The sequence below is a fragment of the Caballeronia sp. LZ003 genome, assembly GCF_031451465.1.
In the GTDB taxonomy this organism is placed as follows: domain Bacteria; phylum Pseudomonadota; class Gammaproteobacteria; order Burkholderiales; family Burkholderiaceae; genus Caballeronia.
In genome coordinates this window covers 965340-1133271 of record NZ_JARUXJ010000004.1, presented here as the reverse complement: position 1 = coordinate 1133271, position 167932 = coordinate 965340, and the positions used below count along the sequence as shown (strand labels likewise).

The following is a 167932-nucleotide window of genomic DNA, read 5'->3' as shown; positions in this document are numbered from 1 at the left end:
CACGCTCGACGGCCGTGATCTGTCGCGCCAGATCGCGCCCAAGCTCATCAGCTTGACGCTCTCGGAGTCACGCGCTGAAGAATCTGACACGCTTGATCTCGTCATCGATGATTCGAAAAACACCTTTGCCATACCGAAACGTGGCGCAAACATCCGAGTGGCGATCGGGTGGGTAGGCGAATCGCTTGTGGACAAGGGAGTCTTCACGGTCGATGAGATCGAGCACAGCGGCGCGCCAGATATCATCACGATCCGCGCACGATCCGCTTCCATGACCCATGCCATGCACGAGCGGCGCGAACAAAGCTGGCATGGCCAGACACTCGGCGCGATCGTGCGCACCATTGCATCACGGCATTCGCTGAAAGCGGCGGTGAGTGAGGTGCTCGCCTCGGTCGCGATTGCCCATATCGATCAAACACATGAGAGCGATATGTCGTTTCTCACGCGGCTTGCGCGGCGCTTTGACGCGGTGATGAACGTCAAAGATCTGCATCTGCTCTTCATGCCGATCGGCACCGGCAAGACGGCGAGCGGGCGGGCGCTTGCCGAGGTAACACTCACGCGCAAAGACGGGGATAGCCATCGCTACCATGTCGCGCAGCGCGAGAGCTATTCTGCCGTGCGAGCGCATTGGCATTCCAACGGCGCCGGCAAACGGCGGTCCGTTGTGATCGGCGGAGAAAACAATCGCAATGTGAAAGTCCTGCCCGAAGACTACGCGAGCGAGCCTGAGGCACGAGCAGCAGCGAAGGCGGAATATGCGCGAGTGCAGCGCAGTCAGGCAACGATGGATTACACATTGGCACGCGGCCGCGCGGAGGTGTTTCCCGAGCTGCCAGTGACGATCAAAGGCTTCAAGCCTGAAATTGATGACACGCCTTGGCTCGTCAAAAGGGTGGTGCACACGCTGACGGGCGACGCTGGTTTCGCCACTTCGATCGAGCTCGAAGTGCGCGACGATCCGGCTTCTAAGCGGCATCGATCGCATTTTAGTAGACGCGGCCGCCAATAAACTTGTCCCCCGCGAAGATAGCGTACTCAAACCAACCAATGCGCCGCTCTCGGTGGCCGCAGACTCAACGGGATTAAAACAATCTAACGGATGCATGAAGCGTTAGAAAATTTTAAGCGTGATCATCGATTGTTGGCGATAAATTACACACGTATTTCGCTTTGAGTAGAGCCGCTCTCGGGATGGCAGTCTCGCCAGTAGGCACTTTCATTCTGCCGGACACGATAACTAAAACCCTTTTTCCAATCGGCGGTACCGAGCATCGCACACCGTTGAACCGAGTGAATTTAGGAGTCGGCATGGACGTTTACTAACCAGCCTAGCCATGAGCTTTAGCTTTAGCTTGAGCATTTGTGCGCCTGCGGTCATCGCAGTCACCCGTATCGACGTTCCGTGCACCGGCCGCGCCTACGACTGATTTCGAATTCAGGAGTGCGGGTGTGCGCCTACGTCTCTGCGTCTATCGATTCTTTTCCACTCATGAAAAATTTCTCCACAATCTCGCTTCTGTCCGCATTCCTTCTGTTCATGTCGTCGACATGTTCGGCCGCATACATGCTACATGGTTCCCTCACCGGATGGAAAGCAACGGTTTATTCTGGGGCTCCGTGTTACATACAAGTCGACGATAAAAGTCAGCCAGAGTACTCGGACAAGTGGCTCCTTTTATCGGACCGTTGGATGTGCGACAAAGCGGCTTCCTTACTCGATCACGCTGTCGCGGTCTACGTCACGTGGAACAGGGATAGGAAGGTTGATCAAGTGTCTGAGCTCGAACGTCATTAACGCCTACATCTAACGTCAACTCAAACGTTTGTGATTTAATCGGGTCCGATGCTCCCGGCCTAGCTTCGGACCCGTCTACAGCACCGCCGTAACAACAATGCGAGCGGATTCGCTACACCTCTAATTAAAGCGTTAGTCTCGCTTGAGGCTTGAATGCAGCTAGGCTGTTCTACGCAGATAAGCCGGTGGATCAGAGAACAACTTGCCTGAACGCCACGATGTCGGTAACTCGCGGACGAGGCGTCGCCATTCATATAGAGCTAACTGAAATGAACCTTCGTGCTTAGCGCGCCGAATTTTATTAACGACATCCCATCCTTTGATGTACAGAGAGAAGCTGCGTTTGCTGGAAAGGTAATGCGGCGCATGCGTTCCGACCCAAGCGAGTAGCTCTTCAGGCGGAACGTCTTCGGTCGCCAGGCCCTCGTCAATGTTCGCGACCACGCTCACATCATCGTTCGGCGTTTCGGGCACGCATTCGCATTTAGGCGCATCGCATGAATCGTCGAGCAATGTACGAAGAATTTGGATTCGATGCCATGGAATCGGCGAGCGGCCAGCGACATAGTTTTTGACGGTACGCAGGCAGCAACGAAGTAATCGCGCAATATCCTTGAAGCAGAGCCCATCTGTGAGGGCGAGGAAATCCTCGATGGAGGCGTGTCGTGCTTGTGTGGGCACTTAGATTCCCTGAGGAGATTAAGTGAGTGGCGATACGCTAACGCATGCAGCGCATTTTGTCTAATAAATCAACCTCTGACCACAGTCAACGAAACTTTACATAACACAAATTAGCAAATTTTTTTGTTGTATGGGCGATATCCTGATGTCCTGCTCAGGGGCTGCGGCAATCATTTGAATCTAGCCTCGACATTGGTTGCTGGCCACACGCTCAGATGCCGCGCCGTGGCCAAGCTAGCATCAAGTCCACGCCACATGCACCCGGTCCAGATCCCGATCCAACTGATAAGCCGCGCTGATCAAAGCCAGATGCGTCAGCGCTTGTGGAAAATTACCCAGCGCCTCGCCATTGGTCGCTACTTCCTCAGAAAATAACCCCACATGGTTTGCATATGCGAGCATCTTCTCGAACACGAGCCGGCCTTCATCCACACGGCCGGAGCGCGCCAACGCTTCCGCATACCAGAACGAACATGCGCTGAAGCCGCCTTCCAGGCCCGGTAATCCATCGAGCGTCGAGCCGCGTGTATAGCGAAAAATCAGCGGATCGACACGTAATTCGCGGCCGATTGCATTGAGCGTACCGACCCAGCGCGGATCTTTCGGACCGATGAAGCGCACGAGCGGCATCATCAACGTGGAGGCATCGAGCGTAGCGGAACCCGGCGTCTGCACGAACGATTTCAACTCCTCGTTCCAGAACTCCTCGTGAATGTCGCGATGAATCTCATCGCGCGTCTTGAACCACTTTGCAAGCGGCGCAGGCAGCGAACGCTTCTCCGCGAGCCGCAACGCGCGATCCACCGCGACCCAGCACATGAGCCGCGAATGCAGCAACGGACGCGTGCCGTTGCGAAACTCCCAGATACCGTGATCGGCTTCGCGCCAGTGCTCGACCACGTAGTCGACGGTACGCGTCACATGCTTCCAGCCTTCATACGAGATAGCCGCGCCGTACTTGTTGTAGAGATAGAGCGAATCGAGCAACGCACCGTAGACATCGAGCTGCATCTGCTCGCGCGCCTCGTTGCCGACCACGACCTTCGCCTGCGTGGCTTCGGCGAAGTTCCTGAGCTCCGCTTCTTCGAGCGCGGTTTCGCCATCGACGGCATACATCACGCGCAAGGAGCCGTCCGAACTGCAATCGCGATTGCGCTCGCCAATCCATTTCATGAAGCGTTCCGCTTCGCCCGTGTAGCCGAGTCTGAGCAGCGCATAGACCGAGAACGCGGCATCGCGAATCCATGTAAAACGATAGTCCCAGCGACGCGATCCATCTTGCGACTCCGGCAAGCCGAAGGTCGGTGCGGCAACGATAGCGCCGAACTCGTCCGAGCTGAGCATCTTCAACGTGAGGGCCGAACGCAACACGACTTCGCGATAACGTCCGCGATACGTCGATCGCGACGACCACTCCTTCCAATAATCGATGGTCTCGGCAAGGATGCTCTCGAAGTTCGATTCGAGCTTTTGCAAGTCGTCGCCTGCGCCGAGCGCGAAGCATGCGGAGTCGCCAGCCTTCAATTCGAGCGTGGCGTGAGCGTCGTTATTCTGGATGTCCAGCGGGACACTTGCCAGCAACTGGACGGACGCGGTCTTGTCGTCCGGAATGAACTCGATGCCCTTCGTCACTGCGCGCGCGCCATGGCGAATGCGCGCGTAGTCGAAGCGCGGCGCGCAACGCACATCGAGCGTCATGGTTCCATGAATGAGCCGCACGATACGCATGACGCAGTTGGGCACGGCATCGACTCTCGCCTCGCCCGATGGCACCGGCATGAGATCGAGCAATTCGCATACGCCATCGTGCGTCATGAATCGCGTGAGCAGCACGTTCGTTTCGGGCAGATACATCTGCTTGACGTTCGCCTGCTCCTCTCTTGGCGTGATCGCGAATGCGCCGCCGTGCTCGCCATCGAGAAGCTCGGCGAAGAGCGTCGGCGAATCGATGCGCGGAAAGCACATGAAGTCGATGGCGCCGCGCAACGACACGAGAGCGGCCGTCTTCATGTTGCCGATCATGCCGCGTGCATCGATGGGAATCTTTTTAGGCGGAACTTCTTGGGATGGATGGCCCATGAGAATGCCTTTGGCCTGACTTCAGCCTGTGTGTAATGCGAGTCGGTCGGTCTGCCTGATCACGCCGAACACGCAAGACACGTTCCCGTTTTTGTCGTCCTTCTGTCGTATGTCGGTCGACATCTAACGCGCCGCAGTGCGCGCGTCGGCCTCCGACGCACCGCTGGCTACCGGCGCGGACGCTTCGATGGCAAGAGCTTGCGCAGGCTCGGCATTCAGTTCGGCATGCCGCGACGACTTGCCGAAGCTCGCGATATAAACCGTCGCCGCCACGACGACGGCCACGAGCACCGCCACCACTGCCACTCCAGACGTGTTTCGCTTCATCCAGGCTCCCAATCGGATACGATGTTGCCGGCACGCGAAAACGCCCGGTCGCCAAGACTCGAAGATAGCCGATTAACGGATTTCCGTCCGTGCAAGGCACAACATAGCCACCATCCGCCAGGAATCTACTCATGCATGCTGTGTCGGCATTCAATCTGGTGCTTGTCTCGCTCATCGCCATCATCGCGCTGGAAGTGCTGGCGCGGCGCCTGAATCTGCCGCCCGCAGCCGCGCTGTTGGTGGGCGGCGCGGCCATGGCATTCATTCCCGGCACGCCGCATTTCGAGCTCGACCCGGAACTCGTGCTCGTCGTGTTTCTGCCGCCGCTCTTGATGTATGGTGCGTATTTCTTCGTATGGGACGACTTCAAGCGTAATCTCAGCGGCATCATGCTGCTCGCCATAGGCGCGGTCGCCTTTACGACCTTCGCGGTCGGCTATGCGGTGCATCTGGTCGTGCCCGCCCTGCCCTGGGCCGCGTGCTTCGCGCTCGGTGCCGTGGTATCCCCGCCAGATGCCGTCGCCGCGAAGGCCGTGCTGGAACGCGTCGCGTTGCCTCGACGGCTCATGGTGCTGCTCGAAGGCGAAAGTCTGCTCAACGACGCCGCGGGTCTCGTGCTGTTCCGCTTTGCGGTGGCCGCCGCATTGAGCGGCATGTTCAGCGCGCCGCGTGCGCTCGGCAGCTTTGCCGTGCTCGCGGTCGGCGGCGTGATCGTGGGCGTGGTGGCGGGGTTCATCGCGGTGCGGCTGTTGCGCGCGCTCGAGGACGATTACCTCGTCATCACGACATCGATGCTCACCGCGTGGGTCAGCTACATCGCGGCGGAAGAGCTGGGCGTTTCGAGCGTGATCGCGACCGTCACGTGCGGGATGGTGGTCGGCTGGCATCAGCATGACGTCTTCTCGGCGGCGCAGCGCATGCGCGGCACGGCGTTCTGGCAAGTGGTCGTGTTCGTGCTGGAATCGCTCGTGTTCGTGCTGATCGGACTGTCGCTGCGCGGTATCGTGACGCGTCTGGGCGGCGCAGGCAACGCCTTCGAATTGCTCGCGCCAGCGACGGGCGCGGTGATCGCCGTCGTGGTCTTGTCGCGTTTCGTGTGGGTCTATGCCGTGGAAGCCGTCAAGAGCGCGATATGGCACGCCACCGGGCGAAAGGACCGCAACGAGGACGGTGAGCCGAACGCTATCGTTCCGAACTGGCGCGCGGCCACGGTCATCGGCTGGGCAGGCATGCGCGGCGTGGTAACGCTGGCTGTCTCGTTGTCCTTGCCCGATTCGATGCCCGGACGCGACCTCATTCTCTTCGCGGGCTTTGCCGTCATTCTGGTCACGGTGCTGCTGCAGGGCACGACTATCGGCCCGTTGATCGCCCTCCTCGCCATTCAAGGCGGCCCCGAGCGCTCGAAGCGTCATCTGAGCGAGCCGCAAGCGTGGTCGCGCCTGGAAGCGGCGCAACTCGAAGCGATCCGCCCGCTCGTCCACGATGCGCAGGGCAACGTGATCCATCCGCGTCTCTTCGAGCAATACTCGTATCGGGCGAGCCTCTCGCAACGCTTCCAGTCGCTGGATGATTTTCCGGTCGATGCCCGCCGTGCTCATTACGATGTCGTGCTCGCGGGCCTTGCGGCCGGTCGCGCCGAGCTACTCAAGATGCATCGCGGCGGCCTGATCCACGATTCGCTGCTGCATTCGCTCGAACGCGAGTTCGATCTGCAGGAAGTCTCGGCGTTGCTCGCAAGAGGATAAACCGCCGCGAAGCCTCGTATCGTGTCGCTTAGCCCGACACGCCATCGAGCCGCGCCGCGTCTTCGCGCGGCTTCTTCTTGCCGCGCCTCGACAGCAGATTCAAGCCTTCGACGAAGCCCGCAAAACCCATCGCCGCATAGATATAACCCTTCGGTACGTGCGTGCCGAAGCCTTCGGCGATCAACGTCATCGCAATCACGAGCAGGAAGCTCAAGGCCAGCGTGACCACGGTCGGATTGCGCTCGATGAAGCGTGACAGCGGTTGTGCGGCAAACAGCATGGTGGCGACCGCGAAAATCACTGCGATAAACATGATCGGCAGATGCTCCGTCATGCCGACCGCCGTGATGATGCTGTCGACGGAGAACACGAGATCGAGCAACAGAATCTGACCGATGGCCGCCCATGCCGTCAGACTGGCTACGCCCGATACCGCGCCCGGCGCATGCGCGTCCTTGTTCACGTGATGACGCATCTCGGTGGTGGCCTTCCATACCAGGAACAGACCGCCCGCGAGCAAGATCAGATCGCGCCATGAAAACGCGTGCTCGAACACGGTGAACACCGGTTGAGTCAGTTGCGCAATCCACGCCACCGTGCCGAGCAAGACGAGCCGCATGACGAGCGCAAGCATGATGCCGAGACGCTGCGTGCGTGCGCGTTGCGCTTCGGGCAGCTTGTTGCTGAGTATCGAAATGAAGACCAGATTGTCGATGCCGAGCACCACTTCCATCACGATGAGCGTGACGAGTGCGGCCCAGACGGCGGGGTCGTAAGCGAGCGCGAGAAGGTATTCCATGAGCAGTGGGATATTGTTGTCGATAGGTGACCGAGCCCCGATGATGGCGAAAATACGTGATCGGAAAAATCAGTGATAATCGAATCCATACTTCGGTTTTCTCGAACACATGGATGGAGGCATTACTCGCATGCTCAACTATCGACATTTGCATTACTTCTGGGTCGTGGTCAAGGAAGGCGGTTTTGCACGCGCGGCGGAACGGCTCGACATGGCCGTGCAGACCATCAGCGCACAGGTGCGCGAACTCGAGAAATCGCTCGGTCATCAATTACTGAAGCCATCGGGACGCGGCGTGACGATGACCGAAGCCGGCAACGCGGCCTATGCCCGCGCCGAGGAAATTTTTCAGATTGGTCAGCATATTGCGGACGAAGTGCGCGAGGCCGCAAGCGGAAAGCTTGCGCGGCTTGCCGTGGGTTTGTCGGATGGCATATCCAAGCTGGCGGCGCATGCGCTACTCGAACCCGTACTCGGCAATCCGGCGCTGCGTCTCTTGTGTCACGAAGGCGAGACCGACGAACTGCTCGGCGAGCTTGCGCTGCATCGGCTGGATCTCGTGCTTGCAAGCCAGCCTGCACCGCACAATCACAATCTGCGTTTGACGAGCGAGCGGTTGATCGCCTCGCCCGTTGACTGGTATGGGCCGGCGTCTGTCGTGCGCAAGAGCGCGGTCGATCAATTTCCCGACAGCCTCGCCGCATTGCCCATGCTTTTGCCAACCGGACACTCGTCGTTGCGCGCGCGTCTGGACAGATGGCTGGAGACGGAGCGTATCGTGCCGCGCATTGTCGGCGAATTCGAGGATAGCGCCTTGATGGCCGTGTTCGGTGCGCGTGGGCTCGGCGTGTTTCCGCTGGCCGAATTCGGTGCGGGCGAGACGCCATTGTTACGCGGTCTTCGCTGGCTAGGCCGTTCCGAGGAAGTGAAAGAAGAGATTTACGCGATCGTGTCGCGACGTGGAAGGCATCATCCTTTGACTCAGGAAGTGCTGGCTCGGGCAGCTTCCTAGACTAATGCAACTTCGGTTTTTCCGAAGTTTGAGTTCTGCTCACCCTGCTTTTTCATACGCTCGCCGAACCTTACGCTGGTTCACATCCAACGAGGAGGCATACATGAAGGTCCTTTTCAAATCGCGTGAACCTGAAGCTATCGCCATGCACGAGCTCGCCAAGACGCGCAGTGAGTTCGTGTTTCGCCGGCTTGCATGGCTGATTTCGAAGGCCACCGTCAGTCTCTCCGATATCAACGGCCCGCGTGGCGGCGTCGACAAGCGCTGTCAGGTGGAAGTGCAGATAGACCGGAGCAATACCGTGGTGGCAACATCGATAGCGCGTGACTGGCGAGGCGCAATCGATCTTGCCTTGGCACGCGCGGCGCGCACGCTGGTGCGTAAGCGCCAGAGTGCGAAGCTCGCGCGGCGAGTGCGTGCGCGAAGTGTTGCCTACAAGCTTGCGCCGGACGAAACCGCAGATCAAGCACTCACGCCTGCTGGCGCATGATCAGCGCGTCGAGTCGGGCGGCACAGGATTTTTGTCCTGTGACGAGGGCAGTGCGTTCTCGCTGTCCTCGTGCTTTTGCTTCTCTGCTGTGTCGACGTCCGTCTGTGTGGTGTCGGGGGTCGCGGACTTACCTTGCGGTTCGTCCATGTCGTCGGCAGTTGCGCGGGGAACGGATGTCATGTCGAGCTCCTTTGAAAAAGGTCGGCACGAAAATGCAGCAAACGCCAGGCCCGCGATACCAGTAGGCGCTTGGGCGGCCGTCTTCAGCACGACCTCCGTCATTGGCCGTTCCCGTGAGATCGAATGGCTTCTTGAGGTACTTCAGTTCACGAAGGGCAGCTTTCGGTCACGCGCCTCGGACAGCATAGACACAGTGATCTTGCGCACTTCGAGCTTGCTCTGCGTGATGTGCGCGCGCAGCAGCATAGCGGCTTCGCCATGTCTGCCGCGATCGATGTAATTCAGCATGGTCGAGTGTTCTTCGTAAGTCGCGCTGGTGCGGTGTGCCTTCAGAAAGTCCAGCCGCCGCATGATCCTGATCCGCTCCGTCACTTCGTCGTGCACGCGCAGGATTTCCGCGTTGCCCGTCGCGCTTACAATGCCGCGATGAAAATTCTCGTCCATGTTGAACATGGCGACGGGATCGCTTTCGCGCGCTTCGGGCGAGACGCACCACACTTCCTTCAGTGCATCGATATGAGGATAAGGCGGCGGCGTATTACCGAGCTTGTCGAGCGAGGCGACTTCGAGAACGATACGCAAGTCATACAACTGGTCTAGCTGGTCGAAGTTGATGTCCGACACTTTCCAGCCGCGCCGGAAACCAACTTCGAGATAACCTTCGCGCAGCAGGCGGAACAGCGCGTCGCGCATGGGTGTGCGCGACACGCCGTAATGTTGCGCGATGTCGGTCTCCGAAAAGCGATCGCCCGGGAATAGCCGGAAATTGAAGATGTCCTGCTTGAGAAGCTGGTACACCTGTTCCGCTAGCGGGTTGGCGCTCTGGACAGTCCGCGTGAGCGTCGCGTCCGGTGCCTCGAATGCGAGCGCTGCGGTTCCGCGAGTTTTAAGCGAGCCGATGCCGTGTCTCCATCATGATGCAACGATTATCGCCCTTTTACGGCGCGTCGATGAGGCTGACATGCGCCGCCACGATGATCCATCCGTTGAACGCGGACGATGCGTCGCCCAGCCGCGCCCACGTTTGCATCTGGCGACCGAGCAAGGGCGTGACGTCGCTCGTGAATTCGGTGCTCACGGTCGCGAGATCGTCCCCGAAAGCCGTCACCACCGTGCCATGCAGCCGTCGCGATGGCGGCACCGGCGCGGCCGCTTCACGCCACGCGCGAATCGCTTCGCCGCCGTGCTGAACTTCGGCTATACCGTAACGCACCGTCTCGGGCGCATTCCAGAAGAGCATGTTCATGGTCTCGACATCGTTATCGACGAGCGCACGTTCGTATGCGACGAACGCGGCGCTTACTTCCGCAACCACCTCGGCGCGATTCACCGCAAGCGTCATGCTCGGTTCTCCGTTAAGTCGGCGAGCGTCGCGGTCCAGCCCACGATGCCGCCTTGCGAACGAATCATGTCGATGGTCGCGTCCTTGAACGCGGGAATGTAGCTCGCGGTCGCGTCTTCGATAAGAAGACATTCATAGCCGCGGTCATTGGCCTCGCGCATGCTGGTCTGTACGCAGACTTCGGTCGTCACGCCCGCGAACACGAGATGCGTGACCGAACGCTCTGCGAGTTCTTCGGCGAGGCGCGTCGCGTAGAAGGCGCCCTTGCCCGGCTTGTCGATGACGAGCTCGCCTTCGACGGGCGCGAGTGCATCGATGATCGCGTTGCCCGGCTCGCCGCGCACGAGGATGCGTCCCATCGGTCCTTCATCGCCGATACGTGCCTGCGGCGCTCCGCGCAAGCGCTTCGCGGGCGGGCAATCCGACAGATCGGCGGCATGCGATTCGCGCGTATGCACCACAGACCAGCCTTGTTCGCGCGCATGTTCAATAAGACGCTGCACCGTCGGCACGATGGACGACAGCAGCGACACGTCGTTGCCCAACGCTTCCCCGAAGCCACCGGGCTCGATGAAATCGCGTTGCATGTCGATGACGACGAGCGCGGTCGTGTTCGCATCGAACGTGTAAGGGGACGGCTTTGCGCCGTTCAAGGTCGGCATGTGGTCAGCCCTTGTAATGGCGTGCGGGTGCGGGAAAACCGCACGATTGACCGTCCGTTATTTTCACTTCGTCTTCCCACGGCAGATGATATTCGCCGCGCACCATGTCCTGCATGAACGTGTAGGGACAATCGCGCGCACCGCCTTTCACGGCGACATAACCGCGATGCCCGAACTGGTAGATGTTGTTTTCCACGCCCCAATGCACGCGCGCTTCGCGAACGAGGTCCGGGCGCATTTCGCAAGTGATGATCTCATCCGGCCGATGACTGCCCTCGACCATGATGGTGCCGTCGAAGTCGCAGAACATGCCTTCGCCCATGGAATCGAACGAACCATCCGTACCGCAGAGACAAACGCTTGCCGTTTGCGCGAGGTTCTGAAATGCGTTCGATTGATTCGTGATGCGCCATGCGTGGCGAATGGGCGCGGTGTAGCCCGCCGTGCGCAGAATGATTTCAGCGCCCTTATACGCGGCCTCGCGCGCCATCTCTGGAAACATGCCGTCATGGCAGATGATCAGGGAAAGCTTCGCGCCGTTCGGTCCGATGCAAACCGGCACGCCTACATTGCCCGGTTCCCACGGTTCAACCGGAACCCACGGATGCAGCTTGCGGTAATAGAGCTTGATCTCGCCTTGTTCGTCGATAACGATACCGCTGTTATAAGGATTGCCTCCGCGATTGCGCTCCATGATCGAAAAGCAGCCCCATATGCGATGTTCGATGCACGCGTCCTTGAAAGCCCGCACTTCTGGACCATCGAGATCGCACATGATGTCGTCGTCGATACGCATCGAGAGGCCGTGCAGCGCGTATTCGGGGAACACGACGAGGTCCATCGCCGGATTGTTGCGCCGCGCCTTGCCAACCATCTCGACGATACGCCGCGTCTGCGCCGCGAGATCCGCGGGCGTCGCAACGTCGGGATTCTGCAATTGCACGAGACCTATCACCATTCCTTGCGGCGATTTGTTGAGACCGCCCAGTCCGCTCGAACTCATTCGTTACGCTCCTTGTTGTTCACGCATGCGCGGTGACGGGTTCGGCCACACCGCTATCCGTGCTGTCACCGTGACCGGCCATGTGCCGCCCCAGCGTGACGCGATCCGCGGTGCTCGCGGCGCTTTCGTGCACGAGCCGCCCTTCGGCGATCACCGCGATGCGATCCGCGAGTTCCAGCAGTTCATCGAGGTCTTCGCTCACGAGCAGCACGGCGGCGCCCGTGTCGCGCGCGGCGAGAATGCGCGCATGGATATCCGCGACCGATGCGAAGTCCAGCCCGAACACAGGATTCGCGACGATCAGCACATCCACCGCTTGCCCCAGTTCACGTGCCAGCACCGCGCGTTGCACATTGCCGCCCGACAACGTGCCGATGGCGCGCGCAGGCAAGGGCGGGCGCACGTTGAAGTCGGCAATCAAGCGTTCCGCGCGTTCACGCATAGCACGGCGGTCCAGACGCCAGCCGCCTTGCTTCATCGGCGCGCGATCGAAATCGCGCAGCGCAAGATTCTCCGCGATACTCATGCCCGCCACGCATGCATTGCGCAGCGGCTCTTCGGGTAACGCAAAAACCCGCAGACGGGTCATCTCGTCGCGTGTCGCCGTGTAGGGTTCGCCATGCATGCGCATCTCGCCTGCATGCACACGGCGCTGGCCGACGAGCGCTTCGATCAGTTCCTTCTGTCCATTGCCCGACACGCCTGCAATGCCGAGTATCTCGCCCGACTTCACCGCAAGCGACACTTCACGCACGGCCATATGTCCGCGATCATCCACGACGCATAGGCCGGACAACGCGAGACGCACGGGTGCATCGACAGCGAGCGGCTTGCGCGGTGGACGCTCGACATCCGTTGCGGCATGAGGCGCGTCGCCGCCCATCATCATCGCGGCAAGGCTGTCGCGATTCGTGTCCGCCACTCGGCTCGTTCCGACGAGTTTGCCTTTGCGCAGCACGGTGACGTCATCGGCATAAGACATCACCTCACGGAACTTGTGCGTGATCATGAGGACCGTCAACGCGCCGCTCGAAGCAAGATCGCGCATCAACCCCAGCACTTCGTCGGCTTCTTGCGGCGTGAGCACCGAAGTGGGTTCGTCGAGAATCAAGAAGCGTTGCTGCAAATAGAGTTGCTTGAGTATCTCCAGCTTCTGCTTTTCACCAGCGGCAAGACTCGCGACGGGCGTATCGAGCGCAAGACGAAACGGCATGCCGCGCATGAAGGCATCGAGCGCGGCGCGTTCCTTCGGCCAGTCGATCTTCCACGACAACCGGCCCCGCGCGAGCAGTAGATTCTCTTCAACGGAAAGCCCCGCTGCCAGCGTGAAATGCTGATACACCATGCCGATGCCAAGCGCCTGCGCGTCGCGGGGCGAAGCGATCTTCACTTGACGGCTATCCGCGATGATCTCGCCTTGATCGAGCACGCCGTATCCCACGAGTCCCTTCACGAGCGTGCTCTTGCCCGCGCCGTTCTCGCCGAGCAGCGCATGTACGGTGCCGGGTCGCACTTTTAGCGTGACATCGTCGAGCGCGGTAAACGCGCCAAAACGCTTGGTCGCACCGACCACTTCGACTCCCAGAGCTTGGCGAGCGGGCGTCATGGCGTTAGCGTCCGAGCGTGGCGAGCATCGACGCCGAGTCCGATACCGTGCCGAACACGCCGCCCTGCATGAGCACCATGTTGAGCGCGGCGTCGTGATTGCTCTTGTCGGTGGCGCCGCAGCAATCGGCGAGCAGCGTGCATTCGAAGCCGCGGTCGTTGGCCTCGCGCATCGTCGTATGCACGCACACGTCGGTGGTGATGCCCGTGAGCACGAGATTCACGATGCCGCGCGTGCGCAGGATGAGTTCGAGATCGGTGGCGCAGAACGAGCCCTTGCCCGGCTTGTCGATGACGATTTCGCCCGCCACTGGCGCGAGTTCTTCGATGATTTCCCAGCCCGGTTCGCCGCGCACGAGGATCTTGCCGCAAGGACCGTCGTCGCCGATACCCACGCCACCCGTGCCTACTTGCCGGCTGCGCCAGCGCTTGTTGGCAGGCAGATCCGACAAATCCGGCCGATGCCCCTCTCGCGTATGAATGATCGTGAAGCCCTGTTCGCGCATGAGCTTGAGCACGTTCCTAATCGGCTCGATAGGCGCGCGCGTGAGCGACAGGTCGTAGCCCATCTTGTCGACATAGCCGCCGATGCCGCAGAAGTCCGTCTGCATGTCGATGATGATGAGCGCGGTGTTATCGGCGCGCAGGTTGCCGTCGTAGGGCCACGGATAGGGACGAGCCTCGATGAAGCGGGTCATGAGCGTTTCTCCGGAAGATGACATCAGCGTGTGAGGCTCAGTTCGCCGGGCGCGCCGGCAAGGGTTCGGTCGGGACGGCAGTTGATGACCATGATCGCGAGCGTGAGGACATAGGGCGCTGCGTTGTAGAGGTAATAGCCGCTCGTCACGCCTATGGCCTGCAACGCGGGACCGAGCGCGCCTGCCGCGCCGAAGATGAGCGCGGCCCACAGGCAGCGCAGCGGCTGCCAGCGCGCGAAGATCACGAGCGCGACGGCCATGAGACCCTGGCCGCTCGACAGGCCTTCGTTCCAGCTGCCGGGATAGACGAGCGACAGATACGCGCCGCCCACGCCCGCCAGCAAGCCGCCAACGGCCGTGGCAACGATACGCACACGCGTGATCGGATAGCCCATGGCGCGCGCACTTTCCGCGTTCTCGCCGACGAGCCGCAGGGCCATGCCCCAGCGCGTATGACGCAAGCCCCATTGCAACGCGAACGCGAGCACCACACCGATCACGAAGAGCGGATTGATATGCAGCGCGTTATGCAATTGCGCGGATGCGCTCCAGCCGCCGAGATCGATGGAAGGCAGCATCGGCGCTTGCGGTTCGATGAAGGGCTTGCCGAGATAGAACGCGAGGCCGGTGCCCGCAAGCATCAACGCAATGCCGAACGCGATATCCGACACGCGCGGCAACGAGCAGACGAGACCATGCAGGCAACCGAGCACGAAGCCCGTGGCCGCTGCCGCAAGCACGCCGATCCACGGCGAGCCCGACAGATAAGCCGCCGCGTAGCCCGTCATTGCGCCGGAGACGAGAATGCCTTCGAGCCCGAGATTGACGCGCCCGCCCTTCTCGGTCAGACATTCGCCGATACTCACGAAAAGATAAGGCGTGCTCACGCGAATGGCGCCCGCGAACAGCGAGAGCAACAGCACGACAGCGGGCGATTGAGCATCAGGCATGAGTCCCCTCCAGTCGAACCGTGGAACGCGCGAGCGCCGCTGCCTGCAACTTCACGCGCCACGCGGTAATCCTGCCGCCGAGCGCTTCCCACGCGAGCAGGTTGGCGAACAACAGACCTTGTAGAACGAGCGTGGTGGCATCGGGCAGGCCGAGGCGCCGTTGCAGCAAACTACCGCTTGCTTCAATCCCGCCGACGAGCACCGCGCACAGGATGATCGCGAGCGGATTCTGACGCGCGGCGAAGGCCACGAGAATGCCCGCATAGCCATAACCCGCGAGCAGCGACGCATTCGCGCTGCCCTGCACGGCCGCGACTTCGAACATGCCCGCGAGTCCCGCCGCCGCGCCGCCGAGCATGCAAGCCGTGAGCGCGAGCCTCGTCACCGGCAAGCCGACCAGACGCGCCGCGTGATGATTGCCGCCTGCCACACGCATCGCGAAGCCCTTGGTGCTCTGGCGCACGAAGACCCACGCGGCCACACATGCCAGCGCGCCCCATAGCAGGCCCCAGTGGACGTCGAGGCCCGGCAGCGAGCCGATCATCAAGGCATCGGGAACGGGAGGCGTGGAGGGCTTGTTGAGGCTTGCCGGATCGCGCAACGGGCCTTCGACGAGATGCTTGAAGAGCGCGATGGCGATATACGACATCAGAAGGCTGCTGATGGTCTCGTTGACGCCGCGCCATTGCCGCATCGCGCCGATGGCACCGATCCAGAGCGCGCCCGCGAGCATGCCGGCGACCGCCATCAGCGGCGTGGCGACGAACCACGGCAACGATGCGGGAACGATGGACGGCACGATGGCCGCGCCGAGACCGCCGAGCGCCAGCGCGCCTTCGCCACCAATCACGATCAAACCGACTTGAGCCGGCAACGCGACACACAGCGCGGTCAGCATGAGCGGCGCCGCGCGCAGCAACGTGCTCTGCCATGCAAACGACGAACCGAATGCGCCTTGCACGATGAGCCCGAGCGCATCCAGCGCAGGCTGTCCCTGCACCAGCAGAAAGAGCGAGAACAGCACCAGCGTGCCGACGAGCGCGCACAACGTGGGCAGCGCGGGCAAGACGCCGAGCAGGAGCCGTGGACCGAGCGCGCCTGAATTCGAACCGATCACAGTGGACATCCGCGGCTCCTATCGATTGCAGATAATCAGATTTGCCCCACCACACCCGCCACGAGATAGTTCATGCTCTCGAGCGCGATGTCCGTCTGCGGATGACTCGTGCCCGCCGCGATTGCCATGCCGCCCTTGTTGTCCTTCATCGGCCCCTTGAAGATGGCGTAGTCGCCCGCGACCATCTTTGTCTTGATGGCATCTGCGTTGGTCTTCGCATTGGCCGTGACCTTCGCGCCGTATGGCGACATCTTCACGAAGCCTTCCTTGAGGCCGCCGCGCAGAATGTTGGGCTGCGGCTTGCCGCTTTGCGCATCCGTGACGAGTTCCTTATAAGGCGTCGCCCAGTCCCATTCCGCGCCCGTGAGATAACCATTCGGCGCGAGCGCGGCCTGGCTCGCGTGATAACCGCAACTCATCGCACCGCGCTTCTCCGCTGTTTCGATGACGACCTTGGGACCATCGACGTGACACGTAAGCACATCGCAGCCTTGATCGATGAGACTGTTGGTCGCTTCGGCTTCCTTGACGGGCATCGACCAGTCGCCGGTGAAGATCACGTTCGTCGTGATGGCCGGATCGACCGATTGCGCGCCCAGCGTGAACGCATTGATGTTGCGCAGCACCTGCGGAATGGGCTTGGCCGCGACGAAGCCGAGCTTCTTGCTCTTGCTCATATGACCCGCGACGACGCCGTTCAGATACTGACATTCGTCGATATAACCGAAGTAGCTCGCGATATTCGAAGGGTTGCCTTGCTTCCACAATCCGCCGCAATGCGCGAAGCGCACCTTCGGATACTTCGCGGCCATCTTCAGGACGTGAGGATCGAAATAACCGAACGAGGTCGCGAAGATGAGCGTGGCGCCGTCCTGCTCGATCATCGCTTCCATGGTCTTTTGCACGGCCACGGTTTCGGGCACGTTCTCTTCCTCGACCACTTTCACGTTGGGTAGCTTCTTGATGACTGCGGCGGCTTGCGCCTGCGCCTGGTTGTAGCCATAGTCGCCGCGCGCGCCGACGTAGATCACGCCGACCGTGAGATTGCTCGCGCCAAACGCCAGATCGAACGGCAATGCACTGCCGAGCGCGAGCGCGCCCGCGCCCTTGATGAACTCACGGCGGTTGGTCATGGTCTCAATTCCTGTGTGGTTGGGTCGTTGGAGGTATGACTGTCGAGCCAGGCGCGCCAGCCGCAAAAACGCGTGATGTCGCGCGCGCCGCTTTCGGGAGTGACGGCCAGTGGCTCGCAGATGAAGCCTTTGACGATGCGGCCATCCGCCGTCTCGATGCTGCCAATGCCAAGCGGCGCCGGAATCGCTTCGACGAACGCGCCGAAGGTGCGCACGGGCATGTCCCATATTTCGATGGCAATGGCTTGCCCGGCTTGCCCCGCAGAATTCGCGCGCACGAGGCCCGGCTTCGGCGGCTGCGTGTTCGCAAGCGCGAATAGCTGATAGTTAGCCGAGGTCATCGTCGCTTCGACGAAGCGCGCGCCGGCCTTGCGCATCTGCCATTCGAGCGGCATGCCGCGTAGATGCGCGCCAACCACCGCAAGCTGCACGGTCGGCTCGTTGAACGGCAATGGCTTCGCTGCAACGGCATCTTGCTTCTGCATGCCTTCGAACTGCGCACCGAGCATGGCGAGCCGCTGATCGGCGCCAGCGGGCGCGATCAACGTGATGCCGGCGGGCAAGCCATCGGCGCGCGGGACGCCCGGCACCGCGAGCGCGCACAGATCGAGCAGGTTGACGAAGTTCGTGTAAAGCCCGAGACGGCTATTCACTTCGATAGGGTTCGTGCGCACTTCATCGATGGTCGGATGCGTCGGCGTGGTCGGCACGATCAACACGTCCACGCTTTCGAAGAGCGCTTCGGCGTGGCGCTTCAAGCGTGCGAGTTCATACTGGCCGTTGAAGGCATCGGCGGCGCTGAAGTTGTCGGCCTTGCCGATCACCTTTGCGACCACCGGGTCGATATCGTCGTGATTCGTCTCGAAGAAGTCGCCTAACGCGGCGCGCCGTTCGGCGACCCACGGACCGTCGTAAAGCAGCGCAGTGACTTGCTGCATTGGCGCAAAGGCGAACGTCGACGGCTTGAGCGCGAGCTTTTCGAGTGTCGCGGCGAAGGCATCGGCGGCGGCGGTATCGCCGAAGAATTCCAGCGTGTCGGGAATGGCGACGCGCAAGGCTTGCGGCGCAAGCGGCAAAACCGGCAAGGAAGGAATGCGGCGCGAATAGCCATCGGCTGCGTCGAACGCGGCCATCGTCGAGAGGACGTGCCAGGCGTCGGCTACGTCATGCGCGAAGATCGAGATCGTATCGAGGCTCTTGCATGCGGGCACCACGCCGCGCTTGCTGACGAGACCCAGCGTCGGCTTAAGTCCAACGAGACCGTTAAAGCCTGCTGGCACACGGCCGGAGCCCGCTGTATCGGTTCCAAGCGAGAACGCGACGATCCCCGCCGCGACCGCTACCGCCGAACCCGAGCTCGATCCGCCCGAGATGTATGCGTCGTGATCGACCTGACGTACCGCGCCGAAAGGCGAACGCGTACCGACGAGGCCCGTTGCAAACTGATCGAGATTGGTCTTGCCGATAAGCACCGCGCCCGCATCGAGCAAACGCTGCACGGCGAACGCCGTCTCTTGCGGCATATAGGCGAATGCGGGGCACGCGGCGGTCGTGGTCAAGCCTGCCACGTCGATGTTGTCTTTCACCGCGAAGGGCACGCCGAGAAGCGGCTTGCGCGCGAAGATCGCGCCGCCCTCTTCGGCGAGTTCATGCGCAAGGCTCGCAGCACGCGCACGAAGGTCGGCATGAGGCACGCGCAGCAGCCAGGCTTCGGGCCGATTGCTTGCATCGAGCCTGCGCAGCACTTCTTCGATCATGCCGATCGGATCAGTGCTGCCTTGCCTATACGATTCGATAAGCTTGTGTACGCCTGAAAGCGGGTCGTGGGACATGAGTTCAATCTTGAATACAAGTTGAACGTCACTTTGCAGCATCTGTGCCAGTCAAGGCCAACACGCTCAAAAGCCTTTATCCATGGGGCTTCGTGCGTGGTGTGGTGTCTCATGCAAGAGGACTGATCACGTCCCAACATGGTTCGCGCAGCGTTCAAGTTGGTGCGCAGCTCCCGCTTGAAGTGCGCGAAAGACTTCAGTCGAACCCGCCTTCTGGCACGCCCTTCATGGACATGAACAGCATCCGCAACTCGCTGCCGATGCCATGAAAATGGCAGAGAAACGTGTTCTGGTCAGCGTAATACCAAGGCGTATTCAGTTCACGGAAACTGACCAATTCGGTCGATTCCCGCGCTGGCAAGACACCATTCGCTTCGAGCTCGAACATGAAGTGCGCCTGATCGCCATGATTGGAAAAGGTCCAGCTTAGATCGTCCAGCCCGCGAATACGGTCGAGCGTGCCCTGCAGCACGCGCGCGTTGACGTCGGTATTGCGAAAGCCCATGACGCCGGAGTTGAAAGGCCATCCGGCGATATCCGCGCTCAGCACGCGCTCGCGTCCGTCCATGAAGTCTTCGAGCTTGACGGTGCGACTGGTCGCGAGAATATCGGCATCGATCCAGAAGACCCAGTCGTGATGCGGCAAGTACTTGCTGAGCAGAAATGGCTTGGCCCAGTTGCCACACGCTTCGCGAGCGAAGTCAGCCGGCACCTCGCGATGCATGTACAAGGTGTAGCCGTGCTGTTCGCAGTAATCGCGCAGGCTCGCTTCGCCAAAACATGCGTAATTCGCTATGTTCGGTGTGTACAGCATGACCACGGCGATACGCTGGCCTGGCTGATAGATCGACAGCGCTTCAGACGACACCCCTTCGGGCGGCGCTATTTCGAAGAACCGCTGTGCGCTAGCGTGACACGCGTTCACATGCCGAGCGAGCGTCGTTCCCCAGCGCGGCCCGTACTTGCTATAAAGGCGCGGGGTGAAGACAAGCGACAACGCCACGATCGGGGAAGCGTTCAACTCGGGAAACTGAGTCGAACACGCCGAGACGATCGGGAATCTTTCGTTGACGCTACCGGCTTCGCTCTGTACGGGCAGCGCTTCGAGCAACTGATCTTCCGTGACGAACTGGCCATAGTCGTAATACGCCCGAGCCTTCGCGGCCATGCTCCTTGCAATGACGCGATTGCCTTCGGTATTTCTCAGCACCACTATCTCGCTGTTGATGCCGAAATGGCCTGTCGTCACGAGCGCATCGCGTCCGGCCATCATCGATTCGAAATCGTCGAAGCGCAGGAAGAGCGCGTTCTCGGTAGCGAAGATCAAGAGCTCGTTATCGGCTGCGCGGACCATGAGATCGCATAGCAACTGATATTTATAAACGATCCTCAGTTCAAGCGATGCAGCCCCCGCCGCGACCGGCTCGAAGCGGTGACGAGCACCCGCGCGACGGCAATATTCCGCGTGATTGACGAGCGATTCGTGAGCGTTGCGATCGAAGAAACAACTGACCAGCGTGACCATGATTGCTAAACCAGCGTAAATGAAAATGAAGGCATGAGCATAGCCAACCGTCGGGTCGAAATTGCAAATTATTGAGCGAGCCGCGTGCTTCAAATAAAGTGTAGGACGCGTGCGAATACATGCCCTCCTTTCATGCGCCATAAATCACTAGCCGCGGCGACGCATGCACGGTTATCCTCGCAGAACGACCTCGGCTGAACGCTCAGGAGAACGCTCGCCATGCCCGATACCATCGACGTTCTTATCGCCGGCGCGGGACCTGTCGGTCTCCTCCTTGCAACCGAACTGCGCCGCGACGGCATCGACGCGCGAGTGATCGACGCGCGCGCCAACCGCGCGTTCTTCGTAAAGGCGCTGGGCGTGACCGCGCGCACGCTCGAAGTCTTCGACGATCTGGGCATCGCGCGTGAAGCCATCGATGCGGGTGTCTGGCTCACTGGCGCCGATACTTATAAAGACGGCACGCTAGCTTTCAGCGTCGAAGTGCCGCGCGAGGGCCTGCCTTATGGCGCACTCTCTCTCGCGCAATATGAAACCGAGCGCATTCTGGAAGCGGCATTCGCGCGTATGGGCGGACACGTGCACTACGGGACAACCCTCATCGATTTCGACGATACCGGCGACAGCGTCCTCGCTCGCATGCAAGACGCCGACGGCACCATGCGTGAAATCCGCTGCCGGTGGCTGGTCGGTTGCGACGGCGCACGCAGCACCGTGCGGCATCATCTGAACGTACCGTTCGAAGGCGGGCAGTATCCGCAGACGTTCATGCTCGCCGATCTCGATGTCGACTGGCACGTTCAGCGCGGACCGATGCTGCGTTTCAACCTGTCCGCAGTGGAAGGCGTTCGTGGTGCGACGACGATTGCCGCGCTGCCGGTGCGCGGTTCGGCCCGCCGTTATCGCCTCTCCATGATCCTAGGAGACGACGATGCCGCGCGCCTCGTCAATGAAACCGCGCCCGCGTTCGCCGACGTAGAACGCATCATGCTGCCGTTACTTCCACCGGGAACGAGGCTTTCGTCGATGCGGTGGTCGTCCGTGTACCGCGTGAGTCATCGCATTGCGCAAAAGTACACGAGCGGACGCGTGTTCCTTGCGGGCGATGCCGCGCACATTCATCCGCCCGTCGGTGGCCAGGGCATGAATACAGGCTTGCAGGATGCGCACAATCTCGCGTGGAAACTCGCGCTCGTGGCGCGCGGTATCGCGAACGAAACACTGTTGTCGAGCTACGAAGCCGAACGTCGGCCGGTCGGACTGGATGTGGTCGAAGCAACGAGCCGCGCCTTGAACACCGTGCTCGTGCATGGCGAAGTGCGGCCCGCGATGCGCGAAACACAGTTGCTCGTCGGATATCGCGGCAGTGCAATCGTGGCGGATGCAAACGACGAGATCAGCGCGCAGATTGCGCCCGGCTTTCCCGCGCCTGGGGATCGCGTACCGGAATGCGGCGGGCTCGCTGAAGCGTTCGTCGGGCATGCCGTGCGGCTGCGCGACCATATCGGTCGCGGGCGACATACGCTCATCGGGTATCTGGATCACGACATGAACGGCGACTCACGCGAATCGTTCGACGCAGCGTTTCAAACGTGGCGCGACATGCTGGGTGACGCAGGCAATGCGGTGCTGATTACGGCGGGAAAATCGCCTGAATGCAGCGAGACGTACGCCGTTCTCGCAGATGCGGCGGGTGAATTCGCGGCTTTTTTCGGCGCGCGCAGCGGCATGATCTGGGCCCTGCGTCCGGATGGTCATATCGGCTTCAGACGCGCTAGCGCGACGACGCTTGAATCATGGCTCACCACAATGCTCGGAAGCCCGCAGCGCGCGTGAATTCGCCGCCGCAAACGTTTTACAATGCCGAGGACAGCTTCCAAAGGCACCGCGTCGAGCCATCGACTCAATGCAAGAACATTCGGTAAAGCGTCATCTGGGCAAAAGCCGCTTATAGCCGCTATGCTGCCAATGCAAACAATGCGCATTTAACTCCACCTGATGACTACTACTTCGATCAAAAGACGATCTCGCAAGTTGGCTGCCTGGACGATTGCCGGCGCTGCCCTTGCGGGCACGGTCACAAGCGCACAAGCTCAGGAATTCTCGGTGCTCGCTGGGCCGCTCAAGAGCAGCAGCCAGAACAGCTATTCATGGGAAGCGAACTATCGGGAAGGCCTTGGACGCTATGCGGCCTGGAGTTTTTCGTGGCTCAACGAAGGCCACATTCCCGATCATCATCGCGATGGTCAGGCCGTGCAATTGTGGGGCCGCTTGCCGCTTTGGAATAACCGGCTCGAACTTTCCGCGGGCGCCGGTCCCTACCGTTACTTCGATACGAGCCAAGCGGAAGCCGGCAGCGGCTATTCGAATTCGCACGGTTGGGGCGGCATGTTCACGTTGCGCGCCGCGTACTACTTCGATAACCGGTGGATCGCGGAGATGAAGCTCAACCGCGTGCAGGCGTTCGGCGGTCCGGACACGACCGCGCTTCTGTTCGGTATCGGCTACCAGCTCGACGCGCCGGATGGTCGCGGTCCGCGCGCCTACGCGCCGTCGCGCAGCACGAACGTTACCAGCAACGAAGTTACGGTCATGCTCGGGCGCACGATCCTCAACAGTCTGGACTCGGAATCGAATCTCTCGGAGAGCGTTGAGTACAGGCGCGGACTGTGGCATTACGTCGACTTCACCGCGTCGTATCTTCACGAAGGCGGTCACGTGCAGTCGCGTCGCGATGGCATTGCGGCACAGCTTTGGGCCACGCGCGCATTCTTCAACGACAGGCTCACGCTCGGCGTGGGCGCGGGTCCTTATTTGTCGATCACGCAGAACGACGATTTGCCGCAAAACCGCACGGGCGATGGCCGTTTCGCGGGAGTGGTGTCGGCATCGGCGAGTTATCGCTTTACCGACCGATGGCTTGCGCGTCTGACATGGAATCGCATGGTCACGCGTTATGACCGCGATTCGGACATCATCGAAGCGGGTATTGGCATGCGCTTCTGACATGGCGCAAACGCAAGCCGGGCGGGTCCGGCGATTGCGGCGCACCTGCCGTCATTCGCAAGTGGACCTGTCCCCATGCCTGAAATGCGCTCCCGTGTTCTCCTGGTCTCACCACATCTCGACGACGCCGTCTTCGGTTGCGGCGCCCTGCTCGCTGCATCCAACGAGACTATCGTCTGCAATGTCTTCACAGGCAGCCCCGAAGAAGATTTGACGACGGACTGGGACCAGCATTGCGGTTTTAGTAGCGCTCACGAAGCGATGCGCTCACGCATCGACGAGGACGAGCGGGCGCTCGGATTGCTAAGCGCGCGTTCAGTCAATCTCGGCTTTCTCGATTCGCAATATGTGCCGCATGCGCCGGAGTCGGCAAAACCGACGCGCGCGGCGATTCGCGATGCACTGCTGCATGTGGTGCGCGAATATCGCCCTGATCTTCTGCTGATTCCATTCGGCCTGTTCCATTCGGACCATGCGCTCACGCACTTTGCCGCTTGCGATGCATGGCTCGAATATCCCGCGCTCGCCTGCATCGGCTATGAGGAAGGGTTATATCGGCGAATGCGCGGTCTGGTGCAGCGGCGTCTCGTCGATCTGCACGGCATCGGTATCGATGCAACGCCTTATGAAGCCGCCACGACGAATCCTGCGGATGCCGAACGCGCGCATGCAGCCAAGAAAAACGCCGTGCAGGCTTATAAGAGCCAACTGAAGGCCTTCGGCCCCGGCGGCTATGACGACGTTTTTCTTCCTGAGCGCTACTGGACGCTCGAACGTAGCGAGGATGGCCGATGAGCGCGCACGACGTCTCGTCCGTACGCCTTAGCGTTGTCGTCCTTACCTATAATCGTGCCGATGTCGTACTGCGCACGATCGCAAAACTTGCCGCCCTGCCCGATCCCGTTCGTATCGTGGTGGTCGACAATGCCTCCTCCGATAATACGGCCCGCCGTATTGCAGAAAAATTTCCCTCGGTCGATCTCGTGATTGCGTCCAAAAACATGGGCGCGGCTGGACGCAATCTCGGCGTGGCGCGTGTGCGGACCGAATACGTTGCCTTCTGCGATGACGACACCTGGTGGCAAGCCGGCTCGCTCTCACGCGCAGTACAGATGCTCGATGCGTCGCCTCGCGTGGCCGTTTTAAGCGCCCGCGTGGTCGTCGGGGATGCCGAATCGACGGACGAAACCTGCGAGCGCATGCGCGTGAGTCCGCTGGGGTCGCATGGGCTGCCGGGGCCCGCGCTGATCGGCTTCATGGCGGGTGCGAGCGTATTCCGCACAAGCGTCTACCGCGAAATGGGCGGATATGAGCCGAAGCTTTTCATTGGCGGCGAAGAGTCGCTTCTAGCACTCGATATTCTGAGCAGCGGCCATGCGCTCGTCTATGCCGATGAGCTCGTGCTGCATCACCATCCATCAGAAATACGCGACAGTGCGCTGCGCAGGCGTCTGCTTGCGCGGAATGAGGCATGGGTCGCATGGTTGCGCCTGCCGCTTGCCGAAGCGCTACGTTCAAGTCTGAATGCCTTCTTCATCATGCGACGTGAACGCACGCTCTTACGCGACTCGCTTGCAATGTTGCGCGGTTTGCCGTGGGCGTTGTCGAAACGGCGCGTGGTTGCACGCAGTGTCCTGCTGATGCGCGCAGTCGTCCGCGATGACGACCGGCGCCGCTCATCCACTGCCAGCGCGATATAGAAGCGCACCAGCACGGATTCGGCCGTGTGCGAACCCAAAACGAAATTGCTTTCGTCCGACAACGAACAAACGATTCTGCGTATTTCCATTTCAGTGGCACAACGAATGCTCTAACTCCACGACTCCGAAGGACTCGCACGATCAAGCGCGACGAGCCTACTTTGGACCATCGTGATGGGGACGGGCACAGTGAAGATCGCACTAATCAGTGAACACGCTTCTCCACTCGCAGTGGCGGGCGGCGTCGATAGCGGCGGACAAAACATCTATGTCGCGCACGTAGCGCGGCAACTTGCACGCAGCGGTCATGAAGTCGATGTGTTCACGCGTCGCGATCGTTCTTTACTTCCGCTTGTCTCGCGCTTCGAAGGAATTCGCGTAATCAATGTTCCGGCAGGGCCGCCCGTGCAATTGCCCAAGGAGCAATTACTTCCGTTCATGGACGAATTCGCGCGCTTCATGATCGGGTTCTTCGAGGAAGAGGAAACGCCCTATCACGTGGTCCATGCAAACTTCTTCATGTCGGGACTCGTCGGCATGCGAATCAAGGCTGCGCTCGGCACGCCGCTCGTCACCACGTTCCACGCGCTCGGTCGCGTGCGACGCATTCATCAAGGCGCAGGCGATGGCTTTCCCGACGAGCGCTTCGACATAGAAGATGCGCTCGTTCGCGAGTCGGATTCCGTTATCGCCGAATGTCCGCAAGATGCTGCCGATCTCATCGCGCTCTATCAGGCGGAGCGGCAGCGGATCGACCTCGTGCCATGCGGCTTCGACAGCGCGGAGTTTCATCCGATCAACAAGCATGAAGCGCGCGAGCGGCTCGGCTGGCCGCAGGACAAGTTCATTGCATTGCAACTCGGGCGCATGGTGCCGCGCAAGGGGATCGATAATGTGGTGCGCGGGATTGGCGTGTGCAATCGCGAGTTGAACGAAGACGCGCATCTCTACGTGATCGGCGGCAACTCGGATGAGGCCAACGAAATCGCGACACCGGAAATCGGCAGACTACGCGGAATAGCCCGCGAATGCGGCGTGGAAGACCGCGTCAATTTTCTCGGACGTCATGGACGCCAGCGTTTGAAGGAGTTTTATAACGCGGCGGATGTCTTCGTCACGACGCCCTGGTACGAGCCCTTCGGCATTACCCCGCTCGAGGCCATGGCCTGTGGCACGCCTGTAATCGGCGCGGATGTGGGCGGCATTCGCTACTCGGTCGCTCATCAAGAGACTGGCCTGCTCGTTCCGCCGAAAGACCCGCATGCACTGGCGGCCGCGCTTGCCATGCTCAAGCGCGATCCCGCGCTCGCCGAAAGCATGGGCGCGGCGGGGTTGGAACGTGCGCGCTCGATGTTCACATGGACCGGCGTCGCGCAAGCGCTCGAACGCGTCTATGCGCGCGTGGCGGAAGTGGAATTTTCGAACACCGTGCTCGATGAGCGCAGTGCTTACGGTGGCGCTTCCGCATGAAGCCGACACTCCTTCGCCCTGCCGTGTTTCTGGATAAGGACGGCACCTTGCTCGACGACGTGCCTTACAACGTCGACCCGCTGGAGATGCGTCTTGCACCTGGCGCCGTTAATGCGCTCGCGCTCTTCGCACGCATGGACGTACCGGTCGTCGTTATCAGCAATCAAAGCGGCGTGGCGCTTGGCAAGTTCGATGAAGCGGCGCTCGTCGATGTCGAACGCACGCTGCATGAACTTGCGGCGCGCGCAGGCGCGCGACTCGCTGGCGTGTACTTCTGCCCGCATCATCCACAAGGAACGGTGGCGAAATACCGGAAAATATGCGAATGCCGCAAGCCAGCGCCCGGCATGATCGAACGCGCGGCGCGTGACCTCGGTCTTGATCTTGCACGTAGCTGGTTCGTCGGAGACATACTCGACGATGTCGAAGCGGGTCATCGTGCAGGTTGCCGCGCCGTGCTTATCGACAATGGCAACGAGACGTTATGGCAGCGTGGCCCACTGCGCGAGCCCGACGCCATTGCGAAAGACATGCACGAAGCAGCGCGCGTGATTGAAGCGGCATGGCATGGGGAGCTTGCAGCGTGAAGCGCGAGCGAATCCCTGTCGTAGCCATCGCGCCTCACGCGCGCGCACCGGAGTCGCGTCCGCAAGGCGTCTGGGGCGAGAACGTCAAGCGCATCCTCTGCGTACGTACCGACAATCTTGGCGACGTGCTGATGACGACGCCTGCTCTGCACGCTCTCAAACATGCGTATCCCGGACGGCATCTGAGCTTGCTTGCTTCGCGTTCGGGTGCGATGGCCGCGCGCTTCGTCGAAGATATCGATGACGTGATCGAGTATGACGCGCCGTGGGTCAAGCATGACACGCCCATCGACGCGAGTCGCGATCTTGCAATGCTCGAACGCATTCGAACGCTCGGCTTCGATGCCGCCGTGATCTTCACGGTCTATAGCCAGAATCCCTTGCCTGCCGCAATGTTTTGTCATCTTGCGGATATCCCTCGAAGGTTGGCGCATTGCCGCGAGAATCCCTACGGTTTGCTCACCGACTGGGTCGCCGAAACTGAACCGCAGAACGGCACACGTCACGAGGTCGAGCGTCAGCTTGCGTTGGTCGCTCAGGTAGGCGCACGCGCCGATGACAGACGCATGCGCTTCACGGTTCGCGACGGCGATGAGGCATCGCTTGCGCAGAAGCTCGATGCGCGCGGTATCGATCTTCATGGGCCTTTTTTCATGATGCATCCAGGTGCAACGGCAGCATCGCGTCGTTATCCGCCGGACCGCTTCGCGGAGGTCGCGCAAGCGCTCAACGCGCGCACGGGCTGGCCAGTCGTCGTCACGGGCTCGGCAAGCGAAGCGGAATTGTGTCGCGAGGTAAGCGGCGGTCACGGCGGCATCAGCGACCTGTCGGGCGCGCTCGACCTCGGCGAACTGGCCGCTCTCGTGAAGCACGCACGCGTCCTTGTTTCAAACAATAGCGGTCCCGTTCATATTGCCTCTGCGCTCGGCACGCCTGTAGTCGATCTCTATGCACTCACCAATCCGCAACATACGCCATGGCAGACGCCGCATAGCGTGCTCAATCACGATGTGCCGTGCCGGTGGTGCTATCGCAGCATCTGTCCCGAAGGACATCATTTGTGCCTCCTCGGCGTGAGCGTAGATGAAGTAATCGACGCTGTCATGTTGCTTTGCGATGCCCGCGCAGACGCTGCCGCCCCTCTCTCGATCCATCCATAAGGTTCGCTTTCCATGTACACCCTCGGAATCAATGCGGTCTATCACGACAGCGCGGCTGCGCTGATCAAGGACGGTGTCGTTGTTGCGGCAGCGGAAGACGAACGCTTCACGCACGTCAAGCATGCGAAGCGTCCGGTGCCGTTTTCGACATGGCAATTGCCCTTCGACGCTATCGACTATTGCCTTAAAGAGGCTGGTATCGAACTGGCGGATGTCGATCATGTCGCCTATTCATACGACCCGCATTTGCTTTCCGCCATGCCACGGCAGCCTAAAGCGAGCATTGCGTTGCCGTTCATGCCGTCCGAGCATTCGAGCGGCAACCCATCCGAATCGCCTTGGGACCCGCTTTTTTTAAGCTATATCGTCAATGCGCGCGGTCAATTGGTGGATGGCGCGCCGCATCATCTGAAGAAGCGTTTCGCAAGCGGCGGACGCGCGCCGCGGTTCGACTGGCATTATGTCGATCATCATCTGTCGCATGAAGCGAGCGCGTTTCTCGCTGCGCCCTTCGAAGATACCGCCGTGCTTACCATGGACGGACGCGGTGAAGGCGTAACAACGAGTCTCGGGCAATTCGTCAACGGACAGTACGAGCGCGTCAAACAGGTGGAACTGCCGCATTCGCTCGGGTTGCTGTATGAGACCGTCACCGACTATCTGGGCTTTCTGCATTCCTCGGACGAGTACAAGGTCATGGCGCTGGCTTCGTTCGGCAAGCCGGCTTATGTGGACCAGTTTCGCGAGATCGTGAAATATCGGCATGACGGCACTTATACCGTCGATGCCCCGCGCCTGGAAGAACGCTTCGGTCGGCGTCGTGAGCGCGGTGGTCCGCTCGATCAGCATCATTACGATATCGCGCATTCGTTGCAAGTCGTGCTCGAAGACACGGCGCTCGAATTGGCAAAGTGGTTGCACGAGCGAACTGGTTTATCGAAGCTCGCGATGGCAGGCGGCGTGGCACTCAATTGCGTGATGAACGCGCGTCTGCGCGACCGTGGCCCGTTCGAAGAGATCTGGGTGCAACCTGCGGCCGGCGATGCCGGTACCGCGCTTGGCGCGGCGCTTTGGACGGACTATCGCGAACGAGAGAAGCAAGGCGACCGCAGCCGCAAATGGCGCATGGATCACGCATACCTCGGCCCGCGCTACGACGACAACGAAGTCGAACAGTTCCTCAAGTGGGCCAAGGCGCCGTATCGGAAGCTCGATAACGTCGCGGGCGAAACAGCCGATCTGCTCGCGCGGAATCGCGTGATTGGTTGGTATCAGGGCCGCACGGAATTCGGACCGCGCGCACTCGGCGCACGTTCGATACTTGCATCGCCGATCGATCCGTCCATGCAAGCGAAGCTCAACGAGATCAAGGATCGTGAAGACTTCCGTCCTGTTGCGCCGGTGGTCATGGAAGAACACGCGGTCGACTGGTTCGTCGATGCATGCGTGGCGCCTTTCATGCTCTTCGTTTTCGACGTGCGCGAAGAGATGAAGCCGAAGATTCCGGCCGTGACGCATATCGATGGCACGGCGCGCGTACAGACCGTGAATCGCTCGCAACATCCGCTCTATTACGATCTGCTCGCCGCATTCAAGGCACGCACAGGCGTACCGGTGCTCGTCAACACGTCGTTCAACACGCGTGGCGAACCGATGGTCAACTCGCCGCGCGATGCGCTCGAATCTTTCTGGACGTCACCGCTGGATGCGCTTGTCATCGGTTCTTTCTTGATCGAAAAACCGGGAGCACACGCATGAGCACGGTTTCCGGCGGCTTTACCTTCGATGGCGCCGACGCTTTCGAAAGGAGCGAGAGCGCGGTAACGCCATCATCGTTTGCGTACGACGTGAGCGTGGTCGTGCCGACTTATCGTCGTCCCGACATGCTCGAACGATGCTTGCGCGCGGTGATGGCGCAGGACATGCGCGCATCGCGTTACGAGATCATCGTCTGCGACGACGGTCCCGATGATGCCACGCGCGCCAAGGTCATGGCGCTTGCGCGCGAATGCGAGACAACCGAGCCGCGCGGTCCGCGTATTCGCTATGTTCCCGTCACCGCGACGCAAGGGCCTGCGGGTGCGCGCAACGCGGGATGGCGTGCGGCGCAGTCACGTTTCATCGCATTCACCGATGACGACACTATCCCCGATGCGCAGTGGCTAAGTGCGGGCGTCGCCGCGCTCGATGCCGGCGCGGATGCGGTGTCGGGACGCATCGTCGTGCCGCTTCCCGCGCGGCCGACCGACTACGAGCAGGACGCGGCAGGTCTTTCGAGCGCAGAGTTCGCAACGGCCAATACCTTCGTCAAGCGCTCCGCGATGGACCGTATAGGCGGATTCGATGCGCGTTTTACATCTGCGTGGCGCGAAGATTCGGATCTGCAATTTCAACTCCTGCGCAGCGGCGCGCATATCGTCCGTTCGCACGATGCGATGGTGTTGCACCCCGTGCGCCCCGCACGTTGGGGCGTGAGCTTGTCGCAACAGAAGAAGAGTCAGTTCGATGCGTTGCTTTACAAGAAGCATCCTGCGTTGTTCAGATCGCGCATACGCAGCACGCCGCCCGTGTTGTATTACATGATCCTCGCGGTGGTCGTGGCGGCCATCGTCGCTTACGCACTGCGTTTCGACTCGCTCGCCATTGCCTGCGTGATTGCATGGCTCGCCATGAGCGGTTGGTTCTGTGTCAAGCGCCTGATGAAGACAGCGCTTACGGCATCGCACGTGCTCGAAATGGCGTGGACGTCGCTGTGGATTCCGTTTCTCTCGATCTACTGGCGGCTATACGGCGCCTTCAAATTTCGCGTGGTGTTCGTATGATCGAACGCATCGCTATTTTCAGGGCTTTGCAGCTTGGCGATATGCTCTGCTGCGTCCCCGCGTTGCGCGCGTTACGAGCTGCTCATCCGCGTGCGCATATCGTGCTGATAGGGCTACCGTGGGCAAGCAGTTTCGTGACGCGCTATCGTCCGCTGATCGATGAACTCGTTCCCTTTCCCGGCGCTGTCGGTTTTCCCGAGCAGGAAGAAACCGATGCGGGTTTGCCGTCATTCTGGAGCGCGATGCAGGAGCGCCGCTTCGATCTTGCGATTCAGTTGCATGGCAGCGGCGGCGTGGCGAACGATATCGTCGAACGAATGGGCGCGCATTCGAACGCCGGCTATCTGAAGCCTGGTGAAGCGATGCGCGAAGGCGTCTTCATTCCCTGGCCCGATACGCTACCCGAGATAGCACGCTATAACGCGCTGATGGATGCGCTCGGTATCGATGCAAGCCATACCGATCTCGACATCCCATTGAGCGACGAAGACATCCGAGAGTGCGCCGGGTTGCTCGATGCTTATGAACTCGATTCCACGCGACTCGTGCTCGTGCATGCGGGTTCGCAACTGCCTTCACGCCGCTGGCCCGCCGAACGCTTTGCGCAAGTGGCTTTATCGCTTGCCCATGCGGGTTGGCAGATCGCATTGACTGCCAGCGCGGGAGAAGCGCCGATCACGTCACGTATAGCGCGGGCATTGGAAGGCTGCGATGCAATCGACCTGACCGGAAAGACATCGCTAGGCGGCCTCGCCGCGCTCGTAGCCAAGGCGCAACTCGTTGTCTGCAACGACACCGGCATATCGCATATCGCGGCGGCAATGCGCACGAAAAGCGTCGTCATCGCGTCAGGTAGCGACACGCGCCGCTGGGCGCCGCTCGACCATGAACGTCATCGCGTGCTGGCGGATTATCCGTCGTGTCGTCCCTGCTCGTTTCGCGACTGTCCGTATGGGCATCCATGCGCGCTGAATATTAGCGTTGCACAGGTACTGGATGTCGCACATGCGCAGCTGCTCGAACCTCGATTTCATACGGCCCCGATCCATGCTCACTGCTGATAACCGACGCCTGCGTGTTCTGACATGGCACGTGCACGGCAACTACATGTACTACTTGAGTCAGGCGAAGCACGACTTCTATCTCGTCACGAAGCCCGGCCATCCTCCGGGCTACGCGGGCAAGGTCGGCGTCTTGCCGTGGGGCGACAATGTCCACGAAGTGCCTTATGACGAAGTGGCTTCACAAGATTTCGATGTCGTGCTCTTTCAGCATCGCACGCATTGGGACGACGACCGCTTGAATCTCTTGAGCAATGCACATCGCCGCTTGCCGCGCGTCTATATCGAGCATGATCCGCCGCAGGAGAATGCCTTCGAACAGCGGCATTGGGTGCAAGACCGCGACACGCTGCTCGTGCATGTGACCCACTTCAACCGCCTCATGTGGGACAGCGGCGAGACGCCGACGCAGGTGATCGAACATGGTGTCGTGGTCCCCGACAGCGTGCGCTATAGCGGCGAGAAAGAACGCGGCATTGTCATCATCAATCATCTGAAGCAGCGTGGACGCAGGCTCGGTCACGATGTATTCACCGAAGCCGCGCGGCGTGTGCCGCTCGACCTAGTCGGCATGGATGCTCACGCAGCGGGAGGACTCGGCGAGATCGGCAATCTCGATCTCGCGTCTTTCAGCGCGCAATACCGTTTCTTTTTCAATCCGATTCGCTGGACGAGCCTCGGTCTCGCAATCGTCGAGGCGATGACGATAGGCATGCCTATTGTCGGCCTCGCGACGACCGAGCTTGCAACCGTCATTCGCAACGGCGAGAGCGGCTTCATCCATACCGATACGGACCAGTTGATCGATGCCATGCAACACCTTCTACGCGATCCCGCCGAGGCCCGCCGGCTCGGTGAAGGTGCACGCAAGGTGGCGTTGGAACGCTTTCATATCGATCGCTTCGCAGCCGAGTGGGAAGCCACGCTGCGTCACGTCTGCAGCTAAATATCATTTTAGAGAACAGCCATGAAGGAAGCCTTTCGCAAGCGCATTCTGGTCACGGGAGGTGCGGGGTTTCTCGGCTCGCATCTATGCGAACGCCTGCTCGCTCAAGGACACGATGTCTTGTGCGTCGACAATTTTTATACCGGCACGAAGGACAACATCGCGCATCTGCTGGACAGCGCGAATTTCGAACTGATGCGCCACGACGTGACGTTTCCGCTCTATGTGGAAGTGGACCAGATCTATAACCTCGCGTGCCCCGCTTCGCCCATTCATTACCAGTACGATCCCGTTCAGACCACGAAGACGAGCGTGCATGGCGCGATCAACATGTTGGGTCTCGCCAAGCGTGTGAAGGCGCGCATCTTTCAGGCATCGACGAGTGAAGTGTACGGTGACGCACGCGTTCATCCGCAACAAGAAGCTTATTGGGGCAATGTAAATCCTATCGGTCCGCGTTCTTGCTATGACGAAGGCAAGCGTTGCGCCGAAACACTCTTCATGGATTATCGGCGGCAGCATGGCCTCAACATCAAGATCGCGAGAATCTTCAATACGTATGGGCCGCGCATGCATCCCGCCGATGGCCGCGTGGTGTCCAACTTCATGATGCAGGCGCTCGCCAACGAGCCTATCACCGTTTATGGCGAAGGCACGCAGACGCGCTCCTTCTGTTATGTCGACGATATGGTCGACGCCTTTATCCGCCTCATGAACACGCCCGATGACGTCACGGGTCCAGTCAATCTAGGCAACCCGCACGAACTTTCGATGCTGGACATTGCCAAACGCATCATCGCGTTGACGGGTTCGAGTTCCGAGATCGTGTTTCATCCATTGCCGATGGATGATCCGTGGCATCGTCAACCGGATATCACGCAGGCGCGCACGCTGCTCGACTGGCAACCCGTGACGGAACTCGATGAAGGCTTGCAGCGTACGGCGCGGTACTTCCGCCAAATCACCGAGGCGCAACGCACGATGGCGACGTTGGCCAGTTGAATGCGAGGTAGGACGAAGGCCGCTTTCAGAGAATTGAAGGCGGCCTTCGCTTTGAAGACAAGCGAAACGCAGGTCTTGCCTGCTTTACGGATGGGCTAATGCATCATCCCTTCTGGTTGCCATGTGGAACCGGTGCACTGATTACGATGCTCACGTTCGTCGACGCAGACGAACTACTCGACGCCTTCGCGCTGCCACCGGCCACCGACGCGTAAGCCAAGGCATCACGCTTGATAGATTCCATTTTGAAACTCCCTTCGATTAAGCAAGTAAATGAACGTGGCCCGCAAGTGAGCCGATCTACCCCTTCCGCGAGGTTGGGGAGCGCACATCTTCACGTCGATCACATTACTACTGGTAGTACATGGTCATTGTCATTGTCGTGTTGGCCGGACCGGGGGATAACGGACCTGTCCGGTAATAACGTGCGGTCATTGCGACGGTGTGACTCGAAGCGAATGCTCCGTTGAAACCATTCAAGGTAAGGTTCGTTCCAAACGGAATTGCCGCGCCCGCGCCGTCGAATAGCTGAATGCCGACGCCTCCTGCCGAAGGCGTGCCGCTTAGTGCCGCAACATTGCTGAAGCCCGACACCGTCCCATTCGCCGGATCGATCCGGTACTGAACACTATGGATCATGCCCGCCGAAGTGCCCTCCACGGACGTGCCTGCGGGACAGTTGTCAAAGCTCAGATTGAAAGATGCCGACTTGCGCGGTGCGGGTCCCAATGCCGGCAGGTCCGTCAGGGCTAGCGTTCCCATTGGCACCGTTACATCGGGTGTGCGGCATGTCAGAACGGTGATGATCACCGGCGTCATGTTGAAGTCGATCGAACCCGAAGCCGCGTTGTATCCAGGAGGACTTTTCCCGGCGGTCTCCCACGAGAAGGCCCTCGCGATCAATCCGGAAACTGTACCCGGGGTAACGTCACCGATCTTCACGAGGGCCGCTATGAGCTGGCCGCCATTGTCCACCGGGCTACCGACATTGTTTCTCTCGTATCCTAGAACCGGAAAGTCCCACGGGCCGTATTGCGTTTTAGCGGCATAGACTGTTCCTCCAAGTGCGATCCCGATGCCAGGCACATTAGTCGCATAGACCGAAAATTCGACGCCATTGTAGGAGGCTTTGTAGCGGGTTGGCGCACCGGCGACGATACCTGCCAGCTCGAAATCGGTTCCGGTGTACCAGCCATCGGACACAGTGCAGGTCCAATAGTTTGGAGTGGCGGCAGACACGGACCATGCACTCAGAAGCGATCCGTCGGGCAGGTCGCGCGCCACGGCTATCGTAGACGGAAAAGAAAGCGTGAACGCGCTGTAGTTGGAATGGCAAGACGCACTGGCCCATGCGGCGGAAGGAATCATTCCGGCCAGCATAAGCCAGGCCGCTGCATGCCGTGCAACGGCACGGACGATTGTGTTGAAGCGGTTCATCGAAGTTATGATCTCACGTGATTTGTCGAGGATCATCGGCAGACTCCATCAGCTATGCTAAGTGAATTAGGCGTGCTGGCCAGCGGCATTTTTGGCAACGCGTAGCGAACCACGCAACGCTGCTCTGGAGCGTCTCCCCATTTGACATTGAGCGTTCCCTCATCGCTCTTGAGTCCGGTGGCAATAATGCGGCTGCCCTGCGCCACGGTGCCCACGGTGTCGTCCTTGCCATCTGAAACTTGCGCGCCGAACGGAAGCGGCTTGCCGCTTGCCTGAAGAACATGCATCAGGGCGGGCTTGCCCATGTTCTCAGTGTCGAACTCGAGTTTCACCACGGCGCCCGCAGTCGGCGTAGCGCGTTGTACGGTCGACTTGAGTTGCACGTTGAGCGGTAGCCCTTTGGGATCGATCTCGACCTCGTTGTCGGAATAAGGCTGCACGCCGGAGACGATGGCGTGTCCCCATGGATCGACACGAAGACCTGCGCCATTCGCGAGCCGTGCACCCGCCGCGTCTTTCGCTTCGATGACGGCGACGGTGTCGCTCATGTTTGGCGCGAATGCCGCGCCGCCTTGCCAGGCCACCACGCCACCGGAAATGCCCGCGCCGTATTGCGAGTAGTCGCGTCCCTTGCTTGCATTGACCGACAGCGAGGAAAATGGCGATACATAGCCTAGATTTCCACCCACGCTGGCTGTATTGCCGCTCGTTCGATCGCCATCGCTGAACGACGCATTCATGCCATATGAAAGCGCGCTGTCCGAGCCAAGCGTGCCCGTCACCGATTCCTGAAGGCTGGAGTTGCCGTTGCCGGTGTCGTGCTGAAAGCTGGTCGACGACTGAGGAGCGTGCGAGCCCCAACCGAGCGGCACCATCGCCGTCAACATGAAGCGGTTATCCCATCGCTTGTTGTCCACCTGGTATTGACGGATGACCGACGCCCCGTAAGTCAGGCGCTTCCAGCTATTGTTGTAGCCGAGCTGAAACTGCGTATCGCGCGATGTCCGGTTCCAGTATGTCGTGAGCGAGCCCACCGCGTAGATGGCGCCAAAGCGTCCGCTATCGCCTAGTCCTTGATTCAGCGTGAACTGCAAGCGCGACTTTTGAGGAGCGGACATCGAACCGAGCTGATGATCGCTGATCAGTTGACGCGTCGTGGCCGCATCTGGCAGGCTCAGAAAACCGCCAGTCGAATATCGATAGGCCGCGATTGCAATGTTGGTGTTGGTCGGCTCGAACATTCGGGCATAGCTTAGGCGAGCGCTCGTCCCATTCCGTGTTCCGAAGCCCTTGAAGCTCGCGCTCGATTCCGTCACGTCGAACCCGAATGCGCCGAATTTCGTATTGAGCGCCACGCCGGCGAGCGCGGAGAAATACATGTCCGCACCGGTGATACCGCCATACAGCGTCACACGGTTACTCATGCCGCGCTGAACCGTGAACTGAGATACGAACGGATGAATTCTCACGGCCGGATCGCGATACTCGCCAACTGCCGCGCTATAGCGTGTTACCCCTGGGCGCAGCGCGTTGACAGCAGCGGCATATGGAATCGAGGAAACGTGGGTCGTACCGTCCGCCTCCGTAACGAGTACCTCCAGATTTCCACCATAGCCCGTGGGGTAGAGATCGTCGATTTCGAACGCACCGGGCGCGACCGTCGTCTCGTAGATCACATTGCCGTTCTGGCGAATCTGCACTTTCGCATTGCTGCTTGCAATGCCACGAACCACCGGCGCATAGCCGCGCTGTGACTCGGGAACCATCCGGTCATCCGTGCCTAGCGTCACGCCTCGCACGCCGTAGCTGTCGAACAGCGCGCCGTCGGTGAAGGTGTCGCCTGCAATGAATTGGCTCTTGATGTCCTTGAACCCGCGCTGCACGTAAGTCTGCACGCTTTGATAATGCTGGCCGCCGAGATTCCCGCGCGTAAGGTTTCCCTGATAGCGAAAGCGCCACGGTCCGGCGTTGAGACCGGCGTTGACGCCGAGGTATTGCGTATTGGTTCGGGCGCTTCCCGACTCGCTGTGATAGGCGTTTGCGGAATATTGAAGCAATGCGGCTGGCACGCCATCATCCCAATACTTCGGATCGACATAGCCACGCGCACGTTTGAGCATGACGATCTGCGGCACGCTTACATCGAGTCGCTGTTCACCGCTGTCGAACGTTGCAGTCGCGTTCTGTATCAAGTCGGGAAGTTCAAGGCATTCCCCGCTGTCGTTCTCTAGCCTTGCGGATGCCTCGGGCGAGAGCTTCCTCAAGTCCACGCCGGACTTTTCGAGCCATCCGGTCGTGACGCACGGATGCACTGTCCCGGTCCCGGGCGTGGATTCGCGTAGCTCGATATCGAGCTTGCCTTTCCAGACATCGTTCACGTAGAGGTCGGAGCGATAGGTGCCAGGCAATACGCGCTGTCCCTGGTTGAAGCGAGAGATGTCGACTTTCCCGCCGTCGCCCGTGTCGAGAAATTGCTCGTTGAATTCGACCGCTGCAACTTGCGCGGATGCATCCCACGCATGAGCGCTTACACCAATCGCCGCCAATGCCTGTATCGTACAGACACTTATTGGCTTGAGCCTGGGTTGAGGCTCATTGCTTTTATATTTTCTTGCTTTCATTACGGATTCCGAAATTCCATCTCAAAGGCAAGCCTTACGCATGAGACCTGGCCTGCATCAACGCGTCCTGTCTGTATGATTGGCGTTTGGTTCGCTACAAAACCGCATTGCCGTTTGTGTGTCAGCAGCTTCGATATCTCCTGCTCACGGCTGCAAGTCGGCCTCACCCTCTTGTGGTCCGCCGTAATCGTTGATTGCTGTGTAGTGCAACTTCGCGCCTGGACCCAAAATGTCGCCGGTTAGCGCGAAGACTCGGGTCTCACCTGGACCAACCATCCCGCCCTCATCGAACACGGCGGTGCGCGCGCCGTCGGTTAGCGTGATTCGATCGAAAGAGACGAAGTACTGGCTGGGATTGAATGCCGCGATCTTGTTGGCGGCGTCGCCAGGCTTTATTTGCCACACGACCTGTCCGGACGCGCTATCAGGTTGACCCTTCAGTGCGCTTGGCCGATAGAAGAACTTGATACGTGAGCGGAACGCAAGTTGTAGCTGATTCGCGTCCGCCTCATCGCCCGTTGGTTTGGGCGGAACCTCCAGCACGTTCAAGTAAAGGATCGATTCCCTATCCGCGGGCAAAGGCTCGCCTGATGACATGATCCGCAAAGTCTGAGACTTGTCCGGATCGATCCGCATGATGGACGGTGTGATGGCGAACGGAACCTCGATGGTGTCCGGCGCGGTGTCCGGATTACCATTGTCGATCCACACCTTCACCAGGCCAGGGAGCTTGCCGTTGTTCGTCAACTTGACCGTGACCTCGGAGTCGCTTTGGTTATAGATGACGCGAGTTCCTGCAATAACCACCGATGCTTCAGCATCGTGCGTGCGCGCGAGCATCACCGTGCCCAGGGTTGCAATCGTGAGGATCTTTATCGCGAGTTTCATTGGCGTTGTGTCTCGTCGTCAAGACGTTGCAGTGAACGGCGGGCCGCGATGACATGACGATCTCCGTGGCCCGCGTGTCGCTTTACTGATAGTCGATGCTATAAACGACAGAAGAGTTGGCCGCACCGGCGGTGGTTACGCCAGTTGCGTAGTACTGAACGTTGTAGCTAAGCGTTGCCGAACCGGACGAGATGTCGGCAGCCTTCGAGTTTTGGAGATCGGTCGAATAGCCCGCCTTGATTCGACTGCCATCCAGGTTCAACAACTGCATCTTGACGTTGCTGGCACCGCCAGCCGTGACGGTCAGTCGGCCGTCGGCGGGATCGACCGAGGTGCCGGCTTCGTAGAAGACCGCTGCCTTGCTGGAGCTCGTCACCGGGGTGCATCCCGTCAAAGCGATCTGATAGGACGTCGTTCCGGCTGTCTCGCCTGCGGCTTTCAGCGTACTGGTCGAGATCGTCGGCAGCTTGACCGTGAAGTCCTTGGCCGAAGTCCCATTGCCGTTGATGGCGCAGGTGGAGGCAGTCAGCGCGCCGTTGAACGTGATGGTTCCGTCAGATGCGAAAGCACTGCCGGTAAACACGGCAAAGACACCCGCGAAAAGCGTTGCGACAACAGATTTCTTCATTTGATAAATTCTCCACGTAACCTGAATTTCTTGCGATATTGGTAGTACTACATAAACTGCCAGTTCGATTCCGAATGGATCGTTGGGTCATCTGGCCAACCCCGGCTCCTCCTCGATGTTATAAAGATTCGCAGTTCCTCTTCGCTCACGCGCCTAGTACGATGCCCATACCGACGCGCACGATGGTGCTATTGCCGCCTGCTGTAGAAACGCCAAGGTTATAGTTCACCGTTCCTTTACGATTCCAGCTTGAAACGCCTATACCGAGCGCCGCCTGACCGCGATAGCTCGCCATGCCTGCATTGAACGTGGTCCGCCCCGGCAAATACGGCGTGGCAATGTTGAGTGCTGAAGCCGCTGCAATACCTCGTCGCGCGGCGCGATCGACATCGTCGATACGACCGTTCACGCCGCCGATAACGTCGTTGAGTTGTCCAAGGTTGATTGCGTCGGTGCGCGTCGTCGCAGCCCCGACGTTCGTGATCTGGCGCTCGTGGCCCGTGCTGCCGACCGACACCGCGTTATCCCGGTCGGCTAGCGAATTCGCACCTATTGCCACGGCATTTTCGCCGCTTGCCATCGCGGAATCGCCGAGAGCGCTCGCATGTGCGCCAAGGGCGATTGCATCGCTGCCCACCGCTACGGTTGCCGTCTTTTTGGTCGAAGGAGAGCCAATCGATGCCCGCATTGCAGCGGGTGGCCCTTCTGCCAGTTCGGGTCGTTGCGCGGCATGGCTTACATCTACGGCATTCCGAGGCGTTGAGTCAGGCAGCGAGGCAAGACTCGTTATGGGGCTTCTGGCCTCCTCCAAACGTACTGTTGGCTTTCGATCCAGGGAACGACTCACCACATCGCCGAGAACGATTTCCGGTTCATTCGCTCTCAACATGGTGGCGATGAGTCGACTCGCGGGATGGGCTGCGGCCGTGGTGACATTGGCGACGTCTGCCATCAAGGCTGGCGTCATCTGTGGCATCTGCGCAGCGCGCTGCTGTCCCAGTGCGTAAAGCGACGTTTCCGGCGCGTCGTGCCGCGTGTGATCCAAGTGCGCGGCGATGTCATCAACCCGCGCGGTGACCATGTCGCTGCCCGAAACCACTGGGTGGTGACGATGCTTCCATGCGCCCGCAGCATGATGCGCGACGCGCGGTGCAACCCGCCGCGTTCGGTTGGAATGCATCAGTGTCCCAACGCCTTGATGAACTCGCGCGTGGGCGGCGTGCCGCTTAGTGAATCTTTGCACATGGCTCGCAAGCTTGTCCGGTGGCGCGCGGCGTTTTGATGCGTCGTGCGATAAAGGCGTGGACGAACGCACGTTCATGCGCGTGTCGAATACCTTGCCGTAATCGGGGGTTTTATCAAGCCCATTGCTCACGAGTGGGGCGGCGAAGAACACGGCATGTTGAGGCCGCGTATGCATCGTATTAGCCAGCAGCTCGTTGCTCGCCGTTGCATCGGATCTAATAGAGAAGCGTTGCGCGAACGATGAATCGTGCGGCCAGCCTCGCAAATGAAGCTTGGGAGAATCGAACGATCGAAGCAGCTCGGATGACTCGACTTGCAACACGCCTGAGCCGATGGCACTTGCCTTCAACGATTTCGAATCGTCCATGCCCACCGACGAATAATCGCCGCGCGTCCTGGCCGCTCTTGCGTTTTCGTGACCTGCGTCTCCACTGGCTTGCGCCGAAGCGTACGAGACCGTGCCACCAAATCCCACAACAAGCAAAGCCTTCGCGGCACCGGCTAGCGCACGCGGTTTGAAGAGCTTGACATTGCGCACTCTGCCCGTCTTGACGACACCCGCGGCATGCGCTGGTTCGACGTGGATCGATTCGCGGGATGACGTCACTCGTTTTCCTCATTAGATTTTTGGTCGACTTCTCGAATGCACGCGGCGTCCGAGATCGAAAGTCCTCACTTGCAATGTGAAGGTGATTCGCATGACTGAAGCGTACAAATCCGATACGCGACGAAGGTGGTACTCCTTCATTACTTGTGCGTTATTTGGGCAAGACATGCGAGCGATGTCGTTCGACGGGAACCCCCGAAGTCGGTTTTTTTCGCGCGCGTTGAATATTTAGTGCATGGGCATATCTGCGAAACCTACACTGCCTCTGCAGGGCAATTTCAAGCCATCACGAAATTGGTCGCCGATGCTCTGTGATAGTCAGTCATGTACACCCGTCTATTTACAAGGATATCTAACCATGCAAGCAAATTTCGACAGCCGTGCCTCGTTCTCGATGAACCTGCCGAGGTTTCCGTCCTCTACTACCGGTTTCGAACAGAACTCGTCTTTCTCGAGCAACCGGCCGCTTCAGATGATGTCCATGCCCTACGGTGGCATGTCGCTCAATCAGCCGTTCAACCAGTCTTTCAGTCAGCCCTTCAATCAGCCGGCCATGCCGCGTGCATTCGGTGGCAGCAGCATGTCCAGTTCGAACTTCAGTTATTCGACACAGCAGATGTCGCGCGGCCCGGACGGATTCAGCCAGTCGGCGACTTCGGCCAGCTACTCGTCGTTCGAGCGTCAGGGTCCTGGCCGGGACATGCAGTACAACAGCATGCTACCGAGCGGCTTTTCGAACCAGATGCGCGGCGACTTTCGTGATTCTTCGCAGCAGATGTCACGCGGCCCGGACGGATTCAGCCGGTCGGCGAGTTCGGCCAATTACTCGTACTTCGAGCGTGAGAGTCCGAGACAGGACATGCAATACAGCAGCATGCAATCAAGCAGCTATCTGAACCGGATGCGTGGGGACGCCTGTGACGGCGCGGCGGGTCAACAAAGCCAATGGTCGGACACGGGCGTACACGACGGCAAATCGTCCATCGACCTTGGTGACTACAAGCTGGACTTCGACAAATCCAAGTCCTCGATCAACCTTACCGATGAGAAGACGGGTAATCAAACCAAGGTCTGGGGCGATCCGCATATCGATCTCAATTCGGGTACACCGAACCAGACGAGCGGGATGTTCAATGGCTCGATCGACTTCAACTTGCCGGATCACACCCGCGTGAGCATCGGCACGACACCGGCTAACGGCAATTCGAACGTATCCTTCGCCGATAACGTGACGGTTACGCAGGGTAATCGGGCATATGTCGTCAAGGGGTTGAGCGAGCAAGACAGCGCCCCGCTCAGCGTGCAGCGCAGTCAGGACGGCTTCGCGCTGGCACAGCAGACTCCGCGCGATGGGATGAACCTCTTCGCGAGCTCAAGCGGCACGGGGTGGATCAATGCGCAGACGCATCAGGCGGTGACTGCATCGGACTTCAAGGCTTAAGTAGCCTTCCCGGCGCGCTTGCGCGTCGGCTGCCGGCGTCAGCGGAAGCTGCCGCCGGCGGCGGCGCTGGCATCATGCCAATTGATCGCGCACGGCGCGGCAGTCCCGTCTCACCTTCGCTAACTGGACGGTTCTTTCGATACGGCTCGTCTGCTCGAAAGCCGCCACCTCACCGCTGACAACGCTGTGAAGTGGCGGCACATTAACGCTCGGCTAACTCAGGCATCATCGCCCGAGGAAGTGTCTTCAGCTGCGTCATTGAGAGACGCGGCCGTCGACTGGTCAACGGAAGCTCCCGCATTCGAGCCACTTTCCGGCTGTGCTTGCGGTTGCGGTTGTGCTTGCGCTTGCGGTTGTGCTTGCGTCTGCGTCTGTGCTTGCGTCTGTGTCTGTGTCTGCGTCTGCGTCTGCGTTTGCGTCTGCGTCTGCGTCTGTGCTTGCGTCTGCGTTTGCGTCTGACCTTGCGTCTCCTGCTCGTTCGCGCCCCGTCCAGGCGTCATGCCTGCGCCCCACATCCACTGATTTAAACTCGCACGATCAGCCGAAGTCATCGGACGAGATTGCGTGTTCGAGTTGCGACCCTCGCCGCCGATGGAACGAACAGTGGTTCCGGCGCTGTTCGTCTTTGTGACGTCACGGCCGCCGTCCGCGTTGTAGTTCACAGCCGTGATCGTGCCGGAGTTTTCATTGCGGTCGAAGGCGACAGACGAGACGGCTTTACCCTTTGAGTCGTAGTCGAACTTTGCACCCACGTTCCCCAGATCGTTATACGCGTAGTCAGAATAACTGCCGTCCTTGTTCCGCATATTCGTGTTGACCACGCGGCCGGCCTGCGCGTCGTAGTTGTCTGTCCGGAACCCGGCGTCCAGGAGCGATTGTTTTTGCGTCAGTTGCCCGTCCGCGTTGTAGTGCTCTATCGTGGGCTGACCATTGTTTGGCCTCATGACCTGACGGCTGCCGTCAGGCGCGTATTGAGTGATCACGTCCGGGCTGTCATGCGGAGGGTAGTGCTTGGAGGAAACAATGCGCCCGTTCGGGTCGAAGTGCTGCTCGTAGCCCACCAGGTTCATCGAGTTATACGCATAGCTCGTCGTGCTGCCGTCAGGCTCTTTGATGTCCTGATTCGTCAGCCGATTCGAGGCCGGATCGAAGTAGGTCCGCTGATTGCCCAATGCGGTATCTGCGCCGACCGGCTGCGGCGGCACGATCTTCGACGCACGCTCGCCATGTTCCTTCAATGCTTGCTGTTCCGCTGCGCTGAAGGTCGCGGGTTGTGCCGTGGACCGTTGACCGTCATTGGTCGCGGTCATGCGCGTTGCTTTCCCGCCCGCGTCGATCGAATCCAACGTACGGCTACCGTCCTCGTTGAAATGAGTGTGTGACGACACCTTGCCCGAGCCCGAGTCGTAACGGTAAGTGTCAACAGGGTTTCCCTTCGCGTCGTAGTCGTTTTGCAAACCGACCTTTTCCTGATCGTTGAAGGAGTACATCGTCTTGCTGCCGTCCGCACGCGTCACGACCTGATTCGTGTTGATGCCCTGATCGGGATCGAAATAGTCCTTCTGCATTTCGCGGCCCTGCGCATCGTACTGTGTCATCAGCTTCGTCGGGCTTTGCGCACCGAATGAAGCCGCGTCTGACTTCGACGGGCCGAATGTCGTTTCCAGGCGTGAGCCGTCACCATGGAAGCCGCGCTCGATGCCCGAACCGTCGCCGTTGAAGTCACTTCGTTGAATCGTCTTGCCGCTGCCGTCTTTTACATCGATGCGATAACTGCCGTCCGGGCCGTAGTTCGAGTAATCGACGGTTCGCAGCGGTTTGCCCTGCGAGTCGACTGTCTGCGACTGCACGCGCTTGCCATCCTTGAACGTCTGCGTGGACTTGTCTCCCGACGGCCACTCTTCGGTCATCGAATTGATCTTGCCGTTAGCGTCGCTTTCGTAGCGAACCGTCGGCTGGCCAGGCTCGATAGGCGCGGCACCGCTCATGCTGCCGTCGACGTTGTACTCGCTGCCCGCGCCCATGTCACTCGGAACGCCTGCGAAAGTACCCATGACGCTCGTCGTGAGCCGATGCTGAAGTTGCGAATCCGTGAGCCCAGTGTCGCGATATTTTGCGTACACCGCATCGAACTCCGGGCCGGTCCATGCGGATGCGCCCCCGCTGAGCTTGGTTCCTGGATTGCCGGGCGTCGCTGTATTCTGCTCGACTTCCCGGGCGATTTTCCATTGATTGGCCTCCGCCACCGTTTGGGCTCTTATGTAGAGCGTCGCCGCCTGATTGTGTGCGTCCGGATCACGCGGATTGACTCCATAGTCCTTCGCAAATGACCTCTCGGCGGGATCGTCGAGAAAATGGCCCAGTTCGTGAGACAAGGTTCCCATCTGCTCAGTGTCTTCCCCATTGCGAAAGTCAGGCGTGAGAACGACGCGCTTATTGGCCGGGTCGTAATACACTCCTGAGTCGCTTTTGATCGCAATGGGCTTATAGGCTCCGCTATCGATCCGATCACTCGCTGTGTGTACATCAGAGATGAAAGTCGGACTCGCGTTGATCAGCTTGAGCTGACTCTGCGAAGGCTGATAGTTGCCCCAAAGCGATTCCTTACCGGTGATGGGTTGTGTGTTCGTATCCATGATGACCTCCATTTTTCGTTGACCAAGGACATGCCGCCCCGCGTCGCAATGCCCTACTTCGCGGCGGTGAATTCGCGGCATGACCGCGCTGGCGCACGGTGACTCCAATATGAATCGCCGGCATCGCCGTGGGAAATGACTGGGTATTGAAAGCGATGGACACGCACCGAGCACGGAGCGGCGTCATGTGTGGTCGCTATTTGAATGGTCTGCGCGTTGGGCTCAGGCCAATTGATTGCGCACAGCGCGGCATGCGCGTCTCACTTTCGCTAAATGGACGGTTCTTTCGATACGGCTCGTCTGCTCGAGAGCCGCCACCTCACGGCGGACTCCGCTTCGAGGTGGCGGCGCATTAACGCTCGGCGACTCAGGCATCATCGCCCGAGGAAGTGTCTTCAGCTGCGTCATTGGGAGACGCGGCCGTCGACTGGTCAACGGAAGCTCCCGCATTCGAGCCACTTTCCGGCTGTGCTTGCGGTTGCGGTTGTGCTTGCGGTTGTGCTTGCGGTTGTGCTTGCGGTTGTGCTTGCAGTTGCGCTTGCGTCTGCGTCTGTGCTTGCATCTGTGCTTGCGTCTGCGTCTGACCTTGCGTCTGCTCCTCGTTCGCGCCCCGTCCGGGCGTCATGCCTGCGCCCCACATCCACTGATTCAAACTCGCACGATCAGCCGAAGTCATCGGACGAGATTGCGTGTTCGAGTTGCGACCCTCGCCGCCAATGGAACGGACAGTGGTTCCGGCGCTGTTCGTCTTTGTGACGTCACGGCCGCCGTCCGCGTTGTAATTCACAGCGGTGATCGTGCCGGAGTTTTCATTGCGGTCGAAGGCGACAGACGAGACGGCTTTACCCTTTGAGTCGTAGTCGAACTTTGCACCCACGTTCCCCAGATCGTTATACGCGTAGTCAGAATAACTGCCGTCCTTGTTCCGCATATTCGTGTTGACCACGCGGCCGGCCTGCGCGTCGTAGTTGTCTGTCCGGAACCCGGCGTCCAGGAGCGATTGTTTTTGCGTCAGTTGCCCGTCCGCGTTGTAGTGCTCTATCGTGGGCTGACCATTGTTTGGCCTCATGACCTGACGGCTGCCGTCAGGCGCGTATTGAGTGATCACGTCCGGGCTGTCATGCGGAGGGTAGTGCTTGGAGGAAACAATGCGCCCGTTCGGGTCGAAGTGCTGTTCGTAACCTACCAGGTTCATCGAGTTATACGCATAGCTCGTCGTGCTGCCGTCAGGCTCTTTGATGTCCTGATTCGTCAGCCGATTCGAGGCCGGGTCGAAGTAGGTCCGCTGATTGCCCAATGCAGTATTTGCGCCTACGGGCTGCGGCGGCACGATCTTCGACGCACGCTCGCCATGTTCCTTCAATGCTTGCTGTTCCGCTGCGCTGAACGTCGCGGGTTGTGCCGTGGACCGTTGACCGTCATTGGTCGCGGTCATGCGCGTTGCTTTCCCGTTCGCGTCGATCGAATCCAACGTACGGCTACCGTCCTCGTTGAAATGAGTGTGTGACGACACCTTGCCCGAGCCGGAGTCGTAGCGGTAAGTGTCAACCGGCTTCCCCTTCGCGTCGTAGTCGTTTTGCAAGCCGACCTTTTCCTGATCGTTGAAGGAGTACATCGTCTTGCTGCCGTCCGCACGCGTCACGACCTGATTCGTGTTGATGCCCTGATCGGGATCAAAATAGTCTTTCTGCTTTTCGCGGCCCTGCGCATCGTACTGTGTCATCAGCTTCGTCGGGCTTTGCGCACCGAATGAAGCCGCGTCTGACTTCAACGGGCCGAATGTCGTTTCCAGGCGTGAGCCGTCATCATGGAAACCGCGCTCGATGCCGGAACCGTCGCCGTTGAAGTCACTTCGTTGAATCGTCTTGCCGTTGCCGTCTTTTACATCGATGCGATAGCTGCCGTCCGGGCCATGGTTCGAGTAATCGACGGTTCGCAGCGGTTTGCCCTGCGAGTCGACTGTCTGCGACTGCACGCGCTTGCCATCCTTGAACGTCTGCGTGGACTTGTCTCCGGACGGCCACTCTTCGGTCATCGAATTGATCTTGCCGTTAGCGTCGCTTTCGTAGTGAACCGTCGGCTGGCCAGGCTCGATAGGCGCGGCACCGCTCATGCTGCCGTCGACGTTGTACTCGCTGCCCGCACCCATGCTAGTCGGACCGCTTGCAAAAGTACCCATGACGCTCGTCGTGAGCCGATGCTGAAGTTGCGAATCCGTGAGCCCAGTGTTGCGATACTTTGCATACAACGCATCGAACTCCGGGCCAGTCCAAGCCGATGCGCTGCCACTGAGCTTGGTCCCTGGATTGCCGGGCGTCGCTGTGTTCTGCTCGACTTCCCGGGCGATTTTCCATTGATTGGCCTCCGCCACCGTTTGCGCTCTTACGTAGCGCGTTGCCGCCTGATTGTATGCGTCCGGATCACGCGGGTTGACCCCATAGTCCTTCGTGAATGCCCGCTCAGCGGGATCGTCGAGGAAATGGCTCAGTTCGTGAGACAAGGTTCCCATCTGCTCAGTGTCGCCTCCGTCGCGAAAGTCAGGCGTGAGAACGACGCGCTTATCGACCGGGTCGAATTGCACCATTGAGTCGCTTTTGATCGCAATGGGCTTATAGGCTCCGCTATCGATCCGATCACTCGCTGTATGTATGTCCGAGATGAAAGTCGGACTCGCGTTGATCAGCTTGAGCTGACTCTGCGACGGCTGATAGTCGCCCCAAAGCGATTCCTTACCGGTGATGGGTTGTGTATTCGTATCCATGATGACATCCATTTTTCGTTGACCAAGGACATGCCGCCCCGCGTTGCAATGCCCTACTTCGCGGCGGTGAATTCGCGGCATGACCGCGCTGGAGCACGGTGACTCCAATATGAATCGCCGGCATCGCCGTGGGAAATGACTGGGTATTGAAAGCGATGGACACGCGCCGAGCACGAAGCGTCTCTTGCTCTAATTGTTAGGATGGCGGAATTTATCCGTGAGAGGATTGAGCTCTTAGGCTATCGAGGCAAAATGGAGCTTGGCGCTGCTCGAATTGATCAAGGTCGCGCTTGCCTAAAGCAAATGCGATTAACGCGTCGATCTTCGTACAACAGGAGCATTGCGTACGAGTCGAGCTGTCGGCGAAAGTCGCAACGGTAGGGCTGTGGCAATGTGGTGCTTAAGGCGCACTGCATCGCGATGCAGTGCGCCTACGTCGATTAGTGTTACCGGCCCTTACCTTTAACTGTCGCCAGATGCCGCATCGCCAGCCGCGGCATCGCCACCCGTGTCAGCCGTTGCCAGGGATGCATTATCGGCCTGCGCAGGCGCGGATGGAGTGTTGCCACCGAGTGCAGGCGTCGCGCCGCCGCCACCTGCGCCACCGCCGCCCGTACCTGCACCTGTACCTGCACCACCGCCTGCGCCTGCGCCACCGCCTGCGCCCAGGTTCTTCATGAGGCCGCCAAGCAAGCTACTCAATGGCTGCGCGAGGCCGCCGAGCAGCGAACTCAAACCACCGAGCGCGGCTTGTGCTCCTTGCGTGTCCGGTTGCGGATTCGTCGGTGCGGCCTGGGTCGTCGGTGCGGCCTGAGTTGTCGGGGCTGCCTGAGTCGCCGAGTTTGCCTGCGCTGCCTGCACCGCCTCGGCCGCCTGAGTTGCCTGAGCCGCCGCCGCTTGCGCTGCCTGAGCCGCCTGAGCCGCCTCGGCCGCACTGCCCGCGTCTGCGCCGTCCGCCTGCTGTCCCAAAGGCATCGTGCCGTTGGCCGCCGAAGGGGAATATGGCGCGGCCGCGTCGGCCGCATCGGCAACGACGGAAGGCCCGCTATCCGCGTCCGGATACGACCCGGCTGCAGACTCGGCGTTACCCATGCCGAACGGCGCGATACCTTGAGCACCAAGATCGTTCGCCTGTGCTCCATCCGGAATATGGATCAGAGCGTAGCCTCCGCCTAGCGGCGTCGCTGCGTCGATGGTATTCGCGGCGCCTCCGATAGCCGCGTTATTCGCCGCTCCCGCGACGACTCCATCATCGAAAATTGGCGTCATCGCCAAAGCAGAACCATTATTGTTCACGAGCATCATCGAATCCCATAAATAGAGTTAAAACCAATTGCGCGTAAAGCGCGCGTTTGGTATGCAATTTAGATATCGAGTTTCCTTCGAATTACATATCACCTCCCATGTGCCTCGGAATTATTCATGGACACAGCGTTGCCTGAATAGCGTTGGACAGATCTTTCTTAACTCCCGGATCAAGCGTGCCCGCCTGCCTTACGAGTTGAACAACACAAACCACTCGGACATAGCCGGTGAAATTCTTAACCGTGTCGAACCCAAGATCCATTTCCATCGCCCATCTCGAAAGTAGTCTTCCCACCGTCACGCATTCCTGACGCGCCAGCAGTTCGATGATTGCCCAATAGACCTCCTCAAGGCGTATGCAGGTCGCGAAACCGTTGATCCGAATAGACCGCTGACGCGGCGTGACAAGCTTCATACTGAAATCGCAATACCGGTTTGTAACCATGGGCGGCGCTTACCCGGGCACATGCCACGATCTGCTGCAAGATGATGTGCACTTGGCATTTAACAAAGGCTTCGATCTTCTGTCTCGATATTCATATTTTTCGTAGTTCATGTATTCCCAACCTCTTTTTAATTTCCTGAGAAACGCAAAGCACACACCTGCGATGGGAATACTGCCTCTTTTCCGAAGCCAATATGTAGTACATCTATAGGACCTTAATCGTTCGTCGCGCATTTAAAGTCTCGTCATAACGCAACCTGATATTCCGGCATAGGACTTTGAATGACCACGAACTGGCGCAAGACACAAAACCGGCCGATGACTTGCGGCAACCGGACGGGCAAGGCCGCACGTCATCTCGTTTATTTATGTCTTGTGTTGCAAAACCCGCTCGCGAATGCGGCCCAGCCTGCATGGCAAGGCGCGCCGATGCGCTACGTCGCGCGCAATTCGCGGCTTGCGGATGTGCTCAACGACGTGGGGCGCGCGGGCGGTCTGCGTCTGGAGATTGCACGCACGGTGCGCGGCAACGTAAACGGCGTGTTCGAGCAATCGCCTTCCTCGGTTTTTCGCACGCTGGTCGAAGCGTGGGGGCTCGTCTGGTTTTTCGACGGCCAGACGATCCACATCTCCACCACCGAAGACGTGCAAAGCCGCACGATCGGGTTCGCGCCGCTGTCGGGGGACGCGGTGAGCGCCCTGCTGCGCAGCCTCGATCTCGATGATCCGCATCTTCCTCTGCATTTCTCGGGCGACAGCGTGAAAGTCACCGGGCCGTCCCGATACGTCGATGCCGTGGCCAATGCGATCGTCAAAGCCCAGGAGCAATTGCCGCCGCCGCCGCAGACGCTCGAACAAACACAGATACGCGTGTTTCCGCTGCGTTATACCCAGGCACAGGACATCACCTATACCTCGGGGAATCGTCAGCAGATCATCGCGGGCGTGGCTTCATTGCTCCGGACGCTGATGGGAAACACGAGCGTGGCGAGACCGGCGGCGACGAACACTCGCGGACGCCCGGATAGCCTGCACGGCACGGTCAAGGGGATTCCGCCTTTACCGAGCGTGCCCGGGTTCACGGAAACCGCACAAGATGCCTCGGTGGATGACAGTCCGGCGGAACTTCCCCAATCCGCCGTGACGCCGGCAAGGCGCAACATCGTCGCGGACCCGCGCACGAACTCGGTCGTGGTGTACGACGTACCGGCGATGATGCCCGCCTACGAGAAGGCCATCTCCATGCTCGACCGGCCGCAGGATCTCGTGGAAATCTCGGCTCTCGTGATGGATGTGTCGAGCGATGCCGCCAGGGAACTCGGCGTCCGCTGGGGCGCTGGGGCTTCATCCAGCCGCCAGTCAAACACGCGTGGTTCCGTAGCGCCTGCCCTGCCGGGAGCGTCGTCCGTCGCCCTCGGCGTCGATGCGGGACTCACGCTGACGACGTTGATCGGCAATTCCGCGCACTTCCTCTACGAGCAGATCCACGCGCTCGAGAAAACCGGTCGCGCGCGCATCCTGTCTCGTCCTCGCGTGCTAACGCTCAATAACGCCGAGGCAGTCCTGTCGTCGCACAATTCCATCTATGTTCGCGTGGCAGGTAATCAGGATGCCAATCTATTCAATGTCGACACGGGACTCACGCTCAAGGTTACGCCTACTGTCGAGCAAGGCGGCGGCGAGCACAGCAGGATTCGTCTCAGCGTGCAGATCGAGGATGGCTCCTTCGACGGCGACGCGTCGGTTGACGGCATACCGCGCGTCAACAGTAACTCGATCATCACTCAGGCCATAGTGGGCGATGGCGAGAGCCTGCTGATCGGCGGCTACGAATACGAGCATACGCAAACGAGCGGGTCGAAAGTCCCTATCCTGGGCGACATTCCGATCATCGGGACGCTTTTCGGCGATGAGCAGACATCTTTCGATCGCACCGAGCGGCTCGTCCTCATCACACCGCGATTGAAGCGGCTGAAAGCGGACGCCGCGGCGCCGGCCGAACTCTCCGTCGACGATGTGCCCGCTCTCTCGGCGATCACCGGAAAGGACTATCCGCGGCCGCCCTTGCCCGATGCGGCGTTTCCTCCGTTGCCACCACTGCCGGCCAGTCAGCTTGCCGCTCCACGCAATGCCGCGCATGCATCGCAAGGGAGCAAGCAATGACCGACGCACGACTCTTCGTCGCCTCCGGGCTGCATGCGGGCGCGAGCATCGCCCTAACGGCGGACCGCGACTTGCAAATCGGCAGCGCGGCCGACGCCGACCTGATCCTTTTGGATACCGGCATCGCGCCACATCACGCGAGCGTTCGACTGCACGGCAACAGGCTCGAACTGCATGCCGCTCACGCCGACATCGCGGTATTCGGGCAAGCGCTCAAAGTCGGCGCACGAACGCAGTTGCGCCACGGTGCCACATTCCGGCTGGGAGAGACGGCCTTGCAGTTCAGCAACGGCGCCCCGCCGACAGAGCAGGCCATGAAAAGCGCGGAATCTGCATGGCTCCTTGCTCACGCGCCATTTACGTGGCTGCGAAGGAAGTGTGCGCGCATACCTCGCTATCAATGGCTTGCGATAGCGGTCGTGCCGCTCGGATGCGCGTTGCTGTACAGCCTGAATAACCTTGTTCCGAGACCTTCAGAAAAACGGTCGTCGCCTCTGGACGAGCCCGCCTTTCGCAACGTTCGCCAGCGCACGGATCAGACAACGGGCGCACGTGTTTACGAGGGTTACGTACAGACCGCCGCCGACCTTGGCGCCGTTTCCCTCGTCGCGCGCGCACGCGGCGGCGCGGTGCGTGTGCGCGTCGCCGTGATCGACAGCATGCGGGAGCAACTGAGCGATTTTCTCGACAAGTACTACCGCGGCGTCCGTTTGCGTGCAGGCGAACGGCCCGGCGTGTTCGTCGCGACACTTCCCGCAGCGGACGCCTATCTGCAACCCGAGTCATGGGACTACGCGCGGGTCGACCGGCTCGCGCAAGGACAGGTGGATGGATTAGAGGCGTTGCGCTTCGACGGTCACGAGAACAACAGCGGCCCCGTGCGTGTTCCGCTCGAAGCGCTCGGATTGAATCTGCTGAATTCTCCGCACGCCGCGTGGCTCGCCGACCAGCAAGGAGCCCGATATTTCGCGGGAGCGCATCTGTCGATAGGACGGATCGAGCGAATCGACCCATGCGGCGCATCGGTGATTCGCGATGACGGAAGCATCTATGTCCTGATTGCACAACGCACGAGTTTCGGCAAGTCCTGCTAGCGGCTCACGCCGCCGGACCCGCACCCGACAGCCCCTTACCGGTGCGCTGCCCTTCGCGCGTCGGCGCGCCGCACGAAGGTTCATGGAGTCTGCACGATCCTTTTAGCGCGCCATCACTTATATAGGAAAGCAGAATATGTCGATGCAAGCGGCAAATATCGGTTACACCCCTGCCATGTTCGGTTATGGCATGGGCGGCGCCCAGGGCGGCAGCATGATCGCACCCGACGGCACGCTGTCGCTCGGAAGCGTGGCGGACGCCGTCAAGCGAAACCTGCAACAGCAGGCCCAGTCGATCAATCAATCGGAGCAAGACGCTAGCGCGCAGAGCGCGCAAGGCGGCCAAAACGGTCAAGGAGGGCAAGGCGGAGCCGGAGGCGTGGGCAGCGCCAGCATGCTCGACATGCAGAAGAAGGTCGGCGAGTACACGTCTTCATTGCAACAAGGGACGTCCATCTTGAGCAGCCTGGCGGAAACACACAAATCCGTCGCGCAGAACACGAAGTAAGCCAACGCACACACCGGCGGGGCCTCCAATGCGGGGGCTCCCGCGCGCCGGATTTTCCTGTCCAACCAAGAATATTCACGATGATGCTTTCGCAAGCAGTTGCCATCCAATCTTTTCAGGTCGACGCGACGCCGCCAGCGATCGCCGCCACACCGGCGCAACTGGATGCCGGCACGGGAGGCGAAGGGATCACGCGCCTTGCCGAGCAAGCTCAGTTCGCCTTGCAAGGAGCGGCCGCGCCCCTCGGCGCGTTGCTCGATCCCACCCGCCGACGGCCGCTTACGACAGGCGAGATGCTCACGCTGCAAGCCGCCGTCAGCGATTACTCGGTCACGCTGATTACGCTGTCGCATCTTGCCCAGAGCGTAGGCAGCGCCATCCAATCCATCACTCAGAGAACGTAATGCGTCGCGCGCTCATTCTTCTGCCGCTCGTCCTGCTCGGCGCATGCAAGACCTCGTTATACGAGGGGCTGGACGAGGACCAGGCCAACCGCATCGTCGCGGTCCTCAGTCAACACGGTGTCGAGAGCTCGAAGGAGCGCAACGCCGACAAGACGTGGACCGTATCCGTCGATGAAGACGAAGCCGTCACCGCGACCGAGCTGACCGGCGCGTATGCCTTGCCCCACGCCAGTCATGCCAATCTCGGTGAACTCTTCAGCCGCCAGGGATTGATCTCGAGCCCCGAAGAAGACCACGTGCGCTACGTCTATGGTCTCACCGAAGAATTGGCCGCCACGCTCGAAACGATCGACGGCGTGCTGGTGGCGCGGGTGCATATCGTCGATCCGCAGCGAGATCCGCTACTCGGCCCCCCGATGCTGCCGAGCGCGTCTGTCATGGTGCGATATCGCAGCGACGCGAATCTCGAGCCCATGCGCGAGAAGATCCGCGCGCTCGTCGCCGGCGCGGTGCAGGGGCTCACGCAAGACAAGGTCTACGTGACGCTCGTTCCCGTCATGCCGGTCGTCACGCAAATCGATCTGTGCGCGCAGACGGGCCACTGTCCGCCACCGCTTGCCGATCAGCGCAAGGTCGAGCGTGTCCTCATCGTTCTGACCGTCATGGCGCTGCTGTTGATCCTGGCCGTCTGGGTGTGGGATTCGGGCATTCGCGCATTGCCGCGGATACGCATACCCGGTGTGACGTTTTTCAGGCGGCGGACCCGCCAGGCCGTGCCGGCGAAGCCGAAGCCGGGCGCAGCCGCCAACGACTCCTCCCATTCTCGCAAAGACCGCACATGAAATCCCTACCCATTCTCGACGTCGCAGGCTGGGCGCATCACAGCTGGTGCGGACGAGCCACGCCCGCACGCAGCGAGCGCGCCCGCGCCGCAGCCGCCTTGCATCTTTTCGCGCGCTTTCCGACGCTCGCCGAGGCCGGCGCCAAGCAATTGCCGTGGTTCGCCGCGCCGCTCGCGCGCCCGGCGTGCGGACGACTCTTGCGCCTGTGCGCCGCGCTGGCGTGCGCGCGCTCGCTGCGCCTTCTCGTGAGCGCCGCCGCGCACACGCAGTTCTCGGGCGCGGTGGGCTTGCCGCCGCTCGCGCGGCTCCAGTGCCATCGGCGCGGACAGCAGCCCGACCTGAGGCTCGACTCCCCTGTCGACTTCTTCAACCGGCGCAGCCTGTGCATAGCCGGGATCGCGCTCGCACTGCGGGCGACGAGCGGCCACGCACAACGGCTGTGGATGAAAGTGCGCCTGCCGTGCGAGTACGCCACGGCCGCGGCGCAATGGCGCCTGCCTTTCGTGTCGGCGCGAGCGGCGCTCGAATTGATCGGCGATGCACTGCAACTCCTCGACACAGAGAGGCGGCCATGCTGATCTGGCGAGTTTCCGACTGGCGGGTCGAATCGGACGGCTATATTTGCGCCAACGATCTCGCCTTGCTGCAAGACCTGCCCGCGCTGCAGCGCGTGAATGCCCAACGCGCGAGGCAAGAGGCAGCCGACCTCGCGCAACGCGCCCGGCGTGTCAGACGGCAGGCGCTCGCACGCGGTTTCATCGCGGGCCGCGCGGCGGCGGTGCATGACCTCGCCATGCCGGCCGCCGCGGCCGCCTTTGCGCTTCGTGGCTTGAACGATCGCCTCGTGAAGATCGTCGTCGAGGCCGTACGCGACGTCGTCGGCGACATGCCTGCCGGCGCGATCTTTCCGAATCAACTTCGCCGCAGTCTGCAAGCGGCGCCTGGGCAACGGCCGCTCTCCGTGCGCGTCTCGGCATGCGATTACGAGGAAGCCAGGCAAGCAGTCAGCGCGATGGAAGACGAGCTGGGCCTGACGCTCATCACCGTTCTTGGCGACGCCGATCTGCCGCCGCGTTCGTGCGTGGTCGAAACCGATATCGGCGTAATCGATGGCAGCTTGCGGCAGCAGCTCGCCGCACTCGAACGCGGCATCCGCGATGCGATCGCCGCCGTGCTCGACGAATACACGCGCCTGGACGACCGTCTTCTCAGGCAATTCGAGGTCATCGAGCAAGGACTGCGCGACACGCTCGACGTCCTTTCCCGCGATGCCGCGCCGGCCGGCTGGATCGCGTGCAATGCCACGAACGGGGGCGCCGCGATATGAATCCGTTCGTCGGCCTCGAACGGCTCACACGTGAACAGGCGGAGCGGCAGAACATCGCTGCCTTGCATTTCGGCTCCGACGTGCCAGTGAGCGTAGGCCATCGGCGCTACACGCTCGCGTTCGAGCCGTGTCGCTCGCACTATCCGCTGCGGCTGCACGGCATGGCCTGCGGTCAGCCGCTGGTACTCGATCTGGATGCGCGGGCGCTTATCCCCGAACTTTCGCGCCAGAGTCTGGAAAAGACAGGGAAGCTCGCCTACAAGCTGATTGCCGACGCGTGCGAGGACTGGCTTTGCGCGCTGGAAGGCGCATTCGGCTTCGCGCTCGATGTAACCGGCGTTTCCTATGACGCGTCGCCCGCGCCGGGCGCCTATGGCCTCGCGCTTACGCACGTCCAAAGCGGACGCACGGCGAGCCTGTCATTTCACTGCGAGGCGGTGGATCGCTGGCTGCGGCGCCAGCCTGATCCGCAGTGCAATTCGAGCGCGCTTGCGCGCCAGATCGTCGTCAGCATTCCGGTCTGCGTCGCCGGGCCAACGCTCACGCTCTTGCGTTTGCGGCGCATTCGCGCCGGTGACGCGCTGGTGCTCGACAAATCGGTTCAATACCTGCGCTTGCCCCTTCGCAACGGCACGCAGCGCATTCTCTTGAAAACTCTTGGAGATCAGATCGTGCTAGATCGCCCCATTCTCAACGAAGACAATCAGCCATCCGAACTGACCAGCGAATTCATTCCGGTCGAAGCCCTCACCTTTCCCTTCGACGCCGTGATCGGCTCGATGCGCCTGTCCTTATACGAACTCAGCCGCTTGCGACAGGGTTCGCTGGTGTCGCTGCAGCTTTCGGTGCGCGAGCGCTCGGTCACGCTGTTGTGCCAGGGATTGCCCTTCGCCAAGGGAGAACTGGTGAACATAGACGATGTGCTGGCCGTGCGGATCACGAGCGTGCTGCAATCCGCCCATCCGGATGTCGCGTCATGATCGGAGCGCAAACCGGGCAACTGCAGCTCGTCGGCGTCTTCTTTCTACTGAGCGTGGCGCCGCTCGTCGTCATCATGTGCACCTCGTTCACGAAGTTCAGCATCGTCCTTACGCTGTTGCGCTCCGCGCTCGGAGTGCAGCAAGCGCCCGGCAACCTGGCGATATCCGGTCTCGCGCTCGCGGCAACACTGGTCGTGATGGCGCCTACCCTGCACGCTATCGGCGACGCGCTCTCCCTCGACGAGCGCGTCGAAAGCGGGCAATTGCCGCCCCTCCCGCAGATGATCGACGCCGTTCGTGGACCGCTCGGGGAATTCATGCTGGCGCACTCGCGCCCGGCAGAACGTGCGTTCCTGCTCGACGCAGCAAAGCGCACCGATCCCGCTCGCGACGCGCAAGAAAGCGACTTCACGCTGCTCGTTCCGGCGTTTCTGATCAGCGAGATTTCGAGCGGCTTCGAAGCGGGCTTCCTGCTCTATATCGCCTTTTTAGTCATCGATCTGGTGGTCGCGAACGTGCTGACCGCCATGGGCATGATGATGCTGTCGCCGAGCACCGTCTCCATTCCACTCAAGCTCTTCGTGCTGGTGGCTGCCTCCGGCATTCCCAGACTCATGCATGCACTCATTCTCGGTTACGCCAAGTGAATTCGCTTCCTTCCCTTACCTCGCTCGCAACCGACGCGCTGTTGCTCGTGTTCTGGCTTTCGTTGCCAATGCTCGCCGTCGCGACCGCGGTCGGTCTTTTGCTCGGTCTGTTGCAATCGGTCACGCAGATCCAAGATCAAAGTCTGCCGTACGGTGCAAAGATCGTGTGCGTCGGACTCGTGCTGATCGTGACGGCGCCGTGGGCGAACCGGGAAGTCGCGCGTCTTTTGAGCCATATCTTCACGATGATCGCCTCGGGCCGCACGCATTGACCATGAACATCCTCGATCAATTGAGCGGCTTCGCATTCTGCATGATTCGTCCAGCCGTGGCGCTCGCCCTGATTCCGTTTGGTAACGACGGAGCGCTCGGTGTGACACTGCGTGCTCCGCTCGTGCTGATGTTCGCGGTGCTGCCCGCGCAAGCGGGATTGCCGCACGAACCGCTTGCGGCAAGCGTCATGGAAGCTGGCATCGGTCTTTTGCTAGGACTCGGTTTCGGCGTCGTCTTTCATGCGGCCTCCACGGCCGGCGCTCTCCTGGATCAACAAGGCGGCTATAGCGTGGGCGCGGTCTATGACCCGAACTTTCAGCAAGAATCCGCCGCGTTTCAAACGCTTTTCACTCAATTCGCGGCGTTCACGCTCTTTACGGGCCACGGTCTTGTCGCACTGTGCGGAGTCTTCGCCGACGCGTGGTCGATCTGGCCACCGGGCGGTCCGTATCCCGGTGGATTCGCGCGCCTCCTCACCATGTTCTCGGAAACGCGTTTGCCGCAGTCTTTAGCGCAGGGCTTGCAGCTTTCGGCCCCGTTACTCGCCTTGATGCTGCTCACCGACGTTTCGCTCGGACTCGCGTCGCGGCATGCAAAGCGTCTCAATCCGTTTTCCACTGCGCGTACGTTCAAGGCAATGGTGCTCTCCTTCGCGCTGATGGCGTGCGTTCCAGCGATCCTCGATCGACTCGCGCGCATCTTCGCCGTCTCGCTGAATCTCGAATAGGAGGCACCGGTCGATATGAGCGACAAAACCGAAAAGCCCACGCCTCGCCGGCTGCTGCGCGCCCGAACCGACGGCGACATTGCGAAGAGCGCCCATTTGAGCACCGCGATGAGCGCCGCGCTGTGGTCGCTGCTGCTGGCATTCGAAGCGCCACACACGTTCTCCAGTTTCGTCCACATGATCGACGCCGTGTCGGGACTGGACGCCAGCCGGTCGTTCGCGTGGCAGTTCAAGGCCGTATTGAATGCGCTGCTCGAACCGGGCAAGGGAGCGCTGATCATGCTCGGTGCCGGCATGCTTGCCAACGTCATACCTGAACTCGTTCAAACGCGTGGACTCGTGTCGTTCAGGCGGATTGCGCCCGATCTCAAGCGTCTGAACCCGGTGGAAGGGCTGAAGAATCTGTTCGGCCTGAAGGTCGCGTTCGAGACCGTACTGATGCTGTTCCAGTTCGCCGTGCTCATCTTCGTGGCCTGGCGTGTGACGGCAGAATGGCTCGTGCAGATCGAGCCGGCGTATTCGCTCGATCCGCTATCCCAGCTTGCGCTCGCGTCTCTCAGCCATTCCCGTCTGCTCGCGCTGGTTGCGCTCTCGCAGGCCGCGCCCGCGGTAGCCGACTATGCCATGCAGCACGTGCTGAGGAAGCGCCGTTTGCGCATGGACAAGGAAGAACTCAAACGCGAATACCGCGACGAACACGGCGACCCCTACGTCAAAGGCCGGCGACGCGCGCTTCATCGCGATCTGAACCGTTAAACCCCGAATCCGGAATCATGAACCGCCCATCCGTTCCTCTCTTTGTCAGCTTGCCCCGCCAGATCGCGCGCCACGCACACATCGCGGCAGCCGCGGGTTTCATCAGCGTGCTGGCGTTGCTGATTCTGCCCATCCCGCCGTTCCTGCTCGATCTGTTCATCGGCATGAGCTTTTGCGCGGGTTTCGTCATGCTGTTCTCCACGATCTACGTGTCGCGCGCGGCGGATCTTCCGGGCTTTCCCGCGCTTCTGCTCATGACCACGCTGCTGCGTCTCGCGCTGGCCATCGCATCCACCAAGATGATCCTGCTCCAGGCGCACGCCGGGCGAATCATCCAGGCTTTCGGCGAGCTGGTCGCGGGCGGCAACGTCGCAGTCGGCATCGTCGTCTTCCTGGTGCTCTGTGCGATTCAGTTCATCGTGGTCGCGAAGGGTGCGGACCGCATCGCGGAAGTCGCGGCGCGCTTCACGCTGGATGGCATTCCAGGACGCCAGATGAGTATCGACGCCGATTCGCGAAGCGGGCTCATCACCGCCGAGCAGGCAGCGCTGCTGCGCGCCGGACTCGAACGCGAGACCTATTTCTACGGATCGCTCGACGGCGCCATGAAGTTCGTCAAGGGCGACACCATTGCAAGTTTCGTGATCGCGCTCGTGAATATCGTGGGCGGGCTCGCGGTTGGCATCGGGCAGCGCGGCATGCCGTTTGGCGACGCCTTGCAGGTCTATACGATCCTGACTATCGGGGATGGCCTCGTTTCGCAGATACCATCGCTCGTCGTGTCGATCGCGGCCGGTCTGCTCGTCACGAGAGTATCGCCCGCGAGCGGCGCCACCAATCTCGGCACGGACCTTTACGAGCAATTGACGCTTCGGCCTCACGCACTCGTCATGGCGGGCGCGTGCTGCGCGGCACTGGCGCTCATTCCCGGCTTTCCGCATGCGCAGTTTGCGCTGCTGGCCGCGCTGCTCGGAGGACTTGGCTTCGTGCTCATGCGCGCGGCGCAACGGGCGCGCGACGAGGCACGCGCTCCCATGCCCGCGCTTGCGCGCGACGGCAGCCGGTACATGCCCCATTTGCTCGACGAGGCCGAGGTTGGAACGAGCACCGTGCTGCGCCTTCGACTTGGCAACGATGCCTTCAAAGCCGTGCCGCGCGATGCGTTCAACCGCGTGCTCGGCACGCTGCGCCATCATCTCAACACGCGCTTCGGCCTGCCCTTTCCCGGCCTTGCCGTCGTGATCGACGAGCGGCTCGCCGCCGAGCGCTACATCATCGATGTCGACGATGTACCGTTCGCGAGCGGCACGCTCATGCCCCAGCACGTCCTGGCGAGCGGACGCCCGGCGGATGTGCCGGCCGAAGGCCCGTCGGGGTATCGACCGGGATTCGAGAAGTCAGTGTGGATCGCGGCCGGCGCCGCCGCGTCGCTCGATGCCTCCGTTCTGAATACCGCCACGCCCGACGACGTCCTTGCTCAACACCTCATCGAAATATTCGAGCGGTGCGCACCGCGCCTGATCGGCACGCAAGAGGTGCGCTTTCTGCTCAATCGTCTGAGCCTCGAGTTTCGCGAACTCGTCGCGCAGATCGAACAACGGATCACGACAGCCCGGCTCGCGGCCGTGCTGCGGCAGTTGCTGCAGCAACGCGTGTCGATCCGCAATCTGCGTGGCATCCTCGAAGCCATTCTGCGCGTGTCCGCAAACGAACAAACGCTCGAACGCATGGTGCGCGAAAGCCGTATCGAACTCGGCCATCAAATCGCGCGTACCCATGCGAACCTCGATACCTGGGAGATTCGCGGCGGCGTGCTCGAAGCCGAGTGGGAGAACGAGCTCGAAGCCAGCATTCGCCACGGCTCGGACGGCGAGCCATATTGCCCGCTCGATTTCATGCAGTTGGATACGTTGCGCCGCGTTTTGAGCGGTGCGGCCACGCCCGTGAGGCTGCTGCTCACATCGGCGATTCTACGGCCGCATTTAGCGCAGGTGCTGGGAGCGATCGGCATCCGCATGGATGTGCTCGCCATAGACGAGATTCCGCGCGACGTCTACCGCATCAACGCTTCGGTTACCTTCACGAGGCCATAATGCGCAAGACGACTGATGAAGACGCAAAGCCGGTCGGCAGCTTGATGGCCAGACCGACGCTTCACGGCCGCGTGGTGGAGGCGCGTGGCGTGATCGTCCGCGTGGTGGGCGCGTCGCTGCGAATCGGCGAACGTGTGCGACTCGTGCGGCCCGACACACTCGAGGAGCAAACAGGCGAAGTAGTCGGTTTTGCTCCGGACGGCGCACTCGTCATGCCGCTATCCGGACTCGCGGGACTCTCCGACATCACGCGCGTGGAGGGATGCGGGCTCGACTGGAATCGGCTAGATGCAACGCGCTTGCAAGGGCGCATTCTCGATGGCCTCGGCAAGCCGCTCGATGGCGGGCCGCCCGCGCCGCTTGCCCATGCGAGCGCGCGCTTCGACGCAACGACCGCGATCAATCCGCTCGACCGCCCGTTGATCGCGCAACCCTTCGTTACCGGCGTCAGGGCGATAGACGGATTGCTCACTTGCGGGGTTGGACAGCGTGTCGGCATTTTCGCAACCGCGGGCGGCGGAAAGAGCACGCTGCTCGGCATGATCGCGAACGGCGCACAAGCCGATGCCATCGTGATCGCGCTCGTCGGGGAGCGTGGGCGTGAGGTCAATGAGTTCGTGCATGACCATCTGCATGAACGCGAGCGGATTGTCGTCGTCGCGTCGACATCGGATCGTCCAGCGGCCGAACGTATCCGCGCGTCGCGGCTAGCCTGCGAGATCGCGGCAGCGCTGCGTTCTCAAGGTCGCCACGTCCTGCTGCTCTTCGACTCGCTGACGCGCTACGCGCGCGCTCTGCGCGAAGTCGGCCTCGCCGTGGGCGAACCGCCCGTGCGGCGGGGCTATCCGCCACGCGTGTTCGCGGAACTGCCGAGAATCGTCGAAATGGGCGGCCTGCTCGGTCGTGGCAGCGTCACTGCGTTTTTTACCGTGCTTGCCGAGGACGAAGATCTCGCCGATCCCATCGTGGAAGAAGCGCGATCGCTGCTCGACGGTCATATCCAGCTCTCGTCGCGTTTAGGCGCCGCGGGACACTATCCCGCCATCGATATCTTGCAGAGCAAGAGCCGGCTCATGACGCGGGTCGCCGGGGAGTCGCATCGCGCATGCGCCCAGCGCGTGCGTAAGTGGCTCGCGCGGTATCGGGACGTCGAGCTGCTGCTCCAGATAGGCGAATACCGGCGCGGCAGCGATGCCGCGAGCGACCGGGCCATCGACCGTCATCCGGCCATTACGGCCTTCCTTCGGCAGCGTCATGACAGCCACGTCGCTTTCGATAAGACAATCGCGGCATTGCAGGCGCTCGGCGAAGGCGCCGACACATCCACGTGACGGGCCGCGCCGGAGATCTGCGTCGCTGGGCGGTGCTTGCGCGCGTACGCGGGCTGCGGGTGCGGCGCGGCGAGGCAACGCTCGCGCAGGCGCGACAGGCCGCATGCGAGGCACGAGACGAAGTAGCCCGTCGCACGGAACTGCTGCGCAACCATGCCGCACAACTGCCGCGCCTACTCGCCTTGTGCTCGCACGAGCATGGCGGTGCTGCGACATGGCGAGGCGCTTTACACGCGCATCGGCTTCAGGCAGCGGCGCTGAACGCGTCGGTCTTGCAGGCGCAAGCCTTGTTGCTGCGCGCCGAGGCGAACGTCCGTTCCGCCATGTCCGCCTTGCAGCGTGACATAAAGAAGCACGACGACGCACGCGCCCATGAAAGAGCGGCGCTAGCCTGCTTTAAGGACGACGACGACGATCCATGAACCGATCGGCGCGGCCAGCATGGCCGACGACCCTCGTGCAATCGCGTCTCATCGCCCAGACGCCGCGGGCTATGTCAGAGCGCTCGGGCTCACGACGCGATCGAAGCGTGCCTGACGCGCGCCAACGCGCTCAACGCCCCGCGCGCTCCAGCCGCGCGGCGACTTGCAGAATCGCTTCAATAAGCTTTTCCGCAGGCACGGGCTTCGTCATGTGCAACTGGAAGCCCGCAAGCTGCGCGCGCAAGCGGTCATCCGTCTGCGTATGTCCCGTCAATGCGATTGCCGGCATGCGCCGATCCAGCGACACCCGCCGCGACGCTTCGAGTTCGCGCACTTGACGCAGCACTTGATAGCCGTCTTCCTCGCCAAGCACGATGTCGCATAGAAACGCATTCGGCCACGCCTCGGCAGGCGTCACCTCAAGCCAGTCGAGCGCTTCCGTTCCCGACGCGGCCAACCGCACCTGCGCACCAGCCGTTTCCAGAACCGCTTCGAGCGCTTCGCGCGCATCTTCCTGATCGTCGAGCACCATGATCGAAAGGCCGTTGAGCGCGTCGGCAACGGTCGCTTTCGGCTCGGCCAATGTCGATGCATCGTCGGCCTCGACGACAGGCCGCAACGGCATGACGGCGACATACGCGAGATGGCCATCGACGTAATTCACCGTGAAACTGCCGCCCGTGCTGGTAAGCGCCTCTTCGAGCCGCGCCGCCTGTTCCTCGGTCAGCGGCGCGGGCTTATTGCCCGGGCCGAGCACGCACAAGCGCACCTGATTGTCTTCGCGCTCCACTCGCAGTTCGACACGCGCGCCGCGCGTTGCCGCGCGAACTTCCGTGCGGCACAGATCGGCGATCACGAACTGCAGCACGCCGGGATCGCCCGTCACGCGAAGATCCGGCTCTGTCGTCACCGTGAAGAGATGCACGCCGTGCTCGATGATCTCTTCGTGCAGTCCATCCACCACGCCCGCGATCAACGAGCCGAGTCCCACCGGTTGCGACGATACTTTGCGTTGCGCGTGCGCGAGTTCGCCTTGCTGCGATTGCAGCGACCACATGCGTGCATAGACGCCCGCGCGTTCGATCAATTCAGCATGCTGCCCCTGCTCAACGATTCGCCCGTGCTCCATCACGAGAATCCAGTCTGCATTGACCACGGTCGAGAGCCGATGCGCGATCACTATCGAGGTGCGCCCTTGCGCGAGCCGGTCCAGTTCGCTCTGAATTGCGCGTTCCGAACGAGTATCGAGCGCGGACGTGGCTTCATCGAATACGATGATGCGCGGGTCCTTCAGAATGGCGCGCGCAATTGCAATACGCTGCCGCTCGCCGCCCGACAGCCGTACACCGCGTTCGCCGACACGCGTCTCGTAGTGATCGGGCAAGCGTTCGATGAAGCCGTCGAGTTGCGCCGCGCGTGCCGCACGCACGACATCGGCACGCGTCGCCGATGGGCGGCCATACGCGATGTTGTAGGCGATCGTATCGTTGAAGAGCACCGTATCCTGCGGCACGATGCCAATGGCTTCACGCAGACTCTTCTGCGTGATCTCGCCGAGATTCTGTCCGTCGATGGTGATCACACCGGCCGTCGGCTGATAAAGCCTGAAGAGTAGTTTCATCAACGTGGACTTGCCCGACCCGCTGCCGCCCACCACCGCGAGTTTCTTGCCCGGGTGTGCGCGAAAGTCGATATCGCGCAGGATCTGCCGCGCCGGATCGTAGCCGAAATCCACGTGCTGGAACTCGATCTCGCCCGCGCTCACCACGAGCGGCTTCGCGTCCTGTTCGTCGATATCCTCGCCACGCCGTCCGCGCGCAAGCAGAATCTCGAACATGCGTTCGACGTTCACGATTGCATCGTTGGTCTCGCGAAACACGAAACCGAGCGTGTTCAGCGGCGAGCACACCTGCACGATGTACGCGTTCACCAGCACGAGATCGCCGACGCTCATCGTTCCCGAAACCACGTGTTGCGCGGCAAGCAGCATGACCGCCGCAATGCCCACCGCGATGATCGTGCTTTGCCCGACATGCAGAATGGTCAACGCGCGTTGATTCGCGGTGCGTGCATGCACCCATTGTTCGAGCACGCTCGAAAGCCGGCCGCGTTCGACCTCTTCGCTTGCGAAGAGCTTGACCGTTTCGTAGTTGAGCAGGCTATCGACGAGACGGCTGTCGGACTTTGCTTCGAGCCGATTGACCGCGCGCTGAAAGCGCATGCGATAGCGCGTGAAGATGAACGTATAGACCGCATAGCACACGAAGGTCACGCCAATCGCCAGCAAAAAAGTCGATGCATACTGGCTCACCATGATCGCCACGACGGTGCCGATTTCGATCAGTGTCGGCACGATGGTGAAGATCGCCACGCCCAGCAAGAAGCCAATCCCGTCCGCGCCCTTCTGCACGTCGCGCACCACGCCACCGGTTTCGCGTTGCGCATGAAAACGCGCACCCATGTTATGCAGATGCGCGAACGTACGCTCCGTGAATGACGCCACCGTGCGTTGCGTGACGATGCTGAACACCACGTCGCGTGCTTCGTTCAGCACGTCGCCGAGATAACGCATCAGCACGTAAGTGAGGATCACGAACACCGGAAACACGAGGTTCGCCGTGGGCCGGCTGAACTCGTCGATGACGTGCTTCAGCATCAGCGGCACGGACACCACAGCGAGGCGCGACGCGATCATCAACGTCACCGCGACGAGCGTCTGTACGCGAAATTTCCAGATTGCCTGCCAGAGATCGCCAGTAATGCGGTTACGCAATTGCGAGCGGCTGATTTCGCTTGATGCAGTCGACATATGCAACCATCCCGGAAGTTGAGGGAGGAAGGCGCCTTGAGAGCGGTTAAACGCGGCGCGGTCCGTCGTTCTCTTGCCGGACTTCGGGGAGATACGGCAGCAAGGAACGCGCCCGCATGAACCGGCTAAAACAGCGCGCCTTGCCCCGACATCAAAGTATCGAAGTCTTCGCGCAGGAAGGGCAGGATGCCGTCGGCAATCGGCTGTAGCTGCTTCGTCACGTAGTGTTCATAGTCGATGGCCGCATGGCGCGCTTCCACCGGCTCGGGACCGGCGAGCGTCATCACATAGCTGATCCAGCCGCCGTTCTGATATTGAAGCGGACGTCCGAGGCGCGTGTTGTGTTCGTCGGCACTGCGCGCGGCGCGTACATGCGGCGGAACGTTACGCTGATAATCGTCGAGGCTGCGGCGCAGGCGCTTGCGATAGACGAGCAGTTCGTCCTGCTCCCCGCGTCGCGTGCGTTCGACGTAATCGCGCACATAGTCCGCATAAGATTCGCCCTTGAAGATACGCATGTAAAGCTCTTGCTGGAAACGTTGCGCGAGCGGCGTCCAGTCCGTGCGCACCGTTTCGAGACCTTTGAACACGATCTCCTCGCTGCCGTCCGCGCGCGCCGTGAAACCGGCGTAACGCTTCTTGCTGCCTTCTTCCGCGCCGCGAATGGTCGGCATCAAAAAGCGCCGGTAATGCGTTTCGTACTGAAGCTCCAGCGCGCTTTCGAGTCCGAAGGTCTCGCGCAAATGACCTTGCCAGTATTCGTTGACATGCTCGACGAGCGCGCGGCCGATACGCGCAGCATCTGCTTCGTCGCGTGCACGGCGCAGCCACACGAAGGTGGAATCGGTGTCGCCGTAAATCACGCCATAGCCGCGCGCTTCGATCAGTTCGCGTGTACGGTGCATGATTTCGTGTCCGCGCATGGTGATGGATGACGCAAGGCGCGGATCGAAGAAGCGGCAACCGCTCGAACCCAGCACGCCGTAGAACGAATTCATGATGATCTTGAGCGCTTGCGAAAGCGGCTTGTTACGTTGACGCTTCGCCGCCTCGCGACCTTCCCACACTTGCTCGACGATAGCGGGCAGACAATGCTTCTCGCGCGCGAAACGCGCACCGCGAAAACCGGGCACGGTAGCGGCTTCATCGGTCTCGTGCATGCCTTCCGCGAGCCCGACCGGATCGATCAGAAACGTGCGGATGATCGACGGATACAGGCTCTTGTAGTCGAGCACAAGAACGGAATCGTAAAGACCGGGCCGCGAGTCCATGACGAATCCGCCGGGACTCGCTTCCTCGGGGACATCGCCGAGATTGGGTGCGACAAAGCCCAGCCGATGCATGCGCGGCATGTATAGATGCGTGAACGCCGCCACCGATCCACCACTGCGATCCGCCGCCAAACCCGTAACGGTTGCGCGTTCGAGCAGAAACGGCAGCAGTTCGGTCTTGTCGAAGACCTTGGTCACGAGTTCGCAATCGACGAGGTTGTAACGCGCGAGCGCCGGCTTGTCTTCCTGAAAGCGCCGCTCGATTTCGTCCATGCGTGCATAGGGAGTGTCGATCGCCTTGCCTTCGCCGAGCAGCGACTGCGCGACATATTCGAGACTGAACGACGGAAAATTCCACGTCGCCGAACGCAAGGACTCGATGCCGTCGATCACGAGCCGCCCCGCAATCGAAACGAAGAAATGATTGCGCTTGATGCCGTGCTCGCGCCATTCCACCGTGCTGCCATCGCGGCCGAGACGTAACGGCACGCCGTAATCGTCCGCGTGTTTCTGCAGCACACGCAGATCGAACTGCACCACGTTCCAGCCGATGATCGCATCCGGATCGTGCCGCTCCATCCACTCGTTGAAGCGGCACAGCATGTCGGCGCGGCTTGCGCAGTAGTCGAGGTCGAAGTCGACGGATGCATCGGCGCCATTGGCCGGGCCGAGCATATAGACCTGTCGCTCGCCGCAGCCTTCGAGCGCGATCGAATAGAGTTCGCCGCGAACGCTCGTTTCAATATCGAGCGAAACCAGCTTGAGGTTTGGCCTATACGAAGTTGCAGGCTTGAGTTCGCTGAAGATGTAACTGTCGCGCGCTTCGCCTTCGAAGGTCACGGGCGCGGTGATGAAGCGCTCCATGAGATAGCGCTCGGGTGGCCGAATATCCGCCTCATAGACAACGATGCCCGCATTTTTGAGGGTTTTTTCGAGCGCCAGCAGTTGCCGATACTGTGCGCAGTACAGCCCGAATACCGGTTTTTGGCGAAAGTCCTTGAGCTGCAAGTCGCGCAGTTCGGCATTGCGCACGCTCGCGACGAGCGGCTCCGCTTTCGCTCGATCTTCGGCGCGGATGAATGCAACAGGCGTCTGCGCGCCGATTCGGATTTTGCGTGGGCCGTCATCGGTGGCGAGCCAGAACTCGACCTCCGTGCCGGCCGGCGTATCGCGCCAGTGGCGCGTCAGCAAAAATCCCTGTTGTGCGGATGACAAAGCCCGTCCCTTCGAAAAGCGCATGCGGCAAGGCATGCAATCGAAGTATTTTAATGGCGAGCTAAAAAAACGAACGGCGCGATGACCATGGAGTCAGCGCGCCGGCATCGAGATGAAAATCAGCTACGAGAACCAGAAAAGTAAAAAGCGGTAGCGGCATGCTGATTGTCCACCGTCCTTCCGGACGGCCCCCGGAGGATCAGTTCAGCGCCGCTACCGCCTAAGCGGCCTGTGCGACCAGGCCAGCCCGTTGCGGCTGCAAAGCCGCTACGTTGTCGAGTACCAGTTCTTCAAGCTCGGCTGGCACTTCGTTCTTGACAGACACAGCCTCCAGCGCGGCTTCTTGAATGGCCTGTTTAGCGGCCGCCGCTTTCTTGGTCTTCCCCGCGCGTGACGGCGGCTGGCAGGCCCCGCACACCACGTTGTTCTGCAAATCATGCTTGTGTGCGACGAACTTCCCGGTGCAGCGGCAGCATTTGGTCATCTGCAGCATGCCCGCGTCGAAGAAGCGCACAAGGGTCCAGGCCCGGGTGAGATCGAGTACCGCTTCGGCGCCGCTATGGTTGCAGTGCTCGAGATACAGGCGATACCCCTTGGTCAGCGCGTCGAGATGCGAGCAGCCGGCCTCGTTCTTGAGGAACGTGTAGGTGTTGTAGAACAGCGATGCGTGGATGTTCGCGAGCCACGTCATATACCAATCGGCCGAGAACGGCAGCATGCCCTTGGGCGGCGACGCGCCCTTCACTTCGCGATACAAACGAATCATGCGATCCCGCGAGAGCGTCAGCTCGCTCTCGAGCACTTGCATGCGTGCACCGAGCTCGATCAGCGCGATGGCGCGGAACACTTCCTGGGCATCTTCAGTGAGGCTCTTCTTCAGCATGGCTCGCTCCGTCTTTACTTAAGCGAACTGTTCAGCCGGCTGGCCAGCCAGCAGGATTGCCGCGTGCGTCGGCGCAATTTCCGCGTTCTTGGCGGGCTGCGTCAAAGCCGACAGCATCGAGTGATCGTTGAAGCGAAATGCGCACAGCAGGTTGTCCGACTGGGCGAGCTTGACGACCTGAGCGAGCGTGAGGCCCGACAACAGATCGGCGAGTTCCGCCGAAAGACCGAGCCGGAACATGCCGATGGCGCGGTCCTCGCGCAACAGACGCTGCGCGAGCATGATGTACGACAAGTTGATTTCCCGGATCGATTCCAACGTTTCGCGACCGTTCATGGTTGCAACTTCCAGTAAATCCCCGATTTCCCGCCGGCTTTGTGCCGATATATTTTTTTGCCTCACCGAACTCAGCTCTGCCCGGCTACGTCCATCTGATTTTGTTTCAGTGCGTTACATCTTGTAACAGACACTGTGAAACGGATTCTAAGAAGACTCTGAAGCGAACGCAAGAGCATCTCAATAATATTTTGTTGCAAACAACACTTTGCATCGGTAACTTTTTCGCGCCTAAAAAAGCGGTAATATTGACCGCGCCGTTTTTGTCATTCTTTTGGATTGAGCGCTTAATACGGACGGCTGATTTTTTGTAGGATTAATCGCCGATGCCCCAAGAACGTGGCTTCCGGCGGTTCGGTTGACACTGGTCACAAGTATTTTTGAGACGATGAGAAAGCGGTAAAAATCAGTAAAAATGCCGCGAATCCGGTTTTTACCGAGTCGCGGCATAAGTGGCAATATTTACTATTATGCAGTTACAGGTTTGCAACGCCGTTTGAGCACCACCCGCGACTAGTGTTGCGGCACGCCTTTACGCCAAGCGCCCCAATGTGTAACGACTTCTTGCACGAATGGGTTACCGGTCAGATACAAGTTCTGAATTGCGGGTACGAAACCGCCTTGCGCGGAATAGTTCAACAGGTTGTCGGAGGCGGTTTGTCCTTCGTACGGCCGGTCGAAGTCCGAACCGGCGCGCAAAACCGCAATGCGTGACAGATCGACCCGCTTGATGCTGGCCGCGCGCTTGAGCGCCTCGTATGTCGCGTTGTCTTCCTGCTGCGTCGTGCAGTAGATGCCTTTGCCATCGGTCAGCAGGCGCGTCCAGTAGCGTGCCCTCTCGCCGATGTATTTACCCGACCACCAGGTATCGCCCGCGAGCGTGTCGCACTGGATCACGTGCGGCGGACGGTTGGCCGGCGCGTAGTTGAACTTGGCGCGCGCGACCTTGGCGTCGTCGCTGTCGGAGAGCGTGACGTTGCGCGAGATGGCATAGGCGGCATCCGTCAGCGATGCATTGAGGGCAAACACTTCGGTGCGGTAATCGAGCGGCGGCTTTTCGGTGGGCCCCTTCGTGTTGATACCGAGAAAACCGCTCGGCCAGTCGGCGGGTTTCTCGCGCGCGTCGAGTTCCCATTGAATGCCGAAATCGACCAGATATTTCGCCCACGCGGTCGAGCCGAGCGTGCCGCGCGCCGGATCGATCCCGGCAATGCCCGCGACCAGAAAGTACGTGCGGCGCAAATCGAAGCGCTCCGAGAACGCGAGCGCCATCATCGATGCGGCCGCGTTCGTGTGTCCCATGCCGGTTGTCATCACACAGACATCGTCGCGGTTGCAATGGACTTCAGGATAATCCGGCGAGAGTCCCGGCACCTTGATGGCCTGCCATGGCCCGAGCTTGTCGAGCCACACTTGGCCTTCCGGACCGAACATGCTGACGATCATCACCTTGACCTGACGGCCACCGCCGCCACCGCCGCCGTAGCGGTCATCGCTGTCGTGATCGTCGGATTGTTGGGCGAAGGCGCATCCCGTTGCGGCCGTGAGGCTTGCGAGTCCTAACGCAAACAGGCCCTTGCGGACAGTCGTGCTTAACGCGCGTGAAGAAGAACGTGAGGGGAAGCGTGAAGCGGATTTTGAACGTGACCGGGCGGCAATGTTCATGGGGGGCGTGCTCCTCGATAAGGTTCGAACTTCGAAGAAAGCCGCGCCCTGTTGCCATTCGTTTTGAGGGGCGCGGCCGGCCCGACCGATTATAGAAGCGTCAATAACAAAACAAGCCCCGCGCCAACCCTTAAAACGCTCAAGCCTGCGATGTCCGCGGCGGCGGCGCACTGGACGCCGTGCCCTGTCCGGCAGCCGCCTCGCCCGTCGGATGCTGCGCCGCCTTCGACGGTTCGCCGCGCTGATCGGCGGGGGCGTCACCATCGACGTCGGCTGGATGCGCCGGATCGTGCGCCGCGTCCTGCGTGCCGTTGACGATCACGAAGTTACGCTGCGGATTGGCGATCTCGATCCCACGCGCCGTGAACTCGTTGAGAATGCGCCGGTTGAACTCGCGTTGCACCGGCCAGCGCGTGCTGTCGCGGCATTGAATCTGACCGGCGAGCGTGACGGTGGAACCATCGACGGCATCGACGCCCCAGAAGCTGAAGTCGGAGAGAATGCCGTCCTTGAAGGCGTCGTCTTCACGTAGCGCGGTGCCGATTTCCTTGAGCGTCGAAATGGCCAGATCCACGTCCTGACCGAGCGCGACCGACACGCGCACCGCCGCGTTGCCAATGCCGCGATTCGTATTGTTGACCGTGGATACCGAACTGAACGGCACCGTGAACAGCGAGCCGTCGCCGCCTCGCAAACGCACCGTGCGAATAGACAGATATTCGACCGTGCCCGAGACGCCCGCGACCGTCACCCAGTCGCCCACTTGCATGGCGTTTTCCATCAAAAGGAAGATGCCGGTGATGAAATCCTGCACGAGCTTTTGCGAGCCGAAGCCGAGCGCCACGCCGAAAATGCTCGCGCTCGCCAGAAGCGGCGCGGTGTTGACGCCGATTTCCGAGAGACCGGTGAGCACGACGACCATGGCGATGACGATGAAAAGCGCGGAGCGCATCATCGGTAAAAGCGTGCGCAGGCGTGCCGCGCGCACGCGGTCGCCACTCGCGTTCCATTGATCGAGACGCTGCTCGACCATTACGTTGGCCGTCTCCCACACGATGACCGCGAACACCGCCGCGACCGCGATGGTCACGAGCGCGGATACCAGCCGGTTGCCAATGCCGCCCGATGTGAAGAACTGCACGATATGCACGCCCCACACTTCGAGCAGCGCCACGACCGTCACCACGGCGATGATCGTCTGCACGGCGCGGCGCAAGAGCGGGTAATAGCGATAAGCATGACGATGCGCGATGGACTTCGCCGCGAAGTCGTCGTCATCGTTTTCGTGGAACACGCGGCCGAGCGCACCGAACGCGACGATTGCCGCGACGCGCGCGCCGACCAGCACGAGAATGGACACGCCGCCGAGATGGAACAGCGTGCGATAGCCGTTCTGCACGTCCAGCGCCCAGACGAACCACAGCGCGAGCACGAAGAAGATGGCGACGGCGGCCCAGATATCGGCGATCCAGCCACCGAACAGCGCGGTCGATTTATGACTGCGCATGCGTTCGCGGATACGCTCCGCCACGGGCTTGCGGCAGTCGAAAATGGTGTAGGCGAGCATCAGATGGATGTCGAGCGTGACGATCTTCAGAATGGCGATGCGCGCCGCTTCCGACAGTCCGAGCGGCTCCGCGCCGTTGGCCAGCGCGATGCCGATACCCGCGATGATCACCATGCTGCGCAGCTTGCGATACGTGTAGAGCGCGTATTGATCGCGCATCTGCAAAAGCCGCAAGCCGGTGGCATGCGGCGCCAGCAGAAAGCCGCTCACGAGCATGATGATGCGGCAGACGAGGTAGGCATCGATAAACTCGCTCGCGACGTGCGATTCGATCGAGTTGTCGTCGATAAAGACGGACACCAGGAGCGTCGCCACGCCGATGAACACGCCAAGCGGAATGAACTTGAACAGCAGATACAAAAGCGCATTGGGCAGACGCTGCAACAGGGTCCAGTGACGTGCCGCGTGCCGCTGGCCGCGCGCCGTTTCCACCTTGCGCTCGGCTGCGTGCTGCGCGGCTTCGTCGCCGGTGCGCTCGGCGAAGTGCTCGGCGCGTTCCGCCGCATGTTCGTTCTGCACGAGTTCGGGATCGGTGACCTCGGCATCGGCGACACCGCGCGCGGCGATTTTCGCACGCGATTTACGCAGCAGACGGCCGCCGACGATTTCAAGCAAAAATGCGGGCACGAGACACACGAGCACGATCCAGAGCACGTGACCGAACTGCGCGCGCGATTCCGGCGTCGCCATGCGCTGGCTCCACCAATGCACCACGGAACGAATGTTCAGCAACTCGGCCAGCGTATGCCGCATCTCGGTTGCGAACTGAACGACCCAGTTGCCCGCCTGATGCGATAGCTGCGAGGCAAGCCCGTTCGCCGTCAGCGATTTCGCAAGCACGCCCGACGCTCCCGAGGCAGGCGCAGCCGTTTCCGCGCCGCTCGCCGCCGTGGCGCTCGCGGCCGTCGGTGCGGCAAGCGCGCCGGCCGCCGCCACTGCGCGCAAGGTATCGGCGACCTGTGCGCGGCGTTGTGGATCGTTGAGCACCGCGAGGGCATCGCGGGCCTGTTGCGGCGTGAGCGCAACCGCGGGTTGCGACGCGCCTTGCGCGGAACCGGCGGCAATGGCGGACGCCGAAAGAAGCGAGCCGACACTCGTGAAGGCGAGCAGACAGACTAAGAGTATGAGTTTGCGCATGGGTCGAATGAAAATCACGAAATTGCTGGGACTCGATGCGGACGACGCGCACGCCCTATCCTAACGCGATGCCCCGGTCCAACGCAGTAACGGCATGGCCGGGTCTCGACGCGGGGCCGGAATGAAGCCTGCTTATATGCAGACATTGAAACGACGCGAATGAAATGAACGCGAGACTCAATGATTCTGGAGACAGGCTCCCGCAAGCTCGTCGCGACGATAATCCGGACCGTCGCTCTGACTGGCTCACGCGTCCTGCAATGAAATTGACCGTGCTCTGGGTAGCACTTGCCGCGCCTGCCCTGCTGTTTGCAGCGCAAAGTCCGCCCATGCGGGGTGGACGAGCGGCGTCGGCGGCTTCAGCAGAATTGCCGGACGATGCATCGTCCTTGCCGGAAATGGGCGTGACGCAAGTGCCCGCGCGCGGCAATACGCAAGTTCCGGACACGCCTGTCACACCGAGGCCGCACAACGCGCGACCGCCGGCTCACTTGCCGTGAGCCGGACGACGGACGACATGTTTCAAGCCGCGGCGGCGGGCTTGCTGGCTTCGCGCGGCACGTCCGGTTCGAAGAACACCCAGCGCACCTGCGGAAAGGCTTGCTGCAAATCTTCCTCGACGATGTTGATTGCATCGATCATCGCGCGGCCGCTGGCATAGTCGATCATCTCGGCTTGCACGGCGACAACGACATCCTTGCCCCACTGAAGCGTGATCAAGCTGATGATGCGCGTGATCTCGGGCCGCGCGCGCAAATGCGCGTCGATGGCTTTGCGCACTTCGGGACTGGCCGATTCACCGACGATCATCGACTTCACTTCGCGCGCAACGAGAAACGCAATCAGCATCAGCAACACGCCCACGCCGACTGAGCCCGCCGCGTCCCATGCGGGGTTGCCGGTGATCATCGTCATGAGCACGGCAGCGAACGCGATGGCGAGACCCGCGAGCGCGGCCACATCCTCGCCTGCGACAACCAGCAACTCCGACTCGCGCGTCTCGCGGAACCAGCGCCACATGGTCTTGTTGCCCGCCGTCTTGCGAATCTCGCGCACCGCGCCCGCCAGTGAAAACGCTTCGAGCACGACCGAGATGCCGAGAATGACAAGCGCGACGATCGGGTTCGTTAGCGGCTCATGATGCATCAAACGATGCGTGCCTTCGTACACCGAAAACGCGCCGCCGACGAAGAAGAGCAACAGCGCCACGATCAGCGCATAGAAGTAAATCTCGCGCCCCGAGCCGAGCGGATGCAGCGCGTTGGCGGGCGCCTGCGCGCGCTTGAGTCCGAGGAGCAGCAGCAGCTGATTGCCGCAATCGGCCGTGGAGTGGATGGCTTCGGCGAACATGGAGCCTGAGCCAGTGAAAGCAGCCGCGCCGAACTTGCATACGGCGATGCCGAAGTTGGCGGCGAGCGCATAGAGAATCGCTTTCGGAGATTCTTCCTTCATGTGCGAGTGATGTCCCGGTGGATGCTAAGAGCTGGGTTACGCGGATGCGTCTCAGGCCACTTCGATACGGCCCGCGCCGTCCACCATCTCGCCGATCACGGCGGCGTCGGAGAAGCCATCCGCGCGGAAGATCGCGAGCACGTCGTTCACGGCTTCAGGCGCGCACGAAACGAGCAGACCGCCCGAAGTCTGCGGATCGGTAAGCAAGTTGCGAGCCTCGTCCTGAGGCGCGTCGAGGGATGCGGCAAGCGATACATCGGCGCCATACGCGTTCCAGTTGCGTCCCGACGCGCCGGTGTAAATGCCCGCGCGCACGAACTCGCGCACCTGTGGCAACCACGGCAGCGTTGCATAGTCGATACGTGCGGTAAGTTGCGCGCCGCGTGCGAGTTCGAGCGCGTGGCCGAGCAGGCCGAAGCCCGTCACGTCGGTGAGTGCATGCACGCCATCGAGCAGAGCGAGTTCCGCGCCGGGGCGATTGAGCTTGGTCGTCGCGGCGATCATCGCGGCGTAGCCCGTGGCATCGAGTTGATCTTTCTTCAATGCGGCCGACAGAATGCCGACGCCGAGCGGCTTGCCGAGCACGAGCACGTCGCCCGCGCGCGCTGCCGCGTTGCGCTTCACGCGCGACGGATGCACGATACCGAGCGCGGCGAGCCCGTAGATAGGCTCGACCGAATCGATTGAATGTCCGCCCGCGACGGGAATGCCCGCCTCGGCGCACACCGACTCGCCGCCCTTGAGCACTTGCGCGATCACGTCATGCGGCAATACGTTGATCGGCATGCCGACGAGCGCGAGCGCAAGAATTGGCTTGCCGCCCATGGCGTAGACATCCGAGAGCGCATTGGTCGCGGCGATGCGGCCGAAGTCGAACGGATCGTCGACGATCGGCATGAAGAAGTCGGTCGTCGCAACGATAGCCTGTTCGTCGTTGAGCTTGTAGACGGCGGCATCGTCGGCGGTGTCGTTGCCGACGAGGAGATTGGGGAACGCGGGCAGTGGCGTGCTGCGCTTGAGCAGGTCGGCGAGCACGCCGGGCGCGATTTTGCAGCCGCAGCCGCCGCCGTGCGAGAGGCTGGTCAGGCGGGGTGATGCGCTGAAATGGGCGGTCATCTTGGTTTCATCCGGTAAGTGCGATCGATGCGGCATTATCGCCGCTCGGGAACAAACGCGCGCTCAGGCAGTACGTTTGAATAGCCCCGGATACGCTGTGACGAGCCCGTTCTCATCGACATCGATCTCGGCCGTAAAGCCCGTATCGAGCCCTTCGTAGCGATAGCGGCGCCCTTCCTCCAGGCACGTATAAGCCTGCTCGACCGCGCTGACAGTCAACGCCGGCACGTTCACATAAGCGACGCGAATCACGCGCCGCTCACCGCGTTGCAGCTTCAACCGGCGAATGGGCAGCGTGTTCGTGAAAGGCGTCGCGCTCAGGTCGACGTCGATACAACCGCGGAGTTCATCGCGTGCGGAGCCGTCGGCGTTGGTCCATGCGTGTTCGTCTCCGTCGTCTCCATCTGACCGATGCAGAACGAGCGTCGCACCGCCCGGGAGCTTCGCGGCAAGCCGCGTGACCTGCCAGCGCGCATCGCACTCTATGCGATAAACGAGGCCGAACGCGCCCGCCTCGCTTTCGCCAGCGACCACGCTCTCGATCACGATCGGCGACGCTTCATCGTCCAATACGAGATGTTCCAGTCCTGTGCCGTCCGCTTGCGACCATCTCACTGTTTTCATCGCGCGCCTCGTTGTGAGTTCGAAAGCGCAGCATACAACGCAGCTTAAACGCCATCGATCCACCTTCGACACGCGCGGCACGCTCGACGCGCCGAAACATCACACTGTATACTTCGCGAAATCTCTAATAGACGCTCCCGATCCGTTCCGACGTTGGCGATGTCGCCCGTGCCCACGTGACAGGCGCCAGCGTATTGCCGTTCGTCGCGCAGGCTCGTCTTTGTCCGCCTCTTCGCTCTCGCCGCTCATGACTCATCGCATGAAACCTGCCTTCGTTCCCGCCTTGTTTGCATTGCTCTTGTCCGCGTCGATGGTTCAGATCGCGCAGGCCCAAGAGGCACCCGATAACGTGACGGAAGACTATTCGTATCTGTCGCGGCTGCATGTGCCGGAGAGCGTCGCGCAATGCGTCGCGGCCTTCGATCGCTGGGTTGCGGACGCGCCGAAGTACGACGCGCTCATCGTGCCCGACCGCCGCGTGTTGTCAGCCAGAATCGACAGCGAAACGCCCGTGTTTAGCGTGGGCAATCCGATTCCAGTCGATCAGGTCATCGTGATGCGCGCGTTCGCCAAGGCGCGCGGCAAGACGAAATGGACGCGCGTGGACAGCCGATGCGGCGTGCGCGACGGGCACGTCGTGGGCGTATCGCTTACGCCGAACATAAAGCCGACCATCGTGCGTTGATTGGCGACGGTGCAGACTAGCCTCGCGCGGCGCGTTTGCCCACGTTCTTTCCGCCCAGCCATTTGACGACCTGCGGCCCGAAACTGCGCGGCGCCTTTGCATTCACCCGGCCTGCGAGATCGGACAGCTTGTCCGCGGCCAGCGCTTCGCGCATGCGCTTCTCCGCGTTCTTCATGACGGCGTGAACGGCGCACACGCCGCTCGTCGACCACGGCGGCGCTTCTTCGCCAAACACCGCGCAACGCGCGCGAATCTCGCGACATTCGAAGAGCGGCTTGTCGCCATCGATGGCATGCACGACATCCAGTACGCTGATCTCTCGCGATGGCCGCGCCAGCGAGAAACCACCGCGCGCGCCTTCGGTCGCGGTGACGAGCCCCGCCTTGTGCAGCTTCGTGAACAGCTTCGCCACGAACTCCGCCGGCACGCCTTGCAGTTCCGCCAGATCGCGCACGCTGGCGCCGCTCACACCGTGCGGCGGCTCCGCGAGATAGAGCATGCAGTGCAGCGCGTACTCCACGCCCGTGCTGATATGCGCCATGTGTTACTCCGATAAGCGTGATCGTAGTTCAGGATAGTGCCACGCTCGCGGGCCGACAGCGGCAATCTCAAATTAATAAGCGTGCTTCCAAATATTTCAAGCTTCACCTTTGCTTACAAACGAACACGGCTTGTCATTTTACGAACCGCTAAATTGCTCTCATGGACTCACCAAGGAGAAATCCATGAAGAAGCTGGCGATACTTGTAGCACTGGGCGTGGCGCTCGCGGGCTCACTCTCGGGCTGCATCATCCTGCCGGACGGTGGCGGTTACCACCATCATCACGATTACTACCGCTAGAACACCGGCATGACAAAAATCCATAACTACTACCACCGCGCTCGTAGTTACGAAGCGAGCCAACGGAAGACCACGAATACCGAAGGAGCAAATCATGTTGAACAAGACTAAGAAGAGCCTCTTGATCGCGTCCCTTGCAGCGTCGCTTGGCATGGGCATGATGAACGTTGCATCGGCGGACGATCATCGTCCGCATCATGTGGTGAAGGTCGGCTGGCATGGCGAGCGCTACTGGGACGGTCATCGCTACTGGGCGCGTAACGAGTGGGAACGTCACCATCGTCCGCACCACGAAGAGCCGCATCGTTATTGATCGGCTTTAGAAGAAAAAGCCGCAGCGACTCGAAGCGCTGCGGCTTTTTTTGCCTGGTGAGCCTGAGCCTCACCAGTCCTTGGGGTTGCCGCCCAGTTCCTTGCAGGTGTCGTATGCAATCGCTTGCAGCTTGGCCTCCCCGATCTGCCCCGAGAGCGCATAACCCACGCTGTCCGCCGCCCAGTAATACGTCCTGCGCGGGCCGTCGCGCAGCATCCGGATCTGAGCGTCGTTGCGTCGTACCGTCGCCATGTAAAGCGTGAGACGTTCGCCCGCTGCGTTCTGATACATGAACTGCGCGGCCGGCCCGTCTTCACCGGGCAAGAGCCTGCCCCCCACGAGCTGAAAGCCATACTCGACGAGCGATGGAATCGTCAACGTTCGATTCAACCGCTTCGACAGCCAATTGACGAGATGGTCCTGCTGCGACGCCGCCACTTCCACCGCGTGACGTTGCTCCGGCGCATACACCGCATAGGCAATGTCCGCGCGTTCCGCGAAGCGCGCACGCGGCTCGCCGAACGCAGGCAGCAGCATGTGCATCATGAATCCACATGCGACGCCCACCACGAGAAAGCACGCGGCCAGTAGAAAGCGCTCGCGCTTTCGCGCACGCATGACGACGATCTGCGGCTCGGCCTGCTCCGCCGCGAAGAGCGCGCGCAACGCATTGTCCTGCGCGCGATAGTCGGTCGCCGTCGCCTGCAGCGCGGGGTCATCGGCCAGGCGCGCTTCGACGGCCTTGCGCTCATCGCCGTGAAGCTCGTCGTCGAGCCAGGCAGAGAGCGCCTGAAGGTCGCGATCCGGCGGTCGTTCGTCGTGGGTCATGTCCGGCTCACCACTTTCAGCGACGACGCACGGCGCCCCGGTTCCTCGCCAAGCAGAACGCGCATGTGTTCGCGCGCCCGCGAGAGGCGCGACATCACGGTTCCGGCTGGCACGTTCAAGACCACGGAGGCCTCCTGATAACTCATTTCCTCGACACACACGAGCAACATGACTTCGCGCTGTTCGACCGGCAGGCAGTAAAGCGCGCGTTGCACGTCGCGCAGCACGAGTCCGTCCACTTCGCCACGCGGCGCGGCCATCTGCCGCCACGGCGCGGTTTCATCGTCGACGGCAATGTCGCGCCGTCCGCGCAACTGGTCGATATACAGGTTGCGCATGATCGTGAACAGCCACGCGCGCAGATTGGTCCCCGCGCGAAACGACCGCATGCGATTCAACGCACGCTCGGTCGCGTCCTGCACGAGATCGTCGGCCCAGGCGCGGTCGCCCGTCAACGCGCGCGCATAGCGGCGCAATTGCGGAAGATGCGCGAGGAGATCGCTCTCGAAACTCACGGCCGTAGAACCGGACGATTCGGCATCAGTAGCTGCCCTTCATGACCGGATCGGCGGCGCCGGCTCCCGCATTACCCGCCGTACCCGAAGCACCCGCCGTGCCGCTCGCGCAGCCGCTCGACGTCAGCGCGCAGACGAGCGCAGCCAGGAGCAACGCTGCTCCGGACAGTCGTTTCATGTTCGTGTCCCGTCAGAAAGAAGACTCGCAGGCTCGCCGGTTTATTCCCGCGAGCCCGCTCGCAGAAAAGCTTACGGCTTTACGACGTGCCAGACATCCTTGAAGTTGTCGCCGTTTTTATCGCCAGGCTTGGTGTCCTTGGCAAAGCGGTATACGCGCTTGCCGTCGTACGCCCATTGCTTGCCGCCGTCGGCGGTTTCGGTGGTCCACTTGCCGCTCGGCTGATCCGAGGCGCCCGCCATCGCGGCTGGCCACGCCTGCGCGCAGCCGCCGGAGCAGGCGCTCGCGCCGCCCTTGGTGTCTTTGTCGAAGGTGTAGAGCGTCATGCCGTTGTCATCGACGAACACGCCGTTCGATTCTTTCGGCGCCGCGGCGAACGCGGGCGATGCCAGACACGCCGCCGCAACCGCGGCCGTGACGATCGTGAGGATGCGCTTCTTCATTTCATCTTCCTTATTGGAGAAGTATCCGTAGAACGTTCGGCAGCGCTGCGCTATTCCGCGGACGATGAAATAAACCGATGCGGCAGCGCCGTCGCATCGCCATGCGGCAAGCTTTGTTCGACCGTGCGGCGCGCTTGGCTTCGTTCAGGCGCCGGTTGCGGCGGCATCGCGCCAGCGCCGCGTGTCGCGCAGCGGCGGCGCGCCGAAAAGGCGGCTGTACTCGCGGCTGAACTGCGACGCGCTTTCGTAACCGACGCGATGCGCGGCCGTCGCGGCATCGGCGATATCGAGCAGCATCAGACGCCGCGCTTCCTGCAGGCGCAACTGCTTCTGATACTGCAGCGGACTCATCGCCGTCACGGCCTTGAAATGATGATGCAGCGAAGACACGCTCATATGCACGTCCCGCGCGATATCTTCGACGCGCAAAGGTTGATCGAAGTTCTGACGCAGCAGAAGAATGGCCTTCGCGATGCGCTGCGTCTGACTGTCCTGCAAGGCGATCTGGCGCAGCCGCGCGCCGGAACCGTTCATCAGCAGCCGATACAGAATCTCGCGCTTCACCAGCGGCGCGAGAATCGGCACGTCGTCCGGCGTGTCGATGAGGCGCAAGAGGCGCAGCACCGCGTCGAGCATGGAATTGCCGAGTCGATTCACATACACGCCGCGCGTGGCGTCCGACTGTGTGACGGGCGGCAGATGCTGGTCTTGAATCAGCGACGTGATCTCTTCGACATCGAGATCGAGCCGCATGCCGAGATAGGGCTCCGTTTCGCTTGCCACTGTCACTTGCCCGATCACCGGCAGATCCACCGACGAAACGAGGTAATGCATGGGGTCGTAGACGTAGACGTCGTCGCCAACCATGATGCGCTTCGTGCCTTGCGCGATCAGCGCGAGCGCGGGCGTTTGAATACCCGGTTTCGGCCCGCCCGGATTCATGATGCGGTGCACGAAGACGCCTGGCACGCAGGTTTCGATGGAACCCTCGCAGCCCGCCGTCAAGCGGTCGAGTAGCGAGACGAGTTCGAGACGCGCCTGATCCAGCGCGGGATCGAGCGTCTGACTGTTATTGCGCATCTCTCTGGGATGCTCGTGCGGATCTTTGTCGGCGAGGCCGGGTGTGTCGTTCAGCGCCATGATTTTCCGAGGAATTTAGCGTTCGAAGGAGTCTCGTTAGCTTACTCGCGCGGGCGCGGTTGTGCTTAGGGTCGCGCGCCCGCTTTGCAGGAATTGGCAAGGATTCGACAGGATCAGGCTATGACACGCAAGAGGCGCGGGAAGATACTGCATTGCCGGCGCGACGCGTCGACCGGTCGAAACATCGACACTTCGCGCCTTCCGATCACCGCATCGTTACTCTGGAGCCTTCCATGCGCTACAGGAAATTCGGCAATACCGGCCTATTCGTCTCCGAACTGTGCCTCGGCACCATGACCTTCGGCGGAGGCGGCGGCGGCATCTGGGACAACATCGGTCAGCTTCAGCAGGCGGACGCCGACAAGCTCGTCGGCCGCTCGCTCGACGCGGGCATCAATTTCATCGATACCGCCGATGTCTATGCCGACGGCCAGTCCGAAATCATCACGGGCCAGGCGTTGAAGAATCTCAAGGTGCCGCGCGAGAACGTGGTCGTCGCGACCAAGATTCTGGGCGAGGCGGGAACCAAGAGCGTGAATTCGCGCGGCGCGTCGCGCTTTCATATCATCGATGGCGTGAAGGCCAGTCTCAAGCGGCTGCAACTCGATCACGTCGATCTGTATCAGATTCACGGGTTCGATCCCGCCACGCCAATCGAGGAAACACTGCGCGCGCTCGACAATCTGGTGCAGCACGGCCATGTGCGCTACATCGGCGTGTCGAACTGGGCCGCGTGGCAGATTGCCAAGGCGCTTGGCATTTCGGAGCGTCTGGGCCTGGCGCGTTTCGAGTCGTTGCAGGCGTATTACACGATCGCCGGGCGCGACCTGGAGCGCGAACTCGTCCCGTTGCTTCAAAGCGAGAACGTCGGCTTGATGGTGTGGAGTCCGCTCGCGGGCGGCCTCTTGTCGGGCAAATACACGCGCGAAGGCGGCAAGGAAGAAGGCGGCCGCCGCACGAAGTTCGATTTTCCGCCCGTGAACGTGGACCGCGCGTATGACTGTATCGACGTAATGCGTCGTGTCGCCGAAGCCAAGGGCGTTTCGGTGGCGCAGATCGCGCTTGCATGGTTGTTGCACCAGAAGGTGGTGACGAGCGTGATCGTCGGGGCGAAACGTATCGAGCAACTCGATGACAACATCGCGGCGACCAAGGTAACGCTCAACGCCGACGAGCTCGCCGCGCTCGACGAAGTGAGCCAGCTTCCCGCCGAATATCCCGGCTGGATGCTGACGCGGCAGGGCGAGTATCGTCGCAAGCAGTTGAGCGAGTGACGCGCGGCTTCAAATGATCGGCTTGCCGCCCGTCACCGCGACGGTGGCGCCCGAAATGTAGCTCGCCTCGTCCGAGGCGAGCAGCACGTAAGCGGCGGCCAGTTCGGCAGGCTGGCCGGCGCGTTTCAAGGGCACTTGCGAGCCGAAATTCTTGACCTTCTCGACGGGCATCGTCGAAGGAATCAATGGCGTCCAAATCGGTCCCGGCGCCACGCAATTTGCGCGAATACCGCGCTCGGCCAGCAATTGCGCGAGGCCGCCCGTGAAGTTCTGGATCGCCCCCTTCGTACTCGCATACGCAATCAAACCGGGATTCGGCGCGTCCGCATTCACCGACGTCGTGTTGATGATCGCCGCGCCCTCCTTCAGATGCGGTAGCGCCGCCTTGGTGATGCGAAACATCGCGCCGATGTTGGTCGAGTAGGTCTTGTCCCACTCGTCGTCGCTGATGTCTTCAAGGCCGTCGTAGGTCATCTGGTAAGCGGCGTTGTTTACCAGCACTTCGAGATGGCCGAACGTCTCCACCGTCTTCGCGACGAGTTCTCGGCAATGCGCGCGGTCGGTGATGTCGCCGGGCAATAGCAGCGCCTTTTGTCCCGCTTCTTCCACCCAGCGGGCCGTCTCCTTGGCGTCGTCGTGTTCGTCGAGATAAGAGATCGCCACGTCTGCGCCTTCGCGCGCGAATGCAATCGCCACCGCCCGCCCGATGCCGCTATCGCCGCCTGTGATGAGCGCAGTCTTGCCGGCAAGTTTGCCGCTACCTTTGTAACTCTCCTCGCCGTGGTCGGGCTGCGGATCGAGCGGCTTGGTTAATCCGGGACGACGTTCCTGCTGCTGTTCAGGAAACGGCGGCTTGGGGTAATTCTTCGCGCTCATCTGTTCTCTCCATTCGATTGCGTGCTCGGGATTTACCCTGAGTCAGCAAGGGATGGACCCGTGATCGCGGCATTTTCAGGCCTTTATCTCGAAATGGGATAGGCGCTATGTTCCGTATCGCGTTGCGACATACCGACGCTGCAACGAGACTGTACGCACAACATTTCGACGCATCAAGGAGACATCATGCGTACTCAAGTCGGCATCGTCGGTGCGGGCCCGGCCGGGCTTCTGCTTTCCCATCTTCTGCATTTGCGCGGCATCGAGTCGGTCGTACTCGAAGCGCGCGGTCAGCAGGACATCGAATCGACCATTCGTGCGGGCGTCCTCGAACAAGGCACGATGGATTTGCTCAATCAGGCGGGAGTCGGCGCGCGCATGCAGGCCGAAGGCGCATTGCATCACGGTTTCGAACTGGCGTTCGAGGGACAGCGGCGCCGTATCGCCTTGACAGAACTGACGGGCCATTCGATCACGGTCTACGCGCAGCATGAAGTCATCAAGGATCTGGTCGCGGCGCGCCTTGCGGCGAACGGTGCGCTCAAGTTCAACGTGTCGAACGTGAGCTTGCACGATTTCGCGGAGAACAGCGACGGCAAGCCGCGCATCGAGTACACGCATGAAGGGCGCGCCGAAACGCTGGAGTGCGATTTCATCGTCGGCTGCGATGGCTCGCAGGGCGTCTCGCGCCCGTGCATTCCGGAAGCGGTGCGGCAGGACTATCAGCGGGTGTATCCGTTCGGCTGGTTCGGCATTCTGGTCGAAGCGCCGCCCTCGTCCGACGAACTCATCTACGCGCGCCACGACCGCGGCTTCGCGCTCATCAGCACGCGCTCGCCCGGCGTGCAGCGCATGTATTTCCAGTGCGATCCGAAAGAGTCCGTCGATGCCTGGTCCGACGACCGCATCTGGGCCGAACTGCACGCACGCGTCGATACCCACGATGGCTGGCAGATCACGGAAGGGAAGATTTTTCAGAAGAACATTGTCGGCATGCGCAGCTTCGTATCCACGCCGATGCAGTCAGGCAAGCTCTTCCTCGCCGGCGACGCGGCGCATATCGTGCCGCCGACGGGCGCGAAGGGCTTGAATCTCGCGGTGTCGGACGTGCGGGTGCTCAATGCCGCCCTCGTCGATTTCTATAAGGAAGGCAAAAGCGACAAGCTCGCGCAATATACCGAGACCGCGCTCAAGCGCGTGTGGCGCGCGGAGCATTTCTCGTGGTGGATGACGCGCATGCTGCACAAGCTCGACGATACGTCGCCCTTCGAGCAACGCCTGCAGGTCGCGGAACTGGAGCATGTGACGACTTCGCATGCGGCGGCGACGGCGCTGGCCGAGAACTACGTGGGCAGCGTGGCGGTTTGATTTCCGCGCGTTAAGTTCGAGCGGATGGACGGCGCGGCTTGCGAGGTCATTTCCCGAAACCTTGCAAGCACGCGGCAACTCGGCTCACGCGCGCAACGCTTCCCACGCGTTGCGCGTTTCTTCACTCAAAGCACCGCGACGACCCGCGCATCCCCTTCCACCGATGGCACCACTTGGCCGCCCACGCGCCGGAACGTGATCGTCACGTTCTTGTCGCCGAGACGCAGATCGCCGATCTCCAGCCAGTCGATGCCCTCCGGCAACTGCGGCCGGTCGATGCGTATCTCGTCGTTGACCGCGTCCATCGTCACGCCGAGACACGCTTCGAGGACCATGAACGGCGCGCCCGCAGCCCACGCCTGCGGCAGACACGCCACCGGATAAGCGATCGGCCGTTCGCCGCGCTGACGCGTGAAGCCGCAAAACAGCTCGGGCAAACGCATGTCGAACGTGACGGCCGCCTCGAACAAAGCCTGCAGCAGACCGACCGCCGCGCCACGCTCGCCGTAACGCGCAAGGCCACGCGCGCATAACGCCGTATCGTGCGGCCAGACCGAGCCGTTGTGGTACGACATCGGATTGAAACGCGGCTGCCCGGCGGCGAGCGTACGCACGCCCCAGCCGGTGTGGAACAAGGTGGATTCGAGCTGACGCGCGACCTTCTCGCCGCGCTCGCGCTCGACCAGATCGAACGCGAGCAGATGCCCCGCATTCGATGACAACACCCTGCACAAGTCGCCACGCCCGTCGAGCGCTATGCCGTAGAAGTCCATCTCCGGCATCCAGTACATTGCTTCCACGCGCTCGCGGATATGGCGCGCGCGCCGCTCGAACTCGTCCGCACGTTCGTGTTCGCCGCGTTCGCGACCAAGCCGCGCCATCGTCGAGAATGCCGTCGATGCGTATGCCTGCACTTCCACCAGCGCAATCGGTCCGATGGGAAATTTACCGTCCGCATGGAACACGGAGTCCTGACTATCTTTCCAGCCCTGGTTGGCGAGTCCATGCTCGGACGCGCGCTGATAGTCGAGCAAGCCGTGCGGATTCTTGTCGCAATGACGCGCGACCCAGTCCGCCGCGAGTTGCAACGCGGGCCAGATTTCGTCGATCAGCGCCTGATCGCCGGTGCGTTCCGCATATGCGCCCGCGAGCACGATGAAAAGCGGCGTGCTGTCGACGCCACCGTAATAAAGCGCGAATGGCACCTCGCCGGTCGCGGCCATCTCGCTCTTGCGCGTCTCGTGCATGATCTTGCCGATTTCCGCGTCGCGGAACGCCGAGTCCTCCCGCGCCTGATGAGCCGCGAGAAAGCGCAGCACGCCGCGCGCGAGCGTGGGATGCAGCCACAGCATCTGCAACGACGTGATGATCGCGTCACGCCCGAACGCGGTCGAGAACCACGGGATGCCCGCATACGGATACGGGCCGGTTTCGAGATCGGTGGTGAGAAGCCCGAGGTCGGCCAGCGACCGGTCGATCCATTCGCTGAAGAGCGGATTGCTCGAACGCACGCGCGCACTGGCGCGACGCCGGTCTCGCATACGCCGATGCGCCTCGACGAGCGCTTCGCGGATAGCCGGACGGCCCGATTCGGGCGCACACTCGGCGGCTTCGGCGGCGTTGCGCTTGCTCTCTTCGCTGGCGTCGCTGAGCGCGTGTGTCACGGCCGTGACGGAGAGATAGACCGAAATCGCCGTCTCCGATTCGATACGCAGCGCGTAATCGGCGCGCGTTGGCGAGAGCACGTCCGGCGCGGGCGTGAACTGGATGCGCGCGGTGCGTTCCACTTCGTCCAGGCCGATATAGCGCAACACCACCTCGCCATTCTCGACAATGGGCGGCCGCAAAGTGCCGCGCTTCTGGCGCTTCGAGCCACGCACCTCGAACATATCGAGAAAGTCCGCGGCGAACGAAATGGAGATCGGCACCGTGGATGGCTCGGTGCCGTAGTTCGTCAGCACGATGCTTTCGTGCAATACGTGCCCGGAAAGCACACGTTTGCGCTCGACGTGGATAACGCCTTCCGGTGTCTGGGCTCCGCCGATGGGCGGCAGCGGCCGGTTGGTCAAGTGCGCGGTGAAGACAGCGTTGTCGCTCGATACACTGCCTGAAAGCAGCGACGGCGCGCGTCCACCGAACGTGAGCACCAATTGCGAGAGCACACGGGTATCGTTGACGAACAGGCCGTCGTCGCCGCCGCGGATATCGCCGTTGGCGTCGTAGACGGCGAACGTGTTGCCCGATTTCAGGACGAACTGGCGCTCGCTCGGAATGTTGACGTTCTCGGTCGGAATGAAGGCATCGTCCGCGCCGGGCATAGTCGCTTGCGCCTGTTGCTGCTGCTGTTGCGTCTGGTCCTGCGTCTGATCCTTTGTGTCCATTGCGCCTTCCTGAACTGAAAGTAATGTGTAATCACGACGGCTGGCCAGCTCGACCAGACCGATGTTTTTGCAGGGTGCCCGCCGCTCATGCGCAGCAATCGGGCCGCTCACCGGATATCATCGACGGTTTTTCGACCGGACCGGGCCTGACGGGTTCTCCGCATCCATGGCATTTCCGCATATCGACTTACTTTATTCTGCTTCGGGCCTCGGCGTCGGCTTTCTGGTCGGCCTCACGGGCGTGGGCGGCGGTTCACTGATGACGCCGCTGCTCGTGCTGCTCTTCGGGATTCATCCGGCAACGGCAGTCGGCACCGACCTGCTGTACGCCGCCGCGACCAAGACCGCCGGCACGCTCGTACACGGCCTCAAGGGCTCGGTGGACTGGCGCATCACTGGCCGGCTCGCCGCAGGCAGCGTGCCGGCCGCCGCCATCACGCTGTATTTCCTGCACCGGCACGGTGTGACGTCACCCGACACGGGCCGCCTGATCCAGTTGATTCTCGGCGTCGCGCTGCTCATCACGGCCGTGTCGCTCGTGTTTCGGCCGCAGCTCGCGCGACTGGCCTACCGCAAAGGCCAGGGACGAGCCGAACGCCCTGCCCGCACAACCGCTCTGACCGTGCTGACGGGCGCCATCCTCGGCGTGCTCGTTTCGATCACGTCGGTCGGCGCGGGCGCGATCGGCGTGACGGTTTTGCTGCTGCTTTATCCGCGTCTCGCGACGGTACGCATCGTCGGTTCCGATGTGGCGCATGCGGTGCCGCTTACGCTCATTGCCGGCGCCGGGCACTGGATGCTCGGCTCGGTGGACTGGGCGCTTCTGCTCTCGCTCCTGGTCGGCTCGATTCCCGGCATTGCCATTGGCAGCATGCTTTCCTCGAAAGCGCCCGAAACCGTGCTGCGTTACCTGCTTGCCGCGACGCTGATTCTGGTCGGAGCCAAACTCGTGTTCAGTTGATGTTAGTCACGCGGCCCGGCGGTTTCCAGTCGGCCAAATGACATAGGCGAATACGCAGCCGTTCGCAATCCGCCTTATGCCGTTTGGCCGGGTTTCGCCAAGCGCGCCGATACGGCATCATGCGCTCTCAGTTGGGCCCGCGTCACCGCATTCTTCAGCGGAGAGCGGAAAAGCGTGCGCGCCCTTGATGCGTGCGGCGTGAAAAGGCGTCGATGCACGGCGCGCGGTGCGTGCGACAAGACCACGAGGAGTCAGGCGATGAACGAGAACGACCATCCGCATCACGAGTTGTCTTCCCTTCCTGAAGCATCGGCGAACGACGCGCCTGTTGATCCGGCGCGGCGCCGCTTGCTCGCGGCCGGCGTCGGACTCGCCGGTTTATCGCTGGGCGGCTGCAATCTTTTCGAACAGAAGCCTGCCACACCAAAAACAGCGGCTGATGTCGCGCTCGACCGCACGCTCACGGCGAACGTGCGGCAGATCGTCGTGATCTATGCGGAAAACCGCAGTTTCACGAATCTGTACGGGAATTTTCCGGGCGTGCAGTATCCGCTGTCGGCGGTGTCGGCGTCGCGCTTCACGCAGCTCGACCGCGATGGCGTCACGCCCATGCCCACACTGCCGAAAATCTGGGGCGGGCTCGTGCCGCAGGCGCAGGAAGTGGATGGCACGCGCTACGCCATCACCGAGCAGCAGATTTCCGGCCTCAAGAACTCGCCTTTCCGGATCATGGACGCGAACGGCGCGCCGCTTCCCAATTCGGTCATTACACGCGACCTCGTGCATCGTTTCTATCAGAACCAGATGCAGATCAACGCAGGCCGCAATAACCAGTTCGCCGCGTGGGGCGACTCGGGTGGCCTCGTCATGGGCCATTACCAGAATTCGCCCGATACGCTCAGGCTCTGGGGCCTCGCGCAGCAATACACGCTATGCGACAACTTCTTCATGTCGGCATTTGGCGGCTCGTGGCTGAACCATATCTTCCTGATCTCGGCGCAAGCGCCCTTTTATCCCGATGTGCACAACACTCCGGCGGCGCGATTGCTCGCCGTCGTGGATGGCGACGATCCGACCACGCCGCGCCTGAAACTGGCGCCGGATTCGCCGAAATCCGCGCTCGAAGGGCCGCCCAAATTCGTTCGCGATGGCGCCCTCACCGCGGACGGCTACGCGGTCAACACGATGTTCCCGCCGTACCAGCCGAGCAACGTGCGTCCCGCGCCCGGCGGCGATAGCTTCACCGCCGATCTTTCGAATCCGCTCGTGCTGCCGCCGCAGACTTACGCGACCATCGGCGACCGGCTTTCGGCCAAGGGCGTCAACTGGGCGTGGTACAGCGGCGCGTGGCAGTACGCCCTCGATCATCGGGACACGGGTTCTGTGCCGGACTTCCAGTACCACCATCAGCCGTTCAACTACTTTCGCAATTTCGCGCCGGGCACGGCTGCACGCGCCCGGCATTTGCGCGATGCGGGTCTCGGCGACGATCCATCCACGAACAAGCTGCTCGCGGACATCGATGCCGGACGCCTGCCTTCCGTCACGTTCTACAAGCCGCAGGGCAATCTCAACATGCACGCGGGCTATGCGGATGTCGCTTCGGGCGACCGGCATATCGCCAATGTCATCGAGCATATTCAGCGCGGACCGCAATGGGCGAACACGGTGATCGTTGTCACGGTCGATGAAAACGGCGGGTGGTGGGATCACGTCTCGCCGCCCAAGGGCGATCGCTGGGGGCCGGGTTCGCGCATTCCGGCACTGGTGATTTCGCCGTACGCGAAAAAGGGATATGTCGATCACACGGTCTACGACACCAACTCGATTCTTCGCTTCATCTCGCGCGTGCACGATCTCGAACCGCTCGATGGCGTGGCGTCGCGGGATCGGGCGTTTGCGGCGAACGGGGAGAAGCCGCTCGGCGACTTGACGGGAGCGCTGGATTTGGCCTGACAACACTCGCGTGCCGACGGCCGGACGGAACTTCGCATCACGCGAGGGATTACGCGTCCGATCGAAGCCCTCCGGTATCCGACAAAATATCGGACTCGGCGTAAAGCGCGCGAGGCAGCGAGCCGCCGGGAACTGCGTTGCGCGACGCAAGCCGATGCGCCCGGAGCCGCTCTTGATTCAACAAAATGGCGTAACTCGCGCGGCGACGGCCGACTCGCATTTCAAAGATCACGCGCGAAAGTCAACACCCGTAAATCCGCGATGATCCCAAGCCCGAAATCATCGTCCGTCTTCCACCCACGCCCGCGCCGATATCTCGACCAAATATCCATAATGCAACGCGCCAACCGGCACGACGGCGCGCGCTGGCTTCCAGTCGCCGAAGAAGCGCGTGTAAATTTCGTTGAACGTCTTCCAGTGATCGACGCCAACGAGATACACCGTCACCTCGATGCAATCCTCGATGCGCGCGCCCGCCGCTTCCAGCACGGTCCGCAGATTGGCAAGCGTCTGCTCTGCCTGCTCCTCGAACGGCCTGTCCCCGGTATGCGTGCCGTCGGGGCGCATTGGCAACTGGCCCGAAACGCAGACGAGATTGCCCACGCGCGTTGCGTGGCTGTAGTGGCCGGCGGGAACCGGAAGTTCGGGTGCGTTGATGGTCTTGATCGTAGGCATGGTCATGGTCGAGTGATTATCAAAGCTTGATTTCAAAGCGTGAGCCTCGTCGCCAGAAAGTCGAGGAACGCACGCGAGCGCGCGGCCATCGACTCGGTCTGATAGAACACCGCGCTGATCGGTTGACGCACGTCTTCGAGCGCGTCGTCAAGTATCGGACGCAGACGGCCCGCGCGGATATCGGCGGCGGTCATGAATTCGGCGAGGCACGCGATGCCGCCGCCATCGAGCGCCAATTGCCGGATAGTCTCGCCGCTGGACGCCGACACCGCAGGCCGGATCGTCACGAACGGCGCGCCCGGAATATTGCCCGATGCGCGCAACGGCCAGTCATTGAGGCTTTCGGGTGCGGTGAAGCCGATCAGCCGCGCGCGCATGAGTTCATCGACATCACGCGGCTCGCCGTGTTCGGCAAGATAATCCGGACTCGCCAGAACACGCAGCCGGCTGCTGCCGAGCGAGCGCGCGGGCAAGGTCGAATCCTGCAGGACGCCGATGCGAATCGCGATATCGACGCGCTGCTCCATCAGATCGACGATGCGCTCGTTGCTCGTCAGTTCCAGCGTGATGTCCGGATAAAGCGCGGCGAACGCCTTCACATTCGGCACGATGCAGTGAAGCACGAACGGCGACGCCGCATCCACACGCAGCCGCCCGGCCGGACGCTCGTGCCGGCGCGAGATCGCTTCCTCGGCGTCATCCATCGCGGCGAGGATGGCGCGAGCGCGCGTCAGAAACAGCTCGCCTTCCTCGGTGAGTTGAAGACGGCGCGTCGTGCGGCGCACGAGGGTCGTGTCGAGCTTCTTTTCCAGGCGCGTCAGCGTGCGGCTCACGCCGGATACGGTTTGCTGAAGCGTTTCGGCGGCGGCGGTCATCGAACCACTGTCTATGACGGTCACGAAAACCTGCAGTTCGTTGGTATTGGTCTTCATGCGGGCGCGATGCGGATCGATTGTTGATTTCAAGTCAAGTTTGATTTGAGACTAGCATCGTTTTTGCGAAAGTCGAAACGGGACATACTCTCTGCATCGGTTCAAACGAATTCCCGCAAATCGCATTGCATGGGACCACAGGAGCAAAACATGAAGATTTTCATCACAGGCGCAGGCGGCTTTATCGGCGGTTCGATCGCGGCGGGACTCGCGCGCGACGGTCACACGGTGCGCGGCCTGATCCGCCGAGCCGAGCAGAGCGACGCCTTGAAGCAGGCGGGTATCGAGCCCGTCGTCGGCAGTCTCGACGACGCCGCGCTTCTCACCGCCGAAGCCCGTTCTGCCGATGCGGTCATCAACGCGGCCAGCAGCGATCATCGCGACGCGGTCGAAACCCTGATCGCCGCGCTCGAAGGCTCCGACAAACCGTTCCTGCATACGAGCGGATCGAGCATTGTCGGCGATGCGTCGGGCGGCGAAGCATCGGACAACATCTACACCGAAGAGAATCTGCCGGAACCGACCGCCGACAAGGCGCCGCGCGTGGCCATCGACAAGCTCGTGCTGGGCGCCGCCAAGCATGGCGTGCGCTCTGCCGTGCTGTGCAACACGCTGATCTACGGTCACGGCGCCATTCCGAACACCGCAAGCGTGCAACTGCCGCGACTCGAACGTCAGGCGCAGAAGAGCGGCATCGTGCGTCATGTCGGACGCGGGCTGAACATCTGGTCGAACGTGCATATCGACGATGTCGTCGATGCTTATCGACGCGCGCTCGACAAGACGCCGGCCGGCACGTTCTATTTCATCGAAAGCGGCGAGGCGCAGTATCGCGACATGACCACCGCCATGGCGCGCGCGATGCAATTGCGCGGCCCCGAAGACTGGCCGCTCGAAGATGCCGTCAAGGAATGGGGTTATGAGATGGCCAACTACGGGCTTGGCTCGAACAGCCGCGTCAGAGGCAAGCGCGTGCGCTTCCTGCTGGGCTGGGAGCCGAAGCGGACCTCGGTCATTGACTGGATCGAGAAAGAAATGGTGCGGTGAACGGTGTCGCTTCGGCTCTGAAAGTCGCGCCGTTATTCCGCGACTGAGGCCAGAGGCAATCTGCCATCGAGCAAAACAAAGCGCGAAGGGCAAACTGGCTTGACCAATTTGCCCGTCGGTTTCACGTTACTTCAACGCGCCCGCGAACTTCTCGATTTCCGTCTCCGCCATCCCCGACTTCACAGCCGATTCGCGAATCTGCCGCCACGTAGTCGGGTCGACCGGCACGCCGTTCGAATTGCGCTCGGCGCGGCGCGCTTCCTCCGGTTCGCCAGGCGCGTGAATCGCATCGGTGCCAGCGGCTTTCGGCGAAGCCTTCATCCATTCGAGGAACGCTTCCGCTTCGGCCTCTGCGGCCGGGGCATCGAAGGCGTTCGGGTCGAGAATCACTGAAGTCATGCAATTGATGATCGCGCTCGACTTCTCCAGCGTGCTCTCATGCGTGGTATATCCGCCCGACAGCGCGCCGCCAAAAATCTCGCAGAGCGCGGCAAGCCCCGAGCCCTTGTGCAGACCGAATGCGGTTAGCGAGCCGAACGGCTCTTCATGCATCACTTTCGGTTCGAGCGTCGGCACGCCTGCGTGGTCGAGCAACATGCCCGGCGCGACCTGCACGCCCTTGTTGTAGGCCACGCGCGTCTTGCCGTAAGCAATGCCTGCCGTCGCGAAATCCAGCACCAGCGGCTTCTTGCCCTTACGCGGATACGCCGCGCAAAAAGGGTTCGTGCCGAAGCGCCGGTCTATACCGCCGAACGGCGCCACCAGCGGATCGCCCGCTACGTTCACGAAGTGAAACGACACGAGCCCCGCCTTCGCGCATTGCTCCGCCCAGTGTCCGATCCGGCCGATGTGATGCGCGTTGCGCAAGCCGACCGCGCACACGCCGAACTTCTTCGCGCGCTCGATGCCGAATTCCATCGCCTCGTAGGCAACCACTTGACCGAAGCCCTTGCGACCATCGACGGTGATGACGGCGCCCGCATCGCGAACGATTTCAGCATGCGTGTTGAGCTTGAGTTGGCCATCCGCGAGCGAGGACGTATAGCGCGGAATCATGCCGACGCCATGCGAATCATGCCCCGAGAGATTCGACATCACGAGATGGTCCGCCACCAGTTCGGCCTCGCGCGGCGCGCTGCCGGCGCTTTCCCAGATGGCGCGCACATAGGCGTGAAGGGTATCGGCGGCGATGCGCAGTTCGGGGGATTTTTGGGTATCGTTCATCGCGATGTCTGTCTCCTGTATGTGAAGTGCATGGCCCGGCCGCAATGCCGCACGACGGGCGAGGGCCTATTACTTTACCCATGATCAACTGGCCTTACCAGTTCGTTTTGAAGAATTCGCTGAAAAGGCCCGAAAAAAAGCCCGCGCGAAGCGGGCGATTTCTGATTCCGGAAGACGCGTTGAATCAGGGCGCAGCAGCGATCACTTCCGCCACCGCCGCCGTCAGTTTCCTTGCGTAGGGCACGTGCAGGAATTCGTTCGGCCCGTGCGCGTTGGACTTCGGGCCGAGCACGCCGCACACCATGAACTGCGAGCGCGGAAAGCCTTCCTTCAACGTGTTCATGAGCGGAATGGTGCCGCCCTGCCCCATGTATGCGACATCCGCGCCAAAGTAGCGACGCGATGCATCGTTCAACGACGTCCCCAGCCAGGGCGCAAGCTCGGGCGCGCTCCAGCCAGTTGCCGCGCCGGCTTCAGCCTTGAACGTGACCTTGGCGTTGTAAGGCGGATCGAGTTCCAGCAGCGACTTCAACTGACCGACCGCTTCGGCGGCTTCGACAAGCGGCGGCAGACGCAGCGACAGCTTGAACGCGGTGCGCGGTGCGAGCACGTTGCCGGCGTCGGCGAGTGACGGCAGGCCGGCCGCTCCCGTGACCGTCAGCGACGGACGCCACGTCGAATTGATGAGCGCTTCTTGCGGGTCGGTAGTGGTCGGCAACACACTGCCGCCGTCCTGGCCACAACTCCACGGCAGTTTCTTCCAGACATCGTCGCCAAGAATGCGGGCGGTCGCTTCAGCCTCACGCAGACGTTGCGCGGGAATCGAGCAATGAAAGTCCTTCGGGAGCAGGTTGCCGGTGGCCGCGTCTTCGAGCCGCTCGAACAATTGCCGCATGATGCGAAAGGTCGATGGCGCGATGCCGCCGTAGCCGCCCGAATGCAGGCCTTCTTCGAGCACCTGGATTTCGAGGTCGCCCGAGACCAGGCCGCGCAGCGAAGTCGTGAGCCACAACTGGTCGTAGTTGCCCGCGCCGGAGTCCAGGCAGATCACGAGGCCGACATCGCCCAGGCGTTCGCGGAGCGCGTCGATATACGGCAGCAAGTCGTAGCTGCCAGATTCCTCGCACGTCTCGATGATGCCGACGCAGCGCGGCCGCTCCACGCCTTGGGCGTCGAGCGCGGCGAGCGCCGTGATGCTGGCGTAGGTCGCGTAGCCGTCGTCCGCACCGCCCCGGCCGTAGAGCCGGCCGTCCTCGAACTTCGGCGTCCACGGGCCGAGATCATTGCGCCAGCCTTCGAACTCAGGCTGCTTGTCCAAGTGGCCATACAGCACGACGGTTTCGGTGCTGCCCGAACGCGTTGCGGGCGCTTCGAAGAAGATCACGGGCGTGCGTTCAGGCAGACGCACGATCTCGACTTTCAGGCCCGTGACGCGCTGCGCCTTCACCCAGTCCACCGCGTCCGTCACTACCCGTTCGATGAAACCGTTCCGCGCCCAGTCCGCGTCGAACATCGGGCTTTTCGCGGGCACCGCGATGTAGTCGGTCAGCGCGGGCACGATCTCATCGTTCCATTTCTGGTCGACGAAACGCTGCAGTTCCGTCGAATCGAGCCGTACCGCTTCTTCGTGTTGCGTATTGTCGCCGTTAGTCATGAGCGTGTGTCCAGGCGGGCAAAACCTTCATCATAGACGGGTTTCGCGGCCCTTTTACGCCCATGCCTTTGATCGTGCGGCAATCATGCAATTTTTTTCAATATGTATGATCAATAGCGCGTTCCCGTGATTACGGTGCGCGAAACGGCTGGATCGGCTTCGATCGCCTGATCGGTGAACGGAAAGCGCGCCCACTGTTTTGCCGAGAAAAGACGCGTGGCATCGGCGGAGTGCGGCGAAGCGGGATCGTCGGACTCGGAATGCGACAGCAGCGTGTCGGCCTCCACGCCGCCCGGGCCATCGGCCGCGAACGAGACGACTTGTACGTAGCTGTCGCCCTGACCGTTCGCGTCCATCGGATACCCCTTCGCGTCCAGCGGACGCCGCGCGCATATCACCGTAAAGTAGCCCGCTTCGTCGCAACCGCCGTAGAGCGGCACGCGTTCGCCCGCGCGCGTGGTATACAAAATGTCGCCCCGCCGCGAATCGAGCGCGAAACCGTTCAGCCGGAGCGCGAGCGCCGCGCCGCCGAGCGCCTGTCGCAGATCCTGCACGACGGCGGGATTGTCGATGTTGAAGCCGCTCGGCGTATCGAGCGGCTTGTCGGGGCTGAAGGGCGTCGCGTAGAGGCGCTCGGGCGCGAGGCGCGTCACGCGTTGCCAGAACTCGTCCCAGAGGTTCGCGCCGCGTGCATCGATATCCGATGAACCGTTCCAGCTGCGCAGCACTTCGCATGCATCATGCAAAGCGTATTGCGCGTCGTTGCCGTTGCACACGGCATCGAGCAGCGGTTGACGATACAGTCTCTCCGACATCGAGCCGGTAGCCAGCACCGCGGTTTCCAGCGCGTCTCGCGTGATGCCGCCCGGCTCGCGCTGCAGCCGCGCCGCGAGCAGATGGCCGTAACGCGTGCGCAGCGACTGCTCGTAACGCGTCGCTCCGGCCACGCGCGCAAGGCCCGTGAGCGGCGCGTTCGCGTTGGTGAGCCAGTAGCTGTCGTTAAAGTTGCCGACGTAATCGCCGCGCACGACGCTCGCCATTTGCGCGACCGGCAGCGCGCCCTGCTGCACGCTCGATCCATCCGCGCGCCACGCGCAGGCGCTCTTCGAACCGTCGAGGAACGGCAGGCCCGGCATACGGCTCGCGAGCGCGCGGCCGGCGGGCGGCGTGCATGCATCGGCGAGCGCGTCGGGCACGTCGGGGATCGCGCCGATGTCGGCGAACCAGACGCGCGCGTCGTTGCGGCCGATCGCGAGTGTGTTGGCCCACGGCATCGCCGCATAGCGCTTCTGGATCGCCATGAAATCCTCGAGCGAGCGCGCCTGGTTCCAAGCAAAGAAGTTCTGGAAGGCGCGCGCGTTGTCGGCGTTGACATCGGCGAGCGCATAGGCCCGCTGCGTGTTCCATCCAAGTGCCGGCGAAAGCGCGGACAGGTCCATCACCGGACCGAAGCGCGTTCGATACAGCGTGCGCGTGACGGATTCGATCGTGCCATCGGCGCGAAGCGCGCGGACGGTGAGCGGCACGGGCGTCATCGGCTGGCTTCGACCATCGAACATGTAATGCGTGGAATCGGCGGGATCGAGCGTCAACTGGAAGATGCCGAAGCGGCGCGCGCTCGATACGGTATGCGTCCACGCGATGTTCTCGTTGAAGCCGAGCACGATGAGCGGCACGCCGAGAAACGACACGCCGGCCACATTCACGCGTCCGGGGATGGTCAGTTGCGCCTGATAGAAGCGGTCCGGGCCGCGCCAGAACCAGTGCGGATTGCCGAAGAGGATGCTGCGTTGGTCGCGCGTTACCGGCGCGCCGAATGCGAGTGCGTTGCTGCCGATGCCGGGGTTTTCGCCGATCGGATAGCGCAGGGCATCGAGCGGGTTGTCGGCGTGGAACGGAGTGCCGAATGCGGGTGCTTGATTGCCGAGGCCGGGATTGTCACCGGCGGAATAGCCTGAAAAATCGTGCGATTTTGTGGCATGAAGCGGAGTGCCGAATGCTGCGTCATTGCTCATGCCTGGATCTTCGCCGCTGAGATAGCGCGGCAATATTCGCGAACTGGCGGCAGCAAGCAGAGCGCCCTTGTTCACCGGAGATGGCGTAAGCGCGATTCGCCCGCCGCTTTCATCCAGCGAACCAGCCGATGTACTGCTCGTCGCCGGCGCCGCGTCCGGCGTTGTCTCCCCGCGCGGCGTCGCTCCCGCTTTCGGGGGTTGCGCCGCCGCAATCGCCTGCACGAAGCGCGTCGATCCGCCCGCGAGATTCGCCGCGATCAGCCGACGGTAAATATCGTCCGATGTGATTTTGTCGACCCACGGCTTGCCTTTGCATGCAGCATGCAACTTCGGAAAATTGCCCGCGTTTAAATCTGCGAGATAGCGGTTGTAACCGGAGGCGAAGCCATCGATCAGATCGCGCAGGTCGACGGCTTGCGCCGCGCGATAGCGTTCGACGGTAGCCTGATCGATAACCATGCGGAAGAAGAAATCGGCATCGAGGTTGCGCGGCTGACCGAACGTCGACATCGCTGGCGGACGCGCCTCCGCGCCGAACGAGGCCGAGCGCTCGCCGCGATAGGTGACGAAGGCAGCGGCGAGCGTGCACAGGTTGTCTTCGGCTTGCGCGTAGCCGAAACCGAAGCCGAGACTGCCCCAATCCGCCGCGCGTACGTGCGGGATGCCCGACTCCGTGCGGCGGATCTCCGCGCTATACGCTGTGTTTCCGGCTTGCGTCGATTGCGCGGTTTGCGCTCGCCCCGCATCGGACTGAGGCGCGCTGCAGGCGGCCAGCAACACGCTTAGAAGCGCACCAGAAATCGCATGCCTGACGGTCTGGTTCATCGGGAGAATCCTGTGTCCGATCGACGCGGTTTTTAGAATGCCTCGCGCGAAAGTATCGCATTCGGCGTTCGCAGGCCGCCGCCAAAATTTAGACGACCGTGCGCTCCTGGGTGACGAAGCATCTTGCATGCGGCATGTTGCATGCAACATGCAACATGCAATGCACAATGACCCGATGAAATTCCCCCAGCGAGAGATGCCCCGTACCGACGACCCGCGCCCTGCGCCCCCCGAACGTCCATTGCCGGAAGACTGCTGCCAAAGCGGCTGCCATCCTTGCGTGTTCGATCTTTATGAAGAAGCGCTGGAGCGTTACGAAGAACGACTTCGGGAGTGGAACGCGAGACATGGTGAGGCGTCTGGGTGAGAATGCGGTTCTCGCGGCGTGGCACGCCGAATCGCCGTTCATGGAAAGCGTCGCAGCCAGCCGTTCGAGCTTCCATGTCCGCAACACGACGGACCAAGCCGGCTCGCCGATTCACTTCAGCAGCCCGCACCTCACAGCGCTATGCTTATGCCCCGCCGACATACTCGGCGCGGCGGCCATGATTGAGGCAACTCGAAAACGCCTACGCTAGCCCCACCCGCATCACAAACCAAAAAAGGAGCGCTCTCCCATGTCACTCTCGATGTATCGCGCGTCGATTCCCGTGTTCATTCGCGGACTCGAAGTCTGCGCCAGCCTGCTGGAAAAAGGCGCCGCCTTCGCCGATGAAAAAGGCCTCACCCACGCCGATGTAATCAACGCGCGTCTCGCCCCCGACATGCTGCCGCTCGCCGCGCAGATTCAGCGTGCAAGCGATACGGCCAAGCTTTCCGCCGCGCGTCTTTCAGGCGCGGAAGCTCCGCGTTTCGAAGACAACGAAGACAGCTTTGCCGCTTTGCAAGAGCGCATCGCGAAGACCATCGTGTTTCTGAAGAGCATTCAGCAAGAGACACTGGCCGACAGCGAAACGCGCACCGTCACGATGAAGTTTCCCAACTTCGAACCATCGTTTTCGGGCGTCGATTATCTGTTCGGCTTCGGCCTGCCGAATTTCTACTTCCATGTCGTGACGACGCACGACATCCTGCGTCACCTTGGCGCGCCTATCGGCAAGCTGGACTATCTCGGTCCGCTCAAATGAGTTCGGAAATCTCGATCAGGTTGTAGTCCGGATCGCGCACATAGACCGAGCGCAATTTTTGCGTCGCGCCGGTTCGTTCGACCGGACCTTCGATGATCGGCACGTTCATCTGCGCGAGCCGTTCGATCACCCGGTCGAGCGGCACGGCGGCGATGAAGCACAGATCGAGCGCGCCCGGCACCGGCAGATGCGCCTTCGGTTCGAATTCGGAACCGCGCACGTGCAGATTGATTTTCTGATTGCCGAAGTGAAACGCGAGACGGTCCGAGCCGAAGCTTTCGAGCTTCATCTGCAGCACATCGACGTAAAAGCGTTTGGTCGCCTCCACGTCGACGCAGGTGAGGACGAGATGGTCGAGATGATCGATGAGAGACATGCCGGACTCCGCGTGTAGGGTCCGGTCATGGTAGACGATGACGCTGAATCGTGAACGACGACGCTCGGGGAACTGGCGCTTGCCTTGCGCCCTGACTCTCGAACCGCACCAACGAGCGAACTCGAACGAAGCGCCCGCATCAGTCAAGTGCGCAGCCCGCAAACGCAAAAAAGCCGAAACGCGACCCATCGCGCTTCGGCTTTTCAAACCAAACTCGAACGACCCGCCTACCGCGAAGCCGTCTGCGCCTGCTCTCCTCGCGCCGCGATCTGCTTTCGCCATCCCGCGAGAATGCGCCGCGCCAAGGCATCGTAGTCGCCGCCGAAATGATGATCGCCTGGCAGCTTCACCACCTCGATCCCCGTCTTCGTCAGCGACGGACACAGCGTATCTTCCTCCTTCTCGCCGTAGATACACTGCACGAGCGCCGGCGGCAGCTTGTTGAGTTCGGGCCGTACCTTGAGCGCCTTATCGCTTGCCGGCATGCCGAGCCAACCCGTCACGCGAATCTGAAAATCCGCCGACGGCGAAAAACCCATCAGCGAGACATACGAAACCTGATCGCGTACGTCGTCCGGCAAACGGTTGTAGGCAAACGGCATGACGTCCGCGCCGAACGAATAGCCAACCAGCGCCACATGGCTCGTATGCCAGCGCGCGTTGTAAGTGCGAACCACGCGCGCGATATCTGCCGCCGTTTGCTGCGGCGACTTCTCGCTCCAGAAATAGCGCAGCGAATCGATGCCGATCACCGACACGCCATCGCGCTGTAGCGCAAGCGCCATCGTCTTGTCGAGATCGCGCCAGCCGCCATCGCCGGAAATGACGATGGCGAGCAGATCCGTCGGCTGCGCGGCGCGCAACTCGATCAGCGGCAGATCGGACACGTCATGCTCGCCCGCGACTTCCGCCTTCTTCAGATGCGGCGCCGCCATCGCGACGATCGCATCGGATTTGCCGCGGCCCGGCTGCACCGCATCGCGCGCCATGAAGCCCGGCAAACCCTTCGCGTGGATGATGGTCGGGTCGGGCGGACACGGATTGAAGCGCGCGTCGAGTTGAGTATCCGGCGCAAGCGATATCGCGCCCGCAACCGTATTGTCCGGCGCCTGCTTGAGCGCCTGCTCGGCGAGAATCGCGCCTTGGCCCGTGCCCGCGAAAATAGGCGAGTAATAGTGGCTCGCCTGCACCGTGCGTTCGAGTTGATGGCTCATGCTCTCGGCGTCGCCGACGAGGTTATGGCACTTCTCTTTTTCCGCGGTCAGGCGGGCGGCGTAGCGCGGCGTATCGACGCCGACGACCATCGCGCCTTTCGCGGCGAGCGCATCGGCGGCTTGCTGATCGCTCGCATTCCAGCCGCTTTTCTCGGAGAACAAGACGACGAAGCCGGTCATGTCGCCCGAAGGCTTGGTGAGCGTGACCTGGCCATAAGTGCCACCCGAAATCGTGGATGCCGCGTGAGCCGCGCTCAGCATCGACATGCCGGCAAGCGCCGCCGCAATCAATTTCTTGCTATTCAAAATCATGAACGCCAGCCTCCCGCCAGAAGCGAGAGGTCCGCCAAAGTGAAAAATACGCCAACCGAACCGGACGCCGCGAGGTAACGCGGTTCCCAGCGCGGCTGGAACTTGCTTTTGAATCCGCGCAGACCGCGGAAGTTGTAGAAGCGCCCGCCGAAACGCCACACGAGGCCCGCCAGCCGATGCCAGTGCGATGCCAGCGGCGTCGGCTCCATCCCCGACAGCGGCGCGATACCGAGCGACAGCGACTTGAAGCCCGCTTCCTTCAGATGCAGCGCGAGCTTGGTGAAGAGATATTCCATCGCGTACGGCGAAGCCTCGGCGACATGGCGCATCACGCCGACGGTCGCTTCGGTGTTCATGTCCGTCGTCATGAAGGTGACGAAGGCGACCGGCGCGCCCTGCTGACGCACGAGCAACACGGACTGCGCCGCCAGATAATCCTCGTTGAACGCCGCCACCGAGAAGCTTTTTTCGCGCGCGGAACGGCTGTCGAGCCAGTCGTCGGAGATGGTGCGCAGCATCGGCATGCATTCGGCGACACGCGACGGATCGATCACTTCGGTATCGAAGCCATCACGTTCGCCGCGCTTCAACGCATAGCGCAGATGCGACCGATGCGAGCCCTTCAGATCGAATTCCGACAACGCGACGTGCGCTTCCTCGCCGAGCTTCATCAGCGTGAGGCCGGCGTCGAGATAGAGCGGCAAGGCATCGGCGCGCACCTGGTAGAACGCCGCGCGGCCGTTGTGCGAATGCGCGAGCGCGACGAATTGACGGATCAACGCGGCCCACTCGTGGCGCGGCCCGACCGGATCGTGCAGCGCGGCCCACGTGCGGCCGTGTTTCGCGTACATCAGGAAAGCCTGGCGCGACTCGGAGAAGAGGAAGCTCTTATCGCCCATCATCGCGAGACCGGCGTCGCTGCGCTCCTGCGCGCGGAAGATGCGCGCGGCATCGGCGAGATCTTGCGGCGCGGGTTTCTCGAAACGGCCTGCCGCCGGACGCAGCAGTTGCCACACCGCGAACGCCGACGCGAACACGCCCGCCGCGAGCGTTGCACGCAAGGCGCGAGGCGCGCGGTCGTCGAAAGCGAACTGCCACCAGAGATCGGTGTTGTAGGCGACGTCGCGGAAAGCGAAGAACATGATCCACACGGCAACCGCGATCACCATGCCGATAGAAAACAGCCACGTCGCCGTAAAGCGCTCGGCGAACAGCGACGAGCGGCGGTTGAACCGCTCGCGCGTCGCGACGAGCAGGAGGATCAGGACCGCAAGCACGCCTGCCTCGACGAACGCGAGACCCTTCGCGAGCGACAGCGCCAGATTCGCCACCGCGAGCATGAGCGCGAGCCACCACGCCGCATCGAGACGGCGCATCAGGCCGCGCGCGACGAACAACAGGAGCACGCCGAGCACGCTGCCGAGCAACTGCGAGCTCTCCAGCACCCACAGCGGCAGCACGGTCTGCAAGAACGCGATGCGGATCTTGAAAGCGGGCGTGGCGCCGGAGATGACGAGCATGGAGCCAGCCGCGAAGGTTACGATCGACAGAAACAGCGGCGCGAGTTGCGAAACGCGGCTCGGACGCAGGAAGCCGAAGCTGCCCTTGAGCGCGCGGCCTTCGAACGCGGTCATCACACCGGCGGAGAGGATCAGCGGCAGGCCGAAGTAGATCGCACGATACGCGAGCAGCGCGGCGAGCACGTCCGGCGTCCGGGCGCTGCTGCCGAGCGCGAAGACCATCGCCGCTTCGAACACGCCCACGCCGCCCGGCGTATGACCGATCATGCCGAGCAACATGGCCGCCGAAAACACCGTCATAAATTCGCCGAAGCCGACCTGCGCGCCCGGCAACAGCGCCCACAGTGCAAGGCCGGCGCCGAACACATCGACGACGGCAAGCGCCGTTTGCGCCAAGAAATCGCGGCGCGACGGCACCGTGAACGCGAGCCACTTCCAGCGCGACTGCAAGGTGCGCGGCGCGCGGCCGCAAAAGACGAGCATCGCGACGAACACGGCGAGCAGCGCGGCGCCGATGATCTGCAGGATCGTCGGCGAAAGATGCATCATGCCGGCAAGCGTGCCCGCCGAGAACAGCATGCCGGCCGCAGCCATGAAGGCGAGCGACAGAGCGAGCGTGACGCCCGTGAAGACCGAAAGGCGGCCAACCTGAGCCGGCGTGACATCGGCCGCGCCGTACACGCGGCAGCGCACGGCGCCGCCCGTCAGCGCGCCGAAGCCGGTCACGTTGCCAAGCGCCGATCCCACCGTCGCGCCGACCCACAGAAGCGAACGCGGCACGCTCACGCCAATGTGCCGCAAACCGACGGCGTCGCGTCCCACGAGCGCGGCGAAACTGAGCGCGGTCGCGCAAAGCGCCGCGAGCCACGCCTGCGGCGTCGTCGCTCGCAGCGCGTGCATCACCGACTGATAATTGACCGCGCGCGAAAGATGCTCGAAGACCACGAGAAGCAACACGCCGACGATTACCGTTAGCGCAGGCGCGGCGAGCCGCTGAGGATCGGAAACGATGCCGCTGAAACGAGCGGGCATCGACGTGGCGCGAAGCCGGGAGAACAACTTTCTGCGAGACATGCGTTCTTTGGAACTTGCCCGCGCTCGCGTGGGCAGGAATACTGCCCGGCGCGAGCGCTGATCATCGTTATCGGGAACCACGCAACCTTGCGCGGTCGCAGCGCTCGTTCGGCTCGTCTACACTTGCCGCCCGTGCTCGCGCCATACAAAAGGCTTCAGAGCGAGAAACGCCTGTATAACGGCGACGGTTGACCCAACTTGACTAATATTGGGACAACCACGGGTAAGAACGTGGAAATCGTGAGCTGGAGCGGTTTTGCAAGCGGCCGACCATGCTCGAATAGCAAGAACTGGCGGGTTTACGGTTCGTCAGCCTTGCGGTTACGATCGACGGCCACCGCATCGGGACGCCAGTTTCGGCGCACGGGGCGCAGATTAAGCGGATACTGCAGAGAAAGTCATCGGAATTATGAGAAAAATTGTCACAACCTGTGCAGCAACGTGTTTTGCTCTCGTCCTCGCATCCTGCGCAAGCACGGACGACGCCCTCATCAAGACCGTGCCGATCGGTTCCGGCACCTCGCAGCGCGCGCCCTACGACTTCGTGGAATGCGCCAAGGCCAGGTGGATGCCGATTGGCGGGCGCGTACGCGAATACTCGCTGAGCGCGGATACCGAAGCGGTTTCGGTGGCGGGAAAAGGCGGTGCATCGACCGTGCTGGCCGTCGCGCAAGAATCCGCGGGCGGCACCGGCTACACGATTTACGGGGATATCGCGGTCGCGAGCCGCTATGTGACTGCGGCCCACCTTTGCGACTAAGCAACTAGAAGGCGTTTAAGACGGCTTGCCGTCGCGCAGATTCAAGCCTGCGAGGTGCGTGCCGACGATGCGTCCAATCAGATAGCCATCCGACGCGCACGCGTTAGTACGCTCCTTGCCGTCCCACTGGATCTTGTACTGATCGTCCTGCGAGTGCACGGCGGATGCATCGAATTTGCGCTTGTCGACGCGGCCACCGCTGCGCGCCGCCTCAGCGATGAGCCGATTCCAGGTGAGCGCGTAGCCGTAGCGCACGCCGTCGGCGAAAGCGTCGGTATCGCAGACTTGCGAGGGCGGCGTGGTCTTCACGGTCGTGTGGAACCCGCTAGTGCCGCCGATCGCGATACGCTGCTCGCCCGGCGGGGACGGTGCCACGGGCTTGGCGGCAGCACGCGCCGCCTGTGCTGCCTGAGCCGCGGACGCGGCAGATGCCGCGGCGGCCGCATCGGCATCGGCCTGTTGCGGAAGGGGCGCGCAAGCGCCAAATGCCAAGGCCAGCGCCATCGCTACCGCGTAAGCTGCGCCGCCGCGCCGGAGTGTGCTGAATCTCGAACCGCTATTCACCTGCAGATTCCCGTCTTGAAATAAACGGGCTCTACCTTAACACCGTCGTCGGATTCGTCCGAATTTTGAGAAATGGGGACGCGGCGCTTTTGCGACGGATTTTCCCAAACCCAAACGACAACGCGGACGCCCTTTCGGTGCGCCCGCGCAGTATTGGCAGAGAACCGCTTCAGGAAGCCGACGACGTATTGCTCATCGGCATCTCGATTCCTCGCCGCGCCATTTCCACGATGAGGAACGTGCGCCGCGTGACGTGAAAGCGCGCCAGCAAGTCGCTGGAATACTCCTTCGCCGTGTTTTCGCTGATATTCATCTTCCGCGCAATCGCCTTATTCGATAAGCCCTGCAGAAGATACCGCAAGGTTTCGGTAAGCCGTGGCGGCAAGTCCAGCGATTCGACGGTAATCCCAGCGTGAGGCGTGACCGGACGCGGACTATGACCGCCCTTGCCGAGTACCGTGTTCGGCAGATAGACGCGGCCGTTCAGGATAGTCTTGAGCGCCTCGCGGAACACGCCCGCGCCCTGTTCGCTACCCTTGGAAATGAATCCGCACGCGCCGTTCTTGATGCACTCGAGCACCGTATCGCGGTCGTCCTGGGCTGAAAGCATGACCGTCTGAATTTCGCGATCTTCCTCGCGGATCCAGTTGAGCAAATCCATACCCGTAGTCTGACCACGCAAGTGGTAGTCGAGAAACATCAGGTCATACGAGTTGGCCGACAACTTGGCCTTAGCCTGCTCGAAACCGTCCGCTTCGTCGATTTCAAGCAAAGGCTCGTTCGCCAGGATGAGACTTTTCATCGCGCTCCTGGTCAGCCCTTCGTCCTCTACCAGCAATACATTTTTGAAATAACCGTTTTCCATCGCAAAGCTCCGAGAACGGTTCCGATATTACGCGTTCGCTGATTGACTTCCACCCTCCCTTCGCAGGGATACATTCGGCAGTCTCCCAAAATCCCCGGAACCCCCTACCCGTGCCGGGTGTTGGACAAAGCACGGCCGGTCAAAAATGCTCGGCATCGAATCAACCAAGAGATCAACCAAGACCGGGAGGATGAGATGTCAAGCAGTCAAGCCAACAACGAACGGGAGTTCGCGTTGTGGCGAATGAAGCGGGCTCACACGGGCGATGCGCCTCGGCGCGTGCTGGTGGCTCATAAGGATAAATCGATCGGTGAATCGCTCGCCGTACAGCTTCGCCTGAAGGGCCTGCAGGTCATTCTGTCGCAGGATCTCAAGTCGGTGCGCGCGCTCGTGAATAGCTGGAAGCCGCAGGCGCTTATCGTCGATACGAGTCTGGACAGTGAGTCCGGCTACGTCTTTATCCGCACGCTGCGCATGGATGTCGATGTCACCGGGCGGCTGCTCGTCGCCCTCAGCAACGTTTTACCCGCCGATCCGGTGCAGACGCTGAAGGAAGCCGGCTTCGACGCGCATTGCCGCAGACCATGTTCGACGTGGCGCATCGTCGAAATGGTCGAGGCATTTTTCTCCGCGCCGGCCACGCGCTGACGCTCGAAACGGGAGGTGCCGCATGAACAGGGATGCTTGCCTTTTAGCCGGGGGCGTGTTGCCGGCCAATGCATTGCGCATGCGGCACGCCGTGGCGGCGCGCGTCAGGCGCCGGCGCCGGCCGGGCGTTCGTCCCGGCTCACGCCGGTTGCCATCACGAGCGACACCGCTTTTTCACTACCTGGCGCCATGACGGCGACGCCCGTCCCGCGCAAGCCCCGTGCGTCGAGATTGAAACCATCGCTCACGTGCGACACGGGCTCGACGCACAGATAGCCCGCACCGGCCGGGCAATGCACGACGACGTGGTCGAGCGTGTCGCCGGCGTCGAGCGAAAGCGTGCGGCCGTCGGCGAAATTTAGCGTCGCGCGGCCGCTCCATCCGCTCAGATAGCGCGTGTATCCTTCCTCTTCTCGTCGATGCCGGCGCGCTGGCGCATCCCCCGATGGCTCGACCGCAATCTCGCCTTCATGCCGCCAGTCGATACTCGCATCCATTTCGGCTTCCTGCGCCGCAAAATACGGATGAAAACCCATGCCGACCGGCATCGGCCGCGCGGAACGGTTCAACACGCGCATCGACAGCCGCGCACCCTCGGCGTTCGCCTGGATGACCTGCTCCGCTTCGAACGGCCACGGCCAGCCATGCTCGTCCTCGCGATGCACATAACGCATCACGATGCAATCCGCGTCATGGCGCTCGACCTGCCACGCCGCGTATTGCCCGAAGCCATGCAGCGCGTGCGCCATGCCCGGAAACGTCGACAACTCGACACGCTCGCCATCCGGTGCCGGAAAGCGCGCATCGCGCACGCGATTCGAAAACGGCACGAGCGGATAGCTGCCGCCTTTCGGCCAGGTATCGGCGGGCCAGCCTGAAAGCGTGATCGGCACGAGCCAGTCTTGCAGACCGCCGGCGAATCCGGTGGCGAAGCGCGTGATGCGCCCGCCCGCCGACGGCGCCACTTCGATGACATGCGGCCCACTCGCAATCGTCAGACGCGGCTCGGCCGCGAGCGCCACGACATCACGCGGTCCCATCACTGCCGCTGCTCCTTCACGCGCGAAACCAGTTGCGTCGGACTGACGAACTGCAGCGCGATCAGCACCCAGATCAGCGTGATCGCCATGTAGATCATCGCCATGGCGTCGATGGATTGCGGCGCTCGCACGCCTGTCGAAAACACCGCGTAGTAGAGCGCGACGACGAGCGTCTGCGTGGTCGGTCCCGCCGTGAAGAACGTCAGCTCGAACATGCCGATGGTGCGCACGAGCACGAGCAAACCGGCCGCGAGCATGCCCGGCACGAGCAGCGGCAGCAAAACATAGCGAAAGTAACGCGTCGTGTTCGCCCCGAAGATGCGCGCCGCCGATTCCAGATTCGGATCGATCTGCTCGATGAACGGCGTCATCACCAGAATCACGAACGGCAGCGCGGGCACCAGATTCGCGAGGATCACGCCCGTGAGCGTGCCGGCGAGATGGAACTTGTACATCACGGTGGCCATCGGAATGCCGTAGGTGACGGGCGGGACCATCAGCGGCAGCAGAAACACGAGCATGGCAAAGCGCTTGCCGGGAAACTGCACGCGCGCAAGCGCATACGCAGCGGGCACACCAAGCACGATGGACAGCAGCACGACCGCGCCCACCACTTCCATCGTGACGAGCAGCACACTCGACAATTGAAAGTCGCTCCACGCCTGCGCGTACCAGTGCAGCGTGAAACCTTGCGGCAAGAGCGTGCCGAACCAGCGCGTCGCGACCGAATTTACCGCGACGGTCGCAATCAGCAGCAGCACGTTCAAGAGGAAGAAACCCATCGTCGCCCAGACGAGGGCTTTCCACAACCGGTCGGGCAAGCTAGCGCGTTGTTTCATGTTCTTGCCGGGCTTCGATCCTTCGCCGAGGGTGGCGGCCGGCCAGTTCTGGGCCGCGCGATTGTCGGTAGCCATTATCCCTTCCCTCCGGTGACAGGACCGGTATAGAAGAAGCGCCGCGCGCCGAGCATGCCGCCCACCACGAGCAACTGCACGAAGCCCATGACGAGGGCGATGGTCGATGCCAGCGAATAATCGTAAGTCTCGAACGCAGCTTCGGATGCGGCGATCGAGATCACGCGCGTGGGACCCGCGGGCGCGCCGAGCAGCACCGCCGACGGAAACACCGAGAACGCCTGCACGAACGAGAGGCACGCGGTCATCGTGAGACCGGGAAGCAACAGCGGAAAGTAGATCTGCCGGAACTGTTGCCACGGACTTGCGCCGAGCGTGGCGGCCGCGCGCGCAAGCGTCGGGTCGATGCCCGTCACATACGAAAGCGTCAGCAAAAACGCAAACGGAAAGCCCGACACGATGAGCGAAATCAGCACGCCCCAGTAGTTATGCGTGAGCCGGACTTCATCGCCATAGAGATGCAACGCCTGCACGGCTTGCGGGAACCAGCCGTTCGGGCTGAAATACGTCAGCATGCCATCCGCGATCAGCACGGTGCCGAGCGTCACCGGAATGACGAGCAGCGTGGTCGCGAATTTCTGATACGGCGACGAGCGCCGCAACGCAAATGCGACCGGCACCGAGACGCCGACGTTGATGAGCGTCGCCGGCACCGCGAGCTTGAGCGTCACGATGATCGTCGGCCACATCGACGTATCGGTGAAGAACGTGATGTAGTTGGCCCACGCGCTGCCGCCGTTCATCGGATTGAACGACAGCATGAGACCGTAGGCGAACGGATAGATGAAGAGCGCGACGATGAAAATCAGCGCCGGCGCGACAAGCCAGCCCTTCGGATCGCGCTGAGCGGGAAGCGTGGCGATCATTTGTCTTCTCCGTACACGAGCGTCTTCGAAGGCGCAACGCGCAACGTGATGCGCTCGCCTTCGCTGTACTCGCCCGCAATGCGCGCCCACAGCTTGCCGAACGCCGTGTTCACGATGACGAGCGAATCGCGGCCGCCGTATTCGACGATCTCGACGAGCGCGTCGAACGCGTTCGGCTCGCCGGGTGCGGCGCGTTCCATGTCTTCGGGCCGCAGCGCGACGCTGACGTTCTTGCTGTCGAAGCCTTCCATCGGCATGCCGAGCAAACGCACGCCGTTCGCGGTGACCGCGACGGATTCGCCCTGCGTGCCTTCGAGCGTGAACGGCACGACATTGCGAAAGCCCATGAAGCGCGCGACATGCAGGTTCTTCGGCCGCGAATACACTTCCTTCGGCGCGGCCACTTGCTGCACCGACCCCTCTTTCATCACGACGATGCGGTCGGCCATCGACAGCGCTTCGTCCTGATCGTGCGTCACGTAGATGGTGGCGCGTTCGAGCTTGCCGTGAATGCGGCGGATTTCCGCGCGCATCTCGATCCGCAACTTGGTGTCGAGATTGGACAAGGGCTCGTCCATCAGGACGAGCGGCGGCTCGATCACGATTGCGCGCGCAATCGCCACGCGCTGCTGCTGGCCGCCTGACAACTGGCCCGGCAACTTTGCGTCGTGCCCGATCAGTTGCACGAGATTCAACGCGGCCTTGGCGCGCTTGGTGGCTTCCGCCTTCGCGACGCCGCGCATCTTCAGGCCGAAGCCGACGTTGTCCAGCACCGACATATGCGGAAACAGCGCGTAGTTCTGAAACACCATGCCGAAGCCGCGCTTCTCGGGCGGCAACACGTCGATACGCTTGTCGTCCAGCCAGATGCCACCGCCCGTCAAAGGCTGCAAACCGGCGATGCAGTTCAGCGCCGTCGACTTGCCGCAACCCGAAGGCCCGAGCAGCGCGATGAACTCGCCGCGCTGGATGTTCAGGTCGAGTCCTTTCAGCGCGGCGAGCTGCTGCCCTTCCGCATTGGTGAAACTGCGCGAGACCGAGTCGAGACGCAACTGCTCAAAATCATGCTTCATGGCGAAACCCTTGTGCGAAGCGGCGGCGTCCGATGAGGAGCGCCGCCGCTTTATCAATGACGCGGTATCGATGCCTGGCGTCGATGCTTACTTCGTTTTCGCCGCGCCGATTTCACGGTCCCATTTCTGGAACGCGGCGACCATCGCCTGCGCGTTGAGCGGCACGACGTGCGGACGGTCGGCAAGCAACTTCGCGTATTCCGGCCGGCCAAACTTCTGAATCACTTCCTGGCTCTTGGCGGGTGCGGCCGACAGCGGCACGTCCTTCACGGCGGGGCCGGGATAGAAATAGCCGTCGTCGTAAGTCAGCGCCTGCTGCGCGGGCTCGAGCATGAAGTTCATCAGCTTGTAAAGCACGTCGAGCTTTTCCTTGGGCACGCCCTTCGGGATCACCATGTAGTGGGCGTCGTTCACCCAGGTCATGTTGTCGAAGGCTTGCACCTTGAATTCCGCCGGCACGATGCCGAGCGCGCGCGGGTTGATGTCCCAGCCCGTCACGGTCACGGTCATGTCACGCGTGCCCTCGCCCAGTTCCTTCATCACCGCCGACGTGCCGCCCGGATAGTAGGGAATGCAGTCGTTCAGTTGCTTGAGGAAGGCCCAGGTCTTGTCCCAGCCGTTGACCGGATCGGTCGGGTCCTTGTCGCCGAGCACGTACGGCAGACCCATGAGGAAGGTACGGCCGGGACCGGAATTCGCCGGGCGCGCGTAGATCAGCTTGTTCGGATGCGCCTTGCACCACGCGAGCAGTTGATCCGGCGTCTTCGGCACGTCAGTGACCTTTGCGGGGTTGTATTCGAGCAGCGGACCCGCGGGCATGTAGGTGACTTCCAGGCCGTAACCTTGCGCGATGTCCTGCATCTTGCGCGGACCCGGTGCGTACTTGTCGAGCACACCGGGGAACGCCTTGGCGTTATCGGGCAGCAGCTTTTCCCACAGACCTTGCTGGATGCCGGCCGCGAGCGCATCCGTGCCCGTCACGACGAGGTCGATGTCCGAGCGGCCCGCGCCCTGCATCGCCTTGATCTTGCCCGGCAACTGCGGCGCGGGCGCGTTCGTGAAGGTGATGCTGGAAACGAGATCGGGGTACTTCGCCTTGAAGGCTTCGAACCCCTTCTGCGTCAGTTGAAGATTGCCCGCAACGTCGACAATGTTGATGGATACCGGATCGGCCGCATTCGCCCCGCCCGTTGCAAATGTCGCGCTGACGGCGACGCATACCGCCGCCAGTTTCACTGACAGTCCTGCCTTGAAAGCCATTTCGTCTCCTCACGTCTTTCGCAAGGCCGGTTGTTTTATTGGTGCCCGGCCTGGGTTTGCTTGCTCTGATTTTTCGATACTTCGCGATTCCGCACGTTGCAGCGCAGCCGCGCAATGCTTCCTTTTACTTCGGAAGTTGAAAAATAGCTAACGCGATCATCGTATGTCAAGCAAATCGACGGGAGCAGATCTTGTTTCCCAACCGGGTCAAACAGGCGTTGACGCTTTGTCTGCCGATGTTTGCTGCGCGCTCTCGGGATATACCCCGAGCGACTTGTTTAACCGCTTTTAACTGGCGTTTCCCGTGAAGGCGCCGCATTACGCACTCGCGCGATGGCGCGGTCCATTTCAACGAGGTCGCGCGCTTCCTTTGCGACGGCAGGCAACGCCGCCTCGGGCGAGCCGCTCAGAAGCGGCAGAAGCGGCCCCATATCCGCGATGCCCGAGAGTGTCACGGCGTCATGCAGGACGCGGATGAGCGAGATTTCGTCGCGTAGGGTTTCGAGCGGGAGGAAGCGGTTATAAAGCTGGCGAGCCTCGTCCATGCGACCGGCTTTCACGGCGTGCAGCAACGCCATCACCGCGTTAGGCGCAATGCAGCCCGAGCCCGTTGTCCACGCAGCGAGCCCGAATTCACGCACGTGGGCGATCGCCGGGCGCTCGCCCATACCGGACACGACTTTCGCGGCCGGAACGCTTTGCAGCAGGCGGAGCAGATACGGATCGACGGCGGGATCGGCACGCACAATCGCGTACTTGACGGCCAGCAACGTACCGTCATCGATGAGTGCGGCGAGCGTATCGACATCGACATAATCTTCGCTCTTGATATAGAGCGTGAACGGCATGCCGGCTGCATCGACCAGGCGCTTGAGGCCCGCCGCCACGCCCTGTGGCGTCGTGAATCCGGCAAGCGGGAGCACCATCGCGGTACGGAAGTCCGTCTGCGAAAGAATGTGCGCCTGGTCGAGCATTTTTCCGTAGTCCGGACCGATGGCGGGAATTACGCGCGTCTCTTGCCTCGCAATCTCGGCAAGCATGTCAAGCAACTCGCGGTACTCGCTCACGGCAACGTGATAAAGATTCGCATTGCCGCCGTATAGGAGCGTACGCACGCCGCCCGCTTCTATATGCTCGACCAGCTTGCGGTTTGCATGAGGATTCAACGAGTAATCGACATTTCGTGCGAGCGGCGGCACGGCCATGACGGACTCAGAAAACTCGCTTACGGTAATCGGTTGGATGTTCACGGCGCCTCGCGGTAGTCGTCTGGAACGATCGAAAGTAGCAAGGCACCCCAAAGTTGTCAAACAACTTTTCTGTTAACTAGGGTTTCCCCTTGAATCTATCAATACGGTCGTATGACATCTACGCCTAACTGCCAAACATCCGATTCAGCGCATTTTCGAGATGCGACTTCATAGCGTCGCCGGCTCGTGACGAATCGCGAGCACGAATGGCATCGAGCACATCACGATGCTCGCGCTGGACGAGACGCTGCCGCTCGACTGTTTTCACGAGCGACAGGTTTCGCGACAGGTTCATGCTGAAAACGATCTGCTCCTCGATAAACGAGAGCACCGTGATGAAGAACTGATTCTTCGATGCCTTTGCGACCGCAAGATGGAACGCGAAGTCGTCTTTCGCGCCAATGCCTTCTTGCGCCTCCACCACGCGTTCGAGCTGTTCCCAGGCGGCTTCGATGGCGCGGATGTCGTCGTCATCCGCCTTAAGCGCGGCAAGCTCGGCTGCGCCTGCTTCCGTGACTACGCGAAATTCGTAGCATCGGCGAATGTCTGACAGCGTTTCTAACGGAGCGAAGCGCCGCACATCCGGGTCTGGACGACGACCGACAGTAGTGCCCGATCCGCGCCGCGTGACGATGATGCCGTCCGCGCGCAGTCGCGCCAGTGCCTCGCGCACGGTCGGGCGCGAGGTCGCAAAGCGTTCGGCAAGGGCGTGTTCTGTCAGAAGACGATCGCCTTCCTTGAACTCGCCTTCCATGATGCTGTTGAGGATATCGCTGTAGATTCGGTCGGCGAGACCATGCGATTTACGCTCGTTCATGTGTACGCTGGACGTGCTTGTCAGAGTAGGGAACGATTGTAAGGCAAATTTTTGCGTTGTCGCGATAACGCGTGAAGGCCGACGCACGCCATGCTGCGTCGGCCTTCTTCACTTCACTTCACTTCACTTTACGCACTGGGTATTACCACTGATGCCCCGCTCCGATGGTGAAGCCTACATTTCCGGAACTGCTTGTATTACCGGAAGCCTTGATTACCCAACTCTCGTCTTGCGTAACATGAGAGATGCCGAGTGCCGCGCCGGAGGCCCCGGCGTAACGTGCGCCGGCCAACGCGACCATGGTCTTGCCCGGAGCGGTAGGCTGCGGCAGTCCGGCTGAAGCCATCGCGGCCGCGATACCGCCATAAGCCGCTTTCGCCATGTTGTTGATCTGGCCTTGCACGCCCGCGATACGCGAGTCGGTATAGTTCTGCGCCTGTGTGGAAGCGAGATTCAACTGACTCACATTGACCGCATCGGTACTCTGCGTGCCCGCCGCGACGTTCGTGATCTGACGTTCGTTACCCGCAGACCCGACCGAAACCGTATTGACTCGATCCGCCACCGAGTTAGCCCCGAGCGCGACGGAATTGTCCGCAGTGGCGCTGGCGTTCGCGCCCATGGCAACGGAATGCAAGCCTGTCGCGCTAGCGACTTCAGTGTTGACATCGCCTTGCGCGGCGAACATTGGGTTGCCACCGCTCATGGCGATGTTCGTCACGCGATCGATTGCGGCATTCATCTGGTCGACGTTGACCGCGTCGTCGCTCGCAACGCCCGCAGCAACGTTGTGGATTGTCGTGCCGCCTGCGACGTTATTGCCGAGCGTGATGCTCGAGTAGTTGGTCGACCCGTCCGCGTTGTGGTCATAGGTCACGGAAGTATTGGTCGTGCCGTCTCCATTAATGAGACCGGCGCCCTTCAACTGCGAGACGTTGACGGCATCGGTATCCTGCGTACCGGCTGCCACGTTGGTGATCTGACGTTCCGCGCCCTTCGATCCGACCGACACGGTGTTTGCACGATCCGCCAGCGAGTTCGAGCCGAGCGCCACCGAGTTGTTCGCGATAGCCTGAGCATTGCCGCCGATCGCCACTGATTCCGCGCCCGTGGCCTGGGAGTCCTCCAGCACCGAATTGGCGTGGAAGTACTTGATGCCGCCGCCCGTGTTGATGTTGTTGAGCGTCTCGTTGATCGTCGAGATGTCGGTCGTGTTCTGCGTGACGCGGCCGTCGAGATTGGTAAGGGCGTCGCCGACGTTGTTGAAGGTATTACCGTCCTGGAAAGTGTACGTCGGCTTAGTGATGGTGCCGTCCTGATTTACCGTCGAACCGCCGCCGAGGGCGTCGGCCGTGCTCGATGCAGTTTTGTAGAGTTGGCTGCCATTCACCGCTTCAAGGCTGTCCGAGCTCACTTCACCTGCGTCCACGTTCTTGATTTTGACCGGCGTACCCACATTGCCCAGCGTGACCGTCTTGTGGTCGCCGTCGTCATATTGGACCGCGTTGGCAATGCCGGTCGAAAGTGACGTCATGCTCGTCGATACCGATGTCGAGAGCGTAAACAACTGCCCGCCGTTCACCGCTTCATTGCTGCCCGCAGCCACTTCGCCATCGGCAACGTTCGTCAGCTTGACCGGGGCGGCGCCGGTGTCGCCCAAGCGAACCGACGTGTGGTTAGCGTCGTCGTATTGAACCGAGTTGGCGACGCCGGTCGAGAGCGAGGTCATGCCCGTCGAGATTGAATCGACGCTCGTCGACAGCGACGTGACGCTGGTCGAAATGCCGTCGATGTTGGTCGAAAGCGAGGTCATGCCCGTCGACACGGATGACGACAAGTTGTACAACTGACCACCGTTGACCGCGTCCTTGCTGTCTGCTGCTACAACGCCGTCCTCAACGTTGTGAAGCTTCACGGGCGTGCCGGCGTTGCCGAACGTGACCGAGTCGTGGGCCGCGTTGTCATACTGGACGGCGTTCGCGAGACCGGTGGAAAGCGACGCCACCGATGTCGACGTCGATCCCGACAGTGTGTCGATACCTGTTGAAAGCGACCCGACCGTCGTGGACATCGAAGTGGAAAGCGTATCGACACCGGTGGAGAGCGAGGCGACTGCCGTAGAGGTGGAGGTCGAGAGCGTGTCCACGCCCGTCGAGAGCGAGGCAATGCTCGTCGATGTCGACGTCGAAAGCGAATCCACGGACGTGGACAGCGTGCTGACACTCGTCGACACTGAATCGACAGCTGTGGACAGTGTGCTTACGCTTGTCGAAATCGAATCCACCGAGGTCGAAAGCGAGCCGACGCTCGTGGACACTGAAGCAACGCTCGTCGAGGCCGACGTCGAAAGCGAATCGACGCTCGTCGACAGGGAACTAACGCTGGTCGCGGTCGCCGTTGAGAGCGAGTTGACTGCGGTCGAAGTGGATGTCGACAGCGTATCGACGCTGGTAGACAGCGAATTGACAGAGGTCGAAGTGGAAGCCGAAAGCGATTCGACGCTGGTCGAGATGGAGCCCGTGGTCGTCGATACTGAAGCCGAAAGCGTGTCGAAGCTCGTGGACAGCGAATTGACGCCAGTCGACACAGAATCGACAGTTGTGGACAATGATCCAACACTTGTCGACACGGAATCGATGCTCGTCGAAAGCGAAGCGACGCTCGTCGAAGCGGAAGTCGAAAGCGAGTTAAGGCCGGTCGAAGCCGACGTCGAAAGCGAGTACAGTTGGCTGCCGTTGATGGCGTCCGTGCTCGAGTCTGTTACATCGCCCTTGGCTATGTTGGTCAGCTTCACTTCAGAGGCGCCGACACCGCCCAGGGTGACCGAGTCATGGCTTGCGTTGTCGTATTGAACCGAGTTCGCGAGACCCGTCGACAGCGATCCGACAGCGGTCGAAGTCGAGATGGACAGCGTGTCCACACTCGTGGAGAGCGAGCCGACGTTAGTCGACAGCGAGTTGACCGTGCTCGACACTGCAGTCAACCCGGTTGACAGCGAGGTCACGCCCGTGGAAACCGAAGTCGAAAGAGAGTCGACGCCCGTAGACAGCGAGTTCACGCTCGTCGACACTGAATCGACAGTTGTAGACAGTGAGGTTACCGCGGTCGAGGCCGAGGTGGACAGCGAGCCTACAGTGGTCGAAGCCGACGTCGACAAGGAATCGATACTTGTCGATAACGAGGTGGTCGTGGTCGAAACGGAGGTCGACAAGGAGGCTACGCTCGACGAAGCCGAGGTCGAGAGCGAGTCGAGGCCCGTTGAAGCAGACGTCGAAAGCGAATACAACTGACTACCGTTGATGGCGTCCGTGCTTGAGTTTGTTACATCGCCTTTGGCGACGTTGGTCAGCTTCACTTCGGAAGGCGCGGCGACACCGCCCAGCGTGACGGAGTCATGGCTTGCGTTGTCATACTGAACCGAGTTCGCGAGACCCGTGGACAGCGATCCTACGGCAGTCGATGTCGAACTTGACAACGTGTTGAGACCGGTGGACAGCGAACCGACGTTTGTCGACAGTGAGTCGACGGTAGTCGACACCGAGGTCAATCCGGTCGACAGCGAGTTCATCCCCGTGGAAACCGAGGTCGAGAGCGAGTCGACACCCGTGGACAGGGAAGTGACGCTCGTCGATACTGAATCGACGGTCGTGGACAGTGAAGTCACCGCCGTCGATGAAGAGGTAGACAGCGAGTTCAAAGTACTTGAAGTCGACGTCGATAACGAGTCCACGCTCGTCGACAAGGAAGTGGCCGTCGTCGAAACCGTCGTGGATAACGAATTGAGACCAGTGGAAACCGAATCTACGGTGGTGGAAAGGGAAGCAACCGTTGTCGACACCGAACTGACTGTCGTCGATAAAGAGCCGACCTGCGTGTTCAGCCCGTTGATCGCCCCGCCTACGTCATGATAGGTCGTTCCGGCTACTGGATAAGACGGGGGAGAGATACTTGCGCCGCTCATCGAAGCCCCACCGCCTAGACTCGACGCGGTCGTCGAAAGGGCCAGGTATAACTGAACACCCGTCACACCGTCACGACTGCCCGCCGTCAATGCGCCCGGCGCCATGTTCTGAACCTTGTTGTAGCCCATGTCGAACATTGTCCCGGCACCAATTGATACTGTGCCCGCAGTCATCGTCATGAGGGTCGCTCCTCCGGCCCCCATGACGAGCGTGTTGGGGTCCACGGCTACCGCGTAGGCTCCCATTCCCCCGCTTGTCGTGTACGCGACCAGCCCAGCTCCCGGATGGTTTGTGCCATCGCAAGCAACGGTAGATGTTTGCACCACGCCTGCGCCTTGGTCACTCAGGCAACTGGCCGGCGTGTATCCGTCCGATAACACACCGACGGAATACCCACTCCCCGCCTGCGCGCTGCCCGCAGCGAGTGCGAACACCGCCAACACTGCTGCGTTCGTTCGGCCGCGCTTGCTTTTGGTCCGCGCATTTTCCGCTGCGGCAATCCAGCTTTCGGATGCCTGACTCCATACCACGCGATACGTCTTATTCATCAAAACCTTCTTCGAGTGCAAGTTGAAATTCTTTTTCTTCGTGATTCCGATACGACGGACGTGCTCGCAATGAGCAACATGGCGCTTGACCAAAGCGACGTCGACCGCTTGGCTTTGGACCATCGGATAAACATGAAGAAGCAATAACCGTCAGAGCTTCGATTATTTAGGTTTCCAAAACCTAATCACGCATGTCAGAGTGTCACCAGGACATGGAGCCTCTGACATTCCTCAATCGCGCGGCAAGAAGTCTCTATCCACGCTTGGATTTTTGTCTTATCGAAGCGTTTTTTCCATTCAGAAAGTCTTAAAAATGCATCGAATATCTGAATGTACTGAACGATGTATTTGCCGAAAATCAGCGATGTATAAATACGAAGAAGATGTAGCAGGCGATATGACTATTCATTGGCCATAAGGCAATATAAAAGCCGGCGGACAGGAAAATAAAACTGAACTCGTGTGTATTGGAAAGCGTTACCAGTACGCAGGCCACGCGGTGAGCGACGCTGCACGCGCGGGACCGTTTAATCGTCAAACATAAGCGACGACATCGCATAAAAATTTGCGATTAGCGAGCGAGACAGTAAAAAAAAAGCGCGTCGCGATTTCTCGTCGACGCGCCCTTTCAAGCAATTGAAACTTCAAAGAGACAACAACTGCCGCGCCTCCTTCGCGCTCGCCACCGGCCGGCCATACTCCGCGCACAGCGACGCCACGCGGCTCACCAGTTGCGCATTGCTCTTGGCGAGCGTGTCTTTGTCCCAACGCACGTTGTCCTCCAGACCCGTGCGGCAGTGGCCGCCGAGTTCCAGCGTCCAGTGATTCACTTCGAGTTGATGCCGGCCGATTCCCGCAGCCGTCCATGTCGCGTCGGGCAAGAGTTTGTCCAACTGCTCCACTTCGAACTCGAGGATTTCGCGACGCGCCGGTAATGCATTCTTTACACCAAGTACGAACTGCACGTGAACCGGCGACTTGAGCAAACCTTGGTTGACGAGGTCATAAGTGCTGTAGAGCATCGCCAGATCGAAGATCTCGATCTCGGGCTTTACATCGTGGTCGAGCATGGTTTGCGCGAGCGAACGCACGAAGTCTGGCGGATTTTCGTACACGATGGTCGGGAAATTCACCGAACCCGTCGCCAACGAAGCCATGTCGGGTTTCAGATCGAGCATCGCCCCACGCTGCTCGAAAGATCGGCCGCGTCCACCTGTCGAAAACTGAATGATGATGTCCGGACAGTGTTTGCGGATGCCGTCCTGCAATTCTTCGAAGCGGTGACGATCCGAGCTCGATTTCTCGTCTTCATCGCGTACGTGCAGATGAACCAGCGTCGCACCGGCTTCATAGGCTTCGTGCGTGCTTTCGATCTGCTCGGGAATCGTGGTTGGCACAGCGGGATTATCTTTTTTCTTCGGTACCGAGCCCGTGATGGCGACCGAGATGATGCAAGGATCAGTTGTAGGCGATTGCGTCACGTTCGTGCTCCTGTGAGGCGCCGATCTAGTCGCCGGCGGTTCGGTTAATTTTAACTAACTAGTACGTTTAATATGTTGCTGGATCGTACGAACCGTTGCAAGCCGCGCAAACCCTTATTCTTATGGACCCAATCGATCTCACGTTCGTGCTTTTTCTGACTCCGACAGTGGAGCGATTGTCGCTTCTGGGCCTGCGAGCGTCTTGCCGGACTACCAGTCGGTAATCGCCGGCCATCAATCGCGCGAAGCAAGCGAGCCCGGTCTTGCGCTTTTTGCCTGAGCGATTAGTAACTGTCGCATTCGCAGATGGCGACACCCCTTACCGAGCCAACTGCGTGCCAGCGCCCCGACAATCGCACGCCTTGCGGCGGCGAACCGCGTGTTCATAGTAAGCGCTCCTTCGAGGTCATTTGTTTCCGGCAAAATGCCGTCAGTTCACGATAGGTCGCGTATTCGCCCCGACCTCGAGAATGCCAAGACAACGGCAAAAAAATCCGATAGCCGCCTCCGCCAGTAGACGCCCTGACGCTTACATACAGTATAGAAGGCGGCATTTGCTAGCTATCGATGTGACGTTGCCTTTTGTATGCCGCGACGCCGCATATGGCATGCAAAATCGCATTTGGCGCTCTCGCTTGGAATTTGCGAATTGTGTGTCACACAGTGCGAGACTGCAAAAAACGTCTAGTGCGGCTAATCAGTGCCGGTGCATAACCGCTCGCAGTGAATTTGCCCGTGACCTTCAAACGGTCGATTGAATGCGTATGCTGCATTCAATCGACCAAATGCAGAATGCAAATTGACGCGGCGCACGAGCGGCTCAAGGGAACCAAACGCCACCAAAGCACTTGGCACAGACGAAGTGCAACGGCCCATTGGCATTCAAAATCCAATGCGCCTATCGAACGATGACGACAGGCGGGCGATAAACCGGCGGCGCATAGATCACGCGCACGGCCGGCGCCACGACATAGGTCGGCGCGGGCGCCGCCACTACGACCGTACGCGGCGGCGGCACCGCGACGGGCGTCACAACCACCGCATGTCCTGGCACGTAATAAGTCGGAGCAGGCGGAGGCGCGTAGTAATAAACCGGGCGCGGCGGTGGCGCGTAAATCACCGCGGGCGCAGCATACGAAACGACGACTGAAGTTCCCGCCCATGCGCTCCCTGCGCAAGTGAGGGCAAGGGCGGCAAGAGCGGAGATACTGAGCAGACGAACTTTCATGGCGATGTCCTTGAGTCTTGAGAGGAAGGCGGCGACCAGCAATGCCGGCCAGCAGAACGATATCGAACGACCGCGAAAAACGTGAGCGCAAACATGTTTCACTGGATGTCGAGAAAGACTTGCCGGGCGATGCATGACACATCGCGACATGATTCGTCGTTTCCCCGAGATTGCCTTCGCTACGCGGCTCAATAAAATGTCGTCACTGTCTGGCTGCATCGAATTCACGGAGAACCGACATGCAAAAGATTCCACGAGCGTGCGTGGCCGGCATTCTCGGCTTCACAATCGCCACGGCGGTCTTCGCACAAACCGCCACGCAGCCAATGGGCGCAAGTCCGCATATCGAGCAGGTCATGCACGGTCTGCAGACGCGCTTCGCAAGCGCCAACACCACGCACGACGGCAAGCTTACGCGCGCGCAAGCATCGTCCAGCATGCCGATGGTGGCTCGACATTTTGACGAAATCGACACGCAAAAAGCCGGCTACGTGACGCTGCCGCAGATCGAAGCCTTCATGCATCAGCATGCCGCGCAACGCTAACGGAGATGGCCGATGGAAGCACTTCCGAAAATCATCGTGCTCGACGACGAAGCCGAACTGCGCAACATGCTGCAACGTTTCCTCACATCGCAAGGCTTCGAGGTGCGGGTCGTGGAAAACGGCAAGCGGCTCGACCGCTATCTGCAACGCGAACCATACGACCTGCTCGTGCTCGACTGGATGATGGAGCCGGAAGACGGCCTTTCGATATGCCGGCGTCTGCGCACCGAAGGACACACGCTGCCCATTCTCATGCTGACGGCCAAGGGCGATCCGGTGGACAAGGTCGTCGGCCTGGAGACAGGCGCCGACGACTATCTCGCCAAGCCCTTCCTGCCGCAGGAACTGGTGGCGCGCGTGCGAGCGCTGCTGCGCCGTCAGAAGATTGCAGCGGGCGATCCCACGCTCACCTCGCAAGTACTGCGTTTCGGCGAGTTTCGGCTCGATCTCGGCAAGCAGCAGATTACGCGCAGCGGTAATGCATTCGAAATGCATTCCGCGCAGATGCAGTTATTGCATGCACTTGGATCGTCACCGAACCGCGCCGTGAGTCGTGACAACCTCATCGCCCGCACGCGCGGACGCGATCACGATGCACTCGATCGCAGCATCGATGTCCAGGTGCTGCGTCTGCGCCAGCTCATCGAGGAAGATCCGGGCAAGCCGCGTTTCATCAAGACGGTATGGGGCGTCGGCTATATGTTGCTTGCGGACGTGGAAACGTGAGCCTCGCGCCGCGGTCCCTTTTTGCACGCAATATTCTTTTGCTCGTGGCGCTGGTGGCGGTGAGTCAGGTATGCGCGCTCGCCGTGCTGCTCCATTTCATTCAGACGCCGCGCATCGAACGGGCGGCGACCACATTCGCGGCCTACATCGAGACGCTCGATACCCTTCTGAAAGCAAGCCCGCCGCAAGCATCGAATTCCATCGCCGCTCATCTCGAAGTGCGCGCCGCCCTGCCCAAGGACGCGCGCGAGACGCCCGAAGAGTCGCGCTTGCGCTTCTATCGCACGTATCAGCGTCAGACTTTCATCGATAGTTTGCGAGCGCATCTGCCGCCAGACATGCTAGTGCGCTGGGAAAGCGGCGCGACGGCGGCGGATGGCCAGCAGCGCCTCTGGATACGTGCGCATCTGTCCGGCGAGCCACGCTGGGTCGCCCTGCCCGTGCCGGAAGCCGCGCACGACGACGGCCTCGCCACGGCCCTGCTGCTATCGCTCGGCCTTGGGGCGCTCGCAATCGCGACCGCGTATTTGATCCAGCGGCATTTGAATCGCCCGCTCGAACACCTCGCCGATGCCGCGCGGCGCCTCTCTGCCGGCGATGAACCCGGCGTCTTGCCGATAGACGGCCCCACCGAGATTGCCCAGGTTAGTCGCGCGTTCAACCAAATGAGCGCTGCCCTGAGCGAAGCGGACGCCACGCGAGCACTGATGCTCGCTGGTATTTCGCATGACATCCGCACCCCGATGACGAAGCTGCGCCTTGCGATGGCAATGTCCTCGGCGAGTGCGGCGGACGCTCACTTCACGGCATCGGCGGAAGGTTATCTGGATCGGATCGACAGCATCCTCCAGCAGTTCATGGACTATGCAGGGAGCGGTGCCAAGGAAGCGCCGGTCGTGGGAGACATAAACGCATTGATCTCGAATCTGGCAGCGGATTTTGCGGGCCTTGGCCAGGAGTTCGCGCTTACGCTCGAGCCCATAGAGCCGTTCGCCTTCCGTCCCATCGGCATGATGCGCGTACTGATGAATCTGATGCAGAACGCCATACTCTATGGCGTCGTCGGACTCGAAGTGCGTAGCTGGACCGATACGCGATTGCATGCTGCATGCATTGTGATCGCGGATCGCGGCAAGGGGCTTGGCGGTCAGGACCCGGAAGCGCTCAAACAGCCGTTCAAGCGCGGCGGCGGCGAGGCGCAGCCAAAAGGCACGGGATTGGGTCTGGCGATCGTAGAGCGCATCGCTCGGCAGCACGGCGGAACGCTAGTTTTGCGGGCACGCGATGGTGGTGGCGCTGAGGCGTGCATTGTCTTGCCGCTTGGTATTTAAAATTCATGCGCGGCTTATAGTATTTTGCATTCGTTCTCCGGTGAGCCCATACTGTTCTCGTAAGATGAAACGGTCGCGCAGCAGGACGAAATATCAAACTGCCTGCGGGTGCCTATGGCTCGCGCCTACATCCCTTGAATCAAAAATCGTCAGCCGGTTGCCATCGACGCTCCAACTTGAAGACGCTATCAATCTGAATGGATGGACCGCGCATATTGTCGACCGCATACCCATAGCGAATCTGAGTTGCTGCAGTGCAATGAGAGTGTTTGGCGTGTAAGTCCGGTGTGGGGCATGCAGGCATGCTGTTGGGGCGCGGGCTGACAAGGTAGTGCATTCATCGACAATGCAAAAGTGCTGCCATGCCTCCGAAGCGTCAGATTGGCGTACTAAGCTTCACCACCGTGCAGGAGCTGAGGTCGGCATCGCACTTGCTTTAAGTTGACCGCGTTGTTGTGCGCCGCAGCACTCATGGCGTGGAGCCATACAGCACCGACCGATTTGCGATTTCTTTCGGCTTATCGAACCGATCGCCAGTATCGCGCTCGAACCAGACATTGCGCCTAAACCCGCGAGTGTTTAAGTGCGTACCGAATACAAAAATAGCAAAGACACGTATTACAGCGTGGCGCGCAACGCCACCGTTCAAATCGAAGACGCTCATGGCCAGCGCGAATAAGCGCTCGAGCGTCCCGTCCGCCAAATCGATGTAATGGAGGAAGTCATGCGTATCACCGTCAAGCTGGATGGATTCGAAGGCGCTCAATCGGCCGCCTACGCCATTTTGTGGCTCGACAGAGAATCCAGCCGCTGGTCACGCGAAGGTCACCAATCGATGGACGTGCCTGATTGGGGCGGTCTGACCAAAGGCGCGGGCGACACCGTGATCTGCGGGCAGGATGCGCCGCAACCGATCTGCGTGCTCGAACAACTCGATTTCGACGTACCGGGCGGTCCGCCCGAAGGGCTCGCCGGACGCGCGCTCTGGTACACCGATCAATCCGGCACACAGAGCGAGGGACGCTGGCATGTGCAATGTATCGACCGCGCGCAGATCAAGGCGGAGCACGGCGTATTCGCTGGCGAGGAGGTCAACTGGACCGCGCTCTGAAGCGGGCAGGCACGACATCTCGAAGATAATGGGTCGCCGTTCGGTAGCGGCATGAGCGCCATGACGAAGACTGTCGTGCAAATCGCAATCGCTATCGCTATCGCGTGGTAATTGGAAAACTGCGTGGCGGTCGAACACCATGCCCGTGCCGCGCCGGCCAACTAAACGAAGACCACGCGGACCGTCGTAACGCCCCTTCCTCACCTCTGATCCGGGCCGCCAGTCGCGCGGCCTTTCAACCGTTGCTCTATTGCGTGCTCGCTGCGACGCGACGCGCCTTGATTTGCATTAAGCATCCCGACAGTTGGTCGTTTGAATGCAATCGCTCTGGTGTTTTCCCTTGCCCCATTTAGCACGGTTAAATTGGTAGTATCAGGGGCCGGGCCGCGCGTCGAGAAGACGTGGCACACGGCGCACGTTGCCGCGCGATCGAATGGCTCCATGCATGAGAACGCGCTCCACCGAACGACCTGGGAGGCAAGATGAATCAGAAATTCAGCGATCCGTTCAGCCAGTTTGCCGCCATGTTTCAGCAGTATCAGCTTCCCGGTTTCGATGTCACCGCGATCATGGAATCGCGACGCAAAGACGTCGAGGCGCTCGCGGCCACCAATCGCGTTGCGTTCGGCGGCATCGAGGCCTTGCGCGACAAGCAACTTGAAATCTTGCGGCGCACGCTGGGCGATCTGGAGGATATCGCCAAGCAAATGGCATCGTCGGCCGCGAAACCGCCGTTCAACGCCAACGAAGTCGTGCAACGGGCATTGCACAATGCGCTCGCCGATATGCAGGACATCGCCCGCACCACGCAGCAGACGCAGGCCGAAGCCTATGCGCTCGTCACGAAGCGCATGGAGGATGCGTTGCAGGAACTGAAGGCGTCGGTCAACAAACCACAAGCTTGATCGCGCGAGATCAGCTAACGGTCCGGTGAGCCGTCGCTTACGTGGCGACGCTCACTTCTTCGCCTGCGTCGTGATCTGGAACATGTCCACGACGACTTTATCGCGTCCGTATTTGCCGGTGAGCGCCGTAAGACGCTTGTCGAGTGCGCGCAGATATTCGCTCTTCGCTTCGCTGTCCGGGCGGATGGCATCGAAGAGCGGCGCGGGCGTCACGGTCAATACGATCATCTCCGAGCCGAACGGCTTGCCGACGACCCAATCGCCCATCGAGCCGAGTGTGGCCGCGTAGTTTGCAGGCGCCTGGTTGTCGCGGGATCTTTCGGTCGGCAGCAAATGCACCACGCTGCCGTCGAGCATGAAGTAATCGACTGTGACGTAGGACTCGAACGCGGGCGTCATCAGATCGACGATCAGCGGATCGCCTTCGGTCAGGCGCAACTGGTTCGACCGCGTATGGACCGATGCCGGATGTCCCAACTGCCGGTTCGCCGTCCAGTAAGGCGCGAAGACTTTGAGCAGATCGCATTTGTCGTCGACGACTTGCTGCACGCCGAAGTTGGTGGTCTTCACGCCGGGCACGCGTCCAAGCGTGTCCTTTAAACGCGCGAGCCCGTATTTCTCCGATATGAAACCCTGCACATCGACCGTCTGATCGTGAACCGATGCGACGAGCGCCGAACACGGCGCGCTCGCCAGCACCGGCGTGACCGCGGCCATCGTAAGCTGCGGCGCGGCGGCGACGGGAACGGCAGGCGTGATCGCGACCACCGACGCGCTCGCTTGGGGTTCGGCGCTCGACGGTCTTACTGGTTCGACCGGACTTGCGCTCGCGTTCGAGGGTGGCGCTTGTTCGCTGTTTTTTGACTGCTCGAAGAAGTAATAGCCCGCGCCGGCAGCAATCATCGCCGCAACTGCTACGGCTCCGATCGCAATCCTGGGGCCGCCTTCGCGCTTCGGTTTATTGCTTGCGGGCGCAGCGGCAGGCGGTTCGCTAAGCTCATCCAGGAACTGCGTGACGCTCGGCGTTCGCGCCTCGCGTTCGAACGCCAGCGCGCCCTTGAGCGCCTTCCACTGCTTGTTGCCCAGATTCTCGGGCCGCTGCGGCTTCATGTTGGCGCTCTTTGCCTGCAGCGCGGGAACGCGCTCGAACGGATGCTTCCCCGCCAGCAATTCGTACGCTATACAGCCAAGCGCGTAGATATCGTCACGCGGATCGGGCTCGCGATGCTCGAGCATCTCCGGACTTGCATAGGCAGGCGTGAGCGCGCCCAGGCTGCCGGGATCGAAGACCGTGGCCTCGCTTTCGTCCTCGGGGCGCGTGATTACACGCGAAATGCCAAAGTCGATCACCTTCACTTCCGCCGTATCGGTGAGAAAAACGTTCGGCGGCTTGAAATCGCAATGGACGAAGCCTCGCTCGTGCGCGTATGCGAGCGCGTTCGCCATGCCCTTGAAGATCGGAAACATTTCGGCAAACGGCAGACCCTTGAAGTTCGGGTTCCGAAGCATTCTTGAAAGCGGCTGGCCGGAAAGATATTCCATCGTCAGATAGACGATCGAGCCATCGCGATCGAAATCGTACACGGTCACGATGTTGCGATGCGCGAGTTGCTGCGCCTTGCGCGCCTCGCGCTGCAGTGCGATCAGCGATTTCGGGTTGCCGCGAAATTGAAGATTGAGAACCTTGATCGCCACGTACGGCCGTCGATCCGACGCTTCCAGCTTGCGCAGATCGAGCGCTTTGTAGACCGTTCCCATCCCGCCGATGCCGAGACATTCTTCCAGCACGAAGCGATTGTTAAGCGTGTCGCCGACACCCTTGACCTGAACGACTTCCGTGAGCACCTGCGTGGCGTGGCCGGACGTCGATGCGCTCGCGTCGCCCGATGCGCGCGGCGGCAAAGGCGCCGGGAAACCCGGCGTGGTCTGCATGCGTGTCTCGTCGCGGCCGGGCGCGAAGCCGGTGCCGAACTCTGTTTCGGGATGAGCGAGCGCCACATGTTCGATGCGGCGTCGAATGGCAACGTAGATATCGGGTGGCAGAGGCCGAGCCGCGTGCTCCTCGTCGAGGATCTCCATGAGCCGCTTGGCCGGAGTTCGTTCGATGGCGAGCGCGCCATCGACCCCGGCAAAGAACTCGTCGCGCGACCCGCCGTCGCCCCGATATGTACGAATCGCTTGCGCAAAGCTTGTCATCTGTGCGACGCGACGCGGCTCCAAATCGACCGACAATTCACTTGTCGTAACAAATACCCAGTAATCGCTTGATACTAGCCTCCGCATGCGCCTTACGCAAATGGCGTTTTCGATGATGCGCGGCATCGCGCACATGTCGTTCGGATACCGACATGTTTGGTTCGGGTGTTGGTTCGGTTAAGTCAGGTACAGGCTTTTGCGTCTTATTGCGCGCGGTTGGCCAAGCGGCTCGTCGCTGCGTAAAGCACGTCACACATGGGGTCCGTCGATTCGTTCATGCCAAGGCGTTCGACTGGCATACCTGATGCATGACATGACCGGAAAGGCTACGACGTTGCACTCTCGATCAGGCATGGTGCATTCAGTGAATCACGCATGCATCATACAAACGGCCAAGGGTGACACCCCTCCGCCGTCTTGCCGCTTGGCACATCCGGTCAGAATGAAACGGTCGCGGCGGCACGAGTAGCCTTGCGTGGCAGCGTCAGACGAAATGCATATACTTAATGCGTTCTGCGTTGGTCGAATGTGCATGCTGCATGCAAGGTAAGTTCGACGCGCCGCATCTGACCGGGATCGGCGCGGCTTCAGGCTTCTCACTTTTTTGGAGGACACAGTCATGGCCATCGTCAAAATCAAGGATCTCGCGGACAGCATCGAGTTGGACCGTCAGGCAATGACCGCGATCACGGGCGGCGCACGCAGCGGTGCCCGTCCGCTCTTTCGTATCAGGCCGAAAGCGAACGCAAATCGCGTGGTCGATTATCCAGGCGTGCCGGTGAACGATGTGCCCGCTGAAAAGCCTGGGCCATTCACGACCAAGATCGTGTCGAAGAAGTAGCGTTTGAGGACACGACGCTTACGTCCGTCGATGTTCGCGGGGTGAACGATTAGTGTGCTGCTTATGCATTGAAGCAAGCAGCAAACGCGAGGCACGGTGGTCGTAATACAAAATGCCACCGCGCTGCGTCATGCATGCAAAATGCCAGCGGGCGGTGCGTCAACTACGCACCGTCATCCCGATCATGCCCATTCCGCCCGTCAATGGCGTACCGATCGACCGCCCGCTCCGCTTCACAAGCGCAAGCCTGATACGTTCGCGTGTATCGCCATCGAAATCGCCGAGATATCGCGTCTTACCGGCCACGACCGCCCCAACCGGCAAGCCATCCAGAAACAACACGCGATTGCCCGCAATCGCCGGCACCTTCTCGCCCGGCAGCAACGTGCCCACGAGGTTCAGCGGATCGACCGCGCCAAGCGCGACGAGCGCGCCCTCTTTCGCCCGCCTGCGCACGTCACGCAACAGCGGCACCGCATCCGGCAATGCAAACTGCTCACCCGCGAGGCCTGCAACAAAGCGCCCGCCGCGAATCTCGCCACGCGCTTCGAGCCGATGATAGACACGCAGCAAATCGCGCCACGGCGGCAGCCACTGCGCTTCGCGTTCGAGCAGTCGCCAGAACACGACACCATACCGGCGCAACAGCGCAAGCGCGACGTGCTCGATGTCCGCATCGTCGTTGGAATTGGCTCGACGCAAGAGCGCCCAGCGGCCCGCATCGTCCATCCCGCCGATGAAAAGCCCGCCGCGACGCTGCCGCCGCGCGAACACATTGCGCTTGGCGGCCGGCGCCAGAAGCGCGCGCAAGCCCGCGAAACTGTCCGCGTTGACGAGGCCCAGCGCGACTAGTTCGCCGAGCCCGTCTTCGAGTTCCGTGCGCAGGAGCCGTACATCGGCGAGAAGTTCGTCGAAGAACATCGCGCCGTGCGTGCTCAAGGCCTCGAACACGCGTTGCGCGCGCGACGACAGCTGCGGCGCTTCGTCGGGGCGCATCAGCGTATTCCATGCCCCCAGATGGCGACGCGGCAGCAGCACGATCGGCGTGCCGCGCACCGGGCCACCCGTCGCGCGCGCACGGCCGGCCGGACGCGTCCACACGATCTTGCCCGCACGGCAAGCCTCGTCGAGCCACATGCCCGAGTAATCGGCGATGCGCGCCGGCAGGATGTCATCCTCCCACGCCACGGCGGGCGCCTCGAAACCTTCGAGCTGTTCGAGCACGCCGAGAAGCGCATCGCGGCCTTCGCCGTGAGAATCCGGCGCGACGCGTTGCCATTCGAACAGGAAACGCATGAAATCCTGCCGCTCCACGGGTTCGATTTCGCGACGCAAACGCCGCACCGTGTAGCGATGAATCCGCGCCAGCAGATGCCGCTCGCACCATTCCTCGTCTTTAGCCGTGGGCGTGAAGCGGCCACGCATCACATAGCCTTCGGCTTCCAGACGCGTCAACGCCGAAGCCACGCTCGACGCAGGCAACGCAAGCGGACGCGCAATTTCCGGCACCGTCAGCGGACCGAATCCCGAAAGCCGCGCGCGGACGATCTCGACGAGCGCGTCGTCTTCAGTCCAGGCATGGTCGAAACCGGGCGGCGGCTGCAGTGCGGGATGCATCGGCGCATGCGTATAGACCGCGCGCAGGCAGGCAAGCCGCTCCACGGCGATCCACAGCGCGTCGTGCTGCGCAATCTGCAAGCGCGTTGCACGCCCGGCGCGTGCGAGCGCGTCGAGCCACGCTGGCCAGCCGTCGCAACGCGCCGCCTCGCCATGCGCGATGCACGCGAGACCGGTCAGCGCTTCGTGCATCTCATCGGCGCTCGTCACCGCAGGCCAGGCTTCCGCGCGCACGCTTTCGATAGCGTCGGCATCGAGCGCGCCGAGATCATCGGTCGATTGCGGATCGGTCCAGCGGCGCGCCAAGACAGCCTGCGTGCGGCGCTCTTCGAGCGGGGCGTCGTCCAGAAAAGCATACGGCCGCGCCGACAAAATCTCGGCGGCAAGCGGCGACGGCGCGGGCAACTCGCGCGTGACGAGCCGCACATCGCCCGTTTCGATACGACGCAAAAGTGCAAGCCAAGCCTCGCTGTCCATCGCTTCGTGCAGACAGTCGTCGAGAGTCTGCTCGACCAGCGGATGCCGCGGAACCTCACGCTCGCCCGCGATGTTTTCCGCGCACGCGACCTGATCCGGGAAAACGGCGGCGAGCAAGTCCTCGCTTCGCATGCGCTGCAACTGCGGTGCGACTTTGCGGCCGCCCGAATAGCGCGGCAAGGCGAGCGCGTTGGTCGCGTTCCAGCGCCAGCGCACGCCGAAAAGCGGTGCGTCCAGCAGCGCCTGGATCAGCACATGTTCCGCGCTTGCCGATTTCAGATAACGCCAGACTTCATCGAGCGCGAAGCTGTGGCTGCCCGTGAGCGACAGGACGATGGCATCCTCCGTCGCCGCCGCCTGCAGTTCGAAATTGAAGGTGCGGCAGAAACGCTTGCGCAACGCGAGACCCCACGCGCGATTGACGCGGCTGCCGAACGGCGCGTGAATCACGAGTTGCATGCCGCCGGACTCGTCGAAGAAACGCTCCATGACGAGCGTGTCCTGGGTCGGAAGCACGGTCAGCGCGGCGCGTGCGCGTGCGAGATATTCGACGATCTGACGCGCGGCATCGGCGCCGATGCCTTCGGTTTCATCGGCGAGCCATGCGATGGTGGGAGCTAGCGAGTCGCTAAGTGCGTCTTTCGCGCTGTCGGCGTTGCGCGCGTCCTTCGCCGCGTTCGCCGCGTTCGCGTCAATGGCGCCATGCGCGAGGCTTAAATCCTTCGCGCCCTTGGCCCCGACACCCGCCAACCGCGCATCCACCCCCGCCCGCAACCGCGCGATCGCGAAGGAAAGCTCACTGCTGCGCCCCGGCGCCTCTCCAAGCCAGAACGGAATGTTCGGCGGCTGACCATTCGCGTTCTCCACTCGCACCCGGCCACCTTCGATCCGCATGATCCTGTACGACGTATTACCTAACTGAAAGATGTCTCCAGCCAGACTCTCGACCGCGAAGTCCTCGTTCACCGTGCCGATCTGCAAGCCCTGCGGCTCCAGCAGCACGGCGAAGTCGGCGTTGTCGGGAATCGCGCCGCCGGAAGTCACGGCCGTCAGCTTGCCGCCGCGCCGTCCGCGCAACGTGCGGCTCACCGCATCCCGATGAACATACGACGCGCGCACGCCCTGCCGCCCCGTATAGCCTTCGGCGAGCGTGCGCACCACTTCGTCGAAGCGGGCGCGCTCGAGCGTCGCGTACGGATACGCACGCCCGATCAGCTCGAACAATTCATCCTCGCCCCATTCGCGACAGGCGACCTCCGCCGTGATTTGCTGTGCGAGCACGTCGAGCGGCGCGCGCGGAATGGAAAGCGCGTCGAGTTCGCCACGCCTCACGCAATCGAGCAAGGCCGCGCACTCGATCAGGTCGTCGCGCGAAGTCGGAAAGAGCCGCCCTTTCGGCACGCCGCCGACGTGATGCCCCGAGCGCCCGACGCGCTGCAAGAATGCGCCGATCGATCCTGGCGAGCCGAGTTGGCAGACGAGATCGACATCGCCGATATCGATACCCAATTCCAGCGATGCCGTCGCGATCAACACACGCAATTCGCCGCGCTTCAGGCGCTGTTCGGCGGAAAGCCGCTGCTCGCGCGCAAGGCTACCGTGATGCGCCGCGACCGCGTCCCGGCCAAGGCGCTCGGTCAGATGCCGCGCCGCGCGCTCAGCCATGCGCCGCGTATTGACGAAGACGAGCGTCGTGCGATGCATGCCGGAAAGCTCGGCCAGCCGGTCATAGACGCGCTCCCACATGTCGTTCGACATGATCGCTTCGAGCGGCATCGGCGGCATTTCGAGGGCGAGATCGCGGGCACGGACGTGACCGACATCCACGATCTCGCACGGCTTTCCGACGCCCGCGAGAAACTTCGCGACGAGCTCGATCGGCTTTTGCGTCGCCGACAAACCGACGCGCACCGGCCGCGCCGCGCCGCGCGCCTCGCACAACGCATCCAGCCGTTCGAGGCTCAGACTCAGATGCGAGCCGCGCTTGCTGCCCGCCACGGCATGGATTTCATCGACGATCACCGTGCGCGTGGTCGAAAGCATCGCCCGGCCGGAATCGGACGAAAGCAGCACGTAAAGCGATTCAGGCGTCGTCACGAGAATATGCGGCGCGCGCTTTCGCATGGCGCTGCGTTCCTGCTGGGTCGTGTCGCCCGTGCGCACGGCGGCGCGTATCAGCGGCGCGTCGGGGCCAAGCTCGCGCGCAATGCCCGCAAGCGGCTCTTCCAGATTTACGCGAATGTCGTTGGACAAGGCCTTGAGCGGCGACACATACACCACGCGCGTCTCGTCGGGCAGCACTTTGCCGCTTGCCGCGCTTTCCACGCCTTCGCGCACGAGTTCATCGAGCGCGGCGAGAAAGGCCGTCAGCGTCTTGCCCGAGCCAGTTGGCGCAGCCACGAGCGTGGAACGGCGCGCGTGGATGAGCGGCCACGCGCGCGCCTGCGCGGCGGTCGGCGTTTCGAAATGCGCGCGAAACCAGTTGACGACGGCGGGATGAAAGCCCTTCAGGGCGTCGGTGCGGGTCATGCAGTCATTGTATGAGGGGTTTTGAAACTGCGTTTATCAGGCTTTTTCGGACGAATCCCATGCGAGAAAGGTAGGCTGTCACTGATCCTTACGGCTCCGCGCTTCTGGCCATTTCTACGTCTTATGATCGTCATCAGTCTGCTTTTCGACCATGCGCCTGCCGCGCTTGCCAATCATCGGCGTTATGCGCGCGGGCATGGTTATCGGCACATCGAAATCGATATGTCCGAGATCAGCGGCTGCAGCGACGAAACACGCTGGATCATCAAATACGAAACGCTGCTGCATCAGCTCGGCTTGGCGAATGAGGACGAACTCGTCTTGCTGTTGAACGAGAATGCCGCGATTCTCAGGCCGCTCGCTCTGCCGGAACTCATGCAGGGCCGCGACTGGCTTCTAACCTGCATCGAGTCCGATCTGCCGCAACTCGACATGCAAATTTGGCGCAAGACCGAGCACGTCATGCGTGAGTTGTTCGAGATAGTCACGCGATGCCGCAATGGCGTCGTGCTTCCGAAGGAAGAAGCGCTCCTCTTGCAGGCATTTGCGTATTGTCCGTCGCGGTACCGCGTGGGTGATGTCATGGCTGTCGTGCCCGCCTCCACCAACGTCGAGAGCGTCTGGGCGCACTGGTCTGCTTTCTCGGTCAAAATTTGTGACCAGAAGCATCATCGGCGATTCCGCAATGCGCTCCTCGAACATATCAACGACTGCCAGACGCGCGGCCTGCCACTGCTTTCGCTAAACGACACCGGCATTACCGATACATCCGCCGTCAGTATTCGACAGCCGAATCGGTCGGTCGCGATAGTGACGCTATACACGCCGAACATCGCGATTTACGGCCGTATTCCCGAAGCCAATTTCACGCGATACTGCGAGCGCCACGGCTATACACTTTACGTGCACCGCGGAATTCCCGCGCATCTGAACGACGGTAAAACTTCGGGGAATTGGCTCAAGGCCGCCTTACTGCGCGAAACCCTCCCGAATCACGAATGGATTTTCTGGGTCGACGCCGACGTGCTCTTCAAGGACATGAACCGGCCGCTCGAATCCATCATGCACGACAAGGAAGCGGTGTTTGCACGCGATATCGGCTATTGGCGCTTCAATTCCGGCATCATGGGACTCAAGCGCACGCAACGTAATTACGATTCGCTTCATCGCATACTCGAAGCGTGCAATTGCATCGACGACAAATCCACTGTCTACGCAAATAAGGGCGACCAATATTATTTCAACGCCGAATTTTCCGCGCGCCCCGACTTCGACGCAACGCAGGTAGCCAGTCTTATCGACTTCAACACACCCTGGATCTATCAGCGGCCGACGAGCTTCATGGTGCATTACATCGGCATATGGGAAACCCATAAAGCGCTGCTGATGGACTACGATCTCAGGCAATCCGCCCGCGATTAACCTGCCTCTGCATGCTTGCGGACATCATCTGGCGAACCCAAGTATGATGTTCGCGGCATCGCGTCACACTCCCGCACGGCGCTGCAACTAAAGCGCAACAATAAAGCTCGAACATGGCAAGTACACGCGCCAGGCCGTATCCCGACGCTCGATTTCTCACTTCACCGCAAGGAGATGCAATTGAACGACGACGTCCAAGGCAGGACAGCAACCGAGACGCCTCTTTCCACCGACCTCCTGCGTAAGCTCGACGCATATTGGCGAGCCTGCAATTATCTTTCGGTCGGCATGATTTATTTGCGCGCGAATCCGTTGCTGCGCGAACCCCTCAAGCCCGAACACATCAAACGGCGTTTGCTCGGCCACTGGGGCTCGGACCCGGGGCAATCGTTCGTATGGGTGCATTTAAACCGTCTCATCAAGCGCGACGATCTCAACGTCATGTTCGTCTCGGGCCCTGGACACGGCGCGCCCGCCACGCTTTCCAACTCTTACCTCGAAGGCCATTACTCGGAAATCTATCCCGATCGCAGCGCCGATGAACACGGCATGCAGCGGCTTTTTCGCGCCTTCTCTTCGCCGGGCGGCATCGGCTCGCATTGCACGCCAGAAACACCAGGATCGATTCACGAAGGCGGCGAGCTCGGCTATAGCTTGTCGCATTCGTTCGGCGCAGCCTTCGACAATCCCGATCTGATCGTCGCCACGATGGTCGGCGACGGCGAAGCCGAAACCGGACCGCTCGCCACGTCCTGGCATTCGAACAAGTTCCTCAATCCGATAACCGACGGCGCCGTGCTGCCGGTCTTGCATCTGAACGGCTACAAGATCGCCAATCCGACCATCCTTGCGCGCATTCCCCACGAGGAGCTCGAAGCGCTCTTCAAGGGCTACGGCTACACGCCCTATTTCGTCGAGGGCGACGACCCCGACACCATGCATCAGAAGATGGCGGCGACGCTGGAACATTGCATCGGCGAGATTCGCGCAATTCAAGAGCGTGCGCGCGCGAGCAAGGAAAAGGTGGAGCGTCCGCGCTGGCCGATGATCGTGCTGCGTTCGCCGAAAGGCTGGACCGGTCCGAAAGAAGTGGATGGTCACAAGGTCGAAAATTTCTGGCGCTCGCATCAGGTGCCAGTGGCCGATCCGGCGACCAATCGCAAAAATCTGCAGGTACTCGAAACCTGGATGCGCAGTTACAAGCCCGAGGAGTTGTTCGACGAGAACGGCCGGCTGATCGAGCCGCTGCGCGAACTCGCGCCGGAAGGCGCGCGCCGCATCAGCGCGAATCCGCATGCAAACGGCGGCGTGTTGCGGCAATCGCTCGATCTACCCGACATTCGTGATTTTGCATTCGAATTCAAAAGCGCGGCCGGGACGTATCAGTCGCCAACGGCCGTGCTCGCCATTTATCTGCGCGAAGTGATCCGTCGCAACATGACGCGCTTCCGTCTATTCGGTCCGGACGAAACCGCGAGCAATAAACTCGACGGCGTATATGAAGTTTCGGGCAAGCGCTGGCTTGCGCAAACGCTGCCCGAAGATGCAGACGGCGGCTTCCTTTCCGTCGATGGCCGCGTGATGGAGATGCTCTCCGAACACACGCTCGAAGGCTGGTTCGAAGGCTATGTGTTGACCGGTCGCCACGGTCTTTTCGCGACCTACGAAGCCTTCGTGCACGTGATCGACTCCATGTTCAATCAGCACGCAAAGTGGCTCGAAAAAGCAAAGAATGAGATTGCGTGGCGCGCGCCGGTGCCATCGATCAATTTGTTGATCACGTCACTGGTATGGCGGCAGGACCATAACGGCTTCACGCATCAGGATCCTGGCTTTCTCGATGTCGTCACGAACAAAAGCCCGGGTGTCGTGCGAATTTATCTGCCGCCCGACGCGAATTGCCTGTTGAGCGTCGCGGATCATTGCTTGCGCTCGCACGATTACGTGAACGTGATCGTCGCGGACAAGCAGCCGCATCTGCAGTATCTGAACATGGAAGATGCCATCGTGCATTGCGCGAAGGGCATTGGCATCTGGGATTGGGCATCGACGGATAAGGGCCACGAGCCCGACGTGGTGATTGCCAGCGCGGGCGATATCGCGACCATGGAAGCGCTCGCCGCCGTCGAAATTTTGAAGGCGCAATGCCCCGATCTGAAGATACGCTTTGTCAATGTCGTCGACCTTTTCAGGCTGATGCCGGATACGGACCATCCGCATGGTCTTTCCGATCGCGACTTCGACTCCATTTTCACGCGTGATAAACCGGTCATCTTCAACTTCCATTCCTATGCGTCGCTCGTGCACAAACTCACGTACAACCGCACGAATCACGACAATCTGCACGTGCATGGTTACTGCGAGCGCGGCAACATCAACACGCCGTTCGAGCTTGCGATCATCAATGGCGTCGATCGTTTCTCGCTTGCCATCGATGTGATCGACCGCGTGGATCGAATTTCCGATACCGCCTCGCATACGAAGGAGTGGCTCAAGAATCAGATCATCGAGAGCGTGCAGTATGCCCATGCGGAAGGTATTGACCGCGACGAGATCCGCGAGTGGACATGGAAGGACTGACACCATGACACAGGGCATTCTCGTGTTGAATAGCGGCTCGTCTTCGCTCAAGTTCGGTGTATTCATGGCGAACGACGGCGATGAAGAGGCGTGGCTCACGGGCAGCGCGAAGGGCATCGGCCGCGACAACGGTTCCTTGACGATGCGTTCTTCTGACAAGCAGATCGATGTCGCGCAGGACCATCTGATGGAGTCGCAGCACGACGCGTTGCAGCGTGTCGCCGATGCCCTGCGCGAGCATATGCGCGAACCGCTTGCAGCGGTCGGGCATCGCGTTGTGCATGGCGGGCCGGATGTGCGGGAGCATCGCGAGATTACACCCGCGCTCAAGGACACGTTGCGCGACGCCGTGCCGTTTGCGCCGCTGCATCTACCGCAATCGCTTGCCCTCATCGACGAAGCGCAGGGCATCTTCACTGGCATACCGCATTTTGCATGCTTCGATACGGTATTCCATCGCACGATGCCGGAGCGCGCGACGCGTTATGCGTTACCGCGAGAGTTTGCCGAGCGTGGTGTCATGCGTTATGGATTCCACGGGCTGTCGTATGAATCCATCGTCAACGCGCTTGGCCCGAAGCTGAAGCCGCGCACGGTCATCGCGCATCTTGGCAGCGGCGCAAGCCTGTGCGCGTTGCAGAATGGCCATTCAATCGATACGTCGATGGGGATGACGCCCACCGGCGGCATTCCGATGGCGACGCGCAGCGGCGACCTCGATCCCGGTGTGCTGATTCATCTCTTGCGCCAGCAATCGCTCGACGCGGATGCGCTGGAGACGCTCGTGAATCGGCAAAGCGGTCTTAAGGCGTTATCGGAATCGGACGACGATATGCAAACGCTGATCGAACGCCGCGATCACGGCGATGCGAACGCAACGCTTGCCATCGACGTGTTTTGCACGGCGATACGGAAGACTATCGGCGGGTATGCGGCTTTGCTCGGCGGGCTGGATGAGATCGTGTTCAGCGGAGGAATTGGCGAGCATAGCGAGGCGGTTCGTGCGCAGGTTCTCGATGGGCTTTCGTTTCTTGGGGCTTCGCATCGGGTGGTGGAGACCGAGGAGGAACGGCAGATTGCAAGGCATTGTCGGCGGTTGCTTAATGCGTGACTGGTTGCATTTTGCATGCAGTGTGCCGTCGGATGGTCGGCGGCATTTTGCATGCAGAGTGCAACGGACAAGACGTAGATCTTTACGTTGCGTGCACTCGTACAAGCAACGCAACGCGCTAACCACGATCCTATTGCACGCCGAGTTTCTTTGACTTTTGCATGCAAAAGGCTGCACAACGTGAAAGCACCAAGCGTGAAGAACGGCCACGTGTCGACAAATCCCATTCTGCATTCAACGTACCGAATGCAGCATGCAATAGGCAAAGCGCCCGGTGAACAACCATCGCCGGGCGCTTCTTCAACCTTCCTCGGACCACCTTGGTCCTATTTCTCCGAATGATCCCTTTGCCGCAACGACTGCGGCAGCCCATACAAGAGCAGCAGCGCGCAAACCAGGCTCATCGCACCGATGGCATACAGCGCAGGCGTCGTGCTGCCGGTGACATCACGAATACGTCCGACCATCACCGGGCTCACGATGCCTCCAAGCTGTCCAAGCGTATTGATAAGCGCGATCCCGCCCGCCGCGCCTGCTCCCGTCAATAGCTTGGGCGGCAACGCCCAGAACGCCGGAATCGATGCAATCACGCCCGCACCCATCACACCGAGCGCGGCGATCAACAACGCCGTCTGCTTGTCGAACACGCCGGCCGCGAAGAAGCCTGCAGCCGCCATCAGAAGCAATACACAAACGAACTTGCGCCGCTCGCCGGAGCGATCCGACATGCGCCCTACCACGACCATGCAGATCGCCCCGCAGATATAAGGCACCGCCGTCAACAGACCGATGATCGTCGGATTCTCCGTCCCGGCGGCGCGAATCAAATGCGGCGCCCAGAAGTTGAGACCGTACGATCCGACTTGAATCAGAAAGTAGATCAGTCCGAGCATCAGAAAACCGGGTGTCTTGATCGCGCCGAAGAGCGAGTGCCCGGAGTCCGTGTGTTGGCTCTGCGTCGCAATTTGGCTTTTCAGGTAAGTTTTCTCGGCGCCCGTGAGCCACGCGGCATCGTCGATACGATCTTTCAGCACCTTCAGAACGAGGATGCCAAGCAGCACGCAAGGCAGGCCGCCAAGCAGAAAGAGCCAATGCCATCCGGCGATACCGAACACGCCGTTCATATGCCCCAGCACGAGCCCGGACAACGGGGCGCCAAACAAACCCGAGAACGCCGATGCAAGAAACAGCAGCGACGTGATACGTCCGCGATAGCTCGCCGGAAACCACAGCGTCAGGTAGTAAAGCACGCCTGGCGCAAAGCCCGCTTCCATCGCGCCGATGATGAAGCGCAAGCCATAGAACTGCCACTCGGTCTGCACGAAAACCATCAGCGCCGTTGCGATACCCCATGAAATCATGATGCGCGCTATCCATCGACGCGCACCGACTTTGTAGAGCAGCAAGTTGCTCGGCACTTCGAAAAGCACATAGCCGATCACGAAGAGACTCGCGCCGAGACCGTAGGCGGTATCGGAGAAACCCAACGTGCTTTGCAGTTGAAACTTCGCGAAGCTGATATTGATGCGGTCGAAGAACGCGAACAGATAACACAGCATGATGAGCGGCATGAGCCGCCATGCCACCTTGCGGATGATGTCCGCGGTATTGCCTAGCGCCTGCTCACGCGGCGCACCTACGCTCAAGTCACTCATGTTTGTCTCCTTGCTCGAAGCAAAGTGGCCGGATTGTTTTGTGATATCCGGTCGTATGGTTTGTCGTCGATGATTTCAGATTGCGCGCACGTAATGGGGAACGGGATGCAGGTCGCAGTTGCGTCCTGCCTTCGCGACTTGTCCCGGCACGTCATGGCCGACGAGCGCAGGCAAAGTGCGTGACAACGTGATGAGCTTCTGCAAATCGACGCCTGTGGGTATGCCCATCTCGTCGCACATGTTCACGAGGTCTTCGCTACAGATGTTTCCCGATGCACCCGGCGCAAATGGACAGCCACCCAGGCCGCCGAGCGCGGCATCGAACCGGCGTGCGCCTGCGTTATATGCGGCGAGTACGTTGGCAAGGCCTAGCCCTCGCGTATTATGAAAATGCAACGTCAACGCACCGGCCGGCACTTGCTCCAGCACGCGCGTAACGAGCCGCGCGACCTGTCGCGGATTCGCCATGCCCGTCGTATCGGCAAGCGTGATGCCATCGATACCCAACTCGCGATATGCCCGCACGATCGACACCACGCGGTCTTCATCGATATGCCCTTCGAACGGACAGCCGAACGCGGTGGCAACCGTTGCATTGAGCATGGCCTTCGTACCTTGCGCGAGCGCGACGATACCCCTGAAGCCCTCAAGCGATGCCTCGCAACTCATGCGCATGTTGGCGCGATTGTGCGTCTGGCTTGCAGACATCACGAGGTTCAGTTCGTCGGCGTTCGCATCGAGCGCACGCTGCGCGCCCTTCACGTTCGGCACCAGCGCGACATAGATCACGCCTTCTTGACGCTCGATGCCCTTGAACACGGCCTCGCCATCACGCAACGCAGAAATGGCTTTCGGCGATACAAACGAGCCCGCTTCGATGCGCGTGAAGCCGCACGCCGAGAGACCATCGATCAATGCAATCTTGTCGGCAGTCTCGACCCATTTCGATTCGATCTGCAAGCCGTCGCGCGGCGCGACTTCCTGAACGAGCAAACGATCATCGTTCATTGAACCGCTCCTTCGGCACGAAGCCTTTGCACTTCGCTTGCATCGAAGCCGAGCGATTCCAGCACCGATTGCGTATGTTCGCCAAGCGTCGGTCCTTGCCAGCGCACTTCGCCTGGCGTATCCGACAGTTTCGGCACGATTCCCGGCATCTTCACCGATGCACCGCCCGGCAAGTCGGCCTGCAGCAACATATCGCGCGCCTGGTAATGCGCATCGTCGATGATGTCCGCAACGGAATAGATGCGTCCCGCAGGGACTTCCGCAACGGCGAGTGTGTCGAGCACATCGTCCATTGCATGATGCGTGGTCCACGCCGTGATGGCTTCGTCGAGCATCGCACTCTGCCGCACACGACCATCGTTGTGCGCGAGCGCGGGATCGTCGGCGAGATCGGGGCGGTCTATCACGTTCATCAGACGCTTGTAGATCGGGTCGCTGTTGCCTGCGATCACGACGAAGCCGCCGTCCTCGGTCCGATAGGTGTTCGATGGCGCGATTCCCGGCAGCGCGCCGCCGCTGCGCTCGCGTACATGCCCGAGCAAATCGTATTCGGGTACGAGGCTCTCCATCAGGTTGAAAACACTTTCCACGAGCGAGACATCGACCACCTGACCGTCGCCTTGTCCGGTCTTGACGCGCAACAGGGACATCAACGCGCCGATCACGCCATGCAGCGACGCCAGTGAGTCGCCAAGACTGACACCGACGCGCGCGGGCAGGCCATCGGCATCGCCGGTTGTATACCGAATGCCACCCATCGCTTCGCCGATTGCGCCGAAGCCCGGCCGGTCACGGTACGGGCCCGTCTGACCGTAGCCGGAAATGCGTACCATCGTGAGCTTGGGGTTGATTGCATGCAAAACGTCCCAGCCAAGGCCAAGCTTTTCGAGCGCGCCCGGCCGCATATTTTCGACGACGACGTCCGCATCCGCCGCAAGACGCTTGATGACGTCCGCGCCTTCCGGCGACTTGAGATTCACGCACACGGATTTCTTGTTGCGCGACTGTAGATACCACCAGAGTGACGTGCCTTCATGAAGCTTGCGCCATTTGCGCAACGGATCGCCGCCGTTGGGGGTTTCGATCTTGATGACTTCGGCGCCGAATTCGGCCAGCATGCGCGCCGCGAAAGGCGCCGCGATGAGGGTGCCGATCTCGATGACGCGAATGCCCTTGAGGGGTCCGCTCATGGTGCTTGTCTCCATTTATGATTTGCTTGAGACAAGCTTATTGGCGAACGCTCGACCGCGTCCAACCGCATTTTGGCAAGCATCGTTCGCGAATGACGAACGCTCGCTTATGTGCCCGCTTCCACCGATCGCAAATGATCGAACAAAAGACGGCTCACTGGCGACAACGCGCCCGTATCGCGCACGACGATCACGAGGCTGCGCGCGGCCCACTCCTCGTCGAGCGCGACGGCAGCGAGTCCAAGCTGTCGCCCCATCGCCTCGAACACGCGATGCGGCAACACGCCCACGCCCATGCCCGCCTGAACCATGCGGCAAACGGCATCGAAGCCCGGCACATGAATGCGCAGCCGCAACGCCTTGCCAGCTTGCCGCGCGGCCAGATGCGTGCGCATATTGATGGAACTGGCCGAATGCAGGCCAATATGGTCGAAGTCGAGCGTATCGGCGAAAGTGACGTGCTCGCGTTGGCTCAGCGGATGATCGCCCGGCGTCACGATCACGAGACGGTCATGGCGGTAATGCGTGGATTGAAGTCCGCGCGTGTCGGCATCGCCCGAGCAAATGCCGAGATCGACGAGACTATCCAGCACGCCTTCCACGATGCCGCCGCTCGGCCGCTCCTCCAAATCGATCTTGATCTGATCGTGCACGGTGATGAACGCGCGCAAATCTTCCGGAAGGAATTCGACGATGGCGGAAAGATTCGCCATCATCCGCACATACCCGCGCACGCCGCTCGCATGTTCCGCCAGTTCGATGCCGATATTCTCGACATCGCGCAACACGCGGCGCGCATGGTGCAGAAGCGTTTCGCCCGCGGGCGTGAGCTCCATTCCACGCGCCTTGCGCTCGAACAACACGGCGCCGACCGCTTGCTCGAGTTCCAGCAACCGCTTGCTCGCCGCCGATACCGCGATCGCTTCACGTTCCGCCGCGCGTGTGAGCGTGCCTTCCTCGAAAACCGCGAGAAAGAGTTGCAGCGTGGTGAGGTCGAGGCGCCGGAGCAGGTTGCGAGAGGTCATGGCATGGTGCTTCAGCGCGCGTACTTGAACGTGCCTTGCGCGCTCGCAATCATCACGCGCTCGTCTATCCACGCTTCGCCGCGCGCAAAGTAAACCGAGCGTCCCTGTCGCTCAAGGAATCCTTTGGCGACCACCTTGTCGCCAATACCTCGATCCAGATAGTTGACCGTGAGCGAAAGCGTGAACCCGTGGATGGGCGTGGAACCGCTCGTGAAAAGACCCGCGTAACCGCAGGCGGCGTCGAGCAAGGTAGCGATCGCGCCGCCCTGAAGAATACGTTGACGGTTCAAATGCCCCGCGTGAATTGGCATATTGAATTCTGCATACCCGGCGCGCCATGCCGTAAGGGTCGCGCCAAGCGCTTCGAGAAACGGATTGTCCAGATCCAGGTTCGCCACGTTTGCGGATCTCCTTGCATCGTCGATGCTTGCGGGTGCTGCGCGGATTTGGAATATTGCATGCGATTGTGCCATCGGGGCGCGCAACGTGCCGCCACGTTGGGTTTCTCGCGCACATCAAAAAACCCGCGCGAGGCGGGTTTTGAAGAGGTCGTTCAAGTCTTAGGCCTTCATTTGGTCGGCGCAACTGCGCGCAAAGCGTCGATTCGGCTGACGAGCTTGAGATACCACGCGAGCATGGCAAAAGTCGCGAGCTTTGCCAAAGACTCGACGCTGGATAAGAACGCCAGCCATGGCGCGTGAATGAATTCGGCAGGCAAGTCAGGTACGATGGCCAGCACGCTCGTCAAGCATACAAAGAGCAGTAGATAGCGCGCCGACTTGCGTCCGGCAAGCGCAAAGGCTGCGATAGCGCCGAGCATCGCCTTCGAAAAGATGACACCGGCAATCTCCTCCGTGCTGCTGTTGGCGTCGATTTCCCAAGGCGCCTCGAATATCGACCATGCAACGACTACACACGCCGACGCTGCAACCGCACGGCGCAGACGATCCGCGTCCGCCACGAGATCTTGAAGCGAGCGCTTGCCTGACGGCGGTTCGAACGGTGGCGTGACAGGCAGCTCGAACGCGACCGGCGGCAAGTCGGCTGGTCTGTCGCGCATGCGCGGGGCGGGCGGCGACATCAGTTCCAGTGGCCCGGGATCGTCACCGCCGCTCATGACACGCTCGCAAAACATGCGGTTGCCGAGCGGTCAAATCTTGCCGCTCCCCGATATCTTTCATTGGAATTCTCCATTCACAAGCGTCAGCGTAGGCGATCAAAAAAACTCGCTCCACGTTCTCACGCGACGCCACATTGCCAAAATGCGTCAACCGCGTTTTTTTTAGCTTGCAATGGAAATAATTTTCCAGCGCCGATTGATGCGCGTGAATCGTGGAAGCTTAATGACCTGAAGCGATCATAAGCAAAATCCTTTTCTCGCGTGAATGGATTTTTCTATCGGGCAGAGTTGCGCTACGCGTGCCGTAAAGCGTGTCGCACGCGCAACGAATCGGAAAAGAAAATGATCAGTTATACCCGCGAATCACGCAGGATTTTTGTTCCTCTTCGGTTTTCTCGCCTGCAAAACGACCGCAGATTTCCGCAACATACTGTGGTGCGCCGCTGACCTGGCTGGACTTGTGACACACCGGGGCAGTTGTTGCCGACGCGGTGTCGGCTTCGTCTTCCAGCCATTGTGCGAGCCGGGCGCTCATATAGGCTTCCATGTCTTGTCTCCGTACTTAAAACGCAAGTTGCGTCTGACGGTTTAAGCATGCGCTTATCGGCGTCTATTGGCCCTAGTGGATTTCATTAATGGACGAATGGCATTTTTGTGACTTGCTCGAAAAAATTGCTATTTACCGCGTGCCCATGTCGTTGACAGCAATCTGCTAATTTCTCTGACGGCCATATTAGCGCCTGCTTTTGCAGACGGTAATGCAGCCATGCTGGTTTATGCAACTCGACTGCATATAGCTTTTTCAAACCACGTTTTTTTCAATGATCGGCCGGCAGGTCAACACACGCGCCCAATCGAGCGAAGATAAATCCAGCGTAATGTATTTTCCATGCAAGATAAGTTCGCTCAAGCCCCGTCCCGTTGCGGGTCCTTGTTGCAAGCCGTGTCCGCTGAACCCATTGGCAAAAAGGCAATTCTCGAGGTGCGGGTGGGCCCCAATGATCGCATTCTGGTCAAACATGTTGTATTCATAATACCCAGACCAGCATCGTTCCACGCGCAGCGCTTCGAATCCCGGAACGCGGTGCGCAAGCGTCGGCCAAATGACATCGTCAAAAAGCGCGTGATCGACTTCATCGAGCGGCAGGTCGTCCGGATCGTTGTCCGCCGAAGGCGATGTGCCGCAGATAAACGTGCGTCCCTCAGGGCGAAAGTAGACGCCACTCGGATCAATCAACAACGGACAGTCTTCGAGCACCGCTGGCGACGATACGTTGAAAATGCTGCGCCGCCGCGCATACACCGGAATATCGATGTCGAGCATTGCCGCAATCCGGCGCGACCAAGCGCCCGCCGCGTTGACGACGACATCGCATGCGAACGCTTCGCCGTTCGAGGCAAGCACGCGCTTCGCCTGGCCGCCTTGGCATTCAATATCCGTCACTTCGGCGGCCACGTAACGCGCGCCCAGCGCCTGCGCCTTGCGTCGTAGTGCCTGGACGAGACCATAGCCGTCGAACCAGCCTTCGCCGGTCTCGCCGAACGCGCCCGCCGCAAGGTCTTTTGTATTCAACCAGGGGAAGCGCGCGCGCAGGGAAGCAGGATCGAGCAAGGTGATATCCGCGCCGAGTTCGCGTTGCAGCGCATGGTTCTCTTGCAGCGTGGACAGGCCCGGCGGCGTCGCTAGAAAGAGATAGCCGCCTTCGTGCAGATCGACCGAAGGCCGTTCGCCGTTCACTTCGAGCCGCTCGCCAATCGACCGTAAGAACTCGATACCGAACAACGACATACGCACGGAAAGCGGCGTCGAGAATTGCTGTCTGATCGACGCCGCAGACAACGCCGACGACGAGCGCGCGTAAGTCGGATCGCGCTCGATCACCGTGACTTGCACGCCTGGATCCATCAAGCGAAGAAAGTACGCGGTCGAACTGCCGATCACGCCGCCGCCAACGATCACAACCTTGGACACCACGCCGCCTCCGTTTAAGGACTAGCCGAGATTGAAGTCGATGCCCTGTGCAAGCGGCAATTCCGACGAATAGTTGATCGTGTTGGTCGCGCGCCGCATGTAGGCCTTCCACGCGTCCGAGCCGGATTCGCGTCCGCCGCCGGTTTCCTTTTCGCCGCCGAACGCGCCGCCGATCTCCGCGCCACTCGGCCCGATGTTGATATTGGCGATGCCGCAATCGCTGCCCGATGCCGACAGAAAGCGCTCCGCCTCGCGCAGATCCGTCGTGAAGGTGCATGAGGACAAGCCGTGCGCGGCGGCGTTGTTCGCGGCGATGGCGTCATCGAAATCGGTGTAGCGCATCACGTAAAGAATGGGCGCGAAGGTTTCCTTCAGCACGACTTCGCTTTGTGCGGGCATTTCGACGAGCGCGGGACGCACGTAATAGCCATTCTCGTTACCCGTCACGCTCACGCGTTCGCCGCCGAACACCTTGCCGCCCTCGCCCTTCGCCTGCTCCAGCGCGTCCTGCATGCGCGCGAAAGCCTGCACGTCGATGAGCGGTCCCATCAACACGCCGTCGTTCAACGGATTGCCGACCGGGACTTTTGCATACAAATCCTTGAGGCGAGCGACGGTTTCGTCATAGATGCTCTCATGGACGAAAAGACGCCGCAGCGACGTGCAGCGCTGCCCCGCCGTGCCGACCGCCGAAAACAGAATGCCGCGCAGCGCGAGGTCACGATTGGCCGTCTGCGAAACGATGCCCGCGTTGTTGCCGCCAAGTTCGAGGATGGAGCGCCCGAAACGGCGCGCCACTTCCACGCCCACCGCGCGGCCCATTTCCGTGCTGCCGGTCGCGCTGACGATATCGGAGCGTTTGTCCGCGACGAGCTTCGCGCCCACTTCACGGTCGCCGATCAGAACCGATGCCAGGCCGGCCGGCGCGGTGCCGAACTCGTCGAGTACATCGCGCATGATGCGATCGACGGCGAGCGCGGTAAGCGGCGTCTTTTCCGACGGCTTCCACACGACCGCATTGCCGCACACGAGCGCAAGCGCCGCGTTCCACGACCACACCGCGACCGGAAAATTGAATGCAGAAATGATCGTGCAGACGCCGAACGGATGCCACGTTTCCGCCATTCGATGACCGGGCCGCTCGGAGGCGATCGTCAGGCCATACAGTTGCCGCGAAAGGCCGACGGCGAAGTCGCAAATGTCGATCATTTCCTGCACTTCGCCCAGGCCCTCTTGCAGGATCTTGCCCGCTTCGAGCGCGACGAGCCGGCCGAGCGCAGCCTTCTTTTCGCGCAGGCGATTGCCGAGCAAACGCACCAGTTCGCCACGTCGCGGCGCCGGAACGTTGCGCCACACGGCAAATGCGCTGCGGGCTTGCGCAAGCGCGGTATCGACATCGGCGGAAGTATGGCGTTTCACGCGTCCGATGATTTCGCCGCTGATGGGCGAAGTGACAGTCATGTCGCCCTCGTTCGCGATGCCTGCGATACCGAGGTCGGAGAGAATGGTCTTGGCGTCCACAGTGAACTCCTTTTGCATACAAAATTAGCTTCGCCGTTTCCGATGCGAAACAACGGTCAAGTTCGGAAACTATACGCGCAGCCTCCGATGCTCACAACGCTGTCAATATTGGGGTTCTCACCAGTCTCGGTTTGCATACCGAATGCAAACGCCCGAAAAGTCGATGGTATTATCGGAAACAAACCACCTTTGACCCTCCATGTCCACTTTGCCCGCCAAAAATTCGACTGAGCAATCCGCAGCCGATCTCGGACGACGGGTAAAGCACGCTCGCAGCGCTCAGAATCTCACGCTGGAAACCGCGAGCCGGCTATGCGGCGTGTCGCGCTCGGCGTTGTCGAAGATCGAGAACGGCTTGATGTCGCCGACTTTCGATGTCTTGCAGAAGATAGTACGCGGCCTGCAGATCGATCTCGCGGAACTGTTCGGCAGCGCGCCCGCTGCCAGCGCAAGCGGCCGGCGCGCACTCACGCGACGCGACGAAGGGCAAAGGCACGCGTATCGCGGCTATCAGATGGAATTGCTGGCGACTGAACTCGCGCACAAGGCGATGCTGCCGTTTCGCATCCGCATCTCGGCGCATACACTGGATGCCTTCGACGACTGGGGCCGTCACGAAGGCGAAGAGTTTTTGTACGTGATCAGCGGTAGCGTATGCCTCTACTCGGAACTCTATGCGCCGACGCATCTGAATGCGGGCGACAGCATCTATTTCGACAGCCGCACGGGCCACGCGGCGATATCGACCAGCGCGGAAGATGCCGAAGTTCTGTGGATGGCAACCGGTGCCGCCGACGTTCAATGAACGATGACGCGGTTCAAGCGGGCCGCAAAGCGAGCCGCATCGGCATGCGATTCGGCACCACCGTGAAGTTGCAGACTTCGTGAATATCGGCGGCATCCTGAGCCAGGCGCGCCGTGAAATTCGCCGTGAGCATCGAAATGACGAGCCGCATTTCGACCGCTGCCAGATGTCGTCCCGGACACACGCGCGGCCCCGCGCCGAATTGCAGATAAGCACGTGGATCGTGCGTTCCCTGTATTGCGTGCTCCCCCGCCTGCAGCCGATGCTCGCGCAGCCAGCGATCCGGATCGTAGCGCGCGGGATCGCTGAAGTGGCTTTCGTCAAGCATCGCGGGACGATTTAGAAAAAAGAGCTTGGTGCCCGCGGGTAGCCGTACGCCCTGCAACTCCACTTCCTCCAACGGTTCCAGCGACAAATACGGCGCCACCGGATGCAGTCGGCTCGCCTCCGTGCAGACGGCCTCGCATAGATCGAGTTCGCGCATTGCCTGATAACTCGGACAAACGCGCGCGTCGCCGAACGTGCATTTTGCATGCGTCGCGATGCGCGTCTGCAAGGCTTCATCGCCGCCGAGGAACAGGAGTCCCCATGCGAGCGATGCCACCGTCGTGTCTTCGCCCGCGACGAGCATCGTCATGACGTTGGCGGCGACTTCGTCATCGGTGAGGCCGGACTCGGGCGCGTCACGCAGCGCGAGCATCGCTTCGAGCAAATTGCGCGGCTCGCGTGCAGATGCCTCGTCACGCATGCGCTCGCGCGATCTCGACATCAAGCCACGCACATAGCGATGCACTTCGGCCATTGCACGATCGAATCGGCGGTCGCGCGGCAGCCGCATATAGCGCCAGTAGGGAAACGGCGTGGAGAGGCGCGTCATGATCATCGGCAGAAGCTGCGAGAGATGCTCCTGGATGACGCCGCGTTCTTTTTCTAGCGTGTTCGGGTCTTCGCCGAATGCGAGCGCGCTCGTGACATCGACGGTATAGCGCTTCAAATCGTCGTTCATCTCGACGATACGTCCCTCGCGCGCGGCTGACTCCCAGCGCCGCCGCAAACGCTCGGTGATCGCGGCCAGCGTCGGATAAAACGCTTTGATATGCGGCACGGACAGCGCCTGCATCACGAGCCGACGCTGCGGCGCCCACGCTTCGCCTTCGATGGAAAAGAGACCGTTACAGCCGACTTCATCGAACAAGGTTTCGAGCGGACCGTAACGCCGATAACGATGCGGACGTTCACGCAAAACCGCTTGCGACAGCTCGAAATCCGACCACACGACAATAGGCACGCGGCCGAGCTTGAAGCGATACGGCGTGCCCAGTTCCTTCGCCCATCGCTCGAGCGTCAGATGATGAGTCGACGGCGGCAATTGAAAGAGATTGCCCGCGAGCGGCAAGCCGCGCGGCGAAGGCAAGTCGTCGATTTCGCGCAAAGAAGCTGTGACGGACGCGGCATTCATGATCGGCCTCGCAAGCGTTGATGTGCACAGCATAGTGCAAGCGCGACGCGCGCGACGGCCGTTACGCTTATTGAACGAGAGCGCTTTTTGCCCGCTTCTTGCCAGCAGGCGCCGGCGTTTCGGCAACGACCGGAGCTTGAGTCAACGGCCGCTTGAAATAAGGCGAGCTCAAGGTTGCCGCGCTCATATCGGATGCCGCTTCGAGCAGCGCGGGCGCGAGCTCTTTCAGACGCGTTTCCGGCAAACGGCTCGTCGGACCCGCAAGACTGACGACACCCACGACAACGCCCGTCATCGGATGATGAATCGGCGCGGCCATCGACGTCATGCCGGCTTCGTAGGTTTCGCTCGCGATGCCGTAACCGCGTTCGCGCGCCGCGCGCAAGTCGGTCAGGAACTGCTGAATCGTCTTCGGCGCCTTCGGACCGCCTTGTCCGGGCTTGCCGAGTCCGCCTTGCTTCGACACGAGTTCGAGCGCTTCCTCATCGGTCAGCGACGACAACCACGCCTGTCCGCTTGCCGTGCAATGCAAGGGCGGCTGGCTGCCCATGTCCGGGTCGTAGCGCAGCCCGGACTTCGCGCCCTGCGCCTTGCCGACGAAGGTAATGTGATCGTCTTCCACCACGCCAAGCCGCGCCAATTCGCCCGACGCCGCCGCGAGGCGGTCGAGCACCGGTTGCGACACATCGAGCACGCCGCCCGTCGAAAGATAGATCAGCGCAAGCGACACGAGCTTCAGCGCGAGCATGTACTCGCCGTGATCCTCGTCCTGGCGCACGTAGCCTTCGTCGATCAACATCGCGAGCAGACGATGCGTGCCGCTGCGGGGAATGCTCAAGGTATCCGCGATGGCGGCAAGCGGCATGCGTCCGCCGTTCTTCGCCAGCAGTTCGATGATGGACAACGCGCGCTCAAGATTTCCTGCCATGTTTCGTTACCTCGAAGTTCCGATTCGGAATTTGAACATGATTCCACCTCGGAATTCAACCGCCATCGTTCAATGCCCGGCATAAACCTCGTCAAGCAAGGCAAGCGTCGCTTCGCGCATGCGCTTCGCGCGCTTGAGCGCGCTGGCGGTCTTGGCCCACTGTTGCGTCGGTATTTCGAGTGAAAGTGGCAAGTCTTCCGGCAGTGCATGCAAAATGCCAGCCAAGTCGATACCGCCTTCACCCGGAATCATCCGCTCGCAGCGCGCCTGGAAAAGTAGTGTTTCGAGGTCGGTCGGGCGCTCGGCGGGCGCGTCGCAGAACTGCACATAGCCGAAATACTCGCGCGGCAACTCACTCAGCGTCTGGGTCGACGACCCCGCGCGGTCGAAGTGAAGCGGATCGATGATCAGCCCAGTATTGTTGCGTTCCGCCGCCTTCACGATGCGCGCGGCTTGCACGATGTCCTTCGCGTCGGTCCACGGCATCGGTTCGAGCGATGGCGAGAGGCCATACGGACGCGCCAAATCGCACAACTGCGCGAGACGCTCGGCGGTGCGCGACTCGTCGGGATCGTTGCCCGCGACGAGCACATAGCGCGCGCCAAGTTCGGCGGCGGTCGCAAGCATCGGCTCGTATGCGGTCACATCGGTGTCGGGTTTGAGGCGGAGAATTTCCGTGTCGAGCACGCCAATGCCGGTGTCCTTCAACGCCGCGAGCGTCTCGCGCACGAGCGGTGTATCGCCGATGATGTCGTGCCGCACTTCGGTATCGGTCGCCGGAAGAAGGCGCAGGCCGACATAGTCATAGCCGGCCTTCGCCGCGCATTCGACCATCTGCGGCGGCGTCAATTCGAGCACGGTCAAAGCTGAGAGCGAAAGTTTTCGTGTGGACATATGGATTTCCTTAGCGTAGTGGCGAGAACGGTGCGGGCACATAGATGGTCGATTCCATCGTCGTCAGATGGGCGGGTCCGCCCTTCGGCGGCCATACGCCATCCTTCACCGATTCCGCGCGAATACGCGAGCGTTCATCCACGCTCTTGTACGGCCAGATGTTCAGAAAACGCGGCACGGTGCCATCGAGCGCGTACATTGCACCGATCAACGGCGAACGCTTCGTGCGTTCGGGCAAGGCGTTCTGCCACGCGTCGATGGTGTGCTGCAGGCTCGCGAGCTTCGTGCCGTAGACGCGCATTTCATAGATGCCGTTGTGTACGGCAGGCTCGATCGGCGGCAGGAATGGAAAGAGCGCATAGCTGTTTATTTCGACATCCGTAATGAATTCGCCGCAGCCGAACGGATTGCCTTCGAGCAGAAGGCGCCTGCGTTCATCGATCAGTGCCGCTTCGGAAGCGTAGCCGCGCAAGACCATCACCTTGCCCAAGGCACCGATATCGGAATACCAGCATCCGAGCAAGCGCGCGCCTGCTTGCTCGCCGCTCGACTTGATGTTTTCGAAGACCTGCGCATTCGTGCCGATCTTCACGGTGAGTGTGACTGTGTCGTACAGGGTCATTGAAATGTCCTTGCCTGATTGAACTGAGAGAGAGTGGTCATGGTTTCGATGCGATGCGCTTCGCGTTCACTGCTGTCATCGCTTTGATCCGCAAGTGCGTGGCCCGCGAGATAACCGAAGGTCATCGCCGGACCGAGCGTGATGCCGCCTGCGGGATAGTGGCCGCCCATCATGCTCGCGGCATCGTTGCCAACTGCGTAGAGGCCGGCAATCGGCATGTGCGCTTCGTCCAGCACGCGGGCGCTCGAATCGGTAGCGAGGCCGGCGAATGTACCGAGGCTGCCGGGCAGCACTTTCACTGCGTGATACGGGCCATCGGCAATAGGTGCAACGCATGGATTCGGCTTATGCGATGCATCGCCCTGCATGCGGTTGTAGGGTGTCGAGCCTCGATGAAATTGCGGATCGAAGCCGTCGCGAGCGTAGTGGTTATACGCCGCGATGGTTTCGATGAAACCAGTTGTCTCGATGCCGCAAACTCGCGCGAGCGCTTCGAGCGTGGGCGCGCTTTTCAGATAGCCCGAGCGTTCGTGCGCGCGCAACGGGAATGGAAACGGCTTCGCGGCACCAAGGCCATAGCGTCGCAGAAAACGATGATCGCAGACGAGCCACGCGCACACTTCATCGCCTGCGGGTGTGATGTCCATCAACGCGGACATGAAGTCGTAGTACGACGACGCTTCGTTCACAAAGCGCCTCCCCACACGCGTCACCGCGATCAGACCAGGCTTGCCGCGTTCGATCAGATGCGCGAACGCGACATGCGGACCATCGCGCTTCGGAACGAGTGAAACGGGCGCCCAAGCCGCGGGATTTTCGAGCGCTGCGTTGAAGTATGCGCCTGCGGCCTCGCCCATGCGAATGCCGTCGCCGGTGTTGGAACGCGGCGCCGCGGACCAATGTTCGCGGCCCGTCGGCGTATAAGCGAACGTAGCCGCGCGACGTGCTTCATCGTGCGGATATCCACCGCACGCGAGCACCACGCCGCGTCGCGCATGGACCTCATGCTTTACGCCTTCGATCTCGACATGAGCGCCGATCACACGGTCGCCATCGCGCAAGAGACCGACCGCTTTAGCGCGCGTGCGCAGATCGACGCCACGATCCGCCGCCGACTTCAAGAGTCTTGCAATGAGCGCATTGCCGTTCAATAGATGCATCGATCTGCCATAGCGAAGCTTGTCGTGCGCGAACTTGGCGAAGCGTTTGGTGACATGCCACGCGGAGCGCATCGAGCGCGTGGCGTTCAGAAAGTGCGTGAGCTCTTGTCCTGGAGAGATCGCCATGCCGTTGATCGTCGTATCGAGAAGCGGTGGCCGCAGCTTGTCGATGAGCGCCCCGAGTTCGCGACCATCGAAAGGCATGGCGCACACGGAGCGGCCACCCGTTCCCGCGCCTTGCGAGGTATGAAAGTCCGGAATGCGGTTGCCATCGATGAAACGCATCGACGTATTTGTCTCGAAGAACTCGACCATGCGCGGACCGTGTTCGATGAGCGCGTCGACTTTAGCCGCGTCGTATTGCGCGCCGAGTTCGGCCTTCAGATACGTTCGCGGCGCGTCTGCTTCCTCGATCGTTCCTGCGCGCGTCGCAAGCGGACTGCGCGGAACCCACATCCAGCCGCCCGACCACGCGGTCGTGCCGCCGAAGACGTCTTCCTTCTCGCAGACCAAAACGGAGAGTCCGCGCGTGGCCGCTGTCACGGCCGTCGATAGTCCGCCCGCACCGGAACCGAGCACGAGGACGTCGCATTCCAGTACCGGGTCAGGCTTCATCGCTAGGCCTGGGTTGATGCCTATTGCTTGCCGGCGCACGCGGCGACGAGTCCTCGTGCAGCAAACGCATGCTGTCTGGTGACGTTTGATGCCGCGTAGACAGCCGACAAACAAGCTCGCGCATGCGACCGCTTGTATTCGATCTAACCAGCGTCTCCATCATTTTTGTCTCGCTCCTTCCGATTCGGATCGCAGTTATACGCGACTCGAAGCTGCCTTTAGCTGTAGAACTGTCTTTGATATTGGAATCCTATTCCATTTTCAGATCGTGCGCAAAGACCTTTTTAGATTGCTCGGCGTGAGTGATCAAGCCGCTTGGCATTGCGGCCGTCATGGGGCACGATGCGCTCTTCCCGCGACCGGTATAACGCATGCAAGATTCAACTCCGCGACCTCCCGTGCCGCCGCGTTTCCTGAAAGGCATCTTGCCGATCGACCGGCTCGCTGCGGGACGCGACATCCTTGCGGGGCTCTCGCTCGCATCGATGGATATCCCGCAAGTCTTGGGCTATGCGCGCATTGCCGGCATGCCTGCGGTTACCGGTTTGTATACCGCATTCATTCCGCTCGCCGCGTTCGCGTTGTTTGGGGCATCGCGCCATCTCGTGGTGGCCGCGGATTCCGCCACCGCCACGATTTTCGCGAGCCGCGTATCGACCATCGCGCCGATGGCGAGCGCCGAATATGTCGAACTGGCAAGCATGGTCGCGCTGCTGACTGCCGCGTTGTTGCTGCTCGCACGGCTCTTCAGGCTCGGCTTTCTCGCCGATTTCCTTTCGCGCACGGTGCTGGCCGGTTTCCTCGCGGGCGTCGGCATACAGGTGTCGATCGCCATGCTCGGCGATATCCTCGGCATGACCGTGCCGGTGCCGTCGTCGCGCAGCCTTGCGCAGCTTTGGTATGTTGTCGACCATATCGTCGAAGCGAACTTGCCGACGCTCGCTCTCTCGTTACTCGTGATCGTCGCGATACTCGGCTTCAGACGTATCTGGCCGCGCGTGCCGATACCGCTCGTCGCGGTCATCGGCAGCATCCTCGCGAGCAAGACGTTCGGGTTCGCGGCCCACGGCATCGCGGTACTTGGCCCGGTCGCAGGCGGATTGCCGCCGCTGCGCGTGCCACACGTCACGTGGCAGCAGTTTCTCGATCTCGTGCCCGTGGCGGCGTCGTGCTTCGTGATGATCGTGGCGCAAAGCGCGGCCGCGGCGCGTGTCTTCGCACAGCAGCACCACGAATCCGCCGACACCAACGGCGACTTGTTCGGCCTCGCCGCTGCGAATGCGGCTGCCGCGTTCAGCGGCGCCTTCGTGGTCAACGGCAGCCCGACGCAGACAGCGATGGCTGATCGCGCCGGCGCACGCAGCCAGATCGCGCAACTCACCTTCGCGGCGGTGGTGGTCGTCGTCTTGATGTTTTTGAGCGGCTTTTTGCAGTACCTGCCGCATTGCGTGCTTGCCGCGATCGTCTTCACTATCGCCGTCGGGCTCGTCAATGTGCAAAGCCTGCAGGCCATTCGACGCGAGAGTCCGGGAGAGTTCACGCTGGCGCTGATCACGGCGGCGGCGGTCGTTCTGATCGGGGTCGAGCATGGCATCTTGCTTGCCGTGGCGTTGTCGCTGATGCGGCATGTGCGGCATAGCTATCGTCCGCATACGATGGTACTCGCGCCCGTCGCGCCGGACCGCCGATGGCAGTTCGTACCGGCGCGTCCCGGCGTCGTCACCGCGCCTGGCTTGATCGTGTATCGGTTCGGCGCCGATCTGTTTTATGCGAACGATCATCTCTTCGCGGCGGAAGTGAAGCTGTTGATCGATGCGGCGCCTCTTGAACTACGTCATTTTGTCGTCGATGCCGGCGCGATCACCGATCTGGACTACTCGGCCGCGCGCACGTTGAGCGATTTAGTCGCAAGCGTGCGGCATCGCGATATCGCGATGATCTTCGGACGAGTGAATCCGTTTCTTCGGCTCGACATGGATCGGCATCGACTAACGGAAGTGATCGGCAAGTCCAATGTATTCGCGACGCTGCACGAGGCGCTTGCGGCTGCGGGGGTGAGTGCCGAGGCGCATGAAGCGGGGGCGCTTTGAGGTGCGGCGCGTTCGGCACATAGGACTCAGGGCTCGGAGTTCGGCTTCGGCTTCGGTTTCGGCATCTGGCTTCGGCATCTGGCTTCGACTGCGACTGCGGCTGCGGCTGCGGCTGCGGCGTTCGGCGTTCGGCGTTCGGCGTTCGGCGTTCGGCGTTCGGCGTTCGGCGTTCGGCGTTCGGCTTCGGCTTCGGCTTCGGCTTTGGCTATGGCTATGGCTATGGCTTTGGCTTTGGCTCAGTCGAGTTTTGCACTGGATTTTGTATTTTAGGCACCCGCAAGTTGCATACTGCATGCACTTTGCCCACGCTGGCGCTGAGAGCCATGAGGCACTTCCTCCGACCACTCACCTTGCGGATTCCAAGTAAGCCAAAATCGAAGACCGTTAGTTGCCAACGCAGACAGAAGATTGAATCCAATTCCAATTTAGACTACAGTTCATCAACGCTTTTGAGCTAAGACACCCATCCGCGCAACGTCCCCCGACCGAAGCGCACAAAGGAGACATTCAAAGCATGGCGCAGGACACATCCTTCTCCGCATCGCTCGATGCGGGCTTAAGCGGCGCAACTCGCCTCTACTTCATCGTCGGCGATCCCATTGCGCAGGTACGTTCGCCCTCCGGCGTGACCGCCGCCTTGCGCAAGGCAGGACACGATGCAATCGTGATCCCGGCTCACGTCGCACCTGCCGACCTCGCCGCTTTCTTCGCCGGCGTCACGCCATTGCAAAACGTCGATGGCGTCATCATCACCGTGCCGCACAAGTTCAGCGCCGCTGGCTTTTGCGCGTCGCTCGCGGAAGAATCCGCGTTCCTCGGAGCGGCCAACATGCTAAGACGCAACGCGGACGGCTCCTGGCACGGCGGCATGTCCGACGGCGCCGCGATGGTCGCGGCCCTTGGCGACGCAGGCTGCGATCCGCAAGGAAAACGCGCGCTTCTAATCGGCGCGGGCGGAGCGGGATCGGCAATCGGTCATGCGTTGGTTAATGCGGGCGTCGCATCGCTCGCTGTCCGCGATTTCGATGCCGCGCGCACCAAAGCCCTCGCCTCGCGTTTAGCGAGTCTGGGTCGCGGCGCCGTGAGCGTCGATAGCGACTCGGGCGCGGAGAACTTCGACATCGTCGTGAATGCCTCGCCTGCCGGAATGCGCGAAGGCGATCCGCTGCCAATCGATGTATCGAAGCTCGATGCAAAGACTTTCGTCGGCGATGTCGTCACGAAGCCGCCGCTTACGCCGTTCATCGAAGCGGCGCGCGCGCAAGGTTGCCGCACCGTCACCGGCACGCAAATGTTCGGGCGCGTGTGCGACAAAATCGTGGACTATCTGTTGAAGCGCTGAGGCCGCGCCAGCCGAATAAAGGCTTCCGGTTTTGATTCCATGATCCTTACTGCACTTTGACGGCCGCGCATTCGCTTCCTTCCGAAGCGCGTGCCGATCTCAACGGCCTCTTCGACAGCAGCCCGAAGCGCACCGCGAGAGTCGCTACAGCATGAAGACGCACGACGGCGCCAAGCGCGATATCGACAGCGCGCTTGAACCGCAAGACGGTCAGTGCGTGACCACCATCCATTCCGCCCAGCGCGGCTATGCGCGGCCCATGCCTGCCCACGAGTGCTCATGAGCGGCAACGGCGGGTCGACTCATTTGCCCGCCGTCCTTTGATGGATGCGGACGCGTTGCGCCAGTTCATCCGCAACGCGTTCCACAACGGGCCGCCAGTCGCCCGCCGCATGCTGACGCAGCAGTTGCACCGAGTCGTACCACGGCTGCGTCTCGCCGGTTCCCCAACACCAGTGCGATGCAAGATCGATCATCGCCAGCACCGGCCGCCCAAGCGCGCCACCGAGATGCAAGGGCGAACTATCGATAGTCACCAATACGTCCAGCGCCGTGAGCAATGCAGCGGAGTCATGAAAATTGTCTCGATAGCGCTGCGCAACCTCGACGACACACGCACCTGCCGCGCGCATCTTTGCGATATCGTCATCGCGGCCGGGAGCAACCGGATAAAACGTCACGTTCGACAGACGCCAAAGCGGCGCAAGCGCATCGACGGGAATGCTGCGTTGACCATCGCGCCGATGCGTCGGACTGCCCGCCCAGACGATGCCGACACGCAAGTTATCGGCGCCTTCTTCTTCGAGCAAGCAGCGCCACGCCGCAACGCGTTCCGCATCGGCATGCAGATACGCGCGGCCCTCGATTTCCGCCGGCATCAAGCCTAGCCAGAACGGCATGCTCATCATGGGTATGGAGTAATCGCAGCCGCTGAATGCATGTTCCGCGACCAGCACGCAATCAGGCACGACACGCTCGATGAGCGAGTGAAGGACGTGGCGCACGGCCAGCATCGGCTCGCCGCCGTGCGCGCGCACCAACTCTGCGAATCGCGGATATAGACGCACGAACTGGATATCGTCGCCATGACCGATCTCGCTATACACAACCACGCGCCTTCCCGCGAGCGATTCACCGCGCCAGCGCGGCGCTTTACGTTCCACGCGGGTGACGACGCTCTTGTCGCCATGATGCGGGTTAGTCAAACGATGTTCGAAGCGCGTCCAGCCGTTACGCCGCGCGCCGCGACGCAATTCGAGATCGGCTAGATCGATCGGGAGATGCGGCGCATTCGGACTCTGCGCGATAGCCTGGCGGTAAAGCGCTTCCGCTTCCTCATAACGCGCCTCTTCGTTCAGATACATCGCGATCGCGCCCGTGACGAGACCGTTGTCCGGATGCAGCCTTGCGGCATCGCGCATGACCGCTTCGGCCTTTATGCAGTCATGCCGCATCCAGTGACTATGACTGAGTTGCCAGGACAGTTCGACATCGCCAGGAAAGCACTGCAGCGCGTTTGCACAAAAGTGCTCGAGCAACGCCCAATCGCCGGAATCACGTATTTCCAAAGCGTGCTTGAGTGCGTGGTTCGCGTCGGGATACTGCTTGAAATCGAATGAATCAACGAGCAGACAAGGCATGAATGAAGCGTGGAAACGAAGCGGATTATCAGTGTAGCCAACGCATGGCGTTGCGCGCGTTCAGAAACGCAAAGATATGTTTGAAAGCGCAACGATGATGCACATCGTTCCGAAGCGCTTACTCAAGCAATGAACCCGGCGACGACGAGGTTTCAGCCTGAACGGAATCACGACGACCATGAAATGGTGTGCTTCCGAATCGAGGTTGAGCGCCGCGCGGGCGTTTGCCATACTCCTCAATGTTGTCTCCTCACGCGTTCACCCTAACGGGATTTCAACCGGACGCGCTCTCGCCGCCTACCCCGGGCGGCATTTTTTTATCCGTCTGTCTTGCTAACTAATCGACGGATTTTCCTCAGACACTTCAAGCGTTTTTCTGTCAGCGCTTAGTGACAAAATAACGCCAAAATTAAGCACTCTTCCGCGCTTCGTAGCAGTGCCAATTGACAGCCACTTGCCAAGCATGAAAGCATCGCCGTCGATCTTCCTCAAAGCCACCGGAGACATTCGCGATGATCTACCACGCATCCATTCCCGCCCGCGATCCACAACACGTCGCCAACGTGCTCGCCGAACTCTGGAACGGTTTCGCCGCGCCGTTTCCATCGTTTCCCGACTCGTGGATGGCCGTCGCCGGCGATGACTGCGGCAGCATCATCGAAGTCTATCCGGGCGATCGCGTCATCACGCCCGGCGGCGGCGCGGAAACCAGCGTGAGTTTTGGCGCGGGCAAGGTCGACCGTCCGCAATACAGCGCGTTTCATATGGCGATTGCCACGCAGATGGACGCGGCGCAAGTGATCGCCATCGGCGAACGCGAAGGCTGGCGTGCGGTGCGCTGCACGCGGGGCCGCAATTTCTTCGACGTGATCGAACTATGGATCGAAAACTCGACGATGCTCGAATTCCTCACGCCCGACATGCAGGCGCAGTACCTCGCATTCGCCACGCCGGAGAACTTCAAGGCAATGGCCGCAGCCGCCGCGACCGCGTGATTGACGACCAAACGCGAACGGCCGCGCGCATCATTCCTGCAACGCGGTCCACATTTCCTTGTCGCGCTCGGCGGTCCAGATGCGCGGATGCGTGATCCCGCTCGCTTCGTCGAAGGCGCGCGAGACATCGAAAGGCAGGCAATGCTCGTAGATGAAGACGTGGCCGAACTTCGGGTCCATCGACTTGCGTGCGAGCGCCATCGCGCCCTTGAGGTCGAGTCGTTGCGCAACGGCTTCGCGCCCGGCGGCAAGCAGTGTCGTGACGAAGTCCTTTGTGTAGCCGAGACCCTTGTGCACATCTTGAGGCGTGAGCAACGCGGGGCCGCGGCCCGGCACGAGCTTCCGCGCATTCAGCGCGCGCAAGGCTTCGAGCGTCGTGGGCCATTGCGCGAGCTGGGCATCGCCGCAATAACACGCGGCGTCGTATTCGACCAGATCGCCCGAAAACAGCACGTCCTGCGATGGCAGCCATACGACCGTATCGCCCTTCGTGTGACCCGCGCCGAGATGCGCGATGCGCACTTCGAGCTTGCCTAGCCAGAGCGTGATCTCGCGATCGAACACGAGCGTGGGCCATGTCAGGCCCGGCACCGTCTCGACGCCTGCGAAGAGGCGCGGAAAGCGCTCGATCTCCGACTTCATGTCCGCCTCGCCGCGCTCGACGATCATCTCGTACGTGCCACGGCTTGCGATGACCTGCTGCGCGCCTTCCGCAAAATACGCCGATGCGCCCAGCACGCGCACCGCGTGATAGTGCGACAGCACGACGTACTTGATCGGCTTGTCGGTGACGCTGCGAATCTTCGCGATGAGATCCTGCGCCATTGCGGGCGTCGCGGTCGTATCGACGATCAGCACGGCGTCGTCGCCGACGATCACGCCCGAGTTCGGATCGCCTTCTGCCGTATAGGCCCAGGCGTTCTCGGAGAGCTGCGTGAAGGTGATCTTCTTCTCTTCCAGGTCCGCCTGGGATGCGAAAGCCTTTGCCATGTCGCGCTTCCATGAGTGAGGGTCGGTGAATCATCGACGCCCATCTGGCGGCTTGTCAAAAGCAACCGCGCGTTCTGTCAGCCAACCAAGGGTAAATACGGGGCGCGTGGCCGGACTATCGCCGCGCCATCTCGGTGCCCGACACGCGAATAGCCGGAAACCAGTCGGTGGGCTTTGCGATCTCGTCCTGCGAGGCGACGATCTCCAGTTCGTAACGCCCTGCATCGTAAGTCGTCTTCACCACCGCGTTGACGGCCGCGAGCGTGTGTTCGAGCGCGTGGCGCAAGGAATCGCCCTGCAAGGTGCGCGCGACGAACACACCGCTCGTCAGATCGCCGACGCCCACTGGCTGACGCGCGAACGGATACAGCGGACGCTGCGCGAACCACGCTTCGTGCGCGTTCACGGCCAGCATGTTGAAGGTATCGGCGCGACTGTTGCGGTCGAGCAGATGCTTGACGAGCAGCGTGCGCGGCCCGCGCGCGATTACTTCGCGGCAGGCATCGACGGCTTCTTCCACCGTCTCGATCGGCCGGCCCGCGAGCTTTTCGAGTTCGAGGTGATTGGGCATCATGGCATCGGCGACTTCGGGCATGGTCGTCACGAGGAAGTCTTCGATGCCCGGCGCCACCGTGCAGCCGCCCGTCACGCCCATGACCGGATCGCAAAAGAAGAGCGCGCGCGGATTCACCGCCTTCACCATCTTCACGATCTCGACCACCGCGCGGCCTTGCTCGGTCGCGCCGAGAAAGCCCGACAGCACGGCGTTGCAGCGGCCGAGCACGCCGATCGCGCCGATACCTTCGATCACGCTCTGGAGCTCGTCGGCGTCGACCACGCTACCGGTCCAGCGGCCATATTGCGTGTGATTGGAGAACTGCACCGTGTTGAGCGGCCAGACGTTGACGCCGAGACGGCGCATTGGGAAAACCGCCGCGCTATTGCCGGCGTGGCCGAACACCACATGCGACTGGATACTCAGGACGTTGTTCATGTTTTTGATTCCCGGGTGCGGCTTGTTCGGTCAGGAGAATGCCGCATGGCATGCGGCTTCTCTTCGTGCTCGCAAGCGTTGCGTGTGGATCGCGAAGCTTGCATAGCCGTATTGTGCCGTGCCTTAACGCACCGCGGCATCGTCCACGCACGATAAATTGCGCAACTGCAACACCCAAGAAGGCCGCCGCACGGGCGTTCGGCACGCTGTTTGCTCGAAAATGCCGCCAGCATTTCCGTGCACTGCGCGCGGCAGCGCGGATCGGTGGAACAAAAAAAGAGCGACATCGGTACACGAATGCCGACGCGCACCGGATAATGCTTCCACCCTGTTCGTGCGCGCGAACTCATGGACCTACCCCAAGCCAGCGAGCTCGCGCGCCGCCAGCATACGAGGACGAACAAGAGAGCAGCATCAATTCACTAGTCGCAGGTCAAATCAGGAGCTGACATGGAGACGTCGTCAAAGAATCGCACCGATTTGCAAAAGTCGACCCTGGCAATCGTCCTCGCCGGAGGGCGCGGCACTCGTCTCGGACCGCTTACCGACAGGCGCGTCAAACCTGCCGTGCACTTCGGCGGCAAGTACCGCATCGTCGATTTCGCTTTATCGAACTGCCTCAACTCGGGCATCCGCCGTATCGCCGTCGTCACGCAATACAAGGCTCACTCGCTGTTGCGCCATCTTCAGCGCGGCTGGGGTTTCCTTCGCGGCGAGTTCAACGAGTTCATCGATATCTGGCCGGCGCAGCAGCGCGTCGATTCGAGCTGGTATCGCGGCACGGCCGACGCCGTGTTCCAGAACCTCGACATCATCCGGTCGATTGCGCCGGAGTTCATCATCGTGCTGGCGGGCGATCACATCTACAAGATGGATTACACGCGCATGGTGCTCGACCACGTGGAGAGCGGCGCGGATTGCACGGTCGGCTGCATCGAAGTGCCGCGCATGGACGCGACCGCCTTCGGCGTGATGCATGTCGATGAAAATCGCCGTGTGACGGACTTCCTGGAGAAGCCCGCCGATCCGCCCGCCATGCCCGGCAAGCCCGACGTGGCGCTCGCGAGCATGGGCATCTACGTGTTCAGCGCGAAGTATCTTTACCACCTGCTCGAAGAGAACATCGCCGCGTCGAACACGGATCACGACTTCGGCAAGGACATCATTCCGCGCGTGGTGACGAGCGGCACGGCCATCGCGCATCCGTTCAGCATGTCGTGCGTGACCTCCAGCGCCGATCCCGAAGCGCCCGCTTACTGGCGCGATGTCGGCACCGTGGATGCCTACTGGGCCGCAAACCTCGACCTTGCATCGACCATCCCCGAACTTGATTTGTACGACCGCAAATGGCCGATCTGGACCAATCAAGAACAGTTGCCACCAGGCAAGTTCGTGCGCGATCTCAACGGCCAGCAAGGCGCGATCACCAATCTGCTCGTCTGCGGCGGCTGCGTGATCTCGGGTTCGCAAGTTTCGAAGTCGGTGTTCTCGTCGGCGGTGCGGGTGCACTCGTTCTGTAACATCAATGAGGCAGTCTTGTTGCCTCAGGTGACGATAGGACCGAGTTGCCGATTGCAGCGCGTGGTGATCGATCGCGGTTGCACGGTACCGGAAGGTCTCGTGATCGGCGAAGATCCGGACGACGATGCCGCGCGCTTTTTCCGCACGGAGTCCGGCGTCACGCTCGTCACGCGCGAAGCGTTGCAGCGGCTCGCGGATCGTTGAAGCCACGAAGTAGTCAACTCAACCTACGGGAGCGCCGATGACCGTGTGCGTGCTGCATGTTGCAGCAGAAATGTTTCCGCTGTTGAAAACCGGCGGCCTCGCCGACGTAGTCGGGGCGCTGCCGCCGGCGCAATCGCAACTGGGCACGAACGCGCGCGTGGTGCTGCCGGGCTTTCCCGCCGTGCTCGAAGGTCTCACCGGCATCGAGCCCGTCGCGGATCTGGGCGCTGCGTTCGGTGCCGGCAATGTGCGGCTCGAACGCGGTGTGTTGCAGCCGCATGGCGTAATCGTCTACGTCGTGCGGGCCGACCAGTTTTACGACCGTCCGGGCAATCCTTATCTCGATGCCGCGCATCGCCCGTATGCGGACAACGACCGGCGCTTCGCGCTGCTCGGCTGGAGCGCGGCACGTATCGCTGGCGGCGCCGATCCCGCTTGGCAGCCGCAGATCGTGCACGCGCACGACTGGCATGCGGGCCTCGCGCCCGCCTACATGCGCGCGTTCGAGCGTGAAGGCGCGCCGCGCGTCGCCACGGTGATGACGGTGCACAACCTTGCGTATCAGGGCGTCTTTCCCGCGTCCGAGTTCGGCGCGCTGCAATTGCCGGGCGACTTTTTCGCGGTCGATGGCGTCGAGTTCTATAGTCATGTCTCGTTTCTGAAGGCCGGGCTTTACTACGCGGACCGCATCACCACGGTGAGTCCGACTTACGCCCGCGAGATCCAGACGCAAGCCCACGGCGCGGGTCTGCATGGCCTGTTGCAGTCGCGTACCCACGACATCACCGGGATTCTGAACGGCGTCGATTATTCGATCTGGAGCCCTGCCGTCGATGACTCCATCGCGTCGCGCTACACGGCCGCGAAGCCATCGGCGAAAAGCAAATGCAAAGCCGCCTTGCAGGAGCGCATGGGCCTCACGCGCGATGACGACGCCCTGCTCTTCGGCGTCGTCAGCCGCCTGACCGAGCAGAAGGGTCTCGACCTGCTGCTTTCCGCCGTGCCGGATATCGTGCAGCGCGGCGGCCAGCTCGTCGTGCTCGGCACGGGCGACCCGGCGCTCGAAACCGGCATGAAGAACGCGGCGCTCGCGCATCCGGGCGCGGTGGCCGTCGAACTGGGTTTCGACGAAACGCTCTCGCATTCGATCATCGCGGGCAGCGATGTCGTCATGGTGCCGTCGCGCTTCGAGCCTTGCGGACTCACGCAGCTTTATGCGCTGTCGTATGGCGCGCCGCCGCTCGTGCATCGCGTGGGCGGGCTTGCGGATACGGTCGTCGATTGCTCGCTGGAAAATCTCGCGGATGAACTCGCGACCGGCTTTACCTTCGATGTCTTCGACCGCGCGGGAATCGTCGGCGCAATCCGG

143 protein-coding genes and 3 pseudogenes (1 of these 146 running past the window's edge) are annotated in these 167932 nt (G+C 61.3%); 61 read left to right on the top strand and 85 right to left on the bottom strand.

All coding sequences use genetic code 11. The annotated features are described in order from the left end of the window. Positions 1 to 1015: phage late control D family protein (locus tag QCE79_RS29260; RefSeq protein ID WP_309849906.1), on the top strand; the 1015-nt coding region annotated here is incomplete at its 5' end. A gap of 945 nt (positions 1016 to 1960) precedes the next feature. Here QCE79_RS29260 and QCE79_RS29255 read toward each other — a convergent pair. The 3 genes from QCE79_RS29255 to QCE79_RS29245 form a co-directional block, all read right to left on the bottom strand. Beyond that, the gene (locus QCE79_RS29255; RefSeq protein WP_309849902.1) at positions 1961 to 2482 is read right to left on the bottom strand and encodes an IS21 family transposase; all 522 of its coding nucleotides are present in this window, start codon (positions 2480 to 2482) and stop codon (positions 1961 to 1963) included. Positions 2483 to 2722: 240 nt separating this feature from the next. After that, positions 2723 to 4561: a glycoside hydrolase family 15 protein gene (locus tag QCE79_RS29250; protein WP_309849899.1), complete on the bottom strand. Its 1839-nt coding sequence runs from the start codon at positions 4559 to 4561 to the stop codon at positions 2723 to 2725. Between the two features lie 123 nt (positions 4562 to 4684). After that, positions 4685 to 4888, bottom strand: a complete 204-nt coding sequence (locus tag QCE79_RS29245) for a hypothetical protein (RefSeq protein ID WP_244828184.1) — start codon at positions 4886 to 4888, stop codon at positions 4685 to 4687. Positions 4889 to 5019: 131 nt separating this feature from the next. Here QCE79_RS29245 and QCE79_RS29240 point away from each other — a divergent pair, with 131 nt between their 5' ends. Next, positions 5020 to 6633, top strand: a complete 1614-nt coding sequence (locus QCE79_RS29240) for a Na+/H+ antiporter (protein WP_250528518.1) — start codon at positions 5020 to 5022, stop codon at positions 6631 to 6633. A 28-nt stretch (positions 6634 to 6661) separates the two neighbouring features. Here the strand turns inward: QCE79_RS29240 and QCE79_RS29235 are convergent, their stop codons facing one another. Next, positions 6662 to 7432 (bottom strand): TerC family protein, encoded by a 771-nt coding sequence (locus QCE79_RS29235; RefSeq protein ID WP_309849894.1) that lies wholly within the window; start codon positions 7430 to 7432, stop codon positions 6662 to 6664. Positions 7433 to 7562: 130 nt separating this feature from the next. Between QCE79_RS29235 and QCE79_RS29230 the strand changes: the two genes are divergently transcribed. Next, positions 7563 to 8444, top strand: a complete 882-nt coding sequence (locus tag QCE79_RS29230) for a LysR family transcriptional regulator (RefSeq protein WP_309849889.1) — start codon at positions 7563 to 7565, stop codon at positions 8442 to 8444. Positions 8445 to 8547: 103 nt separating this feature from the next. Further along, entirely contained in the window at positions 8548 to 8934 is a 387-nt protein-coding gene (locus QCE79_RS29225; protein ID WP_244828189.1) for an HPF/RaiA family ribosome-associated protein, read from the top strand. Here the strand turns inward: QCE79_RS29225 and QCE79_RS29220 are convergent, their stop codons facing one another. The 12 genes from QCE79_RS29220 to QCE79_RS29165 form a co-directional block, all read right to left on the bottom strand. Continuing rightward, positions 8935 to 9114 carry a hypothetical protein gene (locus QCE79_RS29220; protein WP_250466980.1) on the bottom strand — a complete coding sequence of 60 codons (180 nt, stop codon included), beginning with the start codon at positions 9112 to 9114 and terminating at the stop codon, positions 8935 to 8937. It abuts the gene before it with no gap. A gap of 141 nt (positions 9115 to 9255) precedes the next feature. Continuing rightward, positions 9256 to 9912 (bottom strand): GntR family transcriptional regulator, encoded by a 657-nt coding sequence (locus QCE79_RS29215; RefSeq protein WP_250493385.1) that lies wholly within the window; start codon positions 9910 to 9912, stop codon positions 9256 to 9258. A gap of 139 nt (positions 9913 to 10051) precedes the next feature. After that, positions 10052 to 10456 (bottom strand): oxalurate catabolism protein HpxZ, encoded by a 405-nt coding sequence (gene hpxZ / locus QCE79_RS29210; RefSeq protein WP_244828195.1) that lies wholly within the window; start codon positions 10454 to 10456, stop codon positions 10052 to 10054. Then, positions 10453 to 11118, bottom strand: a complete 666-nt coding sequence (locus tag QCE79_RS29205; protein WP_309849884.1) for a cysteine hydrolase — start codon at positions 11116 to 11118, stop codon at positions 10453 to 10455. Before QCE79_RS29205 ends, hpxZ begins: the two co-directional genes overlap by 4 nt. Before the next feature lie 4 nt (positions 11119 to 11122). Next, a complete protein-coding gene (locus QCE79_RS29200) occupies positions 11123 to 12121 on the bottom strand; it encodes a formamidase (RefSeq protein WP_250493384.1) in 999 nt (332 codons plus the stop codon). Positions 12122 to 12140: 19 nt separating this feature from the next. Continuing rightward, positions 12141 to 13727 carry an ABC transporter ATP-binding protein gene (locus QCE79_RS29195; protein ID WP_309849880.1) on the bottom strand — a complete coding sequence of 529 codons (1587 nt, stop codon included), beginning with the start codon at positions 13725 to 13727 and terminating at the stop codon, positions 12141 to 12143. 4 nt (positions 13728 to 13731) lie between these two features. Then, entirely contained in the window at positions 13732 to 14424 is a 693-nt protein-coding gene (locus tag QCE79_RS29190; protein ID WP_250466971.1) for a cysteine hydrolase family protein, read from the bottom strand. Positions 14425 to 14447: 23 nt separating this feature from the next. Next, entirely contained in the window at positions 14448 to 15374 is a 927-nt protein-coding gene (locus tag QCE79_RS29185) for an ABC transporter permease (protein ID WP_309849878.1), read from the bottom strand. Beyond that, complete coding sequence (locus tag QCE79_RS29180; RefSeq protein WP_244828204.1) at positions 15367 to 16500, bottom strand: ABC transporter permease; 1134 nt, start codon at positions 16498 to 16500, stop codon at positions 15367 to 15369. The genes QCE79_RS29185 and QCE79_RS29180 overlap by 8 nt, the downstream gene beginning before the upstream one ends. A gap of 26 nt (positions 16501 to 16526) precedes the next feature. After that, on the bottom strand, positions 16527 to 17624 hold the full coding sequence (locus tag QCE79_RS29175) for a BMP family ABC transporter substrate-binding protein (protein ID WP_309849873.1): 1098 nt from the start codon (positions 17622 to 17624) through the stop codon (positions 16527 to 16529). Next, positions 17621 to 19456 carry an allophanate hydrolase gene (atzF, locus tag QCE79_RS29170; RefSeq protein WP_309849870.1) on the bottom strand — a complete coding sequence of 612 codons (1836 nt, stop codon included), beginning with the start codon at positions 19454 to 19456 and terminating at the stop codon, positions 17621 to 17623. The genes QCE79_RS29175 and atzF overlap by 4 nt, the downstream gene beginning before the upstream one ends. A 196-nt stretch (positions 19457 to 19652) precedes the next feature. Further along, the gene (locus QCE79_RS29165; protein ID WP_309849867.1) at positions 19653 to 20981 is read right to left on the bottom strand and encodes a hypothetical protein; all 1329 of its coding nucleotides are present in this window, start codon (positions 20979 to 20981) and stop codon (positions 19653 to 19655) included. 219 nt (positions 20982 to 21200) lie between these two features. Here QCE79_RS29165 and QCE79_RS29160 point away from each other — a divergent pair, with 219 nt between their 5' ends. The 12 genes from QCE79_RS29160 (at position 21201) to QCE79_RS29105 (ending at position 34735) form a co-directional block, all read left to right on the top strand. Then, a complete protein-coding gene (locus tag QCE79_RS29160; RefSeq protein WP_309849864.1) occupies positions 21201 to 22817 on the top strand; it encodes an FAD-dependent monooxygenase in 1617 nt (538 codons plus the stop codon). A gap of 162 nt (positions 22818 to 22979) precedes the next feature. Continuing rightward, the gene (locus QCE79_RS29155; RefSeq protein ID WP_250510030.1) at positions 22980 to 23987 is read left to right on the top strand and encodes a hypothetical protein; all 1008 of its coding nucleotides are present in this window, start codon (positions 22980 to 22982) and stop codon (positions 23985 to 23987) included. 75 nt (positions 23988 to 24062) lie between these two features. Further along, the gene (locus QCE79_RS29150) at positions 24063 to 24782 is read left to right on the top strand and encodes a PIG-L family deacetylase (protein ID WP_309849861.1); all 720 of its coding nucleotides are present in this window, start codon (positions 24063 to 24065) and stop codon (positions 24780 to 24782) included. Continuing rightward, positions 24779 to 25687, top strand: a complete 909-nt coding sequence (locus QCE79_RS29145) for a glycosyltransferase (RefSeq protein WP_309849858.1) — start codon at positions 24779 to 24781, stop codon at positions 25685 to 25687. The genes QCE79_RS29150 and QCE79_RS29145 overlap by 4 nt, the downstream gene beginning before the upstream one ends. A gap of 189 nt (positions 25688 to 25876) precedes the next feature. After that, positions 25877 to 27157 carry a glycosyltransferase family 1 protein gene (locus QCE79_RS29140; RefSeq protein ID WP_309849855.1) on the top strand — a complete coding sequence of 427 codons (1281 nt, stop codon included), beginning with the start codon at positions 25877 to 25879 and terminating at the stop codon, positions 27155 to 27157. Beyond that, positions 27154 to 27744, top strand: a complete 591-nt coding sequence (locus QCE79_RS29135) for an HAD-IIIA family hydrolase (protein ID WP_309849853.1) — start codon at positions 27154 to 27156, stop codon at positions 27742 to 27744. The genes QCE79_RS29140 and QCE79_RS29135 overlap by 4 nt, the downstream gene beginning before the upstream one ends. Then, positions 27720 to 28904, top strand: coding sequence for a lipopolysaccharide heptosyltransferase II (gene waaF / locus QCE79_RS29130; protein ID WP_404989430.1), 1185 nt, complete (start codon positions 27720 to 27722; stop codon positions 28902 to 28904). Before QCE79_RS29135 ends, waaF begins: the two co-directional genes overlap by 25 nt. 12 nt (positions 28905 to 28916) lie before the next feature. Beyond that, complete coding sequence (locus QCE79_RS29125) at positions 28917 to 30662, top strand: carbamoyltransferase C-terminal domain-containing protein (protein WP_244828217.1); 1746 nt, start codon at positions 28917 to 28919, stop codon at positions 30660 to 30662. Further along, positions 30659 to 31726, top strand: coding sequence for a glycosyltransferase (locus QCE79_RS29120; RefSeq protein ID WP_309849847.1), 1068 nt, complete (start codon positions 30659 to 30661; stop codon positions 31724 to 31726). The genes QCE79_RS29125 and QCE79_RS29120 overlap by 4 nt, the downstream gene beginning before the upstream one ends. Next, positions 31723 to 32787, top strand: a complete 1065-nt coding sequence (locus QCE79_RS29115; RefSeq protein WP_309849844.1) for a glycosyltransferase family 9 protein — start codon at positions 31723 to 31725, stop codon at positions 32785 to 32787. Before QCE79_RS29120 ends, QCE79_RS29115 begins: the two co-directional genes overlap by 4 nt. Next, a complete protein-coding gene (locus tag QCE79_RS29110; RefSeq protein WP_309849841.1) occupies positions 32774 to 33733 on the top strand; it encodes a glycosyltransferase family 4 protein in 960 nt (319 codons plus the stop codon). Before QCE79_RS29115 ends, QCE79_RS29110 begins: the two co-directional genes overlap by 14 nt. Positions 33734 to 33754: 21 nt before the next feature. Further along, the gene (locus QCE79_RS29105; RefSeq protein ID WP_309849839.1) at positions 33755 to 34735 is read left to right on the top strand and encodes an SDR family oxidoreductase; all 981 of its coding nucleotides are present in this window, start codon (positions 33755 to 33757) and stop codon (positions 34733 to 34735) included. A 351-nt stretch (positions 34736 to 35086) separates the two neighbouring features. Here QCE79_RS29105 and QCE79_RS29100 read toward each other — a convergent pair whose 3' ends face one another. The 5 genes from QCE79_RS29100 to QCE79_RS29080 form a co-directional block, all read right to left on the bottom strand. After that, the gene (locus QCE79_RS29100; protein ID WP_309849836.1) at positions 35087 to 36208 is read right to left on the bottom strand and encodes a fimbrial protein; all 1122 of its coding nucleotides are present in this window, start codon (positions 36206 to 36208) and stop codon (positions 35087 to 35089) included. After that, positions 36205 to 38718 (bottom strand): fimbria/pilus outer membrane usher protein, encoded by a 2514-nt coding sequence (locus tag QCE79_RS29095; RefSeq protein ID WP_309849832.1) that lies wholly within the window; start codon positions 38716 to 38718, stop codon positions 36205 to 36207. Before QCE79_RS29095 ends, QCE79_RS29100 begins: the two co-directional genes overlap by 4 nt. A 219-nt stretch (positions 38719 to 38937) precedes the next feature. Beyond that, the gene (locus QCE79_RS29090) at positions 38938 to 39681 is read right to left on the bottom strand and encodes a molecular chaperone (protein ID WP_250466933.1); all 744 of its coding nucleotides are present in this window, start codon (positions 39679 to 39681) and stop codon (positions 38938 to 38940) included. An 82-nt stretch (positions 39682 to 39763) separates the two neighbouring features. Beyond that, positions 39764 to 40309, bottom strand: coding sequence for a fimbrial protein (locus QCE79_RS29085; protein ID WP_250510015.1), 546 nt, complete (start codon positions 40307 to 40309; stop codon positions 39764 to 39766). Positions 40310 to 40454: 145 nt separating this feature from the next. Continuing rightward, positions 40455 to 40889: a YadA-like family protein gene (locus QCE79_RS29080; RefSeq protein WP_309849828.1), complete on the bottom strand. Its 435-nt coding sequence runs from the start codon at positions 40887 to 40889 to the stop codon at positions 40455 to 40457. Positions 40890 to 42519: 1630 nt separating this feature from the next. On the opposite strand from QCE79_RS29080, the gene QCE79_RS29075 reads away from it, so the two are divergent. Beyond that, complete coding sequence (locus QCE79_RS29075) at positions 42520 to 43602, top strand: DUF1521 domain-containing protein (protein WP_309849826.1); 1083 nt, start codon at positions 42520 to 42522, stop codon at positions 43600 to 43602. A 218-nt stretch (positions 43603 to 43820) separates the two neighbouring features. Here QCE79_RS29075 and QCE79_RS29070 read toward each other — a convergent pair whose 3' ends face one another. From QCE79_RS29070 to QCE79_RS29055, 4 genes are all read right to left on the bottom strand, one after another. After that, entirely contained in the window at positions 43821 to 46238 is a 2418-nt protein-coding gene (locus tag QCE79_RS29070; RefSeq protein ID WP_309849823.1) for a hypothetical protein, read from the bottom strand. 367 nt (positions 46239 to 46605) lie between these two features. After that, on the bottom strand, positions 46606 to 48999 hold the full coding sequence (locus QCE79_RS29065) for a hypothetical protein (protein ID WP_309849821.1): 2394 nt from the start codon (positions 48997 to 48999) through the stop codon (positions 46606 to 46608). A 462-nt stretch (positions 49000 to 49461) separates the two neighbouring features. Beyond that, complete coding sequence (locus QCE79_RS29060) at positions 49462 to 50268, bottom strand: hypothetical protein (protein WP_309849819.1); 807 nt, start codon at positions 50266 to 50268, stop codon at positions 49462 to 49464. A 151-nt stretch (positions 50269 to 50419) separates the two neighbouring features. Further along, entirely contained in the window at positions 50420 to 50719 is a 300-nt protein-coding gene (locus tag QCE79_RS29055) for a ribbon-helix-helix domain-containing protein (RefSeq protein WP_250493343.1), read from the bottom strand. Positions 50720 to 51031: 312 nt separating this feature from the next. On the opposite strand from QCE79_RS29055, the gene sctC reads away from it, so the two are divergent. From sctC to QCE79_RS28980, 15 genes are all read left to right on the top strand, one after another. Then, complete coding sequence (gene sctC / locus QCE79_RS29050; protein ID WP_309849816.1) at positions 51032 to 52912, top strand: type III secretion system outer membrane ring subunit SctC; 1881 nt, start codon at positions 51032 to 51034, stop codon at positions 52910 to 52912. After that, a complete protein-coding gene (locus QCE79_RS29045) occupies positions 52909 to 54006 on the top strand; it encodes an FHA domain-containing protein (protein ID WP_309849814.1) in 1098 nt (365 codons plus the stop codon). The genes sctC and QCE79_RS29045 overlap by 4 nt, the downstream gene beginning before the upstream one ends. A 136-nt stretch (positions 54007 to 54142) precedes the next feature. Further along, positions 54143 to 54514, top strand: a complete 372-nt coding sequence (locus QCE79_RS29040; RefSeq protein ID WP_244828241.1) for a hypothetical protein — start codon at positions 54143 to 54145, stop codon at positions 54512 to 54514. A gap of 80 nt (positions 54515 to 54594) precedes the next feature. Next, on the top strand, positions 54595 to 54918 hold the full coding sequence (locus QCE79_RS29035) for a hypothetical protein (RefSeq protein WP_250466923.1): 324 nt from the start codon (positions 54595 to 54597) through the stop codon (positions 54916 to 54918). Beyond that, entirely contained in the window at positions 54918 to 55760 is an 843-nt protein-coding gene (gene sctJ, locus QCE79_RS29030) for a type III secretion system inner membrane ring lipoprotein SctJ (protein ID WP_309849809.1), read from the top strand. The genes QCE79_RS29035 and sctJ overlap by 1 nt, the downstream gene beginning before the upstream one ends. Next, complete coding sequence (locus tag QCE79_RS29025; RefSeq protein ID WP_244828245.1) at positions 55757 to 56338, top strand: hypothetical protein; 582 nt, start codon at positions 55757 to 55759, stop codon at positions 56336 to 56338. The genes sctJ and QCE79_RS29025 overlap by 4 nt, the downstream gene beginning before the upstream one ends. Next, complete coding sequence (locus tag QCE79_RS29020; RefSeq protein ID WP_309849806.1) at positions 56332 to 57087, top strand: FliH/SctL family protein; 756 nt, start codon at positions 56332 to 56334, stop codon at positions 57085 to 57087. The genes QCE79_RS29025 and QCE79_RS29020 overlap by 7 nt, the downstream gene beginning before the upstream one ends. Then, complete coding sequence (locus tag QCE79_RS29015) at positions 57084 to 58067, top strand: FliM/FliN family flagellar motor switch protein (protein WP_309849804.1); 984 nt, start codon at positions 57084 to 57086, stop codon at positions 58065 to 58067. Before QCE79_RS29020 ends, QCE79_RS29015 begins: the two co-directional genes overlap by 4 nt. Then, positions 58064 to 58714 carry an EscR/YscR/HrcR family type III secretion system export apparatus protein gene (locus QCE79_RS29010; protein WP_244828249.1) on the top strand — a complete coding sequence of 217 codons (651 nt, stop codon included), beginning with the start codon at positions 58064 to 58066 and terminating at the stop codon, positions 58712 to 58714. The genes QCE79_RS29015 and QCE79_RS29010 overlap by 4 nt, the downstream gene beginning before the upstream one ends. Next, positions 58711 to 58986 carry a type III secretion system export apparatus subunit SctS gene (sctS, locus tag QCE79_RS29005; RefSeq protein WP_244828251.1) on the top strand — a complete coding sequence of 92 codons (276 nt, stop codon included), beginning with the start codon at positions 58711 to 58713 and terminating at the stop codon, positions 58984 to 58986. Before QCE79_RS29010 ends, sctS begins: the two co-directional genes overlap by 4 nt. Positions 58987 to 58988: 2 nt before the next feature. After that, a complete protein-coding gene (locus tag QCE79_RS29000) occupies positions 58989 to 59714 on the top strand; it encodes a flagellar biosynthetic protein FliR (protein WP_309849802.1) in 726 nt (241 codons plus the stop codon). 15 nt (positions 59715 to 59729) lie between these two features. Further along, positions 59730 to 60470: an EscU/YscU/HrcU family type III secretion system export apparatus switch protein gene (locus QCE79_RS28995; RefSeq protein WP_309849798.1), complete on the top strand. Its 741-nt coding sequence runs from the start codon at positions 59730 to 59732 to the stop codon at positions 60468 to 60470. 17 nt (positions 60471 to 60487) lie between these two features. After that, positions 60488 to 62563: a flagellar biosynthesis protein FlhA gene (locus QCE79_RS28990; protein WP_309849795.1), complete on the top strand. Its 2076-nt coding sequence runs from the start codon at positions 60488 to 60490 to the stop codon at positions 62561 to 62563. Beyond that, positions 62563 to 63894, top strand: coding sequence for a FliI/YscN family ATPase (locus QCE79_RS28985; protein ID WP_309849793.1), 1332 nt, complete (start codon positions 62563 to 62565; stop codon positions 63892 to 63894). Before QCE79_RS28990 ends, QCE79_RS28985 begins: the two co-directional genes overlap by 1 nt. Continuing rightward, entirely contained in the window at positions 63891 to 64316 is a 426-nt protein-coding gene (locus QCE79_RS28980) for a hypothetical protein (protein WP_250510003.1), read from the top strand. The genes QCE79_RS28985 and QCE79_RS28980 overlap by 4 nt, the downstream gene beginning before the upstream one ends. A 130-nt stretch (positions 64317 to 64446) precedes the next feature. Here the strand turns inward: QCE79_RS28980 and QCE79_RS28975 are convergent, their stop codons facing one another. From QCE79_RS28975 to QCE79_RS28950, 6 genes are all read right to left on the bottom strand, one after another. Beyond that, positions 64447 to 67125, bottom strand: a complete 2679-nt coding sequence (locus tag QCE79_RS28975; protein WP_309849786.1) for an ATP-binding cassette domain-containing protein — start codon at positions 67123 to 67125, stop codon at positions 64447 to 64449. A 125-nt stretch (positions 67126 to 67250) separates the two neighbouring features. Then, a complete protein-coding gene (locus QCE79_RS28970) occupies positions 67251 to 69635 on the bottom strand; it encodes a DNA polymerase II (protein WP_404989429.1) in 2385 nt (794 codons plus the stop codon). 196 nt (positions 69636 to 69831) lie between these two features. Next, the gene (gene flhC, locus QCE79_RS28965; protein ID WP_244828264.1) at positions 69832 to 70494 is read right to left on the bottom strand and encodes a flagellar transcriptional regulator FlhC; all 663 of its coding nucleotides are present in this window, start codon (positions 70492 to 70494) and stop codon (positions 69832 to 69834) included. An 18-nt stretch (positions 70495 to 70512) separates the two neighbouring features. Continuing rightward, on the bottom strand, positions 70513 to 70830 hold the full coding sequence (flhD, locus tag QCE79_RS28960; protein ID WP_244828265.1) for a flagellar transcriptional regulator FlhD: 318 nt from the start codon (positions 70828 to 70830) through the stop codon (positions 70513 to 70515). 513 nt (positions 70831 to 71343) lie between these two features. After that, a complete protein-coding gene (locus tag QCE79_RS28955; RefSeq protein ID WP_309849779.1) occupies positions 71344 to 72495 on the bottom strand; it encodes a purine nucleoside permease in 1152 nt (383 codons plus the stop codon). A gap of 139 nt (positions 72496 to 72634) precedes the next feature. Further along, complete coding sequence (locus tag QCE79_RS28950; RefSeq protein WP_309849776.1) at positions 72635 to 75199, bottom strand: mechanosensitive ion channel domain-containing protein; 2565 nt, start codon at positions 75197 to 75199, stop codon at positions 72635 to 72637. A 260-nt stretch (positions 75200 to 75459) separates the two neighbouring features. On the opposite strand from QCE79_RS28950, the gene QCE79_RS28945 reads away from it, so the two are divergent. After that, a complete protein-coding gene (locus QCE79_RS28945) occupies positions 75460 to 75699 on the top strand; it encodes a hypothetical protein (protein ID WP_309849773.1) in 240 nt (79 codons plus the stop codon). 22 nt (positions 75700 to 75721) lie between these two features. Here the strand turns inward: QCE79_RS28945 and QCE79_RS28940 are convergent, their stop codons facing one another. The 3 genes from QCE79_RS28940 to QCE79_RS28930 all read right to left on the bottom strand — a co-directional run bounded on the left by QCE79_RS28940 (position 75722) and on the right by QCE79_RS28930 (position 78391). Then, entirely contained in the window at positions 75722 to 76651 is a 930-nt protein-coding gene (locus tag QCE79_RS28940; protein WP_250466898.1) for a cation diffusion facilitator family transporter, read from the bottom strand. Positions 76652 to 76702: 51 nt separating this feature from the next. Further along, positions 76703 to 77767 carry a selenide, water dikinase SelD gene (gene selD / locus QCE79_RS28935; protein WP_244828272.1) on the bottom strand — a complete coding sequence of 355 codons (1065 nt, stop codon included), beginning with the start codon at positions 77765 to 77767 and terminating at the stop codon, positions 76703 to 76705. A 63-nt stretch (positions 77768 to 77830) separates the two neighbouring features. Then, positions 77831 to 78391: a putative glycolipid-binding domain-containing protein gene (locus tag QCE79_RS28930; protein ID WP_309849770.1), complete on the bottom strand. Its 561-nt coding sequence runs from the start codon at positions 78389 to 78391 to the stop codon at positions 77831 to 77833. Positions 78392 to 78650: 259 nt separating this feature from the next. On the opposite strand from QCE79_RS28930, the gene QCE79_RS28925 reads away from it, so the two are divergent. Further along, on the top strand, positions 78651 to 79076 hold the full coding sequence (locus tag QCE79_RS28925) for a BspC domain-containing protein (protein WP_309849767.1): 426 nt from the start codon (positions 78651 to 78653) through the stop codon (positions 79074 to 79076). A 16-nt stretch (positions 79077 to 79092) separates the two neighbouring features. Here the strand turns inward: QCE79_RS28925 and QCE79_RS28920 are convergent, their stop codons facing one another. Continuing rightward, positions 79093 to 79617, bottom strand: coding sequence for an Rrf2 family transcriptional regulator (locus tag QCE79_RS28920; protein ID WP_244828276.1), 525 nt, complete (start codon positions 79615 to 79617; stop codon positions 79093 to 79095). 398 nt (positions 79618 to 80015) lie between these two features. On the opposite strand from QCE79_RS28920, the gene QCE79_RS28915 reads away from it, so the two are divergent. Continuing rightward, on the top strand, positions 80016 to 80231 hold the full coding sequence (locus QCE79_RS28915; RefSeq protein ID WP_404989445.1) for a hypothetical protein: 216 nt from the start codon (positions 80016 to 80018) through the stop codon (positions 80229 to 80231). 69 nt (positions 80232 to 80300) lie between these two features. Here QCE79_RS28915 and QCE79_RS28910 read toward each other — a convergent pair whose 3' ends face one another. From QCE79_RS28910 to QCE79_RS28890, 5 genes are all read right to left on the bottom strand, one after another. Further along, a complete protein-coding gene (locus QCE79_RS28910; protein WP_244828279.1) occupies positions 80301 to 81059 on the bottom strand; it encodes an anti-sigma factor in 759 nt (252 codons plus the stop codon). Then, entirely contained in the window at positions 81056 to 81574 is a 519-nt protein-coding gene (locus QCE79_RS28905; RefSeq protein WP_250466889.1) for an RNA polymerase sigma factor, read from the bottom strand. Before QCE79_RS28905 ends, QCE79_RS28910 begins: the two co-directional genes overlap by 4 nt. 25 nt (positions 81575 to 81599) lie before the next feature. Next, positions 81600 to 81752, bottom strand: coding sequence for a hypothetical protein (locus tag QCE79_RS28900; RefSeq protein WP_309849762.1), 153 nt, complete (start codon positions 81750 to 81752; stop codon positions 81600 to 81602). 71 nt (positions 81753 to 81823) lie between these two features. After that, positions 81824 to 82195, bottom strand: a complete 372-nt coding sequence (locus tag QCE79_RS28895; RefSeq protein WP_309849759.1) for a hypothetical protein — start codon at positions 82193 to 82195, stop codon at positions 81824 to 81826. Positions 82196 to 82339: 144 nt separating this feature from the next. Further along, positions 82340 to 83335 carry an AraC family transcriptional regulator gene (locus tag QCE79_RS28890; RefSeq protein WP_250466887.1) on the bottom strand — a complete coding sequence of 332 codons (996 nt, stop codon included), beginning with the start codon at positions 83333 to 83335 and terminating at the stop codon, positions 82340 to 82342. 233 nt (positions 83336 to 83568) lie between these two features. Here QCE79_RS28890 and QCE79_RS28885 point away from each other — a divergent pair, with 233 nt between their 5' ends. Further along, positions 83569 to 84609, top strand: a complete 1041-nt coding sequence (locus QCE79_RS28885) for an aldo/keto reductase (protein WP_250466886.1) — start codon at positions 83569 to 83571, stop codon at positions 84607 to 84609. A 9-nt stretch (positions 84610 to 84618) separates the two neighbouring features. Here QCE79_RS28885 and QCE79_RS28880 read toward each other — a convergent pair whose 3' ends face one another. Beyond that, positions 84619 to 85485, bottom strand: coding sequence for a glucose 1-dehydrogenase (locus tag QCE79_RS28880; protein ID WP_250493317.1), 867 nt, complete (start codon positions 85483 to 85485; stop codon positions 84619 to 84621). A 186-nt stretch (positions 85486 to 85671) separates the two neighbouring features. Between QCE79_RS28880 and QCE79_RS28875 the strand changes: the two genes are divergently transcribed. Continuing rightward, complete coding sequence (locus QCE79_RS28875) at positions 85672 to 86853, top strand: 4-hydroxybenzoate 3-monooxygenase (RefSeq protein ID WP_250493316.1); 1182 nt, start codon at positions 85672 to 85674, stop codon at positions 86851 to 86853. 125 nt (positions 86854 to 86978) lie between these two features. Here QCE79_RS28875 and QCE79_RS28870 read toward each other — a convergent pair whose 3' ends face one another. Further along, on the bottom strand, positions 86979 to 89171 hold the full coding sequence (locus tag QCE79_RS28870) for an amylo-alpha-1,6-glucosidase (protein ID WP_244829703.1): 2193 nt from the start codon (positions 89169 to 89171) through the stop codon (positions 86979 to 86981). Positions 89172 to 89400: 229 nt separating this feature from the next. On the opposite strand from QCE79_RS28870, the gene QCE79_RS28865 reads away from it, so the two are divergent. Together QCE79_RS28865 and QCE79_RS28860 are read left to right on the top strand one after the other, a co-directional pair. Further along, the gene (locus QCE79_RS28865) at positions 89401 to 90195 is read left to right on the top strand and encodes a sulfite exporter TauE/SafE family protein (protein WP_309849753.1); all 795 of its coding nucleotides are present in this window, start codon (positions 89401 to 89403) and stop codon (positions 90193 to 90195) included. Between the two features lie 258 nt (positions 90196 to 90453). Next, a complete protein-coding gene (locus tag QCE79_RS28860; RefSeq protein WP_309849751.1) occupies positions 90454 to 92151 on the top strand; it encodes an acid phosphatase in 1698 nt (565 codons plus the stop codon). Between the two features lie 279 nt (positions 92152 to 92430). Here the strand turns inward: QCE79_RS28860 and QCE79_RS28855 are convergent, their stop codons facing one another. Then, a complete protein-coding gene (locus tag QCE79_RS28855) occupies positions 92431 to 92826 on the bottom strand; it encodes a RidA family protein (protein ID WP_244828295.1) in 396 nt (131 codons plus the stop codon). 32 nt (positions 92827 to 92858) lie between these two features. Next, positions 92859 to 93758: a LysR substrate-binding domain-containing protein gene (locus tag QCE79_RS28850; protein ID WP_309849747.1), complete on the bottom strand. Its 900-nt coding sequence runs from the start codon at positions 93756 to 93758 to the stop codon at positions 92859 to 92861. Positions 93759 to 93908: 150 nt separating this feature from the next. Here QCE79_RS28850 and QCE79_RS28845 point away from each other — a divergent pair, with 150 nt between their 5' ends. After that, positions 93909 to 94805 carry an NAD-dependent epimerase/dehydratase family protein gene (locus QCE79_RS28845; RefSeq protein ID WP_309849744.1) on the top strand — a complete coding sequence of 299 codons (897 nt, stop codon included), beginning with the start codon at positions 93909 to 93911 and terminating at the stop codon, positions 94803 to 94805. A 126-nt stretch (positions 94806 to 94931) separates the two neighbouring features. Here QCE79_RS28845 and QCE79_RS28840 read toward each other — a convergent pair whose 3' ends face one another. From QCE79_RS28840 to QCE79_RS28830, 3 genes are all read right to left on the bottom strand, one after another. Further along, positions 94932 to 96029 (bottom strand): malate/lactate/ureidoglycolate dehydrogenase, encoded by a 1098-nt coding sequence (locus QCE79_RS28840; protein ID WP_244828300.1) that lies wholly within the window; start codon positions 96027 to 96029, stop codon positions 94932 to 94934. A 184-nt stretch (positions 96030 to 96213) separates the two neighbouring features. Further along, positions 96214 to 97683: a M20 family metallopeptidase gene (locus QCE79_RS28835; protein ID WP_244828301.1), complete on the bottom strand. Its 1470-nt coding sequence runs from the start codon at positions 97681 to 97683 to the stop codon at positions 96214 to 96216. A gap of 110 nt (positions 97684 to 97793) precedes the next feature. Continuing rightward, a complete protein-coding gene (locus tag QCE79_RS28830; protein ID WP_309849739.1) occupies positions 97794 to 100523 on the bottom strand; it encodes a penicillin acylase family protein in 2730 nt (909 codons plus the stop codon). Positions 100524 to 100560: 37 nt separating this feature from the next. Here QCE79_RS28830 and QCE79_RS39400 point away from each other — a divergent pair, with 37 nt between their 5' ends. Both QCE79_RS39400 and QCE79_RS28820 read left to right on the top strand, forming a co-directional pair. After that, the gene (locus tag QCE79_RS39400) at positions 100561 to 100890 is read left to right on the top strand and encodes an oxidoreductase-like domain-containing protein (RefSeq protein WP_404989428.1); all 330 of its coding nucleotides are present in this window, start codon (positions 100561 to 100563) and stop codon (positions 100888 to 100890) included. A 250-nt stretch (positions 100891 to 101140) separates the two neighbouring features. Next, entirely contained in the window at positions 101141 to 101650 is a 510-nt protein-coding gene (locus QCE79_RS28820) for a DUF1993 family protein (RefSeq protein WP_250466872.1), read from the top strand. Here QCE79_RS28820 and QCE79_RS28815 read toward each other — a convergent pair. From QCE79_RS28815 to mprF, 3 genes are all read right to left on the bottom strand, one after another. Beyond that, positions 101643 to 102026 carry a VOC family protein gene (locus tag QCE79_RS28815; RefSeq protein WP_250466870.1) on the bottom strand — a complete coding sequence of 128 codons (384 nt, stop codon included), beginning with the start codon at positions 102024 to 102026 and terminating at the stop codon, positions 101643 to 101645. The genes QCE79_RS28820 and QCE79_RS28815 overlap by 8 nt on opposite strands. Positions 102027 to 102253: 227 nt before the next feature. Continuing rightward, positions 102254 to 103552: an AcvB/VirJ family lysyl-phosphatidylglycerol hydrolase gene (locus tag QCE79_RS28810; protein WP_309849733.1), complete on the bottom strand. Its 1299-nt coding sequence runs from the start codon at positions 103550 to 103552 to the stop codon at positions 102254 to 102256. Continuing rightward, positions 103549 to 106146, bottom strand: coding sequence for a bifunctional lysylphosphatidylglycerol flippase/synthetase MprF (mprF, locus tag QCE79_RS28805; protein WP_309849730.1), 2598 nt, complete (start codon positions 106144 to 106146; stop codon positions 103549 to 103551). Before mprF ends, QCE79_RS28810 begins: the two co-directional genes overlap by 4 nt. Before the next feature lie 499 nt (positions 106147 to 106645). Here mprF and QCE79_RS28800 point away from each other — a divergent pair, with 499 nt between their 5' ends. Next, positions 106646 to 106906 carry a hypothetical protein gene (locus QCE79_RS28800; RefSeq protein ID WP_309849727.1) on the top strand — a complete coding sequence of 87 codons (261 nt, stop codon included), beginning with the start codon at positions 106646 to 106648 and terminating at the stop codon, positions 106904 to 106906. Between the two features lie 15 nt (positions 106907 to 106921). Here QCE79_RS28800 and QCE79_RS28795 read toward each other — a convergent pair whose 3' ends face one another. Together QCE79_RS28795 and QCE79_RS28790 are read right to left on the bottom strand one after the other, a co-directional pair. Then, a complete protein-coding gene (locus QCE79_RS28795; protein WP_309849724.1) occupies positions 106922 to 107398 on the bottom strand; it encodes a hypothetical protein in 477 nt (158 codons plus the stop codon). A 241-nt stretch (positions 107399 to 107639) separates the two neighbouring features. Next, positions 107640 to 108335, bottom strand: coding sequence for a response regulator transcription factor (locus QCE79_RS28790; RefSeq protein WP_284503325.1), 696 nt, complete (start codon positions 108333 to 108335; stop codon positions 107640 to 107642). A 195-nt stretch (positions 108336 to 108530) separates the two neighbouring features. On the opposite strand from QCE79_RS28790, the gene QCE79_RS28785 reads away from it, so the two are divergent. Continuing rightward, positions 108531 to 108983, top strand: a complete 453-nt coding sequence (locus QCE79_RS28785) for a histidine kinase (RefSeq protein ID WP_244828312.1) — start codon at positions 108531 to 108533, stop codon at positions 108981 to 108983. A 104-nt stretch (positions 108984 to 109087) separates the two neighbouring features. Here the strand turns inward: QCE79_RS28785 and QCE79_RS28780 are convergent, their stop codons facing one another. The 9 genes and pseudogenes from QCE79_RS28780 to QCE79_RS39395 form a co-directional block, all read right to left on the bottom strand. Beyond that, positions 109088 to 110023 carry an aldose epimerase gene (locus QCE79_RS28780; RefSeq protein WP_309850648.1) on the bottom strand — a complete coding sequence of 312 codons (936 nt, stop codon included), beginning with the start codon at positions 110021 to 110023 and terminating at the stop codon, positions 109088 to 109090. After that, a complete protein-coding gene (locus QCE79_RS28775) occupies positions 110023 to 110937 on the bottom strand; it encodes an ABC transporter permease (RefSeq protein ID WP_250466862.1) in 915 nt (304 codons plus the stop codon). The genes QCE79_RS28780 and QCE79_RS28775 overlap by 1 nt, the downstream gene beginning before the upstream one ends. Continuing rightward, on the bottom strand, positions 110937 to 111803 hold the full coding sequence (locus QCE79_RS28770; RefSeq protein WP_250466860.1) for an ABC transporter permease: 867 nt from the start codon (positions 111801 to 111803) through the stop codon (positions 110937 to 110939). Before QCE79_RS28770 ends, QCE79_RS28775 begins: the two co-directional genes overlap by 1 nt. Further along, positions 111800 to 112876, bottom strand: a complete 1077-nt coding sequence (locus tag QCE79_RS28765) for an ABC transporter ATP-binding protein (protein ID WP_244828315.1) — start codon at positions 112874 to 112876, stop codon at positions 111800 to 111802. Before QCE79_RS28765 ends, QCE79_RS28770 begins: the two co-directional genes overlap by 4 nt. Before the next feature lie 87 nt (positions 112877 to 112963). Then, positions 112964 to 114136 (bottom strand): extracellular solute-binding protein, encoded by a 1173-nt coding sequence (locus QCE79_RS28760; protein WP_309849719.1) that lies wholly within the window; start codon positions 114134 to 114136, stop codon positions 112964 to 112966. Between the two features lie 278 nt (positions 114137 to 114414). Next, positions 114415 to 115386 carry a dihydrodipicolinate synthase family protein gene (locus QCE79_RS28755; protein ID WP_404989427.1) on the bottom strand — a complete coding sequence of 324 codons (972 nt, stop codon included), beginning with the start codon at positions 115384 to 115386 and terminating at the stop codon, positions 114415 to 114417. Positions 115387 to 115510: 124 nt separating this feature from the next. Continuing rightward, positions 115511 to 116203 carry a FadR/GntR family transcriptional regulator gene (locus QCE79_RS28750; protein WP_309849716.1) on the bottom strand — a complete coding sequence of 231 codons (693 nt, stop codon included), beginning with the start codon at positions 116201 to 116203 and terminating at the stop codon, positions 115511 to 115513. 142 nt (positions 116204 to 116345) lie between these two features. Beyond that, complete coding sequence (locus QCE79_RS28745; RefSeq protein ID WP_309849713.1) at positions 116346 to 118208, bottom strand: YadA family autotransporter adhesin; 1863 nt, start codon at positions 118206 to 118208, stop codon at positions 116346 to 116348. A gap of 714 nt (positions 118209 to 118922) precedes the next feature. Further along, positions 118923 to 119558: pseudogene (locus QCE79_RS39395) on the bottom strand (hemagglutinin); the annotation flags it as partial. A gap of 79 nt (positions 119559 to 119637) precedes the next feature. Between QCE79_RS39395 and QCE79_RS28730 the strand changes: the two are divergent. Further along, positions 119638 to 120111 carry a hypothetical protein gene (locus QCE79_RS28730; RefSeq protein WP_309849705.1) on the top strand — a complete coding sequence of 158 codons (474 nt, stop codon included), beginning with the start codon at positions 119638 to 119640 and terminating at the stop codon, positions 120109 to 120111. A 473-nt stretch (positions 120112 to 120584) separates the two neighbouring features. Here the strand turns inward: QCE79_RS28730 and QCE79_RS39390 are convergent. The 4 genes and pseudogenes from QCE79_RS39390 to QCE79_RS28715 form a co-directional block, all read right to left on the bottom strand. Further along, positions 120585 to 120713 (bottom strand): annotated as a pseudogene (locus QCE79_RS39390) (ESPR domain-containing protein); the annotation flags it as partial. 644 nt (positions 120714 to 121357) lie between these two features. Further along, entirely contained in the window at positions 121358 to 122194 is an 837-nt protein-coding gene (locus QCE79_RS28725) for a 3-keto-5-aminohexanoate cleavage protein (protein ID WP_309849702.1), read from the bottom strand. Between the two features lie 284 nt (positions 122195 to 122478). Next, positions 122479 to 122559 (bottom strand): annotated as a pseudogene (locus tag QCE79_RS28720) (DUF3303 domain-containing protein); the annotation flags it as partial. Positions 122560 to 123092: 533 nt separating this feature from the next. Then, positions 123093 to 123422 (bottom strand): hypothetical protein, encoded by a 330-nt coding sequence (locus QCE79_RS28715; protein ID WP_309849700.1) that lies wholly within the window; start codon positions 123420 to 123422, stop codon positions 123093 to 123095. Positions 123423 to 123661: 239 nt separating this feature from the next. Here QCE79_RS28715 and QCE79_RS28710 point away from each other — a divergent pair, with 239 nt between their 5' ends. Genes QCE79_RS28710 through QCE79_RS28700 form a run of 3 tightly spaced genes read left to right on the top strand, consistent with a single transcriptional unit; the run spans position 123662 to position 126024 of the window. Further along, positions 123662 to 123967 (top strand): EF-hand domain-containing protein, encoded by a 306-nt coding sequence (locus QCE79_RS28710; RefSeq protein ID WP_244828329.1) that lies wholly within the window; start codon positions 123662 to 123664, stop codon positions 123965 to 123967. A 12-nt stretch (positions 123968 to 123979) separates the two neighbouring features. Next, positions 123980 to 124693 (top strand): response regulator, encoded by a 714-nt coding sequence (locus QCE79_RS28705; RefSeq protein ID WP_250466845.1) that lies wholly within the window; start codon positions 123980 to 123982, stop codon positions 124691 to 124693. Then, positions 124690 to 126024, top strand: coding sequence for an ATP-binding protein (locus tag QCE79_RS28700; protein ID WP_309849697.1), 1335 nt, complete (start codon positions 124690 to 124692; stop codon positions 126022 to 126024). The genes QCE79_RS28705 and QCE79_RS28700 overlap by 4 nt, the downstream gene beginning before the upstream one ends. Before the next feature lie 469 nt (positions 126025 to 126493). On the opposite strand, the gene QCE79_RS28695 is transcribed toward QCE79_RS28700, so the two are convergent. Continuing rightward, positions 126494 to 126688 carry a hypothetical protein gene (locus tag QCE79_RS28695; protein WP_309849694.1) on the bottom strand — a complete coding sequence of 65 codons (195 nt, stop codon included), beginning with the start codon at positions 126686 to 126688 and terminating at the stop codon, positions 126494 to 126496. Positions 126689 to 126748: 60 nt separating this feature from the next. Between QCE79_RS28695 and QCE79_RS28690 the strand changes: the two genes are divergently transcribed. Together QCE79_RS28690 and phaP are read left to right on the top strand one after the other, a co-directional pair. Next, positions 126749 to 127135 (top strand): DUF3564 family protein, encoded by a 387-nt coding sequence (locus QCE79_RS28690; protein ID WP_309849691.1) that lies wholly within the window; start codon positions 126749 to 126751, stop codon positions 127133 to 127135. 482 nt (positions 127136 to 127617) lie between these two features. Beyond that, on the top strand, positions 127618 to 128040 hold the full coding sequence (gene phaP / locus QCE79_RS28685) for a phasin family protein (protein WP_244828337.1): 423 nt from the start codon (positions 127618 to 127620) through the stop codon (positions 128038 to 128040). Between the two features lie 51 nt (positions 128041 to 128091). Here the strand turns inward: phaP and QCE79_RS28680 are convergent, their stop codons facing one another. Then, positions 128092 to 130236, bottom strand: a complete 2145-nt coding sequence (locus QCE79_RS28680; RefSeq protein WP_309849687.1) for a protein kinase domain-containing protein — start codon at positions 130234 to 130236, stop codon at positions 128092 to 128094. Positions 130237 to 130855: 619 nt separating this feature from the next. On the opposite strand from QCE79_RS28680, the gene QCE79_RS28675 reads away from it, so the two are divergent. Continuing rightward, positions 130856 to 131077: a hypothetical protein gene (locus tag QCE79_RS28675; protein WP_244828340.1), complete on the top strand. Its 222-nt coding sequence runs from the start codon at positions 130856 to 130858 to the stop codon at positions 131075 to 131077. Positions 131078 to 131236: 159 nt separating this feature from the next. Here the strand turns inward: QCE79_RS28675 and QCE79_RS28670 are convergent, their stop codons facing one another. Continuing rightward, positions 131237 to 135700 carry a DEAD/DEAH box helicase gene (locus QCE79_RS28670; RefSeq protein WP_309849684.1) on the bottom strand — a complete coding sequence of 1488 codons (4464 nt, stop codon included), beginning with the start codon at positions 135698 to 135700 and terminating at the stop codon, positions 131237 to 131239. A 123-nt stretch (positions 135701 to 135823) separates the two neighbouring features. Between QCE79_RS28670 and QCE79_RS28665 the strand changes: the two genes are divergently transcribed. The 3 genes from QCE79_RS28665 to QCE79_RS28655 all read left to right on the top strand — a co-directional run bounded on the left by QCE79_RS28665 (position 135824) and on the right by QCE79_RS28655 (position 140813). After that, positions 135824 to 137122, top strand: a complete 1299-nt coding sequence (locus tag QCE79_RS28665) for a hypothetical protein (protein ID WP_309849682.1) — start codon at positions 135824 to 135826, stop codon at positions 137120 to 137122. A gap of 180 nt (positions 137123 to 137302) precedes the next feature. Further along, on the top strand, positions 137303 to 139702 hold the full coding sequence (locus QCE79_RS28660) for a phosphoketolase family protein (protein ID WP_309849679.1): 2400 nt from the start codon (positions 137303 to 137305) through the stop codon (positions 139700 to 139702). 4 nt (positions 139703 to 139706) lie between these two features. Next, complete coding sequence (locus QCE79_RS28655) at positions 139707 to 140813, top strand: acetate/propionate family kinase (RefSeq protein WP_309849676.1); 1107 nt, start codon at positions 139707 to 139709, stop codon at positions 140811 to 140813. 326 nt (positions 140814 to 141139) lie between these two features. Here QCE79_RS28655 and QCE79_RS28650 read toward each other — a convergent pair whose 3' ends face one another. The 9 genes from QCE79_RS28650 to QCE79_RS28610 form a co-directional block, all read right to left on the bottom strand. Then, complete coding sequence (locus tag QCE79_RS28650) at positions 141140 to 142468, bottom strand: MFS transporter (protein WP_309849674.1); 1329 nt, start codon at positions 142466 to 142468, stop codon at positions 141140 to 141142. Between the two features lie 75 nt (positions 142469 to 142543). Further along, positions 142544 to 143476 (bottom strand): hydroxymethylglutaryl-CoA lyase, encoded by a 933-nt coding sequence (locus QCE79_RS28645; protein ID WP_309849671.1) that lies wholly within the window; start codon positions 143474 to 143476, stop codon positions 142544 to 142546. Continuing rightward, positions 143473 to 144666, bottom strand: a complete 1194-nt coding sequence (locus QCE79_RS28640; RefSeq protein WP_309849667.1) for a CaiB/BaiF CoA-transferase family protein — start codon at positions 144664 to 144666, stop codon at positions 143473 to 143475. Before QCE79_RS28640 ends, QCE79_RS28645 begins: the two co-directional genes overlap by 4 nt. Positions 144667 to 144773: 107 nt before the next feature. After that, positions 144774 to 145691 (bottom strand): LysR family transcriptional regulator, encoded by a 918-nt coding sequence (locus tag QCE79_RS28635; protein WP_244828354.1) that lies wholly within the window; start codon positions 145689 to 145691, stop codon positions 144774 to 144776. Between the two features lie 11 nt (positions 145692 to 145702). Next, positions 145703 to 146089: a PaaI family thioesterase gene (locus QCE79_RS28630; protein WP_250466828.1), complete on the bottom strand. Its 387-nt coding sequence runs from the start codon at positions 146087 to 146089 to the stop codon at positions 145703 to 145705. 170 nt (positions 146090 to 146259) lie between these two features. Continuing rightward, complete coding sequence (locus tag QCE79_RS28625) at positions 146260 to 146808, bottom strand: hypothetical protein (protein ID WP_250509971.1); 549 nt, start codon at positions 146806 to 146808, stop codon at positions 146260 to 146262. Between the two features lie 349 nt (positions 146809 to 147157). Next, a complete protein-coding gene (locus QCE79_RS28620; RefSeq protein ID WP_244828357.1) occupies positions 147158 to 147358 on the bottom strand; it encodes a hypothetical protein in 201 nt (66 codons plus the stop codon). A 255-nt stretch (positions 147359 to 147613) separates the two neighbouring features. Continuing rightward, positions 147614 to 148786 (bottom strand): FAD-binding oxidoreductase, encoded by a 1173-nt coding sequence (locus tag QCE79_RS28615; RefSeq protein WP_309849661.1) that lies wholly within the window; start codon positions 148784 to 148786, stop codon positions 147614 to 147616. 18 nt (positions 148787 to 148804) lie between these two features. Beyond that, the gene (locus QCE79_RS28610; RefSeq protein WP_309849659.1) at positions 148805 to 150304 is read right to left on the bottom strand and encodes an aldehyde dehydrogenase family protein; all 1500 of its coding nucleotides are present in this window, start codon (positions 150302 to 150304) and stop codon (positions 148805 to 148807) included. Positions 150305 to 150503: 199 nt separating this feature from the next. Between QCE79_RS28610 and QCE79_RS28605 the strand changes: the two genes are divergently transcribed. Next, positions 150504 to 151109 carry a helix-turn-helix domain-containing protein gene (locus QCE79_RS28605; RefSeq protein WP_250466824.1) on the top strand — a complete coding sequence of 202 codons (606 nt, stop codon included), beginning with the start codon at positions 150504 to 150506 and terminating at the stop codon, positions 151107 to 151109. Between the two features lie 13 nt (positions 151110 to 151122). Here the strand turns inward: QCE79_RS28605 and QCE79_RS28600 are convergent, their stop codons facing one another. From QCE79_RS28600 to QCE79_RS28580, 5 genes are all read right to left on the bottom strand, one after another. Next, positions 151123 to 152568, bottom strand: coding sequence for a cytochrome P450 (locus tag QCE79_RS28600; RefSeq protein ID WP_309849656.1), 1446 nt, complete (start codon positions 152566 to 152568; stop codon positions 151123 to 151125). A 67-nt stretch (positions 152569 to 152635) separates the two neighbouring features. Further along, positions 152636 to 153496, bottom strand: a complete 861-nt coding sequence (locus QCE79_RS28595; protein ID WP_250526637.1) for an IclR family transcriptional regulator — start codon at positions 153494 to 153496, stop codon at positions 152636 to 152638. A gap of 69 nt (positions 153497 to 153565) precedes the next feature. Then, positions 153566 to 154390 carry a sugar phosphate isomerase/epimerase gene (locus tag QCE79_RS28590; protein WP_309849652.1) on the bottom strand — a complete coding sequence of 275 codons (825 nt, stop codon included), beginning with the start codon at positions 154388 to 154390 and terminating at the stop codon, positions 153566 to 153568. Between the two features lie 10 nt (positions 154391 to 154400). Continuing rightward, positions 154401 to 155012, bottom strand: a complete 612-nt coding sequence (locus tag QCE79_RS28585) for an NIPSNAP family protein (protein ID WP_309849649.1) — start codon at positions 155010 to 155012, stop codon at positions 154401 to 154403. Further along, positions 155009 to 156787, bottom strand: a complete 1779-nt coding sequence (locus QCE79_RS28580; protein ID WP_309849647.1) for an FAD-dependent oxidoreductase — start codon at positions 156785 to 156787, stop codon at positions 155009 to 155011. The genes QCE79_RS28585 and QCE79_RS28580 overlap by 4 nt, the downstream gene beginning before the upstream one ends. A 371-nt stretch (positions 156788 to 157158) precedes the next feature. Between QCE79_RS28580 and QCE79_RS28575 the strand changes: the two genes are divergently transcribed. From QCE79_RS28575 to QCE79_RS28565, 3 genes are all read left to right on the top strand, one after another. Further along, positions 157159 to 158877 carry a SulP family inorganic anion transporter gene (locus tag QCE79_RS28575; protein WP_309849644.1) on the top strand — a complete coding sequence of 573 codons (1719 nt, stop codon included), beginning with the start codon at positions 157159 to 157161 and terminating at the stop codon, positions 158875 to 158877. A gap of 514 nt (positions 158878 to 159391) precedes the next feature. Beyond that, positions 159392 to 160219 carry a shikimate dehydrogenase gene (locus QCE79_RS28570; protein ID WP_309849641.1) on the top strand — a complete coding sequence of 276 codons (828 nt, stop codon included), beginning with the start codon at positions 159392 to 159394 and terminating at the stop codon, positions 160217 to 160219. Between the two features lie 151 nt (positions 160220 to 160370). Further along, positions 160371 to 160502: a hypothetical protein gene (locus tag QCE79_RS28565; RefSeq protein WP_284503858.1), complete on the top strand. Its 132-nt coding sequence runs from the start codon at positions 160371 to 160373 to the stop codon at positions 160500 to 160502. A gap of 19 nt (positions 160503 to 160521) precedes the next feature. On the opposite strand, the gene QCE79_RS28560 is transcribed toward QCE79_RS28565, so the two are convergent. Next, on the bottom strand, positions 160522 to 161859 hold the full coding sequence (locus QCE79_RS28560) for a hypothetical protein (RefSeq protein WP_309849638.1): 1338 nt from the start codon (positions 161857 to 161859) through the stop codon (positions 160522 to 160524). A 512-nt stretch (positions 161860 to 162371) separates the two neighbouring features. Here QCE79_RS28560 and QCE79_RS28555 point away from each other — a divergent pair. Next, complete coding sequence (locus tag QCE79_RS28555) at positions 162372 to 162854, top strand: hypothetical protein (RefSeq protein ID WP_309849636.1); 483 nt, start codon at positions 162372 to 162374, stop codon at positions 162852 to 162854. A 30-nt stretch (positions 162855 to 162884) separates the two neighbouring features. On the opposite strand, the gene QCE79_RS28550 is transcribed toward QCE79_RS28555, so the two are convergent. After that, positions 162885 to 163844, bottom strand: a complete 960-nt coding sequence (locus QCE79_RS28550) for an MBL fold metallo-hydrolase (protein WP_309849635.1) — start codon at positions 163842 to 163844, stop codon at positions 162885 to 162887. 115 nt (positions 163845 to 163959) lie between these two features. Further along, on the bottom strand, positions 163960 to 164838 hold the full coding sequence (gene pdxY / locus QCE79_RS28545) for a pyridoxal kinase PdxY (RefSeq protein WP_244828375.1): 879 nt from the start codon (positions 164836 to 164838) through the stop codon (positions 163960 to 163962). Between the two features lie 450 nt (positions 164839 to 165288). Between pdxY and glgC the strand changes: the two genes are divergently transcribed. Together glgC and glgA are read left to right on the top strand one after the other, a co-directional pair. Further along, positions 165289 to 166563: a glucose-1-phosphate adenylyltransferase gene (gene glgC / locus QCE79_RS28540; RefSeq protein WP_244828377.1), complete on the top strand. Its 1275-nt coding sequence runs from the start codon at positions 165289 to 165291 to the stop codon at positions 166561 to 166563. Between the two features lie 37 nt (positions 166564 to 166600). Then, positions 166601 to 167932, top strand: the 5' portion of a protein-coding gene (gene glgA, locus QCE79_RS28535) for a glycogen synthase GlgA (protein WP_250509959.1). Its footprint extends 132 nt past the window's final position; only the first 1332 of its 1464 coding nucleotides appear in the window; its start codon is at positions 166601 to 166603; its stop codon lies beyond the right edge, outside the window.

Bases quoted from the DNA above. Each gene is read 5' to 3' on its own strand.
- QCE79_RS29250 (WP_309849899.1), bottom strand. From the start codon at position 4,561: ATGGGCCATCCATCCCAAGAAGTTCCGCCTAAAAAGATTCCCATCGAT.
- QCE79_RS29245 (WP_244828184.1), bottom strand. From the start codon at position 4,888: ATGAAGCGAAACACGTCTGGAGTGGCAGTGGTGGCGGTGCTCGTGGCC.
- QCE79_RS29240 (WP_250528518.1), top strand. From the start codon at position 5,020: ATGCATGCTGTGTCGGCATTCAATCTGGTGCTTGTCTCGCTCATCGCC.
- QCE79_RS29235 (WP_309849894.1), bottom strand. From the start codon at position 7,432: ATGGAATACCTTCTCGCGCTCGCTTACGACCCCGCCGTCTGGGCCGCA.
- QCE79_RS29230 (WP_309849889.1), top strand. From the start codon at position 7,563: ATGCTCAACTATCGACATTTGCATTACTTCTGGGTCGTGGTCAAGGAA.
- QCE79_RS29225 (WP_244828189.1), top strand. From the start codon at position 8,548: ATGAAGGTCCTTTTCAAATCGCGTGAACCTGAAGCTATCGCCATGCAC.
- QCE79_RS29220 (WP_250466980.1), bottom strand. From the start codon at position 9,114: ATGACATCCGTTCCCCGCGCAACTGCCGACGACATGGACGAACCGCAA.
- hpxZ (WP_244828195.1), bottom strand. From the start codon at position 10,456: ATGACGCTTGCGGTGAATCGCGCCGAGGTGGTTGCGGAAGTAAGCGCC.
- QCE79_RS29205 (WP_309849884.1), bottom strand. From the start codon at position 11,118: ATGCCGACCTTGAACGGCGCAAAGCCGTCCCCTTACACGTTCGATGCG.
- QCE79_RS29200 (WP_250493384.1), bottom strand. From the start codon at position 12,121: ATGAGTTCGAGCGGACTGGGCGGTCTCAACAAATCGCCGCAAGGAATG.
- QCE79_RS29195 (WP_309849880.1), bottom strand. From the start codon at position 13,727: ATGACGCCCGCTCGCCAAGCTCTGGGAGTCGAAGTGGTCGGTGCGACC.
- QCE79_RS29190 (WP_250466971.1), bottom strand. From the start codon at position 14,424: ATGACCCGCTTCATCGAGGCTCGTCCCTATCCGTGGCCCTACGACGGC.
- QCE79_RS29185 (WP_309849878.1), bottom strand. From the start codon at position 15,374: ATGCCTGATGCTCAATCGCCCGCTGTCGTGCTGTTGCTCTCGCTGTTC.
- QCE79_RS29180 (WP_244828204.1), bottom strand. From the start codon at position 16,500: ATGTCCACTGTGATCGGTTCGAATTCAGGCGCGCTCGGTCCACGGCTC.
- QCE79_RS29175 (WP_309849873.1), bottom strand. From the start codon at position 17,624: ATGACCAACCGCCGTGAGTTCATCAAGGGCGCGGGCGCGCTCGCGCTC.
- atzF (WP_309849870.1), bottom strand. From the start codon at position 19,456: ATGTCCCACGACCCGCTTTCAGGCGTACACAAGCTTATCGAATCGTAT.
- QCE79_RS29165 (WP_309849867.1), bottom strand. From the start codon at position 20,981: ATGGTCACGCTGGTCAGTTGTTTCTTCGATCGCAACGCTCACGAATCG.
- QCE79_RS29160 (WP_309849864.1), top strand. From the start codon at position 21,201: ATGCCCGATACCATCGACGTTCTTATCGCCGGCGCGGGACCTGTCGGT.
- QCE79_RS29155 (WP_250510030.1), top strand. From the start codon at position 22,980: ATGACTACTACTTCGATCAAAAGACGATCTCGCAAGTTGGCTGCCTGG.
- QCE79_RS29150 (WP_309849861.1), top strand. From the start codon at position 24,063: ATGCCTGAAATGCGCTCCCGTGTTCTCCTGGTCTCACCACATCTCGAC.
- QCE79_RS29145 (WP_309849858.1), top strand. From the start codon at position 24,779: ATGAGCGCGCACGACGTCTCGTCCGTACGCCTTAGCGTTGTCGTCCTT.
- QCE79_RS29135 (WP_309849853.1), top strand. From the start codon at position 27,154: ATGAAGCCGACACTCCTTCGCCCTGCCGTGTTTCTGGATAAGGACGGC.
- waaF (WP_404989430.1), top strand. From the start codon at position 27,720: ATGGCATGGGGAGCTTGCAGCGTGAAGCGCGAGCGAATCCCTGTCGTA.
- QCE79_RS29125 (WP_244828217.1), top strand. From the start codon at position 28,917: ATGTACACCCTCGGAATCAATGCGGTCTATCACGACAGCGCGGCTGCG.
- QCE79_RS29120 (WP_309849847.1), top strand. From the start codon at position 30,659: ATGAGCACGGTTTCCGGCGGCTTTACCTTCGATGGCGCCGACGCTTTC.
- QCE79_RS29115 (WP_309849844.1), top strand. From the start codon at position 31,723: ATGATCGAACGCATCGCTATTTTCAGGGCTTTGCAGCTTGGCGATATG.
- QCE79_RS29110 (WP_309849841.1), top strand. From the start codon at position 32,774: ATGCTCACTGCTGATAACCGACGCCTGCGTGTTCTGACATGGCACGTG.
- QCE79_RS29105 (WP_309849839.1), top strand. From the start codon at position 33,755: ATGAAGGAAGCCTTTCGCAAGCGCATTCTGGTCACGGGAGGTGCGGGG.
- QCE79_RS29100 (WP_309849836.1), bottom strand. From the start codon at position 36,208: ATGATCCTCGACAAATCACGTGAGATCATAACTTCGATGAACCGCTTC.
- QCE79_RS29090 (WP_250466933.1), bottom strand. From the start codon at position 39,681: ATGAAACTCGCGATAAAGATCCTCACGATTGCAACCCTGGGCACGGTG.
- QCE79_RS29085 (WP_250510015.1), bottom strand. From the start codon at position 40,309: ATGAAGAAATCTGTTGTCGCAACGCTTTTCGCGGGTGTCTTTGCCGTG.
- QCE79_RS29080 (WP_309849828.1), bottom strand. From the start codon at position 40,889: ATGGCAAGCGGCGAAAATGCCGTGGCAATAGGTGCGAATTCGCTAGCC.
- QCE79_RS29075 (WP_309849826.1), top strand. From the start codon at position 42,520: ATGCAAGCAAATTTCGACAGCCGTGCCTCGTTCTCGATGAACCTGCCG.
- QCE79_RS29070 (WP_309849823.1), bottom strand. From the start codon at position 46,238: ATGGATACGAACACACAACCCATCACCGGTAAGGAATCGCTTTGGGGC.
- QCE79_RS29065 (WP_309849821.1), bottom strand. From the start codon at position 48,999: ATGGATACGAATACACAACCCATCACCGGTAAGGAATCGCTTTGGGGC.
- QCE79_RS29060 (WP_309849819.1), bottom strand. From the start codon at position 50,268: ATGACGCCAATTTTCGATGATGGAGTCGTCGCGGGAGCGGCGAATAAC.
- QCE79_RS29055 (WP_250493343.1), bottom strand. From the start codon at position 50,719: ATGAAGCTTGTCACGCCGCGTCAGCGGTCTATTCGGATCAACGGTTTC.
- sctC (WP_309849816.1), top strand. From the start codon at position 51,032: ATGACCACGAACTGGCGCAAGACACAAAACCGGCCGATGACTTGCGGC.
- QCE79_RS29045 (WP_309849814.1), top strand. From the start codon at position 52,909: ATGACCGACGCACGACTCTTCGTCGCCTCCGGGCTGCATGCGGGCGCG.
- QCE79_RS29040 (WP_244828241.1), top strand. From the start codon at position 54,143: ATGTCGATGCAAGCGGCAAATATCGGTTACACCCCTGCCATGTTCGGT.
- QCE79_RS29035 (WP_250466923.1), top strand. From the start codon at position 54,595: ATGATGCTTTCGCAAGCAGTTGCCATCCAATCTTTTCAGGTCGACGCG.
- sctJ (WP_309849809.1), top strand. From the start codon at position 54,918: ATGCGTCGCGCGCTCATTCTTCTGCCGCTCGTCCTGCTCGGCGCATGC.
- QCE79_RS29025 (WP_244828245.1), top strand. From the start codon at position 55,757: ATGAAATCCCTACCCATTCTCGACGTCGCAGGCTGGGCGCATCACAGC.
- QCE79_RS29020 (WP_309849806.1), top strand. From the start codon at position 56,332: ATGCTGATCTGGCGAGTTTCCGACTGGCGGGTCGAATCGGACGGCTAT.
- QCE79_RS29015 (WP_309849804.1), top strand. From the start codon at position 57,084: ATGAATCCGTTCGTCGGCCTCGAACGGCTCACACGTGAACAGGCGGAG.
- QCE79_RS29010 (WP_244828249.1), top strand. From the start codon at position 58,064: ATGATCGGAGCGCAAACCGGGCAACTGCAGCTCGTCGGCGTCTTCTTT.
- QCE79_RS29000 (WP_309849802.1), top strand. From the start codon at position 58,989: ATGAACATCCTCGATCAATTGAGCGGCTTCGCATTCTGCATGATTCGT.
- QCE79_RS28995 (WP_309849798.1), top strand. From the start codon at position 59,730: ATGAGCGACAAAACCGAAAAGCCCACGCCTCGCCGGCTGCTGCGCGCC.
- QCE79_RS28990 (WP_309849795.1), top strand. From the start codon at position 60,488: ATGAACCGCCCATCCGTTCCTCTCTTTGTCAGCTTGCCCCGCCAGATC.
- QCE79_RS28985 (WP_309849793.1), top strand. From the start codon at position 62,563: ATGCGCAAGACGACTGATGAAGACGCAAAGCCGGTCGGCAGCTTGATG.
- QCE79_RS28975 (WP_309849786.1), bottom strand. From the start codon at position 67,125: ATGTCGACTGCATCAAGCGAAATCAGCCGCTCGCAATTGCGTAACCGC.
- QCE79_RS28970 (WP_404989429.1), bottom strand. From the start codon at position 69,635: ATGCGCTTTTCGAAGGGACGGGCTTTGTCATCCGCACAACAGGGATTT.
- flhC (WP_244828264.1), bottom strand. From the start codon at position 70,494: ATGCTGAAGAAGAGCCTCACTGAAGATGCCCAGGAAGTGTTCCGCGCC.
- flhD (WP_244828265.1), bottom strand. From the start codon at position 70,830: ATGAACGGTCGCGAAACGTTGGAATCGATCCGGGAAATCAACTTGTCG.
- QCE79_RS28955 (WP_309849779.1), bottom strand. From the start codon at position 72,495: ATGAACATTGCCGCCCGGTCACGTTCAAAATCCGCTTCACGCTTCCCC.
- QCE79_RS28950 (WP_309849776.1), bottom strand. From the start codon at position 75,199: ATGCGCAAACTCATACTCTTAGTCTGTCTGCTCGCCTTCACGAGTGTC.
- QCE79_RS28945 (WP_309849773.1), top strand. From the start codon at position 75,460: ATGAAATTGACCGTGCTCTGGGTAGCACTTGCCGCGCCTGCCCTGCTG.
- QCE79_RS28940 (WP_250466898.1), bottom strand. From the start codon at position 76,651: ATGAAGGAAGAATCTCCGAAAGCGATTCTCTATGCGCTCGCCGCCAAC.
- selD (WP_244828272.1), bottom strand. From the start codon at position 77,767: ATGACCGCCCATTTCAGCGCATCACCCCGCCTGACCAGCCTCTCGCAC.
- QCE79_RS28930 (WP_309849770.1), bottom strand. From the start codon at position 78,391: ATGAAAACAGTGAGATGGTCGCAAGCGGACGGCACAGGACTGGAACAT.
- QCE79_RS28925 (WP_309849767.1), top strand. From the start codon at position 78,651: ATGAAACCTGCCTTCGTTCCCGCCTTGTTTGCATTGCTCTTGTCCGCG.
- QCE79_RS28920 (WP_244828276.1), bottom strand. From the start codon at position 79,617: ATGGCGCATATCAGCACGGGCGTGGAGTACGCGCTGCACTGCATGCTC.
- QCE79_RS28910 (WP_244828279.1), bottom strand. From the start codon at position 81,059: ATGACCCACGACGAACGACCGCCGGATCGCGACCTTCAGGCGCTCTCT.
- QCE79_RS28900 (WP_309849762.1), bottom strand. From the start codon at position 81,752: ATGAAACGACTGTCCGGAGCAGCGTTGCTCCTGGCTGCGCTCGTCTGC.
- QCE79_RS28895 (WP_309849759.1), bottom strand. From the start codon at position 82,195: ATGAAGAAGCGCATCCTCACGATCGTCACGGCCGCGGTTGCGGCGGCG.
- QCE79_RS28890 (WP_250466887.1), bottom strand. From the start codon at position 83,335: ATGGCGCTGAACGACACACCCGGCCTCGCCGACAAAGATCCGCACGAG.
- QCE79_RS28885 (WP_250466886.1), top strand. From the start codon at position 83,569: ATGCGCTACAGGAAATTCGGCAATACCGGCCTATTCGTCTCCGAACTG.
- QCE79_RS28880 (WP_250493317.1), bottom strand. From the start codon at position 85,485: ATGAGCGCGAAGAATTACCCCAAGCCGCCGTTTCCTGAACAGCAGCAG.
- QCE79_RS28875 (WP_250493316.1), top strand. From the start codon at position 85,672: ATGCGTACTCAAGTCGGCATCGTCGGTGCGGGCCCGGCCGGGCTTCTG.
- QCE79_RS28870 (WP_244829703.1), bottom strand. From the start codon at position 89,171: ATGCCCGGCGCGGACGATGCCTTCATTCCGACCGAGAACGTCAACATT.
- QCE79_RS28865 (WP_309849753.1), top strand. From the start codon at position 89,401: ATGGCATTTCCGCATATCGACTTACTTTATTCTGCTTCGGGCCTCGGC.
- QCE79_RS28860 (WP_309849751.1), top strand. From the start codon at position 90,454: ATGAACGAGAACGACCATCCGCATCACGAGTTGTCTTCCCTTCCTGAA.
- QCE79_RS28855 (WP_244828295.1), bottom strand. From the start codon at position 92,826: ATGCCTACGATCAAGACCATCAACGCACCCGAACTTCCGGTTCCCGCC.
- QCE79_RS28850 (WP_309849747.1), bottom strand. From the start codon at position 93,758: ATGAAGACCAATACCAACGAACTGCAGGTTTTCGTGACCGTCATAGAC.
- QCE79_RS28845 (WP_309849744.1), top strand. From the start codon at position 93,909: ATGAAGATTTTCATCACAGGCGCAGGCGGCTTTATCGGCGGTTCGATC.
- QCE79_RS28840 (WP_244828300.1), bottom strand. From the start codon at position 96,029: ATGAACGATACCCAAAAATCCCCCGAACTGCGCATCGCCGCCGATACC.
- QCE79_RS28835 (WP_244828301.1), bottom strand. From the start codon at position 97,683: ATGACTAACGGCGACAATACGCAACACGAAGAAGCGGTACGGCTCGAT.
- QCE79_RS28830 (WP_309849739.1), bottom strand. From the start codon at position 100,523: ATGAACCAGACCGTCAGGCATGCGATTTCTGGTGCGCTTCTAAGCGTG.
- QCE79_RS39400 (WP_404989428.1), top strand. From the start codon at position 100,561: ATGCCTCGCGCGAAAGTATCGCATTCGGCGTTCGCAGGCCGCCGCCAA.
- QCE79_RS28820 (WP_250466872.1), top strand. From the start codon at position 101,141: ATGTCACTCTCGATGTATCGCGCGTCGATTCCCGTGTTCATTCGCGGA.
- QCE79_RS28815 (WP_250466870.1), bottom strand. From the start codon at position 102,026: ATGTCTCTCATCGATCATCTCGACCATCTCGTCCTCACCTGCGTCGAC.
- QCE79_RS28810 (WP_309849733.1), bottom strand. From the start codon at position 103,552: ATGATTTTGAATAGCAAGAAATTGATTGCGGCGGCGCTTGCCGGCATG.
- mprF (WP_309849730.1), bottom strand. From the start codon at position 106,146: ATGTCTCGCAGAAAGTTGTTCTCCCGGCTTCGCGCCACGTCGATGCCC.
- QCE79_RS28790 (WP_284503325.1), bottom strand. From the start codon at position 108,335: ATGGAAAACGGTTATTTCAAAAATGTATTGCTGGTAGAGGACGAAGGG.
- QCE79_RS28785 (WP_244828312.1), top strand. From the start codon at position 108,531: ATGTCAAGCAGTCAAGCCAACAACGAACGGGAGTTCGCGTTGTGGCGA.
- QCE79_RS28780 (WP_309850648.1), bottom strand. From the start codon at position 110,023: ATGGGACCGCGTGATGTCGTGGCGCTCGCGGCCGAGCCGCGTCTGACG.
- QCE79_RS28775 (WP_250466862.1), bottom strand. From the start codon at position 110,937: ATGGCTACCGACAATCGCGCGGCCCAGAACTGGCCGGCCGCCACCCTC.
- QCE79_RS28770 (WP_250466860.1), bottom strand. From the start codon at position 111,803: ATGATCGCCACGCTTCCCGCTCAGCGCGATCCGAAGGGCTGGCTTGTC.
- QCE79_RS28765 (WP_244828315.1), bottom strand. From the start codon at position 112,876: ATGAAGCATGATTTTGAGCAGTTGCGTCTCGACTCGGTCTCGCGCAGT.
- QCE79_RS28760 (WP_309849719.1), bottom strand. From the start codon at position 114,136: ATGGCTTTCAAGGCAGGACTGTCAGTGAAACTGGCGGCGGTATGCGTC.
- QCE79_RS28750 (WP_309849716.1), bottom strand. From the start codon at position 116,203: ATGAACGAGCGTAAATCGCATGGTCTCGCCGACCGAATCTACAGCGAT.
- QCE79_RS28715 (WP_309849700.1), bottom strand. From the start codon at position 123,422: ATGAAAGTTCGTCTGCTCAGTATCTCCGCTCTTGCCGCCCTTGCCCTC.
- QCE79_RS28710 (WP_244828329.1), top strand. From the start codon at position 123,662: ATGCAAAAGATTCCACGAGCGTGCGTGGCCGGCATTCTCGGCTTCACA.
- QCE79_RS28705 (WP_250466845.1), top strand. From the start codon at position 123,980: ATGGAAGCACTTCCGAAAATCATCGTGCTCGACGACGAAGCCGAACTG.
- QCE79_RS28695 (WP_309849694.1), bottom strand. From the start codon at position 126,688: ATGAGCGTCTTCGATTTGAACGGTGGCGTTGCGCGCCACGCTGTAATA.
- QCE79_RS28690 (WP_309849691.1), top strand. From the start codon at position 126,749: ATGCGTATCACCGTCAAGCTGGATGGATTCGAAGGCGCTCAATCGGCC.
- phaP (WP_244828337.1), top strand. From the start codon at position 127,618: ATGAATCAGAAATTCAGCGATCCGTTCAGCCAGTTTGCCGCCATGTTT.
- QCE79_RS28680 (WP_309849687.1), bottom strand. From the start codon at position 130,236: ATGACAAGCTTTGCGCAAGCGATTCGTACATATCGGGGCGACGGCGGG.
- QCE79_RS28675 (WP_244828340.1), top strand. From the start codon at position 130,856: ATGGCCATCGTCAAAATCAAGGATCTCGCGGACAGCATCGAGTTGGAC.
- QCE79_RS28670 (WP_309849684.1), bottom strand. From the start codon at position 135,700: ATGACCCGCACCGACGCCCTGAAGGGCTTTCATCCCGCCGTCGTCAAC.
- QCE79_RS28665 (WP_309849682.1), top strand. From the start codon at position 135,824: ATGATCGTCATCAGTCTGCTTTTCGACCATGCGCCTGCCGCGCTTGCC.
- QCE79_RS28655 (WP_309849676.1), top strand. From the start codon at position 139,707: ATGACACAGGGCATTCTCGTGTTGAATAGCGGCTCGTCTTCGCTCAAG.
- QCE79_RS28650 (WP_309849674.1), bottom strand. From the start codon at position 142,468: ATGAGTGACTTGAGCGTAGGTGCGCCGCGTGAGCAGGCGCTAGGCAAT.
- QCE79_RS28645 (WP_309849671.1), bottom strand. From the start codon at position 143,476: ATGAACGATGATCGTTTGCTCGTTCAGGAAGTCGCGCCGCGCGACGGC.
- QCE79_RS28640 (WP_309849667.1), bottom strand. From the start codon at position 144,666: ATGAGCGGACCCCTCAAGGGCATTCGCGTCATCGAGATCGGCACCCTC.
- QCE79_RS28635 (WP_244828354.1), bottom strand. From the start codon at position 145,691: ATGACCTCTCGCAACCTGCTCCGGCGCCTCGACCTCACCACGCTGCAA.
- QCE79_RS28625 (WP_250509971.1), bottom strand. From the start codon at position 146,808: ATGAGCGGCGGTGACGATCCCGGGCCACTGGAACTGATGTCGCCGCCC.
- QCE79_RS28620 (WP_244828357.1), bottom strand. From the start codon at position 147,358: ATGGAAGCCTATATGAGCGCCCGGCTCGCACAATGGCTGGAAGACGAA.
- QCE79_RS28605 (WP_250466824.1), top strand. From the start codon at position 150,504: ATGTCCACTTTGCCCGCCAAAAATTCGACTGAGCAATCCGCAGCCGAT.
- QCE79_RS28600 (WP_309849656.1), bottom strand. From the start codon at position 152,568: ATGAATGCCGCGTCCGTCACAGCTTCTTTGCGCGAAATCGACGACTTG.
- QCE79_RS28595 (WP_250526637.1), bottom strand. From the start codon at position 153,496: ATGGCAGGAAATCTTGAGCGCGCGTTGTCCATCATCGAACTGCTGGCG.
- QCE79_RS28590 (WP_309849652.1), bottom strand. From the start codon at position 154,390: ATGTCCACACGAAAACTTTCGCTCTCAGCTTTGACCGTGCTCGAATTG.
- QCE79_RS28585 (WP_309849649.1), bottom strand. From the start codon at position 155,012: ATGACCCTGTACGACACAGTCACACTCACCGTGAAGATCGGCACGAAT.
- QCE79_RS28580 (WP_309849647.1), bottom strand. From the start codon at position 156,787: ATGAAGCCTGACCCGGTACTGGAATGCGACGTCCTCGTGCTCGGTTCC.
- QCE79_RS28575 (WP_309849644.1), top strand. From the start codon at position 157,159: ATGCAAGATTCAACTCCGCGACCTCCCGTGCCGCCGCGTTTCCTGAAA.
- QCE79_RS28570 (WP_309849641.1), top strand. From the start codon at position 159,392: ATGGCGCAGGACACATCCTTCTCCGCATCGCTCGATGCGGGCTTAAGC.
- QCE79_RS28565 (WP_284503858.1), top strand. From the start codon at position 160,371: ATGAAGACGCACGACGGCGCCAAGCGCGATATCGACAGCGCGCTTGAA.
- QCE79_RS28560 (WP_309849638.1), bottom strand. From the start codon at position 161,859: ATGCCTTGTCTGCTCGTTGATTCATTCGATTTCAAGCAGTATCCCGAC.
- QCE79_RS28555 (WP_309849636.1), top strand. From the start codon at position 162,372: ATGATCTACCACGCATCCATTCCCGCCCGCGATCCACAACACGTCGCC.
- QCE79_RS28550 (WP_309849635.1), bottom strand. From the start codon at position 163,844: ATGGCAAAGGCTTTCGCATCCCAGGCGGACCTGGAAGAGAAGAAGATC.
- pdxY (WP_244828375.1), bottom strand. From the start codon at position 164,838: ATGAACAACGTCCTGAGTATCCAGTCGCATGTGGTGTTCGGCCACGCC.
- glgC (WP_244828377.1), top strand. From the start codon at position 165,289: ATGGAGACGTCGTCAAAGAATCGCACCGATTTGCAAAAGTCGACCCTG.